The following is a 230,686-nucleotide window of genomic DNA, read 5'->3' as shown; positions in this document are numbered from 1 at the left end:
TTCGACACTTGTACGAATCACAACACCAGTATCTGTGATGACCATAATGTCTTCGTTACCGTTAATCGCAGTTAAACCAGCAAGTTTACCTGTACGTTCAGTAACATTCATCACTTTGATACCTTTACCACCACGGCCTTTAGTTGGATATTCACTTGCAATTGTGCGTTTACCCAGACCTTTTTCCGAAATAACAAGAACTTCTTGCTCATCATAGACAGTGGCTGTACCTACTACAAAGTCACCTTCACGAAGGCTTACACCCTTAACACCTGTAGCAGAACGTCCCATATCACGTACGACTGATTCTCGGAAACGCACTGAGAATCCATTATGCGTCCCAATAATGATATTTTCATCACCGGAAGTCAAAAGAACGTTAATAAGTTCATCCCCATCACGAAGATTGAGCGCTTTTAGTCCATTCGTACGAATATTAGCAAATTGTTTTGTATTTGTACGTTTCACTAAACCATTGCGTGTCGTGAAGAACAGATAACGCTCTTCATCGGATTTAACAACATTAATTACGGTTTGAATCTTTTCACCTTCATCAAGTTTTAACAGGTTAACGATAGGAAGACCTTTGGCTGCACGTCCGTACTCTGGGATTTCATACCCTTTCATACGATAAACGCGACCTTGATTTGTAAAGAAGAGCAGATTGTCATGAGTACTTGATGAAACGAGATGTTGTACAAAATCATCATCTGTCATGTTCATCCCTTGCACACCACGTCCGCCACGTTTTTGCGCACGGAACTCATCGTTACTAAGGCGCTTGATATAACCCTTATTAGAAAGTGTAATCAAGACATCTTCTTCCTCAATAAGGTCTTCATCTTCGAGATTCAGTACCTCACCGACCAAAAGTTCTGTACGACGCGCATCTGCAAACTTACGCTTGATTTCGCCCAATTCTTCACGAATAATAGCTTTAACACGTTCTGGTTTAGCCAAAATATCTGCCAAATCGGCTATCAAAGCGATTAACTCTTGATATTCATTTTCAATCTTGTCACGTTCCAAACCTGTCAAACGACGCAAACGCATATCCAAAATTGCTTGTGACTGTTTGTCCGAAAGTTGGAATTCATCCATCATTGCTTTTTGAGCAATAGCATCTGTAGCTGATTCACGGATAATGGTAATCATACGATCAATATTATCCAATGCGATGCGCAAGCCTTCTAAGATATGAGCACGAGCTTCTGCACGGGCTTTATCAAATCGCGTACGACGCTCTACAACTTCGATTTGGTGAGCAATATAATCTGTCAAAATTTGTTTCAAGGACAGAATTTTTGGAGTACCATTCTCGATGGCCAACATATTAAAGCCAAATGAAGTTTGGAGTTGAGTAAGTTTAAACAAGTTGTTTAAGATAACATGTGCAGATGCATCACGACGCACTTCTACAACAAGACGTACTCCCTCACGACTTGACTCATCACGACAGGCTGTAACGCCTTCAATACGTTTTTCTTGAGCCAAGCGCACGATATGCTCATGGACCTTAGATTTGTTTACCATATAAGGGAATTCAGTCACAACGATGCGCTCTTTTCCACCAGGTAACTCTTCAATTTCTGTCTTAGCACGAAGCGTGATAGATCCTTTACCTGTTTCATAAGCACGTCGAATACCTGATTTACCCATAACCAAAGCCCCTGTGGGAAAGTCTGGTCCAGGCAAAACTTCCATCAAGTCACGTGTCGTAACTTCTGGATTTTCCATAAGTAAATCTACAGCATCAATCGTTTCACCCAAATTATGTGGAGGAATGTTTGTAGCCATACCCACAGCGATACCAGTTGTCCCATTGACCAAAAGGTTAGGGAAACGGGCAGGAAGGACTTCAGGTTCACGCTCTGTACCATCATAGTTATCAACAAAATCAACTGTGTTTTTGTTGATATCACGTAGCATTTCCAGAGCAATTTTTGACATACGTGCTTCGGTATAACGTTGAGCCGCAGCACCGTCGCCATCCATAGAACCAAAGTTCCCATGTCCATCCACAAGCATGTGGCGATAACTCCACCATTGAGCCATACGTACCATTGCCTCATAGATTGAGCTGTCTCCATGTGGGTGATATTTACCCATAACATCCCCGGTGATACGGGCAGATTTTTTATGGGGTTTATCAGGTGTAGTACCAAGCTCGTTCATTCCATAAAGAATGCGGCGATGAACCGGCTTCAAACCATCACGTACATCAGGCAGGGCGCGAGCCACGATAACTGACATAGCGTAATCACGAAAGCTGGTTTTCATCTCCTCAGCAAGATTGACATTTATGATATTTTTATCTTCCATGTTCTCCTCTTTCAATGTGTAAACACTGACTCTATTATACCACAATTTCTTACTGTTTACAGTTGTTTTTAAATCTTTTATCTTCCTTTTGTGTCCCTTAGTGAGCCCGCTTGATTAAGCCAAAAGAAATAGGTTTCAGACTTCTTTTCTCCTCTTTTTGCATTTCTTTTTTAAAGAAAAAACAGACCTCAGAGAGGACTGTATTCTATTTTATTTTTGCTTCAATTACGCGTGAGATATCTTCTGCTAAAGGATGACCATTACTTGCACGGTCTGAAAGATTTAGGTCTGTTAGCTCAGTTAAATAAACTTTCCCAAGATCCGAAATAACTTCTAAAATCTGACTCTTATCGTCAGTAGTATTTTCTACTTCAGCAGGGCTAAATAAATCTACCGTTTCTGAAAGGGGAACTTTGCCTGTATTAATCACACTGCCCGCTCCAAATACCGTATGTGGATTATTTTTAAGCGGACGCAAGACTTGAAGTCCTCGGTTTGCTCGGCTGGTTTCTGGAATATCATCAGATTTCACACGTTTTATAAAGCCACGTTGTGTCAAGAGATACCAGCTGTCTGTCTGCACAAAGAAGGCTGCTTTCACACTGTCTCCTGCCTTCAGGTTCATCGCTTTAACTCCTGCTGCTTTAGCACCTACAACTGGAATTTCCGATACATTAAAACGCAAAGCATAACCATTTGCAGAGACGAGCATCACATCTGCATCTCCTTTGGTGATCGGCTCAATAGCCACTATACCGTCTTTTTCACCCTTTAATTTAGCATAAACCATTGATTTAGAACGATAGGTACGCCAAGGGCTAAATGAAGACAGTTCAACTTGTTTAATCTGGCCAGCAGCAGTTGCTACCATATAGTTCATTGCAGAGTCAAAATTATCAAGAACTTGTGCAAAGAGAATCTCTTCGTTGCTTGCAAAATTGTTTAAAGTTTGCGAGATATGCTCGCCAATGTCTTTCCAACGCACATCGGATAATTCATGCACAGGACGATAGATAACATTTCCCAGACTGGTAAACATGAGTAAATGCTGGGTCGTACGCGCACCTGCTTTTACAAAAATCAGTTCATCATCTTCACGCTTACCGACTTCTTCAACATTTGATGATCCAAAACTACGTGGTGATGTTCGTTTGATATAACCTCCACGTGTTACAGAAACCACCGTTTCTTCTTCTGCGATCAATTGTTGTGCTTCAATTTCAATCGTTTCCACTTTATCTTGAAGCTCTGAATGCCTTGCTTTGCCAAACTTCTTCTTCACTTCACGTAACTCACGCTTCATCAAATTGAAGAGTGTACGTTCATCATTGATGATAGCACGAAGTTCTAATATTTTTGCTTCTAACTCTGCTTGTTCATTTTCCAAAGTCACGATATCGGTGTTGGTTAAACGATAAAGTTGCAAAGTTACAATAGCTTCTGCTTGTTCTTCACTGAAAGCATAGCTAATTTTTAGGTTTTCTTTAGCATCTGATTTGTTTTCAGAAGCACGAATCAAAGCCACCACTTCATCCAAGATTGAAACCATCCGAATCAAACCTTCAACAAGGTGCAAACGTTTCTCAGCTTTACTCAAGTCAAATTTTGAACGTTTAACAATCACATCTTGACGGTGAGCGATATAAGCACGGAGAACCGGCAAGACGCCCACTTGACGTGGTGTCATGTTATCAATAGCTACCATGTTGAAATTGTAATTGATTTGCAGATCAGTATTTTTATAAAGATAGTTAAGCACCAACTGGCTGTTTGCTTCTTTTTTTAACTCAATCGCGATACGTAGACCTTCGCGGTCAGACTCGTCACGGACCTCTGAAATACCTGGAACTTTCGCATTCACACGAACATCATCAATACGTTTAACTAAAGTTGCTTTATTTATTTCATAAGGAATTTCAGTGACAATAAGTTGTTCACGTCCACCTTTAAGCTTCTCTATTTCAACTTTTGAGCGTACTGCAATACGTCCTTTACCTGTTTCATAAGCCCTTTTAATTTCACTACGTCCTTGAATAATTGCTCCCGTAGGAAAATCTGGGCCTGGCATAAAGGTCATTATTTTATCCACATCCGCCTTGGGATGATCAATCATGTAGACCGTTGCATCAATGACTTCGCCCAAGTTATGGGGGGGGATATCTGTTGCATAACCAGCAGAAATCCCCGTTGATCCATTAACGAGTAGGTTAGGAAAATTCGCGGGAAGGACAGTGGGTTCTTTTTCTGTATCATCAAAGTTCCAAGCATGTGCGACCGTGTCTTTTTCAATGTCCTTCAGCAAGTAAGACGAAATCTCTGATAAGCGAGCTTCCGTATAACGCATAGCAGCTGGTGGATCACCGTCCATTGAGCCATTGTTCCCATGCATCTCAATCAAGGGCTCGAGCATTTTCCAATCCTGCGATAAGCGAATCATGGCATCATAAATAGAGCTATCACCGTGCGGGTGAAAATTACCCATAACATTACCTACAGATTTTGCTGATTTACGGTAAGATTTGTCAAAAGTATTGCCATCCTTATTCATGGAATAAAGAATACGACGTTGGACAGGTTTTAAACCGTCACGAATATCAGGCAGGGCACGCTCCTGAATAATATATTTTGAATAGCGTCCAAAACGCTCGCCCATAATATCCTCTAAAGGTAGAGTTTGTATATTAGACATAAATCCTCCGACATTTATCTAATTTATTTTTGTTAGTTAATGAAATGCTTTTTAAGAGGCAAATTTTTTCAAGTCTAAAATCATTTCAACATGTTTGATTCCATCTTCCAAAAATGGTTCAGAATCCTCAATAAAACCAAACGAAGCATAAAATTGTCGCAAATAATATTGTGCTTCAATCCGAACCGATGGTTCTCTCCACGCATTAGCGAGAAAATCAAGAGCCTGTTCCAACATTTTACGTGCCGTTCCTTTGCCCCGCTGGCTTTCCTTGACTAACACTCGTCCAATAGAAGCTTCTGGATAGGAAAGGCCAGAAGGCAAAATACGACAGTATGCTTGAACTACTCCTGCGCTGTCTTCCAGCCACAAATGTAAAGATTTTTGATCTTTGCCATCAACATCTTGGTAAGCACACTCTTGTTCTACTACAAAAACCTCAGAGCGGACTGCCAAAATTTTATAGAGTTCCGTTCTTGTTAGTTCTTCAAAGTTTTTAATTTTCCAAGCCATTTACTATCCCTCTTTTCCTATTTCATTTATAAAGTTAGCTTTCTGCATTTCTTTCAAAAAATCAGAATGAATCGTTACTTTTTCATTATTATAAAGTGTAGCAGTGAGACTATAACCTGTCGAATAAGCAGCCGTAATTGCTAGACCAGTAACTTCAAATTTTTGCCAGTTTCGTGTGATATCTTTACGGTAATAAACCAAATCTTTCGTGATTGGTAAGTTTAGTTTTCGGCGGAGTTCGTCAGTTATAGTTGTGTCTACTTCGCCAAACAAATCTAGTTGTAAACTATCAGTAGGTATTGGCTTTGGTTTTGGTGGTTGAGACACTTCCTGTAAATATTGATACAGTTTCGCTGTGATAAGGGAATCGTTAAGCGCATCATGGCTACGTAACTCTATTCCGAGAACATCTTTGAATGTTTCTAACTTATAGTTGGGCATTTGCAACAACTTTTTAGCTTCAGAAAGTGTATCATACACTTTAAAGTGGGGAGTATCCCCAAGCTCACAATCCACAATTGCCTGATAAAGAAAGCTAACATCAAATGGCGCGTTGTGTGCCACCATTAGGCTGTCACTGGAGAAAGCAATAAAATCTGGTAAGACTTCTGCAAGAACCGGCTGGTTCAATAAAGCCGAAGGCCAAATCCCCGTCAACTCGGAAATCTTTGTTGGAAGGTAAGAGCGTGTCGGCTTAATTAATTGATTGAATCGGTCAATTTCTTGGTGCATTTCATCATACTTGACTGCACCAATTTGGATAATTTCATTCTTTTGAGGACTGAGACCTGTAGTTTCAAAGTCAAATACAACGTAATGCTGCACCATTTTATTTCCCTTCTAAGTTCTATACTAAAAAAATATTTTTGTTACTTAAAAAATCGTGTTTTCTTCTAAAGTAAATTTAACATTATTTTCAATCCACTTACGACGTGGTTCAACCTTGTCACCCATGAGGACAGACACACGTTTTTCTGCTTGTGCGGCATCATCGATAGTAACTTGTATTAATGTACGTGTTTCAGGGTTCATCGTTGTTTCCCAAAGTTGATCTGCATTCATCTCACCCAGACCTTTATAACGTTGAAGTGTCGCACCTTTACCAAAGCTTTGACGGAGTTCTTCTAGCTCACCATCCGTCCAAGCGTAAGCAATCTTTTCCTTTTTCCCTTTTCCTTGACTCATTTTATAAAGTGGTGGAAGAGCGATATAGATGTGACCATTCTCCAAAAGTGGCTTCATATAACGATAAAAGAATGTCAAAAGCAGTGTTTGGATGTGGGCCCCATCTGTATCCGCATCGGTCATAATAATAACTTTATCATAGTTACGGTCAGCAAGTGTAAAATCAGCACCGACACCTGCACCAATTGTATAGATCATGGTGTTGATTTCCTCATTTTTGAGGATATCTTGCATCTTAGCTTTTTCCGTATTGATGACTTTACCTCGTAGCGGTAAAATGGCTTGGAACTTACGATCACGTCCTTGTTTAGCTGAGCCCCCGGCTGAATCTCCTTCGACCAGGTAGAGTTCGTTTTTATTGGGGTTTTTCGTTTGTGCAGGCGTTAATTTTCCTGAAAGAAGTCCTTTATCTTTTTTGTTTTTCTTGCCTGTTCTTGACTCTTCACGCGCCTTGCGTGCAGCTTCACGCGCTTCACGCGCTTTGATTGCTTTACGTATCAGATTCTGCGCGAGTTCCCCATTTTCTAAAAGATAAAATGTTAGCTTTTCTGATACCAAAGCATCGACTGCAGGACGGGCCAACGGAGAGCCTAACTTGTCTTTCGTTTGTCCTTCAAACTGTAGATATTCTTCAGGTACTAAAATAGATAAAACAGCAGTTAAACCTTCACGATAGTCAGAGCCTTCAAGATTTTTATCTTTATCTTTCAGAAGTCCAGTTTTTCTCGCATAATCGTTCATGGCTTTAGTCAAAGCTGTTTTTAATCCTGCTTCATGCGTACCACCATCTTTTGTACGAACATTATTAACAAAAGATAAGATATTCTCTGAATAGCCATCATTATACTGCAAAGCTACTTCAACTTGAAAAGCATCTTGTTCGCCTGCAAAGTAAAGAATTGGGGTCAAGGTATCTTTATCTTCATTAAGATAATTAACAAAATCCTGAACACCATTTTCATAGTGGAATTCATCTCTTACTTCTTCTTCACCACGGTTATCTGTCAGTGAAAGTGTCACATCTTTTAGTAAGAAAGCTGATTCATTCAAACGTTCAAAAATAGTTTGATACTTGAACTCGATTGTGGAAAAGATAGTTGTATCAGGCATAAACGTAACTTTTGTACCTGTTTTTGATTTTGCTGCCTTACCCACTTTTTCTAATGTCGTTACAGGATGACCGCCATGCTCAAAACGTTGACGATAAACTGCGCCATCACGAGTAATTTCTACTTCGAGCCAACTGGATAAAGCATTGACTACTGATGAGCCTACACCGTGTAGACCACCAGATGTTTTATACCCACCTTGACCAAATTTTCCCCCGGCATGAAGTACAGTGAAAATAACTTCAACAGTTGGTTTTCCAGTCACATGCATACCTACAGGCATACCACGCCCTTCATCTTCAACTGTTACAGAACCATCTTTATTTAATGTTACAGCTATCTTTGTCCCAAATCCTGAGAGGGCTTCATCCACTGCATTGTCGACTATTTCCCAGATTAAGTGATGCAAACCAGTTGAATCTGTTGAACCAATATACATCCCCGGGCGTTTTCTTACGGCGTCAAGGCCTTCTAAGACCTGAATCGCACTATCGTCGTAATTATTTATATCTACCATTCATTATTCTCCATTTAAGCCAGTCTAACCAGCAGAAATATTCATCTTTCCTATTCTACATTCTTAAAGAGCCTTTGTCAAAAGTCTTTATGAATGAGAAGAAGGTTTCTCCCAGTCTTTTAACTCTATTTCTTTCAAATAATACAAATTTGAAAAAATTTTCTTCAAAATAAAGGGCAAATATCATAGAGTTTTGTGTTATAATTGTGGAGTTATTATAAACATAAAAGAAAGTTGATATGACTACAATAATTTTACTCATCCTTGCTTACCTTATAGGAGCGATTCCTGCTGGTCTCTGGATTGGAAAGATTTTCTTTAAGAAAGATCTCCATGACTATGGTTCTGGCAATACAGGTACAACAAATACTTTCCGTATACTTGGGAAAAAAGCGGGTATCATCGTTTTCACCTTTGATTTACTTAAAGGAACTTTAGCAACACTTCTTCCTCTTATTTTCCATGTTCATGGTATTTCTCCTCTTATTTTTGGCTTGCTTGCGGTAGTGGGACACACGATTTCCATTTTTGACAAATTTAAGGGCGGTAAAGCTGTCGCAACTTCTGCGGGCGTGATTCTAGGCTTTAATCCACTCTTCCTTCTTTATCTTGCTGTGGTTTTCTTCCTTGTCCTTTATCTTTTTAGCATGATCAGTCTATCTTCTATTTTAGGAGCTGTGGCTGCCCTAATAGGTGTCCTTATCTTTCCGTATTTTCATTTTATTGTGCCCGACTATGATCCGCTCTTTTCACTCATCATTTTGGCTTTAGCCTCCATTATAATTATTCGCCATAAAAGTAATATTAAAAGAATAAAAAATAAGGAAGAGTCTTTGGTACCGTTTGGTCTCAACCTTAGCAAACAACACAATATATAGTATTTTACATAATTCAAGCACACAATATCTAGTATCAATCATTTGACTAGGTATTTTTTTTATACTAAAATAACAGTATACTTTAAATAAATTTTTTTAGAAAAATTGGAGAACAATTATGGTCACTGTATACTCAAAAAACAATTGCATGCAATGTAAAATGGTTAAAAAATGGCTCACTGAGCACACCGTAAATTTTGAAGAAATCAACATTGATGAAAAACCAGAATTTATTCAAACAGTTCTTGATATGGGTTATCGTGCTGCTCCTGTTGTTGTTAAAGGAGACGTTTCTTTCTCTGGTTTCAATCCAAGTGAATTGGCAAAATTGGCATGAAACTAATTTATTTCAGTATAACGGGGCAAACACGTCGTTTTGCCAATAAAACCAACTTGAACCATGAGGAAATTCTACCGAATGATCCAGAATTTGAAGTAAATGAAGACTTCTTGCTGGTTGTACCGAGTTATGCAGATGAAACCCCAGGCGCTGAAAGAAGCATGGATATCATGGACCCTGTCTTTGAATTCATGGCTTATGCCGATAATGCTCGCTATTGTAAAGGCATCATCGGTACGGGAAATCGTAATTTTGCTTTTTTATATATTTTTACCGCCAAACAGCTCTCTGCACAATTTCAAATTCCTATTGTTTACGATTTCGAGTTTAACGGCACGCCAAGCGATGTAGCTGCTGTTGAAGAAATCGCTGCACGACTTGACTCTGGTGCAAATATTAGTCTCAAATAACGAGAATAATACCTAAAAATAAATTATTAACATGTGGTCTAAAGAACCTGGAGAAATATATGTCACTTAAAAATCTTGAAGATGTTACGTATTTTACGCTTAACAATCAAATCAATATCCCAGTCAATGGCTCAATTCCTCTAGCAAAAGACAAGGAAGCAATCGCTGCTTTCTTCAAGGAAAATGTTGAGCCAAATACTTTCACAAAAGATACCTATGCGGAAAAAATTGCTGCTCTTTTAGAAGAAGATTATTTAGAAGAAGCATTTATCAGCAAATATGAAATGCGTTTCATCGAAGAACTTCATCAAGAGCTCTTAGATTTCGGTTTTCACTTTGATAGTTTCATGGCTGCTTATAAGTTCTATAACCAATATGCTATGAAGAACAATGAAGGCACGCTTTATCTTGAAAATTTTGAAGATCGTGTTCTTATGAATGCTCTTTACATGGCCGATGGCGATACAAAACTTGCACGCAACCTTGCTTTTGCAATGTTGAACCGTCGTTACCAACCCGCAACGCCTACCTTCCTTAATGCGGGACGTAAACGTCGTGGTGAATTTGTCAGCTGTTTCCTTTTACAACTAACGGATGATATGAACTCTATTGGACGTACGATTAATTCAGCACTTCAGCTTTCTAAAAATGGTGGTGGTGTCGGACTTAATTTGACAAACTTACGTGGAGCTGGTGCTCCTATCAAAGGTTATGACGGCGTTGCGGCCGGTGTCGTTCCCGTTATGAAACTTTTTGAAGATAGTTTTTCTTATGCCAATCAACTCGGTCAGCGTCAAGGTGCGGGTGTCGTTTATCTTTCAATTTTCCACCCTGATATCATGGAATTCCTCTCAACGAAGAAAGAAAATGCGGATGAAAAAATCCGAGTGAAAACTTTATCCCTCGGTGTAACTGTCCCTGATAAATTCTATGAACTCGCTGCTAAGGGCGAAGATATGTATCTCTTCGAACCTTACTTTGTGGAAAAAGAATACGGTATGCCATTTGCCCATGTCGATATCACTGCTGAATATGATAATATGCTTGCTAATGATAAGATTCGTAAAATCAAAATTAGTGCGCGTGAATTGGAACAAGAACTCTCAAAACTGCAACAAGAATCAGGATATCCTTACATTGTAAACGTTGATACTGTGAACAAGGCTAATCCCGTAGACGGTGTTATCTCAATGAGTAATTTGTGTTCTGAAATTCTTCAAGTTCAAACTCCTTCAGTGCTTAACGATGATCAAACTTATTCAACATTAGGAACTGATGTGGCTTGTAACTTGGGTTCAACAAATGTCATGAACATGATGACTTCTGGTGATGACTTTGGTAGCTCAATTGAATCAATGGTGCGTGCTTTAACTTTCATCTCCGAAACATCAAACCTTGATTCTGTTCCTACAGTTCGTAAAGGAAATGATGAAATGCGTGCTATTGGTCTTGGAGCCATGGGACTACACTCTTTCCTTGCTAAAAACCATATTCATTATGACAGTAAAGCTGCTGTAGACTTCACAAGTGTTTACTTTATGTTATTGAACTACTATACTTTAGTGGCTTCAAACACACTTGCTGTTGAGCGTCAAACTACCTTCAAAGATTTTGATAAATCCGCTTATGCTGATGGTTCTTACTTTGATAAATATCTTGAGCATGACTATTTCGCAGCTGTTCCAGCAGAAATCCAAGAACTTTTTGCTGGTATCGCCGTACCTGGACCTGCAGAATGGGCTGCTTTAAAAGAAAAAGTAATGCAAAGTGGTCTCTATAATTCTTACCGTATGGCCGTTGCTCCTAATGGTTCAATTTCTTACATCAACGACTGTTCTTCTTCAATCCACCCTATCGTTAACCGTATTGAAGAACGCCAAGAAAAGAAAGTGGGTAAGATTTACTACCCTGCTGCCGGCCTTTCAACAGATACCATTCCTTATTACAAATCTGCCTATGACACAGATATGCGTGCAGTGATTGATGTTTATGCAGCTGCAACTGAACATGTCGATCAAGGTTTGTCTATGACGTTATTTATGCGTTCAACTTTACCTGAGGGCCTTTATGAATGGAAAGTTACTAACAATAAAATGACCACACGTGATTTGAGTATCTTGCGTAACTATGCCTATAATAAAGGAATCAAGACGATCTACTACGTTCGTACATTTACTGATGACGAAGATGAAGTTGGCGCAAATCAATGTGAAAGCTGTGTTGTTTAAAAAAAGGAAATACTATGTCTGAACAAAATAACCAAAAAGTCCCTACTTATTATGCAGCCATCAACTGGAATGCTATTGAGGACTCTATTGATAAATATACTTGGGAAAAACTAACAAGCCAATTTTGGCTGGATACTCGTGTCCCTGTGTCCAACGACCTTGATGACTGGCGTAAATTGCCACAAATTGAGCGTGATACATTTGCTAAAGCCTTTGCGGGGCTCACTCTCTTGGATACACTACAATCTGTGGACGGGGCTGAAGTCCTTAAACATGATGCACGTACACCACAAGAAATTGCCTGCTTTAACAATATTCAATTTATGGAATCTGTTCATGCCAAGTCTTATTCAACAATTTTTAGTACACTAAATACAAAATCAGAGATTGAAGAACTTTTTGACTGGGTTGATACTAACGTCTATATGCAGAAAAAAGCCCAAATCATTAACGATGTCTATCAAAATGGTACTGGACTTCAAAAGAAAATCGCGAGCGTCTTTCTTGAAACTTGCCTCTTCTATTCTGGGTTCTTCACCCCACTTTGGTATTTGGGTAATAACAAGATGATTAACTCTGCGGAAATCATCAAACTCATCATTCGTGACGAAAGTGTGCACGGCACATATATCGGCTACAAGTTCCAGCTCGGCTTTAATGAATTAACTGAAGAAGAGCAGTCTGAACTTCGCGACTGGATGTATAATCTTCTCTATGAACTTTACGAAAACGAAGAAGCCTACACACATCTTCTCTATGATGAAATCGGTTGGACTGATGAAGTTCTGAAGTTCCTTCGTTACAATGCGAATAAGGCTTTGATGAACTTAGGTCAAGACCCACTTTTCCCAGATACAGCCGCAGACGTTAACTCCGTCGTTATGAATGGTATTTCTACTTCTTCATCAAACCATGATTTCTTTAGCCAAGTTGGTAACTCTTACCTACTCGGTGAAGTTGAAGCAATGTCAGATGATGATTATAATATTGGTATGAAATAATCAAAAAGATTTGGAGAAACTACGAATCTGCTGAAAAACGATAAGATGATGAAATCTTATCGTTTTTCTATATTTAGAGGACATGAAGAATAAAATAAAACAAGGCTAGAGGATTATAGCTAAGTTTGCGGGCCTTTAAAAACCCTCACTTTTATAGTATTCTCCCATTCCATTAATTTATCCTCTGGCTATACAGTTCACTGCCCCGCTATTTATGTTTCGTTTGGACGTAGATTAACTTTTTATAAAAAGAAATAATAATTAAAAAGGCAAAGAAAAATCATTCAAGTAAAAATACTTGAATGATTTTTTATTTTTTTAGAAATAGAGAGCGTCTTTTAGAGTAAACTCAGAAAAGAAGCTTACTTTTCTAATTTTAAACTTTCAAGAAGCGACGCATTGAAGTTACCGCCCCCAGTGATCCGATAAGAATACCGATGAGGAAGAGTAAACCAATCATCATTGGTACGAAACTGTGTGCAGGTAAAAGATACAAACTTTGTGATTTCAAACTTGGAGTGAAGCTTGTAAACGCAAGGTTATAAAGCCATGCAATGAGGATACTTGGGACTATTGCTCCCAGTAAGCCAACCCATGCACCTTCTAGGAAGAAAGGCCAACGTATGTAACCATTACGAGCACCCACTAAACGCATAATTTGAATTTCACGTTGACGGGACATGATTGTAATACGAATTGTATTTGAAATAAGGAAAATAGCAACGAGGATAAGGAGAGCTGCTGCTGCACCACCCCAGATCTTAACGTTATTTCCTAAAGCAAGGATACGATCTGTATTGGCCCCACCGTAGTTTGCAGATTGGATACCCTCTATTTTCTTAACAGCATTGGCGACCTTTTCTACATTTTGAGGATCATCAGCCTCTACAATATAGGCATCATAGAGTGGGTTTGCATCTCCTTGGAAGAGAGACCATGCATTACCTAGAGTTTCAGTCAATTGTTTAAGCTGATCATCTTTACTTGAGAATTTAATTGAACGCACATCAGAAATTTTTTCAATTTCTGAATATATTTTCCGATACTTTGGATTATTGATTTGCTTATTTGAATTCTTCGGATCTTCAATCTTTTTATCCATATCGTGGACATTTAAGTCCATATAAGCAACAACACGAACATTTCCTTCAATATCACTTGATAATTTTGCTGTGTTTAAAATAACCGAAAGGAAGAGACCAACTAAAGTCAAAGTAATCATAACAGATGAAACTGCCGCAACAGTCATCCATCCATTACGTCGGAGATTTTTAAGTGATTCCAACAAATGTTTAAATAAATTTCTAATCATCGTAACCATAATCTCCTTCCACTTGGTCTCGAACTATACGTCCATTTTCAATCGCAACAACACGGTGGCGCAATGTATTTACAATTTGGCTGTTGTGTGTTGCCATCAAAATAGTTGTACCTTGCAGATTGATCTTTTCCAACAAGTTCATGATTTCCCATGAATTTTCTGGATCTAAATTTCCTGTAGGTTCATCAGCAATCAAAAGCTTAGGAGCATTGGCGATAGAACGTGCAATAGCTACCCGTTGTTGCTCCCCACCTGAAAGTTCATCAGGAAACGAACGTATCTTATGCTTAAGACCCACGAGATCTAAAACTTCATTGACACGTTTTTTGATTTCACGCGGACGTTTACCAACAACTTCCATAGCATATGCGATATTCTCATATACTGTTTTCTTTGGCAAGAGTTTATAGTCTTGGAAGACAACTCCGACAGAACGACGCAGTAAAGGTACTTCACGACGTTTCAACTTCATCAAATCAAACTTGGCAACAATACCTGTCCCCTTGTCGATTTTTAACTCATGGTAAAGCAATTTGATAAAGGTCGACTTACCAGCTCCAGACGGTCCAACAATATAAACGAATTCTCCTGCCTCTATATCAAGAGAAATATTACGCAATGCTGTTGTGCCGTTAGAGTACTTTTTTGATACATTATTTAATTTAATAATACTCATTTATCTCTAGTCTCCATTGAATTGTTTTGCACATATCTTCTATATCATTCTATAATGGTTATGAATGTGAAAATCCTTCTTTTTAAAACGTATACTTGTTTCAAAAAAGCAAAGGCCTTTACATTATACCAAATAAATAGATTTTTAGGTGTAATTTATTTTACTTATTTTCATTAAAGTTACGAAAATGTTTTTAAAACGTTACAATTCTACATTTTCCAGCGTAGATAAGCATGGATAAATCCGTCAAGATCGCCGTCCATTACTTTGTCTATTTGACCCGTTTCATGCTCTGTTCTGGTATCTTTAACGAGTTGATAAGGCATGAAAACATAAGAACGAATTTGGCTTCCCCAAGAAATATCTGACTGGTCTCCACGTAATTCATCCACTTCTGCTTGCTTTTTGTCCATCTCTAATTGATAAAGTTTAGACTTCAGCATAGCCATTGCTTTATCTCGGTTTCCGTATTGCGTACGGTCCATAGTAGAAGCGACAACAATTCCTGTAGGAACGTGTGTCAAACGCACCCCTGTCGAAACCTTATTGACGTTTTGTCCACCTGCACCACCTGAGCGGAAAGTGTCCATCTTGATATCTGCATCACGTACATCTACTTCAACTGTATCATCAAGCTCTGGCATTACATCTACTGAAGTAAATGAAGTATGACGACGATTTTGTGAGTCAAATGGTGAGATACGTACTAAACGATGCACACCTTTCTCCCCACGCAAGAAACCATAGGCATTCCGACCTTCAAATTTCAATGTAGCTGATTTTAATCCAGCAACATCCCCATCTTGATAATCTAAAATTTCAACCTTGAAACCATGTGCTGCACCCCAGCGTTCATACATCCGCATGAGCATGCTGCCCCAATCTTGTGACTCCGTTCCCCCTGACCCAGGATGAATTTCTAAAATGGCATTCATATGGTCGTAGGGCTGATTGAGCATGATTTCTAATTCATAAGTCTCAATTTTTTTGCCGAGCTCTTCAACATTCTCTTCAAGCTCCGTTTGCATGTCCTCATCTTCCTCTTCTTGAAGCATCTCTAGCATTACTTCGCTGTCTTCATGAAGCGTTGCGATAGACATGAAATTTTCATACTTAGCTTTAAGTGCGTTAGATTCATCGATAACTTTTTGAGCTGCCTCATTGTCATTCCAAAAATCAGGCTCTGCCATATCATTATCTAGCAGAGCAATTTCTTCTTCTAAGCGATCCAAGTCTAGAGAGCCACGAAAATCCTCGACTTTCTGACCATAAGACTCTAGTTTATTTCTAATTTCAGATAGTTCCATAGGCTCCATTTTATCATATTTGTCCCAAAAAAGACAGCCGCCTAAAACTATTCTCTTTCACGACGTCTGATTCTGTGCTTGTTTTCAAGTTTTTCAATTGCCCATTCAGCGGCATCCACCATGTAGTCTCTCACATCATTTTCAGCAATTTCATGTAATTTCGGAAGAGCCGTGCGGTCATTCGCATTTCCCAAGGCGTAAATAGCATTTCGTTGAATTGGATTTTTTCCACGCCAGCTACCTGCCATATTCCCAAACTTATTTGCAAACTCTTTATTCGATAATTCCAAAATCGGGAGTAATTCTGGATTTGTCAGTTCAGGATCAGGTTCCATTTCTGGATGAAAATGACTGTTGATCCCTTTATTATACGGGCAGACAACCTGACAAATGTCACAGCCATAAATCACAGTTTTTATCTTTTCACGATACTCTTCTGGCATAGCCCCTCGTGTTTGTGTTTGATAAGACAAGCAACGTTGAGCATTAAGGCGTCCGTCCCCTAAAAGAGCACTGGTTGGACAGAAATCCACACATCGTGTGCAAGACCCACAACCATAATCTACAGGTTGGTCTTCCTCAATCTCAAGATTTGTTACCAGTTCTCCTAAAAACATCCATGAGCCATACTCCTTACTCACCAGTAACCCATTTTTTCCTATAAAGCCCAGACCAGCACGCGCAGCTACTGCGACGTCAACGAGAGCTCCTGTATCAACCATTGCTTTATAGTTAAACGCTCCAGCCAGCTCCTCGATTCCTTCAGCTAAAGCCTGCAACTTTCGCTGCAAAACGTAGTGATAATCCTCACCCCAACTGCCTCGCGAAAAAGAGCCACGGCGATATTCTGTTTTTTCTGGTTTACCTTCTGCTTTATTTGGATAAGCAATACCAATCGAAATAATCGTCTTAGCATCCTCTAGCGAAAGTTTAGGTTGTAAACGTTCATCCAGATTTTTATGTTCAAAGCCTGAGGTGTGACCTGCTTCCTTTTGTTCTATTAAAGAGGCGCGGAGGTACTCAAAATCATCTGCTTTTGTAAAACCAATTTTTTGTATATTAAGTTCAGCTGCTAGTTTTTGGATTTCTTCTTTTAAGCTTTTCATCATAATGCCCCTTCTTATATTCATCTTAACATAATTTCTACCAACAGCCTCCATAATTATGTTAAAATAAGCTTTAGATTATTAAGAAACACGGGGTAAAACATGGCTTTCGACGGTATTTTTTTACATCACATGACAGCAGAAATTTCTGAAATCCTTAAAGGAGGTCGGATACAAAAAATAAATCAACCTTTTGAACAAGAGTTACTTTTAACTGTCCGCTCTGGGCGGACATCACACAAACTTCTTCTCTCAGCACATCCAACTTTTGGGAGAATACAACTTACAAAAACAGAATTTCAAAATCCACAAAATCCTAATAACTTTGTTATGATTTTGCGTAAGTATCTCTCAGGAGCTTTTATTGAAGACATCGAACAAGTGGGAAACGATCGACAACTTATTTTCCATATCTCCACTAAAGATGAGATTGGTGACTCAATGCAGATTGCACTTGTTACTGAAATCATGGGGAAACATAGTAATATCATCCTTATGGATAAAAGTAGCAACAAGATAATTGAAACAATCAAGCACGTTGGTTTCTCACAAAATCAGTATCGAACACTTTTACCAGGCTCAACTTATATTGCACCACCTACAAGTGACAAAATTGATCCTTTTTTTGCATCAGATGAAAAGATTTTCGAGGCTTTGCAAACACATACACTACAGTCTACTTTTCAAGGAATTGGACGGGATAGTCTCCAAGCATTAGAAAATCTTACTCTTTCAGAGTTTAAAGAAAAGCTCAGTACTGTCCTCCCCTCTATCTATCCAAATGACAAATTTTCTTCTATAAAATTAGGAGATGATTTTCAAAGTTTTCCTACCTTATCGGAGATGCTTGACATTTATTATGCGGATAAAGCAGAGCGAGACCGTGTCAAACAAGTGGCTAGTGAAGTTATCAAAAAAGTTCAAAATGAGCTCAAGAAAAATCGCGATAAGTTGAAAAAACAAGAGGCAGAACTACGGGCTACTGAAAATGCCGAAATCTTCCGTCAAAAAGGAGAGCTTCTTACAACTTTTCTTCATCAAGTCCCTAACGACAAACCTGAAGTAACCTTAGATAATTACTATACAAACACACCCATAACCATTAGCCTCAATCTCGCACTCACTCCATCCCAGAATGCCCAACGCTATTTTCATCGTTACCAAAAGTTGAAACAAGCTGTAAAATTTCTAGACAACCAAATTGAGAATACTAAACAAACAATTTCTTATCTAGAGTCTGTTGAAGCCAATCTTGCTCATGCAGATGTTGTCGAAATTGCGGATATCCGTGAAGAATTAATCCAAACGGGTTTCATCAAAGCCAAGTATCGTACCAATAAAAAACAAAAAATGCTTCCACCCGAAAAATATCAGGCAGAAGATGGAACTATCATTCTTGTTGGAAAAAACAATCTTCAAAATGAGCAAGTTAGCTTTAAGCTTAGTCGAAGAGGGGATCTTTGGTTCCACGTTAAAGATATCCCTGGTTCCCATGTTCTTATCACTGGTAACCCTGATCCCTCCGATGAAACGATTACATTTGCCGGGGAGCTCGCAGCTTATTTTTCTAAAGCACGCTATTCTAATCTTGTCCCAGTCGATATGATCGATGTAAAAAAACTACATAAACCAACAGGTACACCTCCAGGATTTGTAACTTATACTGGGCAAAAAACGATTCGGGTAACACCTGATGAGTCGGTCATTAAAAATTCAAGAATAAAATAAATTAAAAAGTTTGCAAAATTTTTGTGAACTTTTTAGTTTACCAAAGTTTTGTAAGTAATTCTATGTAAAAATTGTCAAAAACCCTTTAAAACAAAGAAAAGTTTAACAATATATGAAAACGCTTTATTTTCAACTATAGAAAGTCCTTTATAAAAGCCTTATTATTTGTTATAATAAAATGTAATTATTTTGTCTAAAGTGTAGATATATTCGGGCTTTTCAGTAAGTCTTTCTTTTTGACTTTAGACATTATGCCATAAAATTTTTTAGAAGGAGCCGCCATGGCCAACGAAAATGTTATCCAAATGATTAACGTTACCAAAAAGTTTGGTGACTTTGTCGCAAATGACAAAATCAACTTGGAGCTTAAAAAAGGTGAAATTCACGCCTTGCTCGGCGAAAATGGTGCCGGTAAGTCAACTTTGATGAACATGCTCTCTGGTCTTCTGGAACCGACAGAAGGCGAGATTCATGTAAACGGCAAAATCGAGCAAATAGACTCTCCAACCAAAGCTTCACAGCTCGGAATCGGTATGGTTCACCAGCACTTTATGCTGATTGATGCCTTTACCGTTACTGAAAATATTATGCTGGGAAGCGAAGTGACTAAAGGGTTAAGCCTTGATCTTAAGACAGCTCGAAACAAAATTATTGAATTGTCTAAGCGTTATGGACTTTCTGTTGAACCAGATGCTCTCGTTCGCGATATCTCTGTTGGACAACAACAACGGGTAGAAATTTTAAAAACTCTCTATCGCGGAGCAGACATTTTGATTTTTGATGAGCCTACAGCTGTACTGACTCCCTCTGAAATCACTGAGCTCATGGAAATCATGCGTAATTTGGTTAAAGAAGGAAAATCAATCGTACTCATCACCCATAAACTTGATGAGATTCGTGCCGTAGCTGATCGTATTACTGTTATTCGTCGAGGAGTTTCTATTGAAACTGTCGACCTTGGTGATAAGTCTAATAAAGAACTCGCTGAAATGATGGTTGGGCGCTCTGTGTCCTTTAAAACAGAAAAAGAGGCTGCACAGCCACAGGAAGTTGTGCTTTGTATTGACAATATTTCCGTTAAAGAAAAACGTGGTGCCTTCGCTGTTAAAGGACTCTCTCTTGATGTACGTGCTGGTGAAATTGTTGGTCTAGCTGGTATTGATGGCAATGGGCAAACTGAACTAATCAAGGCAATCACTGGTTTAATGAAAATTGATTCTGGTTCTGTTAAGCTCAAAGGAAAAGACATCACCACACATAAGCCGCGTAAGATTATTGAAGACTCAGTCGGCCATGTCCCAGAAGACCGCCACCGTGATGGCGCCGTTCTAGAAATGACTGTTGCCGAAAACATTGCACTTCAAACTTACTATAAAGCGCCCTTGAGTAAATATGGTTTCCTTGATTACAATAAAATAAATGCTAAAGCACGTGAACTCATGGAAGAATTTGATGTGCGCGGTGCTGGCGAGCAAATTCCTTTCAAATCACTTTCCGGTGGTAATCAACAGAAGGCTGTTATTGCCCGAGAAGTGGATCGTAATCCTGATTTACTTATTGTTGCTCAACCTACTCGTGGGCTTGATGTTGGTGCGATTGAATATATCCACAAACGTTTGATTCAAGCACGTGATGAAGGAAAAGCTGTTCTCGTCGTTTCCTTTGAGTTAGATGAAATTCTTAATGTTTCTGACCGTATTGCTGTTATTCATGATGGACAAATCCAAGGGATTGTAAGTCCAGAAACTACAAGCAAGCAAGAACTTGGAATACTCATGGTTGGAGGTAATATCAATGAACAGCAAAACTAAAAAAATCCTTGTACCTGTCATTGCCGTTCTTTCTGGTTTCTTGATTGGTGCAATCATCATGCTTATCTTCGGTTTCAATCCTATCTATGGTTACGAAGATTTAATTATCGGTGCTTTTGGTACACCTCGTGCCATTGGTGAAACACTACAAACTATGGGCCCATTGATTCTATGTGCTCTCGGTTTCTCTGTAGGTATGAAGGCTGGGCTCTTTAATATAGGTATGTCTGGGCAAGCACTTGCTGGCTGGATTATGTCTATGTGGTTTGCTCTAAGCTTCCCTGGCATTCCAAAACCAATAATGATTCCTTTGGTTATCCTTATTGGTATGCTCTTTGGTGCACTTATGGGAGCCATTCCTGGTATCTTGCGTGCCTTTTTGGGAACATCTGAAGTCATTACGACAATCATGCTTAACTATGTGATTCTCTTCATGTCGACTTTCCTCATTCACGATGTTTTCAGCTCAAAGATTATGATGCCTAACTCGACTGACCAAACAAAATTGATTGGTGCGAATGCTTCCTTCCGTACAGGATGGCTGTCAGATTTAACAAATAATTCTACTTTGAACATTGGTCTATTTATTGCTTTAATCGTTCTTGTCATCATGGCAATTGTCCTTTCAAAAACAACACTTGGTTTTGAAATTAAATCAGTAGGGCTCAATCCAGATGCTTCTGAATATGCAGGGATTTCAGCAAAACGTACTATCATCATGTCTATGCTAGTTGCCGGAGCACTTTCAGGCCTTGGCGGTGTCGTTTATGGTTTTGGTTACATGCAAAACTTCGTAACCCAATCAGCTACCCTCGACATTGGTTTCAATGGTATGGCTGTTGCCCTCTTAGGTGAAACAAATCCTGTTGGTATTCTATTTGCTGCTTTCTTGTTCTCAATGCTCCAAACAGGTTCAGGTAACATGAGTAACATTGATAATATCCCACCGCAAATTGTACAGATTGTCACAGCCACAATCATCTTCTTTATTGCCGTGAAATATATTATCGAAAAAGTTCTTCCAAATATTAAGAAGAAAGGAGAAAAAGCATAATGAATATTGTAGATACATTGCAAATTATCATTGCAAATATGCTTATTTACTCAACACCATTGATTTTTACAAGTATTGGTGGAGTGTTCTCTGAACGTGGTGGTATCGTCAACGTTGGGCTAGAAGGTATCATGACTATGGGAGCATTCAGCTCGGTGGTCTTCAACCTCACTTTCAGTGAAACTTTTGGAGGGATGACTCCATGGCTCTCAATTCTCTTCGGAGCATTTATCGGAGGGATGTTCTCACTTATCCATGCTGTGGCGACTATTAACTTCCGTGCCGATCATATCGTATCAGGTACTGTTCTTAACTTAATGGCACCAGCACTTGGCGTGTTCTTAATTCAAACCTTCTACAATGCAGGACAAGTTAATATTACTAATCAAATCGGTTACTGGAACTTCCCCGTCTTGTCAAAGATTCCTGTGATTGGACAAATTTTCTTCTCACAAACTTCTTTGCCAGGTTTCCTCGCAATTATCATTGCCTTCCTTTCTTGGTATCTCCTCTTTAAGACCAAGTTTGGGCTTCGCCTTCGCTCTGTAGGTGAAAATCCTCAGGCAGCAGATACTTTAGGTATTAATGTTTATCTCATGCGTTATGCAGGTGTAATCATTTCTGGTATGCTTGGAGGTATTGGTGGTGCCATATATGCACAGTCTATATCTGGTAACTTCTCAGTTGCCACTATCGCTGGGCAAGGGTTCATCTCATTGGCCGCTATGATTTTCGGTAAGTGGAACCCTATCGGTGCAATGTTGGCTTCCCTTCTCTTTGGACTTTCTACTTCACTCGCTGTTGTTGGCGGTCAAATCCCAGTTATTAAAGAAATCCCATCTGCTTTCCTCCAAATGGCTCCTTACGTTGTTACTATTATCGTACTTGCTGCCTTTCTCGGTAAAGCTGTTGCACCTAAAGCTGATGGTGTCAACTATATCAAAACTAAGTAAAAACAAAAAGCATTTCAAGTTGAGATGCTTTTTTTCTTGTGAGGCTTCTGAGTTTTTTATAATCCTGCAATTTACATCATCCTTCTGAATGGTTACCTCTTTCTTTTGGAAATAAGTCGCTTGATGAAGTAAACGGCTACGACGATTAAAAGAATTGTTACGATAAAAATGATACTAACTAATATCAATTATTATAAACCTCTATTCTATTAGAATTATCTAGTCTTACTCGAACCCATCCTGTCCAAGAAAGCACATTGTGTATTGGAGTATTAAATCCAAAACGCGCTGTTGCTTGCCTATTGTGATCTACTCTTACATTAGATGTTCGAACAGGCATTGCGATGAAGTAATTTAAGTCATATGCCGAAAGAATCCTATTATTAACTACCCTAATGTAGTAAGTGACTCTCCACCCCAACCCCCAAGCACTTATCCTATATTGTCCATTAGCTACCCGATTTAAATTATTGCTTACAGGTATCACAGAAAAATGAGTTTCTTCTCCATTATGGTCTACTACTGTTTTAGTTTGACCTTCTGACGGTAAAGTTTCTAAATCAAAAGTTGAATCTCTTTCAAGGGTAAATTCCACTAAAGAGGGGACGCTTGCTCTTCCTTCAGCATAAGCTGTAGAGTCAGAAAAGAGTAAAAAAGCTGAAAATAAAGCTATTATACTACTCAAACTGAAAATAATTTTTTTCATGATATTACCTTTCTATTGTCTTCTTCTGGTTGTACAATGCTAACCTCCTGTTATAAATTAATTTTTTTGTAAAAAACTCCCTTACAAATATATTATAGCTTGAAATTTTAGCACAAAATAAATTTGTGCTAAATATGGCTTATCTTGTTATAAAATTTTTTATAATTCTTCGAATACCACCCCTTCATCATACCATCGTACAACAAGGCTGTATCACACATTTTTTTGGCTCTCCTCTGATACTGCACTTCACCCGTCACAGTATACAGATAGATGTTTTCTACAAAGCGATAAGCTCCCCCAGTAAGTTCATCTGAATCTTGTAGAAATTCTCCAGCAAAATCTAAGAAAAATTTTGCAGCTACCTTCATACTTTTATTTATTCTCGAAAGGGATATTTCCAACCCTGCTAAAACCAAACGGCGCTGGTAGATAAATTCATCTTCAAAAAGCACTTTCAAACATAATATATCTGTACAAATCATTTTTAAATTACTCGAATTAAGCACAGGTGATACATATTGAAACATAAAAAGCTCATGACGCGTCCACAAATCTACGGACATAAAGTAGCCTTCAAGATCCTTAATTTCTTCCTCAGTTATTTCTCCTAATATTACTTTAATTGTTAAATAGAAATATCTCTTATCTGCTTTAGCCATTTCACCCAAATCTTTTAGAGTTGCATTATCACCTCTAAAATAAGCAAGGTCCACACGTCTCAGAAAACTTTCTGTAGAATCTTCACTGCCTTTATTAAGAATAAAGCAATAGTCCTCCAAGCTTACATTCATCTCCATAAGTATGGCATATAATTTATCAAATTCAAACATAATTTTGCCTGACTCAAAAAGTTCCATTTGTGCTTTAGAAATAGAAAGATGTGTAAAATCTTTATCAGTAAAACCACTTTGTTTTCTTAATTTTTTAAAAACTTTTCCGTATCTTGCATATATCTTATCTTCATATAAAACATGATAAAAATCTATGAGATTCAAGTTTAATCTTTCCAACAAATTTTCGAGTTTAGCCAGTGGAAAATCCGTCTCCCCACTTTCATAGCGTGATAAAGTTCGACGAGGCACAATATCCTCTAAATCCCTTAAGGACACTTTTCTTCTCTTTCTTATTTGTTGAAAAACCCTTCCGTAGTGTATTTCCTTAGTCATATCATTTCTCTTTTCTCAACTTTTCTTCTTATTATTTAACACGAAAAAAATTTAAAAAAATCACAAAAAAAAAACACCTAAATTAGGTGTTTCAATACTTATTAGTTTTTAGCTGCTGATGCAAACTCTTCTTTTGCAAAAGCTTCGTCAAGGATAGCTTTAAGTTGTTTAGCTGAAGCTTGCATTTTTTGCAATTCAGCATCATTCAATGGGATATTTACTGGACGTACGATACCTTTATCACCAACGATAGCTGGTTGACCAATGTAAAGTCCTTCAACACCTTCGTATTGACCTTCTTGGAAAGTTGAAAGTGGCAATACAGCATTTTCATTATCAAGAATAGCTTTTGTAATACGTGCAAGAGCTACAGCAATACCATAGAAAGTTGCACCTTTTTTCTCAATGATAGAGTAAGCAGCATCACGAACTGATTCAAAAAGTTCAACCAATTCTTCTTCTTTAACGCCGCGGCTGTCTTTGAGGAATTCTTCAAGGTTAACACCAGCCACGTTAGCGTGTGACCAAACAGCGAATTCTGAATCACCGTGTTCACCCATGATATAAGCATGGACTGAACGTGCATCAATATCAAGTTTTTCTGCCAAAGCTTGACGGAAACGTGCTGAGTCAAGTGATGTACCTGAACCGATAACACGTTCTTTAGGGAAGCCTGAGAATTTCCATGTAGCATAAGTCAAGATATCAACTGGGTTAGCAGCAACGAGGAAGATTCCATCGAAGCCTGATGCTACGATTTCAGTAACAACTTGTTTAGTGATACGCAAGTTCTTCTCAACAAGGTCCAAACGAGTTTCACCTGGTTTTTGTGGAGCACCTGAAGTTAAGACAACCAAATCAGCATCATGAGCATCAGAATAATCTGCTGAATAGATTTTCTTAGGAGATGTGAAAGCAAGAGCGTGTGAAAGGTCTTCTGCATCACCTTGTGTTTTATCTTTGAAAATATCTACGATACCTAATTCTTGTGCGATACCTTGGTTTACAAGTGAGAAAGCATAGCTTGAACCTACGGCACCATCACCAACGAGGATAACTTTTTTATGTTGTTTAGTCATAATTGTTCATTCCTTTCCTGAATGCAATAATAATGTTTACTGTACTATTATAACATTTTCTCAGAAACTTGTCACATTGGAAAGTGATATACATCACATTATAACGCTTACATTTAAAACGCTCTATAGAGCGTTTTTCATCCTCTCAAAGTATGTCTTGTTAGATGGTGTTTGCGACTTTATTGAACCATCTATAACTTTCATCACGCAGATATTTTAGCTCATTTTTGTGATAGTACACAAAAAATTGACTACAATATATCAACTATTTGACAATTAAAAAAACTCGGAGTATAGTTTTATCTGTAGCAAAGTTAGGAAAGGAAAATAAATTGGTATTTGAAAAAACAGTTTTAAACAAAGCACTTGCATCCGCCTTTGACATACCTATCAAGGTTACATATTGGGATGGTAAAACAGAAAAATACGGGGAAGGCGATGCCAAAGTTCACATCATCTTCAATAAGAAATTTAGCTTTAATGACTTAGCATCAATGCCAACTCTGGTTCTTGCTGAAGCCTACATGCATGAGGATATTGAAATCGAAGGAAGTATACAAGAACTCATCGCTTCCGCTTATCGTCAAGCAGGTAGCTTTTTAACTAATCAATCAGGATTTGGAAAATCAATAAGGGAACTTCTAGGAAATCATTCACAAAAGCAATCCAAAGAAGATATCCATAGTCATTATGATATCGGAAATGATTTTTATAAAAAATGGCTGGATCCAACAATGACTTATTCTTGCGCTTATTTTGAAAATGAAGATATGACCCTTGAGCAAGCACAAATTGCCAAAGTCCATCATATCTTAGACAAACTTAATAGTCAACCTGGCGGTCGCTTACTGGATATCGGTTGTGGTTGGGGAACTATGCTGTTCACAGCTGCACAAGAATATGGTTTAGATACAGTGGGAGTGACACTTTCTGAAGAACAATTTCAATATGTTACTACTAAAGCTCAAAAGCTTGGTCTAGAAGATAAGGTAAAAGTATATCTCACTGACTATCGAGATCTGCAAGATGGCAATTTTGACTATATCACCTCTGTCGGCATGTTTGAACATGTGGGTAAAGAAAATTTGGAAATGTATTTTCAAAAAGTTTATGATTACTTGAAACCAAATTCACGTGCTCTTATTCATGGAATAACAGGGCAACATCGTGGAGCGGGAGTTGACCCCTTTATTGAAAAATATATTTTCCCAGGAGGATATATTCCAAATATTGCTGAAAATGTTGAGCATATAATGACTGCAAAATTGCAATTGGACGATCTTGAACCTCTACGCCGTCATTACCAAAAGACTCTTGAAATTTGGAATGAAAATTATACTCAAATATTTGAAGAAGTTGAAAACGAGATGGGGCGTCCCTTTGCACGGATGTGGGCTCTGTACCTTCAAGCTTGTGCTGCAAGCTTCGAATCAGGAAATATCGATGTCGTTCAATATCTTTTGACCAAGGGGCCCTCAGGCGAAGGATTACCTATGACACGCCAATACATGTTTAAACAACATTAATTCTTCAGGAAGCCTCTGATAAGAGCATAGGCTATTTTCTCTGAAGCTCTAAGAGGGATAAAGGAACATAAAAATAAGCCAAGGGCAAACCGAGCTACCCTTGGCTTATTAATTTTGATCAATAAAAAAAGAGAAATATACTGTTCTCTTTTTTTATTTATTCAAATATTTCGATTCTTATTTGATTGTACGGATACGCATTGTATTTGTACGACCTGAACCAACTGGAACACCAGCAACGATAACGATGTTATCACCTGATTCAACAAGACCTGAAGCCAAGGCAGCTTTTTCAGCTACTTCGAACATGTCATCTGTTGAAGCTGGTTTGTCCATAAGCATTGGGATAACACCCCAGTTAATCATAAGGCCACGTTCAACTTTTTCGTCAAATGTGATTGCCAAGATATCAGCTTCTGGACGGTATTTAGAGATTAAACGTGCAGTTGCACCTGACTCAGTCAACGCAACAATAAGTTTAACTTCCATTGATTCTGCAGCATTTTTAACTGCTGAAGCAACAACTTCTGTTACTGAATCTTTATCAAAGTTTTCTGGGTGAAGACGTCCGTATTCTTTCAACAATGTTTGAGCATTTTTGTTAACTGTAGACATTGTACGAACTGATTCACGTGGGTATTTACCGTTAGCAGACTCACCTGAAAGCATTGTTGCATCAGTACCATCAATTACTGCGTTAAATACGTCAGAGATTTCTGAACGTGTAGCACGTGGTTTTTCAGTCATAGATTCAAGCATGTTTGTTGCTGTAACAACGATTTTACCTGCTTGGTTAACTTTACGGATGATTTCTTTTTGGAATACTGGAACCATTTCAAATGGTACTTCAATACCCATGTCCCCACGAGCAATCATGATACCATCAGCTGTATCGATGATTTCATCAAGGTTATCAATACCTTGTTGGTTTTCGATTTTAGCCAAAAGTTGTACGTGAGTGTTACCAGTTTCTTCAAGGATAGCACGTACTTCATTAACGTCTTTAGCAGTACGTACAAATGAGATAGCGATAAAGTTCAAACCATTTGGTTGTGAAAGACCGAAACGAATATCGTCGTTATCACGTTCAGCAAGAGCTGGGAAAGGAATTGTAGTGTTAGGAATGTTCACACCTTTTTGTTTACCGATAGCACCATCATTTTGTGCTACTACGTCAAACTCACGTGCTTCAACATCTTTAGCAGCTACTGTAAGACCTAATTTACCATCGTCGATAAGGATAGTTTGACCTACTTCAACATCGTCAAAGATATCAAGACCACCAGCAACGTTCAAAGCAATATTTTCACGTGTTGATTTCAAACCTTGTTTTGTAGACACGCGGAATTTGTCACCAGTAACGTATTTATACTCGTCTGCACCATCTTCGTATACTTCTGTACGCATTTCTGGGCCTTTAGTATCAAGCAAGAAACCTACTTTACGGCCAGCGATTTCTTCAGCGCGAAGTACAGTCGCCATACGTGCAGCTTGCTCAGCGTGGTCACCGTGAGAGAAGTTAAAACGGAAAACGTCAGCACCTTCTTTGATCAAATCTGCAATTGTTTGTGCTGATGTTTCAACATCAAGCTCTTCTCCCCAGTATCCTTTTTCTCCGAATTTTTTACCACCACGAGTTTCTACTGCAGGGCCAAGTGTTGAGACGATTTTTACACGTTTGTTCATTTTGAGTAATTCTCCTATTTTATATAAATGTACTCATTACCTAATAAATGCGAGCGTTCTGTATTTCAGCTTCCCTCACCATCAATTAGATAAGACTACTAACAATAACTTAATAACTTAATCAAATTTGATGTCAAGGTTGTTTAAATCAGCGTTTAAACGATAAAGTTCCAATCCAGCTTTATGTGGATTATTGACAACAATCTTACCTTCGTCTGTCAGACTGAAAAGTGCATTTTCTTCTGCAGTACCAAGGATTGGGCTTTCAACAAGCTTTTCGTTACGGACACCAACGGCTACCCCACCGATACCATCACGAAGCAATTCAACTGCGCGAGCGCCCATACGTGATGCTAATACACGGTCACGCGCTGTTGGAGCACCACCACGTTGGATGTGTCCAAGAACAGATACACGAAGGTCAGAATCATCGCCAGCAGCTTTAAGCTTCATAGCGAATTCTTCACCAGACATAACACCCTCAGCAACTACGATAATATGGTGATTTTTACCTTTTGCGTAGCCTGATTTGATGTTACGAACGATGCTTTCAAACTTGAATTCTTTTTCAGGAATAGCAATATCATCAGCACCAGCGGCTATACCAGCCCAAAGTGCGATATCCCCAGCGTTACGTCCCATAACTTCAACAACAAAAGTACGGTGATGTGATGATGACGTATCACGAATTTTATCAATAGCATCAACGACTGTTGATACCGCAGTATCGAATCCAATTGTGAAATCAGTACCAACGATATCGTTGTCAATAGTACCTGGGAGACCTACTGCCGGGAAGCCATGCTCTGTTAAGCGCATAGCACCATGGTAAGAACCGTCACCACCAATAACAACAACACCTTCGATGCCGTGTTTTTTTAGTTGCTCGATACCAGCAAGTTGCCCTTCAAGTTGAGCAAATTCTGGGAAACGTGCGGAGTACAAGAATGTACCACCACGTCCGACTTTATCACCAACGCTCGCTGATGTGAGTGGGAAAATATCACCCGCTACCATACCTGCATAACCGTGGTTGATACCGTAAACTTCGATACCTTCAGAAATCGCTTTACGAACAACAGCACGAATAGCTGCGTTCATACCTGGTGCATCACCACCAGAAGTCAAAACTGCAATGCGTTTCATTAGAGTTTTTTCCTCCATCATATCTGATACTTAATTTGCAAGAGCAAATTTAAAGTTCAATTTTTATTTCATGTTTATTATATCACGATAAGAGAAAAAAATCTCTTAAAAACGCTATGACAGCGTTTTTATTTATGGTTTTTTAAATGTAATGGTTTTCAGCTTACAAAAATAAACTGAGTGTCTAAAAGTTATTTTTTCCAATTATAAAAGCCGGTAAAAACCAAAAAATTACCTAAAAGGTAATTTTTCTTTATTTATGCTTGATAACGTTTTTCTCCATCCAGATAAGTTGCAACAAGTTCCAGATTATTATCAAGAACAATAAAGTCTGCCTCTAAACCTTCTTTGATTTGGCCACAGACATCGTCAATTTTTGTAGATTTAGCCGCATTGAGTGAAGCCATTTTTACAGCTTCTGCTGGTGTTGCAATTTGCCAATCCACAACATTTTTCACTGCATCTTTAAGGAGAAGGATAGAACCCGCAAGATTACCCCCTTCTTTCAAACGTGCAGCACCGTCTTTAACAATAACAGGGAATTCACCAAGATAATATTCACCATCACTTAAGCCAGCCGCACGCATTGAATCAGTAATCAGAACGACATGATCTGTACCTTTTTCACGCATTAATATCTGACAAGCTTCTGGACGAACGTGGAAGCCGTCACAGATAAGTTCTGCATAAGTATTTGGCAAGTTAAACACTGCTCCAACCATACCTGGTTCGCGATGGTTAAGACCACGCATACCGTTGAAAGCATGAACCCACATTGTTGCTCCCGCTTGTACAGCAGCTACAGCATCAGCATATGTGGCGTTTGAGTGACCCAGTGCGATGGTGAAACCATGCTCCACAGCTTCTTTTACAAATGCAGTTGAACCTTCACGTTCAGGAGCAATCCCAATTTTGATTGGCAATCCTTTTGCTGCTACTCCATATTCAGCGAGTTCACTGTAAGATGGGTCTCGCATGTACTTAGGATTTTGGGCACCTTTGTATTCTTCTGTAAAATAAGGGCCTTCAAAGAAAAGTCCACGAATCTTAGCACCCGCTGCTTTCTCCACATTTGAACCAATCTCATCAGCAATTTCTAATAATTCTTCGTGGCTAGCAGTTACAGCAGTCGGGAAGAAACTTGTCACACCTGCTGCAAGAAGCCCTTCACTCATTGTTTGAACGATCCCTTCAATCTTACGGTCGTTTGTATCTGCTCCACCAAAACCATGGATGTGTGTATCTACCAGACCAGGGGCAATAGATTGACCAGAATAATCTAGAATCTCAGCGTCAGCTGGAGCTTCTGCCATCCAATTACCAAATTTACCGTCTGTGATTTGCAAGAAACCACCTGTTTTTACTTCATAAGGATAGAAAAATTTGTCTGCTTTAATATAGTAAGTCATAAAAGGACTCCTCCAATACTTTGTATTCACTAACATTTTAACACTCACTATAAAAAAAGTCAAGAATTGGTATATATCAATACTTGACTTTTTTCTTTTATTTTTTGTTGGAAAGTTCCAATAATTTTTGTTTGATTTCGTCTTCCATTTTTACTAATTCTTGTTCAGTCTGTTGACGTTTTTGACGGCCATCTGATTGAATCCGCATAGTTTCTTGAATTGTATCAATTAGATTTTGCTGTGTCACTTTCAAAGTTTCTACATCAATTAAGCCACGTTCATTTTCCTCTGCTGCTTCAATCGTTGATGATTTAAGCATTTCTGAATTTTTACGAAGTAAATCATTTGTCGTTTCTGAAACAATACGTTGACTGGCTAAAGCATCTTTTTGCTTAAGCAAAGTCAATGCAATAGCTACTTGATTTTTCCATAGGGGGATTGCGGTATTGATTGAAGTTTGAATCTTTTCTGCCAATTCTTGGTTCGTGTTTTGGATTAAACGAATTTGCGGTGCCTGTTGAATTGTCAACTGACGCGCTAAACGTAAATCATGGGCGCGCTTATCCAATCGATTTTTGTAGGCCTCAAGATCACTAACTTTTTGGACAGCTAATGCCCCGTCATCACCAGCTCCTTGAGCTTCTTGGCGAGCTGCTGGGATAATCTCTTGTTCCAGTTCTTCGACCTTAAACTCAGCACCTGCAATGTAAACATTCAGCGCTTTAAAATAGTTTAAATTCTCATCATAAAGCTTATCCAACATTTCATTGTCTTGTAACAAGCCTTGCTGTTCATTATTGAGTTTAGCCGAAATTTTATCGATACCGGCTCCAATTTTTTGATATTTTTGCGTCACTTCAAAAATTGATTTTTTGACCTTACCAAACATCTTTTGGAAGACACTCTTGTTTTCAGCCACAAGTTCATTGGGATTGGCTTGTTGAAGATTGTACATCAGATCCGTCAAAGAGCCGCCCACTTCACCTAAATCTTGTGCTTGAACTTTATCCAGAACACTCTGTGAAAAAGCCGAAATTTTATCTTGTGCTTTGGCACCATATGCAATCACTGACTGTGAGCTATTTTCATCCAACTGTTTCGATAATTCTTTAGCCTTAGCTAACTCCTCAGGACTTAGCGCATCTATCGCCCTGAGAGAAGCTCTCTGGTGCATATCGACCAGTTCTGTTTTCTGACTTTCCGAGAGTGCTTCCGCTTCTTTCACAACCTTGTCATCATTAATTAATTCATCTAAAATAGGGTTTTCCATTGCTACTCCTTAATCAAATTTTACCTCATGTTTAATAACATTCACATCATCCATCAAAATTTCATGATAGTTCTTCGAAAAATTAGCAGATAGTGTTTTAATCAGAAGTAGTGTTTCATCCATATCTCGACTTACTTCCTGTGTCTTAACAGATTGCTTCTGCATCTCTAGGTATTTCTCTGTTAATTTTACCATATTTGGTAAATCCTTATAGAGGAAATCATTTTGTTTTGTCAACTGGGTTGGGTTTTGCACAATGTGCTTGAAGAGAAGTTTACTTGCTTCTAGTCCACCTGTTACAGATTCGACAACCTCTAGCTCATCGTTTTTCTTAGTATTTGCTTCCCATTTTTCGATATTTTCTTTAGCATCTCCTAAAGTTTCACGAAAAATTTCGATATCACTTTCAGAAAGCCCTGCTTCTTGATAACGCCGTATATTTTCTTTACGTGCGGGCTTTTTTGCCGTGCTCTCTTTTTTATTAGATTTTCTTCTAAATAAGCTTATAAGCCAAAGTGCCACTAATAGAATTAGAATTATCCGTATAAAACTAGGGATCCCGTCCATCATCATTCCTGTCATATGCATTTTTAGCCTCCATTCTTGTTTCCTGTTATAACAAGCTTTCTTTTCTTATTTCATCAGCCAACTGGCTATACTCTAATTTTATCACATTCTAAAGGAAACTTTTCAGACTTTCGTATGATTTCTAATTTGAGTTTTAAGAAAGTAAGGCACAATATATTTAAGTATATCTTTATGATGTGGTTGATAAAACAGAGCTATACTTCTCTTTAATTAAACTAAATAATTATTTGCTTACCTCAATTATCTTTGATAAGATAGAATACTGTGCTTAAAAAGTAAAGGAATTAGAATGTTTAAAAATTATTTATGTATTATCCGTTCAGAATTTAAAGGATACAATCAGAAAAAGCTCATGCAAGATGTAATGGCAGGGATTACTGTTGCTGCGGTTGCTCTGCCACTGGCACTTGCTTTTGGGGTATCCAGTGGGACTACTGCAGCTGCTGGACTTGTAACAGCAATTATCGCTGGTATCACTATTGGTTCTTTATCTGGAGCCTACTATCAAATTTCTGGTCCTACGGGTGCTATGGCTGCCATTTTAATTTCACTCGTTAGTGCATATGGTATCAATGGCATCTTCATTGCAACATTCATGGCAGGAATTCTCCTGCTCCTTGCTGGACTTCTTCGCTTTGGCAACATGATTTCCTTAATTCCTTCGCCAGTTATCACTGGGTTCACTTCAGGAATTGCTATAATTATCGCAAGTGGGCAAATTAAAAACTTTTTTGGAATCGAACATTTTAAAGGAACTTTTTTTGAACTCCTGCAATCTATTTTTGCTTTAAATATTGATTATACTTCAACTCTGATTGGTATTTTAACTATATTGCTCATGGTTTTTTATCCGAAATCATGGGGACAAAAAATGCCAGCTTCTTTGTTAGCAATACTTATCTCAACTTTTGCTGTTATATTACTGAACTTTAATATACCGGTTGTTGGAAAAATCCCCACCACGCTTCTCCCAGCAGAGCGCCTTCATTTATCAGCAATAAATTATGAAAATATCAAAGCCTTAATTATACCAGCCTTTAGTATTGCAGTCCTTGGGATGATCGAAAGTTTACTCTGCGGTGCATCTGCCGGTAGAGCCGTAAATCATCCAATAGATAATAATCAAGAACTTGTTGCGCAGGGAGTCGGGAACCTAATATTGCCCTTTTTTGGCGGAATTCCCGCAACAGCTGCTATAGCAAGAACAAGTGTAGCGATAAAGTCTGGAGCACAAACCCGGATTACGAGTACTATTCACGCGCTTATCTTACTTTTATCAATGTTTTTATTTGCTCCCTTTATGATGCATATCCCCCTCAGTGCCCTTGCTGGCGTTCTCATCATGACTGGGGTTCGGATGAATGAGTGGGAAGCCATCCGCTTTTTATTTCAAAACAAGTTAAAAGGGGGGATGATTGAATTTTTTGTAACAATGATTATTACCGTCGCTTTTGACTTGAGCACTGCCATATTAGTAGGAATTGGTATTGGATTTATACTTTTTATTATTAAAATTTCTCAAATTGAGATAAGTATTTCTCGGATTGAGCCACATCGTATTAATCAACTGCATCAAGAAATATTTGACGAATGGACCGTCATTTATATTTCTGGTCCCCTATTCTTTTTGACCAGCAATAAGTTGAAACAAATAATTGATGCATTGCCCGCTGATACTAATATCGCCTTCTCTTTAAGGGGGGTACCCATGATTGATGTTACTTCTCTTAAGTTATTAATTGATACGCATGAAGATTTTATTAGTCACAACAGAAAAGTCGTTTTTTCTTCAATGAGTAACAAGTTAATTGAATCGTTTAGAAGAGTCGGTATTACGGATCTCCCAGAAGGTTCAACCTTTTATCCGAGTATTAATGAGTTTCTGTTAGACTTAACAGCAAAAAATAAAATCCCAGAATAATTGGGATTTTTTATTATTTCTTAAAAAATTAATTCCAGTAATCCTTTTTCAAAAGGCCCATAAAATGACTGTCGTGATAACTCCCATTAGCAAAAAAATGTTCCTTCATTGTACCTTCTATCTTAAAGCCAACTTTTTCATATATATGGACTGCAGGCGCATTATCAACATCCACCCAGAGATACACTTTATGCATATTTAAGACTTTAAAAGCATATCCTAGTGCTTGGTGGAAAGCTTCTTGAGCTAAGCCACGACCAGAGTATTCTTCGGTAATAATGAGCTGAATTTCACAGGTTCGATGAATATAATTAATATCCATAAGTTCAACAATCCCCGCGAATTCATCGTCAACGTCAACAACAAAGCGGCGTTCATCCATACTATGGATATGTTTGTCATAGAGAGAAGTGAGTTCATCTAATGATTCATATGGCTCTTGAAACCACAGGTGCATGGTCTGCGCTTCATTATTAATAATATGAATATTTTTTAAATCTGTTCTTTCTAATGCTCTGATTTTCATTTTGAATCCTCTTCCTTCAATCACTAAAAGATTTCATTTTTATTATACAATGAATTTTTTTCAAATAAAAACGTTTTCTCATTTTTCGTAGAACATTACTGTTCTTATTCTGTCATATCTTGAAAAGTGTCCTTTTATTTGAGGTGATTTTTATATCCTCAATGAATTTTACTCTGTATTATGTTAAAATGAAGGGGTAATAAGCTTTTAGAAGCTGTGACAAACTAGTAAAGGAAAAGATATGAATCCACAAAAAATTGCCGTGCTTGGCCCTGGATCATGGGGAACTGCTCTTTCGCAAGTTCTAAATGATAATGGACATGAAGTTCGTATTTGGGGAAATAATGTTGACCAAATTGCTGAGATAAACGAGAAGCACACCAATGAACGTTATTTCAAAGGTATCAGTTTAAATTCTGATATTTCAGCTTATACAGACCTTGAAGCTGCCTTGGATGATGTTGCTGCTGTCCTCTTTGTTGTTCCAACAAAAGTAACGCGATTAGTTGCGCAGCAAGTTGCTCAAGTACTCAAGCATAAAGTAACAATCATGCACGCTTCTAAAGGTCTCGAACAGGGAACTCATGAACGTATTTCTTCAATCCTTGAAGAAGAAATACCTGCCAAATATCGAAGTGAAATCGTAGTTGTCTCTGGGCCTTCACATGCTGAAGAAACAATCAAACGTGATATAACTTTAATTTCTGCTGCATCAAATGATTTAGATACTGCAAAATATGTACAAGAACTATTTTCAAATGATTACTTCCGCCTCTATACAAATACAGATGTGATTGGGGTTGAGACCGCAGGTGCTTTAAAAAATATCATCGCTGTCGGCGCAGGAGCTTTACATGGCCTGGGATTTGGTGATAATGCAAAAGCTGCTATCATCACCCGTGGTTTAGCCGAAATTACCCGTCTTGGTGTTGCCATGGGTGCAAAGCCTCTCACGTACAGTGGTCTTTCTGGGGTCGGTGATTTAATTGTTACCGGAACTTCTATTCATTCACGAAATTGGCGAGCTGGTGATGCACTGGGTCGTGGTGAAAAACTTTCCGATATTGAGGCTAATATGGGCATGGTAATTGAAGGCGTTTCAACAACAAAAGCTGCTTATGAACTTTCTCAAAGCATGAATATTGATATGCCAATTACAGAAACAATCTACAAAGTTCTTTATGAAAATATGGATGCGCGTGAAGGAATTTTAGATATTATGCGCCGTGAAACACGTACCGAAAATGAATTCAGCATTTAAGAATAAATAAGTAAGAAATAATAAAAGGAGAACCATCTTCCAAATGACTAAAGTTAATCCAAAACAAAAAGTAAGAAAAGCAATCATCCCTGCTGCTGGTTTAGGAACGCGCTTCCTTCCAGCTACAAAAGCCTTGGCTAAGGAAATGTTACCTATTGTTGATAAACCAACAATTCAATTTATCGTTGAGGAAGCCTTAAAATCTGGTATCGAAGATATTCTTATCGTTACAGGCAAGGCAAAACGTCCAATCGAAGATCACTTTGATTCAAATATCGAATTGGAACAGAACCTAAAAGAAAAAGGAAAAACAGAACTTCTTAAGTTGGTTGAAGAAACAACGGATATCAATCTTCATTTTATTCGTCAAAGTCATCCTATGGGACTTGGCCATGCTGTTCTCCAAGCCAAAGCATTTGTGGGGAATGAGCCATTCGTTGTTATGCTTGGTGATGATCTCATGAATATCATGGGCGATGGTACACCTCTTACAAAAGAATTAATTTCTGATTATGAAAAAACCCATGCTTCTACCATTGCGGTTATGAAAGTGCCTCATGAAGATGTTGATAAATATGGTGTTATCGCTCCTGAAGGGGAAGTTTCTAAAGGCCTTTACAATGTAGCTGAATTTGTTGAAAAACCAGCCGTTGAGGATGCACCTTCTGATCTTGCAATCATCGGTCGCTATCTACTTACACCAGAAATTTTCCAAGTGTTAGAAAAACAAAAACCTGGTGCAGGTAATGAAATTCAATTGACAGATGCTATTGAAACATTGAACAAAACACAACGCGTTTTTGCACATGAATTTACTGGTAAACGTTATGATGTAGGGGATAAATTTGGTTTCGTTGAAACAACTATCGAATACGGACTTAATCACCCACAAATTAAGGAAGAATTGCATGATTATATCATCGCAAAAGCTAAAGAACTTGCAAAAACTGAAACAACAATCGAAAAATAACAAAAAGCTGTCTAGCATTCGTGCAGACAGCTTTTTGTTAACTCTTGTAAACTTGAAAGAAAATTATTCTAAGCTTCTTATTTTGGCTAATTTATGCTATTATGGAAAGGATGAAATTTTTCAAAGAAATCAAAATTAAAGCTCTAGATATTGTCATTATTATTGTCTTGTTTTTTGCTTCTTTTTCTGTTTTTTTCCTTTTACCCAGTAATGGTTCGGGCACAGAAGCTCAACTTCGTGTTGAAGGTAAAGTGATAAAAACATTTGATTTGCACAAAAATCAGACATGGACTTATCACTCTAAAGACGGGGATTACAATGAAATTCAAGTGAAAGATGGAGCAATAGCTGTCGTCAAGGCTTCTTGTCGCGACCAAATTGATGTAGAAAGAGGATTTGTCTCAAAAGTTGGAGACACAATTGTCTGCTTACCTCATAATTTAGTCATTAAAGTTATTGGTGAACAAGAAAATTCTGGAGTGGATTATAGCGGATGAATGTAAAAGAAAATATCTATGTGGCTCTACTCACAGCCGTAGCAGTTGTGATGGGGATTTTTGAAAGTTGGATACCTGCTTTTTTTGCTTTTGCTCCGGGAGCAAAAGTTGGATTGGCTAACTTAGTCATGATTATAGCAATCTTCACTTTAAATTGGCGTAAAGTTTGGACAATGCAGGTTTTACGTCTCCTTATTACTGCCTTATTCACAGGATTCTCTGTTTTTATCTATTCCGCTGCGGGAGCCATTTTAAGCCTTTTAGCAATGTACCTGATGAAAAAATTGGGCCCTAAGCGCGTCTCTCTCATCGGTATATCTGTTGTGGGAGGCTTTTTCCACAATCTCGGTCAGCTCGCGGTTGCTTCTCTTTTAGCAGGAGCAAGTGCTGTCATGCTCTATCTACCTTGGCTAGCTTTTTTTGGCATGCTAGCCGGCTTTGCGATAGGCATTGGTGGAAACCAGATCATTCAGCGGGTTGCACCAATTCAGTTATTATTTATCAAAGAAAGTAAAAAATGGACGTGAAACATACAATTTGGTCAGAATATCCAAAATTAGAAACTTCATTATTAAAAGTACAAAAATTGATGAAACAACAGGTCGGGATCAAAAACGAAGACATTAAGTCTGCTATTTTTGATTTATTTGATGCGGGTGGAAAAATGTTGCGCCCTGCTTATTTACTGATGTTTGCAGATCTTACAAGCATGGATAACAAGCGAAAAATTGCTTTATCAGCTAGTGTTGAGATGTTGCATACCGCGACACTTATTCATGATGATATTGTAGACCAAGCTGATACACGACGAGGTGTCGAAACTCTCTCAAAAAAATACGATCCATCTATTGCCGTATATGCAGGGGATTATCTCTTTGTCGCTGTCTTTAAACTTCTTTCCAAATACTCTCTTGACCTTCCAAATTTAACCAAAAATATTGGTTCAATCGAAAGACTATTGGGAGGCGAGCTTGGTCAATTGAACAAGCATTTTGATTTTGATCAGACGCTTGATGACTATATTCAAAATATTTCGGGTAAAACAGGCGAACTTTTCGCCATGTCTTCATCAATTGCGCCGTTGATTATGAAGCAAGTGCGCTTATCTGATTTGGCTTATAATATCGGTATGGATATCGGTATTGCTTTCCAAATTATGGATGATTATCTGGATTACGCGAGTGATAGCCAAACTCTAGGTAAACCCGTACACGAAGATATTAAGCAAGGTATTTTTTCGGCACCAGTTCTCTTTGCTCTAGAAATTGATCCTGAACGTGTCAAAACTTTGATTCAAGAGGAAAAGTTTGATGAAGTTTATAACTTCATTCACGAATCTGAAGCACTTAATAAAACAAAAGAATTAGCTCAAGAATACACAAACAGAGCACTCAATCTTATTAATAAACTCCCTGAAGGCGAGACACGCGCGAACATCAGTAGTGTCACAAAAAAACTTTTGGAACGGAACCTATAAATGAAACCTGAAGAATTTTATACTCAACTTGAAACTTTTGACATCTTTTTAAGTCAGCAGCAAAAAGAACAATTTGAACGCTACTTTGAGCTTTTAGTGGAGTGGAATGAAAAAATTAACCTCACAGCAATCACAGAGAAGAAGGAAGTTTTTCTCAAACATTTTTATGACTCTATCGCTCCAATTTTATATAAGCTTATCAATAATGAGGCAATAAAAATCCTTGATATTGGTGCTGGTGCTGGTTTTCCAAGCTTGCCAATGAAAATTATTTTTCCTGAATTGCAAGTTACAATTATTGATTCCTTAAATAAACGTATCAACTTTCTGTCACTATTAGCTAATGAGTTAGGACTTGATCATATCACTTTATTACACGGACGTGCTGAAGATTTTGGTCAAGATCTTGCTTATCGCGGACAGTTTGATATTGTTACAGCTCGTGCAGTTGCCCGCCTGAGCGTGCTCTCTGAGCTTACCATTCCTTTTCTTAAAAAAAATGGGCGCTTACTTTCACTTAAAGCAGCAAAATTCGACGAAGAACTTTCCGACGCCAAAAATGCTATCGCTGTCTTAGGAAGCAAATTTATTGAGCAAATTGATTATCAACTTCCAAACGGGGACGAGCGGCATATTGCAATTATCGAAAAGAAAAAAGAAACACCAAAAAAATACCCACGTAAAGCCGGTACTCCAAATAAAAAACCACTTTAAAAGCCTTGAGTTCTCTCAAAGCTTTTTCTTTTCTTATAAGTTGCCATTCCACTCGTTTTTAATCGTTTTATAGGCTTCAGTAGGATTTTCAGCTCGTGTAATGGGGCGACCAACCACAATATAATCTGAGCCAATCTTACGTGCTTCTTCTGGTGTCATGACACGCTTTTGATCCCCTTTAGCTGTACCAGCTGGACGTATACCCGGAGTTAAACAAATGAAGTCAGGACGTGTCACACTTTTAATCTTCTTAACTTCATGTGCAGAACAAACAACACCATCAAGTCCCGCTTGATCCGTACATTGAGCATAATGTAAAACAGATTCTTCGAGACTGGTCATAATCATCTGATCGTGATGCATGCTCTCTTGGCTAGTCGACGTTAGCTGTGTTACTGCAATAAGATCTGCTACTTTCTCACCTGCTGGAGTACCCGCTATAAGTCCTTCTTTAGCCTGCTGCATCATTTCAATCCCACCAGCAGCATGAACATTAATCATATCAATGCCTAAACGAGCTAAGCCTTTCATCGCCGAACCTACTGTATTGGGAATATCATGTAATTTTAAATCTAAAAAGACGTCATGCCCTTGGAATTTAAGAAAATCCACAACAACGGGGCCTTCTTGATAGAGTAATTCCATCCCAACCTTAACGTAAAGTTTCTCATGGTCATCAAAGCGAAGTAAAAAATTTTTCACATCGCGTAAACTTGGAAAATCGAGGGCTACCATTGGTCTTGATTCATGCATTTTCTTTTCTCTCCTTTTGAACTTCTTGACGTAATTCTTCTAAACTGGAAATGCCATATTTATCCATAAGTTCTGGCAATTCATCAATAATTTTGGGACAAACATAAGGGTCAGAAAAATTTGCTGTCCCTACTGCGACTGCACTTGCGCCTGCCATATAGAATTCAAGCACATCCTGAGCTGTCATCACACCACCCATACCAATAATCGGAAGTTCAACAGCTTGGGCTACTTGATGAACGAGTTTTAAAGCAACAGGCTTAATTGCAGGTCCCGATAGTCCTCCTGTAATATTAGCTAAAATAGGTTTTCGTGTTTTCAAATCATAACGCATCCCCATCAGGGTATTAATCATTGTAAAGCCGTCCGCTCCTGCTGCTTCTGCTGCCTTGGCTATTTCTACAATATCTGTTACATTCGGGGAAAGTTTAACGTATAAAGGCACATCAGCAACTTCTTTACAAGCTCTTACTAAATCATAAGCGACTTTTGGATCTGTTCCAAAAGCTTGCCCTCCGTGCTTAACATTCGGGCAAGAGATATTGAGCTCCATCGCCTTTACATTTGGTGCTGTACCTATTTTAGCGCATACAGCCACATAATCATACTCTTCAGACCCAGCAACATTGGCAATGATGGGTAATTCAGGAAAATGCTTATCAAGCCAGGGAAGCTTGTCTGACATAACCACATCTAGTCCTGGGTTTTGCAAACCAATCGCATTAAGCATACCCGAGCTCGTTTCAGCTACACGAGGTGTGGGATTTCCGTATCTAGCCTGTAAGGTTGTCGCCTTGATCATGATAGATCCCAATTGGTTTAAATCATAATAGCGTGCATAATCTTCGCCAAAACCAAAGCAACCGGAAGCTGGCATGATTGGATTCTTCAAATCTAAACCGGGTAATTTTACAGCAAGTCGATTCATTATATAACTACTCCATTCCCTTTGAATACCGGTCCATCCTGACAAACCTTTAAAGCATGCTCAGGATCTTTTTTATCTGGAACCACACAAGCATAACAAGCACCAATACCACAAGCCATACGTGCCTCCATTGACACATATAAACGCTCGAGATTATCAAACCGTTTAGCCACGGCTTTCAACATCAGTGGTGCCCCACAAGCGTAAACAACATCAGCGCTACTTTCTAACTTTTCGAGTAAAGTACCAATATGTCCTTGATGACCATAAGACCCATCGTCAGTTGTAACTTCTACTTCAACATTCGGAAGCGCCGCAAAGTCCTCTTCTAAAATTTTCACCTCAGTTCGTGCGAATCCTAGGAGAACTTTTATCTTACAGCCTGTTTTGCTTAACTGCTTGGCCAATTCATAAAGCGGTGGCACTCCTATTCCTCCTCCAATAATAAGAACATCTTCTCCTTCACACACTTCATCAATAGAAAAGCCAGTGCCAAGTGGACCAAGTATATCTACGGTCTGCCCTTCTTTCAGCTGAGACAAAAGATAAGTCCCCGTCGTTGTATCTCCTCGACGATAGAGCAGTGTACAAGTTCTTGCTTGAGTATTCCAACTGGAGATTGAAATAGGGCGACGTAAAAGTAAATCATGGCTTGGTACTTTAATCTGCAAAAACTGACCTGGTATGTGCATTGCATCAACGAGTTCGCCTTGCAAGACGAGTTCAAAGATATCTTCTGCTACTTCTTTCTGACTGACAATGAGCATATCTTCTTGAAGCTTCATCACTTCCTCCTTCTGTAAAAAACATTGTGTTATCCGATAGATCTGCAAGTTGAAGAAAAAACACCTGCAGAGTATAAACTGCAGGTGTACAAAAAGAGTCTATCTATTTCTGCACAAATCATAAAAATTCATGTCGGAAAATAGATATAATTAATCGTATCCTTGCTAGCCTCTCTGGACTAAGTTAAAGGTTTTAAAGTATTATAACCTAAATTCGAAGGAATTTCAAGAAACAATAAATACAACTAAAGCAGTAAAATTTTACCTCTATTCTATGTTATAATGAAAGCGTGTAAATTAAATAGATGAAGGAGAAAAATATGGGTATTATTAAAGCAGCAACAAGCAGTATCGGAGGTACACTTGCAGATCAATGGCTTGAGGTCATTGAACCAGAAGATATGTCCGATCAAACGGTAATGACCAAAGGCGTTATGGTCCGCAAAGACGATAAACGTGGAAGCAATCGTAAAGGAACTGCTGATGTTATTACAGATGGTTCTGTAGTCCATGTCTATCCAAATATGATGATGCTCCTGGTTGATGGCGGTAAAATTATTGATTATACAGCTGAAGAAGGTTATTATACTGTAAAAAATGATACAGCTCCTTCTATGTTTAATGGTGGGCTCAAAGAATCTGTACAGGAAGCCTTTTTCCGTTTCAAGTTTGGCGGCGTTACGCCTCAGAAACAAGAAGTATTTTATATTAATCTTCAAGAGATTAAAGGCATTAAGTTTGGTACAGCTACACCGCTACAATATTTTGATAATTTCTATAATGCAGAACTTTTCTTACGCACACATGGGACATATTCAATGAGAATTACTGATCCAATCTTGTTCTATGCGAACGCTATTCCTAAGAATCAAACCCAAGTGGAAATTTCAGATATTAATGAACAATATCTCCAAGAATTTTTAACAGCATTAAATACTTCAATCAACCTTTATTCTGCCCAAGGTGAGCGTGTTTCTTTCCTTCCTTCTAAATCTGTCGAACTCTCAAAATACATGGCAGATACCCTTGATGAAGAATGGCGTAAACTTCGTGGGATTGAAGTTGTTGCTGTAGCTGTCAGCTCGATTAGCTACACAGAGGATAGCCAAAAATTGATCAATATGCGTAACCAAGGTGCGATGCTGGGTGATCCAGGTGTCCGTGAAGGTTATATGCAAGGCGCTGTCGCTCGTGGTATCGAAGCCGCCGGAAGTAACTCTGGCGGGGCTATGCAAGCTTTCATGGGTATGGGCATGGGTATGAACCAAGCGGGGGACGTCCTAGGTCAGGCAAGTGCTTCAAATCAAGCGCAAATGGCTCAACAAGAAAAAGCAACTCAAAATTCCGAAAATAACTGGACTTGTTCAGCCTGTGGTACAGAAAACACAGGAAAATTCTGTTCAAACTGTGGTGAAAAAAAGCCTGAAGCTGAAACTGCTGCTATGAAAATAGAAATGGCATGTTCTGCTTGTAATGCGATCGTTAACTTAGCCAATGGGGTACCTAAATTCTGTCCAGAATGCGGACAACCCTTTGTTGCTAAGCCATTATAACTATAGGAAAAGAGGTAATCCATGAGCCAATCAACGGTTCTCACTCATCTCTGTCCTAACTGTGGGGGACCGCTTCTTTTTGATCCTAAGAGTCAACGTTTTCATTGCCAGTATTGTTTATCTACTTTTACTGAACAAGAAGTCAGTGACTTTGAAGCCAAACAACAAGATAAGGGAATTTCTGAAGGTGTTCTTGCAGATGAACCGGCAGCCGCTCAAAGTAATGAAGCAGTTGAGGATGAAGTCGCTCTCTTTATATGCCCCTCCTGTGGTGCCGAGATTGTTACCGAAGCAACAACTGCTTCAACATTTTGCTATTACTGTCATAATCCAGTCGTTCTATCCGAACGCTTATCTGGAAAGTTTTTACCTGAAAAAGTTCTCCCTTTTCAAATTGAACAAAAAGAAGCCGAGGAGGCTTTTCTAGAATGGGTAGGCAAAAAGAAGTTTGTGCCGAAGGACTTCTTTGATAAAAAACAAATCAAGCAACTCCAAGGTGTCTACTTTCCCTACTGGGTTGTCGGAGCGGATCTCCAAGGGCAGTTACAAGCACGTGCCCATAATATACGTGTCTGGATTGTTGGCGATTTAGAATACACAGAAACTAAACAGTATCAGATTGTTCGCGAAGGGAGTAGTTCTTTTCAAGATTTAGTAAAAAATGCTTTGAAAAAAAATGAGCCTGAAAAAATGGTCGGAGCTGTTCAACCTTTTGATTTGTCTAAAGCTGTGTCTTTCAAAAATCAATACCTCTCTGGTTTCCTAACAGAAAAAAGGGATATTGAATTCGCTGAGATAAAGGAAATAGTGGATAGTGAACTTCAGCAATATTCCGAGGCACTGATGCGTGATACAGTTCAAGGTTATACTGCCGTCACCAGCGTCCAATCTGACCAAACTATCACGCAACTTCAAAGCGATTATGTTTTACTGCCTCTTTGGCTTGTAACCTACCGCCAAAAAAATAGTGATAAACTTTTTTACTATGCGATGAATGGCCAAACAGGAAAAACGTCTGGGATTCTCCCCGTAGATAAGAAAAAAGTCGGACTTGTGGCAGTTCTTATCTTTATTGCTGTACTTCTATTAGGTGTGATTGTGGGGTGGTTTATATCATGAAAAAGAAAACAATGCTTCTTCATATATTTTTTGTCTCAATCACTTTTATCTTGCTTTTTGCTTTCCCAAAAGTTGGAATGGCACAGCAAGTGGGTATTGACGATCAGGCAGGCGTCTTAAACGCCCCATTGCAGGGACTAAAACAAGAAGCTACAACTCTCGCCGAAGAAACCAAGGCTGGCGTTTTTGTTGTTACAACAACGACTAATACCGAAAAACCAAAAGATTTTGCCATGAATTATTTGGCTAATCAGGTCGGTCAAGGAAATAACGGCATCGTTTTACTCATTGATATGGGGCAACGGGAAATATATATTTGGGCGACAGGGAACTTGAAGTATTATATTACTTCTTCACGTATTGAATCCATTCTTGATGTTGTCCAACCCCAGTTGACGGATGGCAACTATACCCAAGCTGTTGAAAGTTTCTATGGACAAGTCCATCATTATTATCAAGAAGGTATCCCCGGAGGACGTAAGTATACTGTTAATCCTGATACGGGTGCAGTTACCTTTCACCGGTCCTTCCGCCCTGGTTATATCTTGATTGCTGTTATAATCGCTCTCGTCTCAGCTACAGCCTTTGTCATCGTTCTTGTTTCTCGTTATCAGTTGAAACTAGGCGCCCGTTGGAACTACCGCTACCAGGAAAATGGTGAGCTTAATTTATCAAAACGTACCGATACTCTTGTTAATTCCTTTATCACAACTCGTCGGATTCCACGAAATAATAACTCCAGTGGAGGCGGCTTCTCTGGTGGAGGTGGTTCAGGAGGTGGACGTAGCTTCTAAAACAAAAAAGAGCAAAAGCTCTTTTTTATTTTATTATTTTGTATGCCCCAGAAGGGAGATCCCCCAACTCATAGGCACCAATCTTCGTCCGTATCAGCCGTAAAGTCGGAAATCCTACATGGGCTGTCATTCGTCGGACTTGTCGATTTTTTCCTTCTTTGATCGATATTTCAACCCAACTTGTTGGTATTGATTTTCGTTCGCGAATAGGTAGTGTACGCTCCCAAAGCCAATCAGGCTCATCCGTAAGTTTAACCTTGGCTGGCAAAGTTTTCCCGTCTTTCAGAAGGACACCCGCGCGCAATTTTTGAGCAGCTTCCTCTGTAAACTCTCCCTCGACTTGTACAAGATATGTCTTGTAAGATTTTGATTTTGGATCGGTCAGGCGATGGTTTAACTTTCCGTCATCAGTCAATAAGAGAAGGCCTTCACTGTCTTTATCTAATCGTCCCGCAGCATATACATTTGGCAAATCAATATAGTCTTTCAGAGTTTTTCTGCCTTCTGCATCTGTAAATTTAGTGAGCACATCAAATGGTTTGTTAAATAGTAATATCATCATTTCTATTGTATCAAAAGATGGCGAGCGTTACCATCTATTGAAGAAATAAAAAAGGCTGCTGAGAGCATGCCTTTTTATGTTAGATAACATTCATCGTAAATGAGCGGCTTTCCATTACGCGTAAGATAGCTTCCGCAGTATCTAACGCAGTAAATAATGGAATTCCACGACTGATTGCCTCTTGACGAATCAAGAAACCATCGGTTTCCGTTGTGGATATACGCTTGCTTCCCATAGTGTTAACAATAGCTTGTACACGGCCTTGACGAATATCATCCAAAACTGTTTCTTCCGCTTCTTCCGTGATTTTGCCAACTTCTCTTACATATAAACCTGCAGTTTTTAAATACTGCGCTGTACCTGAAGTTGCAACTAAAGAATAACCGATATCCGCGAATCTCCGAGCCATGTCGAGTCCCTCGGCTTTATCTTCGTCAGCAATCGTAAAGAGAATCGATCCATAATCTGCCATATGGAGTTTTGAAGCTTCAAAAGATTTATAAAGTGCTTTTTCTAGTGTAGTATCTGAGCCCATCACTTCTCCAGTGGATTTCATTTCTGGGCCAAGCATACTATCTACTTTGGCTAACTTGCTAAAGCTAAAGACAGGGGCTTTAATATGAACAAGTTCAGATTCTGGAGCAAGTCCTGACTCATAACCTAATTCAGCCAAAGTTTTTCCTAAAATCATCTGTGTAGCAAGCTGTGCCATTGGGATACCTGTAACTTTAGATAAAAATGGTACAGTCCTTGAAGCACGAGGATTGACTTCGATAACATATACTTTTTCTTCATGGATAACAAACTGAATATTCATCATACCGATACAATTCAGTCCTTTAGCCAATCGTTTTGTATAGTCAACGATTGTTTCAATAATTTCAGGACTAAATGTTTGAGGAGGGTAGACAGCCATTGAGTCACCTGAGTGAACGCCTGCACGCTCAATATGTTCCATAATTCCTGGCAGCAAGACATCTGTTCCATCACAAATAGCATCAACCTCACATTCTTGACCTGTCAGATAGCTATCCACTAGGACAGGATGCTCAGGTGAAGCTTTGACTGCACGATTCATATAGTTGCGCAAGTCTGTTTCATTATCGATAATCTCCATTGCACGACCACCCAAGACAAAGGATGGACGTAGCAGTACCGGATAGCCAATCTTGTCAGCATTCGCAACTGCTTCTTCTTCGTTTGTGGCTGTGGCCCCTGGCGGTTGTGGGATATCTAAATCAGACAAAGCTTTTTCAAATGAATCACGATCCTCCGCGCGGTCAAGGTCAGCCACCTGTGTACCTAAGATTTGAACGCCAGCCTTTTCCAATGGTTCAGCTAAATTGATAGCTGTCTGTCCTCCAAACTGGACAATCACCCCTTTAGGTTCTTCTAAGTCAATGATATTCATGACATCTTCAAAAGTCAATGGTTCAAAGTAGAGTTTGTCAGAAATGGAGAAGTCTGTCGAAACTGTTTCAGGATTACTATTTACAATAATAGCTTCATAACCCAAAGCCTGAATAGCTTTCACCGAGTGAACTGTAGCATAATCAAACTCAACCCCTTGACCAATGCGAATCGGACCAGAACCTAGAACAAGGATTTTTTCTTTCTCAGATTTGACAGATTCATTTTCCCACGCATAAGATGAATAGAAATAAGGCGTACTACTCTCAAATTCAGCAGCACAAGTGTCCACCATTTTATAAACAGGGAGAATTTCTCCGTCTTTTCGACGTCGACGTACTTCTGTTTCTGTGACATTCCATAAACGCGCGATTTCACGGTCGGAAAAGCCATTTTTCTTCGCAATTTTCAAAATTTCTGGCTCAAAAACATTCAGTTCTAATTCTTTTTCGATTTCTACTATATGGAGTAACTTGTCCAAGAAAAAGATATCAATTTTACTCAAAGATGCAATCTCTTCGATTGGAATTCCACGACGGATAGCCTCCGAAATATAGAAAAGTCGATCATCTTGAGCTTTAATGATTTTCTGATATAGGAGCTCTTCTGATACTTCTTCTAATCCTTCTAGACGATTATGACACACACCTATTTCGAGAGAGCGTACGGCTTTAAGAAGGCTCTCTTCAATATTACGACCGATAGCCATGACTTCCCCCGTCGCTTTCATTTGTGTGCCTAGGTTTCGGTCCCCATTCTCAAACTTGTCAAAAGGAAAACGAGCGATTTTAGAAACAACATAGTCTAAGGCAGGCTCAAACAAGGCGTAGGTCGTATTAGTTACAGGGTTAATAATTTCATCTAAGGTCATACCTACTGCGATTTTAGCAGACATTTTAGCAATAGGATAACCTGTAGCTTTAGAAGCTAAGGCAGATGAGCGTGAGACACGTGGATTAACTTCGATAACATAATATTTATAGGAATGCGGATCTAATGCCAGTTGTACATTACAGCCACCTTCTATCTTCAATGCTCGGATGATTTTCAATGATGCATCACGTAACATTTGATATTCGACATCTGATAAGGTTTGACTTGGCGCGAAGACAATAGAGTCACCCGTATGGATTCCTACGGGGTCAAAATTCTCCATATTGCAGACAACAATTGCATTGTCAGCAGAGTCACGCATTACTTCGTACTCAATCTCTTTGTAGCCAGCTATTGATTTCTCAATCAAACACTGAGTCACAGGTGAAAGTTTTAAGCCATTTGCTACAGTTTCGCGGAGCTCTGCTTCATTATCACAGATTCCACCACCTGTTCCACCCATAGTAAACGCTGGACGTACAATGATGGGGTATCCTATACTTTGCGCTTGTACCACTGCCTCTTCAACGCTCGTCGCTATTTCCGACTCACAAAGTGGCTCTCCTATATCTTCACAAAGTTCCTTAAAAAGTTCTCTATCTTCTGCCTTGTCAATGGCTGATAGCTTTGTACCTAAAAGTTCAACCGAAAGTTCTTCTAAAATGCCGCTCTCTGCTAGTTCCATAGCCATATTTAGTCCGGTTTGTCCACCAAGAGTTGGCAATAAAGCATCAGGTCTTTCTTTGCGAAGAATCTTGCTGACAAACTCTAAAGTAATCGGTTCGATATAAACCTTGTCGGCAATCTCACGATCTGTCATAATCGTCGCTGGATTTGAATTAACGAGTACAACTTGGTAACCTTCTTCTTTAAGCGCTAAACAGGCTTGTGTTCCTGCATAATCAAATTCGGCAGCTTGGCCAATAACAATTGGTCCTGAACCAATAATCATGATTTTTTTAATATCCGTACGTTTTGGCATGATGTCTCCATTTCTAAATTCCAAACAGCTGTGATATAAACTTTACCTCCCTCTAAACGCAAATGTTCCTTCCTTTGTCTAAGAAAAAACACCTGCAAGAAGAGCAGGTGTAAAGAAGATAGAGTATACCCTTTTTGAAAAAAGAGTCTAATATTCATGTTCACAACCTTGCTAGCCTCTCTGGACCAGTTTAAAAGTTTTATCCTTAGTAGGATATCATTTTCTTAAGAAGCAGTCAAACGAAAACTTTTACGTAAGCAAGTACATTTTTCATTAGGTTTAAATAGAATAAGAATTCGATTAAATATGAAGCGTTTTCTATATGATAAAAACAAAAGAGAAATAAATCACAATATCACAATTGAGTTTATATTTAAGACAATGAAATTCACTACAACCTCTTTATTTATTGTTGTTTTTGCATTATTTATCTTTACTATCCAATTACAATTAAATTTTAATTAAAAATCCTCTTGACACTTTTCTAAAAAATGTTATAATTAATCCATATATAGATTAGAAATAAATAAGATTTTTTCGGTAAGGGGGACGAGATGATAAAAATATATACAGTTGCAGGTTGTAGTTCCAGTCAAAAGGCCAAAAAATGGTTAATGGATAATGATGTAGACTTTCGAGAAATAAATCTTCTGACCGATGACATTAAAAAAGAAGATTTCCTTGAAATCCTTGCCTTAACAGAAAATGGCACTGAAGAGATTATTTCAAAAAGAAGCCGTGCATACAAAAGCTTGGCATTAGATTTGGAGCACTTCTCACTGAATACTATGATTACCATCATGAAAGAAAATCGTTCCATTCTACGTCGCCCTCTAATTCTCGATGAAAAAAGACTGCAGATTGGTTACAATGATGATGATATTCGTAAATTTCTTCCTCGGCCTGTACGTCAAGTAAGATTAAGCGACATCAGTCAAAACATTCGGGACATTGTTATGGAACGTGACTTCCATATCCATGCAAGTTAATAAAAAACAGAGCATATCACTGCTCTGTTTTTTTAATTCATTTTATTCTTTAGTCTGTCTTCATTTTTAAGATTATTGATAGACTGTTTTAAAACTTTGAGTAAGCCTCCACTGCTATAGATCAATACATTAGATTTATATAATCGTGCTGAGAATAAAAGGATGAACAGCATTGTGACAAACATAATTCCCATTGAAATCCACACCTGTAAATTACTGGCAACCCCTGTGGCTATCTGCATAGGTAGCACAAAGCTTGAAATAAATGGTATATAACTTGTCACTGTCATTATAATATTATCTGGTTGCGAGGCAAAAATAACCGAAAGCATATAGCCAAGTAAGCCAATCATCGTCATCGGCGTCTGAGCTTTAGGGACATCTTCTACACGTGAAATCAAAGATCCTGATAAAGCCGCTAAGAATGTAAACAGAAGTATCCCTAGAATGACAATAGGAATGACCAGCCAAAATTGACCTGTAAATACTTCCTGAAGATTCAACCCTTCTAAGAAATGTCGTACCATATCGTTATCTTTAAAAATAAAATATCCGACACCAATCTGAAAAGCATAAGCTACAACATTCAGCATACAAACGAGAATAATCCCCACAAGCTTACCATAAAAGTGCGTTTCAGCTTTCACACTTGAAAGAATAACTTCCATGATACGTGTGCCTTTTTCACTGGCTATTTCTTGAGCGACAATACTGCCGTAGGTCGCTACAAAAATCCAAATCATAACGATAAGTACTGTAGCAATGACTTGTCTCAATCCAGAATAATCAGTGCCTTGTATTCGATTACCGTCTGCATCAAATTCGATATGAACTGAATCTAAGGTAGCTGGTGTGAGGAGCTGGGCCTTTTCAGCTGGAGAGAGACCAAGCTGTGCAGCAAATAAACTCTGCTGGATGGACGTTAGAGTCTGAGAAATTGTCATCTGACTAGACATGTCTAGAGAACGAGTGGTTTCTAAATTAGCCTTAATTTTTTCCTTTTGAACGTCAAGAACTAAGATAGCACCAACATCCTCGTCTTTAAGCTTCTGGTTGGCTTCTGACCTGTCCATAACTTCATAGTGGATATCACCTTTAACTTCTGTAAGAGCAGCTCCAATATTTTTGTCTGCGGTGACTACAGCAATATTATCAACATTTCCTGACCCGCCATCTGCTACTCTAGCAATCACATAAATGGCTAAACCTATGAGAAGGGGAAGAAAAACCATGACCAAAAAAGCAACGGATTTCACATTCTTCCGAAAAACTTCTTTTACGATTGTCCAGAATTTACTATTCATAAATCTCACCTGCCTTCATTTTGAATATTTCTTCTAAGGTTGGAGGCTGTTGAGAAAACATGTGGATATAGCCTGATTTTGTAACATAGTCAAAGACTCCTTTCCCTGCTTCTTCATTTGATAAAGTCAGCTCATAAGCACCATTTCGCTGCAGCGTAACTTCTTTTACCCCCTCAAGACTCGACAGTTCTGCTTGGGATACTGGTGCTTCTATAAATACTTTTGTACGCCCAAAACTTTGACGTACCGCATCTACCGTTCCATCCAGTATCTTCTTGCCATCTTTTACCATAATCATCTTATCAACCATTTTTTCAACATTCATCATGTTATGATCTGAAAAGACAACACATACCTGTTGTTCACGTAGTTCAGCAACAGCTGTTTTCAGCAATTCAGCATTAACGGGGTCCAAACCTGAAAAGGGTTCGTCTAAGATAACAAGCTTTGGCTCATGGATAAGTGTCGCAATAAGTTGCACTTTTTGTTGATTACCTTTTGACAAAGTTTTTACCTTATCTGTTCGTTTTCCTTTTACTTCAAATTTTTCCATCCAATAATCGATTTTTTCATCGATTTCTTTTCGAGTTTTTCCTCTCAGCTGTCCAAAAAAACGAAGCTGTGTTTCAATACTGTCTTTCGGATAGAGTCCTCTCTCTTCTGGCAAATAACCTATAATATCATATTCTTTGCTAGATAATGGCTTCCCATTCCATAAAACACTTCCTTCATCTTGCATTAAAAAGTCCAATATAAGTCGAAATGTCGTTGTTTTTCCTGATCCATTTTGTCCGATAAATCCTAAAATCTCTCCATCTTCTATCCTGAAACTCAGGTCATCCACTGCAACAAGCTCTCCAAATGTTTTACGGAGATTTTTCACTTCTAGCATTTTCTTCCTCCTCAAATAAAAATGATAACCTTTTAATTTAGTATACCTTATTAAGAGAGTATATGAAAATAATAAGAAGACTTACTTTAAAATAAAAAAAGCAAGAAAAACTTGCCTTTATATTAGGGGCGTATAAACCTTACACCTGCAGAAGAAACTTCACGGGTCGTCCGAATTCCTAGTCCACCACCATTAGGGCCTGAGAAGTTAGTTTCGGAAATAGTAAGGGTGCTACCATTAACTGCAGTTACAACCGCAACGTGACCTACACCACCTGCACCTTGATTACCTGGAGGGAATACAGCGATTGTACCTACGGCAGGTCCACTATTAGCATAAACTACCCAGTCACCAGCATTCCCAGCATATGTTGGAATGCTTCCACCGAAGTACTCCCAAACTCCCCAAGTACATTGTCCCCATGGATATGGATTTTGATTATTGGTAGGTGGAGGAGTTGGACCTGGATTTACAATAGGGGGGTCCACCTTGTCTCCACCCGTCACTGGTGGCACTACTGGTTCAGGAATATTTTCAACTGTTTCTTCTTTTGGTTTCTCTTGCTGTGAGAGTAATAATTGTTGCTCGGCCAACTTTTGAGCCTCTGCTGCTGCTTGTGCTGCACGCTCAGCTTCAGCTTTTTGGCTCAGTAATTCTTGCTTTTTACCTTCTTCAGAAGTCACCGTTGCTTGGTAGCTAAGCTGAGCTACTTTAAGTTTTGCTTCTTGGGTTGCTAGCTCATCCGCTTGACTACTTAAATCTTGTTGTAATTTTGTTACTTTTTCATATTTAGCTTGATTATCTTTGAGCTTTTCTTGGATATTTTTTTGGTCTTTCTCTTGCTCTTCAATCATCGCTTTGTTAGCATCGGCAACAGTAGCCATGGCAGTAATTTTTTGTATTGCATTAGTCAAAGATTTTGAGTCCAATACTGCTGAGATATAGTTTGTTGCTGAGCCCTCAGTTTGAGCACTACGTGCTTGTGCCTCTAATCCTTCATGACGTTCTTTAATATTTTTGTTTAACTCTTGAATCTGTTCAGACTGTTGTTTCTGTTGGCTTAACAATTTTTCAACTTCTTTTTCCATTGAAACTTGCTTTTCTTTCAATGTTCCAACTTGTGCTTCTACAGCATCTACTTGTGATTGTGCTTTAGCTGCCTCGTCTTTTATAGCCGAAATTTTTGAATCTTGTTCTGCAATCTTTTGCTCCGTTGAATCAGCTGCTACAGTAGCCAAAGGAGCCCCTGCAGTCAATATCACTGTCGAAAGCATCAATGTCATAATTAATTTCTTTTTCATAAAAAGTTAATTCTACCTCCTCAAGGTTTACATATGATTGTTACCATTCTATCACAATTATTTTCATTAGTCTATCAAAATAATTACTTTTGCTTATTTTTGATTACCAAATAAACAAAATGATTACCGTATTTACTGGGATTAAAAGTGCTCCTCAAACCTGAGAGAAAAAGAAAAAAGCTCCAAAATTTTGGAGCTTTCCAATAAAAGGCCAATTAATTGCAATTACAATTTGGTAACTACTTTATCCACAAAAGCGTCAACTTCTCGCACTTGTTCTTGTGTTAAATCACCACCTGCAGGTGCAAAAAACGTAATCCCTTGCATATTCATGTGTAAATCAAAAGATTCTGGATTAACTTTAATTCCTTTTTCTTTTGCTGCTGCAGTAATTTTTTTGATGGCTGACTCCAAGTGACCGGAAGTTGAAAAAGCCACAATTTGCTTAATTTTTCCGCTATCTAAAGCTGCGAGATACTCTTTCATATCTTTAGTTACAGATGCAAACCATACACCAGCTCCGAGAAATAAAACATCCACTTCTTCCTCTAAAGGTTCCGAGATACGTTCTGCTTTTACATTGATTTTATCAGCAATCACATCTGCAACTGCACGTGTATTTCCACCACGTGAAGCATATCTTACTGCATATTTCATTTTTAATTTCCTCCTCTGTTTCCTTAATTATAGACTATCACATTTTGTGAAGTATGTGAAATTTATAGCTTAGAAAATTATCGAACTTTTCTTATTGTCAGCCTCCGTTTTTCAATACCATATTTTAGAAATAAAAAAAGCTTTTCTCAAGGAAAAACTTTTTTTATATCATCGTGTAGTTCGACGGTTTTTAGTTGCTTTTACTCTTTTTTGAGAAGAGCGCGAGAGTCGGGCTTTTTTATTTTCTAACGACTTACGTCCAGCTTCACGAACCGTAATAAATTCTGGAAGTTGATTGTATTTCATTGAAAGAACGAGTCCCAGCCCAATAATGTTACTGATAAGGGCTGAACCTCCTTGTGAAATAAATGGAAGGGGTATCCCCGTCAAAGGAACTAAACCGATAGCTGCTCCAATATTTTCAAACACATGGAAAAGAATCATCATGATAATTCCTGTTGAAATAAAGGTATAGAACTGATTATTTGATTGAAAGGTCACACGAATCATGCGATAAATGAGAATGAAATAGAGCAAGATTACAAAAGTAGCACCAACAAAGCCAAAACCTTCGCCGATTACTGTGAAGATCATATCTGATTCTCGAACAGGCACGTTGATATTTGCTACACCAAAGCCACGTCCAAAGAGGCCTCCCACACCAATAGCAATTAAGGCACGGGATTGTTGCAGTGAGAAAGTCTGCGTGTATTCAAAGGGGTGCAGCCATGCAAGGAAACGGTTGATTTGGTACTGACTAAAAACGTGTCCCAACAATTCTTGGCCTTTCGGGTCCATAACCATAGCCACAATTCCTACCCCAACAAGAATGGCAGCAAGAATAACAGGCAAAATAATTTTCCAAGATACACCTGAAACTAAGATAATACCTGAGGCAATGACGAGGAACACCATAAAGGTACCAAAGTCCTTCTGAAGTCCCGCAAGAACAGCAATCGGCACTGTCGCCAAACCAATTTGACCAATCAAAATAAAATCATCTTTAAGGTAACGCTTTTTCAACTTGTTCTGAAAGGAAACCACAATCTTTGATAAAAATAATATATACGCTATTTTCATCATCTCCGAAGGCTGAAAAAGGTTGGTGTTATGGAAGGCAACCCAGTTTTTAGACCCGGTTAATGCATACATGGAAGGGCTATAAAAAAATAGGGGTAAGACCATCAATATGAGACCAAGGCCATAAAGCACCGGTGTGAGATTCCAAAGCAGTCTGGAATCCATATGCATAACAATCAGAGCTAGTATGACACCAACGATTATCCATGTGCCTTGCTGCCCAACCATTTGCGTTGCTTGCGTTGGATAGTCGTGGCTTACTGCTACCCAAATAGCATATAGTCCAATAACTGTTAAAAGAAAGGCTGGTAATATCAGCGCATAGTCAATGCGACTGTCAAATGTCAACTTATTTTTCGTCAGCTTTTTCTTTTTATTTATTGTATTTGTTTTATTATTCAAAATGAAGCTCCATCACTAGAAAGTATCTAAGCTATATTATACATTATTTACATAAAAATGGTTGCTTCCGCAAAACCATTTTTAATTATTATTCAGATTGCTCATTAGAACAGATTTCCCAGTAAATTCCCTCCAAAAATCAAAGCGTAAGAGTAGAATAAAATCGGAAGTGGCTTACATAGTATCATGACACAGTTGAAAAATTTCCAACTCATTCGTGTTTGACTTGCGATAAGAACCAAAGCATCATCTGGAGCAATGGGGGACAAAATAAGTAGGAGGAAAGCGATATTAAAACGTTTTTGTCCTTTTTCTAACCAAGCCATATATTTGTTGTAAGTTTTTTCTTTAACAAAGACTTGAACTAAGGACTGACCGTATTTTCGTCCCAGATGGAAAAGTATCACTGATCCAATAACAATACCTAGATAATTATAGATAAAGCCCCAGACAGGTCCAAAAATTAAGACACCAGCTGCTATAGTCAAGCCTCCTGGTATTATTGGGATAATAACTTGGATAATTTGCATGCAGAAAAAAATTATCGGTCCAAGAAAGGCGTGCGCCGTTATCAGACTTTTCAAGGTTTCTTGATCTTGAAACACCCCAAGATGCCAGAGGTAAACACTACCAACAATAGTAGCAATAAAACCCAAAATCGTAATCACGTTAAAAACACGTTTGGTATATTTTAAGACATTGTTGTTCATCTTCACCTCGTTTGAATTTAGTTTGCTCTTTCTCTTAGATAGTCCTCGCCTTCTTTAATCCAGAGCTCTCTTTTATCAGCTAAGCTTTTAAAACCAATCTTATCACGGGAATCTGTGAATCTTTTTTTACGATAAAAATAATGATTTTGCGGATTTTCTTCAAGACTACGAATAGAGAGACTGACTTTGCCATTGTACTCATCAATATCAATGATTTGTGACTCGACCTGTTGTCCTACTTTTATAACTTCACGGATATTTTTGACAAAACCTGATTGAACTTCCGAAATATGAATCAAGCCCTTGTGCTCTTTATTTTCTCGATCCGAAAATTTAACAAAAGCACCATAATCTTGTAAGCCAATAATTTCAGCAGTGACTTTATCACCAATTTTTACTGATTTATCAATCATTTTATTTCTCGATAATTTCAATATTTTCAATCACAACATCATCCACTGGACGGTCTTGCATGCCCACGCGCACACCTGCAATTTTATCTAGAACTTCAAATGATGCTTCATCTGCAAGTTGGCCAAAGACTGTATGGCGTCCATCAAGGTGTGGTGTTCCCCCTTGTGTATAAAGTTCAGCAACTTCTTCAGGCCATCCTCCTTCAACTAAAGCTGATTTAGGATAAGGGAGGTTTTGATTTTGTACCACAAAGAACTGGCTGCCATTTGTATTAGGACCAGCATTTGCCATTGACAAAGCACCGCGAATGTTGAACACATCTTGTGAGAATTCGTCTTCAAACTTTTCACCATAGATTGATTCGCCACCCATACCAGTACCTGTAGGATCACCACCTTGGATCATAAAGTCTTTGATAATACGGTGGAAAATAATACCATCATAATAGCCATTTTTACTCAATTCAACAAAGTTTTTAACTGTTTTAGGGGCTACTTCATCAAAAAGCTTCACAGTCATGTCTCCATGATTTGTATGAATAATCGCTGTTGTGCCTTCGTGTTGGTCAAGGTTAAGTTGTGGATAAGTCATTTGTTTCTCTTTTCTAAATTTTATCAAAAATCCCACATGATGAGACTTTCATTTTTGTAAGTTTAATTGATTATTTGTAACTTTTGCAATGCTTTCAAGATACCATCATTCTGAACCGTATCAGTAACGTAATCCGCCTTAGCTAATATTTCAGGATGAGATATCTTCATCGCAACTGATAAACCCGCTAAGTCAAAAAGCTCTTTATCATTAAGCTCGTCTCCAAAATTCATCATATTTTCTGATGTCAGGTTCAGATACTCTAAAACCTTCATACAGCCGTTTGCTTTACTTCCTAAAAGAGGTACTATATCTGAAGAATTTGGGTGCCAGCGTACCATTCTAACCTTGTCTACTAGTGGAGAAGGTAAAACCAAGTCTTGATCGTGATCAGATATTGTAAGCATCTGGTAAACATCATTTGTTTTGTAATAGTCAGGAGCCACTTCAAGTCTGCCGTAATCTTTTGGTATGACCTGCTCAGGTAGTCCTTCCCATTTCGAAGCTTTAAGATTGTCGTTCCCAACAAAGAGATAGTCAGCATTTTCGCTCTTTAACCAAGTAATAATTTCTTCGATTGTGGGCTTATCTAAGAGATTTTTATAGATTATTTCTTGTTCCTTATTTTGAACAGAAGCCCCATTGATTGTCACAAAAAAATCTGGTTTCAGGTTACGAATTTCTGGAAGGACATTGAAATAGTTTCGCCCAGTTGCAATACCCGTTTTTATTCCCTTTTTGCGCAAACTATCAAAGATATAAGGCAAGCTTTCTGGGATAAAACCGGTCTTCAAATCGCGTAAGGTATCATCAATATCAAAGAAAATAATTTTGATATTTGAAGCTTTTTCAATTAAATCTTTCATTTTTCTATTATAACAGAAAAGCAGTAAATCTGCTTCCCCTCATGGGCGTATATGCCTAAAAACATAGGCTCTTTTTGAATGACTTTATTGATCAACAAGCTTGTGCTGAATCGCATAAATTGTTGCCTGGGTACGGTCGTTCACTTCGAGTTTATTGAAAATATTGGACACGTGTGTTTTAACCGTCTTTAGACTTATAAAAAGACGATCCGCAATTTCTTGATTTGATAAACCTTGAGCGAGTATTTTGAGAACTTCCATTTCTCTTTTTGAAAGATTATCATAAAGTTCTGGTTTACGATGCTTTTGTTGGCTTATTTTTTCTTTCACAGCCTGTGATAAGACATCTTCTCCGCTTGCCACTTTACGGACCGCATTTGCAATTTCAGCTGCTTGGGAAGTTTTTAAAATATAACCCTTTGCTCCTGCAGCCAAAGCAGGGAACACCTTTTCATCATCCAAAAAACTGGTCAATATCAGTATCTTCTGCTCTGGCGTTTCCGCCAATATCTTCTGTGTTGCCCCGATGCCATCCAAGCGGTCCATGACTAAATCCATCAAGATTACATCTGGTTTAAGATTTTGAGCTTTGAGATAGCCAGATTCTCCATCAGCAGCTTCTCCAACTACTTCAATGTCAGGTTGAATACTCATGAAACTTGATAATCCAAGACGAACCATCTGATGATCATCAACTATAAGTAATTTTATTTTATCCATTTTTTCCTTTTATCTTTTTATTGATTAACTTGAGGAATACGTATTTCTACACTAGTTCCTTGATTGGGAGCACTCGAAATCTTGACCTCACCGCCAAGAAGAAGCGCCCGTTCTTTGATATTAACAAGGCCATAACTGGCTGATTTGCTGTCGCGGGTATCAAATCCTACGCCATCATCAGCTATCCTTAAGATAATATTATCATATTGTTCTCTCAGGAGTACTTCAATATTATCAGCTTGTGAGTGTCTCAGGGTATTACTGAGTATTTCTTGCGCCATTCGAAAAAGATTGTCTTCTATATTTGAAGAAGCTTGAATATCACTGAGCTTCACATTAATATTAGCAGAAATTTTAGCTTGAAGTTCATCCGTTAAAGAATTTAGTCCAGCTGACAGAGATTTTCCGTCTAACTCAATCGGTCTGAGGTGCAATAATAAGGCGCGCATTTCATTTTGGGCTTCGTGCAAGATTTTCAAAACCAAACGTGTTTGAGTCAAAATTTGATCTTGAGTTAAATTTGTATTTTCTGCTTCACTTCCTGTCACTGAAGACAGAATCATCGTGGCAGCAAAGAGTTCTTGACTCACTGAGTCATGAAGTTCACGTGAAATTCTCTTTCTTTCTGTCTCAATAATTTCTGCTTTATTTGCAGACTTTTGACTAGAAAGCTCCTGTAATTCAATGGACATTTCTTTCAAACGTTTATGCAAATCTTGAAGTTCCTGATGCTCTGGTTCTTGGTTTTGACTTAAGCGTTGAATATCATCATAGAAATTTTTCTTTATTTTACTATTTTCCAGATAATTAAAAAAGGTAAAAACCAGCGCTAAGAGACCAGCTACCGATAGAAAAATCCATATACCATAGAAATTATTAGCAATTTCTCCCATAATACTAGCAGTTGAAACACCGCTTGTAATGGAGAACAACAAAATATCAACTAAAACAATAATCAGGAAAAGGACAGTAAAGGTTTTAATGATAGATTTTTTCATCCTTTAACCACCTCAACATTCCCAGTTTCAACTTGAATCTTGATACGAATACGTTTTTGGGTGCCTTGAGCTACATCAGAAAAATGGCGTAAATTACTTGGATTAATCTCAGCTTCTTCATCAAAAATTTTGACCACACCATTATGCACCGTAATTTCTAATGCAATGGCTACATCTTCAGGTACAATGATTTTAGTATTTCCCGCTGATTTTTTGATATTGAGATTATTCCCTTCTGGCCTAAATTTTATATCATAGAGATCAATAACATCATTCCCATTTGCACGAGTAATATCTTTTGCATTGTCTCTATCGGGGTAGTTTTGAGGGTCATAATTGAATTCACCCTGTCCCTGTTTTTTCCAGAAGCTAATCCCTACAAGAATCGGGAAAAGGAGAGCAAGCCAAAACCAACCTGCTGTCAACAACATCACAGTGAGAAAAATCCACAGCACTGCGGAAACTGGTCGAAGGAAGGTAATCTTTTGAGATAAAACACTAAAAGTTACAGCAAAGGCAAGCAGTAAGAGAAAGTATGGCGATTTTAGAACATGAATAAGCAAGGCTGCTATAATACATATTTCAATAATAATAAAAGTTTTTATCCGTCTACTCATACCCCTATTTTACCAAAAAAAGACCGCGCTTTGCTCGGTCTTTGGTCCTATTTTAAAATTTATTTCTTAACGAATCCCTAAAGCGATACGCGCGTAGCGGCTCATTTTATCGACAGTCCATGCTGGAATATTTTTGAAAGTTATTTTTTATTTGTTGTTATAACAATAATTATAGGCTAGTAAACTTTAATAGTCAAGTAATATGTGGCTTGGAATGTATACTAAATGTACCATAAAGAAAGTTCTAAAGACTCTTTTACTTCTTACCTCAAACTGGTTTAAAAATTTCGTTCAAATTCCGTATTATAAATCAATAGAGTTAATTAAGTTTGTAATTTTTTAAATCAAAGCCATTTTTTTCTGGAACTATTGTTGTTGTGCAACTATTTCTCCATATAAAATTGAGTTTCTGACTTTCATAACAAAAAAGAGAATATATAATTAAGAGTATAGAAAAAAGGGAATCCAGTCACGAAAGCTAGTTCCGTTACTCTCGAAAACATACTTAAAACTCTTCTGATAGTTTACAGACATCTTTTTGAAGAAGAAAAAACCAAAAGACAAAACCAAATTCATCAATTGATGAAATAAATACATGTTACTCAAAAAACTCTTTTACAGCTTGATAAAGATAAGTAGGGTTTAGCCAGTACGCCTGTTTTATCATGTAGTCAAAAGTCAGTTCCCCTGCACGTTCTGGAGGACGGTTTACCCATCTAGATTTGCGAGGCAGTGCCATAGCATTCTTTTGATTAAAATCTCCGTTATATGCCCCCTCACTATCAATAGCATCTGGACGAATATGTGCAATCATTTCATCTGACATATTAATAAAGTTATTCTCGACCTTATAACCTTTTTTATAATTACCTGATTTATAGGTAAGTTCAACGCCTGATTTTAATTTACACTTTGTATCATCATAAACTTCTTGTATTTTTCCATATACATCTGAAACTGGGACATTCCAAAACTTACAGCCTTTGAATACATCTCCATTTTTTGTTTCTTCAAATACAGCTAGTAAAAATCTTGTTTCGGTTAAATAACGATATAATTGTGAATCTTCAAATTCTATTTCTATATCACAAAATTCATCATTCCAGTTTTGCAACTTAAAACCTTCTGTTGTCTTTGGAAGATTTGTTCCTCTAGTTCTAGAGTTCGGATTAACTGTGACAATTTTTAACGAAATATTCGCTTTTCTAAATTCTTCTGTTTTCTCAATATCATCTGATAAATTCAATATTTTACTTGCAATTATTCGACTGCTTGCTTTATCATTTTTTGAGTGAATTTTCACTCCAAATTCATTCCCAAGTTCTTGTTTCGTTTTTCCAATGTATGGTTTAAACTTAGATAAAATTATTTCTTCAAAACTATTCTCCCTTAATAAATTAGAATCTGAAATAACTCTTTCAGACTCTTTATAATCCTCACTCATAAATTTTTTTGCAAGAAAGCTCATATAATTCGTCTTTAATGTAAATGAACGGCGATGTGCTTTTTTATGAGAGAATGGTTGGGTAGTCATGTTCTTTTCACTTTTCCCACCTTTAGTCGTAGCTCCTAGATATTGTGTCAAAGAATCTGACAACTCTTCTGCTTTACCTTCTCTAATTTTATTAACAATTGTTTGCCAATCATTTTTTATGATTAATAAATCTTCTTTAGGTAAATCTTTTAATTTTAATAAAACTGCTTGTCGTATAAATAAATCAGGGCTTGGTACATCTTGCTTAAATTCATAATACAACATTTCTGTTAATGCTGTTTTCTCCATAAATGATGCTGTTTCAAAAGTACGCTTATATTCGTCATTGAAATCAAAAATATTTAAAACAAGCCTCTCCTTGGCAACCCAGCCTTTTGAGTTCTTTTTTATAGGCGTAACTTTAATTTCTAAATTTAGATATGGGATGTCAGCCTCATGTCTTGAATTATTGGGAATTTTAAACCAGTCTGACTCAATAGAATTTCCAATCCATCCTTTATTTTTAGTATTATTCCAATATTTTTCCACAGTTTCATCTTTTACAAGCTCAAAAATTTGTTTATTTATTGCTTCTTTTCCACGGTTATGTACTTCTTCAACTGAACTCCATTTTTTTTCACACATAATATGTTCCTACGTTTCCTATATTTTACCTAATTTCTTATCTATTATTTTATAACAGTATTAGTTTTTTTTCAAAAAAATATATATGTTAAAACCACAACTTATAAAATCTATCACTTGATCTTTTTCCAATTTTGTTCTATAATAGTATATCTATAAAATTTTAAAAGGAAGTCTATGGAAAAATTAAAAATATTTTCAATGTTTGATGGAGTAGGTGGATTCATTTTGGGTTTAAATAATTCAAATGAAGAACTTTATAAAACAATCTATTCTAATCAATATGAGCCATCTAGAAAATCCCAAGATGCTTATGAAGTCGGCGTTCATAACTTTCCTGATATGGAACATATTAATATTGATGTCGAACTTATCCCCGACAAAAAATTCAAAGAAATGTACAATAATGGAGTGAATATGATTGTTGGAGGTTTTCCATGTCAAGACTACTCCGTTGCTCGTTCCAAGAAGAATGAGATGGGAATAGAAGGTAAAAAAGGTGTCCTTTTTTGGCAAATCATAAGAGCTGTGAGATTTATTAAACCTAAATACCTAATTTTAGAAAATGTTGACAGATTATTAAAATCTCCATCAAATCAAAGAGGACGTGATTTTGCGATTATGCTATCTGCTTTCAATTCTTTAGATTATTCGGTCGAATGGCGTGTGATTAATGCTGCTGATTACGGACGCGCTCAAAGAAGACGCCGTGTCTTCTTTTATGTTTATAAAAATGATACAAGATTTGCTAAAAAAATGGATTTAGAGTTTGAATCTAAAATAAGTGATTTAACTGACATCGAGGGCTTATATGATGATTATATATTCAATAAAGGGTTATTTGCACGTCAGTTTCCTATAAAAAAAGAGCCATATAAAAATCGCTCAGCATTTTATGAATTATCTAATGATGTTGTAAAAGTTTCAGATGAATTTACTGGTACTGTATGGAATACTGGTATAATGCGCCATGGTCGTTACTTTACTATTGATACTGAACCAATAAAAGAAACTCCCATCCCCCTCAAAGATATTATACAAGATGAAAAGTATATCCCAGAAGAATTTTATGTTACTGATGAGGATAAATTAGAAAAATATAAATATCTACGTGGTGCTAAAAAAATTGAAAGAACGACACCTGATGGGCATAAATGGATTTATTCAGAAGGTGGGATGTCTCCCTATGATAGCTTAGATTTACCAGCTAGAACCATGTTGACAAGTGAAGGGTCTGTCAATCGTTCAACTCACTTTTTAAAGATTAACAATCGCTATCGCTTACTAACACCAATTGAAGCTGAAAGAATCCAAGACTTTCCAGACAATTGGACAAAGTTTAAAAAAGATGAGAATGGAATAATCTCGGAAGTAAGCACTCGGATGAGAATGTTTTTCATGGGAAATGCTTTGGTTACAGGGATTGTCAAAAGAATTGGCGATGAACTCGACAAAATCGTTAATGAAAAAGACATGTACTTATAAGTACATGTCTTTTTTAATAATTAATTAAAATACATTGAACAATCAATAAAAAAATTTTTATTATTTAAATGTTAAATATTTATTTGAAGAAGGAAAAAATTGTAATAGCTAACCCTTTATCCTCTCACTTAAAGTATGAAGTATACCTCTGAAGTTATTAAACATGACTAAATTATTCTCTTTTACAAATATGAAAAGTGCCTATTTTTTATTGTAACCCTAGATTTTTAAATATATTTTCATAAAGGTGTTAACAAACCAAAAAAGAGAGTATTTCTACTCTCTAAATCCCTTGTTCTCTATTTATTCTCGTTTCCACTTCCTCTATTTTTTATGAATGCAATTAGCTCTTGAACCATAGGGTTCATAATTGCTACAAGTTGGACTAGTCGTGTTGTGAAAAACAGCAACGCTAAGTCAATTATTGATGTGATTGATTTGTCATATTCACCGTTACCAATAACAATAAATCCTAGAAACAAGAGCCAAAAGATTACAATTGTCGTTAAGTCTATGACCACTCTACGTTTCAGAGGTGGATTCATATTCTCTCTATCTTTGACCCATGTTACGAATAATATTGCTAACACTAACACTGATATAAATAAGAGCTTTAGTATCATTATCATAAGGGGATTTTCTTTCTAAATTTTAAATTCGTTTACGATTAAATGCCTTTGAGTGGGATTGATATATCAGCACTAAAACGATGATTAGTTTGCAAAGTATCAGATGATGGTGAGAGATATAAACGAATGTTTCCAGCTCTTTCAATCCCCCCAGCGTAAGGTTTACCACCACCTTGATAGTTAGACCACATAAATCGTGTATCTGTTTCTAATCTACTAGCAATCTCAGCAGGTAATTTTCCAACGACAGGATAAGATTCACCTGTCAAAGGAGCTTTTGGTCTCGAACCTTCAATGTGAATATATAAGATACCGTCAAGAACTCTGTAATAATCAGCGTTCCAAGTCCATTTTGTATCTGGTGTAATACGACCTTTATCAACATCATTAGGATATTTAATTCTATTTGATGTTGTAATTTCGGTTGCTGTTAATGATGTTGATGTTATAGTAGTAAAGTATGTTTTATCTTTAGTGGCATTTGGAATCAATGATGCTGTGACACTAGTTGAATTTGTTTCAAAGATATAAACATATTTCTTAATAACGCCATCATTATTATTGATATCAACAGATGTACTAGTATCTGTCTGTTCAACAGATAATTTTACTGGATTAACTGTGTCTGATGGGTCAACAGTAGCCATAATATAGTTACGAGAATTTGGTTGTAGAGGAAATACCTCATCTAGAATCTCAAAATATCTCCCAGCAATAATAAAGCTTGCATTTTTAATGATACCATTAAGACCTACTGTATTTGAACTTTCCCATACTTTAACCATTGCACTACCACTGTAGGCTACACTTGATAGCATTGAATATAGTTTAGCATCAGCGTTTGCTGAGACTGGAAATTCTGTTCCTGTTGGACTAAAGAATGTATAATTTCTAATTGTCATTGTTATTCTCCTTTATTGAATTTTGGTTGTTCGATAACCATAAGTTCATATTTCTTTGGCTCAGCAACAACACTTAAGTAAGAACCGTCTAAGATGGATTCTATTGTTGGTTTATTTTTATCATCATCGTGATAGATAATCTCTGTAATCATAGAATTATCAAATACTGGGTAATTAGTAATTGATACCTCCAATAATCTAAAACTTTTTCCGCCTATGCTACCAGTTGGATAGCCCCCCATAGAAACAGGTTGATTTACTGGAAACTGTAATTTTGTGTCAACGATGACTGTATTCCAGTCTAATTTATAAACATCAGCTGGTAATATAAGTTCGTGGTCAAATCTAAGTTCAACCTTATCAATGAAATTGTCTATGGAATATTTACCACCCAGAGTTGCTTTATAAATCATTGTCTTTGACCTCTTTCTACGAATAATAGTCTATCTGTAAATATGCCATTAATATCGCTAAAACATCTATCAGCAATGTGACCTGTATAACTAGTGCCATCATACCAGAGATTAACTCTATCATTGACATACAATTTTTGTAAATCGCTTTGATTAAAATATATATTTGAGATAAATGATGATTGAGAAATTTCAGCACGTATTTCACCATCTGTTGGTACACCATCATCATAAAACACTGTTTTTGTAACTCTCATTGATGGCAAATCAGAACCATCACCAGTATATTTTTTAAGGTTAATAACATTATTTTTATCATCCAGCGTATATAAGTCTTGCCAAGGATTGTATAGACCTTGAGAATCTTTAATATAAGCTGATAAGTAATTATAATTAGAACGTTCTATATCAACCTCTGTCTCGATGGTTACATTATTTTTTCCATCAATACGAGTAGTAAACTCTTTATCACTACGACCACCATAATCAACTTCAATCCTATTTTTTATCAAATTGTACCTAACATATGGTTGTACTTTCAATGCTTTAAAAATTTTCTTAGCTACAGATATAGAATCTGTTGTTTCAGACTTAACATTTAATTTTAGATTAGCGATACTGTCAGCATAATAAATATAACTAGCCCCATCTACTAATCTAGAATCAAGTATATTCCAGCAATCACTCAACATTCCACTAGCTGTCGATGTTCTATATTGAGAAATAGGGTATTCAACACCCTCGATAGCATACCAGTAGTAATTTTGCAAAGAAACTCTATCGTCATCGACATCCTTAACAATATATAAAATATGTTCTTTCTCCTCATCACGAATGGTCTTATTATTAACATATTGTGCTGGTTCATTTAATAGTATTTGAACAACATCACCAACATCAACTTTCGTTGAAAGAGTGGCATAGCTCGTTGTTTTATAGCCTGTTTGCCATAGTTCATAGTTCATAGCCACACCACGTGCTTTTGGTTTTGGTAATGGAAGTCTTTTAATTGCTGGAACGTTTGGGGCACTTGGATTTTCACATGGAACTGCATATTTATTTGGATTAAAATTATCATATAAGTTATATTCAAGCATCATACAAATTCTACCTTTCTTTTTACATTCATTTCTAATTCTGTAACATCAATCAATTCCATTGTTCCTTTTTGGAATATACGTGTTCTAAACTTTTGGAAATTTAGATTAGAGAATATATTAATATAATCATCACCAACATTTGCTATATAGTATTCATCATTAATGTCTGTGTTTATCTGTATTGATGTAACATTTGTGGTATTTAGATTAAACAGAAACGCTGTGTATTCATTGCTTTTAGCATCTAAGAATCGAATGCCTTTATCCTTTGTGCTATTGTTTTTAGCTGGTATCATTTTAACAACCATTGAAAAAATATCATCTTTGATTTCCCATTTAGAGAAACGTTCAATATTATCCTCTCCATAGTATGTATAGTCATATGTGTATTTCAATTGAGCTTTGTCTTTTTTGCTAGGTGTCCACTCAGTTGCAGACTCACCATATTCTAATTTAAGCTCTCTGAACCAAGACTCATGAGTTCCAGATGTATCAGAATCATAAACAACTGGGTCTAGCCATCCATCAGCAGTTGGTGTGAATGTATAGCTGAAACGTTTCCATTCTAAGATTGGATTAGTTGCCCAATCTGTAGCAACACTTGAATGTACGATATTTTCATACCATAATGAGTTCGCCTGAGTATTAGATGTGTTATTTTCTGGGAAAACTCGCAATGCAAACATAGTCGCATTTCTATCTGGTATTTTGTTTTCTTTGAAATCAAACGACAAAGTAATTTGTTGACCAGCTGTGATTTGTACAGGATGTGGCAAGTTACTAATCTGTTGAGTTCCAGTAGCTAAAGGCATTGCATGTACGATATTACTGCGTGGTTTATCTTTATCTGGCTGTTGAATCTCAAAATTAGCACCAGTACCTACTGTAAATGTCCAATCGCCTTTTCCTAAGTTCCATGTGGAATTATTTAATAAATTATCACCAAAATCGTTTGCAGGAATATCTGAAACAGTTGTATTTCCATTTGTATATATTTTTGTATTATCAACTATTTTTCCATTTTCAAGAATTTTGAGTTTAACTTGTTCATATACGTACCACATTGTAATTGGGTCAAATGAGATTTTTTCTGAGAAAGTACCATTAAAACCATACCCCTCCGTCTTACTAACCTCAGACATTTTGATATCAGCATAGTAAGTTCCTAGCTCACTCGTGTACTCAAGTGTTATGTATTTTTCTTTAATTATTGAATTGATAAACTCATTAAATATTTGATAATTTTCATGTAAGTCATTTCCAAAAGTTTCTAGTTTGAAATCAATTGGTGGATGAGTAATATTACTATTACCCAAAACACCTATTCCTTGAGTAGACCAGATATTTGATGATATATTCAAACCAAGATTAGATGGTTCATAGAATCTGATAAGACCATTGGTCATATCAAATGTCTTGTTTTCATCACTGTCTAAATTTGTATGAATTTTATATTGTCTTACCATTTGTTTTTCTATGCCCTTCCTAATTCAAACTCACGTCTGATAGCACGTGCTAAAGCAGTTGTATCTTTGTTTCCAGCTTGAATATTGAATGTATTTTGATAATTTGTTGTTTCTTTACTTGAACTGTTTTGAACAAGTCCACGTGCTTGCAGGTCAGCAAACTCACGTGCTACAGTAACTGTTGAGCCACCAAATAATTTACTTACTTTACCAGCTACACCATTGATAGCACCAGTTATTCCATTGATTGTGTTTGTGATACCACCTAGAACATTGTCAACGATATCTCTTACACCACCAAATACATTTGAAAAGAAACTTCCGATTCCGCTGAACACACCTGTAACGGCATTGTATGCACCACTTGCAATGTTTCCAAAAGCGCTGAATGCATTACTTACAACGTTTCTCACGCTACTAAATATTGATGAGAAGAATCCTGCAACACCACTAAAGATTCCACGAATAGAACCCCAGGCACTTGATGCAAAACTACCGAATGTTCTAAATACACCAGAAACAACATTTCTGACTGCATTAAATACACCACCAAACCATCCAGCAACAACGCTAAATACTGAAACTATTACATTCCAAGCACTACGAGCAAAGTTACCAATTGCTTGAAATACGATATTGACTATATTTGATACTGCATTCCAGATTGGTGTAAAGAATCCTACCAAACCAGACCAGATAGCTTGAATACCCATCCATGCACCACGTGCAAGAGCTTTGATAATTTCCCATCCAAGTCTGAACACTGCAACAACTAAGTCAAACAGTGCTTTAAATACATTTCCAAGTGGTGTAAAGAAAGTAACGATATTGTTGAATGCTGTTTGTGCAAATTGAACAATTGCATTCCATGCTGTAGATATCACAGAACCAACAGCACTAAATAATGCTGAATAGAACTCAACGAGTGTTGAGAAATAGGCTTTGATTCCATCCCAGATTACTGTGATAAACTCACCAACACCGTTCCAAACATTCATTGCTGTTTCTGTGATGCCTTGCCATAATTCACTAAACCAAACACCTAAACCAGCAAAGAACTCTTTAATGCCACCCCAGATTGAAACAGCAAAGTCAGCAATTGTTTGCCAGTTTTGCCAGATAAGAACACCTACAGCAATAAGTCCTGCAATCGCTGCGATTATAATCCCTATCCATCCGAAAGCAACACCCATACTTACACCAAACACTGTCATAACAGTACTTGCTATACCCATGACTGCATTAAATATTCCGAATGCAATAGCTACAGCCCCTACAGCAATTGCCACCTTACTTAGCCAATCCCAGTTTTCTTTTAAGAATTTAGCTAAGTCTGTCAACTTAGACAAGATATCTGGCAGAGCATCTGCTATGCCATTTACAATATCTGTAACAAGTGGTGTTATTTCATCAAGAGTTGGTAGTAATGCAAGAGCGATTGTTTCATCTAAACTTGCAAAAGCATCACCAATTGTCTCAACACCGCCACCACCTGCTTTACCTAATTGTGCTAAAGCTTTATCAAGCATCTCAACAGACACAGCACCTTTAGATGATGCCTCAGCAAATGAACCATATTGTTTCAGTTGTGGGTTCATGTCCATTACTGTTTTCTTAAGTGATGCACCAAGTGCTGTATTGTTATCAGTCAACTGATTAATGTTCTCAGCAGTGACCTTACCACTTGCTGACATTTGACCGTAAGCTTGTACAACACCTTTTAAGTCCTCACCAGAACCACCAAATGCTTGGTTGGCTTTAACAATATTTTCAACTTTATCACCAGCTGTTTGAGCATTATCACCAAGACCAACAAATGTTGATGCTAGTTTTAGAGTGTCCTCTGTATTAGCATTTGTATCTACTGCAACTTGACCCATACGCTTACTTAAAGAATCAAACTCGCTACCAACACCAGCAAAGTTCATTGTATTCTTAAGTGAGTTCATGGCTTTTTGAGTTGCCATTGTGTCACTTATCCAGTCACCCATTTTGTTTCCGAGTGCATTTGTTATACTAGAACCTATTTGTCTAAGAGCACCTGTAGCAACCTCACGTAAGGCACTAAAACTAGTTTTAACTTTACTGACTTGACCCTCAGCCTTATCAGTTTTTAAATTAACCTCATACTTACCATTTGAAATAGAATTATCAAGTTGTTTGATGTCTTTCTCAAGGTAGTTTGCTTTTAGTTCGCTGTCTTGTAAAGACTTAGAAAGTTGAATGAATTTCTTTTGTCCGTCAGGTGTAGACTTATCAATTCCAGCTAGTTCAGTTTTTAATTGACTAGCTTTGTTTTTAGTTTGTTCAAGTTGTTGAGTATAGTTTCTTTGCAATTGAGCCATCTTAGCAGTATTAGTTGGGTCAAGTTTTAAGTCTTTTCTTAATTGACTTGCCTCACCTCTTAAGCTGGTCATTGCAGAGTTTATACCTTTTAAGGAGTTCTCAAATTTGGCTGTATTACCATAAATCTCTACTTCAAACTTTGCATTTGAACTCATAGTTTATAACCTCCTTTTCAAATTTGTTTTTGTTCTCTCATTTCCAAATTCTTCTCTCAAAATATTAAAAGAACTTTTTTTAATTTTTCTTTTAATTGAATGGCTCTGTTGTCACATTCCTTCGTCTCCCAAAAATCAAGAAAATAGTAATATTGTTGAATATTTCTTTTCCTTCATCAAGAAATCCTATGGTTGTCACATTCCTTCGCCTTTTGCTATTAAAGCTTATGCTTGTTTTTCTTACGTTTTTTCTGTTCAGCTTCCATTTTTTCACCATAAGCATTGATAATTTCAACTACCGTCTCAATTTCCATGTCATAAAACTGCTCTATGCTCATCTCTGCGGTGAGTATAGAAACAAGTAAAAGAACAATTTTATTCTCTTCTTTTCGCTTGACTTTTAGAGCAAATTTACTTGGCATTTCAAATTCTTGGGTAGTGCTTTCTGATTCCTGCTTTGGAATAGAATGTAAATACAATCCAGACAATTCCTCTTTAGTTGGTAATACTGTTTCATCAGTAATCTCATGAGAATCACACCATAACAACAATAAGTTGTCATATAATCCTTCCATAACCTCAGTGAAATCATCAAAAACATAACCAAAATCTAAAGCTGTGACATATTTAGATTGTTTTTCTATGTCAGCTAAAATATCTGAGCCAGTTAGCTCATAGTATCTAATCGCATCTTTTAATTTCATATAATCCCCTTTCTAAACCAAAAGAAAAAGCGATACCGCTAAGTACCGCCATTCCCTCTATTAGCCGAAAGTGGCTTTGAATTTTTCCATCAATGATTTAATAGTTTCTTGCTCAGTATCAAGCTCACCAGTTTCAAGGAACTCAGAGAACTCTTTCTTAGCTTTAGTCAAATCTGGATTATAAAAAGCGAGATACAAACCATATTGAACAAACTCTACCGCCTCAGTAGTGTCATTTGATTCTTCATCTTGCATTACTTTTTCGAGTTCTTTACTCGCTTTAAAAATGTCTTTTCCTGTAATCAGTTTGAATTTACGTGCAGGTGATAATTGTGTCATAGGTTTATACCTCTTTCTTCTTTAATAAATTTGTGATTATTTGCCTGTTTCTACAGTACCGCCAGCGATAACTGTATCTGGGAACATAATGAAAAGTTGTTCTTCCATCATTTTTTCAAATTCCTCAGCTTGCTTGCCCCAAACCTCATATTTCATTTCAGCTGGTTGATAGTTACCAGATTTGTAAGCAGGTGTTGCAGTAGCTTGCAATGGAATTGTGTAAGAAATTGGGTCAACACCGTCTGTCGAATCAGTCTCGCTCTCAGATGTTCCCTCACCAGTTGCTTTAAGTGCTGGGTAAACGATGATTTTATAACCATTGATAACTTCACCATCAGCAGTCTTTTTCATTGCACGGTTAACGTATTGTACAATGTGGTCTGTGTAGTTACCAGTTGGTACCCAACCTAAACCATTTTCAGATTTAACTTGTCCAAGCAATCCCTCGCCAACAGGTTCGTCAATTTGCATGAATACCATTTCACCTTGTAAGAGTGTTGAACCCTTTTTAGAACCGTGGTCAGGCTTGTTGTCTGCTGGGAAATTAGCTGTTTCAGCTTGGTCTTCCATAGCAGATGCAGATACCATACCAGTAGCTAATTTGATGTCTTTAGCAGTTGGTTTAGAACCAGCTGTGTCAATCTTACCAACAAGCAATCCTTCGTTACCCCAAAAGATTTTGCGGTCATCATATTTTAAATTTAAAGCCATGTATATGCCTTCTTTCTATAGTTTTGTAGATTCTGTATAGACTTTTGCATTCTTGAGAATTTGTTGAATCGCACGTTCACCTTTTTTCTCAACTAAGAAATACATTCCGTGGTATGAACCATCTGAATAATCAGACCGTCTACCATCATGTACAACTTTGTATTTGCCTTTTTTGTCTATCTTTAAGTTACGAGCAAGTTGACCAGTATTACGATATTTAGCATAGGTATAAGTTTTACCATGTGCTCTAAATCTTTTTTGTCTACGACTTGCTTTCTGAGCCTCAGCTTTTGTTTGAGTCTCAATGAAGTCAGCAACTCTATCAGTAACATCATTTGCTAACTGTTCACTGATTGCTTTAATGTCTAGATTATCTTTACTCAAATGCATCACCTTTAGACCCAACAGGTAGATAAATAGTTCCAGAGAAATTGTACAAGTGGCTTGTCTCAGAGAAATTTACCATCTCTAGTCCAGAATCAAGTAATTCAGATAATTCTTTAACTAAGTGACTATCAACCTCTGGAACACTTGCTACAACGCTGTAAGAATAACCAATGACAAATTTAAAGTTATCAGAGCCAACTACTTTTGAATCAGAAACTTGGATGTATACTGTGTTTGGTTCAACTGTGTCTTTGACACCTAAGATAATGTCAGCAAATCCAATCTTATCAACAGCTTGTTTCCACTCTATGTATGAATTATAAGCCATTAGCGATTTCTCCCTCTAGAATCATTTTGTTTGTTTTAGGGTCTCTTTCCCAAAGTGTACGTTTGTACCTATTACCTTTTTCATCAGTAAAGTAGTCAAATATTGCATCCTCATACTCACCAATGTTATTAAGAGAATAACGTGATACTTTCTTTAAACCTTGCATAGAGAACTCATCAAGTCTATTTTGAGTGATTCGCTCTTTCTTAACTGGCAAATCAATAGGTTTGATAACTTGTTTCTCAGCACCATTAGGTTTTTTCTCAGTAACAGCTAACTCGATTGTGACTTGTGAAAATATCATTAAACACCTCCATAAGTAAGTAATTCGAGCATCTCTTTCATTCTTGATGTTTCAGCATCAACAAAGACTCTACTTGGTTCTGATACCAATTGGAATCTACAGAATGTAGCAACATATTGTTGTACAATCTCATTTGTCTCATCAGTAGAAACACCAGCAATTTGTAATCTTTTTAAAGCAATTGATTTATTCATTTCAATTGTTTTGTCGTATAAAGCAACATTCAAGGGAATGCCACAGTATGTTTTGATGTAATCTAACATAAGGTTATCCCCTTTCTGTTACACAAGAGCAAGTAACTCTGCTTTTGTCATAGATGTTTTATAATCTATTCTTTGAGCATCGAGACTTGCCATTATTTCTTTTTTAGTACTGTTATCCACTGACATACTGCTTAACTCTACAGTTTCAGTCTCTAAACCCCTATTAAGGGGTTGCTTAGGGTGCAGTCACAGTTACGAAGGCAGCACCTTTGATTTTGTTCATTTTACCAGCTGAAAGTGATTCCATAAGGATAACGTTTCCGTTAGTTTTCCATTCGAAGGCATCAACTTTAGTCAAATCTTTCATGTCGATTTTGTAAGCTTGGTCAACGATAACGATTGGTTTGATAGCTTTAGAGCCAGTGTAAACGATAAGTTCATCAACACCAACCTCACTTGCGATTTCAGCATCGTCATTACGCACACGAGCTGGTGCAACCAACGCACGTACTTCTTTAAGCAAAGCTTTACGTTGTTCAGCAGTTACGATAAGGAATTTACGACCTTCACGACCACGTACAAAGTCAGTAGCATCTTCAATACCATCAACAAGTTTTTCAGCAGTGATTTCTTTAACTTTTTCAGTATCAGTTTCGTTCATGATTGCAAGGAAACCATCAGCATTACCTTTACCTTCAACAAGAGCCAAGTCAACAGCTTTGTTTACGATAGCTTGTGTAAGTTCAGCAACTACCACAGCGTAAACTTCTTCAAAGTTTTCAAGAATTTCTTTGTTACGAGTAGAGATTGATTGAGCTTTGTAGATAAGTTGTGGAGTGATAGAGTCAGCAGTCAATACAGCGTTTTGCAATACTTTTTCAGTTCCCTCAACGTGTACTTTAGCCTCATCAGTTGATTTCAAACCTTTTTGAACAAGCAAAGCACCAACGTGAGTCAATTGGAATACTTTGAATACTGGGTTAGTTTCAGTAAGAGCAGTTTCGATTGAGTCAACCAAACGTTTTGGTAATACCAATCCTTTGTCCTCAACTTTGAGGTCATTTTCTGCAAGTTTAGCGTTCCAAGCGTTCATAACAGCATCTTTGTCGCCAGCAGTTTTCAAGATGTTGATAAAGTCACGTGATGAGTTTTGAGTTTCAAGATATTTAGACATAGTAGGTTCTCCTTTGATTTTAGAATTTTCTTCTAATTTGATTTGTGCACTGTTGATTTTTGCTTCGTTCTCTTTAAATTCAGCATCAAGAATTTTTGCTGAGTCTACTGAGTTTTCTGCAAGAATCAAACCTTTAATTTCATTATTGCGAGCTTGCAAATCTTTAATAGATTTTTCAAGTTCGATACGGTCAAGTTTATTCATATTGAGCTTTAATCTCCTTCAATTGATTTCGTGCCTCAATGAATGCTGTACGTTCCTCAGCTAACTCATTATTCATAAGTTTAGCCCCAGGGTCAGCACCAACGGAAACGAGTGATACTTCATTCATGATTGCATGTTTAACAATGATTTCATCCTCATCCCCAAATGTATATTCAGTAATGTAGTAAGAAATTGAAACAGAATCATAAACACCATTTTCAATAGCTTTGATAATTTCAGGACGGTTTTCATAAACATTAATATCTGATACGTAAGCATCAAGCTCTGCATCATAATGAGTACGAGATTCACCAAGGAAATCATCAGCTGATTTACCATGATTGAATAAGAATGGGTAAACCTCACGTTTAAATTCAATTACATCACCGTCCAAATACAAATCATTGTTGTTTGTTTTGTGAACGTAACTTGCAATTGCACGAATAGATTTATCACCACTTTCGTTTTCAACCAACTCAACTTTTGCGATATTTTCAACTAATTTCAAGTGTTAGTCCTCCTTTCCGTCAGGATTTGCATTAACCTCTAAGTCACTAAAGTTTTTAATAACTTTTGAGTTTAAATTCGTTAAGTAAACATCTCCACCCTCAGTTGGTTCTAAACCAATAAGGACTTTGAACTCATTCACTGTCATGATTGGGGCTTGTGTATTTTCGTGGTACAAGTCCAACATATCTTTAAGACTAGCGAATTTGAATAATTGATTATCAATGATAATACGCTCATAATAGATATTCCCTTTAACCTTACGTCTACGAGTTTCTGAAATAAGCTTAAAGCTTAATTCTTTTTCAAGTTGAGCAAGTAACGGAATAATTGTTGATTGATAGAAATAAATTTGTTCCTCTTGGCTAGGTTCACCAGTCAAGATTTTCTCTGACATAAAGTAAGAACTTAATAGTTCAGATTTAATCAAAGCAATTTCCTCATCATTGAGAACTGAGTAAGAGTTTTTAAATTCAACAACCTCAGACTTATCGTCCATAACACCTAAACCATTGTAAGAGCTAACCTCTTGCATTGTATTTAGTGTCTTAGTTGCTTTTTCTTTAAACTCATCAGTTTCAGTATCAACAATTGCATTAACTTTAATCATCCCTCTCATACGACCTTGTTTAAGCTTGGTTGCAATGCTTGAAAGAGTTGAATCTAAAATGCTTGTATTCTCATTAATAAAAAATGGACTTACCAGATTGATTGTTTCTTTAGTATCAATCTTGTCATCTGAGCCAAGTAATTTGAGGTCAGTCAAGTTACCCTCTTTATCAAGTACAGGCTCAATATAAACTTTGCGAGTAGTCAATAACTTTTTAGTAACTGTGAACCAGAAATCTGTAGAGTTTAAGTGCCCTTTAGGTTTCCAGTTGAGAACCTCATCAAGGTCAGAACCATCCATACTTGTTAAAGTATCAAGTCCACCATCGTTTTTCTTGTACTTAACATGTTGGAAATTAACTTTTGATAACTCTGTTGCAATCTTGCTTGAGATGTTGTTATAGAAACCACTTGTAGCGTTAACTATTTCATCGTTCCACATTTTTGCACGTTGTGTATCTTGGTCAAGTTCTGAACTTTGAATCTTAACTGTTTTACCAAATAATTTTAGTTCCAATGTGTTTCTCCTTTCTAATAAAATAATCTGTCATTGCTCTGCTTATCACGTACTGTTTTCCGCTTGTGGCAAGCAAAACATAATAACCATAAGTTGTCAGGATTATATGCTATGTTCCAATCTCTAACGTTTTCCATAGTTAGCTCCTGCTTGTGGTCAACCTCAAACTTTTCAGCTGTATAGTCACCACAGTTTTGACATGTTGAATTATCACGTTTACGAATAGCATCTCTTGTTTTAATCCATCTTTTATCAGAATAGAAACCGCTTGTTCTCACTGATTTTGCGTTGTAATTAATCATTTCTCTACCTCTTAATACTCATCTCTAAGCATGGTTTGTAGAGCTATGACACTAGCAACTGGTGGGTCAATCTTTTTGCTGTTAGTTGTCTTTTTAAACATTAAGTCATCACTTGTTCCGACCTTCACAGCAACATTCATGAACGACCATTCAAGTAATTCTTGGTTATGATAAATCTCACCTTGTTTCATCTGAGACTTAAATATCTTGATGTAATCAGACATTGCAAAACCTTGTCGAACCTCTTTCTGTTTATCACCGTCTTTATCAAAGAAAAACTTTTCAATTAGTTTCTCAAGAACCTCATATCTAGCTCTGTCATAACCAACCATTGAGAATATACATCCTGTGTCTTTCTTAAATTTAGCCATGTAAGGGATGAGGTCTTTTGCTTTCATATAATCATTCCCAGTGTCAAGAATGATAAGTGACCCCTCTTCCTCAAATCTCATATATAGCTCTTGCAAGTCATAATCGAGATTGTCAAACTCTTTACGAGTAGTAAAGTTGATTGTGTGTAAGTAATAGCTTTCATCTTTACGAGTAAGAAAAGCAATTGATGTTAAATCACCGTGTAATGCTAAGTCAATGCCAACGTATGTCTTGGCATTTCTAAAGACATTCATATCAAACTCACGTTTCATAACCTCACCAGCTGTAAAGTAACCATGAACATCATTCATTGCAATCCCCATTGACATTGCTAGAAACTTAACTTGTAACGCTGGGTCTCCTTTAGATAATTCATATTCTTCCTCTACAGATGACCAACGTGGTAACTTACCAATCAGAGGTAAAGCCATTGACCAGTTACGTTTATCTTTAACTTGGTCTACATTCTCAAGTCTATAAATCAAAGATACTGACCTATCATTTTCAAATTCAGCATCACTAGTGAAACGCTTGATAAGCTTGTCATACAGACCCTTACGAGTTGTTCCACCACTTGTGATATAGATTGATTGCCAGTTCTTTTGTTTCATACGAGAACCTTTGTTAACAGCCTCTGTGATGTCATCTTTGTAAACATGAACCTCATCAAAGACATTCAAACTAGTATCACCACCTTGTGCTCTATTAACATCATTTGTTTGTTTACCAAACTTAGTGTTCATAGATTCAAACTTAAGACCTTGTTTAGTAGAGTTGAACATATTGAAATCATCCATTTCAGATAACAAGAGTGATGCTCTACTTTGGTCTCTTACTTGGTCAAACACATGTTTTGCTTGGTTGTTATCATAGGCAATAATTTGACTTGTTCCACCAAACTGACCACCAAGAATCATCCAGTCAAGTACTCGTGTTGCCATAAGTGTTGATTTACCAGTTCCACGACCGACATTTAAAAAGACCTCGTTAACTAACAAGACCTCATCGCCATTTTCATCAATCATGTAGTAACCAAGCATTAATTCATACCACCATTTTTGAGGCGGTAACAACGTAATGCCTTGTAATTGACCAGTTGTTAACATGAAATTACTTTCAATAAAGTCAATTGCTTGTTCTACTTTTTCAGGATGATAGATATATTTTTTATGAATACGTATCTGTTTTTGAATCTGTCTACGTATGTCTTTATTCATACGAATATTATTTTCTTTGTTGTATTCTAGATACTCTTTTAAATACTTCAACCTATCATTCCTTTCTATCCATATCTAACTATTGATTTTAGGAAGATTGAATTGTAATTCGTCTTTGAAATCAACATCAACTGCCTCATCAATTATCTCTACGGTTTCTTGAATATCAGGTATATCAATACTTAGCAATTCATCACCAACAAACTCTTGAATCTCTGGAACTGCATCTAATATAAAATCATTCATTCTGAATCCTCCTCTAATAACTTGTTAATCTCATCCTCTGTAACCTCAACGTTATCTTTTGTATAGTTGTTAACATTGAACTCAGATAATTTCTTTATAATATCTTGAATATTCTCAGTAGATTTTTCCTCTAGCTCTAATCGTTTCATAGTTGCACGGTCATAAATTTCTGGTGCATGAGAACGTAACCAAAAGATGATAGCATTCTCAGAAGGGTCAACTTGTTGTCTCTCAACAGATACAAGTATTTCCTCACCATCGACAACCTCATACTTTTCTTTTCTGCGCCATCCACCACGGACTTTTTTGTTTAGCTTAGCCTCAACTTTGGTGAGAGCGATGATGTGAGCATTTTGTTTCGCTAACTCATACTCCTCTTGATGTTCAGCTTTCCACTTATCAAAAGTTTTGTTTGTGACACCGAGAGCTTTATATATTTTCATATCTGTAGCTCCAGATTCAATTTTCTTAATAATTTCTGCTGTAACGTTTTCACTATTCAATTCATCAATCTTGCTCATTTCGCTGTCCTTTCTCTAAGTGTCTTAGGATTCTCTTAGATTTAATAAGATTCCAAGAGATAATCTTGGTTTATTACTGATTTTGTTGGAAATTATTTGAGGGGTCAATTTTCTGAGAGAGATTTTCCGATGGCTCTCTCGTGCATAAAACTCTCTCGAAAAATTTTCTCAACGGGGGGAATTATTTTTTTATTTTTATTTTCTTTTCCAAAAAATCTTTCCCATTTTATTTTCTTTTTTATTTTTTTATTTCTTTCCAGAAATTTTTATACTGTTGTGCTTACTCAAATAAATAAATTTATTTATCTCATTCAAACAAAACAAAAAAGAGTTGGGAACATTTGTCTCACAAACATTCCTGTACTCTTAAGAAGAAAAAAGAATAGAAATAAAAAAAGAATAGAAATAAAAAAAGAATAAAGTTTGGTTAGCTCTTATGTCTAACCAATAACTGCAAAGAGAATCGAACTCTTTCTAACGAACCATCACAGCTACTAAGAGAAATAAATAAGGAATAAAAGAACTTTGGATTATTAAATCCAATAGCAACCTACAGAGTCGAACTGTAGTTAAACCAATGTTGCTTACCATAGTAGTAAAGTAGGAGTTATTAAATGGCTTGCTCATTACAAGCAATAGATACAGTGGGTATCGAACCCACATTGACCTACCTAGGGTATCTAAGAAACATAGTGGGTATGTCTCTAGTTCACATAACATAATAGGAGGAATGTAATAGTAAACTTAGATAAAGCACTTAAGTGCTTATAGCTGTTGTTGGAATCGAACCAACCTTAACCCTTACAGCTTACTGTTGTCAAAACAATTTAATCTTCATAGAACCAATCTTCACATGGCATATTAAAAATCCTCATTAATCTTTTCTTTCATCAACTTAACTAAATCATCTGGATTTGAACTATCAATATTGAAAGTCTTATTGATAACCTGTTCAGTCTTACGCTTTCCTTTAATTGTTTGTATTGTCGCAAACACTACAATAACAATCATTGCAATCACAAATACAATTGCCAACACAATCAATGCATTAATTAAAATCCCAAACATTATTTACTACCTCCATACTCTTTCAGCAAATCTACTAATCGAACAGCCTCACCCTGTTCCATCTCATCATTACCAGTTTCATATTCAATACGAGTGATGTGGTCAACATCTGTTTCACCATCTCGTTGTCGTAAATTAATTTCTTGTTCAATTGCTAATTTCATATTCTCTTTCTCCTCTACATATACTTTGATAGCTCATTCATTCTAGCCATCGCTTTTGACCTTGTATCAAATGTCTCTGTGATACTGTTATTCTTACAGGTCTCAATAGTAATAATGTGTATAACATTATCTTTAGTTCTTTGTTTATGATTGAATATATTAAAATCAAATAATCCAATCTTGACTACAGAATAATTAATACTTTTAATATCAACTGTAATTTCTAGTTTCATTCTCTTTCCCTCTCTTATTCTTTCTCTCACTATATATTAATAATACTACACTTATTAACAAAACATAACAAACATATAACAAAAGAGTAATAAAAAAAGAACAACCTAAGCTGTTCTCTTATCATTCTTATTTAACTTTTCTCATTGTTACTCTTGTCATCAAAGCGTTCATACTAACCACCTCATAACCAAGTTCCTCATACTCAGCAATCTTTGCTTTGTCTTTCTCTTTAGCAACACTAAAGCTGATATAGTCTGTCAATTCCATTTCTTTCTTTGGCATCTTAATTGCTTTAATGAATCCATAAACCAGCATACCCTTAAAGAAATATTTGACTACCTCTTTACCGCCATAACCTTTACCAAGTGCAATCCCTGCTGTTGCCAATCCAACCAATAACAAAATTAAAATAATCATATTCTTTCCCTCTTTCTTTTATGCAATTTTCTTTAAGCCAGCTTTTAATAAGTCAGCCCACACAATATCAATTCTTTGATTGATTCTTTTCATTGTTTGAGTGTAGTTAGGTTCACTCACACCAATCTCTTTTGCCAAACAATTCTTGTTAACAATCATTCTGCCTTTATGATTCCATCTGAAGAAATCTTTATCTCTATTCTCATAGTGGCTCTGAGATATCTCATATGCACTCTTTAAGAACTCGAACTGTTTCTTAGTAAGTACATCCTCTAATGGTTCAACACCAATATAACTAAATGTTCTATTCATAAACAACATCCAAGCATCCTGTTCCTCGTTGAACTTAGCAACTGGGTAATAATATTTGTCACCGTGTTTAACTCTTATCTTACCATCGCTTTCAAGCTTTAAGTCATAATACTTATGAGCAACAACCTTATTAACATAAGTAGCTATCTCTCTGTTACTTAATGTAAAGTCTGTAGAATCAAGTGCTCTACTCAGTGCTTTCCTGAATAGTGGAAGCATATCATAACTAAAGTCATTATACAAATTTTTGAAGGTCTCACTATTCTTATTCATGAAATCAAACTCAACCACTAATTCCAAGAACTCTATGAATCCCTCATAGCCGAATACTCTGATAACATCCTCTTTATTTTCAGCAACACTGCGATAATCATGGTCTACAAATATTGCATCCCAATCAATAACATTTCTAATATAATCTACATCATATAATGTAGAAACATAACCATTCAACATCTCAAAGCGTTCAGCCTGTTCTTTACCAGCGAACATCGCTGTACGTTGATTATGCTCTAATGTCCTTTTCATAATCATTGCACGAATCCTATAAGCAACAAAATACTTCCAATCATAATCAACATCGCTATCTAACTCTTTGAGATACATAAGGTCTGTATCAGTTAACGCAATAATCTCTTTAATCAATAACTCTTTTTCTTTAATACTAATCATTATCTAACCTCTCCTATTAAAACTATTCACCTATAATCTTATGAGAATCCATTCTTTACTCTCATTCTTAGTACCCCATCTTTTCTAATTTATCCTCGATTGCTTGAGCTAATTTTTCTTGTTCGTTCAACTTTGCTTGCATCTTTGTAAATTTCTTAAACATAAACATTCCTCTTTCTAAAATACTTCTTTCTCAACTACACCATGAATTTTAAGTTCTTGTTCCCACAAGCGAATCTTTTCATCATACTTAATATTCTTTTTCATAATCTTTTTGTAAACACGAACACTTTCTTTTGTATCTAACCAATCCATCTTAAGCACCAACCTTTTCAAATCTCATACCTTTGTAAGTCACACCTTTTTTCATAGCATTAGTAACAGCTGTTTTAGAAATCTCTAACTGAGCATAAAGTTCTTTACAAGACTCAAATTCAATTGAATCAAACTCACTAATGAAAACTTTGATTTTCTTTTGTCTAGCTTTTGCTGATTTTTCCATACACATACCATGTTCAAGGTTTTCTCTACGTGTACACCATTCAATGTTCGCTACAGTGTTGTTGTGAGTATCCATTGGATTAATATGATTAATCTCTTTCTTGCCCTCAGGGTTAGGAATAAAAGCCTCAGCGACTAGTCTATGAACTAGTCTAGTATATTGTTTTCCATCTTTATTGAGCTTAACATTCTTATATGTACGGTTATCACCTGCTGTACCACCTTTAAGAAATTTTTTTCTACCATACTTAAGACTCATCACACGACCGAGATTACTAATCATGTAACCATCAAATCCCTCAATCTCTTTCCATTCCTCAACCAATTTAGATTCTTCAAGTTGTGCTTGTGCGATTCTGTTCATCAATTCTTGTTCTTTGTTCATCATAATAATTTCTCCTATTTACTTTCTACTTACTAATCTACAAATTTCATAGCCTCATTATAGCTCAACACTTTGACAATACCACCTTGCCCTTCATCATCAACCATTGCTGAGGTAAATCCATAACCGTAATCATCATCACCTTGAATCAGTTTCATCTTTTTCCAATCTGAGAATGTTTCAAAATCCAACCATTGTGTTTTACCATTACTATATTTCAAAAGGAATTTCTTGAAACGATATTTATTTTTCTCTGCATCCTCTTGTTTTTTGATATTTTCTTTATGAATCTCTGCATTAAGTTTGTCAGCATGATTATCTTTAAACAATTTGCTTGCCAATTTCTTTTTACCATATTTACGAATGTAATAATCATCAGTGTCTTGAATTACTTTATACATTTCCAAAGACATTGGATAATTAAAGTCTTGAATTTGTTTCATATGTTCAATTGTATATACTCGTTTGTCGTTCATCTTGTTCAAGATGTTTTGTTCACGTGTGTTACCAGTTATCTTTTTCCATTGTTCTTTGATATCTTTGATATCCTCATCGCTAATTGTTTCTGCCACTGTTTCCTCTACTTTCTCATCTGCAACATCATAATCTTTAGTTTCTGAAACATCATCAACAACAGGTTCTGAAACTTTCTCTGATTCATCTTGAGCCTCATAAGTAGGTTTCTTAGCTGTCTCCTCTACAAGCTCTGCTTTATCAAAAGTCAAGTAAGAGTTTGTTTCTCGTTTCTTAGTGTTCTTGTTGTAACCATGTGAAACTTTAACAATTACCTCTGAATCATTTACATTCTTAAAAGCATTACTTTTAGAAAGACCTAGAACCATTCCCCATTCCTCATAACAAATTCTGTATTGATGAGTTTTCATTGTTCGATATTCTGTATAAGAATAGATAGTGAAATCTTTACCTTCTAACAAATTATCAATAACACTGTATTTGATTTGTGTGTGTCCGCTAAAAGTAACATTACTTTCTCTCCAGTCAACATCAAGTTCATATTTCTCTTTGTCATTCCATTTGTTGATTCCAACAACGAATACATCTTTTGTTGATTCAAAGTTGATATAATATTTTTCTTTGAGACCATTCAAAGCTGTTATAACTTTCTTATTTGAGTATTGACTTTTATTCCAACCAAGTAATGTTACTAACACAGGAACTGTTGTCATTGTTGTTCTGTTATCTTTGTCAAGATACCCAACCATTTGAGATTGCAATAGCTTAACGTATACTAATTTTTCATCATTGTTTGTGTCCACAAACATCTTGTTTGGGATTTGTACGAAATTTTCAACTACCATAATAAATACCTTTTCTTTAATAATTAATTCTTTTGTTCGCCATACTCTGTTAGCGATGATTTTAATTCTTCGTTATATTCAAATACCCAGAATCTTTTTCCTGTTTTTAAGTGATTTGCACTCATAACACTAATAATGTGTTTTTCGTTCTCAAGAAAATTCTTAAGATATTTGCTATAACAAAAGAACATTTTGTCTCGTAAATTTGTTGTATTATTTTTCATTTGTCCACTCCTATATTCTTTGTTCCAAAGATTAGATTCAATAATCGCTCACGACTACGTACAATTTCAATTTCCTCTAATAACATTCCATCTTTATAATCATCTACAAAGAAGAAATCCATTTTATTTGTATACTTTTGATTTTCTTTACACTGTTTTCTTATTCTATATGTAGTAATTCCATAGTACTCACTCGCACTCTTTAATGAATCAAACTCTTTAAACATTTGACTTTCGTAATTAACTGCAATAACTTGTTTTTTCATAATAAATTCTCCTATTCTTTTTTACCTCTCTACTTAATAGATAGTTAGGGCTAGTTTTTCACACGTTTTTTAAATCTCCCTTCAATATAATAAGGGTTTGGGTCTGTTTTTCACGTGTTTTTTAACTAACCCCTCTACTTAATAGATAGTTTCAACTGATTTTTCACGTGTTATTATCTACCCCTTCACTATAATAAGGGTTACGAGAGGTTTTTCACACGTTTTGATAAAACCAGTTATACCAAGTCTTCACAGCCTTTTTGTGTAAATAATTGATGATTTCCTTCGCTTGTAATATATTTGTAGTCAAAACTTAATATAACAGGAACAAAAAACATAAAATAAATGAAAAATAACACGATTTATTTGAGAACCAGCAACAAAGTATAGAACTCAGCTACAATTCTCTTTTAAAGTGTTTAATTTGTTTATTTTATGTTTTGTCTTTCTTCTATATACATACTAATTGGTGTGCCCACGGCTTGGGATTATACCCAGTTCCTATTTCTGTCAATTTTTTTTACACTTTTAGGAACTGACTAAGCAAATCTTCAATAAGAATAAAAACCAGTTCCTGTTTTGTTATGTTTTTGATAAGAGAATAGGTACTGGATGTTCTGTTTAGTCATCAAATTGATAAGAAAACAGGAACTGGTTTGTTCTGTTTAGTTATGTTTTTCATAACAAAACAGGTATGTATAAAGAGAAGAAAAAGAAAGAGAATAAAATAGAAAGAGAAGATAACATAGCGCCATGGCTTTCTCACCTGCGGTGCTGTTTCGCTAACGCTTGGAAAAAACCTCTAAGGGCTAAAGCCCTCTTTCGCTGTCGCTCAATTCACCCACCTTCAATTAACATATAAAAATTGGCTGTTTTAATTTATGATAATAAAAAAGCTCTTACAATTAAGTAAGAACTATTTGTTAACTATTTATTATTCACCTTTTGCTCTTTTAATTCTCATATATGAATCATAGCTATGAGTAGCAAAAGCCTCTTTTTTTATTTCCTTATCAGTACCCTCATTAACAGTGACATAAACAGGACTACCCATAACATCATCACTTAATCTCAAACCAATTAAAATGCCTCCATAATCATCTGATGTTTCAACCTTATGTAATGTACCATAATCAACTGTATATTCTGAGTTAGGCTCTGTTTGCCCCTCAACCTTAAAATAACCAAGAATATTCGTTGTCACATTTTCATCTAAGGTTAAAGTTCTTTCTGGTACAGTAATTTCTGTTGTACTTTGTTCGGTACTCTGTGTAGTACTTTCTTTTGTCTCAGCTGAATCTTTGTTCTGAGAACAAGCACTCAATGATATCCCACATAAAGCAACCATTCCAATAATTGCAACCTTTTTCATAAACTTCTCCTTATAATAAAATTAAAATGAATATACAACTTTGTTCATTCGCTTCAAGTATAGCAAATAATGAATTTTTATTCAAGATTTGTCAGTGGGCTAAATTTCAAAGCCTTAGTAATTAATTGTTCATTAGTTAGAGACTGTATATATGTTTGAGTGATTGATAAATTACTATGCCCCAATAACTTACTAATAGTAAATACATCTTGTCCTAGTTGGATATTTTTGACTGTATAATAGTGTCTAAAGGTATGAGGTGAGCACCTCACAGAACCTCTCACATTGGCTTTTAAGCCTGTTTGAGTAATCATTAACTCAATGTTAGCCACTGTCTTTATACGCTGTCCTGTCGTGCTTAAAAACAGGTTATCATCTAATTTTTTAACTTATCTCTATTTCTTAGTATATAGAAAAGGTAGTTTAATTCAATAGAATTGGGAACACCTCTCCATTTACTACTTTTGATGTTTTGTATTCAAATACTCCACATAATATATATGTGCTATTTAATCTAAATTCTGCAAAGGACTATATTTAATCATCTTATTAATCTCATTTTCAATATTTAAGCTTCTAAGATAAAGCTCCGTTGTTTTAATACTAGCATGACCTAGTAGTTTTTGGATCATGTATATATCAACATTTTCCCTAACTAACTTCTGAGTAAAGTAGTGACGGAAAGTATGAGGTGAGATACGGATACTGTCACGAATGTTCACAGCTTTTCCTATTTTATAAATTTCTTTTTCTGCTAATCTATAATCATATTTTTTACCAAACTTAGTTACAAATACATTCTCTATGGGAATTATTCCATTACTGTCCAAATAATTATCTTTTGCTCTAGTATATTTAAGATATTGTTTATATACAAGTGGTGAGCAATGCACAATTCTGTCTTTTTTACCTTTACCATTCTTAATAATAATTTGAGAATCGTTAATGTTTTCTAATTTTAAGTTCAAAGCCTCATTTATCCTCAAACCAGTATCCGTAAGTATAAGTATTAGTAAGTAATTCCTCTCATTCACAAATTTTGTACAAAAACCAGTTCTTCCTTTTCCCGTTTTCTTGATTTTATTGAAAGTTCGTTTTCTTGTATATTGGAGCATCATTTTAACTTCTTCATCTGTAAATGTATTAATAACAGTTCGTCTCTCTTTAATCCATTTAACACGGTGTATAGGCGCTTCCTCATACCTCATGTATTCTTCATTAACACAGTATGCAAACAATGCTCTGATAGCTCTCAAATGTGCATTAACGGAAGTCTCAGAGTAGCCATATTCTAGTCTGCTAACTAAATATTGTTTTATATGAATTGATTTGATTTCGTTAATGTTTAAAATATCATTTTGGCACAAAAAAACAGAGAAAACCTTTAGTGTTTTTTCTCTGAATATAATTGTATTTTTCGACAATCCTCTTGCTTTATTGTCAAAAAGCATTTCTTGAATTGCTGATTGGATTGAAATTTCCATGTTGTTTTCCTCTGTTTTTACTAGACTTAACAACAATAAATATTTTTTCAAAAATGGCTTAGATACCGTACTAAATGTACTTTTAAAAGGTTAATATTTTTATCAAAACTCTCTTAAAGCCAGTTATACCAATATTAGCGAATACCCAAAGCGATACGCGCATAGCGGCTCATTTTATCTACTGTCCACGCTGGATACCAAACAAGATTAACTTTAATTTCGGTTACTTCTTCAACTTCTTTAAGTGCATCATGAATTTGGTCTGTAAGCACATCTGCTAGAGGACACCCCATTGTTGTTAAAGTCATCTTGACTTCTGTAAATCCGTTGTCTTCAAAAGAAATTTCGTAAACCAGTCCTAAATTAATAATATCAATTCCCAACTCAGGGTCAATCACCGTTTCTAGGGCAGCTAAAATTTTTGTTTTAATTTCTTCTATTTGTGTATCTGTATATTTGCTTGATTCGCTCATAAATTTCTCCATGTCCTCATTGTAAAATCTATTTGACATTGTTATTCTATCATAATTTTAAAAATTTGACGAGAGCCATAAGATAAAAAATTTTTATTATCTCAAAATAATTTTATAGACACTACGTCTAAAAAATGTTATAATAATTATTATCATGAACTTCATAAGGAAAAGGATACACCGTGGAGAATAGAAAAGAACGTACGAAAGCACGCCTTCGTGATGCAATGACTCAACTTTTACAAGAGAAAACATTTGATCAGATTACAACAACAGAGCTTGTAAAAGTTGCTAAAATTAGTCGTAGTGGCTTTTATACACATTATCAAGACAAGTACGAAATGATTGAACAATATCAAATAGTATTGCTCAATACTATTCAATATGTTTTTGAAAAAAATGATGGAGATTTACAAGAAACGATGCTCGAAACTTATGAATTTCTCAATCATAATGAGATTTATGCTGCCCTTCTTTCCGAAAATGGAAGCAAAGAAATCCATCAATTTATGCAAGCGAAATTAAAAAGTATGATAGAGCATTCCATCCTTCCACAAGGTGAAAAATGGAATAATTTAGGACGCCTCGGTAAAGTCTATGCGGCGACCTATTATGCAAATGCAATTTTTGGTTTAACTCAAGCTTGGATCCGACGAAAACGTAAAGAAACCCCTGCAGAAATTTCTAAAATTCTTAGCAATCTTATCCACTAATATTACTGTATTGCGATAAAATAAAAACCTTCATTCAAAAGATTTGAAGGTTTTTATTTTATAGTGATTTTATACTTTTTAATAAGCGTTCAAGTCCATCTTTCACTTTTAATCTTGAGCAGCCAATATTTAATCGTAAGAAATTTCTTCCACTTTGACCATAAACTTGGCCATCCATGATTGCTACTTTCCCAACATTAATTAATGCTTTCTGTAATCTATCCATCGAAACACCCAATCCTGATACATCAATCCATAGAAGATAGGTTGCTTCTGATTCTATGAGTTTAACTTGGGGTAAATTTTCTTGTAAAAAGTGTCTCGTAAAGGCAACTGATTCATCCAAGTAAGTGTTAAGTTCTTCCAACCAGATGTCTGCCGTTTGATAAGCTGCAACTGTAGCTTCCATTCCGAGGATACTACAAGAAGAAAGTCCATCTTTGTCTTTTAAATGTTTACAAAAAGTATCACGTAGTTTCGCATCAGGCAACAAGAGGTAAGAAAAAATCAGTCCTGGGAAGTTAAAGGTCTTACTTGCCGAGGTTAAAAGTGCTACATTCTCCGTACCATATTGCAAAATGGGATGATGCTGGGTTTCTTTACGCAAAATATCCATATGAATTTCATCGGAAATCAGAAATACATTATACTTTTGACAAAGCAAAGCAACTTTTTCCAATTCTTCATTTGACCAAACACGTCCTGTGGGATTATGTGGCGAGCAAAAGAGGAGAATTTTATTATTCGGATTTGATAGTTTTTCCTCTAAGTCTTGAAAATCAATATGGTATTTTCCATCTTTAAAAATCAAAGGATTTTCAACATATAGTCTTTCATTTGCTGTCACTGTTTTAAAGAAAGCATCGTAAGCTGGAGTTTGAAGTACAATGCCTTGTCCCGGTTCAGATTTAATTTCAATCAGCTGTGAGAGCGAGTAAATCACACTTGGACTATATAGAATCCAATCTTCATTAATTTCAAATTCGAATTGTTTACGATACCAGTTTGTGACAGCAGATTTGAAATGTTTGTGATTCCAACGTGTATATCCATAAATAGGGTGTTGGAGTCTTTCTTGAAGCACTTTGTTAACCGTCTCAGGGATCGCAAAGTCTGTGTCTGAGATGGTAAAAGGCAACAAATCTTTCTGGCCAAAGCGATCTTCCACAAAATCCCATTGAGTACAAAAGGTACCTTTACGGTCAATTATTTTATCAAATTCTGTCATATCATTAAATGGTAAAGCAAGACAAATCGTCTTGCTTTACCGTTCCCCTTCTAAATCAAATTGTCCAAAGCATTTCGGACGGTTGTTACTTTTGTGCCAATAATAACTTGAACACTGGTATCATCTAGGTGAACAACACCTAATGCACCTAAAGACTTCAATTTGTCATCTTCGACAATTTCACCATCATTCAATATCAATCGTAGGCGTGTAATACAGTTATCTAAAGTGACAATATTTTCTTTTCCACCTAAGGCTGCCAATATTGCTTCTGCATTATAGCCCGAAGCGCCTCCTGTGTGTGCCATTTCTTGATCTGAATATTCTGGCTCTAAAATTTCTTCACGACCTGGTGTTTTCAAGTTTTTCCAAAGGATAACTTTCTTGAACATGAAATAGTAGGCTGCGAACCACAGAGCCCCAACTAGAGGAATCAAGAACCATTGTGTGTAAGAACCTTGCATTACACCAAAGATAAGGAAATCAAGGACCCCTCCATCTGTATTACCGATTTTCACACCGAGAAGGCTGACGACCATAGCTCCTAGACCTGTCATAAACACATGGAAAATCCAGAGGAAAGGACTGATGAATAGGAAGAGAAACTCAATTGGTTCTGTAATACCTGTAACGAAAGTTGCGATAACCCCAGAAATCAAGAGCCCTTTTATTTTTGCACGATTTTCTGGTTTAGCTGTACGATACATCGCAAGAGCTGCTGCTGGAAGACCAAACATAAATGTTGGCATTTTACCTTGTGACAAGAAAGCTGTTGCTGAACCTGAAATTGGCAAACGGTTAGAAAGTTCCGCATAGAAAATATTTAAAGCGCCATATACTTCATGCCCATCAATAAGAGCTGACCCTCCTGCTTGAGTAAAACGAATGGTCGCTACTAAGATGTGATGCAAACCAAATGGTAAAAGCAAGCGCTCACCAGAGAAGAATAGGAAAGGTCCAAAGATTCCTGCGCCTTGAATCAAGTTCCCTACTTCGCGGATAAGGAGTGCAAAGAGAGGCCAGATGATTGGAATAAGAATTCCCACTACAGACATGACTAAAGCTGTAATAATAGGAACGAATCTTGCTCCCCCAAAGAAAGCAAAGCTGTCTGAAAGTTGAATGTTATAGAATTTCTTGTGTAGGTTGTAAACAATAATACCGGTAATAATACCCCCAAGAACGCCCATCTCAATTGTTTGAACACCCAAAGCCATGCCTTGACCGGCTTTTTGCATCATTTCTGGATCAGCAATTTGGCCTCGTTCTGTCAAAAAGAAGTTGATAGACAAGTTCATGACCATATAGCCTACAAACCCAGAAAAAGCAGCGACTCCCTTTTCTTTCTTAGCCAATCCGAGAGGAATTGCCATAGCAAACATCACTGGGAGGTTACTGAATGCAAAACCACCAATAGCCGAGAAGAAACGGAAAACAACTTGTAGGACTTCATTTCCTAAGAAAGGAAAAGCATCAATTGTTGATTGACTTGAGAAGGAACTACCTAAACCTAAAAGTAAGCCCATGAAAGCCATTAAGGCAACAGGAAGCATAAAGGTTTTTCCTAATTCTTGGAAGAAACCACCGAGTGCAAATTTTTTCTTTTTCTTAAGGGGTTTAGGAGCTGCAGACGCGACTTTGACACCTTTAGCTACCGCGTTACCAATTGGGCTGCCTCCTTTAACACTACCCGAGTCGCTAATCTGAATGCTTTCTAGCTTTTCAGCTGTATTTGTAATGACTACAATAGCCGTTTTTTCAAGTCCAGCGTCTTCCACTGCCTTCCAGTTCACGCGCCCAATAGCTTGTCCTGCTTTCACAGTGTCATCTTCTTTAATATTAAATTCAAACACTGACTTGTCAAGACTAACTGTATCAATACCAATATGCAATAAAACTTGCAAATCCTCAGCTGTACTAAATCCTGCAGCATGACCTTGAACCATTCTTACGGTACCAGAAACTGGTGCATAAATTGTTTCGCCTGTTGGCTCAACAGCATACCCATCTCCCATTGTCTTCTCAGAGAAAATAGGGTCTTTAACACTTTCTAGCTTAATGATTTCTCCATCAAAAGGAGAATAGAGGTTCTTTTGGTTACTCATCATTTAACCTACCTTTTTTTATTTTTGTTACTAAGTAAATAGTACCACAATGTAAAGCGCTTTCAGTTAAACTACTAAAAAAACACTTCCCCTAGAAAAAGTGTATTTTTAGATGTGTAAAATTCCACGATAAGCATAATAAAGAGACTGTAAAATTAAAAGTAATGGCGTTTTGTCGGTTGTGTCATAGCCATTCACTTCTTCCTTTTTTGTTAAGCAATAAAGCGGAATATCGGATATTTGAACTAATGGGTTCTCTTTTAGAGTAGTAAGACTAATAATCTTATGGTGTCTTTCTTTGGCCATTTCTGCCAATTCCAAAACAGATGAAGTTTCTCCCGATAAAGAAACAAAAAAGAAAAGTTCGTTAGATGAGTTTAGTATTTTCTTTTTCATCTCTTGTTGATATTCAAAAAATTGAAACTTGTCATCCAAAGCAAAAAGACTCTTTACATACATTTTAGTCAAAAGTCCCGTCTGATCTAAAGCATAGAAATTAACCGACTTAGCCCTGTGCATTAATTGAACCACTCTAAGTTCTCGCTCTTTATCGATAAGATCAAAGTTCTTTAAAATAATTTCCCTATGAGGATTTGTTATTTCTGGCGTTAATAATTCTTGCTTGAGATTAAGCTTAAATTCAGAGAAATTATCATAGCCTAGTTTCTTACAGAAGCGCGTGATTGTATTTGGCACTGTGTAAAATTTTTGTGACAATATAACAATCTTTGTTTGGCTAATTTCTTCTTTGTTTTTCAGAATATAGTCCACCAAATCTTCTTCCAACTCGGTTAACTTATTTTCTTTATTTTTTACACGTTCCTGAAAGTTCAGCATGTCTATCCTCTTCATCACTTTTGACGATTTTTACCTATCTTTCATTCTATCACACTATCTTTTCAAAACAAAAATGCTTTGATAATTTAAATCAGCTTCTTTTCACTTTTCAGAGGAGATTAAGCACAAAAAAAGAACATCAAATCCTTGATGTTCTATACACTTACTTGTTATTCTGACTCTTAAGCCAATTTGTAGAAAGTAGCATTGCCCCACGTGTAGCATTTGTTTCGTTCATTGAATTTACCATTACAAAGTCATGGATGATCGCTTGAAAACGAACTTGAGTCACTTCTACACCAGCTTCTCTTAACTTGCGCGCATAGTTTTCGCCTTCGTCTCGAAGTACATCTGCTTCTCCAGTTATAATTAGAGCGGGTGGAAGGCTTGTCAAATCTTCTTTTGTTGCTTGAAGTGGTGAGGCAGTTATTTCTGCTCTCTCTTTATCACTTGTCGTATATTGATCCCAGAACCATTTCATACCTTCTTTAGTTAAAAAATAATTTTCCCCGAATTCATTATAAGACTCTGTGTCAAAGTTCGCATCAGTGACCGGATAATATAAAAGCTGTTGCTTAATGCTTTGACCACCTCTTTGCTTTGTCATAATAGTCATGACAGTGGCCATATTTCCACCCACAGAATCACCTGCCACAGTTAAACGACTCAGGTCAAGCTGTTTCTCTTCTGCAAGATTCTTTAAACTCTGTAATACAGCATAGTTTTGCTCTATTGCTGTGGGATATTTTGCTTCGGGAGAGAGCGAATACTCTGGAAAAACGACAACCGAATTCGTACTCACAGCTAATTCACGGATAAGTTTGTCATGCGTATGTGCATTGCCAAAGACCCAACCTGCCCCGTGAATATAAAATATGACGGGTAATTTTTTATTTTGATCAAGAGGGCGAACAAAACGGACATTAATTTTTCCCCATTCACCTGTATCAACATCTATATCTTCAATATTCACTTCTGCTTTTTCCACAGGTGAATCCTGTACCTCATTCAATAAGTCTCTGCCTTCATCAACAGGAAGTTCATAAATACGCGGGTGAGGTGCATTTGCTTCACTAAATTCGAGCGCTGCTTGTTCTAAAGAAATTCTTTTAACCATTTGATACCTCCAAAATATTTTTATAAGCAAGGATGGACATGGATAAGCCAACAGACGCCATATTCATCTGTTATATGACCCATAGTGCCACCCCAAAATTGTTTTTCAAATTTGGTGTTTATCGTTACTCTATCAGACCTTACAATTTTTTCCCAAAATTCTTTTGCTTGAGTCATTGCTCGCTCATCTTCTGTGTGCAGATCTATTAACACTGCGGGTTGACTGTAAGACAGTCTATCCTTGTGAAAATTATCTGCAGCCATAATTGTCGTACCCAAAACTTCAAATTGCGAGTGTACCGTCCAATCACTTGTCTTGTCAGCTTCTACTCCAAAATCATCTGCAAAATCGCTGTGAAGCGGCACTTGAGTGATACTTTGAGCTCCAAAAACTTCTTCATAATACTTAAGCGCTTCTTTTGAGTTATCTAAAGTTAAATATGGATGCCAACCTTCTCTTGCTTTTTTTACTTTCTTATATAAATATCTGTTCTTCACTGCTGTCAAGACTTGCATCATACTTAACTCCTTTCTGGTTACAGTAGCCAACGTTATAACTCTAGCACTCTATAAATTTTCTGAATATTACTCATAATAAAATTCTATAATTTTACAATTAGGAAAACAAGGAATTAGAATCGTAAAACTTTTATTGATATTAGGGCATAGTAAATGCCATATGTTTGTGTAATAAAAAAGGGATTTCCCCCTTTTTTATTTTACTTTTGTTTCCCCTGTTACTTTAACTTGTTCTTCACTAGGAAGCTTATTATAAGTATCCATTAAATCTTTATTTTTAAAGATAAGATCACCATCGATCATAGCTTCTCCTTCAACTCCCTTTCCAGTTTGACCATGGAAGCCTTCGGCATTAACTTCAACATTTCCTTTTACTGTACCATTGGAAATATAAAAATTAGGGGAATTAACTTCTAAAGTATCTACAGTTAAAGTATAACGATCGGTCACTTTTCTTTCAGCGTCTTGGGTATAAAGAGCAAGTTTCCGAGCAGTTTCTCCTTCTTTGTTTTTAAAATCACCGTCTACTTTCAACGTCTTATCTGCAGCATCTAAATCTTTAGTAATTGCAGCAATCCAAGCTCCATCCTTAGAAAGTCCCTTAGACAGAGTGTCAAAACTATCAGTACCCGCAGTTGCTCCAGCGAAAACTTCTGCAGATTGTTCAGTTTTTGATTCTTCAGTTTTATCCGTACTAGAACCGCAAGCAGTCAGTACTCCCAATGATAAAACAGAAGTAGCCAATAATGAGATAATTTTTTTGTTCATAAAACTCTCCCTTTTTCTTTTCTTTCATTTTAACATAGAGCTTTGAGACTTACAAGAAAGCGGTTTCCGTTTTCTTATATAAACTGTTAAATAGGAAAGCTTTCCCTATTTTGTAAAATAAGTGACAAAAAAAGTCGTATTGGCAAGGTACGACTTTTGCATTCAGGAAATTTTAATCTATATAATTAATTTGCCTTTTCTAAGATAACATATTCATACAACACACATGTTAGCTTATGTTACTAAAAAAGCCTCCTCTAAATATTACCGAGACACTTAGAGAAAGCGAAGACAGACATTTGTAGCAAAGATAGTAAATAGTTTATTTCGGGGATCTGCCCCTATATCTGACTTAAAATGAGTATAGCAAAATTTTAGAAGGGTAGTGTTAACTTTTGATAATAAAAAAGTCACGGTGGAAAAACGTGACAGAAAGTTTCGCCATCCAGAGATAAGAACTTTCTGCATTTGCTTTTTAAAAATAAACTGATACGTCTACTTAGAGCCGATTAGTTTATTGTTTGGTCGGTTCCATCTATCTAGTCTTCTTTCTAAATATTATTTAGTGCTTTTTCTGGTACATCTTTCTTTTGAACTTCTTCCCAGCTTATGACCCCATTTTTTCGATTCCAGATGAGCTTCAGGTAAGCCTCCTGTCTGAGATTGCGAACAGTCGTAAATTTCAACTCTTTTTCTTGCCCTGTTTTACTGTATGCTTTTTCATCATAGCCAAAACCGTGCCAAGTCCCACCATCTTGGGTTTTCTGCGTCAGTTTTTCTCCATCTTTATGTATTTGTATATAGTAATCTTGTCCTCCATATTGTGAGTGATACCATGTATAACCACCGCCAATAAGTAATAGTGCCACTGCAACTAAACCTAGTAATACTTTTTTCATTTTTGTATGCTCCTGATTCTCTAGTTTGTTTAACAACTATTATTTTACTCTCTTTTAGCTTACCTCTTCTTACATATTTGTAAGAAAGAATTATATAAACTCTTTTATTTCTCCTTCATCTAAAATTGCGCCCTGACTTTCCCTTTTAGGTATACAAAAAAGCCATCATTTGTGACGACTTTAAGATATAACTTTTTCTGAATTATCTAAGCTAATAATGTAGAAAGCGAAAGCAGCAACACATCATATATAACATGTATGAGGATAGGCACCCATAGTGTTTCAGTTTTTAACCAGGCATACATCGTGGGGATATGGGCCATTCCAATTACCACAATACATTGATATAAATTTCCGTCATAAACACCATAATGACTGAGACCAAATATTGCTAATGAAGCTATTGCTGCGATTATGATTGTTTGTTTTTCTCCTCCAAATTTATTCGCTATCATGAAGACTAAAATAAATAAGGTAGCAATAAATAACTCTTCTCCCACAAGACTCATACTTATAAAGGGAATGGAAATGAACAAATCAAATATTGAACCGAGCTCTTCTACACCTGCATTATCAGCCAGCGACTGTTTGAAAAAGTCCCCTATAAACGCAAAGCCGTATGTCAAAATTATTTCTGCAAGAATGGCAAAAGCTATCCATTTCCAATCACCTTTACTCATTTTTTTAAATAATTTTTTTACACCGGGCCAGCCAAGCAAGATGGTTAAGGAAAGAAGCCCTGCTATTGTTAAAAATGTAAAGTTAAATAAACTCAACACACTTTCGCCCTGAGCAGTCATGACTCCCCAATCGCCTAATGCTATAATACCTGTAGCAGCTAAAAATGACCACAGATTTATTTTTGTTGTTTTAAAAAGTTCTAACATATAATCTCCCATTCTGTGTATAAACAGCAAAGTTCAATCCTAACATTTAATAGTACAACGCGCAACGATAAAGCCTTATAAATCAGTATCCAATACGTGCTTAGAGTTTAACTCTCAATCTTTGTGAGCGGTCTTTTTGGTGTTTTGAAGATAGTGTGCTACAATAGCAATAGAATTTCGTTATATTCGTTATAGTGTCCTTTCGATGAGAAACAAGAAAGGGGAATGCATATGACATTCACTAACAACACTAAAAACTTCAAATACACAGTATCTCTAGATACTTCAACGAACTTATTTAAAGCTTCTCTGGTTAGTACTTCTGCTCCATTAAGCAGTTTGGGTAATACCATTGAAGAAGCCGTGTATAATTTAGAAGCGATAGCATAACTGACAGTACCTATTTTGATATAGGTACTTTTTGTTTGCTTTTGCGTAAGCTAGGAAAAGGAAACCGCTCAACAGAGTGGTTAGACAAGTCAAAATTATTTACAGCGTTCTGGGCGCCTTGTCTGCACAAACAGAGACCAACAATATTTCTTGATAAATTTTTCTCCCTCCAGATTAAAGACTCCTAATTTACTTAACACATATAAATTAGTGAGCATTTCTATTAGCTCATACTTGACTTCTATAACTATATTTAGTACCATATAGTATAGAAAGAAAGCGCTTAAAATACTTTCAAGTCTATTTTATGGCGTGTTTTGTTGTATTTATTTAGTTTATTGCCAAATTTGTAGGGTAGCTCTTTACAAAAATAATTGTACTATATTTAGTTTATTTAATCGATAGATACTAAAAAAGTACTTTTATTTTTGTCCTACCTTTGAGAGGATTGACATGACTACTTTTGAAAGAATAAAAATATTAGCAGAGAAACGAAAAATAAACTTGAAATCTCTCGCATCAAACCTTGGTTTTAGTGAAAATTATTTTTATAATATGAAAAATACCCAATCTTCACCCTCTTCGGAAATACTAACTAAGGTAGCCGACTACTTCCACGTTTCCGTCGATTATCTTCTAGGACGTGAAGAAATTGCTGATATACCGTACTTGACAGTAGAACAAATATTAGACAGTATAGAAAACTATTCTGGTGGTGAATTAAATGAGTCCGATCGTGAAATGTTACGTATTATTATTGAGGCTAAGAAAGCTGCTATAAATAAAGAAATAAAAAATAGGAATATCAGTGAACCATAAGGATAACAAGAACAAGAATTCTTATTCCTTAAACTCTGGAAAAGTGAAACAGTATAAGAGAACTTTGGTATAAAAGCGAGAAAACCCTCTAAAACATACAATAGTACTTTATTTTAAAATAAGCACGTGCGCTAACCACGATAAAAGGGTAAGGAGAAATTTTATGAAGTGGAAAAAAACACTGTCTTTATTATTCATTGCTGTTACTACTCTAACAGCTAGCTTGATATTTGCTACAAATACCAAAGCAGATTCCGTAAATGTTTACCGTTTATATAATAAAGTCTCGATGGAACATTTGTATACTGCCAGCAAAAATGAATACAAATCTTTACCTAAAATTTCTAAAGACTGGAAACAGGAAGGTATTAACTTTAGAGCACAAGGTACTTCAGGTCAAAGCACAAAAGCAATTTTCCGAGTATATAACCCTCGTTCTGGTGAACACCTTTATACATCTGATAACTATGAAGTTAGAGTTCTGACAACTAAAAATGGTTGGAGAAAAGAGGGTGTGGCCTTCTATTCTCAAATTAAATCTACTAAACCTGTTTATCGTTTATACAATCCAGCGGCAGGCATTGGTGCACATTTTACTACAATGGATGCCTACGAAAAAAATAGTCTTTCTTCTCGTGGATGGAAATACGAAGGAATAGCTTGGTATGCAGCTGATCCATCAACTACAACTGTATATGTAGCTGGCAAAGATTCAAAAGTATATTGGTATAGTCGCAAAGCACTTATTGACTATGGGAATAAAGTAGGTAATCCTGTTAACCAATCTCAAATAATTATTATGTCAGAAAAAACTGCACTAAATCAAAACTTGCATCACTCATCTAAAGAATAAATTGAAGTTACAGCATTTCCGAAAAATACTCAAGAAATCACGAGATTAACACAAAAATATTATTCTCAAAATTTCTGAAAAAATATCGTGGAATAACACAAGATATTTATTTACATATTACAGGAAGAATGAAGGAAAAAACAAAAAACTTACTAGAACTACTCTAGTGAGTTTTTTAATTGCCCCCTTTTTTTAATTCCAATAATTCCATGTCTTTTCTAAGTCATTAAAATAAAAAGAAAAACCGCTCAACAGAGCGGTTAGACAAGCCAAAATTATTTACGACGTTCAGGGATACGAGCTGCTTTACCTTGCAATGCACGCAAGTAGTAAAGTTTAGCACGACGTACACGACCGTGACGGATAACTTCGATTTTTTCAACACGTGGAGTGTGAAGTGGGAAGATACGTTCTACACCAACACCGTTTGAGATTTTACGAACAGTGTAAGTTTCTGAGATACCAGAACCTTTACGAGCGATAACGACACCTTCGAACATTTGGATACGTTCGCGAGTTCCTTCGACAACTTTAGCGTGAACACGTACAGTGTCTCCAGCGCGGAATTCAGGGATATCTGAACGAAGTTGACCTGCATTGATAGATTCGATCAATGAAATAGACATTTTTTTCTCCTTTTGCTCATCAATAAAGCCTTAGGCCCAGCGGATAAACAGTTTTATTTATGCCAAATTGGCACTTCTAACATTCTATCAAATTTATTGTTTCTTTTCAAGCGTTTTTCTTGAAGTTTTGGTAAAAACCATTGTAAATACCGTTTGGTTCGCTTCACTCTCAACAAAAATTTTTCCTTGGTGCTGCTCAACGATTGTCTTTACAATAGCTAAGCCAATACCATGAACGCCGCCTGAACCCTTATAAAATCTTTCAAAAATATGAGGCAGTGTTTCTGGGTCTATTATTGTACCGTCATTTGCCACAGAAATAGTAATTTCTTGTCCCTTATTGAGACAGGTCAAGACAATTTCCGACTCTACATAGCGCATAGCGTTTGATACAAGATTACTGATGGCTCGACGCAAAGCTTTATAATCGCATGTCAGCATCACTGCTTTTTTGTCAAAGTTGGTTCTTATTTTTATTCCTCTTTGCTGAGCAAAGATTTCTTGTTCTTTAGCAATATCGCGCATAATCACGCGCACATCTTGGCTCAACATCTCTTGATGTGCGCTAAGACTATCCAGACGAGAGAGGGTAAGCAGGTCTTCCACGAGTTCACTCATCCGATCTGTTTCATAAAGAATGGTTTCACTGGCTTTTTTCGGCTCCATTACCTCATAGGAAATACCTTCTGCATAACTTTTAATGGCCATTAAAGGAGTACGAAGTTCGTGAGAGGCATTTTGGAAGAACATTTTTTGGTTTTTATCATTATTATCTAGCTGCCGTGCGGCTACATTCATATTATGAGCCAAAATAGCCAACTCACGATCTTGGAATGTCCCTTCATATTGAGTAAAGTCCCCTTGCCCGATACGTGTCGCAAATTGTGCCAAGATAGATAATGGTTTAATTAGTCTTTGTGTCACAAAAGTCACTGCTAAACCAAGAATCACAACTACAGCTAGCGCCACGGAAACCAAGAATAAATTAACCGAATTTGTGAAATTAATGATTCCTGTTATATCAACATATAAAATTTGATACTGCCCTGCACCTTGCTGAATTGTTTCAATATAAAAAGTACTTCCTGAAGTATCCAGTCGATAATTTTTAATTTTACTCAGAGATACTTTTTGATTTTTTAGAGCTTGAGCAATATTATTTGCTGTTTCTTTTTCAAAGTTACCTACTTCTGCTAAATTCTGAACTTCATAGTCCTCATTAATGTCGAAAGCCATCGGATGAGTGTTTAAGCTACCTCGTGGCGCATCATCTAAATCCGCCGATATGCTACCTGAAGGAGCCGTAGCTTCGGTCTGATAAACTCTCACTTGGGACAGCTGCTTTGCAGCAGAATTACTAATATAACTATTAATCAAAAGATTAAAAATCAATATAATCCAAAGAAAGGCAAAAAAAACAAATCCAATATTTGTAAGAAGCAAGCGTGTTTTAATACTCGGTGGTCTTCTTATCATATTGTCTCCTACTCTACTTCTTCATTTTTTTGCTTTTCAAACTCAATGCGACGGAAAATTGCTTTTACACGCATTACTAGTTCCATCGGACTAAAGGGTTTAGTAAAGTAATCATCACTCCCCAAATCCAAGCCAGTGGCGTAATCAAGGTCACTATCACGTGCAGTCAGCATAATAATTGGAACAATACTTTGAGCACGGAGAGCTTTCAAAATTGTAAAGCCATTGGAACCGGGCATCATCACATCAAGTATAACAAAATCACTAGCTTGTTCATTAAAGCGTTCCAGTAATTCATCTCCTGTAGAAAAATCTTCTACTACAAATTCTTCTTTTTCCAAAAAAGCTTTGATTGCCAAGCGTATGTTGTCATCGTCATCCGCAATATATATTGTTTTAGCCATTAGATTTCCTCCTCATTAATCATGTCTACCAGCTCATGAATAAGATACATCCGATTATCCAAAGCATGAATTTGTTCCGCACAGACTTGAAGTTCATTACTGAGATGATCCGGCATTTCTCCACCATATTTGTAACGTACCTTGTGCTCTAAAGTAGCCCAAAAGTCCATTGCCGAAGTACGAAGTTGTATTTCCACCCGACAGCACTCATTGTTAAAAAGTGGGCCAAGATCCACTTCTAAAATCATGTGGTATGAGCGATAACCACTAGGTTTTGGATGATTCAAATAATCTTTTTCACTCACAACATTAAAAGCTTCTTGGTTTTTAATGATCTCTACAATTTCATAAATATTTTTGGCATAGGCACAAATGATTCTAACACCTGCTATATCGGATAAATAATGAGCAGCTGCTTCCGCCGTTATAGGTAAATCTTTTTTCTTTAATTTGCCTGCGATACTTTCTGGGGATTTGATTCTCTTTTTAATATGCTCAATGGGGTTAACGGGCTCATAAGCATTATAGTAAGCATTGAGGTTAGATAATTCAGTCATGATTACGGCTAAAGCACATTCATATTTGACCAAATTACGCTTAAGTTTTTCAAATTCCTCAACTTCAAAGCGGGTGGTTATTATTTTTTTATTCATATCAAATTCCATTCTTGAAAGTCTTTTCACATACCTCTATTATACCAAAGGCTGTAAAATTTATCCTATTTGGCAACCAGATTTCTTCCCGCTTTGAACGTACTGATAAAATGAAAGGAGCTCTCGCTCCTTTTCTTCCTTTTCATGTTACTTCTTCAAATTTCCTGTTTTTTAACTGAAATACTGTATCCGAAGCCCGTGCGACCTCTGTCTCATGTGTAACAATGATAACTATTTTATTGTCCTCATGGGCAATCTTTTTAAACAAGTCGACAATTTGCTGTGTCGTTTTCTCATCAAGATTTCCCGTAGGCTCATCGGCAATAATTATATCGTGGTTTAAAACAAGAGCACGAGCAATAGCAACACGTTGCTGTTGTCCCCCAGAAAGCTTACTGACTGGCTTATAAATCATGTCTTCAGTTAATCCAACTTTTGCTAAACTTTCTACAATAGTATGTTCTTCGTCCTCGAATTGTACCTTTGAAATACGAACAGCGGTCTTAACATTTTCAAAAGCAGACATATAGGTCAATAAGTTATAGGCTTGAAACACTGTCGAAACGATTTTTTTACGATAATTCGTCAAGTCGCTAGCTTTGATTTCTTTCCCTTCAAATTTGATTTGTCCTGATTTGGGGAGGTCTAAACCAGCCAGTAAGGATAAGAGTGTTGTTTTTCCACTTCCGGATTGTCCGAGAATCGTATACAATTTTCCTTGATGGAAGGTCTCTGTTACATCTTGAAAGAGATAGTCTTCAGGATTGGTGTAGTAATAAGTCAGTTTTTCTATTTCTAATGCCATATTTTTTCCTCTTTCCTTAATTGGTCAGTACCTGTTTAGGATTCAATCGTAAAATACCGATAGCAGCGAGTCCTACTGCGACCAAAGTAATTAAAAGTGCAATAGCCGCTAGTGTAGCAATTTGTTGGGCTGATGTTTTGACTTCAAGCTTATTTACAGCTTCTTTTTGGCTTGCACTTTGCCCTATGCCTAAAGTAGAACGTATCGCATTTTCGCCCCCATTTCCTGGTGCTCCGTTTCCTGCTTCAGTAGGGCTACCTTGTCCTTCTGGCCCAGCTTTCTGTTCTTTATCATTGGTTTGACTCGTTTGCGTTTCTTGCTTAAGGAGCTGTTGCCCAACTGCATTTCCCACAAAATTCCCTGCAGCCGAAGCAATACCAATCGAAACAATCATTATCATAAAGAGTTCCGTAAAGAATTGAGCAAGTATTTTACCTTTTGTCTCACCCAAGCTCATAAGTACCCCGATTTCAAATCTTCGTTCACGTACCATAAGCATAACGATAAGCGCAAGTATAAGGGCTCCAGCTATAGCAACGAGGATAACAATATTCTTCGCAAAACTACTGATGTTATTCAAGGGTTGGAGCATTTGCTTATAAATAGCATCATTTGATTGAACTTCAAATTGATCTGTATCTATGAGTTTGTTGGCTTTTGTAACAAAATCACTGGTAGCTTCTGGATTCTCTAGGTTAAAAACTGCACTACTGATAGTATTGGTGGTTTCTTGAATAGCATTAGGGACGCTAAGTGCTGTATAAAGTTGGTTTGCTGGCTCCATAAAACTAAAGTTGGAAGACAAGTCACTTCCTGTTGAGCCAGATTTATAAATACCCACAATGGTCATCTTATAGGTTTTATCATTACTATCTTTAAGTGTAAAGGTTGAATTTACCTTTAGTTTATTTTGATCAGCTAAACTTTCTTCAATTACAACGTTGTTTGTTCCTTCATCTGAGGCATTAATGGCTCGGCCTGTTGTGATTGTATTGTTCCTCCAGAAAAATCTGAAGAAGCCCCTAAATCATTTGTACCAATGATTTGGAAATCACCAGATTCTTGATTAGCAGAGTCAGGCATTGCTGGTCCTCCACCAAATCCACTAGGCTGATCGCTGCTGGCGTCAGATGTAGAATCCGTAGTACTTACGGCTTCTATACCCTTACTTGCATCAGCAGTAGCTTGTTTGGTGTAAGAATAAGATTTTACTCCAGAAAGCTTTGCTATTTTGTCCGCATCTGCTTTAGTAATATCAGGCATTTCAATCGGCGTTCTACTGTTGTTGCCTGAACTCGAACTTTGACTAGCACTTCTAGCTTTTTCCATTATTGCTTGTCGGTTTACCGATAAAGTTACTGTTGCGCCTGCGCTTTTTTTGGCGTTTTCAATTGAGCGATTGGCTGCTGTATTAATAACCAATCCCGAAAGGACAAAAACGAGTATTGCTGAAAAAGCAACAGTAAGTAGAATCGTTCTTGATATTTTGGCTTTCGTAAAAAGCCAAGCCCGTCTTATAAAATCCATGTATTAATCCTCAATATTTCTGTTCTAGTGTTTTTTTTTATTTTGCCTTTCACTGCATCTTTGTGAACGTAATTAATTTTTTTAAGAATAAGTTCATTGTTCTTTTTCCTTCCTTTTCTTTAATAAAAAGATTATATATTTATTAACTTAAGAGGTACTCAAGTAGAACTTAAGCTTTCCTAAAAGAAAAAGAAATTTTAATTTAAAGTGATTTTACACACAAAAAAAGACGAACCAAGATTCATCTTTATAAATTTTATATATTGAAATAAATGAGTAAAGCTGCAGTTGACAAAACTAAGGTTACACACCAAAAGACAATATCTATTTTCCATTCACTCCAGCCTTTTCCCTTACCAGAAAAACCGCCTAGTTCGAAATGATGGTGAATGGGGGTCATCCGAAAAATACGTTTTCCATGTGTGACCTTGAAGTATGAGACTTGCATCATAACTGAAACTGTTTCTAGAATGTAGATAAATCCGATTAAAAGAAGAGACCATTCTACATGTAAAAGTATCGAAACAATAGCAATAAATCCGCCTAGCCCGAGACTTCCCACATCACCCATAAATATTTTTGCTGGTTTGCGGTTGAAGAAAAAGAAAGCAAGCAAACCACCAATAACAGATAATATAATGAGGAGTACATCATAGCGTCCTTGAGTCGCAGCAATTATAGCATAGGCACCTAAAGAGATGGTAACTGTGATACTGGCTAAACCATCAATACCATCTGTAAGATTTACAGCATTTGACCAGCCCACGAGCCAAAAGATGATAAAGAGAGCAAAGAACCAACCTAAGTCAATTTGCCAGCCTAAAATATTAAGAACGTTAGTGCTATCTACTTGTACGAGTATCAAATAGGAAACAATACCCGTAGCTATCTGTGCCAAAAGTTTATGGCTCGCTTTAAGACCTCCATGATTCTTTTGACTAAATATCTTCATGAAATCATCTAAGAAGCCAATCAAAGAGTACATGGCTAACACCCACCATGCAGTAATAAACATCGGTGTAAACTGTGCGAAGATTAAGGCAAACACTGCTGAAACAACAAGCGCTGTGACTACAAAGACGAGACCTCCCATTGTAGGCGTACCTGACTTACTGGCGTGTTGTTTTACTTCTTCAAGAGTGGGTTGTCCCCCAAGTTTTTTCTTGTGAAAAAACATGATAAAGCGTGGAATTCCGATTACGGTTAAAACCATCGCGACTAGAGCTGCTAAAAATGCAGTGATTAACATAGTGCCTCCGACTGTTACTTAGAAACTGTGTTTCTTTTATTTATAGAGCTTTATGTGGCTCAAAATTGAAAGAGGCGAAAAATTTCGCCTAATTCATCGTTACTGTGATTGTCTGATTATTTTTTAGTTTAGTTCCCATCACAACACTTTGGGTGTTAACTTGGTCACCAGAACCTTGATAATCAATTTTTAGATTGTACCATTTAGCAAGCTGTTCAACTTGTTCTTTCGACCACTTGAACATATCTGGCATGATATGATCTCCTTCAGTGAGAAGCATAATGCGTGTATTGGCACTAACTTCTTCACCTTTAGCTATCGATTGAGCAGTTACCTTAGCACCTTGTCCGATAACTATTGGTGATAAGAGACTACGACGTAGCTCATCTGAAACATTACCAGGTGATTTATCTTTGTAGTCAGCAATGGTAACTTTACCTTCTTTCAAACCTGAAGTATCCGAAGCAGCCGCTTCTTGATTCTTGATTTGTTCTGCACGTGTTATCAACGGATTGGCAACATCAGAAATATAAGTCAAAGACCAAGTGCTAGATGGAATCTTAATGTTCATGTAGAAGATAAAGTCTGGATTCTCTGCAGGGTACATAGCTACAGCAGAGTAGATGTTATCCTGCATACCCTCAAGGTAGCCACCTTTTTCTGAGGCAATCTGAGCTGTACCTGTCTTCACAGCCATACTATTTCCGTTTACCATGAAAAGTGGTCCAGGCTCATGACCTTGAGAATCCACCGTCAAATAAGACGTTCCCCATATTGGGTCTGTATTCACACCTACCATGAGGTTGTTGGTTTGACTAATCGCACTTTCCGAAACAGGACGACCGATAACTTCTTTTTGTGCTTCCAGATAAGTATTTTTGTCTTTATCGACAATCTTACTTACAACATGAGGCTCAAGCATCTCCCCTTTATTACCAAAGCTTGTCCAGCCACGTAAGAGTTGAATCTGCGTGGTACTAATACCTTGTCCAAATGAAGACTGAACTTGAGAAACTGCATTATCATCCGGAAGAGAACCGAATTGTTCTCCCCCCATACCGATACGTGTGGGTACACCAAATTTGAAGCGACGCAAGTAGCTATCCCAAAGGTCTTTACCCATATTTTGAACAATACGGCTCATACCCGTATTACTTGACATCATAAAGCCTTGAGCATAAGTCACTGTTGACGGTAACTTAAAGGTACTATCTTCACTTTCATTGACATCCCAGTCATTGATCACAACATCGTATAGATTTACACGACGGAAATAACTTGAATTCAAATCCACTTTATTACTGTCAAGTGCTGATGCCATGAGGAAAGTTTTCATTACTGAACCAGGTTCAAACTGTGACTGATAAAGCATACTGTTTTCCGTAAAGTGTGGTTGCTCTCTGGTTGCTTTATCATTGAAGTTTTTGGCAGTAAATGTTGGCCGTTGTGTTGTAGCAAGGATGTCGCCTGTATGGGCATCCATCAAGGTAGCAGAGAGTTGCTGACCTCCTGAATTTTTCACAGCTGTATCCATGAGTGTTTCAAGATTACTTTGTAGACGGGCATCTAAGGTTGTATATAAATCTTGTCCATTTCTAACTTGCTTACTTACAGTTGTTGTTCCTGGTAAAGGACGACCATAACGGTCTTTTTCATAAGTTTCTTCGCCATTTGTACCACTAAGGATATTATTAAATGAAGCTTCCAAACCATTGATACCTACCAAACCTGAACCCGAATCACCTGGTGTCTTAAGCTGCGCAATTCCAATAAATTGTGAAGCATAGTTAGGCTCTGGATAGGAACGCGTCAAGTTAGGCGTAAAGCCAATCCCAACTAAGCCTGCATTTTCTGCATCCTTTTTCATTTGTTCCATTTTTTCCAAAGGAATCTTTGTTCCTGCTGAACCAAATTGAACTTGAGATTTTCCAGAATTAAGCTGTTGCTCAATCAGTGTTTTGTCAATACCTAACTCTTTATTCAAAAAGTCTGTCACTTTACCAAAATCTGACTTGTCAACATAAAGTTTATTATTGTTATTATCTACTTGTGTTTCATCCAGCACTGCATAGACCGTATAATCACTGGCATCAACGGCTAAGGGAATTCCATTCCTATCATAAATCGTTCCGCGCTTAGCATAGACAGTAGTTGTGTTTAAATAGTTTGTTTTGGCCATCTCGGAGATATTCACACCACCGATTTGGTTAACTGTTATAATCCAGACAAAGCGAAATATAAAAATCGCAAACAGAGCAATAGCTACTACAAATAGACTCTTACCGACACGTTTACGATTTTGTTCAGGTCTTTGATGACTTTTTTTCGCTTTTTTCGAAATACGTCTGAAAGGGAGAGTAATTATTCGAAAAATAGTTTTCATTTTGTCGCTTTCAATACATTATCAGGGTTGTAGGAGATACCATATTTATCCGTAACTTTTTGAAGTTTGGCTTGGGATGTTAGCTCCTGTATTTTCTGATCATATTCAGAATTTTTTTGCTCTTTAACAGTGATTTGACTGTTATAGTGCAAAGTACTGCTTTCAATTTCCTGTGTTTTTGTTTGAATGAAGAGTTGGGTTATTGCTAACATTAAAGCAACCACAACCATAGAAAGATAAAATGCTTTTTCAACCCCAGAAAAGCTTTTGAATTTTTTAGCTAAAACTTCCGGTGCTAACGAGTCTTTTGAGATTGCATAGCTGTCCTTTTTAGCTGCCGTTTCAATATCAAAATATTCTTTTGGTTGTGCTGCCATATTTATCTCCCCTCTCTACTTTCATTTTCAGGATTTAATCTTTTTGTTTTTCGGCCACACGCAACTTAGCACTATGGGCCCGGTTATTAAATGCAAGTTCCTCAGAGCTTGCAAGGATTGGTTTACGATTTACTAATTTTAGTTTAGCTTCCATATCTTTAGGAATCATCGGAAGTCCTTTAGGTACATCAACCGTACTATATTCTTTGAAAATCGTTTTGGTTAAGCGATCTTCTAAAGAATGGAACGTGATTACACTTATCCGTCCTGAAACTTTAAGGAGATCAATAGCTTCTTCAATAGATTCTTCAGCAGCGCCAAGCTCATCATTAACTTCAATCCGAATCGCTTGAAAAATACGCTTTGCCGGATGGCCTTTTTTCTTAAGCTCTTTTTGAGGTAAGGCAGTTTTTATCAAATCTGCTAACTCTGTTGTTAATTCAATAGGCTTTAGCTTTCTTGCTTGCTCAATCTTGCGCGCAATTTGTTTAGAAAATTTTTCTTCACCATAGCGATAAAAAATTCGAACCAAGTCTTCATAAGGATAGTCATTGACGACTTCATAAGCAGAAAGTGCTTGAGATTGATTCATTCTCATGTCCAAACGTGCTTCTTTTTTATAAGAAAAACCACGCTGAGTATCATCAAATTGTGGGCTAGAAACGCCGAGATCATAGAGAATTCCATCAATTTTTGTAACTCCTAGTTCGGCTAAGCTAGAGCGCAAATATCGGAAATTACTTTTTATTAATGTGACTTTCTCTTCTTCTAGAGCTGTTTTTAAACGTATCTTAGCATTTTCATGTGCTGTTTCGTCTTGATCAAATGAATAGAGATGACCTGTTGTCAACTTACTCAAAAGATATTCACTATGTCCTGCTCCACCAAGAGTTGCATCAACATAGATGCCATCAGGTTTAACCTCAAGCATATCAACGGTTTCGTGTAGCATTACAGTGTCATGCTTGAATTCCATGTTTACAAGTTTACAGGCGAAAAACGCCATCCTTCCCTAATAGCTAATATTCATTATAACATTTTTCTCAAAAATGTATAGTAGTTTACAACCTCTTGTAAACTTTTTCTGTCAGTCCTCAATGTTTTGTCTTCCGGCGCATATACAATGAATTCGCCATTTTATAGAGGAGTTTGCTCACAGGTAAGTCAAATTCGCCCACATATTCTTCTATACGAGGATTGAAATGCTTTTTGAATTTCAAAAGTCCATCTTTTTCCGAAAGAGAATTTTCCAAACCACCCATATTAAGGGTATTTGCACCCTTTTCAAAAGCATGTTGAATGGTTTCAAACCATACGAGGTAAGAAGGATAATACTTTTGAAAAGCTGTGTCTGTTCCCGCATACAGAGTCTCTGCGGCACCAAAAGCATTAATAGATAAAGTGCCAGCTACAGGAATAACTGCGCCTTTTTCAGCAATAAAAGCAGAAATATCAGAAACATTTTTTTCCGCAATTGCCAGCTCTTCAGTTAGAGTTTTTAGGCGCTTTTCATTCTTCGCTTTTGATTGATTATCTTTGATTTTTTCCACATTGGCTTCCATGTCAGCCTTCACTTTAGACATATCAAATTTCACTAAAGTTATGAAGGCATCTGAACCATATGTGTCCAAAAGTTTGGTATAGTAGTCGGCATTACGAAGGCTTACATTTTTGCGGGCCTCTGTCTTTTTCATTAATTCAGCAAATACAGGGACTAGCTCCTTTCCCCCAAAAATAACTTCTGGGTAAGAATTTCTTGCCTTGCGAATAAATTGACGTGTTTTTTTATCCAGAACTTCTTCTGAAAAATCTTCTTTATAAATGACAGCATTATACCTTGGTTGAATTGTATCGTGCATTTCTGTAGTACGTCCAGTATATTCAACGCCAGCATTTGTTAAATTTGTCATGATATCATACGCATCATCAAATTTATAAGCAGGGTCAAATTTGATGAAAAGTGCTTTCTGTCTTTTCCCAAATTTTTTCAATTCTAACAAAACAAACTTTAATAAAGCTTTATCTGTATAATCCATCAAAATCCCACGCGGAATATACAGCATCGTAAATCCAAGGGGAAGCGGGCGAATTAAAACTAAACTACTAGCAACCAATCTTTTATCTTTATAAAAACCAATGATTTCTGATTTCCAACTACTTTTAATTGTAGCCCATTTTGACGTTTGTAAGAGGTTTGGCATGCCCGAGGCAGCAACAAACTCATCATGAAGATGAGCATCAAGTCCAATTTTTACTGTATACATATCTCTATTCTATCAAAAATTATTAAAAAAAACAGGCTCAGTTTGAACCTGTCTGCATAACTGGGGTAGCTGGATTCGAACCAACGCATGAGGGAGTCAAAGTCCCTTGCCTTACCGCTTGGCTATACCCCACTGTCTATCTTTCGACAACAGTAAATATTTTATCAAATTAATAAATAGTTTTCAAGAATTTACTATTCATTTATAAGTATAAGATGGTAATTTGGGTAAGTTTAGGCACCCAAATTGTAAGCTTTAATTGCTTCTTCCAAGGCATCCGCAAAATTACGCGTTACTGTAAGTTCTTTTCCAGAAGTAAGGACGACAAAATTGCCATTTTCTTCATTAATTTCAGCGATGATTTTTTTGCCTGATTTGACTTGAACACCAGTTTTTGTATCAATAATTTCAATTTCTGTATCTTTTTTCTTAGACATTTTAAACTCCTTTAACTTTAAATATAGAGAATTTAACCTCAACTTTTCCATGATACCATTTTGCTCGCTATTTGTCACGCTGTTTTACGAGAAATGCTGTCTATCACTTGAAGAGACAAATTATATTACAAAAAAAGAAATACCGGCCATGGTATTTCTTATAATTTTATTTTATGATAATTCTGCAACAGCAGCTTTGAGTTGAGCTTTAGTTTGAACTCCAACTACTTGTTTAACCATTTGACCATCTTTAAAGAAAATCAATGTAGGAATGCTCATTACACCGAAAGCTTGTGGTGTTTCAGGATTTTCATCGACATCAAGTTTACAAATTTTAAGTTCTGACTCGTCAAGTTCTTCTCCCAATTGTTCCAAAATAGGTGCTTGCATACGACAAGGACCACACCATGTTGCCCAAAAATCTACAAGTACTAGTCCATCTTTAATTTCTTCTTTAAAAGTAGCATCAGTGATATTATATTCCATTTTTATTTCCTCGTTCTTTATTATGACTACATTCTAGCGAATTTTTAACTGCTTTACAAATATTATGATTTTCTTTACAATTTAAGTCATTTTAAAGTAGCAATTGTTGCGCCACTTCCACCAGCATTTACAGGAGCATATTCATAACTCTTAATATGACGGTGTTTTTGCAACTTTTTCTGCACCATTTCACGAATTACGCCAGTACCAATACCATGCACAATTGTGATTTGTAAAAGATTAGCAAGCAATGCTTGGTCAATGTAATTATCCAGCTCAAGTTCTGCTTCTTCATAACGCATGCCACGTAAATCTAATTGTGCTTTAACTTTATTGCTTACTTTCCGTGTAACAGCTTTTGTCTTGGCGGGTTGGCTTTTCGCAATTTCTTCTTCTGTCAGCTCAAATTCATCTTCTTGCAGTTTGGTCATTATTGAACCCATCTGAACTTGCCAACGCCCGTCTTTTTCCAGGCGAATAAGCTTACCACGTTGTCCATAAGCCGTAACAACAACTTCTGCGCCTTGTTTAAGACCGCGCTGAGCTTTTGCTTTTTTCAAAATTTTATTCTTACTGTAATCAACAGAAGGAACTAGATTCTCGAGTTCACCACGAGCAGCAATAATTTCATGGGGCTTAAGTTGCGCTTTTTCATTGAGATTTTTGAGAATATCTTGAGCCTCTTGGCTTGCTTTTTTCACAACTTCTTGGGCTTCTTGTTTTGCTTTTTGAAGTTCTAAATCACGTTCTCGATTCACTTGATCATAAACTCGAGTTAAATCCTTGTGGAGGTTAATATTCTCTCTTTCCAGCCTTTTGATATTTGCTGCTGCTTCTGTAACTTCCTTGGTTTTCTCTTCAAGGCTCGCAATCATATGGTTCACGTCATGTTCTTCATCCGAGACCATATTGCTGGCTTCCTGAATAATCTGATCTGATAAACCTATGCGTCGTGAGATTTCTAAAGCATTTGACCGACCTGGCACACCAAGCTGTAGACGAAAAACTGGGCGCATCTTATCAATATCAAATTCCATGCTGGCATTAATAACCTCTGGTGTTTCTACACCGTAAGCCTTAAGTTCTGGATAGTGGGTACTCGCCAGTGTTTTCACATGTTTTTTACGCAAAAATTCTAAAATAGCAATGGCCAAGGCAGCTCCTTCTTTAGGATCTGTACCTGCACCCAGCTCATCAAAAAGAACCAATGATGTATGATCAGCTTTTTCTAAAATTTCGACAATATTTGTCATATGACTTGAGAAAGTTGAGAGGCTTTGCTCAATGGATTGTTCGTCTCCAATGTCCGCAAAGATTTCAGAAAAAATGTGTGCCCGACTTCCCGCACTGGTCAAAATAGGCAAACCAGACTGTGCCATTATAGTCAAAAGGCCGACTGTCTTCAAGGTAATCGTTTTACCACCAGTATTGGGTCCAGTGATTACAATCGTATTTAGTTTACTGTCAAACTTTATGTCATTTGCCACAACAACTTTGGGATCAATCAGCGGGTGACGCGCCTCATAGAAACATATGTCATTATCAGCTGCCAATTCCGGAATACTTGCTTTGTATTTCAATAGATAATTGTACTTCGCTTTAATTAAATCTAAATGCCCCTGCAACCAAGCATTTTGTCGGATATCTGGAGTGAATGGTTTTAACTTCTCGCTTAATTCGCGGAAGATGCGAATGATTTCATTTTTCTCTTCAATTTTCTTTTGGTTCAGATTGTTATTAAGCGAAACGACAGCGTTAGGTTCAATATAGAGCGTTTGACCTGTTGCTGACATATCATGAACGACACCAGAGATTTTATTCTTGCTATCCGCACGGACAGGTAACACTTGTCGATCATTACGAACTGTAATCAAGTTTTCTGTTAAAGCCCCTGCATTTTTAGACAAAAGCTCTTGCATCACTTTTTTTATGTCGGACTGATAACGTTTAATTGCAGAGCGTATGTGCATTAGCTCAGATGAAGCATTATCATAGAGTGTGCCAGAATTGTCAAATATTTCTAGTTCCTTGTTAACAGAAGAAAGTTCTGCAAATTTACTGATAAGTTCTTCTAGAGTAGGAATATTTACATTCTCTGCTTCATCAAAATAACGCAGAATATTTAATCCTTGTTGGACAATTTTTTTAATTTCAACAAATTCACGGCCACTAAGCTGTGCATCAAGTTCTAGACGTCGTAGTATTTCACTGATATCTGCTGTTTTAGAAAGATGAATTTGCCCATTTTCTTGCGCTAAATTTTCAAATTCAGCTAATTCATCAAACAATGTTTGGATTTTTTTAGGATCAGAAAGTGGCTCTAATTCAGCCAACTCTTTTTTTCCCTGAGCTGTTGTTAAAAAGGCCAAGAATTGCTCTTTGACCTTGTCAAATTCTAAAATTTGGATAATTTTTTTATTCATAAGTTTTAAAGATTACCTATTATGTTCTCAATAAAGATATTTTTCAGCATTCCCGAAGAAATTGGGGTATGACTTACCATAAGGCGGACGAGTGCCGAAGCATTCAAATGATTTTGTACCACTGGCATAGGTACAAGCGCCAATAAGGTAACGGCCATTTGTAGACCAAAATAAGTCGCCCCCACTGCCAAAACACCTGCAATAATTTTCCCGTTTTTTCCAAGCGGCTGGAGACGCGTGATATGCACAAAAAGCCCAATCAAACGAATAATCACATAGGACACCACAAAAATTAGGATAAAAGCAAGTCCGGCGTAGAAAGCATCATCAATCTGGAAAAGCATACTGTTATCAAAGAAAAGCAGTCGAGAATCAGCAGTAGCACTGGAAAAAGGCACCCACATCGTCAGATGGGAAGCTAATTCCTTATAATTTAAGAAGGCAATAATAGCCGAAATAATTATTCCCAAACTATAGAGAGCTTGCAAAATCAAACCGCGAGAATAGCCAACTATAAAAGACCATACAAGTAATATTAAAATGAGTAAGTTAATAAGCATAATGTTTTCCTAAATTCCTGTAAATCATTCGTATTCCTACCCATTATACCTTATTTTCCTGTCATTTACCAAATAGGCTTGAAGAATGACCTTTTTGTAAGCTGTGACTGAACTCTAACTTTTGGGTCATATCATTGATAGCCAGTACGGCTTCACCAAAACCGACAGACATCAAAGGTGCTTTTCCTTCATAATCACTGGCGTCACCCGCTACATATAAGCCTGAAATATTTGTTTGCTGCTGACGATTGGATTGAATTCTTCCTCGACGGCTCATTTCTAGTTCTTCACTAAGATTCACATGATTTGTCATCATACCATAATTTACTAATATTTTTTCTACTTCCAAAGGATGTATTTCTTCTGACTTCACACGTTGAAGGTGGAGACCTTTTGTAGATAAATGATTCGGCAAATAAGGTGTATGGACTTTAACTGTTGATTGTTCAAGCTCTGCCACAGTGAGGGCGTGCGCTCTAAATGAAGGACGACGATGAATCAAATGAACTTTACTGGCTACTTTTTCTAACATTAATGCCCAGTCTAAAGCACTGTCTCCCCCACCAAGAACCGCAACTTCTTTTCCTCGATATTCTTCTAAACTCTTAATGAAGTAGTTAAGTTTTCCTACATTATGGAGTTCATCTTCACCTTCAAGATTAAGTTTTCGTGGACTTAACAATCCCGACCCAGTCGTCAGTAAAACTGCTTTTGACTTATGTGTTCTCTTATCTGTTTGAAGTTTGAAAGTACCGTCAACTTCATCTTGACTAATATTTTCGACTTTCTCATTTAAGTAAAGTTCATGAGGCACACGCGCGAGCTGCGTCAAAAGGTTTACTGTCAAGTCTGCTCCTGAAATTTCAGGGAGTCCCGCTATATCATATATCATTTTTTCAGGATAGAGGGTTTGAGGTTGACCACCGGCTTCTTCTAAAGCCTCAATAATCTTAACAGACATACCACGCATTCCAGCATAAAATCCAGCGTAGAGACCAACAGGACCTGCACCAATAATTGTTAAATCGTATAAAGTTTCCATGCATTCATTATAGCAAATTTGTCAAAAGTTTTTTACATTGTGAGATTTTATTATCGACTTTTAAAATAAAAAAGGCTTTATGGAGAAACTTTCCATAGAGCCTTTTTATTATTTAACCACGTCCTAAGACTTTTTTCATTCCTTGAATGAGTTTATATTTCATGGGTTGTGGATAATATGAAAATTCACCAACTTTTTGAGTGATATAGCCACCAAAGTTTTGCTTAAACTTCAAAACGCCATCACTCCCATCAAAATTACCAGAGATACCATAGAAATTGTAGGTCTTCATTCCCCGCTCCAGTGCATGTAACATTGCGGTATGTTGCATGAGGAAAGGCCCTCCAAGTTTACCATAAGCTCCATCTGATCCTCCATAAAGGTAGAGAAACTCTTGATTAACTTCTATAAATACACCAGCAGCAATAGCAGTTGATTCATGATAAGTTATCAAGAATTCAATTTTATCTCCAAAAGCTGTATAAAGCTCTTGATAATATTCTAAATCTTTTGTCGCAAAGTGTCGTTTCTCACCTGTGTTGCCAACCAAACGTTCAACTTCGAAAAGTTCATCATATGTAGCTACTTTCACAAGAACTTCATTTTTTATCGCTTTTTTTACATTTCGCTTTGCATTCGAGTTATAGCTTTTCAAAAGTTCTTCTTCATTATTTATTTCCGAAAGATCCTTGATATATTGCCATTCTGCTACCGCATCTTGTTCCTCATAACCTGTGTGTCGACCATTGTAAGTCAAGCCGAGTTTTTTCATTTCGTCAATAAAGGACGCATTTACTTCTCCAAGCTCTTGTCCTTTACTGTCAAAAGTCATATAGTTAACTGCTGGACGAACTTTCACTTCTAGAACTTGGTGTGCTTTAGCATATTTTTTAAGTTCTTGGATAAAACAATTAAAGACCATTTGGTCAAAGTTGCCGATTGGACCAAAATTAATTTCAAGCCTTGCTCCGCCTGAAACAGCGATAGAAGTCATAAGCGCTGCCATCTTAATTTTATCATTTATTTTTACAGCTAAAAAATGTGTCTTGTAGCCACGTTTTGCAAGCATTTCTGCCATTTCGGCTGTTTGTAAAAAAGACTCCGTTTCTTCAGCTGCAAATGCTGCAAATTGTTCTTGCGAGATTTCTAAGAATTCCATTATTTTCTACCTAACATTGTTTTGATTGTACTTAAAACTTTATGTTTAAGTGGTTTTGGATAATAATTGAAATAACCAACTTTACGTACGACATATCCTGCAAAGTTTTGTTTAAAGTGCAAAACACCATCTGTTCCATCAAAAGTTCCTGCAATACCAAAGAAATTATAACTCTTCACGCCACTAGCCAATGTTTTTTTCATCACATAATGTTGAATAGCGAATGGAGCATATAATTTCTTAAAGGCTTCATAAGACCCACTAAAAAGATAAATGGTTTCACTGGCTCCATAAATGAAAAGCGAACCTGCTAAAATAATGTCTTCACGACCATGCTGTTCAATGAATTCACGCGCCTCTGTTAAACGAACTTTTTGCGTTTCCAATTGGCTCTCTAGTTCTTTTCGCTTGCCTTCTTTTTTCGTTTTTTCAATTTGCCCGGTAAGTTTATCAATTTGAGCTAAAATAGCTTCTTCATAGTCCGCAAAGTTAATCTCCGCAACTAAAAATTCTGCCTTATCTCCAAATGTCTTGTAAAGGCTTTGATAGTAAGCTAAATCATGATCATCGTATCCCCGACGCTCAGAAGTTTCAGACGTAATTTTCTTGAATTTATCTAACTCTTCATAAGCTAAGGGGCGCACACGAATCCCAAATTGTTGTGTTTTCTTAACAGAGTATTGTCCATCTTTAGAGTAAGACTTGAGCAACTTCTTCTCATCAGCGATTTCTGATAAATCCTTGATATAGTGCCAAGTAGATTCGCCCCGCTTGTTATACCCTACTTCTAAACCTGTATGTGCGTAGTCAAGATTCTGCATAGCCGTGATGAATTTCTTGTTTTCTTCTGTAAGAGGCTGTCCAGTACTATCGAATTCTTGATAGTTTGTATTCGGAATGACTAAAAGCTCCATCCCACCATGCTCTTTGACAAACTGACGTAACTCTTGATAGAAAAACTGTTCAACATCTTCCTGATATGTCTGGAAAATGGGGCCGTACTGGATTTCATAATGCTTACCACCAGTCATATTTTTCGCTCCTAAAAGAGCGGCCATTTCGATTTTATCTGATTGGACAGCCAATAAAGTTACTTCCCAGCCATTTGCCGTCATCAGCTCTGCCATTTCGGGAGTTTGTAAAAAGCTCCCTTGGCTTACATTTTCATTGAATTGAGCGAATTCTTCAGCGGAAATTTCTCTTAATTTATAATTCAAAACATATCCTTATTTCTTTAGTGATTTTATTTATTATAGCAAAAAAGACTGAATATTTCAGCCCTCTCTTCTAAACAAAAGTGTTTTTTCCTTCTGTACCAGTTGATTCTTGTCTTGGGTAGTCACAAAAATAATGAGCAGGACAAAGACAAAATCAAGCAAGAATAAAAGATAATTTAGTAGCGCGAAATCGTATATCCCAAAGCTTGCTACATCTACAGCATGTGTGATATTGCTCAAGAGTATCAACATTATGGCTACTAGAAAGATTAAGCCAATCGCAAAGTCTGATAAACCCACATCACGAAAACGACGTGCAAATAGAGCCAGTGTGGGCAGTAATAACCCCATGCCGATTAAGAAAATTAGTGCTATAAGCATCCAAGTGGCAAGAAATGCACCACCAAAGAGTGCCATTTCAAACAAATGAACGCCTACAAGCAAAATGCCAAAAATGGCAAAGAGTACAGCAAAGACCAGTTGTACCATCCAAAAGCTAATACGACTTGTACGGCCTGTGAACGATACATAACCAATAAAATAATTCTTCCATGCTTGGAAAAATGTCTCATGCCCAGTTTCTTGAATCTTAGGCTTGCGATAAGCGGCCTCGGAAAATTCTGGCAACTGCCTTTGAAACTGAGTAGAAGGTAGAGCGTTCAGAACAAACATCCCTAAAAGTCCACCAACTGGTGCTAAGAGAATAAAAATCAATTCCCAAGGGAGACCCGCATCGCGTAAACGTCGCACAGCAATCGCCCAAAAAGGTAACATTGTTAATAACACATAGACTACCCATAACCCAAGGAAAAAATATGAAAAAACAGACCAGATATCTGGTAATACATCGTTTGATAAAGCCTCAAATAAGAAAGAAAGCAAAAGTAAGATCAGAGTAAGTAAACCGTGCCCAAGCATGGCTAACCAGTAATCTTTGCGGTTGGTTCTTTCTTTAAAGGACATGTAACCCACCCAAAATTTTTGGTAGGCCTGTTTGAAATCTTTTAACGTAAACATACTTTTCCTCATTCCGTTAGTAATCGTTTTGCTTGTGCCAGCGCTTCTACGGTTACATCATCTCCAGCTAACATTTTCGCAACTTCTTCAATCCGTTCTTCTAATTCAAGTTTTCGCACTGTAGAAGTTGTCACATCGTCTGTTGAGGCTTTTTCAATATAAAACTGTGTATCCGCAATTGCTACCACTTGTGGCAGATGAGAGATTGCTAATACCTGTCCTGCACGTGCAATTTTATAAATTTTTTGAGCAATAGCCTGAGCAACACGCCCAGAAACGCCTGTGTCTACTTCATCAAACACAATAGAAGTTTTATTTTCACGTCTTGAAAAACTCGATTTAATCGCTAACATTAAGCGTGAAAGTTCTCCTCCTGAAGCTGTTTTAGCTAGAGGCTTAAATCCTTCGCCAGGATTAGTTTGAATGTAAAATTCTACTTGCTCATTGCCTTTGCTAGAGAATTTTCCACTCTCAAAGTGGACCGAAAAGTCGGCTTTCTCCATGTAAAGATCCGCAAGTTCTTTTTTGATATCTGCTTCTAGTTCTTTTGCTATAGCATGGCGTGCGCTGTTAAGATGGTCACTCGCTACTAAAAGGTCTGCTTGTGCCTTTTTAAGAGCTTCTTCCAGACTTTCACTATCCTCTGTACCACCTGTTAAATCGGAAAGTTCCAGCTGGATTTTTTCCAAGGTTTTCAAAACATCGGAAAGTTCGGGCCCATACTTTTTACGTAAAGTGTTCAAAGTCAGGATTCTTTCTTCAATTTGCAAAAGTTCTGTTGGATTAAATTCTATCGTATCAAGGGATATCGCTAATTTTGTAGACACTTCTTCAAGCAGATAATAAGCATCCATCGTTTTATCTGATAAATCTTGATAATCTTGATCAAATTCAGCCACTGATTCTAGCTCAGACATGGCCGTGCGAATTCCACTAAGACTTGAGAAGTCACCTTCTTCATCATCTAAAGCTAAGTAGGCTGTATTAAGCGCGTCAGCAATATTTTTAGCATTTGTCAGCTTATCTCTACGTGTTTGGAGTTGTTCATCCTCTTTCAAATTTATATCAGCTGCTTCAATTTCTTCCACTTGAAATTGTAGGATTTCGATGCGTTGAGCGAATTCTTGCTCATTTTTTTGCCGAGTTTCTAATGACTGACGAATTTTTTTATAGTATTCAAACTTGACTTGGTATTCCGCTTTAATCTGTTCAAAAGTTTCATCACCAAACTCATCCAACAAACGTAAGTGATGCTTTGCATTCATCAATTCTTGGTTATCATGCTGACCATGAATATCAACCAGAAGTTCCCCTATTTCTCGCAGAGTAGTCAAATTAACCATCTGACCATTTACACGGCAGACTGAACGGCCATTAGCAAAAATATCTCGTCGTAAAATAAGCTCGCTGCTACTTTCAAGACCTAGATTTTCTAGTTTTTGATCAAGTTCTTTATTTTTTCCTGCAAAGAAAAGTCCTTCAATTTCAGCCTTGTCTTTTCCTGTACGTACAAAATCGCTAGAGCTACGTCCGCCCAGTAAAAGACCCATAGCATCAATAATAATGGATTTCCCAGCACCAGTTTCCCCAGTCAAAATAGTCATCCCACTTTCAAAAGAGAGATGAATTTCTTCGATAATTGCAAAGTTTTTGATCGAAATTTCTTGTAGCATACTGTTTCCTTTATAAACTTAATTCGTCATAAATTGTGTTCGCTTGTCGTCTTGTTTCACAGATAACCAGAATACTGTCATCATCCGTCATGACAGAAAATATCTTCGTGTTATAACGACTAATTAAACTTTTTTTTATGACACTTGTTGTCCCAGGTCGAGCTATAATCGAAATCATATTTTCTTGTATTTTCATCTCAAGAATAGCTTCACTTGCTAACTCTTTATGGAGGAGATCTTTTTGTTCATCATCATGCTGCTGTGGCAAAGCATAGCGATAACCTCCTCGACTTCCTGGGATTTTTATGAGGGCTAAAGTTTTGATATCGCGTGAAACTGTGGCTTGTGTCACATCAATATCATTTTCCAAAAGTTCATGTACAAGCTCATCTTGTGTTTGTACTTCTTTTGCAGTGATGAGTCTTGAAATAAAGTCAAGTCTTTCTTCTCTTCTCATGCTAATGTTTCCTTTTCTGTTTCGAGTACAGCTTCAATATCAACACGAGGAGCAATTTCAGCTGTCTTTTCTTTTTTAAGATGTACCAAAAATTCAACATTCCCTGCCCCACCTTTAATTGGTGAGAAAGTTAAGTTTTTTACTGAAAATCCTATACTTAAAGCCTTATTTACTACTTTTTCAATGGTTAGGCGATGGATTTTTGGATCTTTAATAATTCCGTTTTTACCTACTTGATCTCGACCAGCTTCAAACTGAGGTTTAATCAAAGCAGCAACATCTCCCCCATCTGCTAAAATATCAAATAATGGAGGTAAAATCAAATCAAGGGATATAAAGCTCACATCGATGGAAGCAAATTCTGGCTGCCCTTGATCAAAGTCAGATAAAACTGCTTTACGAAAATTAAACTGCTCCATTACAACCACACGTGCATCTTTACGAAGCTTCCAAGCCAGCTGGTTTGTTCCAACATCTAAAGCGTAAACTCGCTTTGCCCCATTTTGTAGCATAACATCGGTAAAGCCACCTGTTGAGGCACCAATGTCTAGACAAGTTTTATCTTCTACTAAAAGACCAAATTCATGGAGCGCTTTTTCTAGTTTTAGGCCACCACGACTCACATATTTAAGCTTCTCTCCTTTAAGTCTAAGTTCTACACTATCTTCGATTTTTTGACCCGGCTTGTCAAAACGTTCTCCTGATTTAGCATCTACCACTAAGCCTGCCATAACGCCACGTTTGGCCTGCTCTCTTGTTTCGAACAGTCCTTGGTTTGTCGCTAAAACATCTACTCTTTCTTTCATTTTATTTCTAAACTTTCTATAATTTCGATGATTTCAACACTTGATGTAATCTGTGCTAATTCATATTTTACACTATTCAATAATTTATCTAGAGCTTCTTGCGCTCCTTCTAAACCGAGTAAAGCCACATACGTCGACTTTTCTTCAAGAATATCTTTGCCTGGTGTTTTTCCAATTTCTTCAAATGTACCTGTCACATCAATGATGTCATCACGTATTTGAAAGGCTAATCCCAAGTTTTGACCAATTTTTCGTAGAGTGGTAATAACTTTTTCTGATTTTTCGGCTATAATACCAGCTGCTACAAAAGGAAAAGTTAGCATCCTCCCTGTTTTAAGAGTATGTATTTCTTTGACTTGTTCCAAAGATAAGTTTTTTCCTTCGCCATCCATATCTAAAATTTGGCCTGCTACCATACCCAATGAACCACTCGCATAGGATAGTTCTTTGACTAAAGCTACAATTGTTGCAGCTGGTAGATTTGCTGTTGCCAAGATATAGTAGGGATCTAAAAAGAGGGAATCACCTGCTAAAATAGCTGTTGCTTCATCAAACTTTTTATGGTTGGTAAGCTGTCCCCGACGGTAATCGTCATCATCCATCGCAGGCAAATCATCATGAATTAAGCTTCCTGCATGAATCATCTCGACTGTAGCAGCCACTTGATAGTGGTAAGTTTCAAGTGTTATTCCAAAAGATTCAAGCATTTTTAAGAATAAAAGGGGGCGGATTCTTTTACCACCAGCTCCTAGTGAGTAAACAATCGAATCCGTCAAATGTTTTGGAATTTCAGTTTTTTTATAAAATTTTGTTAGCTCTGTATTAAGCCTTTTCATATCGGTATTCATTACTTATATTATCCCATTTCAAAGAAATAAAGTCCACTAGAAAAATAATACTCCCTAGCTTGATTCATTTCCTTAATATAAAAAACGCTCATAAGTAAAGAACGTTCTTTTTTCTAATCTACAAGCCAAGTTTACCCTTCAAACCGTCTATAAGTCCTTGTGCTTGATCTTTCAAGTTTTCTGGTGCATGTTGCTCGACTTGCTCACTCATTACTTCTTCAGCTTTTTGCTTCATGTCATCAGGTACATTTTCTGCAAGCTCTTTTGCTTTATCTACTAAGTTGTTCCAATCCATACTTGTGCTCCTGTTTTTTTGTTATTCCTATTATAACAGAGCTTTGATAAAACTAAGGGGTTTATGTTTCGCAGCAAATTCCTTTATCTTTTTGTTTTCCGAGCGTAGAACCATGTCTTAATCACATTTTCTGTGAGGGCTTTGATATTCTTTAATGTAACTTCTTTGTTCATCGCTTTTTCCAGTGGAAGCACCTCACGTTGGATGCTGTAGCTGGCAAGTAAAACCTGGTTCATTTCACCTAAATCATCTGCTAGAGCACCACAAAAAGCCACAGTAGGTAAGCCATATTTTTCTCCCAACTTAGCCATTCCAAAAGGTACTTTACCATTTGCTGTTTGAAAATCCATACGTCCCTCACCCGTAATAATCAAGTCCGCATCCCTGATACTTTCTTCCATCTTCAAAAGTTGAGCAATCTTCGTAAATCCTGATTCAAGATGTCCTCCAAGTAAAACAATTGCTGCCCCAAGGCCTCCAGCTGCTCCCGTACCTGGTATCTGCTGGAGGTCAATCTTTCTCTCCGCCTTTATTTTTTTTACAAAACTTTGTGCAGCTATATCTTGCTTTTCTAAAATTTCTGAGGTTCCCCCTTTTTGCTTACCGAAAAATTTTGCATAACCTTCTTGACCAGCATATACATTGGTAACATCCGCTAAACCTGTAATTTTAAGATGCGAAAAGTCCTCATTTTCTAAGGCGGTCAGTAATCCTAAACCTCCATCTGAAGTCCCAGTCCCGCCAAGACTGAGGATAATTTCTGTGGCTCCTCGCTGTTTCGCATCTTTAAATAAGGCACCTAAACCAAAAGTTGTCGCGTGTTGGATTGTTTCCTCACTGGGTACAATCTTATCAATTCCTACAACCTCAGCCGCTTCAATGAAAGCTAGTTTGTGGTCCACTAAGAGATAGGAAGCCTGAAGAGGGCGTTCTAATAAATCTACTGTTTCAACCGGTATCAGACTTCCACCTAATTTGGATTTCAAAGCTGAAATACTTCCTTCACCGCCGTCAGCTACTTCAAAAGTTTCTACGTTTGTTTCGGGAAAGGAAGATATAATTGCTGATTTTACTGTTTGATTTAACTCTGAACTTGTGGCAGAGCCTTTGAAAGAATCTATCGCTACTACAATTTTCATATCCCGTCTCACTTTCTTTCTATTAATATTATAGCACCGAATCTAGAAATAACCGACCCATTTACGGACTAAGTAAACAAAAAAAGACTGCCCTAAGCAATCTTTTTATTCTCCTGTAAATTCTGCTTCTGAACCATCTTTGCCAACTATTTTTACCAATGTTTTTTCTGCTTCATTTAAAGTAGTTTTAAGTTTTTCAGAAAGTAGCATTCCTTTTTGAAATTCAGAGATTGCATCCTCTAAGGCAACATCTCCGCTTTCGAGTTTTTTGACGATAGTTTCAAGTTCAACTAAATTTTCTTCAAATTTTGCTTCTTTTTTTGTAGCCATATTTATCCTTTATTTTATTTCTGCACGAGCTGTGCCATCACTTAGTTCTAAGTTCACCTGATCGCCAGACTGAATCTCATGGACACTCTTAATAATCTTGCCATCACGGGCTGTGACGACCGAAAAACCTCGTGCCTTAATTTTACTAATATCCATTAAAAGAAGGGCTTGAACGAGATGGTTTACCTGATTTTGCTTTTTTTCGTAGATTTTCGCAAAAGCTGGTACTAATTTGCCTGCCGATAATTCATAACGATATTTTTCGCGGTTTATTTTGTTTTCAGTCAAGTTTTGGAGTCGGCTCGTTAAATGATCTATTTTCTGAATATGACCATCATAAAGACGCTCTGGCTGACGAAAAACTACTGAATTTGATAATTTTTCTACTCGATCCCTTTGAACTTTAATGAGATGCGCCACTCGATTTCTCATACGGCGTTCTTGATCATTACTCCACGTTAACAGATCTAGCTTTGTATTAGGCGTTGCGAGCTCTGCCGCTGCAGTCGGAGTAGCTGCGCGACGGTCTGCAACAAAGTCCGCCAAGGTTGTATCTGTTTCGTGTCCCACGGAAGAAATGATAGGAATCCGTGACTCAAAAATAGCACGTACGACAATTTCTTCATTAAATGACCACAAGTCTTCAATAGAGCCACCGCCCCGTCCCACAATGAGCACATCAATATCTGAGCGTTCGTTTACAATTTCAATATTAGCTGCAATTTCTTCGGCAGACCCCGCACCTTGGACTTTGGTCGGATAGAGTAAAATCTGGCTCATAGGAAAACGCCGGTTAACAGTTGTAATAATATCCCTAATGACTGCACCTGAAGGGCTTGTAATTACCGCAATTTTTTTGGAAAAAAGTGGTAACTCTTGCTTCCATTGCTGGTTAAAAAGCCCTTCTGCTGTCAATTTCTTTTTCAACTGTTCAAACTTGACCGCTAGGGCACCAATACCATCGGGTACGATGTTTTCGATATTGATAGAATAAGACCCTGATGGGGCGTAAAGACTGATTCGTCCTGTAACAAGAACTTTCATTCCATCTTCTAGTTTGAAATCGAGTTTTTTAAATTGCCCCGCCCACATTGTTGCCTGTATAACAGATTTTTCATCTTTAATGGCAAAATATTGATGGCTTGGTCGCTGACGAAAGTTTGAAATTTCTCCCGTCAAATAAACGCGCTCCAAGTAAGGATCGCGATCAAACTTTGCTTTCAGGTATTTGGTTAGAGTTGATACTGTTAAATACTCTGTCATGCTTTTATTCTTTCTAAAATATGTGTGATTTTTTATCTTACAGAAGCTTCAGCTGCACGCACAGTTTGTTCCATCAGCATCGTAATCGTCATAGGGCCCACTCCTCCTGGGACTGGGGTAATGAGACTCGCGACTTCCTTCACTTGATCAAAATCAACATCTCCGTGTAGTTTGCCATTTTCGTCCCGATTCATACCAACGTCAATTACTACTGCATCTGGTTTTACATCTTCGGCCTTAATAAAACGATCTTGTCCGATAGCCACAACTAAAATATCTGCGGATCGTGTAAGTTCAGATAGATTTTCTGTGCGTGAATGTGCAATGGTTACAGTCGCATTGGCCATCATCATTAATTGAGCCATAGGCTTACCAACGATGTTTGAGCGTCCGACTACAACTGCTTTTTTACCGGCAAGATCTACATCATAAGCCCGAAACATTTCCATAATACCCGCAGGCGTTGAGGGAATCATCAACGGTGCACCGCTCCAGAGTTTCCCCATATTAATAGGATGGAAGCCATCAACATCTTTTTCAGGTGAGACTGCTAACAAAACTTTTTCCTCAGAGATATGCGCAGGAAGTGGTAATTGCACTAAAATACCATGCCATGAATCATCAGTATTGTAGTCCTCAATCATACTTAGTAACTCAGCTTCTGAAATATTTTCAGACAAGCGAACAACTTCTGATTTAAAACCAAGTTTTGCTGCCACACGTTCTTTATTTCGTACATAAACTTGACTTGCTGGATTTTCTCCAATCAAAATGACAGCGAGTCCTGGCTGAATGCCTTTTTCTTTTAATTTTATAACTCTATCTTTGAGTTCTTCTTGCATCTTTTCAGCAAGGGCTTTTCCATCAATAATTTTCATATTATTTATTATATCAGACTCAATAAAGAAGTGCCAATGAGTATATTTGACTATCCTGTACTTTCTCTCTAAAATAAGCAAATTCCGTACTATAGAAAAAACGCTATGTTAGCGTACAAATTTTACTTTTAATTTCTTTAGACTGAGTTACCTTTTAATAATTCGTTGTATCTTGTAAGATATAAATTTAGTTGGCTTTTCAGCCAATCCATGAAAGAATAAGTAATAGATTTCATCAAAAGATTCATGTGTATCTTCCAATTATTTAAAGCATAAAAAAAAGAAAAACAAATTATCAGTCAATAAAATAAATTAGTGTTAGAATAAAAGTATAAATCAACCTGGAGCTTACAGTAAACTACTGCAAGCTCCTTTTTAATGACAAAACGTTTTTCGCGAGTATTGAATGGAGCACCTTTACCTTTGTTCAGTACTTTAAGCATCGGTCGTCCAAAAGATGTAGTGGTGAAGTAAAAATGCCCTCACCATTCAACATTGTTAAAGCTGAATAATCCTCTATAGACTTCTTCTAAGTCTTGTATTAACAGTTTTATGAATAAGTAAGCTTATCCTACCGAGTTGTGCTAAAAAAAGGGTATAATATTTAAATAAAAGGAAGAAATTATTATGTCAATATTTACTCACATACTTATCATACTCGTTGCTCTAGAATTCTTTTACATTCTTTACTTAGAAACACTAGCTACAACATCAGCACAAACGAGTAAAGTATTCAATTTAAGCAAGGCAGAGTTGAAAAGAGAGAGTGTAAATACTTTGCTAAAAAATCAAGGTGTCTACAACGGGCTTATCGCGATTGGTTTACTTTATGGAGCATTCTTATCTTCAGCTCCTCTGTTAATCAGCAGGATGCTCTTAGTCTATATCCTGCTTGTAGCTGCTTATGGGAGCATCAGTAGTGACAAGAAAATCATCTTTACACAAGGTGGATTAGCTGCCTTAGCTTTATTATCGACTTTCATTTGAGAAACTTCCTAAATTATATTTTAGGAACCTAGAGCTTGACCTCTATACTCAAATGTGAAATAATGATACTACAATAAAAAAGGACCAGAGTATTACTCGCCGGAGTAGTGCTTATCAGAGTCATGCCAACTAACCTTAGGCCTTGTGGTTAGTTGACATGGCTCTTTTTATTTATTGAAAACCAAGTCAGTTTCTGTCCTTAAAAACTGACAAAATTTTTTTGGAGAAAGAGGTGTATTATGGCGTGGATTTTTTTATTTCTTGCAGGCATTTTTGAAGTAGTTTGGGCTTCAACAATGAAGTTAAGTCAAGGCTTTTCCATCCTCAAGTATGATGTTCTAACTGTTATTGGAATGCTGGTTAGTTTTGGCTTTTTAACTTTGGCAATGAAGAAATTGCCCTTAGGGATTGCTTATCCGATTTGGACAGGTATTGGGGCTGTTGGTGCTATTTTGGTCGGAGCTATCCTTTTCAAAGACAAGGTTCCTTCATTGACCTGGGTCTTTGTTCTCATGCTTGTCATAGGACTTATCGGTATAAAAGTTACCAGCGGACATTAAACCATTAATATGTATAATAAAAAGCCTCGTTCAAGACTAGGCTTTTTTACTCTTTCTTTTCCACACAGAAAAGTATTTTCCATATATGGCTGTGGCCAGATAAAAAATGATAGTAAGCAACATTGGGAGAGCACTGGCAGAATAACCTTGAGTGAAGGCTGTAGCCCAAAGGACAATAGTTACAACATTTGAGAGCAGCCATAAAGAATAGCTGTCTCCATAACCTTTAAAGACCAAAAGCGAAGCTGTAGCTCCAATAATGAGCGTAATTGAATCCCACAAAGGGTTAGTATCCCCAAGGTAATAATACACTTGCATCATCGGCCACCAAGCTGCGAGCATCAAGATGATTGCTATCATCCAGCCTTTTGCCGTCATAAACTTTGCGCCATTCTCAATACGATGACCCCATGTTTTCCAAGTCAAAATCAATGGAATGTCAATCAGTGCGATAAAGACAATCTGATCCAAAACAGAAGCGTAATGCCCTGCTGTCCAGTTAATATAAATAAATCCAAATGCACTAATCAGACCAAGCAAACCATTGATTGGTCTCCCAATCATCATATACACTGTGCAAGCCGAACCCACCAGCGTAGCCAGTAATGTAACGACAGAAAGTAGCGTAATGGGCGCCGTAAGGAAAAAAGCCAGCTGTACGCCTATGATAAAAGCTAGCATTATACTGCCAGCTGTGTTAATGGATGCGAGTTCATGTTTTAACCAGATTATATAGTTTTTCATAGTTCCCTCTTGCTAATTTATTGTGAATAAACAACCCTATATTGAGTAATTTATGATATTTAAGTTAGATAAAAGGGCTAAAAAGGGCGGAGCTGTCTCACTTTTTAGCTCCTTAATCAATTATAAATTATAACAAAAATTTCCCCACAGCGTGTAGGAAAAAATTAAATAGGTAAATTTATACACAGTTTGTATATTATTTTGTATGATGCCAAGTGATATATAAGGGTGAAATTTCTTTTTTCTAACCAAAAGTATATAAAAAATGAAACACATAGTATTTCATTTTTTCTTTATTGTGCTTTATCTTCTAACATCCGCTCTATGTCCATTTGGCGAATATTATAAGTCGCTTCAGACATTTCCACACGGCGAACAGAGCGTGGTAAAAATTTTCGAATATCATCTTCATTATAACCAACTTGTAGACGCTTATCATCAAGAATCAACGGACGACGCAAAAGAGTGCGGTTATCTTCAATAATACTGACCAACTCATGAAGTGAAATTTTTTCAAAGTCTAAGGCCAATCGTTTATATGCTCGACTTCTCGTAGAGATTATCTCCTCAGTGCCATTTTCAGTTAAGGAAAGAATGTTAAGAAAATCTTCAGGATCGATTTTGTCTGTTATTAAATTAACTTCTTCAAATTCTAATTCGTGGTTAGTCAGCCATTCCTTAGCTTTTTTACAAGAACTGCAAGCCATGACAGTATATACTTTAATCATATCTCTCTCCTTACTTTTCTTAACTTTATCTCATTTGTATTTAATTTAATTATATCATTTTTAAATTAATTGTCAAACTCGTGCTTTTTTGTATTATTTAAAAATGAAAATGTAATGAAAAAAGCCGCACAAAAGCAGCTCTTATTCTTCATATACCCGATAAATTCGGTCTGATAAAAGACAGATAACTTCGTAACCAATAGTGTTACGCCAGTTAGCAATGTCTTGGACAGTGATTTCTTTATCGCCATTTTTACCTATTAGAGTAACTGTCGTTCCTAGATCATAGTCCTTAGGTAAGCGAATCGTCATTTGGTCCATAGAGATACGACCGATAATTTCACAGTATTCTCCCTCAACCAAAACTTTAAACCCTTGCATATCCCGTGTCCAGCCATCCGCATACCCAATAGAAACTGTTCCTACATAAGTATCTTCTTCGGCACGGAAAGTTGCTCCATAACCAACTGTATCTCCTTTGTGGATTTTTTTCACATGTGTCAGTTCTGAGTGCAGACTTAAAGCGGGTTCTACCTCATAAGGTAGCTCTAGCTCATCGCCACTTGGATTCAAACCATACATAGCAAGACCAATACGCTCTATATCTTGAACTGATTTGTTTTGCCATAAGCCTGCCGCAGAGTTTGTTGAGTGAACATATTTTGGCCGGCGACTCAATTGACTTACCAATGCCTCAAACTTAGCTTTTTGTTTCTCAAACTGAGTTGTATCCTCTTCATCTGCCGTTGCATAGTGAGTGAAAATCCCACGGACACTAATCTTGTATTTATCTGCCAACTCAATAATTTGATTGGCTTCTTCTGCAGTTGTTACACCAATACGTCCCATACCAGTGTCTACTGCAATATGAATTCTCAACCGTGAAAAGTGCTTGTTTTTGTTTGAGTCAATCACTTGTTGAAGCCACTCTAAGCTTGGAGCAGTCAAAGTGATGTGCTGGCTGGCAGCAATCTCTGCATGATCAGGAACAATACCTGACAATACTAAGATTGGTTTGATGATCAGTTGTTGACGAAGTTCAATCGCCTCATCAAAATTTGACACACAAAAGCCATCTACAAGACCATCAATATGCTGCGCAACCGCAACAGCGCCATGACCATAAGCATTCGCTTTGACAACTGCCCAAAGTTCTGGTTTTTCGCCAATATGCGCGCGCATTTTTTTGACATTATTCTCAATTGCTGACAACTTAATAATAGCTGGTGTGTGACGATGTGGTGCTGCTTTCATTATATCTATCCTCTTTTGTTATTCTCAATCTCTACGTTCCAAAACAACCATTGCGACTGCTTCAAGGCTACTATGCGAAATACTCAAATGCGCTTGTCCCGCAAAAGGATGTTCTAGGAAGTAAGGCTTTCCTTTTTCATTCTTAGAAATTTCTATATGCTGAAAAGAAAGTTGACTATCAAAGCCTGTTCCCAATGCTTTGGAAAAGGCTTCTTTCGCGGCCCATCGACCCGCTAAAAACTCCGCTTGGCGTCCTTTTGAAGTAAAACTTTCAAAATGAGTAAATTCGCTGGCAGTTAAGACCCGCTTGGCAAATTTCTCATTGCGTTCTAATGCTTTGACAATGCGAGATATTTCAACATTATCCGTTCCTATACCGTAAATCATCTTTCTATTATACCAAATTTTTAATTACTTTATTTGAAATCATTCTTTTTCTCGACTACTGTATCAACAAAAAGATAGGCTGAAGTAATCCTTCAGCCTATCTTTTATTCTGCGATAATAACTTGTTCTCCAGAAGTTACCTTTTCAGGTGTTTCAATATAAATATGTTTGAAACTATCTGAATTTGTAATAACCACTAATGTGACAGGTGATAATTGAGCTTCCTCAATCTCTTTCAAGTCAGCTTCTAAAAGTAAATCGCCTTTAGCAATTTTACTTCCCTCAGTCACTCGAGCAGTAAAAGGATTTCCTTCTAAGGAAACTGTATCTAAACCAACATGGATTAGAACTTCGATTCCTGAATTACTGAGTAATCCAATCGCATGTTTTGTAGGGAAAATTGTTGTTACAGTACCTTCAAAAGGAGCAAAAACTTTTCCATCTTGGGGCTGTATAGCAAAGCCTTGGCCTAGCATTCCTTTAGAGAAAACTTCATCTTTTACTTCAGTCAAGGGAATAATTTTACCTGACATGGGTGAAGCGACCGTTTTTTCCATATTTGGCAATACGGTTGTTTCTTTTTCGTCCACATAGTTGTCTGCTTTATCCTTTTCAGACTGTGGAATTCCGAAGAAATATGTTGCAATAAAGCCACCGACATAACCGCCAATTAAACCAAAAATATAAATCAACCAACGATTATCCGCAATCAATGGAATCAAGGCAATACCACTAGGACCAATAGCAATAGCGCCTACATGACCTAGAGATCCAATGACGGCACCTCCGATACCCCCACCGATACAGGCTGTGATAAATGGACGCCCCATAGGAAGAGTAACACCATAGATAAGTGGTTCCCCAATACCTAAGAAACCAACAGGCAAAGCTCCTTTTACGATTTCTGCAAATTCTTTATTTTTACGTAAGCGAACCCAAAGGGCTAAAGAAGCACCGACTTGACCTGCTCCTGCCATGGCAAGGATTGGAAGTAAGGTTGTTGAGCCTGTTTTATCAATCATTTCAATATGGATGGGAGTCAAAATTTGGTGTAAACCAAACATAACCATCGGAAGGAAGAGTGCTCCTAATAAGAAACCAGCAAAGCCGCCACCGACATTTAATACAGCATTAATCGCACCTACAAGTGAAGTCGAAATAGTTCCAGCAATAGGCATAATCAAAAAGATTGTCAATAACCCAATAGCAAGTAAAGAAAGGGTTGGTGTAACAATAATATCAATAGAATCAGGAATAACTTTTCGCAAGTTCTTTTCTACAAGAGAGAGGAGCCATACAGCAAAGATTACACCAATAATCCCTCCTTGTTGGGCTGATAAGGGTTGTCCTGTAAAAATATTATTAATCGGCGCTTCTGGAGTAATCCCCGTAAGCATGGTTACCGCTCCGATAACACCCCCTAAGGAAGGAGTTGCACCGAATTCAGTCGCAGCATTAATACCGACATAAATAACGAGATAGGCAAAGATACCTTTTTGGATAACTCCTAAGACAGCAACAATCTGAGTAAATGTTGCACCGTCAATTGTTCCCGCTGTGATAAGATTGGCCATGATTGAGGCAATCCCGCCAATAAGACCCGCACCAACAAATGCTGGAATCAGCGGTGTGAAAATACGTGAAATGGAATTAAGTACTTCTTTAATTTTTGAAGGCTTATTGTATTTTTCTTTGGCTTCTTTTTTCATTTGAGCAGTGCGATCTTCTAAGCTTCCACCTGCTGCAGTTGGGAATGGTTCACCCAGTTTTACACCGACCATATCGACCATTTTTTGGGCAACTTTATTGACTGTACCAGGACCAACGATAACTTGTAACGTTTCTCCTTTAACTACTCCCATAACTCCATCAATTGCTTTGAGATCATCAATGTTTACTTTTTCTTCATCAACCATTGAAAGTCTCACTCGGGTCATACAATGCACTAAACTTTGTACGTTTTCTACTCCACCAATTTCTTCATAAATTTGCCGAGCAATGCGCGTTACTTTATCTTCTGCCATCTTAGTCTCCTAATCCTTATGTCTTAACTCAACGTTTTTTTGATAAAACCCTTTGCTTCTACTAGCTTTTCTTGTGCTTCTTGTTTCTCACTATTTGTTAAAATCATAACAATTGCCAGTTTGACATCTTCATCAGCTTGATAAAAAGTCTTTTCTGCCACTTGATAATCACACTCAGTTGCTTGCATAATAATGCGTTTGCTGCGTTCGACTAATTTTTCATTAGTTGGTCGAACATCCACCATTAAGTTATTATATACTTTTCCGATTCCAATCATTGAAATTGTCGAAATCATATTCAAAATCAATTTTTGAGCTGTACCAGATTTTAGTCGCGTTGAGCCAGTCAAAAATTCTGCTCCGCAGTCAACTTCAATCGGAAATTCTGCATGTTTACTAATCTCAGCATTGAAGTTACAAGCCAATGATCCAGTATGTGCGCCTAGCTCTCTCGCGTAATCAAGTGCTCCAATAACATAAGGTGTACGCCCACTAGCAGCAATCCCAATCACCATATCATTAGTCGTAAGTTGAAGATCAATCAAATCTTGTTTGCCAAGCTCAAAATCATCTTCTGCACCTTCGACTGCTACCGTCATTGCTTCTTCACCTCCAGCAATTAAGCCCACAACCATACTCGCTTCAACCCCAAAAGTTGGTACACATTCTGCGGCATCAAGAACACCCAAACGACCACTCGTTCCTGCACCAAGATAGATTAAGCGTCCGCCTTTATTAAAACTTTCAATAGTTTTTTCAATAACGGGCTCAATCATTGGCAAGGCTTTTTCCACAGCTTCAGCTACTTTTTTATCTTCATTATTCATCTTTGCTAAAGCAGTAGATACAGACATTTCGTCCAATCCAAATGTTGCTTCGTTACGACGTTCTGTAGTTAAACTCTCTAAATTCATTTTCTTCCCTTTTCTTTTATCTCAAATTTTTGCTTCGAATATATAACATCTAACAAATCTTTATCTTTTTTTGTAACATAGCCGACAATATTAACTTTTTGATCTGCTAAGAGCTCCTCTTTACATATTTGAGTTTCTCCCATATAACGACCGTACAGTTCATTGTCCAGCGTTATGGCACCTTTGATACGCTTGCCTGTATGTTCTTTTTTTATTTGCTCAACTTTTTTAAACCGTGCATTCGCACTTCGAATCAAGTGAGGCGACTGGTCATTTCTGTTTTCGTGGTTCCCTAAAATGGTCGTAAAATAAGCGGAGTTATTGTTTTCTGCATGAAGTACGATGGTGTCAGATTGGATATAGGCTGCAAATTGTGTCCTCGTAAGTTCCTCCAGGTCTCCATCCCCAATATAAACGCCATCACTTCCCATTGCCAAAAGTTCAAGAGCCGCAGCAAGAGGATGTGTATTTCTGTGTTTTTCCAGTGTGGGTAAACCTCGTTTTAAAGGAAGCCGTCTTTTGGCATCCCCAGCCACAAAAGCAATTAGCTTCATATTATATTTTTGTAGCCATTGGTTCTGCGCTATAAAGTATTTTGGATCTAACCCCGTCTCTGGCCGTGGATAATAATTGTGCCAAGCCTCTAGGTTTTCAAAATTAGCACCTAGAGAAACTAATTCCTCAATGTCTTCTTCTTGTAGCGTGCTGGCATTTAAACTAATCTTTATCTTATGACTTGCTTTAGCGATTTTTTCGTTATCAATATGATAATCCATCCGTAATCCCGTCACACCTATCTTTTGGAGCTCACCCAGACGTTGGAAGGAATAGCCTGCTCTTTCTAGAGCCTCACCCGAAATATCTACCATTAATTTCAAGCCATGCTTTTTTGCACAATTTCCTAATCTTTCGAGTCGGTCTTTATAGGCTTTTACATCATCTTCTGGAATATGCATCGAAGTAAAGATTCCCACAAACCCAGCTTGTTTCATTGCCTTGATATACTGGACATCTTGCTCAGATAGATCTTCATTCATAAAAATTGAAAAACCAAACATAAATTCCCTCTCTTTCTTGAAATTTTATTTCTTTTGTTAACGCATTCATTTTATCACACCCGAAAGTTTATTTCAAGTTTTATATAGTATTTTTTTGTTTTTTATTTTTGAAGTTAAGTATAAAGCCTGTAAGGAGGCTATCTTACAGGCTTTATACTTTTCTACAATTTGTCAAACTTGAAATGAAATTTCACTTAGATAACATTTCAAGTTTATTAAATTCCAAATAAAAAATCTCTCATAAACGAGAGATTTTCTTATCCTATTATTTAGCTAATTCGTAAATTGCTTCAGCATAGATTACAGCTGATTTGTAGAGTGCATCCAAAGGTTTGTATTCGTTAGCTTGGTGCATTGTGTCTTCTTCACCTTCAAACATCGCACCGTAAGCGACACCACGTTTGAGGAGGCGACCGAATGTACCACCACCGATTACTGTTTCGTAACCTTTGAGGCCAGTGTGTTTTTCGTAAACGCTAATCAATGTAGAAACAAGTTCATCTTCCATTGGTACGTAGTGAGGTTCCATAACGTGGTCGTTCATTGTTACTTCATTTACGCCTTCAAGAGCTTCGAGAACTGCTTTGATTTTGTGTTGATCAGTTCCTTGTGGGAAACGGAAGTTAAGCGCAATTGTGCCTTCTCCATTTTCGTCAAAGTTCCAAACACCAGCATTCATTGATGTTGCTCCCATAAGGTCATCATTGTAGGCAGTACCTAATTTTTCACCTTCGTGGTCATCAATCAATGTTTCAGCACCAAGTTTGATATAAGCAGCTGCTCCAGCTTCAAAGTCAAATTGGTTAAGGAATTTAGCAAGGTAAGTTGCTCCATTGATTCCTTTAAATGGCATAGCACCGTGTGCTGATTTACCATAAACTGTGATTGTTGCTTTACCGTCTGCTTCTTCAAGGTCAAAACGCAAGTTTTTATCTGCATTTTCAGCAACAAAAGCTTCCAATTTTTCTTGGAGGTCAGTAGCACCTGAGATAACTGCTGTTGCAGATTCAGGAACCATGTTCTCAGCCAAACCAGCTTTGAATGAATGAAGAACTACTGGACCAGCATTTTTTCCGTCAAAGTGGATGTACTCTGTAACGTTACCTTTTTCACCGTTGATGATTGGGAATTCAGCATCTGGAGAGAATCCGAAGTCTGGCAATGGTAATTCACAGTGTTCGAAGTAGTAATCCATATCTTTCCAACCTGTTTCTTCGTTTGTACCAACGATGAAACGGATTTTTTTAGACAATGGCACGCCAAGGTCTTTCAAGATTTTCAAACCATAGTAACAAGCCATAGTTGGGCCTTTATCATCTGAAGCACCACGTGCATAGAGGTTACCGTTACGGATTTCAGGTTCAAATGGATTTGAATCCCAACCAGAACCAGCAGGAACAACGTCCAAGTGACCAAAGATACCCAAAACTTCATCGCCGTCACCATATTCGAAATGAGCTACGTAGTTGTCATAGTTTTTAGTTTCATAACCATCACGTTCAGCCAATTCCAAGAATTTGTCAAGGGCTTTACGAGGGCCAGGGCCAAATGGGTTTTCTTTGTCCGCATTGTCCATGTCCATCGCTGAATCAATACGAAGAAGTTCAAACAAATCTTCGAGCATCGCGTCTTTGCGCTTTTCTACTTCTGCAGTAAAATCAATAGTTGTCATGAGTGCCTCCATTTTTTTACTTCTTGATAAAAAAATCACAAGAAGTGTTTTTTCTAAACTCCTATAATTATACCAAAAAAGTAAAACGTTTGCATTTATCAAGTGAAAATTAATCTTTAAAAAGCTTAAACATTTTGACTTGTGGTGTAGGAAGAGCGACTTTGGTAAGGTCTGAAATTTTAACCCAGAGCTGGTTGTCCTCCAACTTCTCTTCTTTTACCATAAAATTTTCTTCTGGTGTACATTCAATCACTTGGACAAACCATTTTAAGTGAGAAAAAACATGGGTAATTTCACCTATTTTCCTCAGGCGCGAGATACTATCAGGAAGGTTACTTGGAGCCGGTAATACTTCACTTTCAAACTCTTCTTTTGACATTTCTTGCATGGGAAAAGTCCACATATTAGCAAGTAAGCCTGTAGAGGGACGTCGTTCTAGATAGTATTCTCCTCGTGAATTTTTCAGAGCATAAGCTGTATAGTAAAGATGCTGTTGCTTTATTTTTTTACTTTTCACTGGGTACTTAAGTTGCGTTCCCTCTAATCTTGCTTGGCAATATTCTGCCAAAGGACAGATATCACATTTGGCAATTTTCGGAGTGCAGACCGTAGAACCTATATCCATCAATGCTTGATTAAAATCTCCTGGATGTTCTTGTGAAATTAATTCTCGTAATTGTTGGTCAAATATTTTTCTTGAGGAAGCCTTAGAAATGTCGGCATCGATTTCAAATAAACGACTAGTCACGCGCATCAAATTTCCATCAATAGCTGGTTCTGGTAGACCAAAAGATATCGAGGCAATCGCTGCTGCTGTATAAGGACCAATGCCTTGTAAGCTTTTGATCTCTTCCAAACTTTCAGGAAAGGTTCCATGAAAGTTTGTCACTACTTGCTGGGCAGCTATTTTTAAATTTCGAGCCCGTGAATAATAGCCCAAGCCTTCCCAAAGTTTTAAAAGCTCATCATCGTCTGCTTCAGCTAAGGCTTCAATACTTGGATATTTTTCTATAAAGCGGAGATAATAGGGCATAACCGTCTCAACTTGTGTCTGCTGAGACATAATTTCAGAAATCCAGACAGAATAAGCAGCCGTTGTTTTACGCCAAGGCAATGGCTTTTTGTGAATGTTGTACCATTCCAGAAGATCCTGCTGAAAATTTTTTATTTCGGTTTTGTTCATGAAACTATTATAACAAGTTTTTATGTAAAAACTCTTTGCTTTAGCTCTTGAATAAAGAGTAATATTTCCCCTCAACTACAAAAAGCCAATCAGGTCGATTGGCTTTTTAAATCTATAAAAGTATCATTCTATTTCTTTGCTTAGAACTTCCTTCACACGTTCCGCTACTTCATAGGGAACACCAGCTTCCGCAACTTGTGCGACATCTGCTTCCGAAATTGCTTTAAGCGACTTGAAAGTCGTCATTAATTTTTGCTTGCGCTTCGGACCAAGCCCTGTGATACCATCCAATTTTGAAGAAAAGGTATTTTTACCCCGGACTTGTCTATGAAAAGTTATCGCAAATCGATGCACCTCATCTTGAATCCTTTGTAACAAGAAGAATTCCTGTGATTGCCGACTAAGTGGCACTATTTCCAAGGGATCCCCAAAAAGTAATTCACTGGTTTGGTGCTTGTCATTTTTAGCCATACCCGCAACGGGGATGTTTAAACCGAGTTCTTTCAAAATGGCCTTCGCTGCGTTAACTTGCCCTGCTCCACCATCCATCGCGATAAGATCTGGTAAGGCTGTGCCTTCACGCATAGCTCGACTGTATCGCCGCGTAATCACTTCACGCATCGAAGCATAGTCATCTGCACCTTCAACAGTCTTTATCTTATATTTCCGGTAATCTTTTTTCGAAGGTTTACCATTAATAAAAACTACCATGGCTGATACAGGTGAAGTCCCCATGATATTAGAGTTATCGAAGGATTCGATTCGGACAGGAGTTGGGATATTAAGAATTTCTCCTAAATTTTCAATGGCACCTTGAGTTTTAATCAAATCTTTTTCTAAGAGATCAAATTTCAGCTGCAGCTGAGTCCGTGCATTCTTAATTGCCATAGCAACCAATTGTTTCTTTTCGCCTCGACTCGGTTTGAGCACCTTTGTTTGTGTCACGGCTTCAACTGATTGCACATCAACATCTGCCGGAATAAGAATTTCTTTAGGTACCATATGTTCAGCTTCTTGATAAAACTGACCAATATAAGTTAGAAAATCGTCTTCCGCTTCATTGTAGTACGGAAACATATTCACATCACGTTGAATCATCTTACCTTGCCTTACAAAGAAAACCTGCACACACATCCAGCCTTTATCCACATAATAGCCAAAAACATCGCGGTCTTTGAGGTCATGATTCATGACACGTTGTTTTGTCCTCAAGGTACTAATGGCATTGATAACATCACGGTATTCGCCTGCTTGCTCAAATTCTAACTTTTCAGATGCTGCCATCATTCTGCTTTTTAATTCATTAATAATCTTCTTGTCATCACCAGTTAAGAAATGTTTGACCTCTAGCGCCATGTCCTTATAAACTTGAGGATCCACATGATTTACTACTGGGCAGAGGCACTGATGGATATGGTAATAGAAGCAAACCTTTTTTTCGTGCAAGCCACATTTACGAAAAGGAAAAATTCGGTCTAAAAGACGTTTCACATCATTTGCTGCTTTGACATCGGGATAAGGGCCAAAATACATGGCTCCGTCTTTTTTTACACGACGTGTAATCATCAAACGAGGGTATTTTTCATTTGTTATCATCAAAAAAGGATAATATTTATCATCCTTAAGCATGATGTTGTATTTAGGTTTGTAGCGCTGGATTAAGTTGATCTCAAGTACTAGTGATTCGATATTTGACTCGACAACAATCCACTCTAAATCTTCAATCTCGCTAACTAAAAGCTCAGTTTTTGTATTATGGGAACCATGGAAATAGGAACGCACGCGATTCTTCAGATTTTTCGCTTTCCCCACATAGATAACTGTTCCATTTTTATCTTTATGTAAATAGCATCCTGGACTATCTGGTAGGAGTTCCAGCTTTGCTTTTATCGTGTTATTCATGGTCTTATTATAACATATTCAGGAAGTTAAACTTTGACTTTGCGAACTCAAAGTTTCAATTTAAAATAAAAAAATAGTCAACTCTACATTGACTATTTTTCCACAGTAAGATGAGATTCAAAATATTTTTGAGTTGTTAAGTCCGTACTTGTTACACTAATGCTGTTAATTCTTGATAAGTTTGGTGCAATAGTGTTGCCGTAAGCAGAGACGGTGATATCTTGTCCCAATTGCTTATCGGGCACGCTATAACTTAATGTCAACTCACCCAATCTCATAAACAGGTCTCTAAAGGTCATATCTTCTAAACTTTCCTTCGTTTCCTCTAAATGGTTAGGATTCCTCCAGCTTTCATCTAAAAGGTTAACAAGGTCTGTGTCCGTGAGCTTCAGAGCAGCATCCGTTATTTTTTGATTATCAAAACTGGCGGACATTGTGTTGCGTCGGTTTGCTCCTGAAAAGCTTGCTTCAAAGATAAAAAATTTTGGACTTGATATTACCAGTTTTGTGTCTGGGTCTGGAGAGTCACGTTTTAAATCTACTTGAGCATTCACTTCGGCATTTGACCACGTTCCTTCAATTGCTTTTTCAAATTATTGTAAATAACTCTGGTACTGTTTTTTCCATACTTCATTTACAGAATCAACCTGCTTCTGCAAAATTTCTTTCTCATCCTTGTATTGGTTAGAATCTTTACGGTAATATCTTCTTTCCTTATCGTTTTCTACATTTTTTACCGTTAATATATTCCCCGTTCTGTCAAAACTTATTTTTCTTTTTTCTCCATTAGGATAGGTTAACTCTTTTTCTTTTGAATTGAACTTAAATTCTTTTTCATTGTTAAAGTCCATTTCTATGGGAGAAACCTTTAGTAAGTCACCGCTTGCAGCTTCAAACATTGGATTGGCCATCTGCACCCAATCTCCCTTTAGTAAACTCTGATAAGATTTTCCAAATCTGCCACAAGCTGATAAATTAAATAAACCAATAATAAGGAGAAATCCTATAATTACTTTTCTCATTTTTACTCCACCCTTGAAATATCTCCAGAAAGTTGTACACCTTCATCACCGCATTGCGTAATGAGTAAAACTTCATCAATATTCAATTTTCCATCTTCATAAACCACCTTCATTGGTGAGAGTGACTGAGAAATTGTCCCAGCTTCAGTGGTTACATCGTATGAAAAAGTGATTAGTTTGATGCGGTTGAATATTTCTTCAAAGCTTAATTTATTTATTATACGCAATATTTTTTCTGGATCTTTTGGAATTACCTCTGAAGGTTCCAATCCTAAAATACCATTGATTTGGTAATTTGCATGACTATTATTCATCTTCTCACTATCAAAATTTGTCAAATCATCCGATGAGGCATGAAAAGAAACCTTGCTATTTTGGTCAAAAGATATTGTCTCAATACCTGGTGCCCACGCCACACCAAGACCGGTTGTAGGCACGGATGTGAAATATCCACTCCAAGTTCCTACCAAGGCTTCCTTTAAAAGTGTATCAATCTGGTTGGCTTTTTCTAACCAGGTTTGATTGAGCTTTGTCACACTTTCTTCGTCCTTACTTGCTTCTTTTTTAATCTCTTCTTGTTTTTCTTTTTCGGCCTTACTTCCTACACGATAGTAAGTTGTCCATTCTGATTCAGAAGTACCTTCTGCTCCAAATTTAAGAATATCTTGAGACTCTTGCATTTGATAACCGTATGTATAAGTTTCAGTGTCTATCTTTTTTTGCTTCTTATCCAACTTATAGTCAAATTCATGCCCATACAGTTTTACTTTATCTTTTGTAAAACTAATCTTGTCACTGGTCGAGGCAGTAAACTCAAGAATTTTCTTTGAAGCCGCTGCGCTATTACCATGTGGTAAATCTATTTTATTACCTGAGAATGAAACCCACTCTCCTGAAAGTGAAAATTGCTGTGTTTTTGTACAAGCTGTAAGTAGTAACATCGAAAAGACAGATAGTCCAATAATCAAAAATTTTTTCATAGGTTTAGTATAACATTTCAGAAGTCTTTGGTGTGTTGTGGATATAATTATCTTAGTTATAATATTTTTTAATTCTCCTTGTGAAAGTTCATTCTCTACCTACGGTTTTCTCCCTTTCACCTGTTTGAGATTAACTACTAATACAATACTGACAATAACTAATAAAAACCAGGATGACATTTTACCAAAACCAACCAAATGCCAAGTCTCGGCTTGATTTGGATATCGGTAAGCATTAAAAAAAGAAGCAATATTTTCCGCAATATAAATAAAGAAACCAATCAAGCTAAACGAGAGGAGAGCTTTCATTTTATGAGTGGTTGACTCATCAATGCTAAAAATAAATTGGGCTCGCCAAAAAACGACAACAATCGCTAAAATAATAAAATATCTAAAATCATATATAAAATAGTTCGTGAAAAAGTTAAGATATAAAACAAATGAAAGTGTAAAACTCAGACCTAGCGATGGCCAATGTTCAACATTTAACTTTAATTTTTTCCACGCCTGAACAACATAGCTCCCGACACTTGCGTACATAAAGCCTGAGTAAAAAGGTACATTAAAAATTTTGAGATAAGATGCTTCTGGATAGGTCCAGCTATGACTTATATTCACTTTAAAAATTTCGAGAAGTAAGCCTAAGATATGAAATAAGCAAATAATCTTTAGTTCTTCGATTGTTTCTAACTTTAGTTTAACCATCAGAATTTGGACCAAAAGTAAAAGGATAAAAATCAAGTCATAACGGGGAATATAAGGAATATGTATGACACTGGTTATCGCTAAAATAGAAAAGACGGCGAGGGGAAAAATACAGCACATGGATTGAATTTTTGCAAATTTAAAAAGTAAGCTTGCATTCTTTTTTAAAGCATTCATCTCATAATTTTAGCATACTTCAATTTTAAAAAGCCATATCCATATAAAAAAGCTCCCGATCGGAGCTTATTTTTATTTTAAAAGTCTCAAAACATTGAGTATCGCTAAAAGAGTGACACCAACATCAGCTATAACAGCCTCCCACATTGTTGCAATCCCAAAGACAGCAAGGACGAGGAAAATAGCTTTCACACCTAAGGCTAGCACAATATTTTGCACGACAAGACGTTTGGTTTTCTTGGCGATTTTGACTGACTTAGCAATACTGGAAGGTTTATCCGTCATCAGTACCACATCAGCTGTCTCAATAGCCGCATCCGAGCCTAAACCTCCCATAGCAAAGCCAATATTTGCTCGGGCAATGACTGGAGCATCGTTGATTCCATCCCCTACAAAGGCCGTCAAACCATGTGCTTTTTTCAGAACATCCTCTAAAATTGTAACTTTATCTTCGGGCAAAAGATTCGCATGATAATCTGAAATTTTCAATTTTTCAGCAACCTGTGCAGCTACTTTCTGACTGTCTCCCGTCAGCATTGTTTGTGAAATTTGAAGCTTATTCAGCTCTGCTATTGCTTCTTCTGCATCTTCCTTTAGCACATCAGAGACGAGTATGACGCCTTGATACTGGCCATTTTTGGCAACATAAATCAGAGAGCCTATCTCATCACTTTCTTGGAAGGCAATGTTATACTGTTGCATCAGTTTGGCATTACCTACAAGAATCTCATCACCCTCGTAGACCGTGCGTGTACCATGACCTGATATTTCTTCTGATTCAGTGACTATCAGTGCTTCAAGTTTTTGATTTTCTTTCAGAGCAAGTGCTAAGGGGTGGTTCGAATTAAGTTCGCCAATTGCCGCGAGGCGCAACACTTCTTCCTTTGGAATACCAGAACTTGGCAATACTTGTGTAACCTTGAAATTTCCCTGTGTGAGGGTACCTGTTTTATCAAAAAGTACTTGTTTTATTTTAGTCATAGCTTCCAGATGGTTGCCACCTTTGACTAAAATACCATTTTTTGAGGCTGCCCCTATCCCCGCAAAGAAACCTAAAGGAATCGAAACGACCATGGCACAAGGACAAGAAATAATCAAAAAGGTAAAGGCACGCGTCAGCCAATCAGACCAATCTTGTTGAAAGAAGATTGGTGGAATCAAAGCAATTATCGCTGCAGCAAATACAACAACCGGCGTATAATAACGTGCAAATTTTGAAATGAACTGTTCTGTGGGTGCTTTATTTTCTTGAGCATTTTCTACTAAACTAAGAATTTTAGCGACGGAAGATTCACCAAATGTTTTTTCGACTCTGACTTCTAGTACACCATTGATATTAAGAAATCCCGCCAAGACTTCGTCTCCTTTTTCCACAGTACGTGGTAAAGACTCACCAGTCAGCGCAGCTGTATTCACACTTGATTTTCCAGATTGGATTTGCCCATCAAGAGGCACTTTTTCTCCCGGCTTAACTTGGATTATCTCACCGATAGCTACCGCTTCAGGTGAAACATTTATTAGCTTTTCTTGCCTCTTAACAGTTGCGACTTCGGGACGGAGGTCCATCAAGGCCACTATAGATTTCTTGCTCTTACCTACAGCACGATCTTGGAAATATTCGCCGACTTGATAAAAGAGCATGACAGCAATTGCTTCTGCATATTCACCTAGAGCAAATGCGCCGACTGTCGCGATACTCATCAAGAAAAATTCATTAAAAATGTCTCCTTTAAGCAGTTGTTTCCAAGCCTTGAATAAAACACTGTGCCCAATTAAAAGATAGGTCAAGATAAAGAGAAGTATTTTGAGCTCTGAGGAAAAATCAAAAAAGCTCAATACTGCTAAAAGCAGAGCAGAAATAATAATAATCCACAGTTCACTATTATTTTCTTCCTCCTTATCCTCTAAGCCCGCATTTAAACTCAGATTAACGCTACAACAGGCAGGATCTGAATCATCGGAACTCTCTGGTATTTCCGAGCAGCTGACGCTGTCTCCGCTCTCTGTCGACATAGCAGCCTTAGCTTGATGATTTAAACAGTTGCAAGTGTCTTTGACACCATGTGCAGTGTGATGCCCTACATTTTTTTGTGTAGATTTAAACATATAAAACTCCTTTTAATTTATAAATGTATCACAATGGATATCTTCTGTTGGTGACCAGTGCATTGATTCTACAGTAGCATCAATGACTTCTAATAGATGATTCAGTTCAGGAGTCGTTAAAGAATAGTAAATATACTTTCCTTCCTTACGACTTGTGATTAATCCACAGTCTCTCAAACACGAGAGATGTTGTGAAAGGTTAGACTGTCCCGATTTGGTTTGTTCTAAGAGCTCCGTTACGGTCATTTCCTTATCTCTCAGTGCTTCTAGAACGAGAAGTCGTGTGGTATTGGATAAGGCGTGAATCACTTTTTGACGTTTTTCTGTAAGATTCATAATTTATTCTTCTCTTTATATTAGTTTATACTAATATATTATCAAAGCTATACATATTAGTCAATACTGAATTGTTATTTTATATAAACAATGGATATTTTGTAATTTTTGTACAAAAAAAGCACTAAAACAAAAGTTTTAGAGCATTTCCTTTTTATAATCCTAAACGATCAAAAATCACATCCACACGTGACAAGTGATAGTTATAATCAAAAGCAGCATCGATATCTGCATCAGTGAGTTTTTCACGTATTTTCTCATTGTTTTCTACAAGGGGACGGAACATGATTTGCTCATCCCATGATTGTGCTGTCAAAGGTTGAACTAAGTCGTAAGCCTCTTCACGTGTCATTCCTTTTTCAATCAACATGAGCATAACGTGCTGGCTATAAATCAATCCGAAAGTCGCATCCATATTGCGTTTCATGTTTTCTGGAAAGACGGTCAGATTTTTCACGATATTGCCAAAACGGTTCAACATGTAATTGATGAGCTCCGTTGTATCTGGTGTGATGATACGCTCAGCTGAGCTGTGGGAAATATCACGCTCATGCCATAAAACGACATCTTCCATAGCTGTAACCACATGCCCACGAATAACACGTGCAAGTCCAGACATGTTTTCTGAACCAATAGGGTTACGCTTATGTGGCATTGCTGAACTACCTTTTTGACCTTTAGCGAAGAATTCTTCAACTTCACGTTGTTCAGATTTTTGCAAACCACGAATCTCTGTTGCCATACGTTCAATCGATGTGGCGATAAGAGCTAACGCACTGAAATATTCCGCATGCAAATCACGTGGAAGAACCTGCGTTGAAATTTCTTGTGGACGAATACCCAGTTTACCACACACATATTCTTCAACAAATGGTGGAATGTTAGCAAATGTACCCACTGCACCTGAAATTTTACCAGCCTCTACAGCTTTAGCTGCGTGCTCAAAACGTTCAATATTACGTTTCATCTCAGAATACCAAGTCGCTAATTTGAGACCAAAAGTTGTGGGTTCTGCGTGTACTCCATGCGTGCGACCCATACAGACAGTGTATTTGTGCTCACGTGCCTTATCAGCAATAATCTCCAAAAAGTTCGCCAAGTCACGACGAATAATATCATTCGCTTGTTTGTAAAGATATCCGTAGGCTGTATCAACGACATCTGTGGAAGTCAAACCATAGTGAACCCACTTGCTTTCTTCTCCGAGTGTTTCCGATACAGCTCGTGTAAAGGCAACAACATCATGGCGTGTTTCTTTTTCGATTTCCAAGATGCGTTCGACATCGAAACTCGCATTTTCACGAATTTTCTTGACATCTTCAACAGGGATTTCTCCTAGTTCTGCCCAAGCTTCATCCGCAAGAATTTCGACTTCAAGCCAAGCTTTATACTTGTTTTCGTCCGACCAGATTGCCGCCATTTCAGGGCGACTGTAACGATTGATAACCATAGTTCCTCCAAATTTCTAACTTACTATAAATTATACCATTTTGGAGAATTTTTGTTGGGATTTTCTTAAGTATTAGGATTTTATCGTCTAAATATGTGGAAAAGACGAATATTAACCCTCTAAGGCATCAAGAACCTCTACCATTTTAGGCAAAGTTATTTGGCCTGGAGCACTCTGAGCATTATCTTCTAGCGCCGCAAAAGTCCAGACCGAACCCGTCAAACCTCCCGCAACGCGTGTAATTTTTCCTAACTCACCCATCGCGATACCAATAAATTTATGCCCATATTCCATAGTAAAATCACGTGTAATTTGTAGTAAATCGAGAACATCACATTCGCGTTGAGCCATGATAGCAACTTTAACAAATCCTGTTTCTTCCTTTTGCATTTTCATCATCCGTGCTGTCAAATCTGTCGGAAATTCAAAAAAGTTATGGTAAGACAGAACGATTTTTTCCTTAATATCCAGAAGCTGAGGCAAAGCTTTACGATAAGAAAAATACTCAAGATCAATATAGTCTGGATCAAATTTCGAGATGGTGCGTAAAAGTTTCACATAATCTTTTTTTGAAATGGATAAATTTCCACCTTCATGAGCGGTACGCACAGTAAAAAGTATGGAGAAGTCTTTGAATTTTTCAAACATTAGCGGCGCAGCTTCTAGAATTGCTGCTTCATTTTCTAAAAAATCAGCACGCCACTCGATAATATCGGCGTTACTGTATTTTTTAACATCCAACTGTTGCACTTCCGCTATATTTGACGGAAGAACGGGTACTATAATTTTCGTTTTCCTCATACTTTTAAGTTTAGCATATATTACTAAGCTCACCAAATAGAATCCTGATAAAGTATATTCCTTTTATCTTAAAATAAAAAAATCCCCGATAATTCAGGGATTTCTATGCATATTGCGGGAGCAGGATTTGAACCTACGACCTTCGGGTTATGAGCCCGACGAGCTACCTAGCTGCTCCATCCCGCGATAATAAAAATGGAAGAAATTGAACTATTCTGCCTAAATCACGCTATAACTTAGACAACTAGATCTTCCATTATGGATGTATCCAAATGGTGTACTTATTGTAACACACTTTTTGTTAATATCCTAATTTGGGCTGAGAATAACAAAAAAAGCACTCCCAAGAGTGCTTATTAATTATGCTTTAGTAATGTTTGATGCTTGAGGGCCACGTTGACCTTGTTCAATATCAAATGTAACTTTTTCGCCTTCTTCAAGTTTTCTGAAGCCATCGCTTTGAATTTGTGTGAAGTGTGCAAACACATCAGTACCATCTTCAGCAGTGATGAAGCCAAAACCTTTAGAGTCGTTAAACCATTTTACAGTTCCTTTTGTCATAGTATATATTTCCTTTCGTCAAATTTGTAAATCATGGTGTGAAAGAAAACATATAAAATATATAACTTAGACTAAATTTACCTCTTAATAATACCATGCTTTCGCTTCAAAGTCAACCCTATCTCATCAGTTTCTCATAGATAAAGAATAGGCGATACAAAAAGCACAGGTTAAAAGCTCATACCTATGCTAATTATAGACTATTATTTTGTAGACCCACGATTAATGATTTGGTGAGCAAGAATAAGTTGGTTTTCTTCAACATCTTCTTTATGCATTAATTTTGTCAATAAACGCATCGAAACAGCTCCTAAGTCATATAAAGGTTGATTAACAGAAGTCAATCCTGGATATGTATATGCCGTGATTGGACTGTTTGAACCCGCAATAATCTCAAAGTCTTCAGGAACTTTCACTCCTTTAGACAACAGTGCATTAAGCAAACCAATTGCTACAGTATCATAAGAAACAATAGCTGCATCAATTTTTTTAGCTAACATTTGTTCAGCTAATGCTACTCCATTTTCAAAGCTGTAGTTGCCTTCAAAAACAAGAGACTCATCAAACTCAACACCAGCCTCATTAAGAGCTTCTTGGTAACCTACCATGCGCTCTGTATTTTCCACTTCTTCTAAAGAGCCAGAAATAAAAGCAATACGTTTATTGTTTTGAGCTAATTTTGAAGTTGTTTGGTGCGCAGCAAGATGATAATCAATATTTACAGATGACATCTGTTTATCAACATCAATCATTCCCGCAAGAACAATAGGTGTACGTGTTGATTTGAGTTGCTTACGTACTTTTTCAGACATAAAGCTTCCCATGTAAACAATACCGTCAACTTGTTTAGAAAAAAGGCTTTCGATAACTTTAAGTTCTTTTTCTTCTTCTCCGTCACTGTTTGCAAGGATAACATTGTATTGATACATTGATGCAATATCATCAATACCGCGTGCAATCTCTGCAAAGTATGGCGATGTTATGGTTGGGAGAACAACCCCAACTGTCGTTGTGCGCTTGCTTGCAAGGCCACGTGCAACAGCGTTAGGACGGTAGTCTAACTCCTCGATTGCATCTAAGACCTTTTGACGTGTTTTCTCTTTGACGTTAGCATTACCATTAACTACACGACTTACGGTAGCCATTGACACGCCAGCAACTCGAGCAACGTCATAAATTGTTGTTGTTGATTCTTCCATTCTCTTAAAACCTCGAATTTAATAGTGTTTATCTTTTTATATATTTTTTAATGTTTATGAAAAGTTTTTCCAAATTTAATTATATCACTTTTTGAAAACCGTTTCAATAATTATTGGTAACATATTGTGCATATTTTAAAGCATGATTTTTTTCAGAATTTAGCGTACAATAGAGATAATAATTATAGAAAGGTGGATACTATGAGCAAACTCGAACGTATCTCTAATTTTCTGAACGAAAATGAAGTCGACATGACCTTCATTACTAATCCTACGACCTTGAATTATTTAACAGGTCTTGCCATTGACCCGCATGAACGTATTGCAGGTTTGATGGTTTTCCCTGACAAAGCCCCTTCTCTTTTTACACCGGCATTGGAAGTGGAAAAAGCTAAAGAAAACACAACTGGTTTTGATATTTTTGGCTATGAAGATTCACAAAATCCTTGGGTAGTTGTTAAAGAACACTTAGGATCTAAAAGCATTAAAAAAATCGCGGTTGAATTTTCTGATATCCCTTTATCAAAAACTGAAGGACTTAAATCACAATTTTCTGGTGTGGAATTTGTCAACTTGACACCTTTGGTTGAACGTATGCGTTTGATCAAATCTGCTGACGAAATTGAAAAAATGAAAATCTCTGGTGATTATGCAGATAAATGTTTCGAAATTGGTTTTGAATACGCAAATTCAGGTCGTACTGAAACTGACGTCGTAGCCAAAATTGAATACGAAATGAAACGCATGGGCGTGCCACAAATGAGTTTTGAAACAATAGTTCTCTCAGGCGCACGCGCGGCTAACCCACATGGTATGCCAGAAGATGTCAAAATCCAAGACAACAAGCTCTTGCTTTTCGACCTTGGCGTTATGAAAAATGGTTATGCTTCGGATGCCACACGTACAATCTCAATCGGTAAGCCTTCTGATTTTGATGCTGATATTCATAAAATCGTACTTGAAGCACAAATGGCTGCGATGGACTTCGTAAAACCTGGAGTCTCTGCTCTCGAAGTTGACAAAGTAGCTCGTGATGTGATTACTAAAGCTGGTTATGGCGAATACTTTGTCCACCGACTAGGACATGGTATCGGTATGGATGTGCATGAGTTCCCATCAATTGGTGGATCGGAAGATATTATTATCGAAGAAGGCATGTGCTTCTCAGATGAACCTGGTATTTACATTCCTGGTAAAGTTGGAGTACGTATCGAGGACTGTCTCTATGTTACTGAAACTGGCTGCGAACCTTTAACTAAAACAAATAAAGAACTGATGATTTTCTAAGGTTATCTTTAAATAAAAAAGCACTGTTTCAGTGCTTTTTTATTATTAACCAAAGTCTCGCGTTCTTAAAGCAAGCACTTTAGTCTCAATCTGCTTGATTGTTTCTTTAAAGACTGCATCACTTTGCCCAGTAGGATCTTCTAAGCCCCAATCTTCCCTATACTTGCAAGGCAGATAAGGACAGTCCACGTTACATCCCATAGTAATTACAAGATCTACATGTGGGATATCTTGTAAGAGCTTAGAAGCTTGTGTTTTTTCCATGTCTATGTCATAGATTTCTTTCATCAAGCGGACAGCATCTTGATTAATGTGTGGTTTGGTCTCAGTACCTGCAGAATAAAACTCAAACTTGTCCCCAACCAGTTTTTTTCCCAGAGCTTCTGCTATTTGTGAACGACAGGAGTTATGCACACAGATAAAGGCGATTTTAAACATGGTAACTCTCCTAAACTATTTTTACATATTATACACTATTTCTCTCCCATACTTGCACAAGCTTTATGAAGCTTATGCGAACTCTTGTTGATACTTAGAGATTTCAGAATAACTCTTTGTAAATTGCTCTGTTAAGTTTTTGAACAGAGGATACAAAGCGCGGTAGTATTTGAAATTTTCTGAGTTAGGTTTATAAGTTATTTCCGACATTTCACCTGCTACGGTGTCAATATTATCAATAATCCCTAAAGCTTTCTGCGCCATAATACAAGCCGCAAAGCATCCTGCCTCATGATCTTTTTGAACCGTTATAGGTAATTCAAAAATATCTGCCAGAATTTGCAACCAAAGTTCCGACTGAGAAAAACCGCCTGTCACTTTGATTCTTGTGATAAAATCTAAATTTTCTGTGAGGGTCTCTTCTAACATACGCAAGTTAAAGGAAATTCCTTCTAGAACTGCACGCGACATATGACTTATCGTATGACTATAGTTAAGCCCAAAAAAGGAAGCTCTAGCTGCTGCATTCCATAGAGGCGCCCGTTCACCACCTAGATAAGGATGAAAGATTAGTCCGTCTGAACCTGGTGGCACCAATCTTGCTAACTCTGTAATTGTCGCAAAGTCATGTGAGGTTTCAAATAAGTTGTCTTTTAGCCAACGAAAAACATCACCACCTGAGTTTACTGCTCCTCCGTTTACCCAATGCTCTTCGTCAAGCGCATAGCTAAAAGTTCTTGCTGAGCGATCTGGTTGAGGAGCATCACTTATTATTCGAAGTGCACCTGAAGTTCCCACTGTAATTGCTATTTCACCTTTTTTAATTGCCCCTAGGCCAAGGTTTGACATTGGCCCATCGCCAGCTCCATATACAAAAACTGTGTGCGGAGATAGGCCCATTTCTCTTATCCATTTTTCTGGTAAATTTTTTTCTATTGTATAAGGCGATACAACTTTGGGAAGTTGCGCTTCTGAAACGCCTGCTAGGTTTAAAATATCACGATCCCATGCCATATCTTGATTATTAAAAAGACCTGTACCTGTAGCAACTGACAAATCAATCGTATTGCTTTGAAAAATACGCTGGAAGATTGCTCCTTTTAAGTCCATGAAATGTGCGGCATTCTTGAAAAGTTCCTCTCTTTCATTCTTGAGCCATAACATTTTGGCGAGAGGTGACATGGGATGTAAAGGTGTTCCTGTTTTTTGATAAAGATCATTTGAAGAGTCTCTAATTTTTAAAGAATTACTATATTTTTCAGCTCTAGTGTCAGCCCACGTTAATACACGAGTCAAAGGTTGCCATTCTTGATTAAAGGCTATTAATGCATGCATTTGTGTGCTAAAGGAACATGCTAAAATAGATTCTCCTTCTTTTAATCGGCCCGTTACTTTTTTTACAACTCTAACCATAGCTGAAAATATCTCATCTAAATCTTCTTCTGCCATACCTTTTGCATCGCGGTAAAGTGGATAGGCTTGAGAACTTGTGGCAATCTTAATTCCTGATTGATTATAGAGAACTGCTTTTGTCGCAGTAGTACCTAAATCTATCCCTACTAAGTAATCCATGTATTTCCTTTCAAAAAAAGGCAAGCGATCACTGCCTTATTATTTTATAAATTATTTCCATTTGATTCAATAACAGACTTGTACCAGTCATACGACTTTTTCTTCATCCGTGCAAGCGAACCTGTTCCATCATTTTTTCTGTCCACATAAATCATACCATATCTTTTACTCATCTCGCCTGTGGAAGCTGCAACCAAATCAATGACTCCCCAAACGATATAACCCATTAAGGGGATTCCATCTGATATACCATCTGACATAGCTTTGATATGCTCTCTTAAGTAATCAATACGATAATCATCATTAATTGCCCCATCAATGAGTGTATCTGAAGCTCCCAAACCATTTTCGACGATAAATATAGGCTTTTGATAGCGGTCGTAAATCTGATTCATGGTTATCCGTAACCCTAGAGGGTCTACTGCCCACCCCCATTGACTCGTTTTTAGATGAGGATTTTTAACTGACTTAACAACATTTCCTGAATTAACTTCCAAATCGTCATAACTTGCTGCTGAACAACGCGAAGCATAGTAACTAAAAGAAACAAAATCCACAGTATGCTTCAAGATTTCCGCATCACCAGCTTCCATCTTTAATTCAATGTTTTTTTCACGAAAAATTCTCTTTGTGTAAGAAGGGTAATATCCTCGAGCTTGAATATCTGTAAAAAATGTATTCATCTGTTCATCTTGCAGTGCCTGCCAAATATCTTCTGGTTTACAGGAATAAGGATAAAAGGAACCGCCAGCAATCATACAGCCAATCTGTAAATCCTTATTCAAATCATGGGCAGCTTTCACAGCCAGACTACTGGCAAGAAGCATATGATGTGCAGATTGATAGATAACTTGTGCTTGATTTTCACCAGTTTGAAAAGCCAATCCTGCTCCTGAAAATGGGCTATGTAAAATGATATTTATTTCATTGAAAGTAATCCAGTATTTTACATAGTCACCAAATTCATTAAAGCATGTGCGAGCATACCTCTCAAAAAAGCCAATCATTTCTCGGTTACGCCAAGAGCCATATTGTTCAACTAATCCCATCGGAACATCAAAATGTCCTAAAGTTACCAAAAGTTCCATTCCATACTTTTTGCACTCTGCAAACATTTGACGATAGTATGCTATTCCCTTTTTGTTGGGCACACTTTCATCCCCCTTTGGAAAAAGACGCGACCAAGAGATTGATGTGCGGAATATTTTTAAACCCATTTCAGCGAGCAGTGCTATATCCTCTTTATAACGATGGTAAAAATCAATACCTTGATGACTCGGGTAAAATTCTGTTTCCTCTAAAATCGGGTGAGAAATTTTACCTAATTTCACAGGCAAGCGCTTGTCACCTAAAGGTAGCATGTCAATATTACTGGCACCTCTTCCTCCTGATTTCCATGCACCTTCAGCTTGATTGGCGGCAATGGCTCCCCCCCAAAGAAAATTTTTAGGAAATTCCAATTCATCTTTTTTATTTTTCAACGTCTAAAATTACCTCACCCTCATCTACTTCTTCCTTTTCTAAAAGAGTAAAATTCGTATACTCTGCGGAATTAGTCACAACGACAATCGTATCTGTTGCAAGTCCTGCTGCTTCAATCAGAGCTAGGTCAACTTCCACCATTAGAGCTCCTTGGTAAATTTTGTCCCCCATTTTAATCTTTGAAGTAAAGCCTCTCCCTTCTAAAGTCACTGTATCAATACCAATATGTACAAGAACCTCTAACCCTTTCTCACTGGTAATACCGATAGCATGTTTTGTTGGAAAAACAGCTGTAACTGTCCCTGTGATAGGTGAAACGATTCGACCATTACTTGGAACAACCGCAAAGCCTTTGCCTAGTACTTCTTTCGAAAATACCTCGTCTGCAACATCTGAAAGTTTTTTTACTTTTCCGGATACTGGTGATTTAATACTTACTGTCTGAGCTACCTGTTTAAGATGAACTTCTTCTAAGTTGTCTTCCTCTACAGGCAAATCTTCAAAGCCAATAATCAAGGTTAAGACAAATGACAATATGATAGAGAGAATCATTACAATAGCTACCCAAGCAATAGTCATTGGGTTATCACGATCAATAAATTGAACACTGGTAAATAAACCAGGAGCAGCCATTGAGTGACTGGCAAGTCCCGCCATTCCAGCTACAGCCCCTGCAACAAAACCTGTAATAACTGAAGCAATCATTGGTCGCTTCAATCGTATAGCCACACCATAAAGTGCCGGCTCAGTAATCCCTGCAATGATAGCTGATGAAGCTGCGGCTAAAGCTGTTTGACGTAATTCCCTGTTTTTTGTTTTCAAAGCAACTGCTAGAGAAACACCACCCAATGAGAGGTTGGCACCAATTTCTGATGGCATAACCATTCCTTCAACACCTGTATCCGCAATCGTTTGTACGATTGTCGGTGTGAAAACTCGATGCATTCCTGTCATGACAAGCAATGGCCACAATGCACCAACAATAGCTACCGCTAACCATCCTAGTTTGTCATGAATAAAGAAGACACCATTAGAAATAGCTGTCCCTAACCAAACTCCTGCTGGACCAACTAAAAGTATAGCTATTGGTGCTGCCACAAGCAAAATAAGCATAGGCTTCAAAAAATTTTTCGTTACCACAGGCGTAATTTTATCGACATAATTTTCAATATATTTAAGTAGCCAAGTCATTACAATGGCGGGAATAATAGTATAAGTATATTTTACAGATGTCATTGGAATCATCGCAAAAGTTACAGTTGCTCCCTCAGCTGCCTTAGCCATCCATTCCATAAAGACTGGATGAACCATCAGACCAGCGATAGCCATTGCTAAGTAAGTGTTTGAACCAAATTTTTTAGAAGCTGAAACGGCAACTAATATTGGTAAAAAGAAGAATGAAGCATCCCCTATGGTATTCAAGATGTTGTAGGTTGAGCCATCAATACTTATAACGCCCGTCATTTCCAAAAGCATCGCGAGTAGCTTAATCATTGAACCGCCAATAATAGCTGGTATCAAGGGAGACATAGTCCCAATAATGGCATCGAGGATATTTGTCCCTATTTTTTTCAAGGTTAATTTTTCCTTAGGTTTACCTGTTTCATTTGTCACAGCACCACCTGCAACACCCATTTTTAGAATGGCTGCGTAAGCTGCAGCTACATTGTTCCCAACAATGATTTGATATTGTCCACCTTGATGGACAAGTCCTATCACTCCATTGATACTTTTTACTTTTTCATCATCTGCCTTACTTTCATCTTTCAAGATAAAACGAAGTCGTGTCATACAATGTGTTAAATTTTCAACATTATCGACACCACCTATTGCTTGAAGAATAGCCTCCGCCATTACTTTAAAATCTTGCGCCATTTTCTTTTACTCCTTAGTTATTATTTTCCACAGCATGACCACCGAAGCCATTTCTGAGAGCTGCAACTACTTTTCCACTCATGCTATCCTCCTGCAAGGAACGATTACGCATCATTAATGATAGGGCAATCACAGGTGCAGGTACTTCCAAATTTAAACTCTCTTCAACAGTCCACTTTCCTTCCCCCGAAGCTTGGACACGTCCTGATATCTGTTCTAATTTTGCATCCTTTGCAAATTGTTCTTCCGCCAGTTCCATGAGCCAAGAACGAATAACCGACCCATGGTTCCATAGTTTTGCAACTGCTTCATAGTCGTATTCAAAATTTGAAGCTTCTAAAATTTCAAACCCTTCTGCTATTGCCTGCATCATGCCGTATTCAATGCCATTATGGATCATTTTGAGGTAATGGCCACTTCCAATTGGACCAGTATAAAGATAACCATCTTTTTGTGCTAATTTTTGAAAGAGCGGCTCCAATTTGTTCCAAGATTCTTCGCTATCACCACCAATCATAAAGTTACCACCCGAACGTGCTCCTGCCATACCGCCTGATGTTCCAACGTCAAAGAAGTCTATTTTTTTAGCTTTTAACTTCACATTCTGTTGAAGATTATCATTATAATTTGAATTTCCTCCATCAATAAGAATATCTCCCGCTGACAGGATATTCGTTAACTCTTCAATTACACTGTTGGTTATCCTTCCTGCGGGTAACATCAGCCAGATAACACGGGGTTGTGGTACTGAAGTAATAAATTGCTCTAGATTATAACATCCTATTACTCGATCAGAGTATTGCTCTGCCTTTTTTATTTGTACTTCTTCTCTGTCTAAAACGAATACTTTTATTTCCTTATCCACTGCATTTTTCACAAGGTTCAGTCCCATTTTTCCAAGTCCAATAATCCCGAAATTCATACTTTCTCCTAATTCTGTATATCTGTTCTAAGAAAATTTTTATCTTTATCTTTCTTAGTTCTTAAATATTATATCACGGAAAAAGTAACCGCTTTCTCCAAAAAAAGGAGAATTCTCCATAATCATGTTATAATATTTGTATGGGAATATTTATTGATAATTATCTGAGCACACACCTTTCTAATACAGAGCAATCGATATTACTAAGGTTAGATAGTCAGCCAGAGCTTTTAAATAATAACTTAACGCAACTCGCGGTGGAGCTCCATTCTTCTGGGACCTCAATTATACGTCTTTGTCAAAAATTAGGCTTTTCAGGCTTTTCAGAGTTTAAATTTGAAACACAGAAACTTCTTAGATTGACAAACAATCAAAACCAAATTTCATTTTTAGAGGAACTAGAAAGTTTTTGTCACTTTTTATCCTCTGATATTACTACAGAGAAAGTACGCTTATTTGCACAAGAAATTTCCAGTTCAAAAACAATTTATATTGCAGGTGTTGAAGCTTCAAAATCACTTGCTGCTTATTTCAGTCATAAGTTAAACCAATTTGACTATGCCGCTGTTCATGTTTCAGATGACACTCTTTTAGATTTATTACCTAATATTCTTAATCGTCATAGTTTAGTTATTTATGTATCAATATCAGGACAAACAAAGCGACTAACAAACTCTGCACAAAAGGCAAGTCATACGGGTGCAACTGTACTATCTTTGACGAATGCTAAAACCAGCCCATTAGGGCGCTTAAGTAAAATAAATATCTCTACTAACACTTCGACTGCTAGCTACCACAACTATGATGTGACACCACGGACTTTTCAGATGGCAATTATTGATTTAATCCTGTCCAAAATTACCCAAAATCTCGAAAAATAGCAAGTTTTATTTTAGACATGAAAAAACTTCTTTGTTATCCACAAAGAAGTTTTTATATTATTCAAAATCCGTAGGTAAACCTTTACCATTACCAAAGAAATACCCTGTCTTATTATTAATTGTTAACAAATAACTACCGTCTGGACGATACAGATTGAAATATCCGGCTACTTGGCCGGCCATATAACCTGATGTCATTGTATGAATCGCAACGGGTAAAAGGATAAAGTTATTTCCAGAAATATAACCACGTTGGCGGGCAATGTTCAAGACTTTATCCATAACGCCTGGTTTCCACGTGAAGGCTGGATCATTCAGATTGAGATTAGCTTGTGGTTGAACACGGGCATTAGAATTATCCGGTGTTGCCCCTGTTGGATTTTGGGCTCCATTGGCTGCTACATTTCCTGTTGCATTTGAGCCTTGACTAGCATTTTGTTCTGTTTGACTTGTCCCTGCATCTGCTGAAGGTTGTGTTGAATTAGTTGCTGAGTCTGGTGTTACAGCTGTCCCAGCTGATTGATCTGCTGTAACCGAAGAATTGTTACTTTGGGCCGCAGCTTGCTCTTCTTTAGCCTTTGCATCTGCTTGCTGCGTCTTAGCAAGACTTATGGCTTTCGCAAGTACTTTATTCAAGCTTTCGTTTGCTGTTTTCGGTACTGCTGGGATACTCACCGCAGCTTTAACCTGAGCCGTATCATCTAATTTTCCATCAACAATAACTGATTTATTAAAGAGAGCGTTGACCTTTTGGACTGCATTTATTTGCGGTTCTAATGCATTAACTTTCTTTTCCGCAGTGTCAAAATCATTGCCTTTTAATTTTTCTAATTTGGTCTTCAGCGCTGATAGCTGATCAAAGTTAGAGTTTTTCAATAAAGTATGGTCTGAATCTGTAAAAAATTCATCATATGCTTTATTAAATGCTGTCAAGTTTTCTTTGTTGGCAGTGTTTGCTTGTTCGGTAGCTTTTTGATTGTTGTTATGGTTATAGATAGCATAACCTGTACCACCAGCAGCTAAAAGCACAAGAACACAAAGTCCAATAATGAGCGGTTTTTTACTGTCTTTCTTTTCCACTCTTTCTTCTTTTGGAGCAGCTTCTGTTTCAGTTTCAGCAACGACTGGCAGTGGTATAGGAACAGTTTCTCCTGCTACCGGCATTTTCTCAGCCATGTAGACTGCTTCTGCTTCAGGTTGCTGCTCTTCTGTTGCTTCTGTCTCATCCTCTGAGGAAACTTCAGGTGTAGAACTCTCTGTTTCTTCGCTCTCTTCTAGTGAGGGAGTATTTGATTCAGGTACTTCATTTGAAAGCTCTGGAAAATCTTCTTCCACATTTTCTGCTTCTGGTACCCCCTCTGGTTCTGCTTTCACATCCGAAGTTGCCGGCGGAGCAGGAACAACAGGAGGGAGATCATCAACAATCTCCACCTCATCAAATTCATTTTTATTTTTTTCTTTGAATTTGTTTTCTTCTGAAGTTGCCTCACTAGGGTCTTCTTCTACTTTCGAAGGAGTATCAGACTCTACACTAGGATCTTCCCCAACTTCTTCAATAACAGTTTCCTGTATTTCGGAAGTTTCACTCGTTTCCTCAGCTTCACTGCTTGATTCAGCTGGTACTTCTTGATCCATCTTTTCACGTTCTGATCGAATATACTTTTCTAAAGCTTGATTTTTAACAGCTTCAATCTCGCCACGATGCTGACGAATATATTTATCAAGAGCGCTTTCGCTTTCACTATTTTCTTTGTCTACTCTTTGCGCTTTATTTACAATCTCACCTATAGTAAAGTCCGACACATCGCCTAGTTTTAAGACTTTTTCGCCAGAATTCTTGATATCTTTATCTTTATCTTTTTCTTCTGTCATTTAGCACTCCATAGCTTTTGCTTATTTTTTAATTCTTTTTCCAAAATATTGATACAAGTCTGTGCGTAAAGTTCCGTTATAGAGTTTACGTTTTTTTGTTGCCTTTGCACCATAGTGTGTTTCAAAGGCAATATCACTTGTCAAAATGTACTTACTCCATGTTTCGAGCGGAGCAAAAGTCGCTCCCATTTCTTTATAAAGCTCCATTACTGAATCTTCATCGCCCAACCGCTCTCCATAAGGTGGGTTGGATACAATCACACCATCAAGTTCATCTGTATGGAAGTCTTGCAAGCGCATCTGTTTATATTTTATCACATGGTCAAGTCCTGCTGCAAGTGCGTTACCTTTCGCAATTTCTACCATGCGTCCATCAATATCAAAGCCTTGAATATCAAGTTCTAAGTCTTTGCGTACAGCTTTCTTCGCAGCTTCACGCACCTCAGAAAATACTTCCGGTTTCATCCACGACCATGCTTCACAAGCAAACTTGCGGTTCAAGCCTGGAGCCATATTGAGTGCTAACATTGCAGCTTCAATCGTAAAAGTTCCTGAACCGCAAGTGGGGTCTACAAACATACGTTTAGGGTTGGCCAACCAGTTCGTTAACATAATAATAGCTGCCGCCATGTTTTCTTTCAACGGCGCATCACCTTTTTCAACACGGTATCCACGCTTAAAGAGTGAATCTCCTGTTGTATCGATTGACACCGTAGCATTGTCTTTATGTATAGCAATTTCGATAGAAAAACCAGCTCCATTTTCGGGTATTGGTACTCCTTCTGGACGATGGTAAGCTTTTTGCAGTTTTTTGACGATAGCTTTTTTAGTAATCCCTTGTACACTCGGTTCATTGTGTAAGGTTGATTTGACTGATTTAGCTTTACTTACAGGAAATGCTGATCCAAATGGGATGTATTCTTCCCAGTCCAGTGCGTAAACATTTTCAAAAAGCTCATCAAAAGTGCGGGCTTTGAACTCACCCACGACTATCTTTACCCGGTCAGCAGTACGCAACCAAGTATTAGCCTGAGCGATAGTTTTGATATCTCCCGTAAAGAAAACACGAGAGCGATCGTCTATACTAACATTCTCAATTTCCATATTGCGTAGTTCGCGGGCGACCAAGCTCTCAAGACCTGCTGCTGCAGTTGCCATTAGCTTAAAATTATTTTTCATTTATTCCTTGTTTCTTTCTAAAAAAAGCTGGGACTAGCCCAGCGTGTCATACAGTTTTCTATAAGCCATGTTTTGTTCAGGTCTTGCGACCGTCGATAACCATCTGTCTGGGGAAGCAAAACTTCCCCCTCGACCACGCCTTCAGTTCGGCTAGTCAAGTGCCCCGACCATAAGTTTGGGTTGCTCGCTTGAGGGGTTTACCACGTTCCAATCTTGCCGTTTCCAGCAAGTCTCGTCTCTTTGGCACTTTTACAGAATACTCATGCGTATCAAAAGACTTAGCACTTTCTTCAGCCGTTAGGCATGACACTCCTACCTTGGTTTATTGTTTCACCAAGCACAAACACTACGGGCATCGCAGCCCGTGCGAGCATGGACTTTCCTCATGGTACGTTTTGTACCACGCAGTTATCCAAAAACTGTTTTTTTATTTTACTTTATTATTGTGAAGCTAAACTTAAACTTCTTCACTTGAAGCACTACCTGGTCCAAAAACAGCCTGTTCCAAACGGTTGATACGTTTGAGAAGTTCAAAGTTGCTTGGTTGACCAATTTCTGTTTTAGGTTTACTCAAACGATTTGAAACGACACGACTCATATTGTCGAGACGTTGTGTTTCTTCTAAGTTCGCTTGGTTAGGACGACTTGCTTGAGATTCAAGTTCCACGATTTTTTTCTTTAAAAATTCGTTTTCCTCTTGCAGACGTAACATTTCTGCTTGAAAAGCTTCATAATCTTGAATGACGTCATCGAGGAGCTCGTCAACTTCTTCTTTATCATAACCGCGCATTTTTGTTCCAAAATCAGCTTCATAGATATCTTTAGGTGTAAATTTAAATGTTGCCATATCGTCCTCTTTTATCATTTCATATCAAAGTTTTATCACTTTTTATCATAGCAGATTTTTTTTAATTTTTCAAGTCAACCCCTTAGTGAATTAAATTGCTACAGATGGCTTATTATAAGTCTTTCAAAGCTAACTTAATCACAGCTAAATCAAACAAATAATTTGCATCTACACCGGAACTTTTTATCTTATAGTCAAGCTCAATGAGGGATAATAAGGCTTGTGCTAAAAAGTCTTCCTGCATCTTTCTCACTTGTTGATTAGCTAATTTCACACGATAAGGGTGTATTTTAAGATAAGTTGTTTGTTTTTGCTCATCCCAGCCCTTGTTTTGCATTAGCTTAACTTGATAATAAAGCCGGAAAGTATTGGTCATAATAACCAATATTTTGATAAGTTCCTCTCCTTGCAAGGTTAGATCATGGACTAAGTCACGAGCGTCAGCTACTTTTCCTTTCAAAATCAAATCCGTCAGTAAGAAAATATTATCTTGCAGTGATTTGGGGACAACCTTTTCCACATCTTCAAGCGTAATTTCTCTCTCGCCAGTATAGGTCTTCAAAAGAGAAATATTTTGCTTGATAATCGGAAAAGTGAAATTTGATTTTTCAAAAATTCTTTGAAGTATCGTGTTTGAAAGTCCTGTTTCTGCAAAAGCTCTACTAAGTTCTTGCGGTTTAAGTTCTTGTGCTTCTAGTAATGTCGCAACAGACTTCAGCTTTTTAGTCAGTTTCAAACGACTGTCTAATTTGCCATGCAGAATAAGTATCAACTGTGTTGATTCTACAGGGTTATTCAAAAAGTTTTCAAAACGTGACGTCTGTTTTTCATCTAGCACAGACTTTTTAGCTGTGGTAAGATTTGTAAGATTTTCAAGAATAACCAGCTTTTGTTCAACAAAGAAGGGCAAACTTTCTAGCTCCTCCAATGCTAAATTCGCATTAGAAGTGTTTAAATCAAAATAGGCTTGCCCCAAATCTGAGCTATCATAATGTACAAACTCTAACAACCGATCTTTGAGTTCTTGAACAATATTTTCTTCTTCACCATAAAGGACCAGTATTTGAGGAAGTCCTACTTTTTTTATTTTTTCTAACTCATCAAAGACACTCATTCTTCATCAAGCTCCTGTCCATCTAGAAACTCGCCATCTTGGGTCACAAGTACTTTACGGGGGGTTGTTCCCTTGGCTGGGCCAACAATACCAGCAGCCTCAAGCTCGTTCATCAAATCAGATGCGCGGTTAAAGCCTACTTTGAGTGCCCTTTGTAGTTGGGCCGTTGAAGCTTTCTGAGCGGATATAACCATATTACGTGCTTCGTCAAACAGGGGATCCGCTGAACTGCTAGCACCGGTAGAAGCACCACGGCTACTGTCTTCTTCCACTTCTCCAGGGTCAAAGCTCTCATCATAGTCGGCCTGTGATTGATTTTTGATGAAACTTACGACGGCTTCAACATCCTCATCTGACAAGAAGGCACCTTGCAGACGCACCGGATGATTTTCATCAATAGGCTTAAAGAGCATATCTCCTCGACCTAAAAGTTTCTCCGCACCATTGGTATCAATAATTGTTCGTGAATCGGTACCACTAGATACCGCAAAGGCAACCCTCGAAGGAACATTCGCTTTAATCAAGCCAGAGATAACATCAACAGAAGGACGTTGTGTCGCTAAAATCATGTGTATGCCAGCAGCACGTGCTTTTTGCCCCAAACGGATAATGGCGTCTTCAACTTCTTTGCTGGCCACCATCATCAAATCAGAAAGCTCATCCACAATAACCACGATTAAAGGCAACGTTTGGTACTTTTCGTTTGACTGAGCATTATATTTTTCAATTTTTTCATTATAACCCGCAATATTACGTACACCCGCTTGACTAAAGAGCTCATAGCGGTTTTCCATCTCATCTACTACTTTTTGAAGCGCGCGTGATGCTTTACGGGGATTTGTGACCACAGGGATAAGCAGGTGAGGAATATCGTTATAAACAGAAAGTTCAACCATTTTGGGATCGACCATAAGAAATTTCACTTCACTTGGTAAAGCTTTCATCAAAATGGAAGTAATAATACCATTTACCGCCACAGATTTACCCGAACCTGTCGAACCGGCAACAAGCAAGTGAGGCATGCGGGTCATGTCAAATGTACGAATGGTACCATCTAGAGCTTTTCCTAAAGGTAATTCAAGCAAGCTGCTTGTTTTTGGTTGCGCATTTTCCCAAAGCTCACGGAAACCAACAGTTGCTACTTCACTGTTAGGAATTTCAATACCGATAAGAGATTTTCCAGGAATAGGCGCCTCAATCCGAACATCTTTTGCAGCCAACGCCAAGGCCAAGTCATCCGATAAATTCACAACACGCGAAACTTTTACACCAGTTGCTAATTTTATCTCATATTTAGTTACTGAGGGTCCTACAACGGCCGATTCTACAGTGGCAGAAATTTTAAAGGACTCTAGCGTACGTTCGAGTATTTGAATATTTTTTCTTACATTTTCTCGTTCGCCAGCTTGATTTTTTGGTGGTATCTCTTTAAGCAAATCAATTGTTGGAAGTTGATAAAAATCATTATTAACTGCAACTGAGCGGTCAAAAGAAATCGCTTCTCGATCGTCTTCTTCTGGAGAAGGTTCTTCTAACTGATTCATATCCGTACTTGGCATATCTGGAATAGCAATCGGGATTTCAGAAAACTCTGAAGAAACATCCTTTTCGAACTGGGGCTCCAAAGGAAGAGGTTCTTCCATCTCTCTTAGTTTCTTTTCTGCTTCTTCTTGCGCGCGTGATTTTTCTTCTAAGAGCGCAGCTGCACGTTTTGCCTCAGCTCTTTCCGCAAGCTTAGTACGGGTTTCGCTTATATTTCGATGAATAAAGATGCGTAAACGAGAAATTAATGTAGGAGCCATAAGATAGATTGCGAGCAGCCAAAGGACACCAACAATAATATAAACACCAATAACTGAAAAGAGTGCTTTAGAAGGGTTAAAGAAAAGATCGCCGAGGAATCCTCCTCCTAAAAAGTGAGTAACTTGTCCTTTTTTCAAATCTGACATAGCTAAAACCATTACTTTTTTGCCGGTATGTAGTGCATCAAATCTTGCCTGAAATACCAAGAGTAGTCCGAAGAAAAAGAGCGCTATCCCTGGTAAAAAACGACTATTCTTCTTGAAGTATTCTTTTTTGAAAACTGTCATAAACATGATGAATAAAACCAATAATAAAAGGACAATCGCTAAAGAACCTACTGCAATACGTGTGATATTATAGAGAAAAACACCAAAAAGCCCTAGACGTGCAAGAGCAAATAAAATAATAATAAAGGTCCCAAAAAATGCTGCCATTTTTTTATTGGCAGTCCAGAACTTGTCGGTAGCTTTTTTTGCTGATGTCTTTTTTGCGGGTGAACGCTTGGCTTTTGACTTCGCTTTACTTTTTGTTTTTCTTTTTGCAGGCATGATATTTCTCTGTTCTAAAACTTAATATTACTCTTTATTGTAACATTTTTTATTAAAGTATTCCTCTTTAAGTATTGCTACTCTTGCCTTTACAGGACTTATATTAATTTCTTTTTTAATTTAAAACACTTTTGAGTTTAATCCAATCTTTTTAGTGCTTCTACATAAATTGAAATAGTTTCATTTGCTTTGTCAGATGCAATGGATACGAGGGAAATTTTTAAGAATAATAGTGCATAATCTGCCAATTGTACTGCTACTCCAATATACTAAAACTTTAATTATATTTTCACGTGTCTAGGCACTTTTTATTTTCCCTCATATTACTTTGCTATTCATTTAATTACTGACTTTTTTTGAATAAATATATTCCTTAGCAGTTGAGTCCTCTGTAAATGAATAAACATAAGTATGATTATCATCCCTCGTAACCGAGCGGTCACTAAAATATACTTTACCATTATTTATTTTATACGGTATTTTTATGCCGGACCGGGGACCTAAGATAATTTTTTCGTTTTTAGTGTCAATACTAAAAGTATCTGTCGAACTTGGATTATATGCACCAACTGCAGTTATTTTGAAGTGAGAGTCATCCAGAAAATAATAATAAAAAGTACCATCATGAGCTAAATTTTGGGGAGCACCATTCTTCATGGCTGTATCTACATCCATTCCATCATAGCTTACTAAAGAATATCTAAATCCCTTATTAATAAGAGCTTCATAAATAAGTGACTCAGACTCAAAATTTTGCAATTCGGCAGGAGTAACTACTTTTGAAGCTATATCCAGTGTCTTTTGCTTAGAGGTGCTGTTTTGGTAGTAAGTAACTAATGAGGAATTTATTTTTGCCTCTTTCTCCTGAAGTTGACCAGTCTTATTATCAATATAACTAAAAAAAATTGTATTATTACTGATCACTACATCTAACTTATGCTGAACATTTGTATTATCATACCATTGGATATATCCATCATTAACACCCGCATTACCGTTCGCGGTCATCGCAATCCTTTCTGCACTTAAAATAGTTGTTTGTGGATTTATTTCAGCATACGTCTGTGCTAATAATGCTACTTGTTCATTTAAGGAGAGGTTATTCCATTCTACAAGAGCTTGTGAGTAGTCTTCTGACAAGCTTGACGATTGTGCCTTTGATATGCTCGTACTTCTCAAGGAACTTTTTGATGAACTGTTATTAAAAGTAGAGGCTTGATCGTTTGAAGGTTTAGGATAGAAAAATACAGTTAAAAGTATAGCTATGACAATGACTAGAAGCATACCTAAAATACTTCCCACAATAATTATTGTTCTTTTATCATTCTTACTATGAATAACTTCATCTTTTACTAAACCATCAGAGACAGCTTGTTGATATTCTTGTTCATTGGGTTTACGCCCGTTCATATGCTTAAAAGTTTTTTCCCATTTCTTTTTCTCAATCATTTTCGCTCCGTTTTATTTTCCTTTCACACGCGCAGGTGGTTTTTATTTTAGTTAAGAATGGTTAAGGTTCAAAGCTAAGTAGGGGGTATGCACCTCAACCCCTTTCAGTTCGTACTTTACACCATCACTTTACTTTTTTTCTCGTGCAACCACTGCAACATGACAATACCTAATACATACAATGCTTTTTGCTCACTAGAAAATAGTTCTAAGTACAGTTTGCGCGTGAGTTCGTGTGGGTACAACAATAATTTGAGTATTAAGTGTTAATTTCCCGTTAAAGTCCTACCTAAAATATCCCAATATAAAGCTGTATTATTGCTCTCGTTTTCAATCTTAGTTCCCATTTTATCGGGATTTTTTAACATTTCAGTATGTTTTTCTCAATGTTCAACTTATTACTTATATCTTCTGCTTTCCAAACTAACTTCAAAATAAAGAGCAATCAAAGCTAACTTATCAGGTGCAAATGATTTCGCTCCTTTAAGGTTATAGTGGACAATTCATCTAAGTGGAAAGTTGCTTCTCATCCAGTAAAAATGACGACCCAAACAGACTTGACAATGAGCAGTACAGTCATCTGCAACTATATAAGAAAGCATTGTTAAACTTAATAACTTATAATTCACTGTCAACATATTTTATCTCTCACTTCTCATTTTCCATTTATATCTAAAATTTAAAGTATCAACACCTAAAAATATTGCCCCAATTATATAAAAATAAAGTGCTAGATGTGCATTTTGGAAAAGGGAGCAAATGATGAAAGACAAAGGTCCCATTACAATAAGGAAAGAGCAAAACAAATCCAACACCTTGGTAAAAGTCATTGAGAATAAGTCTTTCTGGTTGGCAAAAGAGAAGATACTCGCAACTTGAATTACTATCATTCCTATAAATGGCGTAAGAAAAACATATTTTACATTTTGAATGGTTTTAGGATAAAATCCCACTCCTTTCTGGCCATCCCAACGAAGTGAGATATAAATTTCATTTGGCAGTTTCTCCCAAATTATTAGAGTGATGACGAGATATAAAAAGAGTATTGCTAACAGACTCAAAAAATACTTTTTTTTATTTAATAAATTCCTCAACATATACTACCCTTCTTTTGTGCTGTTAATAGTTACTTTAACAACTTTTAGAATGAAAAGCAATTATTCTTAAGCTATAACAAAAAAGCCGAAAGCTTCATGCTTTCGACTTCTTAAACTTATAACTTTAACTTATTTTACAACCATAACATTACATGGCGCATGATTGACAACATAAGTTGCTGTTGAACCAACTAACACACGGTCAATCGCTCCTTTACCTGTTGAACCCATAACAATCAAGTCAATATCATTTTCTTCAGCAAAATCAACGATTTCTTTTTTCGGAGAACCACTAACTTGGAATGCTTTGTACTCAACTTTGTCTCCGATGAGTTTACCCGCTTCTTCTAAAACTTCTGCAGATTGCTTTTCTGCTTCTTCCAAAACAGCAGGCATAATGTAGGCAGTGCCATAGAGTTGTGCCACATCCTTAGCATTTACGACAAATAAAGCTGCGTGGTTTCTTTTTGCAATCTCAATAGCTTCTTGAATAGCTTGATTTGCTTGTTCGGATCCATCTACTGCGACTAAAATGTTGTTATAATTTTCTCTCATTGTAAGCGCCTCCTTTACTTTATTATAAGACATTTTCATAACAAAGTCCAATAAAAAGTTTAAATTTCTTATTTTTTATTACTTATTTCTCATAAATATTCAGCTATTAAGGTTTACTCAGCTTAATAAATTAACCATTTCTGAATAGCCAAGTTGTTTAGCATAATCTAAAGCAGTCATATTATTATTGTCTCGCAGTGCTTTATTAGCTTTATAATCTAACAGTGTGCGCACAATTTCTTGGTATTTGGGCGACCCATCTCGCAATGCCACAGCCTCAATCAAGGCGGTATAGCCGTAATTATTTTGGTGATTGATGTCTACTTGACCCTTCTCTAACAACAATTTGACATTGTCCAAATGCCCTTTTTCAGCGGCTGGAATTAAAGCATTTCCACCAAAACGGTTATAAATTTTTTGATCTGGATTGCTATGCTCTAAGATATATGCCAAGATTTCTGTTTTCCCTTGAGCTGCAGCATAGAGATAGGGTGAATCTTGTATGTGATCTTGGAGATTAACATTTGCACCATTATCAATAAGCAGCTTAGCTAGCGCTACATTATTTTCATGAGTTGCAATTAGTAGAGAGGATTCACCTTTTGCATTGACTTCATCAATGTCAGACTGTCCTGCTTGGATACTTTTCTCAACTTCTGCCAAGCTTTTTTTCTCACTCACAGCTTCTAACACGCGCATATATTTCACCTCCTCTTTTTTGGGGACCTTTTCAGTTTTTGTAGTTGAGGCGGTTGTACTTTTTTCTGCTTGTTTGTTTGTCACTTGTTTTTCTGGTTTAGCACAAGCCGCCAATATGACAAGTAATATTCCTAAAAGAAGGAAGTATTTCTTCAAAGGCACGACCTCCTCTCTTCTTTTATCTTTGTTCCATCTTAACATTTCTCAAACATGAATTAAAAAATTCCGTCTTATATTTTGTATGTTGCCTTTTATTTTAGGAAGAAGTATAACTTTTGATAAAAATTATTATTATTACAAATTCCGTTGTGATATAATGAACTTATGGAAAATATAAACGCTTACAAGGCCTTAGCCTTTTTTGATCTTGATGGTACTTTACTCAATGAACAGAGTCAGCTTGATAAAGAAGTCGTTGACGCTATTCATGAAATTCGTCGAAATGGTGTACTTCCTTTCATTGCAACAGGACGTGGTCATTTTGAACTTGATAAAATAATGGAAGAAACTGGTATCACTGGGGCTGTAGCCATGAATGGACAGTACATTGTTTTAGATGGAAAAACAATCTACCGAGATCCTATTTCGCCCACTCATATTGAAAAACTCCATGCCCTAGCTATCGAACAAGATGAAGCACTCGCTTTTTATGGTAAAGACGGGTATTGGGTTGACCGCCACACTAAGTTTGTTCAAGATGCCTATGCCTATACGCATATGCCCCTCCCCACAATTAATCCAGAAGGCTATAAGTCAGAGGAAGTGAATATGCTTTTATTATTAACAGATAAGCTTTCACAAGTTGATTATTACAAATCTCGTATGCCTGAACTTAATTTCTTCATGAATGCTCCTACCTCTATCGATATTACAAATATCACGACAAATAAAGGTACAGGAATCACTCATGTGAAAGATGTTCTTAATTTTAAAGGAGAGACTTACGCCTTTGGTGATGGACGTAATGACTTACATCTCTTAGATGCTGCTGATCACGGAACAGCAATGGGAAATGCCGTGCCAGAACTGAAAGAAATCGCCGATTTTATTAGCAGTAAAAATACCGAGCGTGGGATTGTCAATGCTTTTAAACATTGGAATTTTATCTAACTTTGTCAAAATAAAAACAGAGCATTTAAATATAATGCTCTGTTTTTTATAATTTTATTATTTTATCGGGTGAGATCAATGCGTTTACTTAGCTTGTCCATAATAATAGCACCTATCAAAAGACTAGCAAACTCTCCAAGTGCCAATGTAAACCAAGTCCACAAGAAAGGCATGCCAAAGAGAAGATTCATTTCTAAAGCGATTGTAACCATACTAATTGAAAAGAATATGGCAAAATAGAAAAATGCTTTGTTTAACTGACCATTGAAGAAATACTGCTTCATATAGCGTTCAAAAAGAAGAACACCAAGACTTAAGAAGATAAGTGTAGAAAGCCCCCCAACGATAACATCAATCCAAGTAAAGCTAAGGAAGTTCGAAATCATACAGCCAATAGTCACAGCGACTATATATTTTTTATTAAAAAAAGCTGTAAAGTTCAACATTTCCGATATCCTAAATTGGACAGGGCCATAAGAGATGGCATTGAGAGGTGGTGTCATTGTAAGAACAACATAAAGCGCAGCGACAATGGCAATAGTGACCATGTCATAGACAGTAGATTTTTTCAATTTTTTCTCCTTTAGCGGCTGAATACCGCCTGTAATATGCTCAAGCAAAGGTTAAAAGTCCTGAGGATTGCTGATAATACGCAACTTTTATATTATAACAGTTTTGGAGTATAATGGAAAGCCTTGTTGCCATTTTGAAAAACAAAAAAAGCCCAGCTTTAATAGCTGAGTTTATTTTATCGTCCATCCTCCATCAATAGGGATGACTGCACCTGTCAGATAAGAACTTTCGGGGCTTGCTAAAAAGAGGGTCAAGTCTGCTACTTCTTTGGCTTTTGCCCAACGTTTAGCGGGCGTTTCTGATGCGACCCATTTTGCCATTTCACCATCATTTTCCGTGAAATCCTTGGCATTCATGGGTGTATCAATTGCGCCAGGGGCGATACCCGCTACTTGAATACCGTACTGGGCTTCATCTAGGGCCAACTGTTTGGTAAAACCAACAATCGCGTGTTTACTGGCAGTATAGGCAAGTCCGCCTCCACCCGCAACTAAACCAGCAACCGAAGCCATATTGATAATAACTCCTGCTTTTTGCTTTTTCATAGCGGGCAAAAAAGCTGAGGTCATAAGAAACATACTATCAAGATTCGTTTCAAGAATCTTCTTCCAAAGCTTAAAGTCTGTTTCTTCCATTGTGCGATAATCATCTAACTGACCAGCAGTGTTTAACAAAATATCTATAGTTCCGATCTGTGAAGCCACTTTTTCCACTGCTTGTGGATTTGAAACATCACATACCAACGTTTCGTATTCTGCTACAAAAGGGTGAAGGTCAAGCCCAACAACTTCTGCTCCAGCTTCTGTAAAAGCTGCGGCTTGTGCTTGCCCTATGCCACTAGCCGCTCCAGTTACGAGCACTTTTTTTCCTTTGAAATCCCAATCAGTCATTCACTAAGATCCAGTCTGTTGCTAAAACATCACACGGTGTTGGGGCCCACATACTAAAACCTTCCCCCTCACCTGTTACATTGATAAGGAAATAGGGTGTGACTTGTAATTTTTCACCTGTTTCTAGGGTGATATTGTCATAAAGAGCAACATAGTTCTCTGCTCCTCCCCAACCTGTACGCACTATCTTTTTACCTGCTTTAAGCTGTGGTAGAATTTCTTCAAATGTCATCTTATTATCCTTCTTTGTTTTCGCTTCTGATAATTACAGCGTGAATATTTTAATTTTAACATTTTGCGATTTATTTTGTCATTTATTGTTTCTTCCTTGACAAGAAACTCCCCTTCAACTAAAATGAAGCTATGAAAAATACTAAAAATCAAGAAAAAATCGTTGTCATCACCGGTGCTTCTAATGGCATGGGATATGAAGCAGCTAAAACTTTTGCTCAACGTGGCTGGCAGGTCTATGCCGGAGCCCGTCGTGTGGAAAAAATTCCAACTGAAGGAGGTATCACTTCACTCAAGCTCGATGTCACAGACAGTGAAAGTAACCATGCCTTTATACAAGGTGTTTTAGATAAAACAGGACGCATCGATGTCTTAATCAATAATGCCGGCTATGGCGAATACGGTCCTGCTGAAGAAATTCCAATGGAGAATGTTCGTAAGCAATTTGAAACAAACTTCTTTGGTGCGGTGGAACTCACACAGTTAGTCCTTCCTATTATGAGACAGCAAAAATTTGGTCGTATTGTTAACATTTCTAGCATCGGAGGCGATGTCTATATGCCTCTTGGGGCATTCTATCACGCCACAAAGGCGGCTATGCAACAATGGTCTGATGTCCTCGATACAGAAGTCAGAGCTTTTGGTATCCGTTCTATTGTAGTTCAACCTGGAGGGACGGCGTCAAACTGGAGCTCTATTACTATGGAAAATGCTGAAAAAAATCTCCAAAAAGATAGCCCCTACCAGCCGTTAGTCCAAACCGTACGTGCGGCCCTGACCGAAAATTTTGGCAGTTCTGCCACTTCGGCTGATTTGGCACAAGTCTTCTATAAGGCAGCCACAGATAAAAAAGCAAAGTCTCGTTACTATTATTCCTTCACGGATCGGTTAATCGTCCACGCCGCGCGAACTTATCCAAAACTCTATATCAAAGTCTTCAATGCAGCTTTGAAGCATATGGGAAAAGGTAAAAAATAAACAAAAAAAACACTTGGGTTCAGCTATAAACCAAGTGTTTTTTTTGTTTATCCAATCAAAGAACCAGCAGGTACATCTGCAGGTGCTTCAAGCACGCGCAATTTGCCATCAAATTCTGCGGAAAGAATCATACCTTGACTGACATATTTTTTCATCATTTTACGTGGTTTCAAGTTTGCTACGATTTGGAGTTTTTTACCCACAAATTCTTGTTCATTTGGATAGAACTCCGCAATCCCTGACAAGATTTGGCGTGGCTCTTCATCTCCAGCATCCAACTTGAAGCGCAACAGACGATCTGACCCTTCAACACGACTAACTTCCAGTACTTCGGCAACTTTTAACTCAATCTTTTCAAAGTCATCAAACTTGATTTCTGGTAGAGTCAGATTAAGCTTAACATCCTCAGGTACCCATTCTTTTTCGGGAAGTTTCCCCCCAGCCATTTGCAGTTTGATATAGTCCACTTCTTCTTCCTTATCCAAACGGGGGAAGACGGGTTCACCTTTTTCTACAACTTTGTTGCTAAATTCATAACCAAAGGCCAAGTCTTCCAGTGAAAATTCTTCGTCAGCCAAACCTAACTGTGCAAAAATTTTCTTGCTTGTAGCACGCATGAAAGGTTGCAAGAGTGCAGCTACAACACGAAGATTTTCAGCTAAATGATAGAGCACATTATTGAGTTTGTCTTTGTCGTCTTCGGACTTGGCTAAGACCCAAGGAGCCGTTTCATCAATATATTTATTTGTCCGTGAGATAAGCACCCAGACTTCATTGAGAGCTACATTGAACTCAAACTTATCCATAGCTGTATGGAATTTTTCCAACGTTTCAGCCAAAACCGTTTCCAAAGCAGCATCGTACTCGGTTGTAGCCTCGTTTTTGACTAAAACACCACCATTGTACTTGTTTACCATTGCTACTGTACGGTTGAGCAAGTTTCCAAGGTCATTAGCCAAGTCATAATTGATACGGTCGATAAAGTCTTCGGGTGAGAAGACACCATCTGAACCAAAAGGCAAAGCACGCATCAGATAGTAGCGTACTGGATCAAGTCCGTAACGGTTGACCAACATATCTGGGTAAACAACATTTCCTTTAGACTTAGACATTTTACCGTCTTTCATCACGAGCCATCCATGACCAAAAACTTGTTTTGGTGGTTGCATGCCCAAAGCATGAAGCATGATAGGCCAGTAGATTGTATGGAAACGAACGATTTCTTTACCCACCATGTTCACACCGGGCCAGAATTTATCAAGTTTACTTGTATCATCTGAACCATAGCCTAAGGCAGTTACATAGTTAAGCAAGGCATCCAGCCAGACATAAACAACGTGCTTAGGATTTGACTTAACTGGAATTCCCCATGTAAAGGTTGTACGGCTCACTGCTAAATCTTCCAAACCTGGCTTGATAAAGTTGTTGACCATCTCATTTTTACGGATTTCAGGCTGGATGAAGTCTGGATGAGTTTCATAATAATCTAAAAGCCATTCGGCATATTTGCTCATGCGGAAGAAGTATGATTCTTCTTCAACCCACTCAACCTCATGTCCTGAGGGTGCCTTACCTCCAGTTACATTACCATCGGCATCATAATAAACTTCTTCCAGCTGTGTTTCAGTAAAGAATTCTTCATCTGACACTGAGTACCAACCTGCATACTTATCCAGATAGATATCATCTTGTGCCAAAAGTTGCTCAAAAGCTTTTTGAACGGCTTCTTCATGATATTTGTCTGTTGTACGGATAAATTTATCATAAGAAATATCCAACATTTTCCATAACTCTTTAACATCTTCTGCCATAGGGTCCAGATATTCTTTAGGTGTCATGCCGAGTTCTTCAGCTTTACGTTGAATTTTCATACCATGTTCATCAAGACCTGTCAGGTAAAAAGTATCAAAGCCCATCAAACGTTTATAACGTGCGAGAACGTCACAAGCAATAGTTGTATAGCTTGAGCCAAGGTGTAACTTACCCGATGGATAATAAATCGGTGTCGTGATGTAAAAGTTCTTGTTTTCAGTCATTTTTTTCTCCTAATTCATGGCCTAATGAAAGCCACTTGATTAGTATTTTTTCAATTCTTAATTGAAAAAAGCCTTGTTTCTATTATAGCATATCCTTTTTCAGTAATTCTCTTTCCAAATAATATTTGGAGGATTTTATCTCAAAAGAGATTTGGATTAATACAAAAACCCTCTAAAAATTGTTATAATTGAGCTAATAAAGACAAAAGGATTTTATTATGACCTACAAATTTATCTCCTGGAACATCGATTCGCTGAATGCAGCTTTGACTGGAACAAGTCCTCGCGCAGCTCTGTCTGTAGCTGTCGTGGAACAGCTTGCCTCCTCTGAAGCAGATGTTATCGCTATTCAAGAAACAAAACTGAATGGTGATCTAAAAAAAACAAACAAAGTCTTGGAAGCTTTAGCCAGTCATTTCCCAGAATATAAGATGGTTCACCGTATCAGTACCCCACCTGCACGTAAAGGCTACTCTGGTACAATGTTTCTTTACAAAAATAGTCTGCCAGAGCCAATCATAACGCTACCCGAAATTGGAGCACCTGATACAATGGATAGCGAAGGGCGCATCATTACGCTCGAGTTTCCTGAGTTTTTTGTGACAACTGTTTACACTCCAAATGCCGGTGATGCGCTTAGCCGTTTAGATCTTCGTGGCCAGTGGGACGACCAATACCGTGCTTACTTGCAAATGCTTGATCTTCAAAAACCCGTCTTAGCTTGTGGGGATTTCAACGCGGCCTACACTGAGATAGACCTTGCAAATCCTAAAGGTAACCGTAACTCTGCAGGCTTTACCGATCAAGAACGTGAAAAATTTGGTCTTCTCCTCGAAGCGGGTTTCACCGACAGTTTCCGTAAAATTCATGGCAATGTTGAAAGTTATTTTGCACCAGGACGCAGTATTTATACTTGGTTTGCTCAACGTTCTCGTACAGCAAAAATCAATAACTCTGGCTGGAGAATTGACTACTGGTTAGTCTCTAATCGATTGGCTGATAAGATTAGACGTGCAGAGCCTCTTGACTCTGGAGCCCGTCAGGATCATGTGCCTATTGTGTTAGAAATAGATATTTAAATAAAAATAGTCCAAAGTCTTTAATGACTCTGGACTTTTTTAATATTCTTATTTTTACTACTCACTCAGTGCTTCAGAACTTCCTGATACTTCTCTTGTTTAAAACCTATCAGTAAAACTTGGTCATCCTTCACAATTAACGGACGTTTCACGAGCATGCCATTTGAAGCTAAGAGTTCGGCAGCTTCACGGTTGGACAGCCCTGCGAGTTTATCCTTCAAACCTAGCTCACGATAGACCAAACCACTCGTATTGAAAAAAGTTTTGACAGGAAAGTCGGCAAACCATTTTTCAAACTGTTCGGCTTTTGGCGGATTGGTCTTAATATCAATATCATTATAATCAATGTCTAGCATATCCAAAGTCGCCTTCGCCTTGCGACAGGTTGAGCATTTTGGATATTCGTAAAAGTCGTACATTTTTAATCCTCCTTAACTCTTATTTTAACAAAAAAAGTGAGAAGCAGAGAGTTTTTCCTTTTCTATAATGACTCTTGAAGTTTTTAAGAGAATAAAAAATATGTTAAAATAAGATAAGAATATAAATTTAGGAGATTATTTATGATTTGGTCACTTATCGTAGGTGCGTTAATCGGTATGGCAGCCGGAGCGATCACCTCAAAAGGCTCAAGCATGGGCTGTATCGCAAATATTGTCGCGGGGCTTCTCGGTTCCTTCGTTGGTCAGAAACTTCTAGGAAACTGGGGACCACATTTAGCGGGAATGGCTTTAGTCCCATCTATTGTGGGGGCAATCATCGTGGTTCTTGTCGCTTCTGCTTTGTTTGGGAAAAAAGATAATTAAAACGTTCAAGTAGAACGTTTTTTTGTTGACCTTATTTTATTTTCTCTTTATAACAAAAAAAAGTTTTGCCGTGTATTTTAAGACAGCAAAACTTTATATTTTAATATTTTCTAAAACGTTGATAGCGACTTTCTTGAAGTTCTTCTTCTGAAAGTTGCCCAAGTTTTTGAAGCTCACTCTGAATAGTCAGTCTCAAGTTTTCCATGAGATTTTCTTCTTCAATGATACCTTCGATGATCCCCATCTGCAGTTGATCAGCAGCTTTAATCTTCATCAAGTCTGCTGCTTCATCACGACGGGAGCCATCTTTCCAGAGAATAGTTGCAAAACCCTCAGGAGAAAGTACCGAATACATCGCATTCTCTAGCATGTAAACTTTATTTGCAACAGCTAAAGCGAGCGCGCCTCCTGAGCCACCCTCGCCAGTGATAAAGGTTAGAACCGGAACTTTTAAGTCCGACATCTCAAAGAGATTACGAGCGATAGCTTCACCTTGTCCACGCTCCTCTGCCTCAATCCCAGGATATGCACCTGCGGTATTAACGAAAGTAATAATGGGGCGTTTAAACTTTTCAGCTTGTTTCATCAAGCGCAAAGCTTTACGATAGCCATTAGGGCCGGGTTGGCCAAAGTTAGTCGCCAAGTTTTCTTCAAGATTTTTTCCTTTTTGAATCCCAATAACAGTCACAGCTTGCCCTTGAAAAGTAGCAATCCCACCAACAATAGCTTCATCATCTATAAATTGTCGGTCCCCATGCAGTTCAAAGAAGTCCGTAAAAATAGCGACAATAATCTCACGTACAGATACACGGTCATTCGCACGTGCTTTATTAATAATCTCTGCAATATCAGACATTTTTCACACCCCCATGAAATTTCAAGAGCAAGGCAAGTTTATCACGCATCTCTTGACGTTTTACAATAGCATCCACGAAGCCGTGTTTCAACAGAAACTCTGCCTTTTGGAAGTCATCTGGCAAAGTCTGACGAACAGTCTGCTCGATAACACGTCGACCAGCAAAACCAATCAAAGATTGAGGCTCAGCTAAAATAATATCGCCTAACATGGCAAAGGAAGCAGTTACTCCTCCAGTTGTGGGGTCTGTCAAGACCGTAAGATAGAGTAATCCAGCATTCGAGTGCTTTTTAACAGCTGCTGAGATTTTAGCCATTTGCATGAGGGACATAATACCTTCTTGCATACGGGCACCGCCAGAAGCTGTAAATATAACTACTGGAAGTTTTTCATCAATAGCCATTTCAAAAAGACGTGTTATTTTTTCACCAACAACAGTCCCCATCGAAGCCATGATAAAAGTTGAGTCCATGATAGCGAGGGCAACTTTTTGCCCTTTTATCATCGCCTTGCCTGTCATTACAGCTTCATCTAAGCCTGTCTTTTCTTTAATGGCTGTGAGTTTTTCAGTATAGTTCGGGAAATCAAGTGGGTTTTTAGTTTCAATCCCTGTAAACATTTCTTCAAATGAATCTGTATCCACTAAAAGTTTCAAACGTTCTGGGGCCGTAATACGGAAATTATAGCCACAGTGGGGACAGATTTTACTGTCACCAAGGTCTTGACTATAAATACTATGTTTACAAGCAGGACACTTGGCAAAAAGTTCGTCTGGAACTTCAGGCTTAGCCATTTCTCCCTGAACAGTTGAACGATTAGGGTTAATTTTAATATATTTTTTCTTTTGAAAGAGAGCCAATTATTTCTCCTTTTTCTCAAAGTTTAAAGGGCTTTGATATGGAACACTTCTTCTCAGATATTATCTGTGCCGTTCCATTTATTTTAATTGTCTAATTACATAATTATACACGCAAAACTTAAATTCGTCAAGAACTATCTAAGTGTCTAAAAAGCGATTATCAAGCAGTGTACAAGAGTTTAAAACAGATAAATCTGAGTCATAATATTCAAATATTTGTAGATAAAATGAGCCTAGAAAAACAAAAAAGCCATCAAGCTTTTTTTATTTTTTCAAGTATTCTGGCAAAAATGTCGACGCCAAGAAGCTTGTATCGTAGTCACCCGCAATAACATTATTATCTGAAATGAGTTCCAATTGAAAATCAATATTTGTTGTCAAACCTTCAACATCAAACTCCATCAAAGCACGTTGCATTTTCATCAGGGCTTCAAAACGATTTTCCCCGTGGACAATGACTTTAGCAATCATTGAATCATAGTAAGGCGGAATAGTGTAGCCTGTATACATAGCAGAGTCCACACGTAAACCTACGCCACCACTTGGAAGAAAGAGGTTTGTAATTTTACCAGGACTTGGTGCAAAGTTAAACTTAGGATTTTCAGCATTGATGCGGCACTCGATAGCATGGCCCTTGAACTCAACATCTTCTTGTTTAACGGATAATTCCTGACCATCAGCGATACGGATTTGTTCTTTTACAATATCCACACCTGAAACAAACTCCGTAACAGGGTGTTCGACCTGTACACGCGTGTTCATTTCCATGAAGAAAAAGTCGCCTGAAGCTTCATCTAAGAGGAATTCAATGGTTCCTGCATTTTCATAACCGACATGGGCTGCAGCTTTTACAGCTGCCTGACAAATACGTTCACGTAAAGTATGCCCAATAGCTACAGAGGGACTTTCTTCTAGAACTTTCTGATTATTACGTTGAAGTGAACAGTCACGTTCACCTAAGTGAATAACATTGCCATGTTGGTCTGCCAGGATTTGCACTTCAATATGACGTGCTGGGAAAATCATGCGCTCAATAAACATTGCGCCATTACCAAAAGCGGCTTTCGCCTCAGCAGTTGCTGCTTCAAAAGCAGGGAGTAATTCATCAGCATTGCTGACTTTACGAATACCTTTCCCACCACCACCGGCTGATGCTTTAAGCATGACGGGATAGCCAATTTTTGTGGCAAGCTCTAATGCTTCCTCACTTGTGTAAACTTCCCCTTCAGAACCTGGGGTTACGGGGACTCCTGCTTTCACCATTTCAGCACGGGCATTGATTTTATCACCCATCATATCCATTACTTGAGCGGAAGGGCCGATAAATTTGATATTCATTTCTTCACAAAGGCGTGCAAATTTTGAGTTTTCACTCAAGAATCCAAAACCTGGGTGGATAGCTTGGGCACCAGTCGCTACTGCTGCTTCCAAGATATTATTCATATTCAAGTATGATTCTGTTGCACGCGCAGGGCCAATACAGATTGCTTCATCTGCAAGAGCCACATGCAAGGCTTCACGGTCTGCTTCTGAATAAACAGCAACAGTAGCTACCCCAAGCTCACGCGCCGCACGAATGATACGTACTGCAATTTCGCCACGGTTGGCAATTAATATTTTATTAAACATATTTTGATAACTCCTACCAGACACTCTTTTTTATGGGTTCAGGAAGTAAAAAACTTCTGACTTACAAAGAGTGTGAATAAGACTTCAAGTCTCAGTATATTTTTTGATTGACAATATATAACCCACAATAAAGGTATTCAAGCCAATCTTCCTTGAAGCAGTGTAATTCAAATTACACTTACTTTTAAAATTTGCCACAGAATACTGTGGCAGATTTTAATATTATTTATTTTCCGAGGGCAAAAGTCAAAGTACCTTTTGCTGCCAATTTGCCATCTACTTTAGCTTCTGCTTCAACAACAGCAATTGGTCCACGACGTTTAATAAATTTAGCATGTAAGACAAGTTGGTCACCTGGAACAACTTGTTTCTTATATTTGACGTTATCCATACCCGCATAGAAGACAAGTTTACCTTTGTTTTCAGGTTTAGACAATTCTAAAACACCCGCAGCTTGAGCCAAGGCCTCCATGATCAAAACGCCTGGCATAACTGGATATTGGGGGAAATGTCCTTGGAAGAATTCTTCATTTATCGTTACATTTTTTATTGCTGTGATTTCATCATCAGCGATATCAATAACGCGATCCACCAAGAGGAAAGGATAGCGGTGAGGCAAGGCCTCCATTATTTTGGTAACATCAATATTTACTTCTGCCATCTTACTCACTCCTTTATTTAATGCGAACCAATTCTTGACCGAATTCAATCACATCTTCAGCACTTACCATGATTTCAGTAATCACACCGTCTTTTGGTGCTGGGATTTCGTTCATCACTTTCATCGCTTCAATAATAAGCAAAGTTTGGCCTTTTTTAACAGTATCTCCAACAGAGACAAAATCAGGTTTCCCTGGTGCTGCTTTCAAGTAAGCCACACCAACCAATGGACTTGTTACTGCTTCACCTTCTGCTGTAGAAACTTCATCCATAGCTTCAACTTCGCCAGTGCGTTCCGCATTTGTTTCACTGACTGGAACTGGAGCACTTACTTTTGTTTCAGCAAGCGCTGGAGCTGCAGGAGCTGCAAGTATTTTATTTTCATTTTTTGAGAATGAAAGTTCACCTTCTGCTGTACGCCAAGAAAACTCACGCAAGCTAGAACCATCAAACTGTTTCATCAAATCTTTTACTTCGTTAATATTCATTTTTATATCCCGCTCGCTTTCTTTTTCACAACTTAAGTTCAAAAACACTTAAACTCTGAGAAAGAAAGCAGAGTGCTTCTCTTTCTTTAGACTAGTCCGTATACTTTTTAAATGCTAATACGGCATTGTGACCACCAAAACCAAAGTCTTGTGACAAAGCATAGTTGATTTCAGCATCTTGTCCTTGGCCCAGAACAACATTGATTGTCATTCCTTCATCCAATTCTTTTGTTCCAGCATTAACTGGCGCAAACTGATTCAAAATAGCTTGTACTGTAGCAACTGCTTCGATAGCACCAGTAGCACCAAGAGCATGTCCATGCAAGGCTTTTGTTGAGGAAACCAAAGCTTTATCGCCAATCACATTATGGATAGCTTTTGCTTCTGTTTCTTCATTTGCATGAGTTGAAGTTCCGTGTGCATTGATATAATCAATATCTGCTCCAGAAATTCCTGCTTCTTCCAAAGCAAGTTTCATCGCATTTTCCGCACCAACACCTGATGGTGTTGTCATGTGGTAAGCATCATTTGTATTCCCATAACCAACGATTTCTGCTAAGATATTCGCACCACGTGCTTTGGCATGCTCAAGGCTTTCCAAGATCAAGACCCCAGCACCTTCACCCATAACAAAACCAGAACGGTCTTTGTCAAATGGACGACATGCGATAGAAGCATCTGTTTCTTTTGTCAAAGCAGTCAAGTTAGCAAAACCAGCGATACCAAGTTCACAAATTGCAGCTTCAGCACCACCAGCGATGATTGCATCTGCATAACCGTGTTTGATTTCGCGGAATGCGGAACCGATAGAGTTAGCGCCTGCTGCACATGCTGTAACTTCAGCGCGTGATACACCACGAGCGCCAGTACGCAAAGCGACATTTCCGGTTGCCATATTAGCAATAGCCAAAGGAACATAAAGAGGTGTTACTTTACGTGGGCCTTTAAGCAATGCTTGGGAATTCTTTTGTGTTTGTTCCAAGCCACCGATACCCGATGCCATAATACATCCTAAGCGATCATAGTTGGTGTTTTCTGGGTTGATACCAGACATTTCCATTGCTTCCAGTGCAGCATAAACTGCATAAAGTGAGAAAGTATCCATGCGACGCGCATCTTTTTTCTCAAAATGTTTTTCAAATGGAAAATCTTTTACTTCAGCTGCTACGCTGATTCCAGTCGCTTCAGCATCAAAGTGCGTAATTGGACCGATACCTGTTTTACCAGATTTAAGACCATTCCAAAATTCTTCTGGTGTATTACCGATAGCACTAGTTACACCATAACCTGTAATGACTACACGATTCATATTTTTTCTCCTTTGGAGTTTGTTGCAAACTTCTTTTTTAACCTGATAAACAGGGACTTACATTGCCATCCCGCCATCAATAGACAATACTTGTCCTGTCATATATTCTTGCTCAGCAAGGAATTTCACTACTGAAGCGACTTCTTCTGGATTACCAAAGCGCTTCATTGGAATTTGACCTTTCATTGCATCTTTGACTTTATCTGAAAGAACTTCAGTCATATCAGAATCAATAAAGCCTGGCGCAACAGCATTGACCCGGACATTACGACCAGCAACTTCGCGGGCAATTGATTTTGTCAAACCAATCAAGCCAGCTTTAGAAGCCGCATAGTTGGCTTGTCCTGCATTACCAATCAAACCTACTACAGAAGTAATATTGATAATTGCACCTTCGCGCGCGCGCGTCATTGGTTTTAAGACCGCCTGAGTCATATTGAAAGCACCGGTAAGGTTGATTTTCAATACCGCTTCAAAATCTTCTTCGCTCATCTTCAAAGATAAGCCATCACGAGTGATTCCCGCATTATTAACTAAGATATCGACTGATCCCAAAGTTTCAACTGCTTCTGCTACCATACGTTTAGCATCTTCAGACTGTGAGATATCTCCTGATATCCCTACAGCTTTGACACCAAAGGCTGTAAACTCAGACAAGAGTTCTTCAGAAATCGCTGAACGCCCATTAATAATTACGTTAGCACCGGCTTGGGCAAACTGTAAAGCAATGGCCTTACCAATACCGCGTGTTGAGCCAGTCACAAAGACATTTTTATTTTTAATTTCCATTGTTTTTCCTGTTCTTTTGTTTTTTATCTGCTCGAGAGTAAACTCCTGAGCCGATAAAAGCAACAACAACTGATCCATACCAGAGGAGACTATTCTGTTTTAAAAACAAAAGTCCAGTGCCCCCAAGTAAGATAAGAAGGATACCTGTAATCTTTAAATTCATTATTCAGCCAACAAAGCATCGAGAGATTCACGATCTTCGACATTTGTGAAGCTTGCTTCCTTATCAATTTTTTTGATAAATCCTGAGAGAACTTTTCCTGGACCCACTTCAATAAAGCGCTCCGCTCCTAATTCTTTCATCGTTTCTACTGATTCGTAAAAACGTACAGGCTCCATCACTTGACGTGTCAAGAGGGCTTTTATTTCTGAGTGAGGCATGACTTGGGCAGTGGTGTTAGAAATAAGGTCCATTTTAAAATTATTAAAATGAATCTTTTCCAACTCCTGCGCGAGCTTCTCACTTGCAGGTTTTAAGATTGCAGTATGGAAAGGACCAGAAACTTTGAGTTCAATCAAACGTTTCGCTCCTGCTTCCTTGAGAAGTTCAACAGCATAATCTACTGCTTCAGCTTGCCCACCAATAACGATTTGTGCCGGAGTGTTGTAGTTAGCTGGACTGACAATACCACGTTCAGAAGCTTTTTGACAGACTTCTTCAATCAATGCGGCATCAGTATTCATCACAGCAACCATTTTCCCTGAACCTGCAGGTGCAGCTTCCGTCATGTACTGTCCGCGTTTTGCAACTAAGGCAACAGCTTCAGCAAAGTCGAGAGCTCCACTGGCTACTAAGGCAGAATATTCTCCCAAAGATAAACCAGCAACAAGATCAGGTTTAATTCCCTTCTCAGAGAGTAAACGAAGAATAGCTACAGAAGTCGTCAAGATTGCCGGCTGTGTGTATTGTGTTTCATTGAGCTTTGTTTCGTCATTATCAATTAACTCACGAAGATCATAGCCCAAAACTTGACTTGCCTCATCAAAAGTTTCTTTGACAATGGCAAATTCATCATAAAGGTCTTTAGCCATGCCCAATCGTTGAGCGCCTTGACCAGAAAAAAGAAATGCTGTTTTCATATTTTTAAAATTTCACAAAAATTTTCACTCTTGTGACACTTTCCTAATTTTCAAAATTTAACACAAGTGAAAAACGGGGCTTTCACCCCATTATTTCTCTTATTGTTGAGCTTCAACATATTTAACAAGATCAGAAACTGTTTTCATGTCTGCTTCTGTATCTACTTCAACATCGAATTCGTCTTCGATATCGTTAATGATTTGGAAAAGGTCAAGTGAGTCAGCATCGAGTTCTTCAAATGAAGTTTCGAGTGTTACTTCTTCTTTTTCTTTGCCGAGTTCGTCAGCGATGATGTCTTGTACTTTTTCAAATACTGCCATGGTATTTCTCCTTTAATGTGTAGAAAGTATATATATTATAGCGTGATAAATCACTCATATAACCAAATTTAAGTCATATCAACCTACTTAAAGATTGATAATCAGCGTGCCCCATGTGAGGCCGCCTCCAAAACCTGTTTGGACAATCTTAGATTTTTCGTCCAAAGAAAGTTTACCATTTTTTATGGATTCTGACAAGAGAATAGGTATGGAAGCTGCACTTGTATTGCCATAATCCTGCATATTTTGTAGGAATTGACTACGCTCAGCGCCCAGTTTCTTCGCCATTTTATCCAAAATGCGCGAATTAGCCTGATGCAACAAAAAATAATCAATATCTTCTGGTTTCAAGTTTGCTTTTTCTAAAGTCTCTTGGATATTTTTGGGAACATCACGTGTCGCAAAATCAAATATGGCACGTCCGTCCATTTTTATAAATTCTGTAACATGGTTTATTTGACCATCAAGCTCTGGATTGAGCGCCAAATAATTAGAAGTAAGCGAGCCGCCACGGCTCCCATCCGTCCGTAAGTTTTCTGCGATGATTAGAGGCTGTGTACCTGTGTTCTCCAAAAGAACACCACCTGCACCATCTCCAAAAAGAACAGCTGTAGAGCGATCAGACCAGTCTATAGATTTAGACAAGACTTCCGAACCAATAACCATTCCACGTTTGTATCCCCCTGCAATCAGCTTCTCAGCCGTTGACAAAGCGAATACAAAGCCCGAGCAGGCTGCTGTAAGGTCATAGGCAAAGGCGCGTTCTGCACCAATCTTTGCTTGAACCAAAGCTGCCGTGCTGGGCATACTGCTGTCTGGCGAAATAGTGGCTACGATAATAAAATCAATTTGATCGGCAGACAAGTTCGCTTGTGCCAATAATTGTTCTCCTACCTTAGCCGCTAAATCACTGGTATTTTCATCAACTGTGATGTGTCGCTGCTTAATACCCGTGCGTGAATAAATCCACTCGTCACTCGTGTCCATGATTTTTGCCAAATCATCATTTGACACAATTTTATCGGGCACATAGTGTGCCACTTGGGTAATTTTAGCGAAAGGCATTATTTCATATTCTCCAATGACTTATGTAATTCTTCAAGTTCGCCTGCAAGTTTGTTTTCGGTTGTCCCGTAAACACTCAACATAAGTTTTTCTGAAATTCCACGGAAAAATTCACTATGTGAAGCACAAAGTGCCTTACCTTTTTCAGTCAAAACGATATAGGCCACACGACGATCACGATCTGAACGTTCGCGCTTAATATATCCCTTAGTTTCCAAGCGATTGAGTGTAATGGTAATTGTTGAAAGGGCTAATTTTTGATTCCTTGCAATATCTGTAGCTCGGCAAGTTCCCAAAGTATGGATAAGTGTCATTTGTTGAAGTTCTTTCACAGTTACATCTGGGTAATCAGAATCCTTCAAGAACTGTTCTTCTAAGTTCATGCAGTCGTGGAAAAGTTGAATCAACCATTCATTAATTTTGTCAAAATCTGTTTTCATTTGTACTTCCTGATATTTTGATGATACAAACCATTTACAATACAAAATTGTACCATAATAAAAATAATTTGCAAGTGCTAAGTAGATTGGAAAAGGCGACTCTTTGGGCTTGTATTCCCTGTATTTTTCCAACCAATACAGAAAAAAAGCAAGATGTAGTCGGAAGTCAGTGGGTAAAATAAAAGCATTTCATCTCTAACTTTTCTTAGCTTTTTTCTTTCTAATGGGATATTTCTTTCCTTAATTTTTATTTTTGTGAGCTTTTCTCTCATCTACTCTATGCTTAGCTTTATTATATCAAAATAAAAGTTGATTATTTCCTGTTTTTATCAATAATCTGACTAATTAAGACAAAACTTTACTTTTTGATAAAAAAACCCTTAGAATAACTTCCAAGAGTTGGTCAAATATTATTTGGTTTGGCTAATCAGTGCATCTGTATAGTCAGTAAGTTGTGTCATAGAGGCTGTTGGTCCACCAAAGAAATAAACCTTGTCGTAGTCCATTGTAATAACATGTCCTTCTTTGACTGCCTTCAGATTCTTCCATACTGGATTTTTTTGAAGAGCTTCGTATTGCGCCTTATCTGAATTTTTGAAATCAATAAAGATATAGTCTGCATCAAAATCTTTTAGACTTTCAGCATTAACTTCAGAGTAGCCTATCCCTTTTGAGAGCTCTGCCATTTTGGCAGATTCTTGGAAACCTAGACCCCGAGTCAGTGCTTGCCCACCACGGGCAAAGTTACTGCCGTAAGCATATATTTTGTCTGCTTGTAATTCCAAAAGGGAAATTGTTGATTTGGATGTATTCACACCATGTTCTTTGAGCTTCGCTTTTTGTTCATCCGCTTTTTTATCAAATGCTTCGACAAATTCTTTCTTTTCATCTTCACGATTGAGTAATTTTGCAAAGAAATCTAAAGACTTATCCATGTTGTTCATATCTTGATAATTCACCAGAACAGTTGGCGCTATTTTTTCGTAGTCAGAAACTTGACTCTTATCTACTGTAACAATCAAGTCTGGTTTTTGAGCAATCAGTTTTTCCAAGTTAAAACTTGGAGTTCCTAAGTCAGCCATGTTTTCCTTTTGCTTATCTGAAAGATAAGGGTTAGGATAAGCCCACGAATCTGTTCCTATTACATTTGCTCCCAAAGTTGCCACATCATCTGGATAATTTTGCACTGCGATGCGTTCAGGATGAGCAGGCACTTTTACTTCACCGTTCAAGGCTGTAAAAGTTACCTTTTCATCTTTTTGTGTTTCAGCTGTATCAGAGTTAGAACAGGCAGATAGTCCCAAGAGTCCAATTGCTGCCAAAGTTAAAGAAAATAATTTAAGGTGTTTCATGAAATCCTCTTTCAAATTTTTTGTATCAAGTATATATAGTAAGGTGCACCAATCAAGGCAACCATGAATCCAAGGGGAAGACTGGACGGGGCGATAATAGTTTGTGATAGACTATCGGCTAAAAGCAAGATAATCATCGCCACTAAGATTGTTGCTCCAGCACGCTTCTTGCTTTCAAACCCAACCAGCTCGCGTGCTATATGTGGAGCGATCAAACCAATAAAAGCTAAGCCTCCAACCAGCAAAACGCCTATAGAAGCAAAAAGCAAAGCGATGAGGTAAAACTGCATTTTACTTCTGCCGACATCTAAGCCCAGACTTGTTGCCATCTCTTCTCCTAGACTGAGTATTTCCAACTTTTTCCTGAGAAAATAAAAGATAAGGAAACCAACGATTAACAAGACAAAAGTAAACAGAATAAAAGTAAGGTCTGTCTGCCAGACATCACCCGAGAGCCAGACCGCTACCTGCTGAAAATCAAAACTGTTGATAGACAGCTGAGCCAAAGTAATCAGAGCTTGAAAAAGAGCAGTAATCCCGAGACCAATAAGAAGAACGCGTATATTACTGGCATTTTTCTTTAGGGCAAGCTGATAGAGCAGGGCAAAGGCTACCAAAGCTCCCAGCACAGCAAAGAACGGGTACATAAAAAGCCAAATCCCTGAAAGTTTCAACCATTGACTGAGGAGAAGAAAAAACACAGCGCCAGCGCTTGCGCCACTGGTAATTCCCATCGTCCCCGCATCAGCTAGGGGATTGTCTACCGTTGTCTGTATAATTAAGCCCGCCATCGATAAAGAAATGGCAGCAATCAATACAACAAACAAACGTGGCAACCTAAACTGTGGAATCAATAAAGAAAGAAGATCCCAATCTGTGGAGAAGTGGGTCAAATCAATAGCTACAAGCGCGACCAAAGCGAGAAATAAAAATAAAAATTTCTTTTTCATCTTTCCTCCTGACGCATCATATAGATAAAGAAGACGGCACCCACCAACAATGTCAGACTTCCAGCGGGAAATTCGTAAGGTTTAAACAAATTACGCGCCAGTAAATCTGCGATAAGCAAAAGTAAAACCCCGATTAAGTTGGACATGAAGAACTTCTTCAAAAAATGGCTGCCTACAACACGTCCTGCGAGATGTGGAGCCATTAACCCAACAAAACTAATCACTCCGACACTCGAAACTGTAACACCACTGGCAAGAGCCACCAGAAGCATAATCAATAGTCTCAGCCTATTCACCGATACTCCTAAGCTCGTCGCCATTTCTTCACCAAAAGCAAGAACCTTTATCTGGTTAGAAAGAAGTAATATCAGACACACAAAAAGGAGCGTGACAGCGGCCAAAATCTTTAGCTTTACCATAGTGATACCTGAGAAGGAACCTACAATCCATAAAAAATAAGACTGCATATTTTTGCTATAAAAAGTCAAGATACTTGCAAGACTTGTGGCAAATAGACCAACAGATGTCCCTACAAGTACAACTTTCATAGGTTGAAACTTACTCTTCACCGTTAAAAAAGCCACCACTACTAGCGCAATAAAAGCCCCTACACTCGCAACAGCTGTCCCTAACCAACCACCTGTGGAAAGTTTAAAAACAAGGAGAAGGGCAAGCGCAAAGCTTGCACCTCCTGATATGCCTAGTGTAGATACTTCAGCTATCGGATTTCCCGTCATTGTTTGGACTAAGAGACCAGAGCTAGACAAAAGAATGCCGACAAAAACTAAGGCAAAAAGCCGAGGCAAGCGCAGTTGCAAAACCACATTTTCTTGCCAAAATTGACTCAAACTATAATTTTGCTCGCCAAGCATCAGATAAAGGACCGAGAGGAAAAGGATGAGTAGAAGGGCAACAGTGACCTGTCTTGAATATTTTCTAATCTTCATTTTTAACCCCTGTAATCATCAAAGTTTGACAGAAAAGATCACGACCTAAGCGCACTTGCAAGCCAAAACTTTCATGAATAACTTCTTCTGTGAATAAATCTTCCACAGTACCTGCTGCAAAAATTTCACCCTCTTTAACGATGACCAAATTATCGGCAAAACGCGCAGCATGGTTTAAATCATGAATAACATAAACCACAGTTTTTTGCATTTTCTCCGCAAAGCTTTTAAGCAATTTCAAGATATCCAGTTGATGGAGGAGATCAAGATATGTTGTGGGTTCATCCAAAAGGATAATCTCACTGTCCTGCGCTAGAATCATCGTGATAAATGCTCTTTGACGCTGTCCTCCCGAAAGTTGCGCAACTTGCTGATCACGTAAATCCCAAATTTCCGTCTCCTTCATGACTTTCTCCACAAATTCCCTATCTGTTTCTGATAGGTTTTGCTGCGTAAGCTTTTGATGAGGGAAACGTCCTAGACTAACCAGTTCATAAACGGTGATATCACTCGGCGCCTGCATGGTTTGCGGAAGCAAGGTTAAGATTTTAGCAATCTCTAAGTTGCTTCGACTTGTGAGAAGTTTATCGTCATAGATAACTTCACCCTCATACTTTATTAAACGTCCCAAGGCTTTTAATAAGGTTGATTTACCTGATCCATTTATTCCGATGATAGCAGTGGTTTTTCCTTTTTCAATTTCCAAAGAAACATCTTTCAAAACCTGCTTTTTCCCGTAAGATACGTTGATGTGTTTTGCCCCAAAATACATGAGTTTTTCCCTTTAGCTCTAGTCACTCGTAATGCCAATAATGTCAAATACTTTTTACATATCTAATTAAAACATACTTTATAAAAGTTAACAAGTGATTTCTTAATTATTTATTAATGGAGTGTTCTTATAATAGTAAGAAGACCAAGATTAAAACCTTCAAGCCTAATGTCTTGAAGGTTAACCTGTTTTCTTTTTTATTTTTTTCAAATGAAACCACTTCTGATTCTCATTCTCTTTTATGATTATAACAAATTTTTCTAAGTTTCCTTAGTGTCCTCTTGAGGAACCTCAAAGTTTCTTCTCAAGGAAAACTTATCAGGAACCAAATCATAACCGGGTGTACAAAAAGGATGACACCGCAATAGCCGAGCTGAGCCCATAGCAATACCTTTGGCTGCGCCATGCTTTTCAATCGCTTGAATCATATAATTTGAGCAGGTTGGATAATAGCGGCAAGCGGGAGGTAAAAGAGGAGAAATAAATCTCTGATAACCATGCACGGTTTTTACTAAAACTTTTTTCATTTTTTCCTTTATTTTAGAGCCTCTAGGATATCCGCAATCATAAGTTCAGGCGTTAAGTGATAACGGTCATAGAGTTCTTCTACAGCTACAGAGTCATTAAATTCTTTGTCTGCACCATAGTTTAGTGTTTTAACACCAAATTTGCCTAAATAACTTGCAACTTTTTGACCGAATCCACCATCTAGAATGCCATCTTCCAACGTCACAAATACTTTATGGTTTTCTGTTAACTTACTTAAGCTTTCCTTATCAAGCTCAGCCACAAAGAGAGGATTAACAAGAGTTGCTTTTATATCTACTTTTTCAAGAGCTGTCACAATCTTTTGTCCATGACTAAAGAGACCACCAAGTGCGAGAATCGCAACTTCTGAACCTTTTTGCACAACTTCGTACTGCGCCTTACTAAAATCTTTCAGGCTTGATGGATGGCTCTCAACACCATGTTCAGGTATTTGTAAAATGACGGGATTTTCTTTTTGAGTCAAAGCCCAATCCAGCATAGAAATCACTTCTTCTTCACTCGTTGGAGCAAGGTAGACAAGATCTGGAATGTTTGAAAGCATACCAATAGCAAAACTGCCTTGGTGTGTTTTGTCAGAACCAGAAATAGAAGCTGATTTTACAATCACGACAGCTGGTTCTTTGTTGATTGCTAAGTCATGTAAGAACTGGTCATACGCACGTTGCATAAAGGTAGAATTGTGGAAAATCATGGCGCGTGCACCTCCGGCTGCAACGGCTCCACCAAATGTTGTGACATACTGTTCAGCTATACCCGCATCAACATAATTTTCGGGGTGTTTCTCAGCAAATTCCTTGAGATTATTTATCATCGGAATGCCACCATTAACAGCTACCAGCGGCATACCCTCTGCCACCTTTTCTTCCATGTAATCAAGAATAATGCGCGTGTAATTTTTAGCTGAGTTGGTATTTTTCAAAGACCCATCTGATAAATTAAAAGGTGAACGCCAGTGAAAGGCTTCTTTCATATCAATAGCGGGTTGGTAACCATGACCTTTTTCAGTATTGATGTGTAAAACAATAGGATGATCAATATCTTTCACTTCTTCAAATAAAGCGATGAGCGTATCAAGGTTATTGCCATCTGCCACATACTTATAGTCTAAGCCAAAAGCTTTAAACATATTATTTGTAGATTGCCCTTTGGTCTCACGCAACTCTGCTAAACCTTTATAAATACCCCCATGATTTTCCGCAATGGACATTTGATTATCATTGAGAATAAGGATAAAGTTTTTATCATAAGCACCCGCGTTGCTAATCGCTTCGAGAGCAAGTCCACCAGAGAGTGAACCATCACCCAATACAGCAATAATATTGCCTTTTTTATCTGTCAAATCGCGCGCTTTTGCAAGCCCCATAGCGTTCGCCACAGATGTCGAAGTGTGCCCAACAGTAAAGAAATCATGCTCGGATTCTTCTTGACTGGTATAACCTGTGATGTCATGAAAATGCCCATCTTCAAAACCTTTTTTACGTCCTGTTAAAATTTTATGGGGATAAGTTTGGTGACTCACATCCCACACAAATTTATCCACAGGTGACTGAAAGACCTTATGTAAGGCAATGGTTAACTCTACCACACCAAGGTTAGGTCCAGTATGCCCACCGATTTGACTCACTTTATTCAAAACTGCTCTACGGACATCCTCAGCAAGTTCTGTCAACTCTGTACGGTTGAGCTTTTGCAAATCTGCTGGCTCTTTTACTTTATCTAAAATCGTCATCTTGATCTCTTTCTACCCGTTTTTTTGGCAAGACTTATCCTCTGTGGATAAGCATTTACTCCATTTTATTACTTTTTGTTCACTTTTGCTGATTTTGGAGATATATTGGTTCGTAATCGTACAACAAATTTTGTGCCACGTGGAGAATTATCTTCGACGATGATTCGACCATTGTGTGCTTCAGCAATTTGCTGTGCTAAGGAAAGGCCAAGTCCTAAACCACCTTTTTGACGTGTTCTGGCCTTATCCACACGGTAAAAGCGATCAAAGATTTTCTTCTTATCTTCATCACTAATACCTTCACCATTATCGGCCACACTCAGCATAAGTGTCAATCCATTTCTTTGAACATCAACTTGAATCTCACCATCTTCTCCTGTATATTTCATGGCATTATCAAAGAGGATAGTTAAAAGTTGTTTCACTAAGCTTTGGTCTAAACTCATGCTACCATCAAATTTTAAAGAAGTTTTAAGTGACTTTTCAGAGCTTTCTGCCAGAAGGTGGTAGTTACTAAAAATTGCTTCAAAGAACTCTTTATCTGTTGCTTCTGGATTAATCTTAATATTATTATCTTGTCGTGCCATATTCAGGAGGTTGCTGGTTAACAAACGCATATTACGCACTTCAGACAAGCTCTCTGATATATTTTCCGACTCATCAATAATTGTCGCATTAGGATTTTGGAAAAGTAACTCCAAACGGTTTTGTAAAATGGCGAGCGGCGTCCGCAATTCATGACTGGCATTTTCCACAAAGGCTTTCTGTTTTTCATAGGCCTCCATCACGGGGCGCAGGGTCCAGTTAGCCAGATACAAACTGATAATCACTGAGATAAACCAGAACATAACCATAGTGGTAATGATAATAAAGTTACTACGACTCAAACTGTCTTGGAGCTGATCCACATTGCTAAAAACTTGGATATAAGCCATACTGTTCGCCCCAGGACTCGCATCAAGAGTATTTGAAGGCGGCATAGCCAAAGTCACATAGCGATAATGCCAATCTGCTCCATAAGGATTTCGTATCGATATGGACTTGATTTGCCCGAGGGCATCTTTGTCTAGCTTGGCCGTTCGTTCAAGTTGATATCGGACAAGATCTACTGTAAAGACTTGCTGATGACTACCATTAGTTGCTTTGGTTGTGCCTATCCCTCCTGTCGGGTTCAAAACCGTACCATTTTCGTCATACATGACGATACTGTTGGTAGGATTATAGTTTCCTTGGTCGATCTCCAAAGATCCTTGGTTGACACCCGATTGATTCAGTGCTAAGGCTCTGAGAATATCTGGATTAGAAGCCAAATCACGTAGATTTTGATCCGTTGACTTATAGACTCCACTTGTCAAGACCTGTAAAATGATTACCGTCAAGGCAAAGAAAATAATCGTGAAATCTAGAAAAAAATGAAGGAAGTTTTTCCCATCATTTTTCACAATTGGCATCGATTTTATTTTTTCTATTATTTTTTTCATAATAATTACCGTAAAATATAGCCGACATTACGCAATGTAGCTAAATTTTGGGCAAAGTCAGTATCTTTTAGTTTCTTACGAATCTTACTCATATATACTTCAACTACAGTCACAGTCGTATCGCTATCAAAGCCCCAGATACGATCAAAAATCTGTTCTTTAGGCAAGATAACATTTTGGTTTTGCATCAAATAAACAACCAAATCAAATTCCTTACCGATTAATTCCACAGGTTCATCATTGACAAAGGCTGATTTGTTGGTCAAGTTCAAACGAACATTACCATATGTAAGTCCGTTAGCATCTTCAAGTTTACCTGTACGCTTCAAAAGGGCTTGAATACGTGCTTTTAATTCATCAAGATAGAAAGGTTTGGTCAAGTAATCATCTGCCCCGATATCGAAACCATGCATCTTATCATCTAAAGACTCTTTAGCGGTCATGATCAATACAGGTGTATCAACATTTTGATCACGCAGTTCCTTCAGCACTTCGAAACCATTTTTCTCAGGCAACATCAAATCCAAGAGGATTAAATCATAAATCCCCATCTCTGCTTCATAAAGTCCTTCTTCTCCATCAAATACTTGCTTTACTTCCGCAAAAGATTTTAAGAAATCGTAGACTGACTTTGACAAAGAGAGGTCATCTTCAACTAATAATATTTTAATCATCGCATCCATCTTTCTTACACTAACGGGTATAATCAACCAAAAGTTGCGCCCGTCCTTCCCTTTATTTTACACTATTATGACCTTTTTTTCTTATTTAAAGCTGAAAAACGCAAAGAGAAGATTTTCTTCCCTTGTTTATTAAATATTGAAAAAACAGTGAAGATATTCTTCACTGTTTCCGTTCCATCTCACCTTTCGAGGCCGTTGACTCTCTTAAAATAAGCTCAAAGGGAATGATTGTTTTGTCATGAAACTCTTCTTTCTGATGTGTCAGTGCCAAAAACTTTTCCACTGTTGCTGCGCCTAGACGCACAATATTAATATCAAAAGTCGTTAAATAAGGATGTACAAGTGTGGAGAAAGCCGAGTTATTATAAGTAATGACGCTAATATCATCGGGAACTTTCAAGCCTTGCTCTGCTAAGCGTGCGATGACCTTTAGGGCAAGCACTTCATCCATGACCACTAGCCCTGTTTCTGTTTGCAGGGACATATTTTCGTCAAAAACATGCAACTTGGCTTGTCTTTTTTTCTTCGACATTTCATCCTGATAGCCTTGATAACGCTCTTCAAAGACCTCACCATCTTTAGTATCAGTCACAAAAGAAATTTCACTATGTCCTAGATCCATCAAATAACGTGTGGCTTCATGGCCCATGAGGACATTATCGTTATCCACATGAGTGATTTCATTTTGCTTCTCAGTTGGTGTACCCAGAAGGACAAAAGGAATTTTATTGTCAAAAAGATAGTCACGCACACTATCCGACTGTCCCGCATAGAGAACGATAAAACCATCCACACGTTTCTCAGAATACATCAGTTCCACTTGCTGTTTGAGTTCACTCTCTTGGTAGCCTGTCACCACAGCAATCGACACATCGTATTTACGTGCTGTTTCATTAATCGCAGTCAAAACCTTCATATAGAAGGGCTGATTGGACTTGTCCTCTACTGGTGGAAAGACTACACCAATCGTATTTGATTTTCCTGAAGCTAAAATCTGAGCCGCTACATTACGTGTATAGCCTAGATCTTGCATTGCTTTTCTTACTTTAACTTTTGTCTTCTCACTGATCTCTGGACTATCTTTGAGAACGCGGCTAACAGTCGAAGCATTGACCCCAGCTTTTTTAGCTACATCTTTTATAGTAACGGCCATCTTTTATCTCCTGATTCTACTCTATTTACTTATTTTCCCAAACTTTTGTTAATAATTCAAGAGACAGACTACTGGTATTTGAAACTAGAGCGATATCTGAGCCCAAGTCTTCAGCAGAACCGACACCGATAGGCAAGGCACCTGCCGCTTTTATCGCCGCAATACCTGCCTGGGCGTCTTCAATACCGATACACGAAGAGATAGGCACACTGACTCCCGCTGCTGCCGCCAAAAAAATATCTGGAGCAGGCTTAGAGAAAGCAACTTTTGCTGGATCAGCAATCGCATCAAAATATGTCTTTAAATTCATCGCTTCCAACAAAAAGGGGCCATTTTTCGAGGCAGATGCTAGAGCAATTTTGATATTAGCAGCTTGTAAATCCTCTAATAACTCCAGAATACCTGGATATACATCGGCAGGACCAACTTGCTGAATCATCTGCACATAGTTTTTATTTTTTTGCTCAGCCAACTGGGCGAATGCTTCTGGCCCATACTGGTCTGCTTTTCCCCCAAGTTCCAGTATCTTTCGGAGAGAATCTTCTCGCGAAACACCTTTGAGCTGTTCATTAAATGCCCTATCGACTCCGGAAATTCCGATTTCTTCAGCTAGGGCTTTCCATGCTTGAAAATGATACTCGGCCGTATCGGTAATTACCCCATCTAAGTCAAATAATACTGCTTTAAACATGCTCTACCTCTGCTTCATAACTGTCTTTTAACTGCACTTTTTCTCCATAGACTTCCAAATCGAGAGCCTCGCCTTTGAGCAATTCTATTTGCAGTTTTGTTCCTACACTAATCTTAAGTAAACGCCCGCGATAATTAATGTGGAAACTATAAGATTCCCAAGCTTGAGGGATAAAGGGAGCAAAACTCAGTTGTCCATTCCAAGTTTTCATTTGGGCAAATCCTTGAACGATAGCCAGCCAAGAACCAGTCATGGACGTAATATGGAGGCCGTCCTCTGTGTCATTATTATAGTTGTCGAGATCCAAGCGTGCTGTTCGTTCATACATTTCCACCGCCTTGTCTTCCATACCCAGCTCCGCAGCTAAAACGGCATGAATCGAAGGGGAAAGAGAACTTTCATGAACAGTCAAAGGCTCATAAAAATCAAAGTTACGGCGTTTTTCTTCAAGACTGTAATGATCACCAAAGAAGTACAGACCTTGTAAAACATCAGCCTGTTTAATATAAGGCGAACGCAAGATTCTATCCCAAGACCAGTTTTGGTTCAAAGGCAGATGCTTTGGATCCAGTTCGGCAACAGGCGTCAAGTCTTTGTCTAAAAAGCCATCGTGTTGCACAAAAATACCCATAGCTTCATCGGTTGGATAATACATATTGGCTGTGATATCTTTCCATTTGCCTAACTCCTCATCGGAAACCTGTAAATCTGGACGTGGATACTTAGCCAAACTTTCTAGAGTATAGTTTAGGACCCAGCTTGCCAATGTATTGGTATACCAGTTATTATTGATATTGTTCTCATATTCATTGGGTCCTGTTACACCATGAATCATGTAGGCCTTTTGACGTTTTGAGTAGTGCACACGATCAGCCCAAAAGCGAGAAATCTCTACCAGAACTTCCAGCCCTTCTTGTGCCAAGTATGTTTCATCCCCTGTGTAGTTGCTATAGTTATAGATTGCGTAAGCAATGGCACCGTTACGGTGGATTTCCTCAAAGGTGATTTCCCATTCATTGTGGCATTCTATTCCTGTGAAAGTAACCATCGGATAGAGTGCACCATCAAGGCCTTGCTGTCTTGCATTATGCTGGGCTTGTGGCAGTTGTTTATGGCGATAATGCAGCAAGTTTTTGGTTACTTGCTGGTCTGCTAAGGCAAGATAGAGTGGCACAGCATAGGCTTCAGTATCCCAGTAAGTTGCTCCCCCATACTTTTCACCTGTAAAACCTTTGGGACCAATATTAAGGCGTTCATCTTCCCCATAGTAGGTCGCAAAAAGTTGGAAAAGATTAAAGCGAATACCTTGCTGAGCTTGGTCAGAGCCTTTGATCTCAACATCCGCAAGTGCCCAACGCTCAGCCCAAGCTTTTACATGCTCTTCTAAAAGTTGGTCATAGCTTCTACTTTGAAGTGTGTGTTCTAAGTCAGCTGATGCTTTTTTCATCTCCGCTAAGTCAGAATAATCACGACTGGTCACAACAAGCACGCGCTTTTCAAAATGTAAAACTTCTTTCTCCAAAAGAGCTTCATGATAATCGAGAACTTTTTCTTCTTGAATATCTTGTCCTTTGCTCTGAAGATTCCCTTTAAAACTTTGGCTAGCTAATACTGTAAATTGCTCCACACCAAATGGGTTTTCGATAGTTTGACTTGCGATGTAAGAAGCTGCTTTATCACCGCCTTTGTCTAAAACTTTCCAGAACTTCTCTTCATAGTTCGAGTCTTCATTGTGCACATCGGCATCAATAAAGGATTCTGTACGAACCTGATGCGCCTTACCATCTACACTCTCAAAACGGAAAGAAAAGACGGCCAACTCAGGATGTACAATAGACATAAAGCGTTCTACTGAAACCGCGACACCCGCTTTCTCATAGTGGTAGGAAAGAACCGCTTTTTGCATATCCAAAGCGATATGAAAGTTTTGGATATCATCCGTATATAAGTCGACTTCTTCGCCATCGATAAAAAGAGAGACACCGGAAAAGTTCATAGCATTAATGGCTTTACCGAAATATTCTGGGTAACCATTTTTCCACCAGCCTACACGCGTTTTATCGGGGAACCACACGCCTGCAATATAAGTCCCCTGATGATGATCGCCTGAATATTTTTCCGAAAAATTACCCCGCATCCCCATATAGCCATTTCCGAGTGAGGTTAAGGACTCTTGAAGACGACGCTCCTCTTTTTCCAGCTTACTTGACTGGATGAGCCAAGGATCAACTTCCATAATTCTACTGATTTCTTTCATATCTCTTCCCATTTCTTTTTTACTCTACTTTTTCTTGAAAACTTGGTATTCCCAAGGCAAAAGACTCATTTTAGTTTCAAGGGTGCGGTTGGAGCTTCCGAGCACCTGCTGATAAGCCTCTGTCTCAAATTTCGAAAAGTCTAACTGCGCTTTCGTCTTTCCTAGATTTGTTATAACCAAAAAGGAATCTCGCTCATAAACAAACGCTGTTAAATGCTGCTCAAACAGAAAACTTATGCTCCCGTGTGCAATATCCTCTTCTTCATGCCGTAACTGGATCAAAGCTTTATATAACGATAAAATGTCCTGCGACTTTTCTGTATTTACTTCCTCATAGTCTGGATGAATCGGCATCCACGGCTCACCACTGGTGAAGCCAGCATTCTCGCTCGCATCCCACTGCATGGGTGTGCGTGAGTGATCACGGCTGTTTGCCATGACCTGTGAGAGCGCCTCTTTCTTCGTGAAGCCTTCCGCTAAAAGTTTTTCGTAAGCTTGCTTAATCTCAGTCGCGTCGGTTTGAGCAATATCCGTAAAAGGAAAGTTACTCATCCCTATCTCTTGCCCTTGATAGATAAATGGTGTCCCTCTTAAAAGCATATAAGATACAGCTAAAGCTTTTGCTGAAGCAATACTTCCATCTCCAAAACAACTTATGGCACGTGGCTGATCATGATTTTCCAGATAAAGCGCATTCCAACCGCGTTCCAGCATATCTTTTTGCCAGCGCATGATTGTTTTCTTATAAGCATACATCCAGGTATGGCCGGGGTTATCCTCATGGCGAATATTATGCTCGAGTTCGAAGATCATTTTAAGATAGCCTGCTTTTTCTTCAGTCCAGTCGGGCGCTTCTGTTGAAGTCACACCTGAAGCTTCTCCTACTGTCAAGGCACCATACTCATCAAATATCTCTTTCAGATCCGACATATAGTGCTCAATGCCAGCTACATTCATAAAAGGTTGCCATGGATCGTTGCCCTTTTTGGACTTGATTTGGAACTTCCAATCTTCCTTTTGAATATGCGATATTGCATCCAAGCGAAAACCGTCCACTCCCAAGCTCTAACCACCAGCGAATCATTGTATAAATCTCTTGACGGACCTGAGGATTTTTCCAGTTCAAATCCGGTTGTTCTTTTGCAAATACATGAAAGTATGCCTGTGCTGTCTGTTCATCATAGGTCCATGTCGACCCGCCAAAGAAAGATTGCCAGTTATTAGGCATTTTATCTGGTGTGGCATCCATCCAGTGGTAATAATCGCGATAAGGATTATCCTTGGATTTTTTACTTTCGATGAACCACGGGTGTTGGTCTGAGGTATGGTTAATGACCAGGTCCATGATTACTTTCAAATCATTTTCGTGCGCCTTTTGCAGAAGCACTTTCAAATCATTCAAGTCGCCAAACCGCTCATCAATACTGTAAAAGTCAGCAATATCATAACCACCATCGACTTGTGGACTTTTATAAATGGGATTTATCCAGACAAAGTCGACACCCAGTTCTTTCAAGTATGGCAACTTTTGGATAATCCCTTGCAGGTCTCCCACACCATCACCATTACTATCTTTAAAAGACTTGGGATAAATCTGATAACCTACCCAATGTGCGAAATCTTCTTTTTTCATTTTTCAACCTTAGATTATATATATCGTAAAATTAAAATGAGTAACCCTAAATCAATCAATAGCCCAATAATCCACGCCAGCCAGAAATACCATTTTCTGGTCTTATGATGACATATCTTGCCAGCAAGTAAGGCACCTAAACCACCGCCAAAAATGGCTTGTCCGAGGAGGATTTTTTCTGGTATCCGCCAAGCATGTGTCTTGGCTTTTTGTTTATCCACAGCGTAAAAAGCAAAGACAATGCCATTCCAAACTGCTAATATACTTAATAATATTATTCTCATCTTTTCTCCTTCTATTCTATTATGACAAAATATTTGAATATAGGAAGTAATATCGAGAAAATATCCACAACTATTTTTTTAAGGTACTTTTTAATTTTTTATTTGTAAATTACAAATCCATCTTTTTGGACATGATTGTTGTCTGCGAGATGAGCTAGGAGAGTCTCCCCCCCTGTGAATGCGACGGGTTTGTCACCTTTGTTGAACAAGGCAGTGATTTCGCCACGCACCAACTTGACCACACCATTTGCAGTATCGACAAGTTGCCATTCTAGATCTGACTGACTCAAGGTTTGAGCATTTTCACGGCGGAAAGCGACCAAATCTTTAAAGAAAGCATACATCTCTAAGTCTTGGTGTTCCTCAGTCCACGGCATACACTTGCGGCAGTCAGGGTCCGCTCCACCATCTAAACCATACTCATCGCCATAGTAGATACATGGCACACCCGGTTGCATGTACATAAAGGCTTGCACTTGTTTGACCAGGTCTTTATTGCCTTTTGCTTGGGTCAGCAAGCGAGGTGTATCATGCGAGTCTAGGATGTTAAACATCACTTGATTTGCTTGCTTGCGATAAAGCATGAGCTGGGCATTAATAGCCGAGACCATTTGTTCTAAGTTGAGATCTTCTTTTACAAAAGTATCGATAATCGCATTCGTATAAGCATAGTTCATCACTGCTGAAAACTCATCGCCCACGAGCCAAGGCTGTGCCGAGTGCCAAACTTCCCCTAAGATATAGAAGTCGTCTTTCGCCGCATCACAAGTTGTACGGAATTTTTTCCAGAAAGCATGGTCCACTTCATCCGCCACATCTAAACGCCAAGCATCAATGTCACATTCTTTAATCCAGTATTTCGCAATATTTAACAAATACTCCTGTACTTCTGGATGTGCCGTATTCAGTTTTGGCATATGGGGTGTAAAGGCAAAAGTATCATAAGTCGCGGACTCTGAAACTTCAAAATCTTCTGTGGCTGTATAAGTTGCAGGCCATTCATTGATATGGAACCAGTCTGCATATTTAGAGTTTTGTTGGTGCTTGAGGACATCTTGCCATTGTGGACTTGTATCACCGATGTGGTTAAATACAGCATCCAACATTACTTTTATGCCGCGCTGGTGCGCTTCCTTGACCAAAGTTTTAAATACTTCGAGATCCCCAAAATACTGGTCAATCTTTAAATAATCTTCGGTATCATATTTGTGATTAGAGTAGGCTTGGAAAACGGGAGTAAAGTAAATACCGTTTACCCCTAAGTCAGTGAGATGATCGAGATGATCAATCACACCTTGGAGGTCTCCGCCATATAAGTCTTGCCGGGCTGGCGACTCTGTTGGATCCCAGACTTTGACTCCTTCAGGGTTAATCTCTGGGTTACCGTTCGCAAAGCGTTCAGGGAAAATCTGATACCAGACTGTATCTTTCACCCACTCTGGTGCCTTAAAACGATCCACTTCATGGAAGAAAGGCATCCGGAAAGCCGCATATTTTCCAGTGAGAAGTTTTGTTTCAAAAGGCAGGATACCTGAGTCAGTATAAACAACCTTCTCCCCATCTTTTCCTGTAATCACAAAGAGATAGTCCATACGTTTATGAGGTACACCAACTTCTGCCAAATAGAAATCACTTTCTTCTGTTGAAAGAGCATAGTTCATCTGAATCTCTTGATAGTTCCATATCATCTCTTTATGTCCTTCATGTTTTGAAAACATATAAGGATCCCCATAAATCAATACAGCACTTTCGATATCATGACGTGCGACACGCAAACGTATGTGAATCGTTTGTTCTGTATAGAGATAAGCGAATTCTGATTCTGGGCGATGATAGACAGCTGCTTTATTCATGAATAAATACCTCGATTTTTTCTTGTTTTTTTCATTTTAGCATAAGCCGCACTTTTGCGCAACCGTTTGCAAATAACTTTTTTTAATTTTTTTCAAGACAAATAATTATATTCTATAGTATATACGCTTAACGTGTCTATACCAACAATGCCAGTAATCAAATTGTAAAGAACTACCACTTGACAAAACGGAAGCGTTTGCATAAAATAAGAGTTACAAACAAGAATAATTATTTTCATTTAGGAGGAAATACTTTATGAACACATGGAAAAAGATCGCTCTAGGTAGTGCTTCTATCATTGCTCTTGCTAGCCTAGCTGCTTGTGGAAACAGTAAAGATAGTGGAAGTTCAACATCTGCTTCTTCAGATGCGAAAGATCATGAAGGATCTGTTACGCTCTGGGTCGATCCCGCAAACGTTGCTTCTTATAAAGACTTGGTTAAGAACTTCAACAAAGAATATCCAAATATCAAAGTCAAAGTTACACAGTCTCCAAATGGCTCGGCCAATGCAAAACAAGATGTAAGTAAAGATCCTGCTCAGGCGGCGGATGTGTTCAAAGTACCCAACGATCAGCTCGGTGCGATGGCTGAGGCAGGCTACATCAACCCTCTTTCTCCAAGCGCAACAGACTGGGTAAAATCTAACGATATCCAAATCGCTGTTGATGCCGTATCTTGGAAAGGCAAACTTTATGCCTACCCACAAGATGAACAATCAAACATTATTTACTATAATAAAGCCAAATTCAGTGAAGCACCAACAGACTGGTCAGACTTCACTGCAGATAAACCGATCGGTACGGACTTTACCAACTCTTACAACTGGTACCCCGTCTTCCTTGCGAACGGCACACAGCTCTTCGGTAAAGATGGTGAAACTGCTGACGGTACAGATGCAAATACCAAAGCTGGCGTGGAAGCCATGACTTGGTTTGCAAAACAAAAATCAAATCCTGGTGTAAAACAATCAGCGACAGCCCTTCTTGCCGATCTCAAGTCTGGCAAAACACAAGCCGTACTTGATGGCCCTTGGGATGGCAGCACTATCAAAGAAATCCTCGGCGATAACTTTGGTGCCACAACCTTACCAACTGCTGACTTCGGTTCTGGCTCTAAGCAAATGCAAGCCTTCTCTGGTGTTGGTACACTTGCTGTCAACTCACAATCTGAAGACCAAGTCGCTGCATCTGCTTTAGCTCAGTACTTGTCAAATACAGAGTCACAGTTGGCCCTTTACAAAGCCAATAACGCAATTCCAGTATCAAAAGAAGCCCAAAAAGATCCTGAAGTTGCTAAAGATCCCGTAGCTCTTGCGGTAATCAAACAAGTAGAAAATGACACATTAATGCCTAAGATGACACAGATGGCAACATTCTGGAACTTGGCAGCACCGCTTATCGAGAATGCTTACACAGGTAAAACACCTGCTTCACAATACCAAGCACAACTTGATAACTTCGTAAAATCAATCTCATCAGCTACTGAATAATTTTTGATTAACTCTAAGGGGATTGGGCTTATCCTAATCCTCTTATTTTTTATATACAAAAGGGTAATATTTATGTTTAAAAAGAAAATTAAACCGTCTCCTGAAGCAACCTATAAAGAGGTCTGGCGTGAAGGTGATATTTTCACTAAGCTAAGCTTCTTTATTATGGGTTTGGCTCAGCTGAAAAATAAGCAATGGCTCAAAGGACTCAGCTTCCTTATTATCGAAATCGTCTTTCTCTTCTGGCTGATTTTTAACGGCATAAGCTCGATCAGCCTTCTGAGTAGCCTCGGACATGTCAAAACAAAGCAAGTCGTTTTCGATGAGGCCCGGCAGATTTATGTCACACAACAGCCTGACAACTCAATGCTCATCCTTCTTTTCGGTGTGATGGCCTTGATTCTCATCGCGATGGTGGGACTTATCTATATCACAAGTCTGCGCTCTACACGCCACCTCTATGTTTTGAACCGTGACGGTGAACATATTCCTACTACCCTTGAAGATTTGGCTACACTTCTCGACAGCCGTCTCCACTATACTTTGATGGCTCTCCCTCTCCTTGGTATCTTGGCCTTTACGATAGCGCCGCTTCTCTTCATGATTACCATCGCTTTTACCAACTTTAACCAAGACCATCCGATCGGCTTTTCTTGGACTGGGTTTGCTTCTTTTGGTGAGATTATCACAGGGAACATCGCAGGAACCTTCTTCCCTGTTCTCGGATGGACATTGGTCTGGGCAGTGGCTGCGACAGCAACAACCTTCTTCTTTGGCGTTTTACTTGCCCTTTTGATTGAATCCTCAGGGATTAAGTTCAAAGGTTTCTGGCGTACACTCTTCGTCATCGTTATGGCTGTGCCTTCCTTTGTCTCTCTCTTGATGATGAACATGTTCTTGGATAACAACGGACCACTGAACAGCTGGTTGCAGAGTATCGGTCTCATCGACCATCCGATTCCTTTCTTGATGGATCCTTTGCTGGCTAAGTTTTCAGTTATCGGTGTAAACATGTGGATTGGTATACCCGTTTCTATGCTGATTTCCACAGCTATCATCCAAAACTTACCGACTGATCAGATCGAAGCCGCGAAGATTGATGGGGCAAACAGTTTCCATATCTTCCGCTCCATCACTTTCCCACAGATTTTGTTTGTCATGACGCCCGCCCTGATTCAGCAGTTTATCGGGAATATCAACAACTTCAACGTTATCTTCCTTTTAACAGGTGGTGGTCCGCTGAATGCCGAGTACTTCCAAGCAGGTTCGACAGACTTGCTGATCACATGGCTCTATAGCTTAACGATGAAGTCTATCCCAAGTTATAACATCGCTTCTGCTATCGGTATCGTCATCTTTATCATCTCTGCTACGGCTTCATTGGTTGCTTACCGTCGTACAAATGCTTTCAAGGAGGGCTAAAATGAAATCATACAAACGCCAACGTCAAGCCTCACTGGTATTAAGATATCTGATCTTGATTCTACTTGCGGTCATTTGGATTTTCCCGATCCTTTGGATTATCTTGACGAGCTTTTCTAAAAACAATACAGGTTTTGTCTCAACTTTCATCCCGCAACAGTGGACCTTGGACAACTTTACCGGTATCTTTAACAACCCGGTTTATCCTTATGGCAACTGGCTGATTAACACCTTTATCATTGCGGTCATTTGTGCCGTGGTCAACACCATGATCACGACCGTCATGTCCTATGTGCTCTCTCGCTTGCGCTTTAAACTCCGCAAACCTTTCTTACAGCTGGCGCTTATCATCGGGATGTTTCCTGGTATCATGGCGATGATCGCCCTCTACTATATCCTCAAGTCCTTTAACATGACTAACTTAGTCGGTTTAACCCTGATCTATATCGGGGGATCCGGTTTAGGCTTCTATATCTTTAAAGGCTTCCTTGATACGATACCTGCTTCTATCGATGAGGCCGCTGTGATTGACGGAGCCACAAAATGGCAGATTTTTACCAAGATTACCCTGCCACTTTCAAAACCAATGATTGTCTACACATCATTGACTGCTTTCATCGCACCTTGGTTGGACTTCCTTTTTGCCAGCGTTATCTTGGGTGGGGGCGACCCTAAGTCACGGACCATCGCTTACGGGCTGCAAAACATGATGACTAACTCACGTGGATCCTCAGCGACAAACTTTACCCAATTTGTCGCAGGCTGTGTGATTATCGCCATCCCTATTACTATCTTATTCATCGTCATGCAAAAATTCTATGTAAAAGGCATTACTGCTGGAGCGGATAAGGGCTAAAAAAACTCTCTGTTGACTTGTTTTATCATCTCAAGTCACTACAAAAATGGAAATCAATAAGGATTTCCATTTTTTATTTTCTGTATGTATATCTAGCGTAGCGGTGAAAGATGTATCTATTTCTGATTATTTCGCTGCACGTTATGAAGTTAGAGATAGGTATTTTCAGGTGCTTTTTAGCTTGTAGGTTGGTTGATGATGAGGGCTGGACGGACTCCGCCATGAGCATTAGCACCCGTACGTTCATCACGACCAAAGAAGTTTCCAGCATCACCCACACCCCAAGCTATCGTGCTAGGACCCGGCGTACGGAGCCACCACCAACTTCTAACAGCGGAGCCACGTTGTGCAGGATATGGAAATGCTAAACCCTCCCCAGATAAACGTGTCACATCCGCAAGGGAAAGGGCAAAGGCCCGTGCGGTTCCTCCGGGAACAACTTGCGTAATATCGGCCGCTACTTCGCCTGTTAAGTTAGTAGGAATCCATCTGTTACCAATAAAGTTCAAAGAACTCTCCGCTACTTCTCCTGTCGTAAAGCTATTGGCTACAGGTTGAACTATGGCTTGGACAGCACTATCAAGATTGCTATACCAAGAAGTCAGTTGCGCTCCTTGGTCATTCCAAGACACATTACGGATAGCATCATGGCGGATAATCATGTGGTTGCCATTGCCCATATCCTCAAGATAGCGATATTGTTGACCGCTCATGGTAAAGATACGACCTGGAAGCATAGCCCCAAAGTTAAAAGCAGAGGGTGGAGAATCCACATCAGCACGGGGGTTCGAGCCTTCCCCATCCATGGCATTGTCACGGATACCTGTGAGGAAGTCGGCTAAGCGGTCATGCCCATCAGGCAGGAAGTCGTCACTGTTGTCGGGACTGACCAGTCCGCTCTCCACATGGATACCATAATAGTAAGAGCCATTGAAGACTGTGTCTTCGATAGCCGCCGTCATCTCTGCCGCATCCAGCAGGTACGAAGTTGCTTCGCCAGGTTCTAGGAGCGAGGCCCAGTAAGCCCAGCCTGTTTGGTGGTCTACCACCCAGAAGTCACCAATCTGTTGGTAAGGTTGGAGTTGCGCCCACTGCTCGATGGTCATTGGGGCACGTTGTTGGTGCAGGTTTTGGGCGGCATCGTTGGTAATCGTTTCGCCCGGCCATGTACCTGCGCCGTTATCAAAGCTGTCTGTTTCTGACCAGTAATCGTCGGTCCCATCTCCGGGATGTGTGGCACCATCAGTGGTCGCATCTGTCGCTCCACCTCCTGCGATGTAGTCCCGGCCATGACCTGCGGCTGCCGTCATCTGGTCCATGTTGTCATGGTTGAAGGTTGGCATGTACCATGGGGCATCTCGGCCTTCACGGCTCCAGCCAAAGGTCAGTCGGGCATAGCGGTCAAAAGCATTGGACGGGTCGGTGTTGAGACGGTCATTGATATTTGTGGGGTTAGGCATCCATGTGGTCCATGAGTCCAAGTTGTTACGCTCGGTTCCCGCTACAAGCTGAGTCCAGCTGTCTTGACCTGTTTGGCGGGTTTCTAAAAACTCCGATAAGCGGATACGGGCCATGATGGGACGTTCGCCGTAGTTTTCGACAAAGACATCTTTGTTTTCGGTGTCGCGGTTATAGTAGTCGTGGACACGGCCACCCACGTTAATCTCGATTTGATTTTCTCGGTCATTGATGGCCCGCTGGTTAAAGGCGGTAAAGGCATAAGTGCCTCCGATGAGGAGCAAGAGGAGGGAGAGGAGGACGTAGTTGCGTAATCTCCGGTTCTTTTTCTTTTCTGGTGTCATAGTGATACCTTTCTTTCTTGATTTATCTTTTTTTATCTTTTGACTTCAAACTTTCGTGTCTCTCGCCTTGGGCGGGCCACGAAAAAAGCGCTCCAGAGGTCCCGAGCGTTTGGGTGCAAGTAAAAAGAGGCGGGTGTCTACCGCTTGTGCTGTGCTGTGCTGTGCTGTGCTGTGCTGTGCTGTGCTGTGCTGTGCTGTGCTGTGCTGTGCTGTGCTGTGCTGTGCTGTGCTGTGCTGTGCTGTGCTGTGCTGTGCTGTGCTGTGCTGTGCTGTGCTGTGCTGTGCTGTGCTGGCCGATTATAAGTCATCACCTTCACCTCGTCAAGTCTTTTAAAATAAACTAAGAATCTCTCTCATAATATTTTAACATTTATCTTTTTGATGACGAAATGATTTCTATATATTTCTTATATTTCTCTTTTGTATATTTTATTGTTGGTAAACATCATATTTCATATTCTCCTTGAAAAAGATCGGTCTCTTGTAGGCGAGGAAATAATCTCTGGCCCTACTTTTCTAAACTCTTTAGCCAAGTCCATCCAAAGAAAGTTTTCGCTTCTCATTTTTTCCAAGAAAAAAACGCCAGCCTGAGGGCTGTACGTTTTATTTTTTCTTTTAATTTCCTAAAATTTCTTGCGCTTTGGCACTGTATTTGTTCAGATCGATTAAGATACCTGAACCCCCATACATGTCGTAGCCATCTTGCCAGTCATTATCCGATGGAATCGTTGTGTTTTCCATACCACCAAACATTGCGGGTAGGGCTTTTGTTAGCAGGAAGGTGTTCGGTACGTTTGTCATCGTAACTGCACGCGCGGTACCCATGGCACTTGAACCTGTAAAGAGAGTCAAAGGATTCTTCATTTTTGAGGTTAAAGTTTCAAGGACTTGCTGCTGACGTTGAACACGTCCAAAGTCTCCTTGATCATCATGTCGGAAGCGAGCATAGTTCAAGAGCGTACGACCATTCATACGTTGTTTGCCTTGCTTGATCATCATAAAGATACCACCACCGTCAGGATAGCCGAGAGCGGCAGCTTCTTCTGCGCTGAGTTGCTTGTCATTAGAAGCCATGCCTTCTGTTTCTGCTAAATCATCGGGTACAGGAACTTCATCAAACTTTTGTCCGTTGATGGTTGAGAACTTGGCATCAATCTCGACGCCCGCTGGGAACATCGAATCAATCACTGTCGCAAAGCTGGAGAAGTCAACGACGGCATAGTACTTACAGTTAATGCCGAAGTTTTGTTGCAAGGTCTGACGAACTAACTCCACACCTTGGTTCTCGTTCTGCTCACCAATCGTAAAGGCTGCGTTAATCTTCATGTTTGGCCCTTGACTGGCGTCACCTACACCTGGAATGTTGACCAAGGTATCACGCATAAAGCTGACAAGCTGCATCTTTCCACTTCGCCCCACATTTAAAACCATGATACTGTCGGAGTGAGCGACACCCGAACTTTGTCCTGGACGTTGGTCGGCACCGAGGAGGAGGATATTCACTGAGCCGTCTGAGTTTGCTACACCGTTAAATGCCTCTGCCTTAATAGCGCCCCCCTCACGACTAGCACCACGCTGATAACCATAGATGAAGAAACCAACCATGATTAAGAGAATGGCGAGGATGATAAAGAGAATACGCTTAAACCAGCTTTTCTTTTTCTTAGGTTTTTTTTCTACTCGTTCTTCCATCTCCTCATCGTCAGCAGTTCTATCTCGCTCTGCTTTTTTCCTTCTTCCTAGACTTGAAAAAGCCACGCCTGTTTTTGGAATAGAAGAACGGTCTGATCTGCTTCTTCGCTCATAAGAAGAGCCTTCTGCTGCTGCACGCTCCTCTTCCAAATCTGCAGCATACTCTTCCTCCATAGCTTGGTAGCCTTCGATTTCTTCTAGTAATTCATAATATTCTTGTTTTTCACGTTTACTTAAATAAGCCTTGTTTGCTTTAAGATAGTCAAAGCGTTTTTGTTTATTATCTTTCATTATTTTTCTATTATATCATGAATTTTACTTTTACTAAACGCTCTTGTAGAAAGTAATTCCGCTAAAATATAAAAATCGCCAGCCTAAGGCACGACGATTTTGAGGACTCAAGTCGGTATAAAGCCACGCAGTTAGCGTCTTCCTCCTAAAAACTTGTTTTTCAAACGTTTTATCTTTAGGAACTGCTCACGCGCTTTGTGCATTTGTTTATATCTCTGAGGATTCTTTTTGTAAAATTGTTGGTGATAATCTTCGGCAGGCCAAAAAGGCTGAGCATCTTCGATAGGGACGACGATAGGTTTTTTCCAAATCCCAGACTGTGCTAACTCTGCTTTACTCTTTTCAGCTACTTGACGTTGTGCTTCATTTTCGACATAGATGGCAGGACGATAGTTGCTTCCTCGATCATAAAATTGCCCCGCTTCGTCTGTCGGATCAATCAAGCTCCAGTAAAGCTCAACCAACTCACTGTAAGAGATAACTTTATTATCAAAGAGTATTTCCACAGCTTCAGTATGTCCTGTATATTTGCCGGATACTTGATCATAAGTCGGATCGTCCACATGACCTCCTGTATAGCCACTCGTCACTGAGATGATTCCGGGACGAGTTTCAAAAGGTTCAACCATGCACCAAAAACAGCCGCCTGCAAAAATTGCTATTTCTGTACTCATATTCTACCCTCCAAGCACATTATAGCACAGCGAAAGGGTTTACATGCTATAATTGAACTATGAAAAAACCACTAGATAAAATGGAAGTTTTAAATGAAATGTATAATTTAGTTTTAACTAAACATATCAGAGAGTGGGAACGCACTTTAATCTTAGAAACCAAAAACCGGATTGAAGCTGGAGGAAATCTTGCAAACGAACTCTCCAAGCTAGAAGTTCAGTTGCGCCCACTTGCCATACGTTATACTTTAACCCCCATGGTTACAGAGTTTTATAATAAAATATCAAGTTCAAGCTTATTTGGACCAGGTGTGGGGCATGGGCTGTAAAAACTGTCGGCCTGTATCAAAGTCTGAAGTTTCCTAATAAAAAAAAGACCGTGGTCTTTTTTATTTTGCTTGTAGTTCTGTTCGAGTCAGTCGTTCATACCATAACTTCCGTGTACGAGACAAGCCTGCAAAGATAAAGTCAAAGGTCGGCAGGAGTAAAAGGATGAGGGAAAGGATAATCATCAAGTAATTCTGTGCAAGCTCATCCGCAGGGATATAGCTGGAGCGCTGTAAGAAATAACCTAAAAGACCCCAAATTCCAAAATTAACAAAGAAGAGCAGCTGTCGCATCACTATCCTCATACGGCTGGCTTCGATTTTTATTTTAAGAAGCTTTTGTCCCAAAGTTACTCCAAAAAGGAGAGGAATTAATATGAAGATGACAAGTAAAGACATATAAAATTCTGGCAAAAAGATAGCTAAAATCTGAGCCAAAATAAAGTCGACACCAAAAGCAATCGTGCGTCGAGTCATGCCGATCTGTGCAGGAACAGGTTGTTGCGCATCAAGGTCAGGCAAAATCTTAACAAGGAGACAAGCTATCCCAAAGCCGATCAGGCTTCCCACTGTATTAATCATTAAGTCATCCACATCAAAAAGTCGATAAGGACGGGGATAGAGGCCAAAAAGAGCTGAACGTTGCAAGAGTTCAAAAGACAGTGTTAACAAAAAGCTCCAGATCAAAGTTTGCGAAAAATTTTTCTTAAAGAGATACCGCAAATAAATTCCAAAGGGAAGTGTCAAAAGCAAGTTAAAAAAAGGCTGGATAAAGCTTGGTGACTTCAAAGCCGCCAGCCAGGTACTTTTGTCACTTAAAACAAAAGGGTTATAAGCTATAAATTGGCGTACAAATTCAAAAGGTACAAGATTTTGCTTAGGCCCCGTCATCTGGGCTACCTGCGCTACATCTGGTAGGGGAAAGATAGTCATTGCATAGGCACAAACAATATAAAGCACAAAAGAAAAACTGACGAAAAAACGCCACGGATGGACAAGGCCGTATTTTCGGTATTGAACAATCATATAAGGTATAAGGCTAATCAGAAAGAAAATGAAAAAAAGCAACACACCAATCTGAATAGCATGGAGATAAGTCAACATAAGTATCCTTTTCGTAGAATTATTTTATTTTTATTATAGCAAAAATTGCACAAGGGTATCGTGTGATGATTTGACAAATAGTTTGATGATAGAGTATTTGGATACTACGGCAGGTAAAGAGAGGCTATCTGCCGAGGATAAAGCGATAAAAAAAAGCGAAGTAATTCTACTTCGCAAACTTTCAATACCTAAAAACTACAAGAGTTCACGCGCCTTTTCTTCGATAAAACTTGCGACTTCGGCAATCGTTTTGCCTGTGCTATCCAATAAGATTGCATCGTCTGCTTGCTTTAAGGGCGATACAGCACGCGTGCTGTCTTTACGATCACGCTCTGCAATCTCCACCTTGAGTTCTTCCAAATCAGTAGGAATGTTTTTCTCTAAGTTTTCTTTATAACGACGTTCTGCACGTTCATCCACAGACGCTACGAGGAAAATTTTCAAATCTGCATGAGGAAGGACAACCGTACCTATATCACGACCGTCCATGATAATGCCACCTTCATCCGCTATCCGCTGCTGCTCTGCCACTAAAAATTCGCGTACAGCACCAAGTGCAGAGATTTTTGAAACATTATTAGTTACTTCATTTGTACGAATAATCTTAGTGATATCCTCTGTTCCTAAAAATACAAGCTGACCGTCAGCAGTGTTTTTAAAGAAAATTGGTTTTTTCTTAATCACGTCGATAATTTTTTGTGGGTCCTCTGTTTTATTTTGGAGGGCCACTAATGTGGCAGCACGGTACATAGCTCCTGTATCAAGGTAAATAATACCCAGATTTTGAGCGACGATTTTAGCGACAGTTGACTTTCCACTTGAGGCGGGACCATCAACAGCAATTTGTAACTTTATCATGTTTCTTTCCTATATAAATGTTTCGTTCTTATTTTAATTTTAGGACTTGCCCCGGTGATATTGGGGAGCCATCTGCATTATAACCTGTTTCGGAAATATTATTGAGACTTGCAATAACCGACCAAGCGACACCGGTTTTCGCTGCAATCTTACTAGGATCATCGCCAGCAACAATCGTATAACTCCCACCTTCTTCTGATGAAGAGGATTCTGCCGGTGCTGCAGAAGTTGTACTTTCAGTTGTCTGAGTCTCTGTTGTTGTTTGTTGGGTCTGCTGCTCAGTAGTTTGTTCTACTTTTTTCTCAGATTCTTCTTGCGCAAAACCACCACTGTGTTGTGTCTGGTTATTCCAAAGAATAAAAGCAATCATAAAACCCACTAATAAAAACATCGTAACCACGGTAAAGGTCAAAGCACGTGAGGTTACGGATTTCTTACTGCCATGCTTATTCTTCCCTTTTCCATTTTTACGGCTCATCTCTGAATCCTCACGCATGGCTTCATAAATTTCTTTATCCCAAGGTTCTTTTTCTGCCACATCTTTTTCCTTTCCTTTTTTTTATTTTTATATTATCATCGTTGTATGAAAGTAAACGTAATTCCAGAAAACTGTATTGCCTGCGGCCTGTGTTATTTACACGCTCCAGATGTCTTTGATTACCATGATAATGGTATCGTAAAATTAAATAATTCCGACAAACTCGAAGAAGAATATGTTTATGATGACAAAATAATAAGTGCAGCCAAGGCTTGTCCAACGGCTGCGATAAAGATTACTAATCCTTAAAATCTTAAACTCTAATATTCATTTTACCATAAAATTACTTCTTTATCTAACTATTTCGTGATTTTAATATAGAGTTTTTCATTATATAGACGGCTTGTTTCTTATGTACAAGTTGTTTTTATTTGTCCATTTGTATTAAAAAAACAGATTTATGAAACCAGTTTCATAAATCTTTGCAAATGTTTACAATTTGTAGTATACTAAGACAGTAATAATTATATTATATAAAAACTTAAAGGAGGTTACTCAATTGAGTATCGGAATTGTTATTGCGAGCCACGGTGAATTCGCTGCAGGCATTAAGCAATCTGGTTCAATGATCTTCGGTGAGCAAGAGAAAGTACAATCTGTCACTTTCATGCCTAACGAAGGACCAGACGACTTACGTGCTAAAATCGAAGCCGCTATCGCAACATTTGATGCTGAAGATGAAGTCCTTGTCCTTGCTGACTTGTGGAGCGGTTCTCCATTTAACCAAGCAAGCGCAGTTATGGGTGCATACCCAGAACGCAAGGTAGCTATCATCACAGGCCTCAACTTGCCAATGCTTATTCAAGCCTACACAGAACGCATGATGGATGCATCTGCAGGTGTTGAAAAAGTTGCCGCAAACATTATCAAGGAAGCTAAAGCTGGTATCAAAGCATTGCCAGAAGAGCTTAATCCTGTTGAAGAAAGCGCTGCTCCAGCTGAAGCTGGTGTAACTGCTGCTGCTATCCCAGAAGGTACTGTTGTCGGAGATGGTAAGATTAAAATCAATCTTGCACGTATCGACTCACGCCTTCTTCACGGTCAAGTTGCAACTGCTTGGACTCCAGACTCAAAAGCAAACCGTATTATCGTTGTTTCTGATGCTGTTGCCAAAGATGAGATGCGTAAAACACTTATCACGCAAGCTGCACCTTCAGGCGTTAAAGCTAACGTTGTCCCTATCAGTAAAATGATCGAAGTTGCTAAAGATCCACGTTTTGGTGAAACTAAAGCACTTCTATTGTTTGAAACTCCTCAAGATGCACTTGCTGCTATCGAAGGCGGAGTTCCAGTAACTACCCTTAACGTGGGCTCTATGTCTCACAGTACAGGTAAAACAATGCTCAACTCAGTATTGTCTGTAAATAAAGATGATGTTGCCGCTTTTGAAAAGTTACGTGATCTCGGCGTTCAATTTGACGTTCGTAAAGTCCCTAACGATTCTAAATCTGACTTGTTTGCTTTGATTAACAAAGCGGACGTTAAGTAAAATTAAATATTATTAGGAGAAATTTATAAAATGAGTATTATTTCAATCATTTTAGTTCTTATCTTCGCGTTCTTAGCTGGACTTGAAGGTATCTTGGACCAATGGCAATTTCACCAACCAATTATCGCCTGCTCATTGATCGGTATCGCTACTGGTCACATGGCTGCAGGGATCATCTTGGGTGGTTCATTGCAAATGATCGCCCTCGGTTGGGCTAACGTTGGTGCCGCTGTCGCACCTGACGCTGCACTTGCTTCTGTCGCTTCTGCTATCTTGATGGTTCAAGGTGGTAACTTCGACTTGACACACATCACTGGTGTTATCGTACCTGCCGCTATCTTGTTGGCAACTGCTGGTCTCGTACTTACTACTTTGGTTCGTTTCCTCTCAGTTGGTATCGTTCACTTAGCTGATGCTGCTGCTGAAAAAGGTTCTTACTCTGGTGTTGCTGGATGGCACATGTTCGCACTCCTTCTTCAAGGTTTGCGTATCGCTATCCCTGCTGCAATCATCCTTGCTATCCCTGCTGAAACAGTAACTGCTGCTTTGAACTCAATTCCTGATTGGGTTTCTAAAGGTCTTGCAGTTGGTGGTGGTATGGTTGTTGTTGTCGGTTATGCGATGGTTATCAACCTTATGGCAACTAAAGAGCTATGGCCATTCTTCTTCCTCGGATTTGTACTCGCACCACTTTCTTCAATCACTTTGATTGGTATGGGTATCCTTGGTGTTGTTATCGCTCTTATCTACCTCAATCTTTCTAATACTGCTGGTAACGGTGGAACTGCTTCTTCAAGTGGTGACCCAATCGGCGATATTCTCAATGATTATTAATTAGAAAGGAGATTTTATAAAAATGGAAAATACAAATAAAAAGTTTAGCCTTTCTAAAAACACTCGCTTGAGCGTTATGTTCCGTTCAATGTTCCTCCAAGGTTCATGGAACTACGAACGTATGCAAAACCTTGGTTTCCTCTATTCAATCATTCCTGCATTGAAACAATTCTACAAACCAGGTTCTGAAGAAGCTAAAGAAGCTTTGAAACGCCACATGGAGTTCTTCAATACTCACCCATATGTAGCCGCACCTATCGTCGGTGTTACATTGGCCCTTGAAGAAGAAATCGCTAACGGTGTCGAAATCGACGAAGCAGCTATTCAAGGTGTTAAAGTTGGTATGATGGGTCCTCTTGCTGGTATCGGTGACCCTGTCTTCTGGTTCACAGTACGTCCTATCGTTGGTGCCATCGCTGCTTCACTTGCAACTGGTGGTTCTATCATTGCTCCAATCTTCTTCTTCGTTGTTTGGAATGCAATCCGTATCGCTTTCTTGTGGTATACACAAGAGTTTGGTTACAAACAAGGTACTGCAATCACAAGCGACCTCGGTGGAGGTATGCTTCAACAAATCACTAAAGGTGCATCTATTCTTGGTATGTTCATCCTTGGTGTATTGATCCAACGTTGGGTTAACATCAGCTTCACTGGTCCTAACGCTATGCTCCCATCTAAACCTTTGGCTGATGGTGCATACGTTGGTGAATGGTTGGATAAAGCAGGTAAAGTCGTTGTTCAAGGTGCCCAAACAGGTACTACTCCTGACGGTGTTGCTCAATACCAATGGTTAGACCAAGCTGGTAACGTAGTTGGTAACGGTGTTGCTGGTCAAGGCGGTTTCGCACATTACGTAACTGTTGATCAACTTAACACTGTTGACGGTTCTACATTGCACAACATCTTAGGTCAAGTATCATCAGGTCTTGGCTTGAGCCCAGAACAAACACAATCACTTCAAGACGTGTTCAATTCATTAATTCCTGGATTTATCGCATTGCTCTTGACTTTCCTTGTTCTTTGGATCTTGCGTAAATGGAAAAACAAAAACGCACCATTGTTCATCATCATTGGTATGTTCGTTCTTGGTATCGTACTTCACGTTGCAGGTCTTGCTTAATAAGATTTTAAAACAAGAACAAAATCGCCGTGTACTCGCGGCGATTTTTTATTAAGATTATTTTTGATATAATAAAGATATCATATTATCGTTAGGAGCATTAATTTGGCACAATCACTTAATACTAAAGTTGACTTTACCACTGCAGGTATCGCCTATCTTGGCTTTGCTGAATACGGTAAAATTATGGTGGGAGACCGAGCGTTTGAGTTTTTCAATGATACTAATGTGGAGAAAAACATGCAATTTCCGTGGGCCTCTATTAAACGTGTGGAAGGTGATGTTTCTGTTTCAAAAAATGGAAAAGTAAAAATCGGACGCCAGTTTATCATTGTCTTTCGTAATGAGCAGAAAGTTCGTTTCGCTTCCAAAGAGTCTGGAACTGTCTTGAAATACATCCGTCAGTATATCGGAAATGAAAAAGTCGTCCGTCAAAAAGGCTTCTTTGATAAATTCCTTGGCCTATTCCGCCGTAAAAAGAAATAGAAAAATGTCTCACTTGAGACGTTTTTTTACTTTTTAGCAGAAAAAAAACATACTGCTGAAAGCACCATGATCTTCTGGTTTCTAATCTATTTTAGTTTTTTGACTTCTTTCACGTCGGAAGATGTTGAAATAAATCTTATCTAAAACTGTATCGCGATAATCCTTACGCCCTATAAAACGTGTAACCTTACTAAAAATAAAGCAAGATAATAATGTCACTGCGAAGTTTGGAAAGGCGAGATAGGTTGCCAAGGATAATCCCATAACTACAATATCTATGCCAAACAGCACACGGTCAATGGTAAACTCCCAACGGTCTTCCATGATACGACTGAGGAGTATCGAGCCACCAAAGGTACCTTCAGATAAGACCACCAGTCCTGCTCCTATACCTGATAAAACACCATCAGAAATCCCCGCAAAGATAATCTGGTTAAACTGAAAACCATTGATTCCCATCGCTTCATAGACCAACATCCATAAACTCATGGCTGCTGCTCCAGGTAGGCTAAGAAGTAACTCGCGTCGACTCAAAAGCTTCCAACCGAAGAGAAACAAAGGAACATTCACCACAAAGAAAGTTAAGGCTGGGTTTATCCCGAATACAAAATCAATGAACACGGAAAATCCAGCGATACCATTACTGGCTAAGTAGTTCGGAATAACAAAAAGTCTCACCGATAAAATGTATAACCCTACTCCTATTATGAGAACAATCAAGTCCTTTATAAACTGTTTATCTATCTTTACACCAATGATTGACATAAAAAACCTCCTTTATTCTATAATAACATTTGACTTTTGAAACCACTAACAATTTCTGTGAATTGCTTGCAAAGTTTTAAAAATTCTGATAGAATGACACTAGAAGTTAGTTTTGAGCCTATCTTTTCTAGAGAGCTTGCGGTTGCTGAAAGCAAGTAAAGAAACTCCAAACATTCTGCTTCTTGATTTATTTTCTCTTGCGAAAGCAAGAACGTGTTTCTCGCGATAAGGGAGCTAAAGTCCTATCCAGATGATAGGAAATTTAGGTGGAACCGTGCTTAGAGCGCCCTAATTCTTTTCTATAGAGAATTAGGGCTTTTTATTTTATATTTAAAGGAGAAATTTATGCTTGATATCAAAAAAATCCGTGCAGACTTTGACGGAGTAGCCGCAAAACTTGAAACGCGTGGTGTCAAAAAGGAAACACTACAAGAACTTCATGATCTTGACGTTCGCCGTCGTGAGTTGATTGTAAAATCTGAAAACTTGAAAAAAGAACGTAATGCCGTTTCTGATGAAATAGCCACTGTAAAACGTGAAAAAGGTGATGCTACTGAAAAGATAGCAGCCATGAAACAAGTTTCTGCTGACATCAAAGTTATTGATGCTGAGCTTGCTGAGATTGAAGAAAAACTTACAGCATACACAACAACTTTGCCAAACTTGCCTCACGATGATGTACCTGTAGGTGCTGATGAAGACGACAATGTTGAAATTCGTCGCAACGGCCAAACTCCTGAATTTAACTTTGAACCTAAACCTCACTGGGACTTAGGAGAGTCACTTGGTATCCTTGATTGGGAACGTGGTGGTAAAGTTACTGGCTCACGTTTCCTCTTCTACAAAGGAGCTGGTGCGCGCTTAGAACGTGCTCTCTATAACTTTATGTTGGATGAACACGCTAAAGAAGGCTACACTGAAATGATCACACCTTATATGGTCAATCAAGACTCTATGTTCGGAACAGGTCAATATCCTAAATTTAAAGAAGATACTTTTGAAGTAAATGATGACCGTGGCTTCGTCCTCATCCCAACAGCTGAAGTGCCTTTAACCAACTACTATCGTGGTGAAATCTTGGATAATGCTGAACTTCCAGTGTACTTCACAGCAATGTCTCCATCTTTCCGTTCAGAGGCTGGTTCTGCGGGTCGTGATACACGTGGTTTGATTCGTCTTCACCAGTTCCACAAGGTAGAAATGGTAAAATTTGCACGTCCTGAAGAATCATATAATGAACTTGAAAAAATGGTTGTCAATGCGGAAAATATCCTTCAAAAATTAGGTTTGGCCTACCGTGTCATCGCACTTTCAACTGGAGATATGGGCTTCTCAGCTGCTAAGACTTATGACTTAGAAGTTTGGATTCCTGCCCAAAACACATACCGTGAAATCTCAAGCTGTTCTAACTGTGAAGATTTCCAAGCACGCCGTGCCCAAATCCGTTACCGTGACGAAGACGGCAAGGTAAACCTTCTCCATACTTTGAATGGCTCTGGTCTTGCAGTTGGTCGCACCGTTGCTGCTATCCTCGAAAACTATCAAAATGAAGATGGTTCAGTCACTGTCCCTGAAGTACTTCGTCCATATATGGGTGGTTTAGAAGTTATTAAATAAACAAAAAAAACTTGCAGAAGCAAGTTTTTTTATATTACAACTCAACAATATTTCCTGATTTCAAGTAAACAATCCACTCACAGAGGTTCACAGCATAGCCTGTAATACGCTCTAAGAAAACAAGGGTCATCAAGTAATCTTTACCTGTCGTAATTGTCTCTGTATTTTCTTTCATGGCTTCCAAGATTTTTTCTTGGATTTCGCCACTCATGTTCTTCACAGTTTGATATTGGTCCGCAATTTCACGCGCACGTTTATCATTGCCTTGAATATAAGCATTCAATGAAGCGTCAACGACTGATTTTACTTTTTCTCCCAAAAGTGAGATGTCTTCTTCGACTTCATGGATACGCTCTTCACCTTTTAGATTGATTGCTGCTTTTGCGATTGAAGTGACATGGTCACCCATACGTTCCAAGTCGCTTGAAGCTTTAAGTACGGTAATAATCGTACGCAAGTCACCAGATACAGGTTGTTGCAAAGCAATCATTTCTAAAGATTTTGTTTCTAATTTTGTTTCCAGTTGGTTAATCATTTCATCGCTTGTAATGACATCTTCTGCCAATTCACGATCATGACTTACAAAGGCACGAACTGCTTTATTCAATTGGGCAGAAACTTGCGTTCCCATTGAATAAAACTGATTGTGAAGTTTATTAAGTTCTTCTTCAAATTGTGTACGTAACATTTTTTCTCCTCTTAACTAAGCTCAGAGCAATACTGCTCTTTACATCATACCATATTATCCGAACTTACCAGCAATGTAATCTTCTGTTTCCTGTTTTTCAGGATTAAGGAAGATTTTTTTCGTGTTGTCCATTTCAACCAAGTCGCCGTTGAGCATGAAAGCTGTACGGTCTGAGATACGCGAAGCTTGTTGCATACTATGAGTTACAATAGCCAAGGTATAGTCTTTCTTTAATTCCAGGAGTGTTTCTTCAACGTGTCCTGCAGAGATTGGGTCCAGGGCAGAGGTTGGCTCATCCAGCAAGATAATTTTAGGATTAACAGCGAGAACACGAGCGATACACACACGTTGTTGCTGTCCACCAGATAGACCAAGTGCTGAGGTGTGGAGGATGTCTTTCACTTCATCCCAGATATTTGCAGCTTTAAGTGAATTTTCTACAACTTCATCTAAGAGGGCTTTATCTTTAACACCTTTTAAACGTAAACCATATACAACATTCTCATAGATGGAGAATGGAAAAGGGTTCGGTTGTTGGAAAACCATACCGATTTCTTTACGAAGGTCTACTGTATCTACTTTAGGGCTATATATATTGTGTCCTTTGTACATGATTGCCCCAGTAATCGTTACTGTCGGGATCAAATCATTCATGCGGTTAATAGAACGCAGCAGCGTTGACTTCCCACATCCAGAAGGGCCGATAAGCGCTGTGATTTCATTTGGATAAAATTCCATATTGATTTGATTGAGCGCTTTTTTCTTACTATAATACAGCGAAAGGTCGCTGACTGTTAAAATTGCTTCTTTTGTCATATTGTCCTCTCGATTATCCAAAGTGTCCTGAAACATAATCTTCTGTTGCTTTAAGATTTGGCTGTGTGAAGATTTTACTTGTTTCATCGTATTCAATCAAGTCACCTGAATAGAAGAAAGCTGTATAGTCAGAGACACGACTGGCTTGTTGCATATTGTGCGTTACGATGATAATCGTATAGTCTTTTTTCAACTCTGTCATTGTTTCTTCGATTTGCATTGTTGAAATAGGATCCAAAGCTGATGCAGGCTCATCCATCAAGATGATTTCTGGTTTAACAGAGAGCGCACGTGCGATACAAAGACGTTGTGCTTGTCCTCCAGAGAGAGCCAAGGCTGACTTGTTAAGGTTGTCTTTGACTTGATCCCAGAGCGCTGCTTGCTTGAGTGACTTTTCAACAATTTCATCAAGTTTTTTCTTATCTTTTATTCCTTCACGACGATGGATGAAAGCAATATTTTCATAGATTGACTTAGGGAAGGGATTTGGTCTTTGGAAAACCATACCGATTTGTTTACGAACTTCGTAAACATTTACTTTAGGGTCACTGATATTCACGCCTTCATACATAATCTCACCTGTAACTCGGGCACCATCAATCGTATCATTCATACGATTAAGCGCACGGAGATAAGTAGACTTACCTGAACCAGAAGGCCCGATGAGAGCTGTAACCTGATTTTTAGGAAATTGCATAGAGACTCCATGAATTGCTTCTTTGGTGCCGTTATAGAAAACCCGCAAATCGTTTGTTGAAAGAGCGATGTCTTTATCGAAAGTCAAAATGTGACGTTCGTTCCAATCATAAGTTGCCATATTTTTCTATATTCCTTACTAATTTCCAGATGTGAGTTTTTTGTGGAGACGGTTTCCAAGGAAACGTGCCCCAAGGTTAAAGAGGAGAACAAAGATAATCAATACTGCAGAAGCTCCCGCAGAAATCTGTGTTGCAGTTGAAATTGTTCCTTCTGTATTTAAAGCCCAGATATGTACGGCCAAGGTTTCCGCTGGACGGAAAAGGGACAAGGGACTTGTCAATGACATAGGGTTCCAGTTTGCCCAGTTGATCGGCAAGTTGGTTTGACCAGCAGTATAGATCAAAGCTGCGGCTTCACCAAAAACACGTCCAGAAGACAGGATAACCCCTGTCAGGATACCGGGTACTGCAGCTGGCAAGATTACCTTTGTTGCTGTTTCCCATTTTGATAGGCCAAGTGCTAAGCCACCTTCACGTTGCATTGTTGGAATAGCACGGAGTGATTCTTCGACGTTACGCGTCATCAAAGGAAGATTGAAGACTGTAAGTGCAAGTGCACCTGACAAGACAGAAAAGCCAAGCCCAAACTGGATAACAAAGAGCAACATCCCGAAGAGACCAACAACGATTGAAGGAAGAGATGAGAGCACTTCAATAGCTGAACGAACTGCTCCTGTCAACCAGTGTTTTTGATTGGCATATTCTGAAAGATAGATTCCTGCACCAAGTGAGAGGGGGATAGAAATGATGAGCGTTACAACTAACAAGTAAACAGAGTTAAAGAGTTGAATCGCAATACCGCCACCTGTCAAGGGATTAGAAGGTGTTGTCAAGAATTCCCAAGATACATAAGGCAAACCCTTAATCAAAATATAAATCAAGAGAAATGCAAGGATAGCAACGATGATGCCTGAAAGGGCGTAAAGAACGCCTGTGGCAATTTTATCTGTGCGTTTAGCATTCATTATTTAAGACTTCCTTTCTTAGCAATAGCGCGCATAGCGATGTTGAAAACCAATGACATAATGAGAAGGAGGAGTCCAAGAGACCAAAGTGCGTTCAGTTGGATACCTGGTGTCGCATTTGGAATACCTGATGTCAAAATAGAAGTCAATGTTGAAGCAGGTGAAACAAGGTCTTGCGGCATAGTTACGGCATTACCTACAACCATTTGGATAGCCAAAGCTTCACCAAAGGCGCGAGCCATACCAAAGATTACAGCAGTCAAGATACCTGGTGCTGCTGCACGAAGAAGCACACGCCAGATAGTTTGCCAGCGTGTGGCTCCTAAACCGAGAGAAGCTTCACGATAGTGAGGCGGAATTGCTTTAAGGGCATCTACAGTCATTGAAGTAACAGTAGGAAGAATCATAACAAAGAGTACAAAGACACCAGCTAACAATCCTAGTCCTGTCCCCCCAAATGTATTACGGATGATTGGAACAACAACTGTTAAACCAATAAAACCATAAACAACCGAAGGAATCCCTACTAAAAGTTCAATAACAGGTTGCAAAATTTTGGCACCATACTTTGGTGAAATTTCTGTCATATAGATTCCTGCACCAATAGCAAAAGGTGTCGCTACCAATGCTGAAAGTACCGTAACAATCAATGATCCTGTAAACATTGGCAAAGCTCCAACTGCCGGTTTACCGTCAGGGCCAATAGCACCCGGTTCCCAATGTGTGCCAAAGAGGAAGCGGAAAGGGTTAACACCATCAACAAAGAAAGTTGATAGACCTTTTTGAGCGACAAAGACCAGAATAAGTCCAACGACAAAGACGATAATTGCGATACATAGGAACGTCAATGTCCTACCAAATTTTTCCAAGCGCGAGTCTTTCGAGCTTGAAAGTAATTTTTCTTTAATTTTTGAGTTTTCCATAATTACCTTACTAAATTATTTAATCGGTGTAACGTTACCTTTGTAATCGCGATCTACTTTCATTTCTGAAATAGGAATATAACCGAGTTTCTTAAGAGTAGCCGTATCATTTTTTACGTAACTGATAAAACGATTTTCTACAACATTTTCGTTTTTATTGTTGGTATACATGTGTTCATAAGACCAAACTTTCCATGTATTCGTTGTTACATTCTCATCGGAAGGTTGTACACCATCTAAGCTGAGAGGTTTCACACCTGGCTTGTGCATATAAGAGAAAGAAACGTAAGAAATCGCACCTGGGGTTTGACCAACCAATTGTACGACTGATCCGGAAGCATCTTGTGTGGGTCCATCAATTTCTCGTGCGCCATTCAAAGCAAAGTTATCAAAGTTAACACGTGTACCTGACCCTGATGTGCGTCCGATTACAGTAATTTCTTGATCCGGACCGCCCACTTCTTTCCAGTTTTTAATTTTACCAGTGAAAATATCAATAAGCTGAGCTTGAGTCACACCTGACAAATCAAGTTCTTTGTTTACGATGGGAGCAAAACCAATGGTAGCAACTTTATTCCCCGTAATTTTAGACGCATCAATGCCTGATTTTTCTTCCGCAAAAATATCTGAATTACCAATTTGGAAAGATCCAGCAACTACTTGTGCAAGACCGACACCAGATCCACCACCTTGAACCATAATAATATCTTCTGGATATTTTTTCATATAGTCCAAAGAAATTTGTTCTACCAAGGGTTTGAGAGCTGTTGAGCCACCCACGGTGACTTGATTTGAGTTCGGCCCGCATGCCGCTAAAGTCACAAGACTCATCGCTGCAAATAAAGCCATTAAAATTTTCTTTTTCATACCTTTATTTTAGCATAAACCCAGCCTAAATTACTAAAAGCTTGACGCTTACAATGTAAATAGTTTGTAAATAGAACGGCAAAGAGAGCACCTGAGAGCATTGCTCAAGTACTCTTGTCCTCACCGTCGTCATCAAGAAGGGCAAATTATCAATAAAGAATAAGATGCAAAGCAGCAAAACAAGAAGATTAAATGTATGAAAAGAAAATTTTAAGGTTTTGCTCAAACGAACTTTTTACAGTTTATTTATTGGTAATTTTACCTTGTGCGTCACGTTCTACTTTCATATCTGAAACTGGAATGTAGCCAAGGTCCTTGATTGTTTTTGTATCTTCAGTTACATATTTGATAAAATCTTTCTCAGCTGCTGTTTCTTTATCTTTGTTCGTGTACATATGCTCATATGACCATACTTTGTAGCTGTTATCTGCAACATTTTCATCCGTTGGTTCTACATTGTCAATACTCACGGGCTTGATGTCTTTGCTCTTATCGAGGTAAGAGAAAGCAACGTAAGAAATTGCTCCTGGTGTTTGCCCGACCATAGTGACTACTGTTCCTGAAGCATCTTGAGTTGGACCGTCAACTTCTGTTGCGCCCCCTAGAGCTAAGTTATCAAAGTTAACACGCGTTCCTGATCCAGCTGCACGTCCAATTACTGTGATTTTTTCATCTGGACCGCCAACTTCTTTCCAGTTTGTAACTTTGCCTGTGAAGACATCTGTCAACTGCTGTGTTGATAGATTTTTTACGTTGATATCTTTATTTATGATTGGAGCAAAACCAACAACAGCTACTTTATGGTCGTTCAATTTTGAAGCATCAATGCCTGATTTTTCTTCTGCAAAGATGTCGGAATTACCAATTTGGAAGGTTCCTGCTGAGACCTGAGTCAAACCTACGCCTGATCCACCACCTTGTACAGTAATTTGAACTTCTGGTTTTTTAGCTGTGTAGTCTGTTGAAGCTTGCTGTGCCATTGGCTGTAAAGCTGTCGAACCACCCGCAATGATTTTGCCTGAAGTAGCTGATGAGTCTGAGCTATTTGATGATGTGCTGCCATTGCCACAAGCTGCAAGAGTTAAAAGAGCCGCACCAGCGATAATTCCAGAAAGTAACTTTTTATTCATGAGATTTTCTCCAATAATTTTTTTGAGTTCCGTGTAAGCCCTTTTGCTTACATAACTATCTTAACATTGAATAAAGCTCATAAATGTAAATGCTTGGTAAATACTAAGTAAACGCTTGGTAAATGAGTCGTCTTTTTATTTAAGCTAACTTTTACCAGTTACAGACTATAATAAAAAGCCAGAAGTACTGGTACTCTGACTTTTTTTTAACGATTATAGGCTTTAAGTTGGCGTGCAATATCACGGTTCTGTTCTTTACGTTTTAGCGTCTCACGTTTATCGTATTGTTTTTTACCACGGGCAAGACCCATCAAGACTTTAGCAAAACCATTTTTAAGATAAACTTTTAAAGGAATAAAAGTAACCCCTGTACCCGTCAGTTCCTTCTCTATCTTGATAATCTCTTTTTTATTAAGAAGCAGTTTACGTGTACGTAATTCGTCCACATTAAAAATATTCCCTTGCTCAAAAGGAGCAATGTGCACATTTGAAAGCCAGACTTCGCCATCTCTTACCCGTGCAAAGCCATCTTTAAGTTGTATTTTTGATTGCCGAATGGATTTGATTTCTGTACCTGTGAGTACAATTCCTGCTTCAAAAGTTTCAAATATTTCATAGTCATGCCGTGCTTTTTTGTTTTGCGCTAGCGGCTTGTCTGCTGTATTTTTTACCATATTTTAATTATATCATATCCCCTGAGATAAACTTCTAATCTTCCTCAACATTCGTTAAGAAAAAGAGCCTTGAGAGGCTCTTTTTCTTAACAACGACTTTCTTTTTAACTTCAAGAAAGGGCCACGTTTTTGTTATATCCTTAAGATAATTTTGATCCTACATTTTCGATGAGTTCAGGAATACCCGCTGCATTTGAACCTCCAGCCATTGCCATGTCAGGTTTTCCGCCACCACGTCCATCGATGTAAGGAGCAAGCTCTTTAATCAAGTTTCCTGCTTTAACTTCTGAATTTTTGCTTGCTACAAGAAGACTAACTTTTTCCCCGATCTTAGCAACAAGTACAAGAACATCTGACAGGTCTTTTTGTTTCCAGATATCCGCAAGATTACGCAAACCATTGACATCTGGTACTGCTACTTCACTTGCGATAAAGCTTACATCGCCTGCTTTAAGTACATTTTGGAATACTTCTTCAGATTGACTAGCAGCCAATTTACCTGCTAAAGCATCATTTTCTTTTTGAGCAGCTTTGAGTTCTTCTTGGATTGCTGTTACTTTAGCGACAACTTGTGATGCTTGTGGTGCTTTTACAACTGCAGCAACTTCACTCAATGTGTTTTCAGCATCTTTGAAGGCTTCATAAGCTTTTTGGCCTGTTACAGCAACGATACGACGAACCCCTGAACCGATACCTTCTTCTTTAATAATCTTGAAAAGACCGATTTCGCTAGTTGTTGCCGCATGTGTTCCACCACAAAGTTCAACAGAGTAATCCCCAATCGTAACGACACGTACATTTTTCCCGTATTTTTCACCAAAGAGGGCCATCGCACCCATTTCTTTAGCGGTATCGATATCTGTTTCAACAGTTTCAACAGCCAATGATTGCCAGATAACTTCGTTCACTTGACGCTCAATCGCTGCTAACTCTTCTTTACTTACTTGTGCAAAGTGTGTAAAGTCAAAGCGGAGGAATTCTACTTCATTAAGAGATCCTGCTTGAAGCGCATGTTCTCCGACAATATTGTGCAATGCTGCGTGAAGCAAGTGAGTAGCAGTGTGATTTTTAACTATGCCTTGACGACGCTCAGTATCAATTTCAAGTGTATAAGTTTCACCAACCAC

Annotated in this window: 228 protein-coding genes, 2 tRNA genes, 1 other RNA gene, 2 pseudogenes and 1 riboswitch (2 of these 234 running past the window's edge); of the genes and pseudogenes, 44 read left to right on the top strand and 189 right to left on the bottom strand. The window is 38.0% G+C overall.

The annotated features are described in order from the left end of the window. The 5 genes from gyrA to parE all read right to left on the bottom strand — a co-directional run. A protein-coding gene (gene gyrA / locus I6G50_RS02160; RefSeq protein ID WP_081168259.1) for a DNA gyrase subunit A crosses the window boundary here: on the bottom strand, positions 1-2,322 show its 5' portion. Its footprint begins 153 nt before the window's first position; only the first 2,322 of its 2,475 coding nucleotides appear in the window; it begins with the start codon at positions 2,320-2,322; its stop codon lies beyond the left edge, outside the window. 205 nt (positions 2,323-2,527) lie between these two features. Further along, on the bottom strand, positions 2,528-5,011 hold the full coding sequence (gene parC, locus I6G50_RS02155; RefSeq protein WP_197909020.1) for a DNA topoisomerase IV subunit A: 2,484 nt from the start codon (positions 5,009-5,011) through the stop codon (positions 2,528-2,530). A gap of 51 nt (positions 5,012-5,062) precedes the next feature. Further along, positions 5,063-5,524, bottom strand: a complete 462-nt coding sequence (locus tag I6G50_RS02150; RefSeq protein WP_197909019.1) for a GNAT family N-acetyltransferase — start codon at positions 5,522-5,524, stop codon at positions 5,063-5,065. A gap of 3 nt (positions 5,525-5,527) precedes the next feature. After that, on the bottom strand, positions 5,528-6,352 hold the full coding sequence (locus tag I6G50_RS02145; RefSeq protein WP_197909018.1) for a PolC-type DNA polymerase III: 825 nt from the start codon (positions 6,350-6,352) through the stop codon (positions 5,528-5,530). Between the two features lie 45 nt (positions 6,353-6,397). Then, positions 6,398-8,335: a DNA topoisomerase IV subunit B gene (gene parE / locus I6G50_RS02140; RefSeq protein WP_081168263.1), complete on the bottom strand. Its 1,938-nt coding sequence runs from the start codon at positions 8,333-8,335 to the stop codon at positions 6,398-6,400. A gap of 239 nt (positions 8,336-8,574) precedes the next feature. Here parE and plsY point away from each other — a divergent pair, with 239 nt between their 5' ends. The 5 genes from plsY to nrdF all read left to right on the top strand — a co-directional run bounded on the left by plsY (position 8,575) and on the right by nrdF (position 13,192). After that, positions 8,575-9,213 (top strand): glycerol-3-phosphate 1-O-acyltransferase PlsY, encoded by a 639-nt coding sequence (gene plsY / locus I6G50_RS02135; protein WP_003135737.1) that lies wholly within the window; start codon positions 8,575-8,577, stop codon positions 9,211-9,213. A gap of 118 nt (positions 9,214-9,331) precedes the next feature. Beyond that, entirely contained in the window at positions 9,332-9,550 is a 219-nt protein-coding gene (gene nrdH / locus I6G50_RS02130; protein ID WP_042753178.1) for a glutaredoxin-like protein NrdH, read from the top strand. After that, complete coding sequence (gene nrdI / locus I6G50_RS02125; RefSeq protein WP_081168269.1) at positions 9,547-9,963, top strand: class Ib ribonucleoside-diphosphate reductase assembly flavoprotein NrdI; 417 nt, start codon at positions 9,547-9,549, stop codon at positions 9,961-9,963. The genes nrdH and nrdI overlap by 4 nt, the downstream gene beginning before the upstream one ends. 59 nt (positions 9,964-10,022) lie before the next feature. Further along, the gene (gene nrdE / locus I6G50_RS02120; protein ID WP_003135741.1) at positions 10,023-12,191 is read left to right on the top strand and encodes a class 1b ribonucleoside-diphosphate reductase subunit alpha; all 2,169 of its coding nucleotides are present in this window, start codon (positions 10,023-10,025) and stop codon (positions 12,189-12,191) included. Positions 12,192-12,205: 14 nt separating this feature from the next. Beyond that, on the top strand, positions 12,206-13,192 hold the full coding sequence (gene nrdF, locus I6G50_RS02115; RefSeq protein ID WP_003135743.1) for a class 1b ribonucleoside-diphosphate reductase subunit beta: 987 nt from the start codon (positions 12,206-12,208) through the stop codon (positions 13,190-13,192). A gap of 376 nt (positions 13,193-13,568) precedes the next feature. On the opposite strand, the gene ftsX is transcribed toward nrdF, so the two are convergent. The 4 genes from ftsX to queG form a co-directional block, all read right to left on the bottom strand. Continuing rightward, a complete protein-coding gene (gene ftsX / locus I6G50_RS02110; protein WP_197909017.1) occupies positions 13,569-14,504 on the bottom strand; it encodes a permease-like cell division protein FtsX in 936 nt (311 codons plus the stop codon). Beyond that, on the bottom strand, positions 14,497-15,189 hold the full coding sequence (gene ftsE / locus I6G50_RS02105; RefSeq protein ID WP_003135745.1) for a cell division ATP-binding protein FtsE: 693 nt from the start codon (positions 15,187-15,189) through the stop codon (positions 14,497-14,499). Before ftsE ends, ftsX begins: the two co-directional genes overlap by 8 nt. Before the next feature lie 209 nt (positions 15,190-15,398). Continuing rightward, on the bottom strand, positions 15,399-16,496 hold the full coding sequence (gene prfB, locus I6G50_RS02100; protein WP_197909016.1) for a peptide chain release factor 2: 1,098 nt from the start codon (positions 16,494-16,496) through the stop codon (positions 15,399-15,401). Positions 16,497-16,543: 47 nt separating this feature from the next. Beyond that, a complete protein-coding gene (queG, locus tag I6G50_RS02095; protein ID WP_042753183.1) occupies positions 16,544-17,602 on the bottom strand; it encodes a tRNA epoxyqueuosine(34) reductase QueG in 1,059 nt (352 codons plus the stop codon). 102 nt (positions 17,603-17,704) lie between these two features. Between queG and I6G50_RS02090 the strand changes: the two genes are divergently transcribed. The 4 genes from I6G50_RS02090 to I6G50_RS02075 all read left to right on the top strand — a co-directional run bounded on the left by I6G50_RS02090 (position 17,705) and on the right by I6G50_RS02075 (position 23,148). Beyond that, complete coding sequence (locus tag I6G50_RS02090) at positions 17,705-19,330, top strand: Rqc2 family fibronectin-binding protein (RefSeq protein ID WP_197909015.1); 1,626 nt, start codon at positions 17,705-17,707, stop codon at positions 19,328-19,330. 281 nt (positions 19,331-19,611) lie between these two features. Then, positions 19,612-21,141 (top strand): ABC transporter ATP-binding protein, encoded by a 1,530-nt coding sequence (locus tag I6G50_RS02085; RefSeq protein ID WP_003135750.1) that lies wholly within the window; start codon positions 19,612-19,614, stop codon positions 21,139-21,141. Further along, positions 21,125-22,195 (top strand): ABC transporter permease, encoded by a 1,071-nt coding sequence (locus I6G50_RS02080; RefSeq protein WP_081168281.1) that lies wholly within the window; start codon positions 21,125-21,127, stop codon positions 22,193-22,195. The genes I6G50_RS02085 and I6G50_RS02080 overlap by 17 nt, the downstream gene beginning before the upstream one ends. Beyond that, the gene (locus tag I6G50_RS02075) at positions 22,195-23,148 is read left to right on the top strand and encodes an ABC transporter permease (protein ID WP_081168284.1); all 954 of its coding nucleotides are present in this window, start codon (positions 22,195-22,197) and stop codon (positions 23,146-23,148) included. The genes I6G50_RS02080 and I6G50_RS02075 overlap by 1 nt, the downstream gene beginning before the upstream one ends. A gap of 184 nt (positions 23,149-23,332) precedes the next feature. Here I6G50_RS02075 and I6G50_RS02070 read toward each other — a convergent pair whose 3' ends face one another. From I6G50_RS02070 to I6G50_RS02060, 3 genes are all read right to left on the bottom strand, one after another. Further along, positions 23,333-23,854: a DUF5626 family protein gene (locus I6G50_RS02070; protein ID WP_197909014.1), complete on the bottom strand. Its 522-nt coding sequence runs from the start codon at positions 23,852-23,854 to the stop codon at positions 23,333-23,335. Between the two features lie 128 nt (positions 23,855-23,982). Continuing rightward, the gene (locus tag I6G50_RS02065) at positions 23,983-25,023 is read right to left on the bottom strand and encodes a helix-turn-helix domain-containing protein (protein WP_197909013.1); all 1,041 of its coding nucleotides are present in this window, start codon (positions 25,021-25,023) and stop codon (positions 23,983-23,985) included. A gap of 101 nt (positions 25,024-25,124) precedes the next feature. Then, positions 25,125-26,102, bottom strand: a complete 978-nt coding sequence (locus I6G50_RS02060; protein WP_003135756.1) for an L-lactate dehydrogenase — start codon at positions 26,100-26,102, stop codon at positions 25,125-25,127. Between the two features lie 332 nt (positions 26,103-26,434). Here I6G50_RS02060 and I6G50_RS02055 point away from each other — a divergent pair, with 332 nt between their 5' ends. Next, on the top strand, positions 26,435-27,628 hold the full coding sequence (locus I6G50_RS02055) for an SAM-dependent methyltransferase (RefSeq protein ID WP_197909012.1): 1,194 nt from the start codon (positions 26,435-26,437) through the stop codon (positions 27,626-27,628). A 177-nt stretch (positions 27,629-27,805) separates the two neighbouring features. Here I6G50_RS02055 and pyk read toward each other — a convergent pair whose 3' ends face one another. The 5 genes from pyk to I6G50_RS02030 form a co-directional block, all read right to left on the bottom strand. Next, positions 27,806-29,314 carry a pyruvate kinase gene (gene pyk / locus I6G50_RS02050; RefSeq protein ID WP_003135758.1) on the bottom strand — a complete coding sequence of 503 codons (1,509 nt, stop codon included), beginning with the start codon at positions 29,312-29,314 and terminating at the stop codon, positions 27,806-27,808. 117 nt (positions 29,315-29,431) lie between these two features. Further along, positions 29,432-30,460: a 6-phosphofructokinase gene (pfkA, locus tag I6G50_RS02045; RefSeq protein WP_003135759.1), complete on the bottom strand. Its 1,029-nt coding sequence runs from the start codon at positions 30,458-30,460 to the stop codon at positions 29,432-29,434. Positions 30,461-30,717: 257 nt separating this feature from the next. Further along, positions 30,718-31,869, bottom strand: coding sequence for an N-acetylglucosamine-6-phosphate deacetylase (gene nagA / locus I6G50_RS02040; RefSeq protein WP_197909011.1), 1,152 nt, complete (start codon positions 31,867-31,869; stop codon positions 30,718-30,720). Between the two features lie 97 nt (positions 31,870-31,966). Beyond that, positions 31,967-33,139 carry a toxic anion resistance protein gene (locus I6G50_RS02035; RefSeq protein WP_197909010.1) on the bottom strand — a complete coding sequence of 391 codons (1,173 nt, stop codon included), beginning with the start codon at positions 33,137-33,139 and terminating at the stop codon, positions 31,967-31,969. 9 nt (positions 33,140-33,148) lie between these two features. After that, positions 33,149-33,727, bottom strand: a complete 579-nt coding sequence (locus I6G50_RS02030; protein WP_197909009.1) for a 5-bromo-4-chloroindolyl phosphate hydrolysis family protein — start codon at positions 33,725-33,727, stop codon at positions 33,149-33,151. Positions 33,728-34,016: 289 nt separating this feature from the next. Here I6G50_RS02030 and I6G50_RS02025 point away from each other — a divergent pair, with 289 nt between their 5' ends. Beyond that, complete coding sequence (locus tag I6G50_RS02025) at positions 34,017-35,648, top strand: SulP family inorganic anion transporter (RefSeq protein WP_197909008.1); 1,632 nt, start codon at positions 34,017-34,019, stop codon at positions 35,646-35,648. A 28-nt stretch (positions 35,649-35,676) separates the two neighbouring features. Here the strand turns inward: I6G50_RS02025 and I6G50_RS02020 are convergent, their stop codons facing one another. Further along, complete coding sequence (locus I6G50_RS02020; protein ID WP_197909007.1) at positions 35,677-36,174, bottom strand: GNAT family N-acetyltransferase; 498 nt, start codon at positions 36,172-36,174, stop codon at positions 35,677-35,679. A 241-nt stretch (positions 36,175-36,415) separates the two neighbouring features. On the opposite strand from I6G50_RS02020, the gene I6G50_RS02015 reads away from it, so the two are divergent. From I6G50_RS02015 to rsmG, 6 genes are all read left to right on the top strand, one after another. Then, positions 36,416-37,435, top strand: a complete 1,020-nt coding sequence (locus tag I6G50_RS02015; RefSeq protein ID WP_003135768.1) for an NAD(P)H-dependent glycerol-3-phosphate dehydrogenase — start codon at positions 36,416-36,418, stop codon at positions 37,433-37,435. Between the two features lie 43 nt (positions 37,436-37,478). Then, complete coding sequence (galU, locus tag I6G50_RS02010) at positions 37,479-38,405, top strand: UTP--glucose-1-phosphate uridylyltransferase GalU (RefSeq protein ID WP_003135769.1); 927 nt, start codon at positions 37,479-37,481, stop codon at positions 38,403-38,405. A 101-nt stretch (positions 38,406-38,506) separates the two neighbouring features. Beyond that, positions 38,507-38,902: a NusG domain II-containing protein gene (locus I6G50_RS02005; RefSeq protein ID WP_197909006.1), complete on the top strand. Its 396-nt coding sequence runs from the start codon at positions 38,507-38,509 to the stop codon at positions 38,900-38,902. Further along, the gene (locus I6G50_RS02000; RefSeq protein WP_081168340.1) at positions 38,899-39,429 is read left to right on the top strand and encodes a Gx transporter family protein; all 531 of its coding nucleotides are present in this window, start codon (positions 38,899-38,901) and stop codon (positions 39,427-39,429) included. The genes I6G50_RS02005 and I6G50_RS02000 overlap by 4 nt, the downstream gene beginning before the upstream one ends. Then, positions 39,420-40,379 carry a polyprenyl synthetase family protein gene (locus tag I6G50_RS01995; protein ID WP_003135773.1) on the top strand — a complete coding sequence of 320 codons (960 nt, stop codon included), beginning with the start codon at positions 39,420-39,422 and terminating at the stop codon, positions 40,377-40,379. Before I6G50_RS02000 ends, I6G50_RS01995 begins: the two co-directional genes overlap by 10 nt. After that, on the top strand, positions 40,380-41,093 hold the full coding sequence (rsmG, locus tag I6G50_RS01990; RefSeq protein ID WP_197909005.1) for a 16S rRNA (guanine(527)-N(7))-methyltransferase RsmG: 714 nt from the start codon (positions 40,380-40,382) through the stop codon (positions 41,091-41,093). A 33-nt stretch (positions 41,094-41,126) separates the two neighbouring features. On the opposite strand, the gene pyrF is transcribed toward rsmG, so the two are convergent. Genes pyrF through I6G50_RS01975 form a run of 3 tightly spaced genes read right to left on the bottom strand, consistent with a single transcriptional unit; the run spans position 41,127 to position 43,562 of the window. Next, positions 41,127-41,846 (bottom strand): orotidine-5'-phosphate decarboxylase, encoded by a 720-nt coding sequence (pyrF, locus tag I6G50_RS01985; RefSeq protein ID WP_003135776.1) that lies wholly within the window; start codon positions 41,844-41,846, stop codon positions 41,127-41,129. Beyond that, positions 41,839-42,774: a dihydroorotate dehydrogenase gene (locus tag I6G50_RS01980; protein WP_197909004.1), complete on the bottom strand. Its 936-nt coding sequence runs from the start codon at positions 42,772-42,774 to the stop codon at positions 41,839-41,841. The genes pyrF and I6G50_RS01980 overlap by 8 nt, the downstream gene beginning before the upstream one ends. Next, entirely contained in the window at positions 42,774-43,562 is a 789-nt protein-coding gene (locus tag I6G50_RS01975; RefSeq protein WP_197909003.1) for a dihydroorotate dehydrogenase electron transfer subunit, read from the bottom strand. The genes I6G50_RS01980 and I6G50_RS01975 overlap by 1 nt, the downstream gene beginning before the upstream one ends. A 317-nt stretch (positions 43,563-43,879) precedes the next feature. Here I6G50_RS01975 and I6G50_RS01970 point away from each other — a divergent pair, with 317 nt between their 5' ends. From I6G50_RS01970 to I6G50_RS01960, 3 genes are read left to right on the top strand one after another with little or no spacing between them, the layout of a single operon-like run. After that, a complete protein-coding gene (locus tag I6G50_RS01970; RefSeq protein ID WP_003135781.1) occupies positions 43,880-45,112 on the top strand; it encodes an SPFH domain-containing protein in 1,233 nt (410 codons plus the stop codon). Between the two features lie 21 nt (positions 45,113-45,133). Beyond that, the gene (locus tag I6G50_RS01965; protein WP_197909002.1) at positions 45,134-46,231 is read left to right on the top strand and encodes a TFIIB-type zinc ribbon-containing protein; all 1,098 of its coding nucleotides are present in this window, start codon (positions 45,134-45,136) and stop codon (positions 46,229-46,231) included. Continuing rightward, positions 46,228-47,025: a TPM domain-containing protein gene (locus tag I6G50_RS01960; protein ID WP_197909001.1), complete on the top strand. Its 798-nt coding sequence runs from the start codon at positions 46,228-46,230 to the stop codon at positions 47,023-47,025. Before I6G50_RS01965 ends, I6G50_RS01960 begins: the two co-directional genes overlap by 4 nt. Before the next feature lie 25 nt (positions 47,026-47,050). Here I6G50_RS01960 and I6G50_RS01955 read toward each other — a convergent pair whose 3' ends face one another. Beyond that, positions 47,051-47,584: an rRNA large subunit pseudouridine synthase E gene (locus I6G50_RS01955; protein WP_197909399.1), complete on the bottom strand. Its 534-nt coding sequence runs from the start codon at positions 47,582-47,584 to the stop codon at positions 47,051-47,053. 82 nt (positions 47,585-47,666) lie between these two features. Further along, positions 47,667-50,852, bottom strand: coding sequence for a carbamoyl-phosphate synthase large subunit (carB, locus tag I6G50_RS01950; protein ID WP_197909000.1), 3,186 nt, complete (start codon positions 50,850-50,852; stop codon positions 47,667-47,669). A gap of 554 nt (positions 50,853-51,406) precedes the next feature. On the opposite strand from carB, the gene I6G50_RS01945 reads away from it, so the two are divergent. Then, the gene (locus tag I6G50_RS01945) at positions 51,407-51,841 is read left to right on the top strand and encodes a Spx/MgsR family RNA polymerase-binding regulatory protein (RefSeq protein WP_003135787.1); all 435 of its coding nucleotides are present in this window, start codon (positions 51,407-51,409) and stop codon (positions 51,839-51,841) included. Between the two features lie 32 nt (positions 51,842-51,873). On the opposite strand, the gene I6G50_RS01940 is transcribed toward I6G50_RS01945, so the two are convergent. The 13 genes from I6G50_RS01940 to I6G50_RS01880 all read right to left on the bottom strand — a co-directional run bounded on the left by I6G50_RS01940 (position 51,874) and on the right by I6G50_RS01880 (position 64,512). Further along, positions 51,874-53,145, bottom strand: coding sequence for an ABC transporter permease (locus tag I6G50_RS01940; protein ID WP_003135788.1), 1,272 nt, complete (start codon positions 53,143-53,145; stop codon positions 51,874-51,876). Further along, entirely contained in the window at positions 53,138-54,037 is a 900-nt protein-coding gene (locus tag I6G50_RS01935; RefSeq protein ID WP_003135789.1) for an ABC transporter ATP-binding protein, read from the bottom strand. The genes I6G50_RS01940 and I6G50_RS01935 overlap by 8 nt, the downstream gene beginning before the upstream one ends. A gap of 122 nt (positions 54,038-54,159) precedes the next feature. Then, positions 54,160-55,338, bottom strand: a complete 1,179-nt coding sequence (locus I6G50_RS01930) for a CHAP domain-containing protein (RefSeq protein ID WP_197908999.1) — start codon at positions 55,336-55,338, stop codon at positions 54,160-54,162. A 225-nt stretch (positions 55,339-55,563) separates the two neighbouring features. Continuing rightward, positions 55,564-55,995, bottom strand: coding sequence for a flavodoxin family protein (locus tag I6G50_RS01925; protein ID WP_081168384.1), 432 nt, complete (start codon positions 55,993-55,995; stop codon positions 55,564-55,566). Positions 55,996-56,163: 168 nt separating this feature from the next. Continuing rightward, positions 56,164-57,477: an FtsW/RodA/SpoVE family cell cycle protein gene (locus I6G50_RS01920; protein ID WP_003135793.1), complete on the bottom strand. Its 1,314-nt coding sequence runs from the start codon at positions 57,475-57,477 to the stop codon at positions 56,164-56,166. 104 nt (positions 57,478-57,581) lie between these two features. After that, positions 57,582-58,187, bottom strand: coding sequence for a TVP38/TMEM64 family protein (locus I6G50_RS01915; protein WP_197908998.1), 606 nt, complete (start codon positions 58,185-58,187; stop codon positions 57,582-57,584). A gap of 17 nt (positions 58,188-58,204) precedes the next feature. Further along, entirely contained in the window at positions 58,205-58,600 is a 396-nt protein-coding gene (locus I6G50_RS01910; protein WP_081168394.1) for a CvfD/Ygs/GSP13 family RNA-binding post-transcriptional regulator, read from the bottom strand. A gap of 1 nt (position 58,601) precedes the next feature. Continuing rightward, entirely contained in the window at positions 58,602-59,192 is a 591-nt protein-coding gene (locus tag I6G50_RS01905; protein ID WP_081168398.1) for a peptidylprolyl isomerase, read from the bottom strand. Between the two features lie 62 nt (positions 59,193-59,254). Next, complete coding sequence (locus I6G50_RS01900) at positions 59,255-60,058, bottom strand: Cof-type HAD-IIB family hydrolase (RefSeq protein ID WP_197908997.1); 804 nt, start codon at positions 60,056-60,058, stop codon at positions 59,255-59,257. 84 nt (positions 60,059-60,142) lie between these two features. Next, positions 60,143-60,778 (bottom strand): response regulator transcription factor, encoded by a 636-nt coding sequence (locus I6G50_RS01895; protein WP_003135334.1) that lies wholly within the window; start codon positions 60,776-60,778, stop codon positions 60,143-60,145. Positions 60,779-60,795: 17 nt separating this feature from the next. Continuing rightward, positions 60,796-61,776, bottom strand: a complete 981-nt coding sequence (locus tag I6G50_RS01890) for a sensor histidine kinase (protein WP_003135336.1) — start codon at positions 61,774-61,776, stop codon at positions 60,796-60,798. Next, a complete protein-coding gene (locus tag I6G50_RS01885; RefSeq protein WP_197908996.1) occupies positions 61,773-62,393 on the bottom strand; it encodes a LiaF domain-containing protein in 621 nt (206 codons plus the stop codon). Before I6G50_RS01885 ends, I6G50_RS01890 begins: the two co-directional genes overlap by 4 nt. A gap of 598 nt (positions 62,394-62,991) precedes the next feature. Then, positions 62,992-64,512 (bottom strand): Sau3AI family type II restriction endonuclease, encoded by a 1,521-nt coding sequence (locus tag I6G50_RS01880; RefSeq protein ID WP_197908995.1) that lies wholly within the window; start codon positions 64,510-64,512, stop codon positions 62,992-62,994. 177 nt (positions 64,513-64,689) lie between these two features. Here I6G50_RS01880 and dcm point away from each other — a divergent pair, with 177 nt between their 5' ends. Next, positions 64,690-65,997 (top strand): DNA (cytosine-5-)-methyltransferase, encoded by a 1,308-nt coding sequence (gene dcm / locus I6G50_RS01875; protein ID WP_195212955.1) that lies wholly within the window; start codon positions 64,690-64,692, stop codon positions 65,995-65,997. Between the two features lie 299 nt (positions 65,998-66,296). On the opposite strand, the gene I6G50_RS01870 is transcribed toward dcm, so the two are convergent. The 33 genes from I6G50_RS01870 to I6G50_RS01710 all read right to left on the bottom strand — a co-directional run bounded on the left by I6G50_RS01870 (position 66,297) and on the right by I6G50_RS01710 (position 90,544). Further along, the gene (locus I6G50_RS01870; RefSeq protein ID WP_197908994.1) at positions 66,297-66,542 is read right to left on the bottom strand and encodes a hypothetical protein; all 246 of its coding nucleotides are present in this window, start codon (positions 66,540-66,542) and stop codon (positions 66,297-66,299) included. 122 nt (positions 66,543-66,664) lie between these two features. Next, a complete protein-coding gene (locus I6G50_RS01865) occupies positions 66,665-67,528 on the bottom strand; it encodes a hypothetical protein (RefSeq protein WP_197908993.1) in 864 nt (287 codons plus the stop codon). 2 nt (positions 67,529-67,530) lie between these two features. Continuing rightward, positions 67,531-67,941 carry a hypothetical protein gene (locus I6G50_RS01860; protein WP_197908992.1) on the bottom strand — a complete coding sequence of 137 codons (411 nt, stop codon included), beginning with the start codon at positions 67,939-67,941 and terminating at the stop codon, positions 67,531-67,533. Further along, positions 67,938-69,041 (bottom strand): hypothetical protein, encoded by a 1,104-nt coding sequence (locus I6G50_RS01855; protein ID WP_197908991.1) that lies wholly within the window; start codon positions 69,039-69,041, stop codon positions 67,938-67,940. The genes I6G50_RS01860 and I6G50_RS01855 overlap by 4 nt, the downstream gene beginning before the upstream one ends. Beyond that, a complete protein-coding gene (locus tag I6G50_RS01850; protein WP_197908990.1) occupies positions 69,038-70,507 on the bottom strand; it encodes a phage distal tail protein domain-containing protein in 1,470 nt (489 codons plus the stop codon). The genes I6G50_RS01855 and I6G50_RS01850 overlap by 4 nt, the downstream gene beginning before the upstream one ends. Positions 70,508-70,515: 8 nt before the next feature. Then, positions 70,516-73,008 (bottom strand): phage tail protein, encoded by a 2,493-nt coding sequence (locus I6G50_RS01845; protein WP_232252365.1) that lies wholly within the window; start codon positions 73,006-73,008, stop codon positions 70,516-70,518. Positions 73,009-73,226: 218 nt separating this feature from the next. Further along, positions 73,227-73,712 (bottom strand): hypothetical protein, encoded by a 486-nt coding sequence (locus I6G50_RS01840; RefSeq protein ID WP_197908989.1) that lies wholly within the window; start codon positions 73,710-73,712, stop codon positions 73,227-73,229. 60 nt (positions 73,713-73,772) lie between these two features. Continuing rightward, positions 73,773-74,051, bottom strand: a complete 279-nt coding sequence (locus I6G50_RS01835; protein ID WP_165719983.1) for a hypothetical protein — start codon at positions 74,049-74,051, stop codon at positions 73,773-73,775. Positions 74,052-74,087: 36 nt separating this feature from the next. Next, positions 74,088-74,762: a capsid protein gene (locus I6G50_RS01830; RefSeq protein ID WP_197908988.1), complete on the bottom strand. Its 675-nt coding sequence runs from the start codon at positions 74,760-74,762 to the stop codon at positions 74,088-74,090. Positions 74,763-74,777: 15 nt separating this feature from the next. Then, positions 74,778-75,146: a hypothetical protein gene (locus I6G50_RS01825; protein ID WP_165719981.1), complete on the bottom strand. Its 369-nt coding sequence runs from the start codon at positions 75,144-75,146 to the stop codon at positions 74,778-74,780. Next, positions 75,139-75,477, bottom strand: coding sequence for a hypothetical protein (locus I6G50_RS01820; protein ID WP_232252364.1), 339 nt, complete (start codon positions 75,475-75,477; stop codon positions 75,139-75,141). Before I6G50_RS01820 ends, I6G50_RS01825 begins: the two co-directional genes overlap by 8 nt. Continuing rightward, positions 75,467-75,781, bottom strand: a complete 315-nt coding sequence (locus I6G50_RS01815) for a hypothetical protein (protein ID WP_197908987.1) — start codon at positions 75,779-75,781, stop codon at positions 75,467-75,469. The genes I6G50_RS01820 and I6G50_RS01815 overlap by 11 nt, the downstream gene beginning before the upstream one ends. Then, positions 75,781-76,044 carry a hypothetical protein gene (locus tag I6G50_RS01810; RefSeq protein WP_197908986.1) on the bottom strand — a complete coding sequence of 88 codons (264 nt, stop codon included), beginning with the start codon at positions 76,042-76,044 and terminating at the stop codon, positions 75,781-75,783. The genes I6G50_RS01815 and I6G50_RS01810 overlap by 1 nt, the downstream gene beginning before the upstream one ends. 175 nt (positions 76,045-76,219) lie before the next feature. Continuing rightward, positions 76,220-77,362 (bottom strand): hypothetical protein, encoded by a 1,143-nt coding sequence (locus I6G50_RS01805; protein WP_197908985.1) that lies wholly within the window; start codon positions 77,360-77,362, stop codon positions 76,220-76,222. Then, positions 77,355-77,870, bottom strand: a complete 516-nt coding sequence (locus tag I6G50_RS01800; RefSeq protein WP_197908984.1) for a hypothetical protein — start codon at positions 77,868-77,870, stop codon at positions 77,355-77,357. The genes I6G50_RS01805 and I6G50_RS01800 overlap by 8 nt, the downstream gene beginning before the upstream one ends. 3 nt (positions 77,871-77,873) lie before the next feature. Further along, positions 77,874-78,995 (bottom strand): phage portal protein, encoded by a 1,122-nt coding sequence (locus tag I6G50_RS01795; RefSeq protein ID WP_232252363.1) that lies wholly within the window; start codon positions 78,993-78,995, stop codon positions 77,874-77,876. Between the two features lie 14 nt (positions 78,996-79,009). Next, a complete protein-coding gene (locus I6G50_RS01790) occupies positions 79,010-79,297 on the bottom strand; it encodes an HNH endonuclease (RefSeq protein ID WP_197908983.1) in 288 nt (95 codons plus the stop codon). An 11-nt stretch (positions 79,298-79,308) separates the two neighbouring features. Beyond that, the gene (locus I6G50_RS01785) at positions 79,309-80,886 is read right to left on the bottom strand and encodes a terminase TerL endonuclease subunit (protein ID WP_232252362.1); all 1,578 of its coding nucleotides are present in this window, start codon (positions 80,884-80,886) and stop codon (positions 79,309-79,311) included. Between the two features lie 75 nt (positions 80,887-80,961). Then, positions 80,962-81,132, bottom strand: coding sequence for a hypothetical protein (locus I6G50_RS01780; protein WP_197908981.1), 171 nt, complete (start codon positions 81,130-81,132; stop codon positions 80,962-80,964). Continuing rightward, positions 81,129-81,653: a bacteriophage terminase small subunit gene (locus I6G50_RS01775; RefSeq protein ID WP_197908980.1), complete on the bottom strand. Its 525-nt coding sequence runs from the start codon at positions 81,651-81,653 to the stop codon at positions 81,129-81,131. The genes I6G50_RS01780 and I6G50_RS01775 overlap by 4 nt, the downstream gene beginning before the upstream one ends. An 861-nt stretch (positions 81,654-82,514) precedes the next feature. Further along, positions 82,515-82,721 carry a hypothetical protein gene (locus I6G50_RS01770; RefSeq protein WP_197908979.1) on the bottom strand — a complete coding sequence of 69 codons (207 nt, stop codon included), beginning with the start codon at positions 82,719-82,721 and terminating at the stop codon, positions 82,515-82,517. Next, positions 82,721-82,885 (bottom strand): hypothetical protein, encoded by a 165-nt coding sequence (locus I6G50_RS01765; protein ID WP_197908978.1) that lies wholly within the window; start codon positions 82,883-82,885, stop codon positions 82,721-82,723. Before I6G50_RS01765 ends, I6G50_RS01770 begins: the two co-directional genes overlap by 1 nt. A gap of 360 nt (positions 82,886-83,245) precedes the next feature. Beyond that, on the bottom strand, positions 83,246-83,536 hold the full coding sequence (locus tag I6G50_RS01760) for a hypothetical protein (protein WP_197908977.1): 291 nt from the start codon (positions 83,534-83,536) through the stop codon (positions 83,246-83,248). 18 nt (positions 83,537-83,554) lie between these two features. After that, positions 83,555-84,520 carry a hypothetical protein gene (locus I6G50_RS01755; RefSeq protein WP_197908976.1) on the bottom strand — a complete coding sequence of 322 codons (966 nt, stop codon included), beginning with the start codon at positions 84,518-84,520 and terminating at the stop codon, positions 83,555-83,557. A 177-nt stretch (positions 84,521-84,697) separates the two neighbouring features. Continuing rightward, positions 84,698-84,835, bottom strand: coding sequence for a hypothetical protein (locus tag I6G50_RS01750; RefSeq protein ID WP_195213022.1), 138 nt, complete (start codon positions 84,833-84,835; stop codon positions 84,698-84,700). A gap of 1 nt (position 84,836) precedes the next feature. Continuing rightward, positions 84,837-85,409, bottom strand: coding sequence for an NUMOD4 domain-containing protein (locus I6G50_RS01745; RefSeq protein WP_197908975.1), 573 nt, complete (start codon positions 85,407-85,409; stop codon positions 84,837-84,839). A gap of 29 nt (positions 85,410-85,438) precedes the next feature. After that, a complete protein-coding gene (locus I6G50_RS01740) occupies positions 85,439-86,725 on the bottom strand; it encodes a hypothetical protein (RefSeq protein WP_197908974.1) in 1,287 nt (428 codons plus the stop codon). A 23-nt stretch (positions 86,726-86,748) separates the two neighbouring features. Further along, complete coding sequence (locus I6G50_RS01735; protein ID WP_197908973.1) at positions 86,749-86,949, bottom strand: hypothetical protein; 201 nt, start codon at positions 86,947-86,949, stop codon at positions 86,749-86,751. Next, on the bottom strand, positions 86,946-87,215 hold the full coding sequence (locus tag I6G50_RS01730) for a hypothetical protein (RefSeq protein WP_197908972.1): 270 nt from the start codon (positions 87,213-87,215) through the stop codon (positions 86,946-86,948). The genes I6G50_RS01735 and I6G50_RS01730 overlap by 4 nt, the downstream gene beginning before the upstream one ends. A gap of 934 nt (positions 87,216-88,149) precedes the next feature. Continuing rightward, a complete protein-coding gene (locus I6G50_RS01725) occupies positions 88,150-88,587 on the bottom strand; it encodes a hypothetical protein (RefSeq protein ID WP_232252361.1) in 438 nt (145 codons plus the stop codon). A 77-nt stretch (positions 88,588-88,664) separates the two neighbouring features. Next, positions 88,665-88,919, bottom strand: coding sequence for a site-specific integrase (locus tag I6G50_RS01720; RefSeq protein WP_332262360.1), 255 nt, complete (start codon positions 88,917-88,919; stop codon positions 88,665-88,667). Positions 88,920-89,096: 177 nt separating this feature from the next. Further along, on the bottom strand, positions 89,097-90,071 hold the full coding sequence (locus tag I6G50_RS01715) for a tyrosine-type recombinase/integrase (protein ID WP_061413365.1): 975 nt from the start codon (positions 90,069-90,071) through the stop codon (positions 89,097-89,099). Positions 90,072-90,205: 134 nt separating this feature from the next. Next, positions 90,206-90,544 (bottom strand): metal-sulfur cluster assembly factor, encoded by a 339-nt coding sequence (locus I6G50_RS01710; RefSeq protein ID WP_003135339.1) that lies wholly within the window; start codon positions 90,542-90,544, stop codon positions 90,206-90,208. Positions 90,545-90,726: 182 nt separating this feature from the next. On the opposite strand from I6G50_RS01710, the gene I6G50_RS01705 reads away from it, so the two are divergent. Beyond that, positions 90,727-91,257, top strand: a complete 531-nt coding sequence (locus I6G50_RS01705) for a TetR/AcrR family transcriptional regulator (protein WP_003135341.1) — start codon at positions 90,727-90,729, stop codon at positions 91,255-91,257. Between the two features lie 58 nt (positions 91,258-91,315). Here the strand turns inward: I6G50_RS01705 and I6G50_RS01700 are convergent, their stop codons facing one another. The 8 genes from I6G50_RS01700 to I6G50_RS01665 all read right to left on the bottom strand — a co-directional run bounded on the left by I6G50_RS01700 (position 91,316) and on the right by I6G50_RS01665 (position 99,616). Continuing rightward, positions 91,316-92,485, bottom strand: a complete 1,170-nt coding sequence (locus I6G50_RS01700) for a MalY/PatB family protein (protein ID WP_197908971.1) — start codon at positions 92,483-92,485, stop codon at positions 91,316-91,318. Between the two features lie 50 nt (positions 92,486-92,535). Continuing rightward, on the bottom strand, positions 92,536-94,590 hold the full coding sequence (malX, locus tag I6G50_RS01695) for a maltose/glucose-specific PTS transporter subunit IIBC (protein ID WP_197909394.1): 2,055 nt from the start codon (positions 94,588-94,590) through the stop codon (positions 92,536-92,538). Positions 94,591-94,698: 108 nt separating this feature from the next. Then, positions 94,699-95,427, bottom strand: coding sequence for a MurR/RpiR family transcriptional regulator (locus I6G50_RS01690; protein ID WP_197908970.1), 729 nt, complete (start codon positions 95,425-95,427; stop codon positions 94,699-94,701). Positions 95,428-95,590: 163 nt separating this feature from the next. Continuing rightward, positions 95,591-96,544 carry an alpha/beta hydrolase gene (locus I6G50_RS01685; RefSeq protein WP_197908969.1) on the bottom strand — a complete coding sequence of 318 codons (954 nt, stop codon included), beginning with the start codon at positions 96,542-96,544 and terminating at the stop codon, positions 95,591-95,593. Positions 96,545-96,564: 20 nt separating this feature from the next. Next, the gene (locus I6G50_RS01680) at positions 96,565-97,062 is read right to left on the bottom strand and encodes a VOC family protein (RefSeq protein WP_232252360.1); all 498 of its coding nucleotides are present in this window, start codon (positions 97,060-97,062) and stop codon (positions 96,565-96,567) included. A gap of 195 nt (positions 97,063-97,257) precedes the next feature. After that, the gene (locus I6G50_RS01675; protein ID WP_197908968.1) at positions 97,258-97,830 is read right to left on the bottom strand and encodes a hypothetical protein; all 573 of its coding nucleotides are present in this window, start codon (positions 97,828-97,830) and stop codon (positions 97,258-97,260) included. A gap of 551 nt (positions 97,831-98,381) precedes the next feature. Further along, complete coding sequence (locus I6G50_RS01670; protein ID WP_197908967.1) at positions 98,382-98,729, bottom strand: YxeA family protein; 348 nt, start codon at positions 98,727-98,729, stop codon at positions 98,382-98,384. A 206-nt stretch (positions 98,730-98,935) separates the two neighbouring features. Then, on the bottom strand, positions 98,936-99,616 hold the full coding sequence (locus I6G50_RS01665) for a type II CAAX prenyl endopeptidase Rce1 family protein (RefSeq protein ID WP_003135351.1): 681 nt from the start codon (positions 99,614-99,616) through the stop codon (positions 98,936-98,938). A gap of 231 nt (positions 99,617-99,847) precedes the next feature. On the opposite strand from I6G50_RS01665, the gene I6G50_RS01660 reads away from it, so the two are divergent. From I6G50_RS01660 to I6G50_RS01650, 3 genes are all read left to right on the top strand, one after another. After that, a complete protein-coding gene (locus I6G50_RS01660; RefSeq protein ID WP_193391120.1) occupies positions 99,848-100,006 on the top strand; it encodes a hypothetical protein in 159 nt (52 codons plus the stop codon). Between the two features lie 453 nt (positions 100,007-100,459). After that, positions 100,460-100,825, top strand: a complete 366-nt coding sequence (locus tag I6G50_RS01655; protein ID WP_197908966.1) for a helix-turn-helix domain-containing protein — start codon at positions 100,460-100,462, stop codon at positions 100,823-100,825. Positions 100,826-100,988: 163 nt separating this feature from the next. Beyond that, positions 100,989-101,678: a hypothetical protein gene (locus I6G50_RS01650; protein ID WP_197908965.1), complete on the top strand. Its 690-nt coding sequence runs from the start codon at positions 100,989-100,991 to the stop codon at positions 101,676-101,678. 275 nt (positions 101,679-101,953) lie between these two features. On the opposite strand, the gene rplS is transcribed toward I6G50_RS01650, so the two are convergent. The 29 genes and pseudogenes from rplS to I6G50_RS01505 form a co-directional block, all read right to left on the bottom strand. Then, entirely contained in the window at positions 101,954-102,304 is a 351-nt protein-coding gene (gene rplS / locus I6G50_RS01645) for a 50S ribosomal protein L19 (protein ID WP_081167172.1), read from the bottom strand. Positions 102,305-102,397: 93 nt separating this feature from the next. Then, positions 102,398-103,780: a sensor histidine kinase gene (locus I6G50_RS01640; protein ID WP_197908964.1), complete on the bottom strand. Its 1,383-nt coding sequence runs from the start codon at positions 103,778-103,780 to the stop codon at positions 102,398-102,400. Positions 103,781-103,788: 8 nt separating this feature from the next. Beyond that, on the bottom strand, positions 103,789-104,184 hold the full coding sequence (locus I6G50_RS01635; protein WP_081167167.1) for a response regulator transcription factor: 396 nt from the start codon (positions 104,182-104,184) through the stop codon (positions 103,789-103,791). Beyond that, complete coding sequence (locus tag I6G50_RS01630) at positions 104,184-104,837, bottom strand: GTP pyrophosphokinase (protein ID WP_081167229.1); 654 nt, start codon at positions 104,835-104,837, stop codon at positions 104,184-104,186. Before I6G50_RS01630 ends, I6G50_RS01635 begins: the two co-directional genes overlap by 1 nt. 142 nt (positions 104,838-104,979) lie before the next feature. Further along, positions 104,980-105,642, bottom strand: a complete 663-nt coding sequence (locus I6G50_RS01625; protein WP_081167164.1) for an ATP-binding cassette domain-containing protein — start codon at positions 105,640-105,642, stop codon at positions 104,980-104,982. Between the two features lie 16 nt (positions 105,643-105,658). Continuing rightward, positions 105,659-107,169 (bottom strand): annotated as a pseudogene (locus tag I6G50_RS01620) (ABC transporter permease). 256 nt (positions 107,170-107,425) lie between these two features. Continuing rightward, positions 107,426-108,418 (bottom strand): phospho-N-acetylmuramoyl-pentapeptide-transferase, encoded by a 993-nt coding sequence (gene mraY, locus I6G50_RS01615; protein WP_003135367.1) that lies wholly within the window; start codon positions 108,416-108,418, stop codon positions 107,426-107,428. 88 nt (positions 108,419-108,506) lie between these two features. Next, entirely contained in the window at positions 108,507-110,801 is a 2,295-nt protein-coding gene (locus I6G50_RS01610; RefSeq protein ID WP_197908963.1) for a penicillin-binding transpeptidase domain-containing protein, read from the bottom strand. Beyond that, positions 110,798-111,178, bottom strand: a complete 381-nt coding sequence (locus I6G50_RS01605) for a cell division protein FtsL (RefSeq protein ID WP_081167157.1) — start codon at positions 111,176-111,178, stop codon at positions 110,798-110,800. Before I6G50_RS01605 ends, I6G50_RS01610 begins: the two co-directional genes overlap by 4 nt. A 34-nt stretch (positions 111,179-111,212) precedes the next feature. Further along, a complete protein-coding gene (gene rsmH, locus I6G50_RS01600) occupies positions 111,213-112,154 on the bottom strand; it encodes a 16S rRNA (cytosine(1402)-N(4))-methyltransferase RsmH (RefSeq protein ID WP_081167155.1) in 942 nt (313 codons plus the stop codon). A 118-nt stretch (positions 112,155-112,272) separates the two neighbouring features. Next, positions 112,273-113,442, bottom strand: a complete 1,170-nt coding sequence (locus I6G50_RS01595; RefSeq protein WP_197908962.1) for a peptidoglycan bridge formation glycyltransferase FemA/FemB family protein — start codon at positions 113,440-113,442, stop codon at positions 112,273-112,275. Between the two features lie 60 nt (positions 113,443-113,502). Continuing rightward, positions 113,503-113,574 (bottom strand) — tRNA-Gln (locus tag I6G50_RS01590). Positions 113,575-113,675: 101 nt separating this feature from the next. Beyond that, on the bottom strand, positions 113,676-113,879 hold the full coding sequence (locus I6G50_RS01585) for a DUF2969 domain-containing protein (RefSeq protein WP_003135372.1): 204 nt from the start codon (positions 113,877-113,879) through the stop codon (positions 113,676-113,678). A 171-nt stretch (positions 113,880-114,050) separates the two neighbouring features. Beyond that, on the bottom strand, positions 114,051-114,365 hold the full coding sequence (gene trxA / locus I6G50_RS01580) for a thioredoxin (protein WP_003135374.1): 315 nt from the start codon (positions 114,363-114,365) through the stop codon (positions 114,051-114,053). 86 nt (positions 114,366-114,451) lie between these two features. Further along, a complete protein-coding gene (locus tag I6G50_RS01575) occupies positions 114,452-116,788 on the bottom strand; it encodes an endonuclease MutS2 (RefSeq protein ID WP_197908961.1) in 2,337 nt (778 codons plus the stop codon). Positions 116,789-116,793: 5 nt separating this feature from the next. Beyond that, positions 116,794-117,348, bottom strand: coding sequence for a CvpA family protein (locus I6G50_RS01570; protein ID WP_003135376.1), 555 nt, complete (start codon positions 117,346-117,348; stop codon positions 116,794-116,796). A 61-nt stretch (positions 117,349-117,409) separates the two neighbouring features. Continuing rightward, entirely contained in the window at positions 117,410-118,390 is a 981-nt protein-coding gene (locus I6G50_RS01565; RefSeq protein WP_003135377.1) for an NAD(P)/FAD-dependent oxidoreductase, read from the bottom strand. Between the two features lie 112 nt (positions 118,391-118,502). Continuing rightward, positions 118,503-119,549: a peptidoglycan bridge formation glycyltransferase FemA/FemB family protein gene (locus I6G50_RS01560; RefSeq protein WP_003135378.1), complete on the bottom strand. Its 1,047-nt coding sequence runs from the start codon at positions 119,547-119,549 to the stop codon at positions 118,503-118,505. Further along, positions 119,549-120,766: an aminoacyltransferase gene (locus I6G50_RS01555; RefSeq protein WP_197908960.1), complete on the bottom strand. Its 1,218-nt coding sequence runs from the start codon at positions 120,764-120,766 to the stop codon at positions 119,549-119,551. Before I6G50_RS01555 ends, I6G50_RS01560 begins: the two co-directional genes overlap by 1 nt. A gap of 57 nt (positions 120,767-120,823) precedes the next feature. Further along, positions 120,824-121,783: a DUF805 domain-containing protein gene (locus I6G50_RS01550; RefSeq protein WP_081167139.1), complete on the bottom strand. Its 960-nt coding sequence runs from the start codon at positions 121,781-121,783 to the stop codon at positions 120,824-120,826. Between the two features lie 8 nt (positions 121,784-121,791). Further along, positions 121,792-123,456, bottom strand: a complete 1,665-nt coding sequence (gene recN, locus I6G50_RS01545; protein WP_197908959.1) for a DNA repair protein RecN — start codon at positions 123,454-123,456, stop codon at positions 121,792-121,794. Positions 123,457-123,466: 10 nt separating this feature from the next. Further along, positions 123,467-123,913 (bottom strand): arginine repressor, encoded by a 447-nt coding sequence (locus I6G50_RS01540; protein ID WP_003135386.1) that lies wholly within the window; start codon positions 123,911-123,913, stop codon positions 123,467-123,469. Continuing rightward, positions 123,910-124,719: a TlyA family RNA methyltransferase gene (locus I6G50_RS01535; RefSeq protein WP_081167134.1), complete on the bottom strand. Its 810-nt coding sequence runs from the start codon at positions 124,717-124,719 to the stop codon at positions 123,910-123,912. The genes I6G50_RS01540 and I6G50_RS01535 overlap by 4 nt, the downstream gene beginning before the upstream one ends. Beyond that, positions 124,716-125,567, bottom strand: coding sequence for a polyprenyl synthetase family protein (locus tag I6G50_RS01530; protein ID WP_197908958.1), 852 nt, complete (start codon positions 125,565-125,567; stop codon positions 124,716-124,718). The genes I6G50_RS01535 and I6G50_RS01530 overlap by 4 nt, the downstream gene beginning before the upstream one ends. A 118-nt stretch (positions 125,568-125,685) precedes the next feature. Further along, the gene (locus I6G50_RS01525; RefSeq protein ID WP_003135390.1) at positions 125,686-125,862 is read right to left on the bottom strand and encodes a hypothetical protein; all 177 of its coding nucleotides are present in this window, start codon (positions 125,860-125,862) and stop codon (positions 125,686-125,688) included. A gap of 83 nt (positions 125,863-125,945) precedes the next feature. Further along, the gene (locus tag I6G50_RS01520) at positions 125,946-127,001 is read right to left on the bottom strand and encodes a glycerate kinase (RefSeq protein WP_197908957.1); all 1,056 of its coding nucleotides are present in this window, start codon (positions 126,999-127,001) and stop codon (positions 125,946-125,948) included. A 105-nt stretch (positions 127,002-127,106) separates the two neighbouring features. Next, positions 127,107-127,331: an exodeoxyribonuclease VII small subunit gene (locus tag I6G50_RS01515; RefSeq protein WP_003135392.1), complete on the bottom strand. Its 225-nt coding sequence runs from the start codon at positions 127,329-127,331 to the stop codon at positions 127,107-127,109. 9 nt (positions 127,332-127,340) lie between these two features. After that, positions 127,341-128,594: an exodeoxyribonuclease VII large subunit gene (gene xseA, locus I6G50_RS01510; RefSeq protein ID WP_197908956.1), complete on the bottom strand. Its 1,254-nt coding sequence runs from the start codon at positions 128,592-128,594 to the stop codon at positions 127,341-127,343. Between the two features lie 32 nt (positions 128,595-128,626). Next, on the bottom strand, positions 128,627-129,472 hold the full coding sequence (locus tag I6G50_RS01505; RefSeq protein ID WP_197908955.1) for a bifunctional methylenetetrahydrofolate dehydrogenase/methenyltetrahydrofolate cyclohydrolase: 846 nt from the start codon (positions 129,470-129,472) through the stop codon (positions 128,627-128,629). A gap of 627 nt (positions 129,473-130,099) precedes the next feature. Here I6G50_RS01505 and I6G50_RS01500 point away from each other — a divergent pair. Beyond that, the gene (locus I6G50_RS01500; protein ID WP_081167121.1) at positions 130,100-130,459 is read left to right on the top strand and encodes a DUF1304 domain-containing protein; all 360 of its coding nucleotides are present in this window, start codon (positions 130,100-130,102) and stop codon (positions 130,457-130,459) included. A gap of 239 nt (positions 130,460-130,698) precedes the next feature. After that, positions 130,699-131,019: a DMT family transporter gene (locus I6G50_RS01495; protein ID WP_003135396.1), complete on the top strand. Its 321-nt coding sequence runs from the start codon at positions 130,699-130,701 to the stop codon at positions 131,017-131,019. A gap of 36 nt (positions 131,020-131,055) precedes the next feature. On the opposite strand, the gene pnuC is transcribed toward I6G50_RS01495, so the two are convergent. The 21 genes from pnuC to ccpA form a co-directional block, all read right to left on the bottom strand. After that, a complete protein-coding gene (gene pnuC, locus I6G50_RS01490; protein ID WP_003135397.1) occupies positions 131,056-131,763 on the bottom strand; it encodes a nicotinamide riboside transporter PnuC in 708 nt (235 codons plus the stop codon). A 293-nt stretch (positions 131,764-132,056) separates the two neighbouring features. Further along, the gene (gene spx / locus I6G50_RS01485) at positions 132,057-132,491 is read right to left on the bottom strand and encodes a transcriptional regulator Spx (RefSeq protein ID WP_003135399.1); all 435 of its coding nucleotides are present in this window, start codon (positions 132,489-132,491) and stop codon (positions 132,057-132,059) included. Positions 132,492-132,632: 141 nt separating this feature from the next. Next, positions 132,633-133,745 carry an alanine racemase gene (gene alr, locus I6G50_RS01480; RefSeq protein ID WP_003135400.1) on the bottom strand — a complete coding sequence of 371 codons (1,113 nt, stop codon included), beginning with the start codon at positions 133,743-133,745 and terminating at the stop codon, positions 132,633-132,635. A 24-nt stretch (positions 133,746-133,769) separates the two neighbouring features. Beyond that, on the bottom strand, positions 133,770-134,132 hold the full coding sequence (acpS, locus tag I6G50_RS01475) for a holo-ACP synthase (RefSeq protein WP_003135401.1): 363 nt from the start codon (positions 134,130-134,132) through the stop codon (positions 133,770-133,772). Between the two features lie 104 nt (positions 134,133-134,236). Continuing rightward, the gene (locus tag I6G50_RS01470) at positions 134,237-136,156 is read right to left on the bottom strand and encodes a glucose PTS transporter subunit IIA (RefSeq protein ID WP_197908954.1); all 1,920 of its coding nucleotides are present in this window, start codon (positions 136,154-136,156) and stop codon (positions 134,237-134,239) included. Positions 136,157-136,179: 23 nt separating this feature from the next. Continuing rightward, on the bottom strand, positions 136,180-137,070 hold the full coding sequence (gene murQ / locus I6G50_RS01465) for an N-acetylmuramic acid 6-phosphate etherase (RefSeq protein WP_003135403.1): 891 nt from the start codon (positions 137,068-137,070) through the stop codon (positions 136,180-136,182). Beyond that, the gene (locus I6G50_RS01460) at positions 137,067-138,128 is read right to left on the bottom strand and encodes a MupG family TIM beta-alpha barrel fold protein (RefSeq protein ID WP_197908953.1); all 1,062 of its coding nucleotides are present in this window, start codon (positions 138,126-138,128) and stop codon (positions 137,067-137,069) included. The genes murQ and I6G50_RS01460 overlap by 4 nt, the downstream gene beginning before the upstream one ends. A 265-nt stretch (positions 138,129-138,393) precedes the next feature. Further along, on the bottom strand, positions 138,394-139,800 hold the full coding sequence (gene pepV, locus I6G50_RS01455) for a dipeptidase PepV (RefSeq protein ID WP_003135405.1): 1,407 nt from the start codon (positions 139,798-139,800) through the stop codon (positions 138,394-138,396). Between the two features lie 109 nt (positions 139,801-139,909). Continuing rightward, positions 139,910-140,983 carry an A/G-specific adenine glycosylase gene (gene mutY, locus I6G50_RS01450; protein ID WP_197908952.1) on the bottom strand — a complete coding sequence of 358 codons (1,074 nt, stop codon included), beginning with the start codon at positions 140,981-140,983 and terminating at the stop codon, positions 139,910-139,912. Positions 140,984-141,106: 123 nt separating this feature from the next. After that, entirely contained in the window at positions 141,107-142,885 is a 1,779-nt protein-coding gene (uvrC, locus tag I6G50_RS01445) for an excinuclease ABC subunit UvrC (protein ID WP_081167107.1), read from the bottom strand. A 92-nt stretch (positions 142,886-142,977) separates the two neighbouring features. Further along, positions 142,978-143,439 (bottom strand): hypothetical protein, encoded by a 462-nt coding sequence (locus I6G50_RS01440; protein ID WP_197908951.1) that lies wholly within the window; start codon positions 143,437-143,439, stop codon positions 142,978-142,980. Positions 143,440-143,478: 39 nt separating this feature from the next. Next, positions 143,479-143,907, bottom strand: a complete 429-nt coding sequence (locus I6G50_RS01435) for a hypothetical protein (RefSeq protein WP_197908950.1) — start codon at positions 143,905-143,907, stop codon at positions 143,479-143,481. Positions 143,908-143,909: 2 nt separating this feature from the next. Next, positions 143,910-144,887: a hypothetical protein gene (locus tag I6G50_RS01430; protein ID WP_197908949.1), complete on the bottom strand. Its 978-nt coding sequence runs from the start codon at positions 144,885-144,887 to the stop codon at positions 143,910-143,912. Positions 144,888-144,986: 99 nt separating this feature from the next. Further along, positions 144,987-145,769, bottom strand: a complete 783-nt coding sequence (locus tag I6G50_RS01425) for a DUF817 domain-containing protein (RefSeq protein WP_197908948.1) — start codon at positions 145,767-145,769, stop codon at positions 144,987-144,989. A 72-nt stretch (positions 145,770-145,841) separates the two neighbouring features. Beyond that, a complete protein-coding gene (locus I6G50_RS01420) occupies positions 145,842-147,875 on the bottom strand; it encodes a heavy metal translocating P-type ATPase (protein WP_197908947.1) in 2,034 nt (677 codons plus the stop codon). 12 nt (positions 147,876-147,887) lie between these two features. Next, the gene (locus tag I6G50_RS01415) at positions 147,888-148,211 is read right to left on the bottom strand and encodes an ArsR/SmtB family transcription factor (protein WP_081167096.1); all 324 of its coding nucleotides are present in this window, start codon (positions 148,209-148,211) and stop codon (positions 147,888-147,890) included. A 154-nt stretch (positions 148,212-148,365) separates the two neighbouring features. Continuing rightward, a complete protein-coding gene (purB, locus tag I6G50_RS01410; RefSeq protein ID WP_197908946.1) occupies positions 148,366-149,661 on the bottom strand; it encodes an adenylosuccinate lyase in 1,296 nt (431 codons plus the stop codon). A gap of 111 nt (positions 149,662-149,772) precedes the next feature. Continuing rightward, positions 149,773-150,462 (bottom strand): type I 3-dehydroquinate dehydratase, encoded by a 690-nt coding sequence (gene aroD, locus I6G50_RS01405; protein ID WP_081167089.1) that lies wholly within the window; start codon positions 150,460-150,462, stop codon positions 149,773-149,775. Positions 150,463-150,574: 112 nt separating this feature from the next. Further along, positions 150,575-150,648, bottom strand: a tRNA-Met gene (locus tag I6G50_RS01400). A 174-nt stretch (positions 150,649-150,822) separates the two neighbouring features. Continuing rightward, positions 150,823-151,023 (bottom strand): cold-shock protein, encoded by a 201-nt coding sequence (locus I6G50_RS01395; protein WP_003135419.1) that lies wholly within the window; start codon positions 151,021-151,023, stop codon positions 150,823-150,825. A gap of 203 nt (positions 151,024-151,226) precedes the next feature. Further along, positions 151,227-152,222 carry a catabolite control protein A gene (gene ccpA / locus I6G50_RS01390; RefSeq protein ID WP_081167086.1) on the bottom strand — a complete coding sequence of 332 codons (996 nt, stop codon included), beginning with the start codon at positions 152,220-152,222 and terminating at the stop codon, positions 151,227-151,229. Between the two features lie 201 nt (positions 152,223-152,423). Between ccpA and I6G50_RS01385 the strand changes: the two genes are divergently transcribed. Next, positions 152,424-153,509, top strand: a complete 1,086-nt coding sequence (locus I6G50_RS01385; protein ID WP_197908945.1) for a M24 family metallopeptidase — start codon at positions 152,424-152,426, stop codon at positions 153,507-153,509. 45 nt (positions 153,510-153,554) lie between these two features. On the opposite strand, the gene I6G50_RS01380 is transcribed toward I6G50_RS01385, so the two are convergent. The 5 genes from I6G50_RS01380 to gnd form a co-directional block, all read right to left on the bottom strand. After that, entirely contained in the window at positions 153,555-153,947 is a 393-nt protein-coding gene (locus I6G50_RS01380; RefSeq protein ID WP_197908944.1) for an arsenate reductase ArsC, read from the bottom strand. A 72-nt stretch (positions 153,948-154,019) separates the two neighbouring features. Continuing rightward, the gene (gntK, locus tag I6G50_RS01375; RefSeq protein ID WP_197908943.1) at positions 154,020-155,519 is read right to left on the bottom strand and encodes a gluconokinase; all 1,500 of its coding nucleotides are present in this window, start codon (positions 155,517-155,519) and stop codon (positions 154,020-154,022) included. Positions 155,520-155,563: 44 nt separating this feature from the next. Further along, complete coding sequence (gene ascB, locus I6G50_RS01370) at positions 155,564-157,000, bottom strand: 6-phospho-beta-glucosidase (protein WP_269668692.1); 1,437 nt, start codon at positions 156,998-157,000, stop codon at positions 155,564-155,566. Beyond that, a complete protein-coding gene (ascF, locus tag I6G50_RS01365; RefSeq protein WP_197908942.1) occupies positions 156,990-158,876 on the bottom strand; it encodes a PTS cellobiose/arbutin/salicin transporter subunit IIBC in 1,887 nt (628 codons plus the stop codon). Before ascF ends, ascB begins: the two co-directional genes overlap by 11 nt. Positions 158,877-158,889: 13 nt before the next feature. Continuing rightward, complete coding sequence (gnd, locus tag I6G50_RS01360; protein ID WP_197908941.1) at positions 158,890-159,798, bottom strand: phosphogluconate dehydrogenase (NAD(+)-dependent, decarboxylating); 909 nt, start codon at positions 159,796-159,798, stop codon at positions 158,890-158,892. A gap of 140 nt (positions 159,799-159,938) precedes the next feature. On the opposite strand from gnd, the gene I6G50_RS01355 reads away from it, so the two are divergent. Next, positions 159,939-160,679, top strand: coding sequence for a MurR/RpiR family transcriptional regulator (locus I6G50_RS01355; RefSeq protein WP_197908940.1), 741 nt, complete (start codon positions 159,939-159,941; stop codon positions 160,677-160,679). A 57-nt stretch (positions 160,680-160,736) separates the two neighbouring features. Here the strand turns inward: I6G50_RS01355 and I6G50_RS01350 are convergent, their stop codons facing one another. From I6G50_RS01350 to I6G50_RS01305, 10 genes are all read right to left on the bottom strand, one after another. Continuing rightward, positions 160,737-162,551 carry a cell division site-positioning protein MapZ family protein gene (locus I6G50_RS01350; protein ID WP_197908939.1) on the bottom strand — a complete coding sequence of 605 codons (1,815 nt, stop codon included), beginning with the start codon at positions 162,549-162,551 and terminating at the stop codon, positions 160,737-160,739. Positions 162,552-162,572: 21 nt separating this feature from the next. Next, positions 162,573-163,730, bottom strand: coding sequence for a THUMP domain-containing class I SAM-dependent RNA methyltransferase (locus I6G50_RS01345; protein ID WP_197908938.1), 1,158 nt, complete (start codon positions 163,728-163,730; stop codon positions 162,573-162,575). Positions 163,731-163,786: 56 nt separating this feature from the next. Next, positions 163,787-164,150, bottom strand: an RNA gene (gene rnpB, locus I6G50_RS01340) — RNase P RNA component class B. A 37-nt stretch (positions 164,151-164,187) separates the two neighbouring features. Next, positions 164,188-164,577, bottom strand: a complete 390-nt coding sequence (locus tag I6G50_RS01335; protein WP_003135426.1) for a DivIVA domain-containing protein — start codon at positions 164,575-164,577, stop codon at positions 164,188-164,190. A 112-nt stretch (positions 164,578-164,689) separates the two neighbouring features. Next, complete coding sequence (gene holA, locus I6G50_RS01330) at positions 164,690-165,691, bottom strand: DNA polymerase III subunit delta (RefSeq protein WP_197908937.1); 1,002 nt, start codon at positions 165,689-165,691, stop codon at positions 164,690-164,692. Further along, a complete protein-coding gene (locus tag I6G50_RS01325) occupies positions 165,688-168,042 on the bottom strand; it encodes a DNA translocase FtsK (RefSeq protein ID WP_197908936.1) in 2,355 nt (784 codons plus the stop codon). The genes holA and I6G50_RS01325 overlap by 4 nt, the downstream gene beginning before the upstream one ends. A gap of 339 nt (positions 168,043-168,381) precedes the next feature. Beyond that, positions 168,382-169,491, bottom strand: a complete 1,110-nt coding sequence (locus tag I6G50_RS01320; protein ID WP_197908935.1) for a hypothetical protein — start codon at positions 169,489-169,491, stop codon at positions 168,382-168,384. A 641-nt stretch (positions 169,492-170,132) separates the two neighbouring features. After that, positions 170,133-170,588 (bottom strand): hypothetical protein, encoded by a 456-nt coding sequence (locus tag I6G50_RS01315; protein ID WP_197908934.1) that lies wholly within the window; start codon positions 170,586-170,588, stop codon positions 170,133-170,135. Between the two features lie 129 nt (positions 170,589-170,717). After that, the gene (locus I6G50_RS01310; protein ID WP_197908933.1) at positions 170,718-171,143 is read right to left on the bottom strand and encodes a universal stress protein; all 426 of its coding nucleotides are present in this window, start codon (positions 171,141-171,143) and stop codon (positions 170,718-170,720) included. A gap of 117 nt (positions 171,144-171,260) precedes the next feature. After that, on the bottom strand, positions 171,261-171,998 hold the full coding sequence (locus I6G50_RS01305) for an ankyrin repeat domain-containing protein (protein WP_420028274.1): 738 nt from the start codon (positions 171,996-171,998) through the stop codon (positions 171,261-171,263). 168 nt (positions 171,999-172,166) lie between these two features. Between I6G50_RS01305 and I6G50_RS01300 the strand changes: the two genes are divergently transcribed. Beyond that, positions 172,167-172,952: a Cof-type HAD-IIB family hydrolase gene (locus I6G50_RS01300; protein WP_003135434.1), complete on the top strand. Its 786-nt coding sequence runs from the start codon at positions 172,167-172,169 to the stop codon at positions 172,950-172,952. A 62-nt stretch (positions 172,953-173,014) separates the two neighbouring features. On the opposite strand, the gene I6G50_RS01295 is transcribed toward I6G50_RS01300, so the two are convergent. The 3 genes from I6G50_RS01295 to I6G50_RS01285 form a co-directional block, all read right to left on the bottom strand. Next, a complete protein-coding gene (locus I6G50_RS01295; RefSeq protein WP_197908931.1) occupies positions 173,015-173,524 on the bottom strand; it encodes a QueT transporter family protein in 510 nt (169 codons plus the stop codon). Next, positions 173,523-173,626, bottom strand: a riboswitch (PreQ1 riboswitch). It overlaps the preceding gene by 2 nt. Before the next feature lie 69 nt (positions 173,627-173,695). Then, a complete protein-coding gene (locus tag I6G50_RS01290) occupies positions 173,696-174,415 on the bottom strand; it encodes a 3-oxoacyl-ACP reductase (RefSeq protein WP_197908930.1) in 720 nt (239 codons plus the stop codon). After that, positions 174,408-174,647 (bottom strand): DUF2829 domain-containing protein, encoded by a 240-nt coding sequence (locus tag I6G50_RS01285; RefSeq protein ID WP_197908929.1) that lies wholly within the window; start codon positions 174,645-174,647, stop codon positions 174,408-174,410. Before I6G50_RS01285 ends, I6G50_RS01290 begins: the two co-directional genes overlap by 8 nt. Positions 174,648-174,778: 131 nt before the next feature. On the opposite strand from I6G50_RS01285, the gene I6G50_RS01280 reads away from it, so the two are divergent. Next, entirely contained in the window at positions 174,779-175,624 is an 846-nt protein-coding gene (locus I6G50_RS01280) for an SDR family NAD(P)-dependent oxidoreductase (protein WP_197908928.1), read from the top strand. 47 nt (positions 175,625-175,671) lie between these two features. Here I6G50_RS01280 and metG read toward each other — a convergent pair whose 3' ends face one another. Next, positions 175,672-177,660, bottom strand: a complete 1,989-nt coding sequence (gene metG, locus I6G50_RS01275; RefSeq protein ID WP_197908927.1) for a methionine--tRNA ligase — start codon at positions 177,658-177,660, stop codon at positions 175,672-175,674. 218 nt (positions 177,661-177,878) lie between these two features. Here metG and I6G50_RS01270 point away from each other — a divergent pair, with 218 nt between their 5' ends. Next, positions 177,879-178,739 (top strand): exodeoxyribonuclease III, encoded by an 861-nt coding sequence (locus tag I6G50_RS01270; RefSeq protein WP_197908926.1) that lies wholly within the window; start codon positions 177,879-177,881, stop codon positions 178,737-178,739. Positions 178,740-178,804: 65 nt separating this feature from the next. Here I6G50_RS01270 and I6G50_RS01265 read toward each other — a convergent pair whose 3' ends face one another. Further along, positions 178,805-179,158, bottom strand: coding sequence for an arsenate reductase family protein (locus tag I6G50_RS01265; protein WP_197908925.1), 354 nt, complete (start codon positions 179,156-179,158; stop codon positions 178,805-178,807). Positions 179,159-179,299: 141 nt separating this feature from the next. On the opposite strand from I6G50_RS01265, the gene I6G50_RS01260 reads away from it, so the two are divergent. After that, positions 179,300-179,542: a GlsB/YeaQ/YmgE family stress response membrane protein gene (locus I6G50_RS01260; protein ID WP_003135443.1), complete on the top strand. Its 243-nt coding sequence runs from the start codon at positions 179,300-179,302 to the stop codon at positions 179,540-179,542. A 100-nt stretch (positions 179,543-179,642) separates the two neighbouring features. Here the strand turns inward: I6G50_RS01260 and accA are convergent, their stop codons facing one another. The 26 genes and pseudogenes from accA to I6G50_RS01130 all read right to left on the bottom strand — a co-directional run bounded on the left by accA (position 179,643) and on the right by I6G50_RS01130 (position 205,372). Continuing rightward, on the bottom strand, positions 179,643-180,398 hold the full coding sequence (accA, locus tag I6G50_RS01255; protein WP_197908924.1) for an acetyl-CoA carboxylase carboxyl transferase subunit alpha: 756 nt from the start codon (positions 180,396-180,398) through the stop codon (positions 179,643-179,645). Continuing rightward, on the bottom strand, positions 180,391-181,257 hold the full coding sequence (gene accD, locus I6G50_RS01250) for an acetyl-CoA carboxylase, carboxyltransferase subunit beta (protein ID WP_197908923.1): 867 nt from the start codon (positions 181,255-181,257) through the stop codon (positions 180,391-180,393). Before accD ends, accA begins: the two co-directional genes overlap by 8 nt. A gap of 264 nt (positions 181,258-181,521) precedes the next feature. Then, complete coding sequence (gene accC / locus I6G50_RS01245; RefSeq protein ID WP_003135446.1) at positions 181,522-182,886, bottom strand: acetyl-CoA carboxylase biotin carboxylase subunit; 1,365 nt, start codon at positions 182,884-182,886, stop codon at positions 181,522-181,524. Between the two features lie 226 nt (positions 182,887-183,112). Continuing rightward, positions 183,113-183,547, bottom strand: a complete 435-nt coding sequence (gene fabZ / locus I6G50_RS01240) for a 3-hydroxyacyl-ACP dehydratase FabZ (RefSeq protein WP_081167028.1) — start codon at positions 183,545-183,547, stop codon at positions 183,113-183,115. Between the two features lie 13 nt (positions 183,548-183,560). Then, the gene (gene accB / locus I6G50_RS01235; protein ID WP_197908922.1) at positions 183,561-184,034 is read right to left on the bottom strand and encodes an acetyl-CoA carboxylase biotin carboxyl carrier protein; all 474 of its coding nucleotides are present in this window, start codon (positions 184,032-184,034) and stop codon (positions 183,561-183,563) included. A 91-nt stretch (positions 184,035-184,125) separates the two neighbouring features. Next, positions 184,126-185,343 (bottom strand): beta-ketoacyl-ACP synthase II, encoded by a 1,218-nt coding sequence (gene fabF / locus I6G50_RS01230; protein WP_081167024.1) that lies wholly within the window; start codon positions 185,341-185,343, stop codon positions 184,126-184,128. Positions 185,344-185,400: 57 nt separating this feature from the next. Continuing rightward, positions 185,401-186,132 (bottom strand): 3-oxoacyl-[acyl-carrier-protein] reductase, encoded by a 732-nt coding sequence (gene fabG, locus I6G50_RS01225; RefSeq protein WP_197908921.1) that lies wholly within the window; start codon positions 186,130-186,132, stop codon positions 185,401-185,403. Then, positions 186,122-186,295: a hypothetical protein gene (locus I6G50_RS01220; RefSeq protein ID WP_003135451.1), complete on the bottom strand. Its 174-nt coding sequence runs from the start codon at positions 186,293-186,295 to the stop codon at positions 186,122-186,124. The genes fabG and I6G50_RS01220 overlap by 11 nt, the downstream gene beginning before the upstream one ends. Next, positions 186,295-187,212, bottom strand: coding sequence for an ACP S-malonyltransferase (gene fabD, locus I6G50_RS01215; RefSeq protein WP_197908920.1), 918 nt, complete (start codon positions 187,210-187,212; stop codon positions 186,295-186,297). The genes I6G50_RS01220 and fabD overlap by 1 nt, the downstream gene beginning before the upstream one ends. Before the next feature lie 99 nt (positions 187,213-187,311). Then, positions 187,312-187,533: an acyl carrier protein gene (locus I6G50_RS01210; protein ID WP_003135454.1), complete on the bottom strand. Its 222-nt coding sequence runs from the start codon at positions 187,531-187,533 to the stop codon at positions 187,312-187,314. Positions 187,534-187,620: 87 nt separating this feature from the next. Then, positions 187,621-188,598, bottom strand: a complete 978-nt coding sequence (locus I6G50_RS01205) for a beta-ketoacyl-ACP synthase III (RefSeq protein ID WP_003135456.1) — start codon at positions 188,596-188,598, stop codon at positions 187,621-187,623. After that, the gene (locus I6G50_RS01200; protein ID WP_003135458.1) at positions 188,598-189,038 is read right to left on the bottom strand and encodes a MarR family winged helix-turn-helix transcriptional regulator; all 441 of its coding nucleotides are present in this window, start codon (positions 189,036-189,038) and stop codon (positions 188,598-188,600) included. The genes I6G50_RS01205 and I6G50_RS01200 overlap by 1 nt, the downstream gene beginning before the upstream one ends. A gap of 410 nt (positions 189,039-189,448) precedes the next feature. Beyond that, entirely contained in the window at positions 189,449-190,390 is a 942-nt protein-coding gene (locus tag I6G50_RS01195; protein ID WP_197908919.1) for an iron-hydroxamate ABC transporter substrate-binding protein, read from the bottom strand. A gap of 11 nt (positions 190,391-190,401) precedes the next feature. Beyond that, positions 190,402-191,340 carry a FecCD family ABC transporter permease gene (locus I6G50_RS01190; RefSeq protein ID WP_197908918.1) on the bottom strand — a complete coding sequence of 313 codons (939 nt, stop codon included), beginning with the start codon at positions 191,338-191,340 and terminating at the stop codon, positions 190,402-190,404. Beyond that, positions 191,337-192,287, bottom strand: a complete 951-nt coding sequence (locus I6G50_RS01185; protein ID WP_197908917.1) for a FecCD family ABC transporter permease — start codon at positions 192,285-192,287, stop codon at positions 191,337-191,339. The genes I6G50_RS01190 and I6G50_RS01185 overlap by 4 nt, the downstream gene beginning before the upstream one ends. Further along, positions 192,277-193,059: an ABC transporter ATP-binding protein gene (locus I6G50_RS01180; RefSeq protein ID WP_197908916.1), complete on the bottom strand. Its 783-nt coding sequence runs from the start codon at positions 193,057-193,059 to the stop codon at positions 192,277-192,279. Before I6G50_RS01180 ends, I6G50_RS01185 begins: the two co-directional genes overlap by 11 nt. A gap of 260 nt (positions 193,060-193,319) precedes the next feature. Then, on the bottom strand, positions 193,320-193,586 hold the full coding sequence (gene yidD / locus I6G50_RS01175; protein WP_003135469.1) for a membrane protein insertion efficiency factor YidD: 267 nt from the start codon (positions 193,584-193,586) through the stop codon (positions 193,320-193,322). Between the two features lie 8 nt (positions 193,587-193,594). Next, positions 193,595-195,337: a 1-deoxy-D-xylulose-5-phosphate synthase gene (locus I6G50_RS01170; RefSeq protein WP_197908915.1), complete on the bottom strand. Its 1,743-nt coding sequence runs from the start codon at positions 195,335-195,337 to the stop codon at positions 193,595-193,597. Between the two features lie 68 nt (positions 195,338-195,405). Next, entirely contained in the window at positions 195,406-196,818 is a 1,413-nt protein-coding gene (locus I6G50_RS01165) for a sensor histidine kinase (protein WP_197908914.1), read from the bottom strand. 5 nt (positions 196,819-196,823) lie between these two features. Next, positions 196,824-197,492 (bottom strand): response regulator transcription factor, encoded by a 669-nt coding sequence (locus I6G50_RS01160; RefSeq protein WP_219336265.1) that lies wholly within the window; start codon positions 197,490-197,492, stop codon positions 196,824-196,826. Between the two features lie 169 nt (positions 197,493-197,661). Further along, positions 197,662-198,654, bottom strand: a complete 993-nt coding sequence (locus I6G50_RS01155) for a LacI family DNA-binding transcriptional regulator (RefSeq protein WP_081167002.1) — start codon at positions 198,652-198,654, stop codon at positions 197,662-197,664. A gap of 25 nt (positions 198,655-198,679) precedes the next feature. After that, positions 198,680-199,345 carry a beta-phosphoglucomutase gene (gene pgmB / locus I6G50_RS01150; protein WP_197908913.1) on the bottom strand — a complete coding sequence of 222 codons (666 nt, stop codon included), beginning with the start codon at positions 199,343-199,345 and terminating at the stop codon, positions 198,680-198,682. Further along, entirely contained in the window at positions 199,338-201,602 is a 2,265-nt protein-coding gene (locus I6G50_RS01145; protein ID WP_197908912.1) for a glycoside hydrolase family 65 protein, read from the bottom strand. The genes pgmB and I6G50_RS01145 overlap by 8 nt, the downstream gene beginning before the upstream one ends. 24 nt (positions 201,603-201,626) lie before the next feature. Further along, positions 201,627-203,235, bottom strand: a pseudogene (locus tag I6G50_RS01140) (alpha-glucosidase). Between the two features lie 14 nt (positions 203,236-203,249). Continuing rightward, positions 203,250-203,519: a DUF1294 domain-containing protein gene (locus tag I6G50_RS01135; protein WP_003135478.1), complete on the bottom strand. Its 270-nt coding sequence runs from the start codon at positions 203,517-203,519 to the stop codon at positions 203,250-203,252. Between the two features lie 98 nt (positions 203,520-203,617). Then, positions 203,618-205,372 (bottom strand): glycoside hydrolase family 13 protein, encoded by a 1,755-nt coding sequence (locus I6G50_RS01130; protein WP_197908911.1) that lies wholly within the window; start codon positions 205,370-205,372, stop codon positions 203,618-203,620. A gap of 256 nt (positions 205,373-205,628) precedes the next feature. Between I6G50_RS01130 and I6G50_RS01125 the strand changes: the two genes are divergently transcribed. From I6G50_RS01125 to I6G50_RS01115, 3 genes are all read left to right on the top strand, one after another. Next, positions 205,629-206,864, top strand: coding sequence for an extracellular solute-binding protein (locus I6G50_RS01125; RefSeq protein ID WP_197908910.1), 1,236 nt, complete (start codon positions 205,629-205,631; stop codon positions 206,862-206,864). Positions 206,865-206,936: 72 nt separating this feature from the next. Continuing rightward, a complete protein-coding gene (locus I6G50_RS01120; protein ID WP_081166978.1) occupies positions 206,937-208,286 on the top strand; it encodes a carbohydrate ABC transporter permease in 1,350 nt (449 codons plus the stop codon). A gap of 1 nt (position 208,287) precedes the next feature. Then, positions 208,288-209,142 (top strand): sugar ABC transporter permease, encoded by an 855-nt coding sequence (locus I6G50_RS01115; RefSeq protein WP_003135484.1) that lies wholly within the window; start codon positions 208,288-208,290, stop codon positions 209,140-209,142. 176 nt (positions 209,143-209,318) lie between these two features. Here I6G50_RS01115 and I6G50_RS01110 read toward each other — a convergent pair whose 3' ends face one another. The 3 genes from I6G50_RS01110 to msrA all read right to left on the bottom strand — a co-directional run bounded on the left by I6G50_RS01110 (position 209,319) and on the right by msrA (position 213,601). After that, positions 209,319-210,944: a DUF6273 domain-containing protein gene (locus I6G50_RS01110; protein WP_197908909.1), complete on the bottom strand. Its 1,626-nt coding sequence runs from the start codon at positions 210,942-210,944 to the stop codon at positions 209,319-209,321. 615 nt (positions 210,945-211,559) lie between these two features. Beyond that, positions 211,560-212,927: an LCP family protein gene (locus I6G50_RS01105; RefSeq protein WP_197908908.1), complete on the bottom strand. Its 1,368-nt coding sequence runs from the start codon at positions 212,925-212,927 to the stop codon at positions 211,560-211,562. Between the two features lie 131 nt (positions 212,928-213,058). Further along, positions 213,059-213,601: a peptide-methionine (S)-S-oxide reductase MsrA gene (gene msrA / locus I6G50_RS01100; protein ID WP_197908907.1), complete on the bottom strand. Its 543-nt coding sequence runs from the start codon at positions 213,599-213,601 to the stop codon at positions 213,059-213,061. Positions 213,602-213,660: 59 nt separating this feature from the next. Here msrA and I6G50_RS01095 point away from each other — a divergent pair, with 59 nt between their 5' ends. Next, positions 213,661-213,930, top strand: a complete 270-nt coding sequence (locus I6G50_RS01095) for a bacteriocin immunity protein (protein ID WP_197908906.1) — start codon at positions 213,661-213,663, stop codon at positions 213,928-213,930. Positions 213,931-213,990: 60 nt separating this feature from the next. On the opposite strand, the gene I6G50_RS01090 is transcribed toward I6G50_RS01095, so the two are convergent. From I6G50_RS01090 to I6G50_RS01080, 3 genes are all read right to left on the bottom strand, one after another. Next, complete coding sequence (locus tag I6G50_RS01090; RefSeq protein WP_197908905.1) at positions 213,991-215,031, bottom strand: VanZ family protein; 1,041 nt, start codon at positions 215,029-215,031, stop codon at positions 213,991-213,993. A gap of 195 nt (positions 215,032-215,226) precedes the next feature. Further along, positions 215,227-215,889, bottom strand: coding sequence for a (d)CMP kinase (gene cmk / locus I6G50_RS01085; protein ID WP_003134967.1), 663 nt, complete (start codon positions 215,887-215,889; stop codon positions 215,227-215,229). Between the two features lie 28 nt (positions 215,890-215,917). Next, positions 215,918-216,427, bottom strand: a complete 510-nt coding sequence (locus tag I6G50_RS01080; protein WP_197908904.1) for an SAG1386/EF1546 family surface-associated protein — start codon at positions 216,425-216,427, stop codon at positions 215,918-215,920. Between the two features lie 45 nt (positions 216,428-216,472). On the opposite strand from I6G50_RS01080, the gene I6G50_RS01075 reads away from it, so the two are divergent. The 5 genes from I6G50_RS01075 (at position 216,473) to I6G50_RS01055 (ending at position 220,356) form a co-directional block, all read left to right on the top strand. Beyond that, the gene (locus I6G50_RS01075) at positions 216,473-216,676 is read left to right on the top strand and encodes a ferredoxin (RefSeq protein ID WP_003134971.1); all 204 of its coding nucleotides are present in this window, start codon (positions 216,473-216,475) and stop codon (positions 216,674-216,676) included. A 250-nt stretch (positions 216,677-216,926) separates the two neighbouring features. After that, on the top strand, positions 216,927-217,916 hold the full coding sequence (locus I6G50_RS01070; protein WP_003134973.1) for a mannose/fructose/sorbose PTS transporter subunit IIB: 990 nt from the start codon (positions 216,927-216,929) through the stop codon (positions 217,914-217,916). A gap of 30 nt (positions 217,917-217,946) precedes the next feature. Beyond that, positions 217,947-218,750, top strand: coding sequence for a mannose/fructose/sorbose family PTS transporter subunit IIC (locus I6G50_RS01065; protein ID WP_003134975.1), 804 nt, complete (start codon positions 217,947-217,949; stop codon positions 218,748-218,750). A gap of 22 nt (positions 218,751-218,772) precedes the next feature. Beyond that, a complete protein-coding gene (locus tag I6G50_RS01060) occupies positions 218,773-219,870 on the top strand; it encodes a PTS system mannose/fructose/sorbose family transporter subunit IID (protein WP_081164986.1) in 1,098 nt (365 codons plus the stop codon). Between the two features lie 105 nt (positions 219,871-219,975). Further along, positions 219,976-220,356: a DUF956 family protein gene (locus tag I6G50_RS01055; RefSeq protein ID WP_003134977.1), complete on the top strand. Its 381-nt coding sequence runs from the start codon at positions 219,976-219,978 to the stop codon at positions 220,354-220,356. An 81-nt stretch (positions 220,357-220,437) separates the two neighbouring features. Here the strand turns inward: I6G50_RS01055 and I6G50_RS01050 are convergent, their stop codons facing one another. Further along, a complete protein-coding gene (locus I6G50_RS01050) occupies positions 220,438-221,121 on the bottom strand; it encodes a YitT family protein (RefSeq protein WP_003134978.1) in 684 nt (227 codons plus the stop codon). 345 nt (positions 221,122-221,466) lie between these two features. On the opposite strand from I6G50_RS01050, the gene serS reads away from it, so the two are divergent. Further along, positions 221,467-222,738 carry a serine--tRNA ligase gene (serS, locus tag I6G50_RS01045; RefSeq protein ID WP_081164991.1) on the top strand — a complete coding sequence of 424 codons (1,272 nt, stop codon included), beginning with the start codon at positions 221,467-221,469 and terminating at the stop codon, positions 222,736-222,738. Between the two features lie 34 nt (positions 222,739-222,772). Here serS and phoU read toward each other — a convergent pair whose 3' ends face one another. From phoU to alaS, 9 genes are all read right to left on the bottom strand, one after another. Further along, positions 222,773-223,426, bottom strand: coding sequence for a phosphate signaling complex protein PhoU (gene phoU, locus I6G50_RS01040; RefSeq protein ID WP_003134981.1), 654 nt, complete (start codon positions 223,424-223,426; stop codon positions 222,773-222,775). Between the two features lie 54 nt (positions 223,427-223,480). After that, positions 223,481-224,242, bottom strand: a complete 762-nt coding sequence (pstB, locus tag I6G50_RS01035) for a phosphate ABC transporter ATP-binding protein PstB (RefSeq protein WP_003134983.1) — start codon at positions 224,240-224,242, stop codon at positions 223,481-223,483. 13 nt (positions 224,243-224,255) lie between these two features. Continuing rightward, a complete protein-coding gene (gene pstB / locus I6G50_RS01030) occupies positions 224,256-225,059 on the bottom strand; it encodes a phosphate ABC transporter ATP-binding protein PstB (protein ID WP_003134985.1) in 804 nt (267 codons plus the stop codon). 18 nt (positions 225,060-225,077) lie between these two features. Further along, a complete protein-coding gene (gene pstA, locus I6G50_RS01025) occupies positions 225,078-225,965 on the bottom strand; it encodes a phosphate ABC transporter permease PstA (RefSeq protein ID WP_003134986.1) in 888 nt (295 codons plus the stop codon). Then, a complete protein-coding gene (pstC, locus tag I6G50_RS01020; protein ID WP_081164993.1) occupies positions 225,965-226,888 on the bottom strand; it encodes a phosphate ABC transporter permease subunit PstC in 924 nt (307 codons plus the stop codon). The genes pstA and pstC overlap by 1 nt, the downstream gene beginning before the upstream one ends. A gap of 15 nt (positions 226,889-226,903) precedes the next feature. Further along, positions 226,904-227,755 (bottom strand): phosphate ABC transporter substrate-binding protein, encoded by an 852-nt coding sequence (locus tag I6G50_RS01015; RefSeq protein ID WP_003134991.1) that lies wholly within the window; start codon positions 227,753-227,755, stop codon positions 226,904-226,906. A gap of 242 nt (positions 227,756-227,997) precedes the next feature. Continuing rightward, entirely contained in the window at positions 227,998-228,885 is an 888-nt protein-coding gene (locus I6G50_RS01010) for a PstS family phosphate ABC transporter substrate-binding protein (RefSeq protein WP_003134993.1), read from the bottom strand. A gap of 206 nt (positions 228,886-229,091) precedes the next feature. After that, on the bottom strand, positions 229,092-229,559 hold the full coding sequence (gene smpB, locus I6G50_RS01005; RefSeq protein ID WP_003134995.1) for an SsrA-binding protein SmpB: 468 nt from the start codon (positions 229,557-229,559) through the stop codon (positions 229,092-229,094). A gap of 140 nt (positions 229,560-229,699) precedes the next feature. Next, positions 229,700-230,686 carry the end of an alanine--tRNA ligase gene (gene alaS, locus I6G50_RS01000; RefSeq protein ID WP_197908903.1) on the bottom strand. It continues 1,632 nt past the right edge of the window, so only the last 987 of its 2,619 coding nucleotides appear in the window; the start codon falls outside the window, past its right edge — the gene reads right to left on this strand; the stop codon is at positions 229,700-229,702.

It is taken from the genome of Lactococcus garvieae, assembly GCF_016027715.1.
GTDB classification, from domain to species: Bacteria; Bacillota; Bacilli; order Lactobacillales; family Streptococcaceae; genus Lactococcus; species Lactococcus garvieae_A.
This window is presented reverse-complemented; position numbering and strand designations above follow the sequence as displayed.

Excerpts from the sequence above, each read along its gene's own strand:
- accB (WP_197908922.1), bottom strand. The coding sequence starts at position 184,034 with ATGAATATTAACGAAGTAAAAGATTTGATGAAACAGTTTGATGGTTCT.
- phoU (WP_003134981.1), bottom strand. The coding sequence starts at position 223,426 with ATGTTACGTACACAATTTGAAGAAGAACTTAATAAACTTCACAATCAG.
- ccpA (WP_081167086.1), bottom strand. The coding sequence starts at position 152,222 with ATGGAAGAATCAACAACAACAATTTATGACGTTGCTCGAGTTGCTGGC.
- I6G50_RS01890 (WP_003135336.1), bottom strand. The coding sequence starts at position 61,776 with ATGAAAAAATCTATCATTAAAACCTTTACTGTCCTTTTCCTGATTATT.
- pstB (WP_003134983.1), bottom strand. The coding sequence starts at position 224,242 with ATGACAAAAGAAGCAATTTTAACAGTCAGCGACCTTTCGCTGTATTAT.
- parC (WP_197909020.1), bottom strand. The coding sequence starts at position 5,011 with ATGTCTAATATACAAACTCTACCTTTAGAGGATATTATGGGCGAGCGT.
- I6G50_RS01165 (WP_197908914.1), bottom strand. The coding sequence starts at position 196,818 with ATGAAAAAAATAATAGAAAAAATAAAATCGATGCCAATTGTGAAAAAT.
- I6G50_RS01770 (WP_197908979.1), bottom strand. The coding sequence starts at position 82,721 with ATGTTTGGGATTTTAATTAATGCATTGATTGTGTTGGCAATTGTATTT.
- I6G50_RS01495 (WP_003135396.1), top strand. The coding sequence starts at position 130,699 with ATGGCGTGGATTTTTTTATTTCTTGCAGGCATTTTTGAAGTAGTTTGG.
- I6G50_RS01060 (WP_081164986.1), top strand. The coding sequence starts at position 218,773 with ATGGAAAATACAAATAAAAAGTTTAGCCTTTCTAAAAACACTCGCTTG.
- I6G50_RS01665 (WP_003135351.1), bottom strand. The coding sequence starts at position 99,616 with ATGTTAGAACTTTTTAAAACAACAAAAATAAATCTGTGGTCATTTTTA.
- I6G50_RS01205 (WP_003135456.1), bottom strand. The coding sequence starts at position 188,598 with ATGCCTTTCGCTAAAATTACCCAAGTGGCACACTATGTGCCCGATAAA.
- I6G50_RS01170 (WP_197908915.1), bottom strand. The coding sequence starts at position 195,337 with ATGACGATTTTAGATAAAGTAAAAGAGCCAGCAGATTTGCAAAAGCTC.
- I6G50_RS01970 (WP_003135781.1), top strand. The coding sequence starts at position 43,880 with ATGGGTATTATTAAAGCAGCAACAAGCAGTATCGGAGGTACACTTGCA.
- I6G50_RS01925 (WP_081168384.1), bottom strand. The coding sequence starts at position 55,995 with ATGAAATATGCAGTAAGATATGCTTCACGTGGTGGAAATACACGTGCA.
- I6G50_RS01145 (WP_197908912.1), bottom strand. The coding sequence starts at position 201,602 with ATGAAAGAAATCAGTAGAATTATGGAAGTTGATCCTTGGCTCATCCAG.
- I6G50_RS01895 (WP_003135334.1), bottom strand. The coding sequence starts at position 60,778 with ATGGATAAAATAAAATTACTTATAGTTGATGATCATCAGATGGTTCGT.
- pstC (WP_081164993.1), bottom strand. The coding sequence starts at position 226,888 with ATGGAAAACTCAAAAATTAAAGAAAAATTACTTTCAAGCTCGAAAGAC.
- I6G50_RS02035 (WP_197909010.1), bottom strand. The coding sequence starts at position 33,139 with ATGGAAAACCCTATTTTAGATGAATTAATTAATGATGACAAGGTTGTG.
- I6G50_RS01965 (WP_197909002.1), top strand. The coding sequence starts at position 45,134 with ATGAGCCAATCAACGGTTCTCACTCATCTCTGTCCTAACTGTGGGGGA.
- I6G50_RS01685 (WP_197908969.1), bottom strand. The coding sequence starts at position 96,544 with ATGGTTAAAAGAATTTCTTTAGAACAAGCAGCGCTCGAATTTAGTGAA.
- I6G50_RS01120 (WP_081166978.1), top strand. The coding sequence starts at position 206,937 with ATGTTTAAAAAGAAAATTAAACCGTCTCCTGAAGCAACCTATAAAGAG.
- I6G50_RS01210 (WP_003135454.1), bottom strand. The coding sequence starts at position 187,533 with ATGGCAGTATTTGAAAAAGTACAAGACATCATCGCTGACGAACTCGGC.
- smpB (WP_003134995.1), bottom strand. The coding sequence starts at position 229,559 with ATGGTAAAAAATACAGCAGACAAGCCGCTAGCGCAAAACAAAAAAGCA.
- I6G50_RS01380 (WP_197908944.1), bottom strand. The coding sequence starts at position 153,947 with ATGTTTAAAATCGCCTTTATCTGTGTGCATAACTCCTGTCGTTCACAA.
- I6G50_RS01135 (WP_003135478.1), bottom strand. The coding sequence starts at position 203,519 with ATGAGAATAATATTATTAAGTATATTAGCAGTTTGGAATGGCATTGTC.
- I6G50_RS02015 (WP_003135768.1), top strand. The coding sequence starts at position 36,416 with ATGAATCCACAAAAAATTGCCGTGCTTGGCCCTGGATCATGGGGAACT.
- I6G50_RS01790 (WP_197908983.1), bottom strand. The coding sequence starts at position 79,297 with ATGATTAATTACAACGCAAAATCAGTGAGAACAAGCGGTTTCTATTCT.
- I6G50_RS01760 (WP_197908977.1), bottom strand. The coding sequence starts at position 83,536 with ATGATTATTTTAATTTTGTTATTGGTTGGATTGGCAACAGCAGGGATT.
- I6G50_RS01775 (WP_197908980.1), bottom strand. The coding sequence starts at position 81,653 with ATGAGCAAGATTGATGAATTGAATAGTGAAAACGTTACAGCAGAAATT.
- pgmB (WP_197908913.1), bottom strand. The coding sequence starts at position 199,345 with ATGTTTAAAGCAGTATTATTTGACTTAGATGGGGTAATTACCGATACG.
- I6G50_RS02085 (WP_003135750.1), top strand. The coding sequence starts at position 19,612 with ATGGCCAACGAAAATGTTATCCAAATGATTAACGTTACCAAAAAGTTT.
- I6G50_RS01460 (WP_197908953.1), bottom strand. The coding sequence starts at position 138,128 with ATGTTTGGTTTTTCAATTTTTATGAATGAAGATCTATCTGAGCAAGAT.
- I6G50_RS01300 (WP_003135434.1), top strand. The coding sequence starts at position 172,167 with ATGGAAAATATAAACGCTTACAAGGCCTTAGCCTTTTTTGATCTTGAT.
- I6G50_RS01525 (WP_003135390.1), bottom strand. The coding sequence starts at position 125,862 with ATGGATTGGAACAACTTAGTAGATAAAGCAAAAGAGCTTGCAGAAAAT.
- I6G50_RS01095 (WP_197908906.1), top strand. The coding sequence starts at position 213,661 with ATGAAAAAACCACTAGATAAAATGGAAGTTTTAAATGAAATGTATAAT.
- I6G50_RS01260 (WP_003135443.1), top strand. The coding sequence starts at position 179,300 with ATGATTTGGTCACTTATCGTAGGTGCGTTAATCGGTATGGCAGCCGGA.
- I6G50_RS01500 (WP_081167121.1), top strand. The coding sequence starts at position 130,100 with ATGTCAATATTTACTCACATACTTATCATACTCGTTGCTCTAGAATTC.
- I6G50_RS01815 (WP_197908987.1), bottom strand. The coding sequence starts at position 75,781 with ATGATATTTTCACAAGTCACAATCGAGTTAGCTGTTACTGAGAAAAAA.
- I6G50_RS01350 (WP_197908939.1), bottom strand. The coding sequence starts at position 162,551 with ATGACAGAAGAAAAAGATAAAGATAAAGATATCAAGAATTCTGGCGAA.
- I6G50_RS01290 (WP_197908930.1), bottom strand. The coding sequence starts at position 174,415 with ATGACTGATTGGGATTTCAAAGGAAAAAAAGTGCTCGTAACTGGAGCG.
- I6G50_RS01110 (WP_197908909.1), bottom strand. The coding sequence starts at position 210,944 with ATGACACCAGAAAAGAAAAAGAACCGGAGATTACGCAACTACGTCCTC.
- I6G50_RS01595 (WP_197908962.1), bottom strand. The coding sequence starts at position 113,442 with ATGTATACAGTAAAAATTGGACTTGATGCTCATCTTCATGATGAGTTT.
- I6G50_RS01880 (WP_197908995.1), bottom strand. The coding sequence starts at position 64,512 with ATGTGTGAAAAAAAATGGAGTTCAGTTGAAGAAGTACATAACCGTGGA.
- I6G50_RS02000 (WP_081168340.1), top strand. The coding sequence starts at position 38,899 with ATGAATGTAAAAGAAAATATCTATGTGGCTCTACTCACAGCCGTAGCA.
- carB (WP_197909000.1), bottom strand. The coding sequence starts at position 50,852 with ATGCCAAAACGTACGGATATTAAAAAAATCATGATTATTGGTTCAGGA.
- I6G50_RS01315 (WP_197908934.1), bottom strand. The coding sequence starts at position 170,588 with ATGTTGAGGAATTTATTAAATAAAAAAAAGTATTTTTTGAGTCTGTTA.
- I6G50_RS01570 (WP_003135376.1), bottom strand. The coding sequence starts at position 117,348 with ATGCTTATTAACTTACTCATTTTAATATTACTTGTATGGTCTTTTATA.
- nrdE (WP_003135741.1), top strand. The coding sequence starts at position 10,023 with ATGTCACTTAAAAATCTTGAAGATGTTACGTATTTTACGCTTAACAAT.
- I6G50_RS02075 (WP_081168284.1), top strand. The coding sequence starts at position 22,195 with ATGAATATTGTAGATACATTGCAAATTATCATTGCAAATATGCTTATT.
- acpS (WP_003135401.1), bottom strand. The coding sequence starts at position 134,132 with ATGATTTACGGTATAGGAACGGATAATGTTGAAATATCTCGCATTGTC.
- I6G50_RS01845 (WP_232252365.1), bottom strand. The coding sequence starts at position 73,008 with ATGAGTTCAAATGCAAAGTTTGAAGTAGAGATTTATGGTAATACAGCC.
- purB (WP_197908946.1), bottom strand. The coding sequence starts at position 149,661 with ATGGTTATCAATCGTTACAGTCGCCCTGAAATGGCGGCAATCTGGTCG.
- msrA (WP_197908907.1), bottom strand. The coding sequence starts at position 213,601 with ATGAGTACAGAAATAGCAATTTTTGCAGGCGGCTGTTTTTGGTGCATG.
- I6G50_RS01745 (WP_197908975.1), bottom strand. The coding sequence starts at position 85,409 with ATGATGAACAAAGAACAAGAATTGATGAACAGAATCGCACAAGCACAA.
- I6G50_RS01935 (WP_003135789.1), bottom strand. The coding sequence starts at position 54,037 with ATGCTAGAAGTGAAAAATCTCCGTAAAACATTTGGAGAGCTTGTTGCA.
- nrdF (WP_003135743.1), top strand. The coding sequence starts at position 12,206 with ATGTCTGAACAAAATAACCAAAAAGTCCCTACTTATTATGCAGCCATC.
- I6G50_RS01420 (WP_197908947.1), bottom strand. The coding sequence starts at position 147,875 with ATGTTTAAATCTACACAAAAAAATGTAGGGCATCACACTGCACATGGT.
- recN (WP_197908959.1), bottom strand. The coding sequence starts at position 123,456 with ATGCTACAAGAAATTTCGATCAAAAACTTTGCAATTATCGAAGAAATT.
- I6G50_RS02065 (WP_197909013.1), bottom strand. The coding sequence starts at position 25,023 with ATGACTAAGGAAATACACTACGGAAGGGTTTTTCAACAAATAAGAAAG.
- I6G50_RS01530 (WP_197908958.1), bottom strand. The coding sequence starts at position 125,567 with ATGAATACCGATATGAAAAGGCTTAATACAGAGCTAACAAAATTTTAT.
- I6G50_RS01220 (WP_003135451.1), bottom strand. The coding sequence starts at position 186,295 with ATGAATTTAAAGATTACAGGTATCCTTCTTATCTTACTTGGGGGCACT.
- I6G50_RS01670 (WP_197908967.1), bottom strand. The coding sequence starts at position 98,729 with ATGAAAAAAGTATTACTAGGTTTAGTTGCAGTGGCACTATTACTTATT.
- fabZ (WP_081167028.1), bottom strand. The coding sequence starts at position 183,547 with ATGGCAGAAGTAAATATTGATGTTACCAAAATAATGGAGGCCTTGCCT.
- I6G50_RS01690 (WP_197908970.1), bottom strand. The coding sequence starts at position 95,427 with ATGCTGAACTTTCAGGAACGTGTAAAAAATAAAGAAAATAAGTTAACC.
- pyk (WP_003135758.1), bottom strand. The coding sequence starts at position 29,314 with ATGAACAAACGTGTAAAAATCGTCTCAACACTTGGCCCTGCAGTAGAA.
- I6G50_RS01415 (WP_081167096.1), bottom strand. The coding sequence starts at position 148,211 with ATGAATCTTACAGAAAAACGTCAAAAAGTGATTCACGCCTTATCCAAT.
- I6G50_RS01855 (WP_197908991.1), bottom strand. The coding sequence starts at position 69,041 with ATGATGCTTGAATATAACTTATATGATAATTTTAATCCAAATAAATAT.
- mutY (WP_197908952.1), bottom strand. The coding sequence starts at position 140,983 with ATGAACAAAACCGAAATAAAAAATTTTCAGCAGGATCTTCTGGAATGG.
- I6G50_RS01065 (WP_003134975.1), top strand. The coding sequence starts at position 217,947 with ATGAGTATTATTTCAATCATTTTAGTTCTTATCTTCGCGTTCTTAGCT.
- trxA (WP_003135374.1), bottom strand. The coding sequence starts at position 114,365 with ATGGAATATAATATCACTGATGCTACTTTTAAAGAAGAAATTAAAGAT.
- fabG (WP_197908921.1), bottom strand. The coding sequence starts at position 186,132 with ATGGAAATTAAAAATAAAAATGTCTTTGTGACTGGCTCAACACGCGGT.
- cmk (WP_003134967.1), bottom strand. The coding sequence starts at position 215,889 with ATGATAAAGTTACAAATTGCTGTTGATGGTCCCGCCTCAAGTGGAAAG.
- I6G50_RS01675 (WP_197908968.1), bottom strand. The coding sequence starts at position 97,830 with ATGAACAAAAAAATTATCTCATTATTGGCTACTTCTGTTTTATCATTG.
- I6G50_RS02020 (WP_197909007.1), bottom strand. The coding sequence starts at position 36,174 with ATGAAAATCAGAGCATTAGAAAGAACAGATTTAAAAAATATTCATATT.
- nagA (WP_197909011.1), bottom strand. The coding sequence starts at position 31,869 with ATGACTTACTATATTAAAGCAGACAAATTTTTCTATCCTTATGAAGTA.
- I6G50_RS01560 (WP_003135378.1), bottom strand. The coding sequence starts at position 119,549 with ATGGAATTCTTAGAAATCTCGCAAGAACAATTTGCAGCATTTGCAGCT.
- I6G50_RS01860 (WP_197908992.1), bottom strand. The coding sequence starts at position 67,941 with ATGATTTATAAAGCAACTCTGGGTGGTAAATATTCCATAGACAATTTC.
- I6G50_RS01650 (WP_197908965.1), top strand. The coding sequence starts at position 100,989 with ATGAAGTGGAAAAAAACACTGTCTTTATTATTCATTGCTGTTACTACT.
- I6G50_RS01805 (WP_197908985.1), bottom strand. The coding sequence starts at position 77,362 with ATGAATAAACTTGACCGTATCGAACTTGAAAAATCTATTAAAGATTTG.
- nrdH (WP_042753178.1), top strand. The coding sequence starts at position 9,332 with ATGGTCACTGTATACTCAAAAAACAATTGCATGCAATGTAAAATGGTT.
- I6G50_RS01270 (WP_197908926.1), top strand. The coding sequence starts at position 177,879 with ATGACCTACAAATTTATCTCCTGGAACATCGATTCGCTGAATGCAGCT.
- aroD (WP_081167089.1), bottom strand. The coding sequence starts at position 150,462 with ATGAGGAAAACGAAAATTATAGTACCCGTTCTTCCGTCAAATATAGCG.
- I6G50_RS01810 (WP_197908986.1), bottom strand. The coding sequence starts at position 76,044 with ATGTTAGATTACATCAAAACATACTGTGGCATTCCCTTGAATGTTGCT.
- I6G50_RS01955 (WP_197909399.1), bottom strand. The coding sequence starts at position 47,584 with ATGATATTACTATTTAACAAACCATTTGATGTGCTCACTAAATTTACA.
- I6G50_RS01395 (WP_003135419.1), bottom strand. The coding sequence starts at position 151,023 with ATGACAAAAGGAACTGTAAAATGGTTTAACGACTCTAAAGGTTTTGGC.
- parE (WP_081168263.1), bottom strand. The coding sequence starts at position 8,335 with ATGGTAGATATAAATAATTACGACGATAGTGCGATTCAGGTCTTAGAA.
- rsmG (WP_197909005.1), top strand. The coding sequence starts at position 40,380 with ATGAAACCTGAAGAATTTTATACTCAACTTGAAACTTTTGACATCTTT.
- I6G50_RS01130 (WP_197908911.1), bottom strand. The coding sequence starts at position 205,372 with ATGAATAAAGCAGCTGTCTATCATCGCCCAGAATCAGAATTCGCTTAT.
- I6G50_RS01905 (WP_081168398.1), bottom strand. The coding sequence starts at position 59,192 with ATGACTTATCCACAACTTAACCTTGACCAACACGAAGGCACAACAGCG.
- ftsE (WP_003135745.1), bottom strand. The coding sequence starts at position 15,189 with ATGAGTATTATTAAATTAAATAATGTATCAAAAAAGTACTCTAACGGC.
- alr (WP_003135400.1), bottom strand. The coding sequence starts at position 133,745 with ATGAAAGCAGCACCACATCGTCACACACCAGCTATTATTAAGTTGTCA.
- I6G50_RS01640 (WP_197908964.1), bottom strand. The coding sequence starts at position 103,780 with ATGATAAGAAGACCACCGAGTATTAAAACACGCTTGCTTCTTACAAAT.
- I6G50_RS01610 (WP_197908963.1), bottom strand. The coding sequence starts at position 110,801 with ATGAAAACTATTTTTCGAATAATTACTCTCCCTTTCAGACGTATTTCG.
- gnd (WP_197908941.1), bottom strand. The coding sequence starts at position 159,798 with ATGAATTTCGGGATTATTGGACTTGGAAAAATGGGACTGAACCTTGTG.
- pepV (WP_003135405.1), bottom strand. The coding sequence starts at position 139,800 with ATGACAACTATTGATTTTACTGCAGAAGTAGAAAAGCGCAAAGACGCG.
- I6G50_RS01345 (WP_197908938.1), bottom strand. The coding sequence starts at position 163,730 with ATGAAAAATAATTTTAAGCTAATGGCAACTGCAGCAGCAGGTCTTGAG.
- I6G50_RS01285 (WP_197908929.1), bottom strand. The coding sequence starts at position 174,647 with ATGACATTTGAAGAAATTCTACCACAGCTTAAAGCAGGTAAAAAGATA.
- I6G50_RS01010 (WP_003134993.1), bottom strand. The coding sequence starts at position 228,885 with ATGAATAAAAAGTTACTTTCTGGAATTATCGCTGGTGCGGCTCTTTTA.
- I6G50_RS01865 (WP_197908993.1), bottom strand. The coding sequence starts at position 67,528 with ATGACAATTAGAAATTATACATTCTTTAGTCCAACAGGAACAGAATTT.
- rsmH (WP_081167155.1), bottom strand. The coding sequence starts at position 112,154 with ATGGAATTCAAGCATGACACTGTAATGCTACACGAAACCGTTGATATG.
- prfB (WP_197909016.1), bottom strand. The coding sequence starts at position 16,496 with ATGGAACTATCTGAAATTAGAAATAAACTAGAGTCTTATGGTCAGAAA.
- I6G50_RS01265 (WP_197908925.1), bottom strand. The coding sequence starts at position 179,158 with ATGTACGACTTTTACGAATATCCAAAATGCTCAACCTGTCGCAAGGCG.
- metG (WP_197908927.1), bottom strand. The coding sequence starts at position 177,660 with ATGACTGAAAACAAGAACTTTTACATCACGACACCGATTTATTATCCA.
- I6G50_RS01740 (WP_197908974.1), bottom strand. The coding sequence starts at position 86,725 with ATGGTAGTTGAAAATTTCGTACAAATCCCAAACAAGATGTTTGTGGAC.
- I6G50_RS01355 (WP_197908940.1), top strand. The coding sequence starts at position 159,939 with ATGGGAATATTTATTGATAATTATCTGAGCACACACCTTTCTAATACA.
- I6G50_RS01715 (WP_061413365.1), bottom strand. The coding sequence starts at position 90,071 with ATGGAAATTTCAATCCAATCAGCAATTCAAGAAATGCTTTTTGACAAT.
- I6G50_RS01605 (WP_081167157.1), bottom strand. The coding sequence starts at position 111,178 with ATGGCAGCACAACCAAAAGAATATTTTGATATTGAAACGGCAGCTAAA.
- I6G50_RS01015 (WP_003134991.1), bottom strand. The coding sequence starts at position 227,755 with ATGAAAAAGAAAATTTTAATGGCTTTATTTGCAGCGATGAGTCTTGTG.
- I6G50_RS01765 (WP_197908978.1), bottom strand. The coding sequence starts at position 82,885 with ATGAAATTAGCAATTGAACAAGAAATTAATTTACGACAACGAGATGGT.
- I6G50_RS01900 (WP_197908997.1), bottom strand. The coding sequence starts at position 60,058 with ATGAAAGATTTAATTGAAAAAGCTTCAAATATCAAAATTATTTTCTTT.
- I6G50_RS01310 (WP_197908933.1), bottom strand. The coding sequence starts at position 171,143 with ATGAGAGAAAATTATAACAACATTTTAGTCGCAGTAGATGGATCCGAA.
- spx (WP_003135399.1), bottom strand. The coding sequence starts at position 132,491 with ATGATTAAAGTATATACTGTCATGGCTTGCAGTTCTTGTAAAAAAGCT.
- I6G50_RS01630 (WP_081167229.1), bottom strand. The coding sequence starts at position 104,837 with ATGAATAAAAAAATAATAACCACCCGCTTTGAAGTTGAGGAATTTGAA.
- pnuC (WP_003135397.1), bottom strand. The coding sequence starts at position 131,763 with ATGAAAAACTATATAATCTGGTTAAAACATGAACTCGCATCCATTAAC.
- fabD (WP_197908920.1), bottom strand. The coding sequence starts at position 187,212 with ATGAAAACAGCATTTCTTTTTTCTGGTCAAGGCGCTCAACGATTGGGC.
- rplS (WP_081167172.1), bottom strand. The coding sequence starts at position 102,304 with ATGTCTATTTCATTGATCGAATCTATCAATGCAGGTCAACTTCGTTCA.
- I6G50_RS01425 (WP_197908948.1), bottom strand. The coding sequence starts at position 145,769 with ATGAATGCTTTAAAAAAGAATGCAAGCTTACTTTTTAAATTTGCAAAA.
- I6G50_RS01840 (WP_197908989.1), bottom strand. The coding sequence starts at position 73,712 with ATGAAATTAAAAGATGCGATTAGATACTATGAGCTAACTGGCTCAGAT.
- I6G50_RS01185 (WP_197908917.1), bottom strand. The coding sequence starts at position 192,287 with ATGAAGATTAGAAAATATTCAAGACAGGTCACTGTTGCCCTTCTACTC.
- I6G50_RS02005 (WP_197909006.1), top strand. The coding sequence starts at position 38,507 with ATGGAAAGGATGAAATTTTTCAAAGAAATCAAAATTAAAGCTCTAGAT.
- I6G50_RS01550 (WP_081167139.1), bottom strand. The coding sequence starts at position 121,783 with ATGTTTACGTTAAAAGATTTCAAACAGGCCTACCAAAAATTTTGGGTG.
- I6G50_RS01535 (WP_081167134.1), bottom strand. The coding sequence starts at position 124,719 with ATGAAAGAAAGAGTAGATGTTTTAGCGACAAACCAAGGACTGTTCGAA.
- I6G50_RS01565 (WP_003135377.1), bottom strand. The coding sequence starts at position 118,390 with ATGGAAACTTTATACGATTTAACAATTATTGGTGCAGGTCCTGTTGGT.
- I6G50_RS02070 (WP_197909014.1), bottom strand. The coding sequence starts at position 23,854 with ATGAAAAAAATTATTTTCAGTTTGAGTAGTATAATAGCTTTATTTTCA.
- ascF (WP_197908942.1), bottom strand. The coding sequence starts at position 158,876 with ATGGCGCAAGATTTTAAAGTAATGGCGGAGGCTATTCTTCAAGCAATA.
- xseA (WP_197908956.1), bottom strand. The coding sequence starts at position 128,594 with ATGACAGAGTATTTAACAGTATCAACTCTAACCAAATACCTGAAAGCA.
- uvrC (WP_081167107.1), bottom strand. The coding sequence starts at position 142,885 with ATGAATAACACGATAAAAGCAAAGCTGGAACTCCTACCAGATAGTCCA.
- mraY (WP_003135367.1), bottom strand. The coding sequence starts at position 108,418 with ATGTTAATCACTGCATTTTTAGCAGCTCTAGTCGCGATGGTTTTAACC.
- I6G50_RS01910 (WP_081168394.1), bottom strand. The coding sequence starts at position 58,600 with ATGATTGATAAATCAGTAAAAATTGGTGATAAAGTCACTGCTGAAATT.
- ftsX (WP_197909017.1), bottom strand. The coding sequence starts at position 14,504 with ATGATTAGAAATTTATTTAAACATTTGTTGGAATCACTTAAAAATCTC.
- I6G50_RS01885 (WP_197908996.1), bottom strand. The coding sequence starts at position 62,393 with ATGAGTAGACGGATAAAAACTTTTATTATTATTGAAATATGTATTATA.
- I6G50_RS01115 (WP_003135484.1), top strand. The coding sequence starts at position 208,288 with ATGAAATCATACAAACGCCAACGTCAAGCCTCACTGGTATTAAGATAT.
- I6G50_RS01385 (WP_197908945.1), top strand. The coding sequence starts at position 152,424 with ATGAGCAAACTCGAACGTATCTCTAATTTTCTGAACGAAAATGAAGTC.
- I6G50_RS01850 (WP_197908990.1), bottom strand. The coding sequence starts at position 70,507 with ATGGTAAGACAATATAAAATTCATACAAATTTAGACAGTGATGAAAAC.
- holA (WP_197908937.1), bottom strand. The coding sequence starts at position 165,691 with ATGAGTGTCTTTGATGAGTTAGAAAAAATAAAAAAAGTAGGACTTCCT.
- I6G50_RS01780 (WP_197908981.1), bottom strand. The coding sequence starts at position 81,132 with ATGAATGATTTTATATTAGATGCAGTTCCAGAGATTCAAGAGTTTGTT.
- I6G50_RS01050 (WP_003134978.1), bottom strand. The coding sequence starts at position 221,121 with ATGTCAATCATTGGTGTAAAGATAGATAAACAGTTTATAAAGGACTTG.
- I6G50_RS01470 (WP_197908954.1), bottom strand. The coding sequence starts at position 136,156 with ATGGCAGAAGATAAAGTAACGCGCATTGCTCGGCAAATTTATGAAGAA.
- nrdI (WP_081168269.1), top strand. The coding sequence starts at position 9,547 with ATGAAACTAATTTATTTCAGTATAACGGGGCAAACACGTCGTTTTGCC.
- I6G50_RS01940 (WP_003135788.1), bottom strand. The coding sequence starts at position 53,145 with ATGAATAGTAAATTCTGGACAATCGTAAAAGAAGTTTTTCGGAAGAAT.
- I6G50_RS01575 (WP_197908961.1), bottom strand. The coding sequence starts at position 116,788 with ATGAATAAAAAAATTATCCAAATTTTAGAATTTGACAAGGTCAAAGAG.
- I6G50_RS01200 (WP_003135458.1), bottom strand. The coding sequence starts at position 189,038 with ATGAAAACAGATTTTGACAAAATTAATGAATGGTTGATTCAACTTTTC.
- I6G50_RS01930 (WP_197908999.1), bottom strand. The coding sequence starts at position 55,338 with ATGAAAAAGAAATTAATTATGACATTGATGCTTTCGACAGTGATATTG.
- I6G50_RS01505 (WP_197908955.1), bottom strand. The coding sequence starts at position 129,472 with ATGAAAATTATTGATGGAAAAGCCCTTGCTGAAAAGATGCAAGAAGAA.
- I6G50_RS01945 (WP_003135787.1), top strand. The coding sequence starts at position 51,407 with ATGATAAAAATATATACAGTTGCAGGTTGTAGTTCCAGTCAAAAGGCC.
- I6G50_RS01520 (WP_197908957.1), bottom strand. The coding sequence starts at position 127,001 with ATGAAAATTGTAGTAGCGATAGATTCTTTCAAAGGCTCTGCCACAAGT.
- I6G50_RS01830 (WP_197908988.1), bottom strand. The coding sequence starts at position 74,762 with ATGGCTTTAAATTTAAAATATGATGACCGCAAAATCTTTTGGGGTAAC.
- I6G50_RS01105 (WP_197908908.1), bottom strand. The coding sequence starts at position 212,927 with ATGAAAGATAATAAACAAAAACGCTTTGACTATCTTAAAGCAAACAAG.
- I6G50_RS01730 (WP_197908972.1), bottom strand. The coding sequence starts at position 87,215 with ATGAAAAAACAAGTTATTGCAGTTAATTACGAAAGTCAAATGTTTAAA.
- I6G50_RS01700 (WP_197908971.1), bottom strand. The coding sequence starts at position 92,485 with ATGACAGAATTTGATAAAATAATTGACCGTAAAGGTACCTTTTGTACT.
- I6G50_RS01335 (WP_003135426.1), bottom strand. The coding sequence starts at position 164,577 with ATGGCAACATTTAAATTTACACCTAAAGATATCTATGAAGCTGATTTT.
- I6G50_RS01280 (WP_197908928.1), top strand. The coding sequence starts at position 174,779 with ATGAAAAATACTAAAAATCAAGAAAAAATCGTTGTCATCACCGGTGCT.
- pfkA (WP_003135759.1), bottom strand. The coding sequence starts at position 30,460 with ATGAAACGCATTGCAGTTTTGACTTCTGGTGGTGATGCACCAGGTATG.
- I6G50_RS01660 (WP_193391120.1), top strand. The coding sequence starts at position 99,848 with ATGACATTCACTAACAACACTAAAAACTTCAAATACACAGTATCTCTA.
- serS (WP_081164991.1), top strand. The coding sequence starts at position 221,467 with ATGCTTGATATCAAAAAAATCCGTGCAGACTTTGACGGAGTAGCCGCA.
- I6G50_RS01995 (WP_003135773.1), top strand. The coding sequence starts at position 39,420 with ATGGACGTGAAACATACAATTTGGTCAGAATATCCAAAATTAGAAACT.
- I6G50_RS01075 (WP_003134971.1), top strand. The coding sequence starts at position 216,473 with ATGAAAGTAAACGTAATTCCAGAAAACTGTATTGCCTGCGGCCTGTGT.
- I6G50_RS01180 (WP_197908916.1), bottom strand. The coding sequence starts at position 193,059 with ATGTATTTTGGGGCAAAACACATCAACGTATCTTACGGGAAAAAGCAG.
- I6G50_RS01820 (WP_232252364.1), bottom strand. The coding sequence starts at position 75,477 with ATGGCTTATAATTCATACATAGAGTGGAAACAAGCTGTTGATAAGATT.
- I6G50_RS01320 (WP_197908935.1), bottom strand. The coding sequence starts at position 169,491 with ATGATTGAGAAAAAGAAATGGGAAAAAACTTTTAAGCATATGAACGGG.
- I6G50_RS02090 (WP_197909015.1), top strand. The coding sequence starts at position 17,705 with ATGGCTTTCGACGGTATTTTTTTACATCACATGACAGCAGAAATTTCT.
- I6G50_RS01435 (WP_197908950.1), bottom strand. The coding sequence starts at position 143,907 with ATGAGAAAAGTAATTATAGGATTTCTCCTTATTATTGGTTTATTTAAT.
- I6G50_RS01540 (WP_003135386.1), bottom strand. The coding sequence starts at position 123,913 with ATGAGAAGAGAAGAAAGACTTGACTTTATTTCAAGACTCATCACTGCA.
- I6G50_RS01960 (WP_197909001.1), top strand. The coding sequence starts at position 46,228 with ATGAAAAAGAAAACAATGCTTCTTCATATATTTTTTGTCTCAATCACT.
- I6G50_RS01430 (WP_197908949.1), bottom strand. The coding sequence starts at position 144,887 with ATGAAAAAATTTTTGATTATTGGACTATCTGTCTTTTCGATGTTACTA.
- I6G50_RS01755 (WP_197908976.1), bottom strand. The coding sequence starts at position 84,520 with ATGATTAGTATTAAAGAAAAAGAGTTATTGATTAAAGAGATTATTGCG.
- I6G50_RS01750 (WP_195213022.1), bottom strand. The coding sequence starts at position 84,835 with ATGGATTGGTTAGATACAAAAGAAAGTGTTCGTGTTTACAAAAAGATT.
- I6G50_RS02145 (WP_197909018.1), bottom strand. The coding sequence starts at position 6,352 with ATGGTGCAGCATTACGTTGTATTTGACTTTGAAACTACAGGTCTCAGT.
- I6G50_RS01680 (WP_232252360.1), bottom strand. The coding sequence starts at position 97,062 with ATGATGCAAGTCTTGACAGCAGTGAAGAACAGATATTTATATAAGAAA.
- I6G50_RS01710 (WP_003135339.1), bottom strand. The coding sequence starts at position 90,544 with ATGAGCGAATCAAGCAAATATACAGATACACAAATAGAAGAAATTAAA.
- accC (WP_003135446.1), bottom strand. The coding sequence starts at position 182,886 with ATGTTTAATAAAATATTAATTGCCAACCGTGGCGAAATTGCAGTACGT.
- I6G50_RS02025 (WP_197909008.1), top strand. The coding sequence starts at position 34,017 with ATGTTTAAAAATTATTTATGTATTATCCGTTCAGAATTTAAAGGATAC.
- I6G50_RS01735 (WP_197908973.1), bottom strand. The coding sequence starts at position 86,949 with ATGAAAAATAATACAACAAATTTACGAGACAAAATGTTCTTTTGTTAT.
- I6G50_RS01190 (WP_197908918.1), bottom strand. The coding sequence starts at position 191,340 with ATGAAAAAGAAATTTTTATTTTTATTTCTCGCTTTGGTCGCGCTTGTA.
- I6G50_RS01090 (WP_197908905.1), bottom strand. The coding sequence starts at position 215,031 with ATGTTGACTTATCTCCATGCTATTCAGATTGGTGTGTTGCTTTTTTTC.
- I6G50_RS01635 (WP_081167167.1), bottom strand. The coding sequence starts at position 104,184 with ATGGCTAAAACAATATATATTGCGGATGACGATGACAACATACGCTTG.
- I6G50_RS01785 (WP_232252362.1), bottom strand. The coding sequence starts at position 80,886 with ATGAATAAAGACATACGTAGACAGATTCAAAAACAGATACGTATTCAT.
- I6G50_RS01655 (WP_197908966.1), top strand. The coding sequence starts at position 100,460 with ATGACTACTTTTGAAAGAATAAAAATATTAGCAGAGAAACGAAAAATA.
- queG (WP_042753183.1), bottom strand. The coding sequence starts at position 17,602 with ATGAAAAGCTTAAAAGAAGAAATCCAAAAACTAGCAGCTGAACTTAAT.
- I6G50_RS02030 (WP_197909009.1), bottom strand. The coding sequence starts at position 33,727 with ATGCATATGACAGGAATGATGATGGACGGGATCCCTAGTTTTATACGG.
- I6G50_RS01585 (WP_003135372.1), bottom strand. The coding sequence starts at position 113,879 with ATGTCTAAGAAAAAAGATACAGAAATTGAAATTATTGATACAAAAACT.
- I6G50_RS02060 (WP_003135756.1), bottom strand. The coding sequence starts at position 26,102 with ATGACTAAACAACATAAAAAAGTTATCCTCGTTGGTGATGGTGCCGTA.
- malX (WP_197909394.1), bottom strand. The coding sequence starts at position 94,590 with ATGAGTAACCAAAAGAACCTCTATTCTCCTTTTGATGGAGAAATCATT.
- pstA (WP_003134986.1), bottom strand. The coding sequence starts at position 225,965 with ATGAATGCTAAACGCACAGATAAAATTGCCACAGGCGTTCTTTACGCC.
- I6G50_RS01835 (WP_165719983.1), bottom strand. The coding sequence starts at position 74,051 with ATGACACAATTATCACCTGCACGTAAATTCAAACTGATTACAGGAAAA.
- I6G50_RS01160 (WP_219336265.1), bottom strand. The coding sequence starts at position 197,492 with ATGATTAAAATATTATTAGTTGAAGATGACCTCTCTTTGTCAAAGTCA.
- gntK (WP_197908943.1), bottom strand. The coding sequence starts at position 155,519 with ATGGATTACTTAGTAGGGATAGATTTAGGTACTACTGCGACAAAAGCA.
- I6G50_RS01870 (WP_197908994.1), bottom strand. The coding sequence starts at position 66,542 with ATGAATCCACCTCTGAAACGTAGAGTGGTCATAGACTTAACGACAATT.
- pstB (WP_003134985.1), bottom strand. The coding sequence starts at position 225,059 with ATGGCAACTTATGATTGGAACGAACGTCACATTTTGACTTTCGATAAA.
- I6G50_RS02080 (WP_081168281.1), top strand. The coding sequence starts at position 21,125 with ATGAACAGCAAAACTAAAAAAATCCTTGTACCTGTCATTGCCGTTCTT.
- I6G50_RS01515 (WP_003135392.1), bottom strand. The coding sequence starts at position 127,331 with ATGGCTACAAAAAAAGAAGCAAAATTTGAAGAAAATTTAGTTGAACTT.
- galU (WP_003135769.1), top strand. The coding sequence starts at position 37,479 with ATGACTAAAGTTAATCCAAAACAAAAAGTAAGAAAAGCAATCATCCCT.
- I6G50_RS01625 (WP_081167164.1), bottom strand. The coding sequence starts at position 105,642 with ATGGCATTAGAAATAGAAAAACTGACTTATTACTACACCAATCCTGAA.
- I6G50_RS01725 (WP_232252361.1), bottom strand. The coding sequence starts at position 88,587 with ATGAAAAAGGTTGCAATTATTGGAATGGTTGCTTTATGTGGGATATCA.
- I6G50_RS01915 (WP_197908998.1), bottom strand. The coding sequence starts at position 58,187 with ATGAACAACAATGTCTTAAAATATACCAAACGTGTTTTTAACGTGATT.
- I6G50_RS01155 (WP_081167002.1), bottom strand. The coding sequence starts at position 198,654 with ATGGCCGTTACTATAAAAGATGTAGCTAAAAAAGCTGGGGTCAATGCT.
- I6G50_RS02150 (WP_197909019.1), bottom strand. The coding sequence starts at position 5,524 with ATGGCTTGGAAAATTAAAAACTTTGAAGAACTAACAAGAACGGAACTC.
- I6G50_RS01125 (WP_197908910.1), top strand. The coding sequence starts at position 205,629 with ATGAACACATGGAAAAAGATCGCTCTAGGTAGTGCTTCTATCATTGCT.
- I6G50_RS01980 (WP_197909004.1), bottom strand. The coding sequence starts at position 42,774 with ATGAATCGACTTGCTGTAAAATTACCCGGTTTAGATTTGAAGAATCCA.
- fabF (WP_081167024.1), bottom strand. The coding sequence starts at position 185,343 with ATGAATCGTGTAGTCATTACAGGTTATGGTGTAACTAGTGCTATCGGT.
- plsY (WP_003135737.1), top strand. The coding sequence starts at position 8,575 with ATGACTACAATAATTTTACTCATCCTTGCTTACCTTATAGGAGCGATT.
- I6G50_RS01325 (WP_197908936.1), bottom strand. The coding sequence starts at position 168,042 with ATGCCTGCAAAAAGAAAAACAAAAAGTAAAGCGAAGTCAAAAGCCAAG.
- accA (WP_197908924.1), bottom strand. The coding sequence starts at position 180,398 with ATGTCTGATATTGCAGAGATTATTAATAAAGCACGTGCGAATGACCGT.
- murQ (WP_003135403.1), bottom strand. The coding sequence starts at position 137,070 with ATGAATTTAGAGAGTTTAACTACAGAACGTCGTAACGAAGCAACATTT.
- I6G50_RS01195 (WP_197908919.1), bottom strand. The coding sequence starts at position 190,390 with ATGAAACACCTTAAATTATTTTCTTTAACTTTGGCAGCAATTGGACTC.
- pyrF (WP_003135776.1), bottom strand. The coding sequence starts at position 41,846 with ATGCATGAATCAAGACCAATGGTAGCCCTCGATTTTCCAAGTTTACGC.
- yidD (WP_003135469.1), bottom strand. The coding sequence starts at position 193,586 with ATGAAAAAAGTTTTAGTAAAAACCGTGCATGGTTATCAGAGATTTATT.
- dcm (WP_195212955.1), top strand. The coding sequence starts at position 64,690 with ATGGAAAAATTAAAAATATTTTCAATGTTTGATGGAGTAGGTGGATTC.